This is a genomic window from Ramlibacter henchirensis (assembly GCF_004682015.1).
GTDB lineage: Bacteria > Pseudomonadota > Gammaproteobacteria > Burkholderiales > Burkholderiaceae_C > Ramlibacter > Ramlibacter henchirensis.
In genome coordinates this window covers 1,438,859-1,661,191 of record NZ_SMLM01000001.1, presented here as the reverse complement: position 1 = coordinate 1,661,191, position 222,333 = coordinate 1,438,859, and the positions used below count along the sequence as shown (strand labels likewise).

215 protein-coding genes, 4 tRNA genes and 1 riboswitch (2 of these 220 only partly in view) are annotated in these 222,333 nt (G+C 68.8%); of the genes, 102 read left to right on the top strand and 117 right to left on the bottom strand.

Features of this window, described 5'->3' with window-relative positions; genetic code table 11:
- The 12 genes from rpoB to EZ313_RS08125 all read left to right on the top strand — a co-directional run.
- Positions 1-3,532, top strand: the 3' portion of a protein-coding gene (rpoB, locus tag EZ313_RS08180; protein ID WP_135262678.1) for a DNA-directed RNA polymerase subunit beta. Its footprint begins 581 nt before the window's first position; only the last 3,532 of its 4,113 coding nucleotides appear in the window; its start codon lies off the left edge, out of view; its stop codon occupies positions 3,530-3,532.
- Between the two features lie 21 nt (positions 3,533-3,553).
- Complete coding sequence (rpoC, locus tag EZ313_RS08175) at positions 3,554-7,780, top strand: DNA-directed RNA polymerase subunit beta' (RefSeq protein ID WP_135262677.1); 4,227 nt, start codon at positions 3,554-3,556, stop codon at positions 7,778-7,780.
- An 81-nt stretch (positions 7,781-7,861) separates the two neighbouring features.
- On the top strand, positions 7,862-8,446 hold the full coding sequence (locus EZ313_RS08170) for a LemA family protein (RefSeq protein ID WP_135262676.1): 585 nt from the start codon (positions 7,862-7,864) through the stop codon (positions 8,444-8,446).
- A 1-nt stretch (position 8,447) separates the two neighbouring features.
- Positions 8,448-9,791: a 16S rRNA (cytosine(967)-C(5))-methyltransferase RsmB gene (gene rsmB, locus EZ313_RS08165; RefSeq protein WP_135262675.1), complete on the top strand. Its 1,344-nt coding sequence runs from the start codon at positions 8,448-8,450 to the stop codon at positions 9,789-9,791.
- Positions 9,792-9,810: 19 nt separating this feature from the next.
- Positions 9,811-10,374, top strand: a complete 564-nt coding sequence (locus EZ313_RS08160; protein ID WP_240788561.1) for a DUF4390 domain-containing protein — start codon at positions 9,811-9,813, stop codon at positions 10,372-10,374.
- Positions 10,371-12,662 carry an ATP-binding protein gene (locus tag EZ313_RS08155; RefSeq protein ID WP_240788560.1) on the top strand — a complete coding sequence of 764 codons (2,292 nt, stop codon included), beginning with the start codon at positions 10,371-10,373 and terminating at the stop codon, positions 12,660-12,662. Before EZ313_RS08160 ends, EZ313_RS08155 begins: the two co-directional genes overlap by 4 nt.
- A gap of 45 nt (positions 12,663-12,707) precedes the next feature.
- Entirely contained in the window at positions 12,708-13,418 is a 711-nt protein-coding gene (locus EZ313_RS08150; RefSeq protein ID WP_135262674.1) for a response regulator, read from the top strand.
- A 19-nt stretch (positions 13,419-13,437) separates the two neighbouring features.
- Positions 13,438-13,513: transfer RNA gene (locus tag EZ313_RS08145), tRNA-Phe, on the top strand.
- 124 nt (positions 13,514-13,637) lie between these two features.
- Complete coding sequence (locus EZ313_RS08140; RefSeq protein WP_135262673.1) at positions 13,638-14,231, top strand: MEDS domain-containing protein; 594 nt, start codon at positions 13,638-13,640, stop codon at positions 14,229-14,231.
- An 88-nt stretch (positions 14,232-14,319) separates the two neighbouring features.
- Complete coding sequence (locus tag EZ313_RS08135) at positions 14,320-16,095, top strand: thiamine pyrophosphate-requiring protein (RefSeq protein ID WP_135262672.1); 1,776 nt, start codon at positions 14,320-14,322, stop codon at positions 16,093-16,095.
- A 42-nt stretch (positions 16,096-16,137) separates the two neighbouring features.
- Entirely contained in the window at positions 16,138-17,109 is a 972-nt protein-coding gene (locus tag EZ313_RS08130; RefSeq protein WP_135262671.1) for a Bug family tripartite tricarboxylate transporter substrate binding protein, read from the top strand.
- 151 nt (positions 17,110-17,260) lie between these two features.
- A complete protein-coding gene (locus EZ313_RS08125; RefSeq protein ID WP_135262670.1) occupies positions 17,261-17,941 on the top strand; it encodes a hypothetical protein in 681 nt (226 codons plus the stop codon).
- A 4-nt stretch (positions 17,942-17,945) separates the two neighbouring features.
- Here EZ313_RS08125 and EZ313_RS08120 read toward each other — a convergent pair whose 3' ends face one another.
- Positions 17,946-18,848 (bottom strand): EamA family transporter, encoded by a 903-nt coding sequence (locus tag EZ313_RS08120; RefSeq protein ID WP_135262669.1) that lies wholly within the window; start codon positions 18,846-18,848, stop codon positions 17,946-17,948.
- A gap of 43 nt (positions 18,849-18,891) precedes the next feature.
- Between EZ313_RS08120 and EZ313_RS08115 the strand changes: the two genes are divergently transcribed.
- The 5 genes from EZ313_RS08115 (at position 18,892) to EZ313_RS23255 (ending at position 22,484) form a co-directional block, all read left to right on the top strand.
- Positions 18,892-20,127, top strand: a complete 1,236-nt coding sequence (locus EZ313_RS08115) for an NAD(P)/FAD-dependent oxidoreductase (protein ID WP_135262668.1) — start codon at positions 18,892-18,894, stop codon at positions 20,125-20,127.
- A 145-nt stretch (positions 20,128-20,272) separates the two neighbouring features.
- Complete coding sequence (locus EZ313_RS08110; RefSeq protein ID WP_135262667.1) at positions 20,273-21,256, top strand: Bug family tripartite tricarboxylate transporter substrate binding protein; 984 nt, start codon at positions 20,273-20,275, stop codon at positions 21,254-21,256.
- A gap of 2 nt (positions 21,257-21,258) precedes the next feature.
- The gene (locus tag EZ313_RS08105) at positions 21,259-21,975 is read left to right on the top strand and encodes a haloacid dehalogenase type II (RefSeq protein WP_135262666.1); all 717 of its coding nucleotides are present in this window, start codon (positions 21,259-21,261) and stop codon (positions 21,973-21,975) included.
- Positions 21,976-22,080: 105 nt separating this feature from the next.
- Positions 22,081-22,311 carry a hypothetical protein gene (locus tag EZ313_RS08100; protein ID WP_135262665.1) on the top strand — a complete coding sequence of 77 codons (231 nt, stop codon included), beginning with the start codon at positions 22,081-22,083 and terminating at the stop codon, positions 22,309-22,311.
- The gene (locus tag EZ313_RS23255; protein WP_167772545.1) at positions 22,308-22,484 is read left to right on the top strand and encodes a hypothetical protein; all 177 of its coding nucleotides are present in this window, start codon (positions 22,308-22,310) and stop codon (positions 22,482-22,484) included. The genes EZ313_RS08100 and EZ313_RS23255 overlap by 4 nt, the downstream gene beginning before the upstream one ends.
- A 17-nt stretch (positions 22,485-22,501) precedes the next feature.
- Here EZ313_RS23255 and EZ313_RS08095 read toward each other — a convergent pair whose 3' ends face one another.
- Genes EZ313_RS08095 through gspG form a run of 10 tightly spaced genes read right to left on the bottom strand, consistent with a single transcriptional unit; the run spans position 22,502 to position 31,596 of the window.
- Complete coding sequence (locus tag EZ313_RS08095) at positions 22,502-23,896, bottom strand: GspE/PulE family protein (RefSeq protein ID WP_135262664.1); 1,395 nt, start codon at positions 23,894-23,896, stop codon at positions 22,502-22,504.
- Positions 23,896-26,115 (bottom strand): type II secretion system secretin GspD, encoded by a 2,220-nt coding sequence (gene gspD, locus EZ313_RS08090; RefSeq protein ID WP_135262663.1) that lies wholly within the window; start codon positions 26,113-26,115, stop codon positions 23,896-23,898. Before gspD ends, EZ313_RS08095 begins: the two co-directional genes overlap by 1 nt.
- 4 nt (positions 26,116-26,119) lie before the next feature.
- Positions 26,120-26,914, bottom strand: coding sequence for a type II secretion system protein N (gene gspN / locus EZ313_RS08085; RefSeq protein WP_240788559.1), 795 nt, complete (start codon positions 26,912-26,914; stop codon positions 26,120-26,122).
- 20 nt (positions 26,915-26,934) lie between these two features.
- Positions 26,935-27,417 carry a type II secretion system protein GspM gene (gspM, locus tag EZ313_RS08080; protein ID WP_240788558.1) on the bottom strand — a complete coding sequence of 161 codons (483 nt, stop codon included), beginning with the start codon at positions 27,415-27,417 and terminating at the stop codon, positions 26,935-26,937.
- A complete protein-coding gene (gene gspL, locus EZ313_RS08075) occupies positions 27,414-28,622 on the bottom strand; it encodes a type II secretion system protein GspL (protein WP_135262662.1) in 1,209 nt (402 codons plus the stop codon). The genes gspM and gspL overlap by 4 nt, the downstream gene beginning before the upstream one ends.
- A 52-nt stretch (positions 28,623-28,674) precedes the next feature.
- Positions 28,675-29,658, bottom strand: coding sequence for a type II secretion system minor pseudopilin GspK (gspK, locus tag EZ313_RS08070; RefSeq protein WP_276606944.1), 984 nt, complete (start codon positions 29,656-29,658; stop codon positions 28,675-28,677).
- Positions 29,655-30,347, bottom strand: a complete 693-nt coding sequence (locus tag EZ313_RS08065; protein ID WP_135262661.1) for a PulJ/GspJ family protein — start codon at positions 30,345-30,347, stop codon at positions 29,655-29,657. Before EZ313_RS08065 ends, gspK begins: the two co-directional genes overlap by 4 nt.
- A gap of 1 nt (position 30,348) precedes the next feature.
- A complete protein-coding gene (gene gspI, locus EZ313_RS08060; RefSeq protein WP_135262660.1) occupies positions 30,349-30,705 on the bottom strand; it encodes a type II secretion system minor pseudopilin GspI in 357 nt (118 codons plus the stop codon).
- Complete coding sequence (locus EZ313_RS08055) at positions 30,702-31,181, bottom strand: pilus assembly FimT family protein (protein ID WP_135262659.1); 480 nt, start codon at positions 31,179-31,181, stop codon at positions 30,702-30,704. Before EZ313_RS08055 ends, gspI begins: the two co-directional genes overlap by 4 nt.
- Positions 31,156-31,596, bottom strand: a complete 441-nt coding sequence (gspG, locus tag EZ313_RS08050) for a type II secretion system major pseudopilin GspG (RefSeq protein ID WP_135262658.1) — start codon at positions 31,594-31,596, stop codon at positions 31,156-31,158. Before gspG ends, EZ313_RS08055 begins: the two co-directional genes overlap by 26 nt.
- Before the next feature lie 40 nt (positions 31,597-31,636).
- Between gspG and EZ313_RS08045 the strand changes: the two genes are divergently transcribed.
- Positions 31,637-32,104: a type II secretion system protein N gene (locus EZ313_RS08045; protein WP_240788557.1), complete on the top strand. Its 468-nt coding sequence runs from the start codon at positions 31,637-31,639 to the stop codon at positions 32,102-32,104.
- An 8-nt stretch (positions 32,105-32,112) separates the two neighbouring features.
- Here EZ313_RS08045 and cobS read toward each other — a convergent pair whose 3' ends face one another.
- Positions 32,113-32,940 (bottom strand): adenosylcobinamide-GDP ribazoletransferase, encoded by an 828-nt coding sequence (gene cobS / locus EZ313_RS08040; RefSeq protein ID WP_135262656.1) that lies wholly within the window; start codon positions 32,938-32,940, stop codon positions 32,113-32,115.
- A complete protein-coding gene (gene ilvA / locus EZ313_RS08035) occupies positions 32,940-34,484 on the bottom strand; it encodes a threonine ammonia-lyase, biosynthetic (protein ID WP_135262655.1) in 1,545 nt (514 codons plus the stop codon). The genes cobS and ilvA overlap by 1 nt, the downstream gene beginning before the upstream one ends.
- 344 nt (positions 34,485-34,828) lie before the next feature.
- Between ilvA and EZ313_RS08030 the strand changes: the two genes are divergently transcribed.
- Entirely contained in the window at positions 34,829-35,908 is a 1,080-nt protein-coding gene (locus EZ313_RS08030; protein WP_240788556.1) for a site-specific integrase, read from the top strand.
- Between the two features lie 43 nt (positions 35,909-35,951).
- Here EZ313_RS08030 and EZ313_RS08025 read toward each other — a convergent pair whose 3' ends face one another.
- On the bottom strand, positions 35,952-37,049 hold the full coding sequence (locus EZ313_RS08025; RefSeq protein WP_240788555.1) for a porin: 1,098 nt from the start codon (positions 37,047-37,049) through the stop codon (positions 35,952-35,954).
- A 419-nt stretch (positions 37,050-37,468) separates the two neighbouring features.
- On the opposite strand from EZ313_RS08025, the gene EZ313_RS08020 reads away from it, so the two are divergent.
- A complete protein-coding gene (locus tag EZ313_RS08020) occupies positions 37,469-37,933 on the top strand; it encodes an OsmC family protein (protein WP_135262654.1) in 465 nt (154 codons plus the stop codon).
- On the opposite strand, the gene coq7 is transcribed toward EZ313_RS08020, so the two are convergent.
- Positions 37,930-38,547, bottom strand: coding sequence for a 2-polyprenyl-3-methyl-6-methoxy-1,4-benzoquinone monooxygenase (gene coq7, locus EZ313_RS08015; RefSeq protein ID WP_135262653.1), 618 nt, complete (start codon positions 38,545-38,547; stop codon positions 37,930-37,932). The genes EZ313_RS08020 and coq7 overlap by 4 nt on opposite strands.
- Before the next feature lie 295 nt (positions 38,548-38,842).
- Here coq7 and EZ313_RS08010 point away from each other — a divergent pair, with 295 nt between their 5' ends.
- From EZ313_RS08010 to EZ313_RS07970, 9 genes are all read left to right on the top strand, one after another.
- Positions 38,843-39,964, top strand: coding sequence for a porin (locus EZ313_RS08010; protein WP_135262652.1), 1,122 nt, complete (start codon positions 38,843-38,845; stop codon positions 39,962-39,964).
- A gap of 96 nt (positions 39,965-40,060) precedes the next feature.
- Positions 40,061-40,843: a DUF3047 domain-containing protein gene (locus tag EZ313_RS08005; RefSeq protein ID WP_240788554.1), complete on the top strand. Its 783-nt coding sequence runs from the start codon at positions 40,061-40,063 to the stop codon at positions 40,841-40,843.
- Positions 40,844-40,944: 101 nt separating this feature from the next.
- Positions 40,945-42,528 carry an ABC transporter substrate-binding protein gene (locus EZ313_RS08000; protein WP_135262651.1) on the top strand — a complete coding sequence of 528 codons (1,584 nt, stop codon included), beginning with the start codon at positions 40,945-40,947 and terminating at the stop codon, positions 42,526-42,528.
- Between the two features lie 157 nt (positions 42,529-42,685).
- Positions 42,686-43,666 carry an ABC transporter permease gene (locus tag EZ313_RS07995; RefSeq protein WP_135262650.1) on the top strand — a complete coding sequence of 327 codons (981 nt, stop codon included), beginning with the start codon at positions 42,686-42,688 and terminating at the stop codon, positions 43,664-43,666.
- The gene (locus EZ313_RS07990) at positions 43,666-44,892 is read left to right on the top strand and encodes a M20 aminoacylase family protein (protein WP_135262649.1); all 1,227 of its coding nucleotides are present in this window, start codon (positions 43,666-43,668) and stop codon (positions 44,890-44,892) included. The genes EZ313_RS07995 and EZ313_RS07990 overlap by 1 nt, the downstream gene beginning before the upstream one ends.
- A gap of 39 nt (positions 44,893-44,931) precedes the next feature.
- Positions 44,932-46,518 carry an ABC transporter substrate-binding protein gene (locus EZ313_RS07985; RefSeq protein ID WP_135262648.1) on the top strand — a complete coding sequence of 529 codons (1,587 nt, stop codon included), beginning with the start codon at positions 44,932-44,934 and terminating at the stop codon, positions 46,516-46,518.
- 63 nt (positions 46,519-46,581) lie between these two features.
- Positions 46,582-47,493 carry an ABC transporter permease gene (locus tag EZ313_RS07980; protein WP_135262647.1) on the top strand — a complete coding sequence of 304 codons (912 nt, stop codon included), beginning with the start codon at positions 46,582-46,584 and terminating at the stop codon, positions 47,491-47,493.
- 16 nt (positions 47,494-47,509) lie between these two features.
- On the top strand, positions 47,510-48,502 hold the full coding sequence (locus tag EZ313_RS07975) for an ABC transporter ATP-binding protein (protein WP_135262646.1): 993 nt from the start codon (positions 47,510-47,512) through the stop codon (positions 48,500-48,502).
- Positions 48,503-48,546: 44 nt separating this feature from the next.
- A complete protein-coding gene (locus EZ313_RS07970; protein ID WP_135263605.1) occupies positions 48,547-49,566 on the top strand; it encodes an ABC transporter ATP-binding protein in 1,020 nt (339 codons plus the stop codon).
- Positions 49,567-49,604: 38 nt separating this feature from the next.
- Here EZ313_RS07970 and zwf read toward each other — a convergent pair whose 3' ends face one another.
- Complete coding sequence (zwf, locus tag EZ313_RS07965) at positions 49,605-51,059, bottom strand: glucose-6-phosphate dehydrogenase (RefSeq protein WP_135262645.1); 1,455 nt, start codon at positions 51,057-51,059, stop codon at positions 49,605-49,607.
- A gap of 88 nt (positions 51,060-51,147) precedes the next feature.
- Between zwf and tal the strand changes: the two genes are divergently transcribed.
- Positions 51,148-52,095 carry a transaldolase gene (gene tal / locus EZ313_RS07960; RefSeq protein WP_135262644.1) on the top strand — a complete coding sequence of 316 codons (948 nt, stop codon included), beginning with the start codon at positions 51,148-51,150 and terminating at the stop codon, positions 52,093-52,095.
- Positions 52,096-52,097: 2 nt separating this feature from the next.
- Positions 52,098-53,657: a glucose-6-phosphate isomerase gene (pgi, locus tag EZ313_RS07955; protein ID WP_135262643.1), complete on the top strand. Its 1,560-nt coding sequence runs from the start codon at positions 52,098-52,100 to the stop codon at positions 53,655-53,657.
- 234 nt (positions 53,658-53,891) lie between these two features.
- Here the strand turns inward: pgi and groL are convergent, their stop codons facing one another.
- The 3 genes from groL to ribB all read right to left on the bottom strand — a co-directional run bounded on the left by groL (position 53,892) and on the right by ribB (position 56,801).
- Positions 53,892-55,535, bottom strand: coding sequence for a chaperonin GroEL (gene groL / locus EZ313_RS07950; protein WP_135262642.1), 1,644 nt, complete (start codon positions 55,533-55,535; stop codon positions 53,892-53,894).
- 44 nt (positions 55,536-55,579) lie between these two features.
- Positions 55,580-55,900, bottom strand: a complete 321-nt coding sequence (locus EZ313_RS07945) for a co-chaperone GroES (RefSeq protein WP_135262641.1) — start codon at positions 55,898-55,900, stop codon at positions 55,580-55,582.
- A 223-nt stretch (positions 55,901-56,123) separates the two neighbouring features.
- Entirely contained in the window at positions 56,124-56,801 is a 678-nt protein-coding gene (ribB, locus tag EZ313_RS07940; protein WP_135262640.1) for a 3,4-dihydroxy-2-butanone-4-phosphate synthase, read from the bottom strand.
- Positions 56,802-56,903: 102 nt separating this feature from the next.
- Positions 56,904-57,060, bottom strand: a riboswitch (FMN riboswitch).
- A gap of 49 nt (positions 57,061-57,109) precedes the next feature.
- On the opposite strand from ribB, the gene EZ313_RS07935 reads away from it, so the two are divergent.
- A complete protein-coding gene (locus EZ313_RS07935) occupies positions 57,110-58,054 on the top strand; it encodes a DMT family transporter (protein ID WP_135262639.1) in 945 nt (314 codons plus the stop codon).
- Here EZ313_RS07935 and EZ313_RS07930 read toward each other — a convergent pair whose 3' ends face one another.
- Genes EZ313_RS07930 through EZ313_RS07915 form a run of 4 tightly spaced genes read right to left on the bottom strand, consistent with a single transcriptional unit; the run spans position 58,055 to position 62,327 of the window.
- Positions 58,055-58,963 carry a 5'-nucleotidase gene (locus EZ313_RS07930; RefSeq protein ID WP_135262638.1) on the bottom strand — a complete coding sequence of 303 codons (909 nt, stop codon included), beginning with the start codon at positions 58,961-58,963 and terminating at the stop codon, positions 58,055-58,057.
- A 16-nt stretch (positions 58,964-58,979) separates the two neighbouring features.
- Positions 58,980-60,197, bottom strand: coding sequence for a type II secretion system inner membrane protein GspF (gspF, locus tag EZ313_RS07925; RefSeq protein ID WP_135262637.1), 1,218 nt, complete (start codon positions 60,195-60,197; stop codon positions 58,980-58,982).
- Between the two features lie 21 nt (positions 60,198-60,218).
- Complete coding sequence (locus EZ313_RS07920) at positions 60,219-61,832, bottom strand: benzoate-CoA ligase family protein (RefSeq protein ID WP_135262636.1); 1,614 nt, start codon at positions 61,830-61,832, stop codon at positions 60,219-60,221.
- A 15-nt stretch (positions 61,833-61,847) separates the two neighbouring features.
- Positions 61,848-62,327, bottom strand: a complete 480-nt coding sequence (locus tag EZ313_RS07915; protein WP_135262635.1) for a MarR family winged helix-turn-helix transcriptional regulator — start codon at positions 62,325-62,327, stop codon at positions 61,848-61,850.
- Positions 62,328-62,471: 144 nt separating this feature from the next.
- Here EZ313_RS07915 and EZ313_RS07910 point away from each other — a divergent pair, with 144 nt between their 5' ends.
- Positions 62,472-63,740 carry a class I SAM-dependent methyltransferase gene (locus tag EZ313_RS07910; RefSeq protein WP_135262634.1) on the top strand — a complete coding sequence of 423 codons (1,269 nt, stop codon included), beginning with the start codon at positions 62,472-62,474 and terminating at the stop codon, positions 63,738-63,740.
- A gap of 7 nt (positions 63,741-63,747) precedes the next feature.
- Complete coding sequence (locus EZ313_RS07905; protein WP_135262633.1) at positions 63,748-64,071, top strand: DUF1840 domain-containing protein; 324 nt, start codon at positions 63,748-63,750, stop codon at positions 64,069-64,071.
- A gap of 9 nt (positions 64,072-64,080) precedes the next feature.
- Here the strand turns inward: EZ313_RS07905 and EZ313_RS07900 are convergent, their stop codons facing one another.
- The 9 genes from EZ313_RS07900 to EZ313_RS07860 form a co-directional block, all read right to left on the bottom strand.
- A complete protein-coding gene (locus EZ313_RS07900) occupies positions 64,081-65,085 on the bottom strand; it encodes a Bug family tripartite tricarboxylate transporter substrate binding protein (protein WP_135262632.1) in 1,005 nt (334 codons plus the stop codon).
- A 103-nt stretch (positions 65,086-65,188) separates the two neighbouring features.
- Positions 65,189-66,172, bottom strand: coding sequence for a tripartite tricarboxylate transporter substrate-binding protein (locus EZ313_RS07895; RefSeq protein WP_135262631.1), 984 nt, complete (start codon positions 66,170-66,172; stop codon positions 65,189-65,191).
- Between the two features lie 169 nt (positions 66,173-66,341).
- Complete coding sequence (locus tag EZ313_RS07890; RefSeq protein ID WP_135262630.1) at positions 66,342-67,589, bottom strand: phenylacetate--CoA ligase family protein; 1,248 nt, start codon at positions 67,587-67,589, stop codon at positions 66,342-66,344.
- Positions 67,590-67,607: 18 nt separating this feature from the next.
- Positions 67,608-68,417 (bottom strand): ABC transporter ATP-binding protein, encoded by an 810-nt coding sequence (locus EZ313_RS07885; protein ID WP_135262629.1) that lies wholly within the window; start codon positions 68,415-68,417, stop codon positions 67,608-67,610.
- Positions 68,418-68,561: 144 nt separating this feature from the next.
- A complete protein-coding gene (locus EZ313_RS07880; RefSeq protein ID WP_135262628.1) occupies positions 68,562-69,896 on the bottom strand; it encodes an ABC transporter substrate-binding protein in 1,335 nt (444 codons plus the stop codon).
- 91 nt (positions 69,897-69,987) lie between these two features.
- Complete coding sequence (locus tag EZ313_RS07875) at positions 69,988-71,064, bottom strand: branched-chain amino acid ABC transporter permease (RefSeq protein ID WP_135262627.1); 1,077 nt, start codon at positions 71,062-71,064, stop codon at positions 69,988-69,990.
- Between the two features lie 15 nt (positions 71,065-71,079).
- Positions 71,080-72,009: a branched-chain amino acid ABC transporter permease gene (locus EZ313_RS07870; RefSeq protein ID WP_135262626.1), complete on the bottom strand. Its 930-nt coding sequence runs from the start codon at positions 72,007-72,009 to the stop codon at positions 71,080-71,082.
- A gap of 15 nt (positions 72,010-72,024) precedes the next feature.
- Entirely contained in the window at positions 72,025-72,816 is a 792-nt protein-coding gene (locus tag EZ313_RS07865; RefSeq protein ID WP_135263604.1) for an ABC transporter ATP-binding protein, read from the bottom strand.
- A 47-nt stretch (positions 72,817-72,863) separates the two neighbouring features.
- A complete protein-coding gene (locus EZ313_RS07860; RefSeq protein WP_135262625.1) occupies positions 72,864-74,810 on the bottom strand; it encodes an AMP-dependent synthetase/ligase in 1,947 nt (648 codons plus the stop codon).
- A 117-nt stretch (positions 74,811-74,927) separates the two neighbouring features.
- Here EZ313_RS07860 and EZ313_RS07855 point away from each other — a divergent pair, with 117 nt between their 5' ends.
- Positions 74,928-75,665 carry a Crp/Fnr family transcriptional regulator gene (locus tag EZ313_RS07855; RefSeq protein WP_135262624.1) on the top strand — a complete coding sequence of 246 codons (738 nt, stop codon included), beginning with the start codon at positions 74,928-74,930 and terminating at the stop codon, positions 75,663-75,665.
- Positions 75,662-76,450, top strand: a complete 789-nt coding sequence (locus EZ313_RS07850; RefSeq protein ID WP_135262623.1) for a pseudouridine synthase — start codon at positions 75,662-75,664, stop codon at positions 76,448-76,450. The genes EZ313_RS07855 and EZ313_RS07850 overlap by 4 nt, the downstream gene beginning before the upstream one ends.
- A gap of 12 nt (positions 76,451-76,462) precedes the next feature.
- Here EZ313_RS07850 and EZ313_RS07845 read toward each other — a convergent pair whose 3' ends face one another.
- The 5 genes from EZ313_RS07845 to EZ313_RS07825 all read right to left on the bottom strand — a co-directional run bounded on the left by EZ313_RS07845 (position 76,463) and on the right by EZ313_RS07825 (position 81,471).
- Positions 76,463-77,329: a spore coat protein U domain-containing protein gene (locus EZ313_RS07845; RefSeq protein WP_135262622.1), complete on the bottom strand. Its 867-nt coding sequence runs from the start codon at positions 77,327-77,329 to the stop codon at positions 76,463-76,465.
- On the bottom strand, positions 77,326-79,569 hold the full coding sequence (locus EZ313_RS07840) for a fimbria/pilus outer membrane usher protein (RefSeq protein ID WP_240788553.1): 2,244 nt from the start codon (positions 79,567-79,569) through the stop codon (positions 77,326-77,328). The genes EZ313_RS07845 and EZ313_RS07840 overlap by 4 nt, the downstream gene beginning before the upstream one ends.
- Positions 79,570-79,710: 141 nt before the next feature.
- Positions 79,711-80,400 carry a fimbrial biogenesis chaperone gene (locus EZ313_RS07835; protein WP_240788552.1) on the bottom strand — a complete coding sequence of 230 codons (690 nt, stop codon included), beginning with the start codon at positions 80,398-80,400 and terminating at the stop codon, positions 79,711-79,713.
- A 47-nt stretch (positions 80,401-80,447) separates the two neighbouring features.
- Positions 80,448-80,984: a hypothetical protein gene (locus tag EZ313_RS07830; protein ID WP_135262619.1), complete on the bottom strand. Its 537-nt coding sequence runs from the start codon at positions 80,982-80,984 to the stop codon at positions 80,448-80,450.
- 25 nt (positions 80,985-81,009) lie between these two features.
- Entirely contained in the window at positions 81,010-81,471 is a 462-nt protein-coding gene (locus tag EZ313_RS07825; RefSeq protein WP_135262618.1) for a spore coat protein U domain-containing protein, read from the bottom strand.
- 323 nt (positions 81,472-81,794) lie between these two features.
- Here EZ313_RS07825 and EZ313_RS07820 point away from each other — a divergent pair, with 323 nt between their 5' ends.
- The 3 genes from EZ313_RS07820 to EZ313_RS07810 are packed head-to-tail and all read left to right on the top strand — an operon-like array spanning position 81,795 to position 84,279.
- Complete coding sequence (locus EZ313_RS07820; protein ID WP_135262617.1) at positions 81,795-82,169, top strand: hypothetical protein; 375 nt, start codon at positions 81,795-81,797, stop codon at positions 82,167-82,169.
- Complete coding sequence (locus EZ313_RS07815; protein ID WP_135262616.1) at positions 82,169-82,858, top strand: response regulator; 690 nt, start codon at positions 82,169-82,171, stop codon at positions 82,856-82,858. Before EZ313_RS07820 ends, EZ313_RS07815 begins: the two co-directional genes overlap by 1 nt.
- Positions 82,858-84,279, top strand: a complete 1,422-nt coding sequence (locus EZ313_RS07810) for an ATP-binding protein (protein ID WP_135262615.1) — start codon at positions 82,858-82,860, stop codon at positions 84,277-84,279. The genes EZ313_RS07815 and EZ313_RS07810 overlap by 1 nt, the downstream gene beginning before the upstream one ends.
- Positions 84,280-84,336: 57 nt before the next feature.
- Here EZ313_RS07810 and EZ313_RS07805 read toward each other — a convergent pair whose 3' ends face one another.
- Complete coding sequence (locus EZ313_RS07805) at positions 84,337-84,576, bottom strand: hypothetical protein (protein WP_135262614.1); 240 nt, start codon at positions 84,574-84,576, stop codon at positions 84,337-84,339.
- A gap of 206 nt (positions 84,577-84,782) precedes the next feature.
- On the opposite strand from EZ313_RS07805, the gene htpG reads away from it, so the two are divergent.
- Entirely contained in the window at positions 84,783-86,696 is a 1,914-nt protein-coding gene (htpG, locus tag EZ313_RS07800) for a molecular chaperone HtpG (protein ID WP_135262613.1), read from the top strand.
- A 1-nt stretch (position 86,697) separates the two neighbouring features.
- Here the strand turns inward: htpG and EZ313_RS07795 are convergent, their stop codons facing one another.
- The 3 genes from EZ313_RS07795 to EZ313_RS07785 are packed head-to-tail and all read right to left on the bottom strand — an operon-like array spanning position 86,698 to position 89,369.
- A complete protein-coding gene (locus EZ313_RS07795; protein WP_135262612.1) occupies positions 86,698-87,399 on the bottom strand; it encodes a molybdate ABC transporter substrate-binding protein in 702 nt (233 codons plus the stop codon).
- Positions 87,399-88,370: a tripartite tricarboxylate transporter substrate binding protein gene (locus EZ313_RS07790; protein WP_135262611.1), complete on the bottom strand. Its 972-nt coding sequence runs from the start codon at positions 88,368-88,370 to the stop codon at positions 87,399-87,401. Before EZ313_RS07790 ends, EZ313_RS07795 begins: the two co-directional genes overlap by 1 nt.
- Positions 88,371-88,403: 33 nt before the next feature.
- Positions 88,404-89,369 (bottom strand): tripartite tricarboxylate transporter substrate binding protein, encoded by a 966-nt coding sequence (locus EZ313_RS07785; protein ID WP_135262610.1) that lies wholly within the window; start codon positions 89,367-89,369, stop codon positions 88,404-88,406.
- Between the two features lie 65 nt (positions 89,370-89,434).
- Here EZ313_RS07785 and EZ313_RS07780 point away from each other — a divergent pair, with 65 nt between their 5' ends.
- Together EZ313_RS07780 and EZ313_RS07775 are read left to right on the top strand one after the other, a co-directional pair.
- Positions 89,435-90,310 carry a fumarylacetoacetate hydrolase family protein gene (locus tag EZ313_RS07780; protein ID WP_135262609.1) on the top strand — a complete coding sequence of 292 codons (876 nt, stop codon included), beginning with the start codon at positions 89,435-89,437 and terminating at the stop codon, positions 90,308-90,310.
- 55 nt (positions 90,311-90,365) lie between these two features.
- A complete protein-coding gene (locus EZ313_RS07775) occupies positions 90,366-90,749 on the top strand; it encodes a hypothetical protein (protein ID WP_135262608.1) in 384 nt (127 codons plus the stop codon).
- Positions 90,750-90,756: 7 nt separating this feature from the next.
- Here the strand turns inward: EZ313_RS07775 and EZ313_RS07770 are convergent, their stop codons facing one another.
- The 5 genes from EZ313_RS07770 to EZ313_RS07750 all read right to left on the bottom strand — a co-directional run bounded on the left by EZ313_RS07770 (position 90,757) and on the right by EZ313_RS07750 (position 95,169).
- Complete coding sequence (locus EZ313_RS07770) at positions 90,757-91,797, bottom strand: serine/threonine protein kinase (RefSeq protein ID WP_135262607.1); 1,041 nt, start codon at positions 91,795-91,797, stop codon at positions 90,757-90,759.
- Positions 91,794-92,879, bottom strand: coding sequence for a DUF2855 family protein (locus EZ313_RS07765; protein ID WP_135262606.1), 1,086 nt, complete (start codon positions 92,877-92,879; stop codon positions 91,794-91,796). The genes EZ313_RS07770 and EZ313_RS07765 overlap by 4 nt, the downstream gene beginning before the upstream one ends.
- Positions 92,880-92,896: 17 nt before the next feature.
- Positions 92,897-93,313, bottom strand: coding sequence for an organic hydroperoxide resistance protein (locus tag EZ313_RS07760; protein WP_135262605.1), 417 nt, complete (start codon positions 93,311-93,313; stop codon positions 92,897-92,899).
- Positions 93,314-93,445: 132 nt separating this feature from the next.
- On the bottom strand, positions 93,446-94,243 hold the full coding sequence (locus tag EZ313_RS07755) for an ABC transporter permease (protein WP_135262604.1): 798 nt from the start codon (positions 94,241-94,243) through the stop codon (positions 93,446-93,448).
- Positions 94,243-95,169, bottom strand: coding sequence for an ATP-binding cassette domain-containing protein (locus EZ313_RS07750; protein WP_135262603.1), 927 nt, complete (start codon positions 95,167-95,169; stop codon positions 94,243-94,245). Before EZ313_RS07750 ends, EZ313_RS07755 begins: the two co-directional genes overlap by 1 nt.
- Positions 95,170-95,310: 141 nt before the next feature.
- Between EZ313_RS07750 and asd the strand changes: the two genes are divergently transcribed.
- Positions 95,311-96,111 (top strand): archaetidylserine decarboxylase, encoded by an 801-nt coding sequence (gene asd, locus EZ313_RS07745; RefSeq protein ID WP_135263603.1) that lies wholly within the window; start codon positions 95,311-95,313, stop codon positions 96,109-96,111.
- A gap of 4 nt (positions 96,112-96,115) precedes the next feature.
- On the opposite strand, the gene EZ313_RS07740 is transcribed toward asd, so the two are convergent.
- On the bottom strand, positions 96,116-97,624 hold the full coding sequence (locus tag EZ313_RS07740; RefSeq protein ID WP_135262602.1) for an AMP nucleosidase: 1,509 nt from the start codon (positions 97,622-97,624) through the stop codon (positions 96,116-96,118).
- Between the two features lie 167 nt (positions 97,625-97,791).
- Between EZ313_RS07740 and EZ313_RS07735 the strand changes: the two genes are divergently transcribed.
- Positions 97,792-98,055 (top strand): hypothetical protein, encoded by a 264-nt coding sequence (locus EZ313_RS07735; protein ID WP_135262601.1) that lies wholly within the window; start codon positions 97,792-97,794, stop codon positions 98,053-98,055.
- Positions 98,056-98,114: 59 nt separating this feature from the next.
- Here EZ313_RS07735 and gorA read toward each other — a convergent pair whose 3' ends face one another.
- Positions 98,115-99,482: a glutathione-disulfide reductase gene (gene gorA / locus EZ313_RS07730; RefSeq protein WP_135262600.1), complete on the bottom strand. Its 1,368-nt coding sequence runs from the start codon at positions 99,480-99,482 to the stop codon at positions 98,115-98,117.
- Positions 99,483-99,494: 12 nt separating this feature from the next.
- Entirely contained in the window at positions 99,495-100,385 is an 891-nt protein-coding gene (locus tag EZ313_RS07725; protein WP_135262599.1) for a LysR family transcriptional regulator, read from the bottom strand.
- 186 nt (positions 100,386-100,571) lie between these two features.
- Here EZ313_RS07725 and EZ313_RS07720 point away from each other — a divergent pair, with 186 nt between their 5' ends.
- The 4 genes from EZ313_RS07720 to EZ313_RS07705 are packed head-to-tail and all read left to right on the top strand — an operon-like array spanning position 100,572 to position 103,698.
- On the top strand, positions 100,572-101,219 hold the full coding sequence (locus EZ313_RS07720; protein ID WP_135262598.1) for a response regulator transcription factor: 648 nt from the start codon (positions 100,572-100,574) through the stop codon (positions 101,217-101,219).
- A 45-nt stretch (positions 101,220-101,264) separates the two neighbouring features.
- Positions 101,265-102,080: an MlaE family ABC transporter permease gene (locus tag EZ313_RS07715; RefSeq protein ID WP_135262597.1), complete on the top strand. Its 816-nt coding sequence runs from the start codon at positions 101,265-101,267 to the stop codon at positions 102,078-102,080.
- Positions 102,081-102,085: 5 nt separating this feature from the next.
- Entirely contained in the window at positions 102,086-103,060 is a 975-nt protein-coding gene (locus EZ313_RS07710; RefSeq protein WP_135262596.1) for an MlaD family protein, read from the top strand.
- Positions 103,057-103,698, top strand: coding sequence for a hypothetical protein (locus EZ313_RS07705; RefSeq protein WP_338106295.1), 642 nt, complete (start codon positions 103,057-103,059; stop codon positions 103,696-103,698). The genes EZ313_RS07710 and EZ313_RS07705 overlap by 4 nt, the downstream gene beginning before the upstream one ends.
- A 25-nt stretch (positions 103,699-103,723) precedes the next feature.
- Here EZ313_RS07705 and EZ313_RS07700 read toward each other — a convergent pair whose 3' ends face one another.
- From EZ313_RS07700 to EZ313_RS07660, 9 genes are all read right to left on the bottom strand, one after another.
- Positions 103,724-104,314 (bottom strand): alpha-ketoglutarate-dependent dioxygenase AlkB, encoded by a 591-nt coding sequence (locus EZ313_RS07700; protein ID WP_240788551.1) that lies wholly within the window; start codon positions 104,312-104,314, stop codon positions 103,724-103,726.
- Positions 104,315-104,384: 70 nt separating this feature from the next.
- A complete protein-coding gene (locus tag EZ313_RS07695; RefSeq protein ID WP_240788550.1) occupies positions 104,385-104,858 on the bottom strand; it encodes a histone H1-like DNA-binding protein in 474 nt (157 codons plus the stop codon).
- A 190-nt stretch (positions 104,859-105,048) separates the two neighbouring features.
- The gene (locus EZ313_RS07690; protein ID WP_135262594.1) at positions 105,049-106,293 is read right to left on the bottom strand and encodes a ribonucleotide-diphosphate reductase subunit beta; all 1,245 of its coding nucleotides are present in this window, start codon (positions 106,291-106,293) and stop codon (positions 105,049-105,051) included.
- A gap of 131 nt (positions 106,294-106,424) precedes the next feature.
- Positions 106,425-109,352 (bottom strand): ribonucleoside-diphosphate reductase subunit alpha, encoded by a 2,928-nt coding sequence (locus EZ313_RS07685; protein ID WP_135262593.1) that lies wholly within the window; start codon positions 109,350-109,352, stop codon positions 106,425-106,427.
- 374 nt (positions 109,353-109,726) lie between these two features.
- Complete coding sequence (ampD, locus tag EZ313_RS07680; RefSeq protein ID WP_135262592.1) at positions 109,727-110,311, bottom strand: 1,6-anhydro-N-acetylmuramyl-L-alanine amidase AmpD; 585 nt, start codon at positions 110,309-110,311, stop codon at positions 109,727-109,729.
- Positions 110,295-111,830 carry a sigma-54-dependent transcriptional regulator gene (locus EZ313_RS07675; protein WP_135262591.1) on the bottom strand — a complete coding sequence of 512 codons (1,536 nt, stop codon included), beginning with the start codon at positions 111,828-111,830 and terminating at the stop codon, positions 110,295-110,297. Before EZ313_RS07675 ends, ampD begins: the two co-directional genes overlap by 17 nt.
- Positions 111,827-113,530, bottom strand: a complete 1,704-nt coding sequence (locus tag EZ313_RS07670; RefSeq protein ID WP_135262590.1) for a sensor histidine kinase — start codon at positions 113,528-113,530, stop codon at positions 111,827-111,829. The genes EZ313_RS07675 and EZ313_RS07670 overlap by 4 nt, the downstream gene beginning before the upstream one ends.
- On the bottom strand, positions 113,530-113,775 hold the full coding sequence (locus tag EZ313_RS07665; RefSeq protein WP_420849283.1) for a PP0621 family protein: 246 nt from the start codon (positions 113,773-113,775) through the stop codon (positions 113,530-113,532). The genes EZ313_RS07670 and EZ313_RS07665 overlap by 1 nt, the downstream gene beginning before the upstream one ends.
- Positions 113,772-114,566 (bottom strand): cytochrome C assembly family protein, encoded by a 795-nt coding sequence (locus EZ313_RS07660; RefSeq protein WP_135262589.1) that lies wholly within the window; start codon positions 114,564-114,566, stop codon positions 113,772-113,774. Before EZ313_RS07660 ends, EZ313_RS07665 begins: the two co-directional genes overlap by 4 nt.
- Before the next feature lie 53 nt (positions 114,567-114,619).
- On the opposite strand from EZ313_RS07660, the gene ffh reads away from it, so the two are divergent.
- From ffh to EZ313_RS07645, 3 genes are all read left to right on the top strand, one after another.
- Entirely contained in the window at positions 114,620-115,993 is a 1,374-nt protein-coding gene (gene ffh, locus EZ313_RS07655) for a signal recognition particle protein (RefSeq protein ID WP_135262588.1), read from the top strand.
- A 121-nt stretch (positions 115,994-116,114) separates the two neighbouring features.
- Positions 116,115-117,308 (top strand): M20 aminoacylase family protein, encoded by a 1,194-nt coding sequence (locus EZ313_RS07650; RefSeq protein ID WP_135262587.1) that lies wholly within the window; start codon positions 116,115-116,117, stop codon positions 117,306-117,308.
- Between the two features lie 25 nt (positions 117,309-117,333).
- Positions 117,334-118,299 carry a tripartite tricarboxylate transporter substrate binding protein gene (locus EZ313_RS07645; protein WP_135262586.1) on the top strand — a complete coding sequence of 322 codons (966 nt, stop codon included), beginning with the start codon at positions 117,334-117,336 and terminating at the stop codon, positions 118,297-118,299.
- A gap of 21 nt (positions 118,300-118,320) precedes the next feature.
- Here EZ313_RS07645 and mdoH read toward each other — a convergent pair whose 3' ends face one another.
- From mdoH to EZ313_RS07600, 9 genes are all read right to left on the bottom strand, one after another.
- Positions 118,321-120,351 (bottom strand): glucans biosynthesis glucosyltransferase MdoH, encoded by a 2,031-nt coding sequence (mdoH, locus tag EZ313_RS07640; RefSeq protein ID WP_135262585.1) that lies wholly within the window; start codon positions 120,349-120,351, stop codon positions 118,321-118,323.
- Positions 120,318-121,889 (bottom strand): glucan biosynthesis protein G, encoded by a 1,572-nt coding sequence (locus tag EZ313_RS07635; protein ID WP_135262584.1) that lies wholly within the window; start codon positions 121,887-121,889, stop codon positions 120,318-120,320. Before EZ313_RS07635 ends, mdoH begins: the two co-directional genes overlap by 34 nt.
- A gap of 149 nt (positions 121,890-122,038) precedes the next feature.
- Positions 122,039-123,457: a sigma 54-interacting transcriptional regulator gene (locus EZ313_RS07630; protein WP_135262583.1), complete on the bottom strand. Its 1,419-nt coding sequence runs from the start codon at positions 123,455-123,457 to the stop codon at positions 122,039-122,041.
- Positions 123,454-124,053, bottom strand: coding sequence for a hypothetical protein (locus EZ313_RS07625; protein WP_135262582.1), 600 nt, complete (start codon positions 124,051-124,053; stop codon positions 123,454-123,456). The genes EZ313_RS07630 and EZ313_RS07625 overlap by 4 nt, the downstream gene beginning before the upstream one ends.
- On the bottom strand, positions 124,043-125,470 hold the full coding sequence (locus EZ313_RS07620) for a sensor histidine kinase (protein ID WP_135262581.1): 1,428 nt from the start codon (positions 125,468-125,470) through the stop codon (positions 124,043-124,045). Before EZ313_RS07620 ends, EZ313_RS07625 begins: the two co-directional genes overlap by 11 nt.
- 9 nt (positions 125,471-125,479) lie before the next feature.
- Complete coding sequence (gene miaB, locus EZ313_RS07615; RefSeq protein WP_135262580.1) at positions 125,480-126,817, bottom strand: tRNA (N6-isopentenyl adenosine(37)-C2)-methylthiotransferase MiaB; 1,338 nt, start codon at positions 126,815-126,817, stop codon at positions 125,480-125,482.
- Positions 126,818-126,823: 6 nt separating this feature from the next.
- The gene (locus tag EZ313_RS07610; RefSeq protein ID WP_135262579.1) at positions 126,824-127,213 is read right to left on the bottom strand and encodes a hypothetical protein; all 390 of its coding nucleotides are present in this window, start codon (positions 127,211-127,213) and stop codon (positions 126,824-126,826) included.
- A 90-nt stretch (positions 127,214-127,303) separates the two neighbouring features.
- Positions 127,304-127,380: transfer RNA gene (locus EZ313_RS07605), tRNA-Met, on the bottom strand.
- A 28-nt stretch (positions 127,381-127,408) separates the two neighbouring features.
- Positions 127,409-128,188 (bottom strand): enoyl-CoA hydratase, encoded by a 780-nt coding sequence (locus tag EZ313_RS07600; protein WP_135262578.1) that lies wholly within the window; start codon positions 128,186-128,188, stop codon positions 127,409-127,411.
- Positions 128,189-128,274: 86 nt separating this feature from the next.
- Between EZ313_RS07600 and EZ313_RS07595 the strand changes: the two genes are divergently transcribed.
- From EZ313_RS07595 to paaK, 3 genes are read left to right on the top strand one after another with little or no spacing between them, the layout of a single operon-like run.
- A complete protein-coding gene (locus tag EZ313_RS07595) occupies positions 128,275-129,078 on the top strand; it encodes an enoyl-CoA hydratase-related protein (protein ID WP_135262577.1) in 804 nt (267 codons plus the stop codon).
- The gene (gene paaI / locus EZ313_RS07590) at positions 129,078-129,512 is read left to right on the top strand and encodes a hydroxyphenylacetyl-CoA thioesterase PaaI (RefSeq protein ID WP_135262576.1); all 435 of its coding nucleotides are present in this window, start codon (positions 129,078-129,080) and stop codon (positions 129,510-129,512) included. The genes EZ313_RS07595 and paaI overlap by 1 nt, the downstream gene beginning before the upstream one ends.
- Positions 129,509-130,804 (top strand): phenylacetate--CoA ligase PaaK, encoded by a 1,296-nt coding sequence (paaK, locus tag EZ313_RS07585; protein ID WP_135262575.1) that lies wholly within the window; start codon positions 129,509-129,511, stop codon positions 130,802-130,804. Before paaI ends, paaK begins: the two co-directional genes overlap by 4 nt.
- A 9-nt stretch (positions 130,805-130,813) precedes the next feature.
- Here paaK and EZ313_RS07580 read toward each other — a convergent pair whose 3' ends face one another.
- From EZ313_RS07580 to EZ313_RS07565, 4 genes are read right to left on the bottom strand one after another with little or no spacing between them, the layout of a single operon-like run.
- Complete coding sequence (locus EZ313_RS07580) at positions 130,814-132,001, bottom strand: DUF3108 domain-containing protein (protein ID WP_135262574.1); 1,188 nt, start codon at positions 131,999-132,001, stop codon at positions 130,814-130,816.
- Entirely contained in the window at positions 131,980-133,743 is a 1,764-nt protein-coding gene (locus tag EZ313_RS07575; protein WP_135262573.1) for a M61 family metallopeptidase, read from the bottom strand. The genes EZ313_RS07580 and EZ313_RS07575 overlap by 22 nt, the downstream gene beginning before the upstream one ends.
- Positions 133,740-134,453, bottom strand: coding sequence for a DsbC family protein (locus tag EZ313_RS07570; protein WP_135262572.1), 714 nt, complete (start codon positions 134,451-134,453; stop codon positions 133,740-133,742). The genes EZ313_RS07575 and EZ313_RS07570 overlap by 4 nt, the downstream gene beginning before the upstream one ends.
- A gap of 23 nt (positions 134,454-134,476) precedes the next feature.
- Positions 134,477-135,580: an FAD-dependent monooxygenase gene (locus tag EZ313_RS07565; RefSeq protein WP_135262571.1), complete on the bottom strand. Its 1,104-nt coding sequence runs from the start codon at positions 135,578-135,580 to the stop codon at positions 134,477-134,479.
- 35 nt (positions 135,581-135,615) lie between these two features.
- Here EZ313_RS07565 and EZ313_RS07560 point away from each other — a divergent pair, with 35 nt between their 5' ends.
- Complete coding sequence (locus EZ313_RS07560) at positions 135,616-136,497, top strand: MOSC domain-containing protein (RefSeq protein ID WP_135262570.1); 882 nt, start codon at positions 135,616-135,618, stop codon at positions 136,495-136,497.
- 8 nt (positions 136,498-136,505) lie between these two features.
- Here the strand turns inward: EZ313_RS07560 and EZ313_RS07555 are convergent, their stop codons facing one another.
- The gene (locus EZ313_RS07555) at positions 136,506-138,332 is read right to left on the bottom strand and encodes a sensor domain-containing diguanylate cyclase (protein ID WP_167772542.1); all 1,827 of its coding nucleotides are present in this window, start codon (positions 138,330-138,332) and stop codon (positions 136,506-136,508) included.
- 31 nt (positions 138,333-138,363) lie between these two features.
- Here EZ313_RS07555 and ychF point away from each other — a divergent pair, with 31 nt between their 5' ends.
- On the top strand, positions 138,364-139,458 hold the full coding sequence (gene ychF, locus EZ313_RS07550) for a redox-regulated ATPase YchF (RefSeq protein ID WP_135262568.1): 1,095 nt from the start codon (positions 138,364-138,366) through the stop codon (positions 139,456-139,458).
- Here the strand turns inward: ychF and EZ313_RS07545 are convergent.
- Positions 139,455-139,946 carry a YqaA family protein gene (locus EZ313_RS07545; protein ID WP_135262567.1) on the bottom strand — a complete coding sequence of 164 codons (492 nt, stop codon included), beginning with the start codon at positions 139,944-139,946 and terminating at the stop codon, positions 139,455-139,457. The two genes, ychF and EZ313_RS07545, sit on opposite strands and share 4 nt — an antisense overlap.
- Positions 139,947-140,078: 132 nt before the next feature.
- On the opposite strand from EZ313_RS07545, the gene dusB reads away from it, so the two are divergent.
- From dusB to purH, 3 genes are read left to right on the top strand one after another with little or no spacing between them, the layout of a single operon-like run.
- Positions 140,079-141,122: a tRNA dihydrouridine synthase DusB gene (dusB, locus tag EZ313_RS07540; protein WP_135262566.1), complete on the top strand. Its 1,044-nt coding sequence runs from the start codon at positions 140,079-140,081 to the stop codon at positions 141,120-141,122.
- Positions 141,119-141,355, top strand: coding sequence for a Fis family transcriptional regulator (locus EZ313_RS07535; protein ID WP_135262565.1), 237 nt, complete (start codon positions 141,119-141,121; stop codon positions 141,353-141,355). Before dusB ends, EZ313_RS07535 begins: the two co-directional genes overlap by 4 nt.
- Positions 141,356-141,389: 34 nt before the next feature.
- Positions 141,390-142,961, top strand: a complete 1,572-nt coding sequence (gene purH / locus EZ313_RS07530; protein WP_135262564.1) for a bifunctional phosphoribosylaminoimidazolecarboxamide formyltransferase/IMP cyclohydrolase — start codon at positions 141,390-141,392, stop codon at positions 142,959-142,961.
- A gap of 5 nt (positions 142,962-142,966) precedes the next feature.
- Here the strand turns inward: purH and hemL are convergent, their stop codons facing one another.
- Positions 142,967-144,259, bottom strand: coding sequence for a glutamate-1-semialdehyde 2,1-aminomutase (gene hemL / locus EZ313_RS07525; protein WP_135262563.1), 1,293 nt, complete (start codon positions 144,257-144,259; stop codon positions 142,967-142,969).
- A gap of 104 nt (positions 144,260-144,363) precedes the next feature.
- A complete protein-coding gene (gene thiD / locus EZ313_RS07520; RefSeq protein WP_205960346.1) occupies positions 144,364-145,296 on the bottom strand; it encodes a bifunctional hydroxymethylpyrimidine kinase/phosphomethylpyrimidine kinase in 933 nt (310 codons plus the stop codon).
- Positions 145,297-145,409: 113 nt separating this feature from the next.
- On the opposite strand from thiD, the gene EZ313_RS07515 reads away from it, so the two are divergent.
- The 12 genes from EZ313_RS07515 (at position 145,410) to EZ313_RS07460 (ending at position 160,132) form a co-directional block, all read left to right on the top strand.
- Complete coding sequence (locus tag EZ313_RS07515) at positions 145,410-145,562, top strand: rubredoxin (RefSeq protein WP_135263599.1); 153 nt, start codon at positions 145,410-145,412, stop codon at positions 145,560-145,562.
- Positions 145,563-145,632: 70 nt separating this feature from the next.
- Complete coding sequence (locus EZ313_RS07510) at positions 145,633-146,022, top strand: response regulator (protein WP_135262561.1); 390 nt, start codon at positions 145,633-145,635, stop codon at positions 146,020-146,022.
- A 53-nt stretch (positions 146,023-146,075) separates the two neighbouring features.
- Entirely contained in the window at positions 146,076-146,441 is a 366-nt protein-coding gene (locus EZ313_RS07505) for a response regulator transcription factor (protein WP_135262560.1), read from the top strand.
- A gap of 17 nt (positions 146,442-146,458) precedes the next feature.
- On the top strand, positions 146,459-146,989 hold the full coding sequence (locus EZ313_RS07500; RefSeq protein ID WP_135262559.1) for a chemotaxis protein CheW: 531 nt from the start codon (positions 146,459-146,461) through the stop codon (positions 146,987-146,989).
- A 214-nt stretch (positions 146,990-147,203) separates the two neighbouring features.
- On the top strand, positions 147,204-149,288 hold the full coding sequence (locus EZ313_RS07495; protein ID WP_420849301.1) for a methyl-accepting chemotaxis protein: 2,085 nt from the start codon (positions 147,204-147,206) through the stop codon (positions 149,286-149,288).
- Between the two features lie 45 nt (positions 149,289-149,333).
- Entirely contained in the window at positions 149,334-155,258 is a 5,925-nt protein-coding gene (locus EZ313_RS07490) for a FimL-related protein (protein WP_135262557.1), read from the top strand.
- 165 nt (positions 155,259-155,423) lie between these two features.
- Positions 155,424-156,026: a YqgE/AlgH family protein gene (locus EZ313_RS07485; protein WP_135262556.1), complete on the top strand. Its 603-nt coding sequence runs from the start codon at positions 155,424-155,426 to the stop codon at positions 156,024-156,026.
- Positions 156,023-156,439 (top strand): Holliday junction resolvase RuvX, encoded by a 417-nt coding sequence (gene ruvX, locus EZ313_RS07480; RefSeq protein ID WP_135262555.1) that lies wholly within the window; start codon positions 156,023-156,025, stop codon positions 156,437-156,439. The genes EZ313_RS07485 and ruvX overlap by 4 nt, the downstream gene beginning before the upstream one ends.
- Complete coding sequence (pyrR, locus tag EZ313_RS07475; RefSeq protein WP_135262554.1) at positions 156,436-156,930, top strand: bifunctional pyr operon transcriptional regulator/uracil phosphoribosyltransferase PyrR; 495 nt, start codon at positions 156,436-156,438, stop codon at positions 156,928-156,930. Before ruvX ends, pyrR begins: the two co-directional genes overlap by 4 nt.
- Positions 156,930-157,892, top strand: a complete 963-nt coding sequence (locus tag EZ313_RS07470; protein ID WP_135262553.1) for an aspartate carbamoyltransferase catalytic subunit — start codon at positions 156,930-156,932, stop codon at positions 157,890-157,892. The genes pyrR and EZ313_RS07470 overlap by 1 nt, the downstream gene beginning before the upstream one ends.
- Positions 157,893-158,035: 143 nt before the next feature.
- Positions 158,036-159,340 (top strand): dihydroorotase, encoded by a 1,305-nt coding sequence (locus tag EZ313_RS07465; protein WP_135262552.1) that lies wholly within the window; start codon positions 158,036-158,038, stop codon positions 159,338-159,340.
- 3 nt (positions 159,341-159,343) lie between these two features.
- Entirely contained in the window at positions 159,344-160,132 is a 789-nt protein-coding gene (locus tag EZ313_RS07460) for a lysophospholipid acyltransferase family protein (protein WP_135262551.1), read from the top strand.
- On the opposite strand, the gene EZ313_RS07455 is transcribed toward EZ313_RS07460, so the two are convergent.
- A complete protein-coding gene (locus EZ313_RS07455; protein WP_135262550.1) occupies positions 160,122-161,213 on the bottom strand; it encodes an ABC transporter ATP-binding protein in 1,092 nt (363 codons plus the stop codon). The genes EZ313_RS07460 and EZ313_RS07455 overlap by 11 nt on opposite strands.
- Before the next feature lie 109 nt (positions 161,214-161,322).
- On the opposite strand from EZ313_RS07455, the gene EZ313_RS07450 reads away from it, so the two are divergent.
- Positions 161,323-162,903 carry an ABC transporter permease gene (locus EZ313_RS07450; RefSeq protein ID WP_135262549.1) on the top strand — a complete coding sequence of 527 codons (1,581 nt, stop codon included), beginning with the start codon at positions 161,323-161,325 and terminating at the stop codon, positions 162,901-162,903.
- Between the two features lie 18 nt (positions 162,904-162,921).
- Here the strand turns inward: EZ313_RS07450 and EZ313_RS07445 are convergent, their stop codons facing one another.
- Entirely contained in the window at positions 162,922-163,152 is a 231-nt protein-coding gene (locus EZ313_RS07445; RefSeq protein ID WP_135262548.1) for a hypothetical protein, read from the bottom strand.
- 296 nt (positions 163,153-163,448) lie between these two features.
- On the opposite strand from EZ313_RS07445, the gene EZ313_RS07440 reads away from it, so the two are divergent.
- On the top strand, positions 163,449-164,648 hold the full coding sequence (locus EZ313_RS07440; protein WP_135262547.1) for a PQQ-dependent sugar dehydrogenase: 1,200 nt from the start codon (positions 163,449-163,451) through the stop codon (positions 164,646-164,648).
- An 11-nt stretch (positions 164,649-164,659) separates the two neighbouring features.
- Here EZ313_RS07440 and EZ313_RS07435 read toward each other — a convergent pair whose 3' ends face one another.
- The 5 genes from EZ313_RS07435 to EZ313_RS07415 form a co-directional block, all read right to left on the bottom strand.
- On the bottom strand, positions 164,660-164,869 hold the full coding sequence (locus EZ313_RS07435) for a hypothetical protein (protein ID WP_135262546.1): 210 nt from the start codon (positions 164,867-164,869) through the stop codon (positions 164,660-164,662).
- A 110-nt stretch (positions 164,870-164,979) separates the two neighbouring features.
- Positions 164,980-165,369 carry a hypothetical protein gene (locus tag EZ313_RS07430; RefSeq protein WP_135262545.1) on the bottom strand — a complete coding sequence of 130 codons (390 nt, stop codon included), beginning with the start codon at positions 165,367-165,369 and terminating at the stop codon, positions 164,980-164,982.
- 268 nt (positions 165,370-165,637) lie between these two features.
- Positions 165,638-165,901, bottom strand: coding sequence for a TMEM199/VMA12 family protein (locus tag EZ313_RS07425; protein WP_135262544.1), 264 nt, complete (start codon positions 165,899-165,901; stop codon positions 165,638-165,640).
- Between the two features lie 91 nt (positions 165,902-165,992).
- Positions 165,993-166,241: a hypothetical protein gene (locus EZ313_RS07420; protein ID WP_135262543.1), complete on the bottom strand. Its 249-nt coding sequence runs from the start codon at positions 166,239-166,241 to the stop codon at positions 165,993-165,995.
- A 72-nt stretch (positions 166,242-166,313) separates the two neighbouring features.
- Positions 166,314-167,735, bottom strand: coding sequence for a sulfite oxidase (locus tag EZ313_RS07415; protein WP_167772541.1), 1,422 nt, complete (start codon positions 167,733-167,735; stop codon positions 166,314-166,316).
- A 176-nt stretch (positions 167,736-167,911) separates the two neighbouring features.
- Between EZ313_RS07415 and EZ313_RS07410 the strand changes: the two genes are divergently transcribed.
- Positions 167,912-168,187, top strand: a complete 276-nt coding sequence (locus EZ313_RS07410) for a hypothetical protein (RefSeq protein WP_135262541.1) — start codon at positions 167,912-167,914, stop codon at positions 168,185-168,187.
- 39 nt (positions 168,188-168,226) lie between these two features.
- Here the strand turns inward: EZ313_RS07410 and EZ313_RS07405 are convergent.
- The 5 genes from EZ313_RS07405 to EZ313_RS07385 form a co-directional block, all read right to left on the bottom strand.
- A tRNA-Arg gene (locus EZ313_RS07405) sits at positions 168,227-168,301 on the bottom strand.
- Positions 168,302-168,424: 123 nt separating this feature from the next.
- Positions 168,425-169,615: a vWA domain-containing protein gene (locus EZ313_RS07400; RefSeq protein WP_135262540.1), complete on the bottom strand. Its 1,191-nt coding sequence runs from the start codon at positions 169,613-169,615 to the stop codon at positions 168,425-168,427.
- 18 nt (positions 169,616-169,633) lie between these two features.
- On the bottom strand, positions 169,634-170,227 hold the full coding sequence (locus EZ313_RS07395; RefSeq protein WP_135262539.1) for a GNAT family N-acetyltransferase: 594 nt from the start codon (positions 170,225-170,227) through the stop codon (positions 169,634-169,636).
- On the bottom strand, positions 170,228-170,461 hold the full coding sequence (locus tag EZ313_RS07390) for a hypothetical protein (protein WP_135262538.1): 234 nt from the start codon (positions 170,459-170,461) through the stop codon (positions 170,228-170,230). It lies immediately after the preceding gene.
- Positions 170,458-171,300, bottom strand: a complete 843-nt coding sequence (locus EZ313_RS07385; RefSeq protein WP_135262537.1) for an AAA family ATPase — start codon at positions 171,298-171,300, stop codon at positions 170,458-170,460. Before EZ313_RS07385 ends, EZ313_RS07390 begins: the two co-directional genes overlap by 4 nt.
- An 88-nt stretch (positions 171,301-171,388) precedes the next feature.
- Here EZ313_RS07385 and EZ313_RS07380 point away from each other — a divergent pair, with 88 nt between their 5' ends.
- Positions 171,389-172,108: a c-type cytochrome gene (locus tag EZ313_RS07380; protein ID WP_135262536.1), complete on the top strand. Its 720-nt coding sequence runs from the start codon at positions 171,389-171,391 to the stop codon at positions 172,106-172,108.
- 69 nt (positions 172,109-172,177) lie between these two features.
- Here EZ313_RS07380 and EZ313_RS07375 read toward each other — a convergent pair whose 3' ends face one another.
- Entirely contained in the window at positions 172,178-172,612 is a 435-nt protein-coding gene (locus tag EZ313_RS07375; protein ID WP_135262535.1) for a DUF1841 family protein, read from the bottom strand.
- A 91-nt stretch (positions 172,613-172,703) separates the two neighbouring features.
- On the opposite strand from EZ313_RS07375, the gene pcaF reads away from it, so the two are divergent.
- Positions 172,704-173,909: a 3-oxoadipyl-CoA thiolase gene (pcaF, locus tag EZ313_RS07370; RefSeq protein ID WP_135262534.1), complete on the top strand. Its 1,206-nt coding sequence runs from the start codon at positions 172,704-172,706 to the stop codon at positions 173,907-173,909.
- 17 nt (positions 173,910-173,926) lie between these two features.
- Here the strand turns inward: pcaF and EZ313_RS07365 are convergent, their stop codons facing one another.
- Entirely contained in the window at positions 173,927-174,370 is a 444-nt protein-coding gene (locus tag EZ313_RS07365) for a DUF7673 family protein (protein ID WP_135262533.1), read from the bottom strand.
- 144 nt (positions 174,371-174,514) lie between these two features.
- On the opposite strand from EZ313_RS07365, the gene EZ313_RS07360 reads away from it, so the two are divergent.
- Entirely contained in the window at positions 174,515-175,276 is a 762-nt protein-coding gene (locus tag EZ313_RS07360) for a sulfite exporter TauE/SafE family protein (RefSeq protein WP_135262532.1), read from the top strand.
- A gap of 12 nt (positions 175,277-175,288) precedes the next feature.
- On the opposite strand, the gene kefC is transcribed toward EZ313_RS07360, so the two are convergent.
- Positions 175,289-177,148 carry a glutathione-regulated potassium-efflux system protein KefC gene (gene kefC / locus EZ313_RS07355; protein ID WP_135262531.1) on the bottom strand — a complete coding sequence of 620 codons (1,860 nt, stop codon included), beginning with the start codon at positions 177,146-177,148 and terminating at the stop codon, positions 175,289-175,291.
- On the bottom strand, positions 177,148-177,774 hold the full coding sequence (gene kefF, locus EZ313_RS07350) for a glutathione-regulated potassium-efflux system oxidoreductase KefF (protein WP_135262530.1): 627 nt from the start codon (positions 177,772-177,774) through the stop codon (positions 177,148-177,150). The genes kefC and kefF overlap by 1 nt, the downstream gene beginning before the upstream one ends.
- A gap of 61 nt (positions 177,775-177,835) precedes the next feature.
- Between kefF and EZ313_RS07345 the strand changes: the two genes are divergently transcribed.
- Both EZ313_RS07345 and EZ313_RS07340 read left to right on the top strand, forming a co-directional pair.
- Positions 177,836-178,453, top strand: coding sequence for a ParA family protein (locus EZ313_RS07345; protein WP_135262529.1), 618 nt, complete (start codon positions 177,836-177,838; stop codon positions 178,451-178,453).
- 29 nt (positions 178,454-178,482) lie between these two features.
- Complete coding sequence (locus tag EZ313_RS07340) at positions 178,483-178,938, top strand: MaoC family dehydratase (protein WP_135262528.1); 456 nt, start codon at positions 178,483-178,485, stop codon at positions 178,936-178,938.
- A 149-nt stretch (positions 178,939-179,087) separates the two neighbouring features.
- Here the strand turns inward: EZ313_RS07340 and trmL are convergent, their stop codons facing one another.
- Both trmL and EZ313_RS07330 read right to left on the bottom strand, forming a co-directional pair.
- Positions 179,088-179,570: a tRNA (uridine(34)/cytosine(34)/5-carboxymethylaminomethyluridine(34)-2'-O)-methyltransferase TrmL gene (trmL, locus tag EZ313_RS07335; RefSeq protein ID WP_135262527.1), complete on the bottom strand. Its 483-nt coding sequence runs from the start codon at positions 179,568-179,570 to the stop codon at positions 179,088-179,090.
- Positions 179,571-179,574: 4 nt separating this feature from the next.
- Positions 179,575-180,276 (bottom strand): ComF family protein, encoded by a 702-nt coding sequence (locus EZ313_RS07330; RefSeq protein WP_135262526.1) that lies wholly within the window; start codon positions 180,274-180,276, stop codon positions 179,575-179,577.
- A gap of 21 nt (positions 180,277-180,297) precedes the next feature.
- Here EZ313_RS07330 and EZ313_RS07325 point away from each other — a divergent pair, with 21 nt between their 5' ends.
- The 8 genes from EZ313_RS07325 to EZ313_RS07295 all read left to right on the top strand — a co-directional run bounded on the left by EZ313_RS07325 (position 180,298) and on the right by EZ313_RS07295 (position 186,494).
- On the top strand, positions 180,298-181,194 hold the full coding sequence (locus EZ313_RS07325; protein WP_135262525.1) for a biotin synthase: 897 nt from the start codon (positions 180,298-180,300) through the stop codon (positions 181,192-181,194).
- 69 nt (positions 181,195-181,263) lie between these two features.
- Positions 181,264-181,746, top strand: a complete 483-nt coding sequence (locus EZ313_RS07320) for a DUF2244 domain-containing protein (protein WP_135262524.1) — start codon at positions 181,264-181,266, stop codon at positions 181,744-181,746.
- 42 nt (positions 181,747-181,788) lie between these two features.
- Positions 181,789-182,946: a cytochrome c oxidase subunit II gene (gene coxB, locus EZ313_RS07315; protein ID WP_135262523.1), complete on the top strand. Its 1,158-nt coding sequence runs from the start codon at positions 181,789-181,791 to the stop codon at positions 182,944-182,946.
- Positions 182,947-182,971: 25 nt separating this feature from the next.
- Positions 182,972-184,654, top strand: a complete 1,683-nt coding sequence (gene ctaD, locus EZ313_RS07310; RefSeq protein WP_135262522.1) for a cytochrome c oxidase subunit I — start codon at positions 182,972-182,974, stop codon at positions 184,652-184,654.
- Positions 184,655-184,667: 13 nt separating this feature from the next.
- Complete coding sequence (locus EZ313_RS23580; protein WP_240788549.1) at positions 184,668-184,781, top strand: cytochrome oxidase small assembly protein; 114 nt, start codon at positions 184,668-184,670, stop codon at positions 184,779-184,781.
- Positions 184,782-184,812: 31 nt separating this feature from the next.
- A complete protein-coding gene (locus EZ313_RS07305; protein ID WP_420849300.1) occupies positions 184,813-185,379 on the top strand; it encodes a cytochrome c oxidase assembly protein in 567 nt (188 codons plus the stop codon).
- On the top strand, positions 185,376-185,552 hold the full coding sequence (locus EZ313_RS07300; RefSeq protein WP_135262520.1) for a DUF2970 domain-containing protein: 177 nt from the start codon (positions 185,376-185,378) through the stop codon (positions 185,550-185,552). The genes EZ313_RS07305 and EZ313_RS07300 overlap by 4 nt, the downstream gene beginning before the upstream one ends.
- Positions 185,553-185,612: 60 nt before the next feature.
- Entirely contained in the window at positions 185,613-186,494 is an 882-nt protein-coding gene (locus tag EZ313_RS07295; RefSeq protein WP_135262519.1) for a cytochrome c oxidase subunit 3, read from the top strand.
- Positions 186,495-186,561: 67 nt separating this feature from the next.
- Here the strand turns inward: EZ313_RS07295 and EZ313_RS07290 are convergent, their stop codons facing one another.
- On the bottom strand, positions 186,562-186,783 hold the full coding sequence (locus tag EZ313_RS07290) for a twin transmembrane helix small protein (protein WP_205960345.1): 222 nt from the start codon (positions 186,781-186,783) through the stop codon (positions 186,562-186,564).
- A gap of 24 nt (positions 186,784-186,807) precedes the next feature.
- Here EZ313_RS07290 and EZ313_RS07285 point away from each other — a divergent pair, with 24 nt between their 5' ends.
- From EZ313_RS07285 to EZ313_RS07260, 6 genes are read left to right on the top strand one after another with little or no spacing between them, the layout of a single operon-like run.
- Positions 186,808-187,533 (top strand): SURF1 family protein, encoded by a 726-nt coding sequence (locus EZ313_RS07285; protein WP_135262518.1) that lies wholly within the window; start codon positions 186,808-186,810, stop codon positions 187,531-187,533.
- Positions 187,484-188,197: an SCO family protein gene (locus EZ313_RS07280; protein WP_135262517.1), complete on the top strand. Its 714-nt coding sequence runs from the start codon at positions 187,484-187,486 to the stop codon at positions 188,195-188,197. The genes EZ313_RS07285 and EZ313_RS07280 overlap by 50 nt, the downstream gene beginning before the upstream one ends.
- Positions 188,194-189,351, top strand: a complete 1,158-nt coding sequence (locus EZ313_RS07275; protein WP_135262516.1) for a COX15/CtaA family protein — start codon at positions 188,194-188,196, stop codon at positions 189,349-189,351. The genes EZ313_RS07280 and EZ313_RS07275 overlap by 4 nt, the downstream gene beginning before the upstream one ends.
- Positions 189,348-190,217 (top strand): heme o synthase, encoded by an 870-nt coding sequence (cyoE, locus tag EZ313_RS07270; protein ID WP_135262515.1) that lies wholly within the window; start codon positions 189,348-189,350, stop codon positions 190,215-190,217. The genes EZ313_RS07275 and cyoE overlap by 4 nt, the downstream gene beginning before the upstream one ends.
- A gap of 9 nt (positions 190,218-190,226) precedes the next feature.
- Entirely contained in the window at positions 190,227-190,820 is a 594-nt protein-coding gene (locus EZ313_RS07265; protein WP_135262514.1) for an SCO family protein, read from the top strand.
- An 8-nt stretch (positions 190,821-190,828) separates the two neighbouring features.
- Positions 190,829-191,653 (top strand): DNA alkylation repair protein, encoded by an 825-nt coding sequence (locus EZ313_RS07260; RefSeq protein WP_240788548.1) that lies wholly within the window; start codon positions 190,829-190,831, stop codon positions 191,651-191,653.
- Here the strand turns inward: EZ313_RS07260 and EZ313_RS07255 are convergent.
- The 3 genes from EZ313_RS07255 to EZ313_RS07245 all read right to left on the bottom strand — a co-directional run bounded on the left by EZ313_RS07255 (position 191,650) and on the right by EZ313_RS07245 (position 195,054).
- Positions 191,650-193,362: a sensor domain-containing diguanylate cyclase gene (locus tag EZ313_RS07255; protein ID WP_135262513.1), complete on the bottom strand. Its 1,713-nt coding sequence runs from the start codon at positions 193,360-193,362 to the stop codon at positions 191,650-191,652. The two genes, EZ313_RS07260 and EZ313_RS07255, sit on opposite strands and share 4 nt — an antisense overlap.
- 108 nt (positions 193,363-193,470) lie before the next feature.
- Positions 193,471-194,403 carry an RNA polymerase sigma factor RpoH gene (gene rpoH, locus EZ313_RS07250; protein ID WP_135262512.1) on the bottom strand — a complete coding sequence of 311 codons (933 nt, stop codon included), beginning with the start codon at positions 194,401-194,403 and terminating at the stop codon, positions 193,471-193,473.
- A gap of 189 nt (positions 194,404-194,592) precedes the next feature.
- Positions 194,593-195,054 carry an Mpo1 family 2-hydroxy fatty acid dioxygenase gene (locus tag EZ313_RS07245; protein WP_135262511.1) on the bottom strand — a complete coding sequence of 154 codons (462 nt, stop codon included), beginning with the start codon at positions 195,052-195,054 and terminating at the stop codon, positions 194,593-194,595.
- Between the two features lie 61 nt (positions 195,055-195,115).
- Between EZ313_RS07245 and cutA the strand changes: the two genes are divergently transcribed.
- Positions 195,116-195,433, top strand: coding sequence for a divalent-cation tolerance protein CutA (gene cutA / locus EZ313_RS07240; protein ID WP_240788547.1), 318 nt, complete (start codon positions 195,116-195,118; stop codon positions 195,431-195,433).
- Here cutA and selD read toward each other — a convergent pair.
- Complete coding sequence (selD, locus tag EZ313_RS07235) at positions 195,430-196,491, bottom strand: selenide, water dikinase SelD (RefSeq protein ID WP_135262509.1); 1,062 nt, start codon at positions 196,489-196,491, stop codon at positions 195,430-195,432. The genes cutA and selD overlap by 4 nt on opposite strands.
- Before the next feature lie 10 nt (positions 196,492-196,501).
- The gene (gene ftsY, locus EZ313_RS07230) at positions 196,502-197,674 is read right to left on the bottom strand and encodes a signal recognition particle-docking protein FtsY (RefSeq protein WP_135262508.1); all 1,173 of its coding nucleotides are present in this window, start codon (positions 197,672-197,674) and stop codon (positions 196,502-196,504) included.
- 29 nt (positions 197,675-197,703) lie between these two features.
- On the opposite strand from ftsY, the gene EZ313_RS07225 reads away from it, so the two are divergent.
- The 4 genes from EZ313_RS07225 to coaD all read left to right on the top strand — a co-directional run bounded on the left by EZ313_RS07225 (position 197,704) and on the right by coaD (position 201,823).
- Positions 197,704-199,143: a M16 family metallopeptidase gene (locus tag EZ313_RS07225; protein ID WP_135262507.1), complete on the top strand. Its 1,440-nt coding sequence runs from the start codon at positions 197,704-197,706 to the stop codon at positions 199,141-199,143.
- A gap of 31 nt (positions 199,144-199,174) precedes the next feature.
- Entirely contained in the window at positions 199,175-200,500 is a 1,326-nt protein-coding gene (locus tag EZ313_RS07220) for a M16 family metallopeptidase (RefSeq protein ID WP_240788622.1), read from the top strand.
- A gap of 195 nt (positions 200,501-200,695) precedes the next feature.
- Positions 200,696-201,292 (top strand): 16S rRNA (guanine(966)-N(2))-methyltransferase RsmD, encoded by a 597-nt coding sequence (rsmD, locus tag EZ313_RS07215; protein WP_135262505.1) that lies wholly within the window; start codon positions 200,696-200,698, stop codon positions 201,290-201,292.
- Between the two features lie 27 nt (positions 201,293-201,319).
- Positions 201,320-201,823 carry a pantetheine-phosphate adenylyltransferase gene (coaD, locus tag EZ313_RS07210; protein WP_135262504.1) on the top strand — a complete coding sequence of 168 codons (504 nt, stop codon included), beginning with the start codon at positions 201,320-201,322 and terminating at the stop codon, positions 201,821-201,823.
- Here the strand turns inward: coaD and EZ313_RS07205 are convergent.
- The 8 genes from EZ313_RS07205 to EZ313_RS07165 form a co-directional block, all read right to left on the bottom strand.
- Positions 201,801-202,520 carry an alpha/beta fold hydrolase gene (locus EZ313_RS07205; protein ID WP_135262503.1) on the bottom strand — a complete coding sequence of 240 codons (720 nt, stop codon included), beginning with the start codon at positions 202,518-202,520 and terminating at the stop codon, positions 201,801-201,803. The two genes, coaD and EZ313_RS07205, sit on opposite strands and share 23 nt — an antisense overlap.
- Complete coding sequence (locus EZ313_RS07200) at positions 202,517-203,854, bottom strand: tetratricopeptide repeat protein (protein ID WP_135262502.1); 1,338 nt, start codon at positions 203,852-203,854, stop codon at positions 202,517-202,519. The genes EZ313_RS07205 and EZ313_RS07200 overlap by 4 nt, the downstream gene beginning before the upstream one ends.
- On the bottom strand, positions 203,844-205,283 hold the full coding sequence (locus tag EZ313_RS07195) for an amidase (RefSeq protein WP_135262501.1): 1,440 nt from the start codon (positions 205,281-205,283) through the stop codon (positions 203,844-203,846). Before EZ313_RS07195 ends, EZ313_RS07200 begins: the two co-directional genes overlap by 11 nt.
- A complete protein-coding gene (locus EZ313_RS07190; protein ID WP_135262500.1) occupies positions 205,280-206,791 on the bottom strand; it encodes an ABC transporter substrate-binding protein in 1,512 nt (503 codons plus the stop codon). Before EZ313_RS07190 ends, EZ313_RS07195 begins: the two co-directional genes overlap by 4 nt.
- A gap of 117 nt (positions 206,792-206,908) precedes the next feature.
- The gene (locus EZ313_RS07185) at positions 206,909-207,727 is read right to left on the bottom strand and encodes an ATP-binding cassette domain-containing protein (RefSeq protein WP_135262499.1); all 819 of its coding nucleotides are present in this window, start codon (positions 207,725-207,727) and stop codon (positions 206,909-206,911) included.
- Positions 207,724-208,716 carry an ABC transporter ATP-binding protein gene (locus tag EZ313_RS07180; protein ID WP_135262498.1) on the bottom strand — a complete coding sequence of 331 codons (993 nt, stop codon included), beginning with the start codon at positions 208,714-208,716 and terminating at the stop codon, positions 207,724-207,726. The genes EZ313_RS07185 and EZ313_RS07180 overlap by 4 nt, the downstream gene beginning before the upstream one ends.
- A gap of 13 nt (positions 208,717-208,729) precedes the next feature.
- Positions 208,730-209,605, bottom strand: a complete 876-nt coding sequence (locus EZ313_RS07175; protein WP_135262497.1) for an ABC transporter permease — start codon at positions 209,603-209,605, stop codon at positions 208,730-208,732.
- 82 nt (positions 209,606-209,687) lie between these two features.
- Positions 209,688-210,638 carry an ABC transporter permease gene (locus tag EZ313_RS07165; protein WP_135262496.1) on the bottom strand — a complete coding sequence of 317 codons (951 nt, stop codon included), beginning with the start codon at positions 210,636-210,638 and terminating at the stop codon, positions 209,688-209,690.
- Positions 210,639-210,696: 58 nt separating this feature from the next.
- Between EZ313_RS07165 and EZ313_RS07160 the strand changes: the two genes are divergently transcribed.
- Positions 210,697-210,972, top strand: a complete 276-nt coding sequence (locus EZ313_RS07160; protein ID WP_135262495.1) for a YfhL family 4Fe-4S dicluster ferredoxin — start codon at positions 210,697-210,699, stop codon at positions 210,970-210,972.
- Here EZ313_RS07160 and EZ313_RS23250 read toward each other — a convergent pair.
- The 8 genes from EZ313_RS23250 to EZ313_RS07120 form a co-directional block, all read right to left on the bottom strand.
- Positions 210,969-211,475: a hypothetical protein gene (locus EZ313_RS23250; protein ID WP_167772540.1), complete on the bottom strand. Its 507-nt coding sequence runs from the start codon at positions 211,473-211,475 to the stop codon at positions 210,969-210,971. The two genes, EZ313_RS07160 and EZ313_RS23250, sit on opposite strands and share 4 nt — an antisense overlap.
- Positions 211,476-211,512: 37 nt before the next feature.
- Positions 211,513-212,124, bottom strand: a complete 612-nt coding sequence (gene pth / locus EZ313_RS07150) for an aminoacyl-tRNA hydrolase (RefSeq protein WP_135262493.1) — start codon at positions 212,122-212,124, stop codon at positions 211,513-211,515.
- 84 nt (positions 212,125-212,208) lie between these two features.
- Complete coding sequence (locus EZ313_RS07145) at positions 212,209-212,919, bottom strand: 50S ribosomal protein L25/general stress protein Ctc (RefSeq protein WP_135262492.1); 711 nt, start codon at positions 212,917-212,919, stop codon at positions 212,209-212,211.
- A gap of 82 nt (positions 212,920-213,001) precedes the next feature.
- Complete coding sequence (locus EZ313_RS07140; protein WP_135262491.1) at positions 213,002-213,979, bottom strand: ribose-phosphate pyrophosphokinase; 978 nt, start codon at positions 213,977-213,979, stop codon at positions 213,002-213,004.
- A gap of 103 nt (positions 213,980-214,082) precedes the next feature.
- Positions 214,083-214,159 (bottom strand) — tRNA-Gln (locus EZ313_RS07135).
- Positions 214,160-214,179: 20 nt separating this feature from the next.
- Complete coding sequence (locus EZ313_RS07130) at positions 214,180-215,046, bottom strand: 4-(cytidine 5'-diphospho)-2-C-methyl-D-erythritol kinase (RefSeq protein ID WP_135262490.1); 867 nt, start codon at positions 215,044-215,046, stop codon at positions 214,180-214,182.
- Between the two features lie 4 nt (positions 215,047-215,050).
- A complete protein-coding gene (locus EZ313_RS07125) occupies positions 215,051-215,542 on the bottom strand; it encodes a lipoprotein insertase outer membrane protein LolB (RefSeq protein ID WP_135262489.1) in 492 nt (163 codons plus the stop codon).
- Positions 215,539-217,278 carry a tetratricopeptide repeat protein gene (locus tag EZ313_RS07120; protein WP_135262488.1) on the bottom strand — a complete coding sequence of 580 codons (1,740 nt, stop codon included), beginning with the start codon at positions 217,276-217,278 and terminating at the stop codon, positions 215,539-215,541. Before EZ313_RS07120 ends, EZ313_RS07125 begins: the two co-directional genes overlap by 4 nt.
- A 39-nt stretch (positions 217,279-217,317) precedes the next feature.
- Between EZ313_RS07120 and mutM the strand changes: the two genes are divergently transcribed.
- The 3 genes from mutM to mutY are packed head-to-tail and all read left to right on the top strand — an operon-like array spanning position 217,318 to position 221,173.
- Entirely contained in the window at positions 217,318-218,133 is an 816-nt protein-coding gene (gene mutM, locus EZ313_RS07115) for a bifunctional DNA-formamidopyrimidine glycosylase/DNA-(apurinic or apyrimidinic site) lyase (RefSeq protein WP_135262487.1), read from the top strand.
- 44 nt (positions 218,134-218,177) lie between these two features.
- On the top strand, positions 218,178-220,139 hold the full coding sequence (locus EZ313_RS07110) for a dynamin family protein (protein ID WP_240788546.1): 1,962 nt from the start codon (positions 218,178-218,180) through the stop codon (positions 220,137-220,139).
- Positions 220,136-221,173, top strand: a complete 1,038-nt coding sequence (mutY, locus tag EZ313_RS07105; RefSeq protein WP_135262485.1) for an A/G-specific adenine glycosylase — start codon at positions 220,136-220,138, stop codon at positions 221,171-221,173. Before EZ313_RS07110 ends, mutY begins: the two co-directional genes overlap by 4 nt.
- On the opposite strand, the gene rapZ is transcribed toward mutY, so the two are convergent.
- Together rapZ and recN are read right to left on the bottom strand one after the other, a co-directional pair.
- Positions 221,170-222,054 carry an RNase adapter RapZ gene (gene rapZ / locus EZ313_RS07100; RefSeq protein WP_135262484.1) on the bottom strand — a complete coding sequence of 295 codons (885 nt, stop codon included), beginning with the start codon at positions 222,052-222,054 and terminating at the stop codon, positions 221,170-221,172. The two genes, mutY and rapZ, sit on opposite strands and share 4 nt — an antisense overlap.
- Positions 222,051-222,333, bottom strand: the final stretch of a protein-coding gene (gene recN, locus EZ313_RS07095) for a DNA repair protein RecN (protein WP_135262483.1). It continues 1,370 nt past the right edge of the window; 283 of the gene's 1,653 nt are visible here — the last part of the coding sequence; the start codon falls outside the window, past its right edge; it ends in the stop codon at positions 222,051-222,053. The genes rapZ and recN overlap by 4 nt, the downstream gene beginning before the upstream one ends.

Here is a 222,333-nt window from a genome sequence, read left to right as displayed (position 1 = left end):
GTTCGACCCGAAGGACATCCTGTACTTCCGCGTCGACCGCCGCCGCAAGATGCCGGTGACGATCCTGCTCAAGGCCATCGGCCTGACGCCCGAGTCGATCCTGGCGAACTTCTTCGTCAACGACAACTTCCGCCTGATGGACAGCGGCGCGCAGATGGAGTTCGTGCCCGAGCGCCTGCGCGGCGAGGTGGCCCGCTTCGACATCACCGACAAGAGCGGCAAGGTCGTCGTGGCCAAGGACAAGCGCGTCACCGCGCGCCACACCCGCGAGCTGGAGACGACCGGCACCACCCACATCAGCGTGCCGGAGGACTTCCTCATCGGCCGCGTGGTGGCCCGCAACATCGTCGACCAGGACACCGGCGAGATCATCGCCAAGGCCAACGACGAACTGACCGAGTCGCTGCTCAAGAAGCTGCGCGCCGCCGGCGTGCAGGAGCTGCAGGTGATCTACACGAACGAGCTCGACCAGGGTCCGTACATCAGCCAGACGCTGCGCATCGACGAGACGGTCGACGAGTTCGCCGCGCGCGTGGCCATCTACCGCATGATGCGCCCCGGCGAGCCGCCGACCGAGGACGCGGTGCAGGCCCTGTTCCAGCGCCTGTTCTACAACCCAGACACGTACGACCTGTCGCGCGTGGGCCGCATGAAGTTCAATGCCAAGGTCGGCCGCGAGGAGAGCACCGGACCGATGGTGCTGACCAACGAGGACATCCTCGCCGTCGTCAAGATCCTGGTGGACCTGCGCAACGGCCGCGGTGAGGTCGACGACATCGACCACCTGGGCAACCGCCGCGTGCGCTGCGTCGGCGAGCTGGCCGAGAACCAGTACCGCACCGGCCTCGCCCGCATCGAGAAGGCCGTGAAGGAGCGTCTGGGCCAGGCGGAACAGGAGCCGCTGATGCCGCACGACCTGATCAACTCCAAGCCGATCTCCGCAGCGCTCAAGGAGTTCTTCGGCGCGTCGCAGCTGTCGCAGTTCATGGACCAGACCAACCCGCTGTCCGAGATCACGCACAAGCGCCGCGTCTCGGCCCTGGGCCCGGGGGGCCTGACGCGCGAGCGCGCGGGCTTCGAAGTGCGCGACGTGCACGTCACGCACTACGGCCGCGTGTGCCCGATCGAGACGCCGGAAGGTCCGAACATCGGCCTGATCAACTCGCTGGCCCTGTACGCGCGCCTGAACGAGTACGGCTTCATCGAGACGCCGTACCGCCGCGTGGTGGACGCCAAGGTCACGGACCAGATCGACTACCTGTCGGCCATCGAGGAAGGCAAGTACGTGATCGCCCAGGCCAACGCGGCGCTGGACGAGGAAGGCCGCCTGGTCGGCGAGCTGGTGTCCGCGCGTGAACGCGGCGAATCGATCCTGGTGGGCGCCGACCGCATCCAGTACATGGACGTCTCGCCGGCGCAGATCGTGTCGGTGGCCGCCTCGCTGGTGCCTTTCCTGGAGCACGACGACGCCAACCGCGCGCTGATGGGCGCCAACATGCAGCGGCAGGCCGTGCCGGTGCTGCGCCCGGAGAAGGCCTTCGTCGGCACCGGCATCGAGCGCGTCTCCGCGGTCGACTCCGGCACCGTCGTCACCGCCAGCCGCGGCGGCGTGGTCGACTACGTCGATGCCACCCGCATCGTGGTGCGCGTCAACGACGAGGAAGCCGCCGCCGGTGAAGTCGGCGTCGACATCTACAACCTGATCAAGTACCAGCGTTCCAACCAGAACACCAACATCCACCAGCGCCCGATCGTCAAGCGCGGCGACAAGATCGCCAAGGGCGACGTCATCGCCGACGGTGCATCCACCGACCTGGGCGAGCTCGCGCTCGGCCAGAACATGCTGGTGGCGTTCATGCCCTGGAACGGCTACAACTTCGAGGACTCGATCCTGATCAGCGAGCGCGTCGTCGCCGACGACCGCTACACCTCGATCCACATCGAGGAGCTGGTGGTGATGGCGCGCGACACCAAGCTGGGCGCCGAGGAAATCACCCGCGACATCCCGAACCTGTCGGAGCAGCAGCTCAACCGCCTGGACGAGAGCGGCATCATCTACGTGGGCGCCGAGGTCATGCCGGGCGACACGCTGGTGGGCAAGGTCACGCCCAAGGGCGAGACCACGCTGACGCCGGAAGAAAAGCTCCTTCGCGCCATCTTCGGCGAGAAGGCTTCCGACGTGAAGGACACGTCGCTGCGCGTGGACCAGGGCTCGCAGGGCACGGTGATCGACGTGCAGGTGTTCACCCGCGAAGGCATCCAGCGCGACAAGCGCGCCCAGCAGATCATCGACGACGAGCTCAAGCGCTTCCGCCTGGACCTGAACGACCAGCTGCGCATCGTCGAGGCCGACGCCTTCGACCGCATCGAGAAGCTGCTGAACGGCCGCGTGGCCAACGGCGGCCCGCAGAAGCTGGCCAAGGGCACGAAGATCGACAAGGCCTACATGCAGTCGATCGAGAAGTACCACTGGTTCGACATCCGCCCGGCGGAGGACGACGTGGCTGCGCAGCTGGAGTCGATCAAGAACTCCATCGAGCAGCAGCGCCACAACTTCGACCTCGCGTTCGAGGAGAAGCGCAAGAAGCTGACGCAGGGCGACGAGCTGCCCGCCGGCGTGCTCAAGATGGTCAAGGTGTACCTGGCCGTCAAGCGCCGCCTGCAGCCCGGCGACAAGATGGCCGGCCGCCACGGCAACAAGGGCGTGGTGTCCAAGATCGTTCCGGTCGAGGACATGCCCTACATGGCCGACGGCACGCCGTGCGACATCGTGCTCAACCCGCTGGGCGTGCCTTCGCGCATGAACGTGGGCCAGGTGCTGGAAGTGCACCTGGGCTGGGCCGCCAAGGGCATCGGCCACCGCATCGGCGACATGCTGCAGCAGCAGGCCCGCGTGGCCGAACTGCGCAAGTTCTTCGACGAGCTGTACAACAAGTCCGGCCGCAAGGAAGACATCGCCAGGCTGTCCGACGACGACGTGCTGGAGATGGCGGGCGAGCTGGCCAAGGGCATCCCCTTCGCCACGCCCGTGTTCGACGGCGCGGCCGAGACCGAGATCCGCAACATGCTGCAGCTGGCCTTCCCGGACGAGATCGCGCAGCGCAAGGGCCTCACGGGCACGCGCACGCAGGCGCACCTCTACGACGGGCGCACCGGCGAGCAGTTCGAGCGTCCGGTGACCGTGGGCTACATGCACGTGCTCAAGCTGCACCACCTCGTCGACGACAAGATGCACGCGCGCTCCACGGGCCCGTACTCGCTCGTCACGCAGCAGCCCCTGGGCGGCAAGGCCCAGTTCGGCGGCCAGCGCTTCGGCGAGATGGAAGTGTGGGCGCTGGAAGCCTACGGCGCGGCCTACACGCTGCAGGAGATGCTGACCGTGAAGTCCGACGACGTGCAGGGCCGCACCAAGGTGTACGAGTCGATCGTCAAGGGCGAGCACGCCATCGACGCCGGCATGCCGGAGTCGTTCAACGTCCTGGTCAAGGAGATCAGGTCGCTGGGTCTGGATATGGAACTCGAGCGTTCCTAATTAGGGAAGGTACAGAAGCAAATGAAATCGCTACTCGACCTGTTCAAGCAGTTCACCCCCGACGAGCATTTCGACGCCATCAAGATCGGGATGGCCTCGCCGGAGAAGATCCGCTCGTGGTCCTTCGGTGAAGTCAAGAAGCCCGAGACGATCAACTACCGCACCTTCAAGCCGGAGCGCGACGGCCTGTTCTGCGCCAAGATCTTCGGCCCGATCAAGGACTACGAGTGCCTGTGCGGCAAGTACAAGCGCCTGAAGCACCGCGGCGTGATCTGCGAGAAGTGCGGCGTTGAAGTCACCCAGACCAAGGTGCGGCGCGAGCGCATGGGCCACATCGACCTGGCCGCGCCCTGCGCCCACATCTGGTTCCTGAAGTCGCTGCCGTCGCGCCTGGGCCTGGTGCTCGACATGACGCTGCGCGACATCGAGCGCGTGCTGTACTTCGAAGCCTATGTCGTCACCGACCCCGGCATGACCCCGCTGAAGAAGTTCAGCATCATGTCCGAGGACGACTACGACGCCAAGCGCAAGGAGTACGGGGACGAGTACACCGCCAAGATGGGCGCCGAGGGCATCAAGGACCTGCTCGAAGGCATCGACCTCGACATCGAGATCGAGAAGCTGCGCGGCGACCTGACCGGCTCCGAAGTGAAGGTCAAGAAGAACGCCAAGCGCCTGAAGGTGCTGGAAGCCTTCAAGAAGTCGGGCATCAAGCCCAACTGGATGGTGATGGACGTGCTGCCCGTGCTGCCGCCGGACCTGCGTCCGCTGGTGCCGCTGGACGGCGGCCGCTTCGCGACCTCCGACCTGAACGACCTGTACCGCCGCGTCATCAACCGCAACTCGCGCCTGCGCCGCCTGCTGGAGCTCAAGGCTCCGGAGATCATCGCGCGCAACGAGAAGCGCATGCTGCAGGAAGCCGTCGACTCGCTGCTGGACAACGGCCGCCGCGGCAAGGCCATGACCGGCGCGAACAAGCGCGCGCTCAAGTCCCTGGCCGACATGATCAAGGGCAAGAGCGGCCGCTTCCGCCAGAACCTGCTGGGCAAGCGCGTCGACTACTCGGGCCGCTCGGTCATCACGGTGGGCCCGACCCTCAAGCTGCACCAGTGCGGCCTGCCCAAGCTGATGGCGCTGGAGCTGTTCAAGCCTTTCATCTTCTCGCGCCTGGAGGCGATGGGCATCGCCACCACCATCAAGGCGGCGAAGAAGGAAGTGGAATCGGGAACGCCGGTGGTGTGGGACATCCTGGAAGAGGTGATCAAGGAGCACCCCGTCCTGCTGAACCGCGCCCCGACGCTGCACCGCCTGGGCATCCAGGCCTTCGAGCCGATCCTGATCGAAGGCAAGGCGATCCAGCTGCACCCGCTGGTGTGCGCGGCGTTCAACGCCGACTTCGACGGCGACCAGATGGCCGTGCACGTGCCGCTGTCGGTGGAAGCGCAGATGGAAGCCCGCACGCTGATGCTGGCCTCCAACAACGTGCTGTTCCCCGCCAACGGCGAGCCGTCCATCGTGCCGTCGCAGGACGTGGTGCTGGGCCTGTACTACACGACCCGCGAGCGCATCAACGCCAGGGGCGAAGGCATGGTCTTCGCCGACGTGGGCGAGGTGCAGCGCGCGCTGGATTCCGGCACCGTGGAACTCACGGCGCGCATCAGCGTGCGCCTGACGGAGTGGAACAAGGACCGCGCCAGCGGCGACTTCGTGCCGTCCACGAGCCTCGTGGACACCACGGTCGGCCGCGCGCTGCTGTCGGAGATCCTGCCCAAGGGCCTGCCGTTCGCCACCATCAACAAGGCGCTCAAGAAGAAGGAGATCAGCAAGCTGATCAACGCCTCCTTCCGCAAGTGCGGCCTGAAGGAGACCGTGGTCTTCGCCGACAAGCTGCTGCAGAACGGCTTCCGGCTGGCCACCAAGGCCGGCATCTCCATCGCCATCGACGACATGCTGGTGCCGCCGCAGAAGGCGGAGATCATCGCGCGGGCCGAGAAGGAAGTGAAGGAGATCGAGCAGCAGTACGTCTCGGGCCTGGTCACGGCCGGCGAGCGCTACAACAAGGTGGTCGACATCTGGGGCAAGTCGGGCGACGAAGTGTCCAAGGTGATGATGGCCCAGCTGGCGAAGGAAAAGACGCAGGACCGCAACGGCAAGGACGTGGAGCAGGAGTCGTTCAACTCCATCTACATGATGGCCGACTCCGGCGCCCGCGGCTCGGCCGCCCAGATCCGCCAGCTGGCGGGCATGCGCGGCCTGATGGCCAAGCCGGACGGCTCGATCATCGAGACGCCGATCACGGCCAACTTCCGCGAAGGCCTGAACGTGCTGCAGTACTTCATCTCGACGCACGGCGCCCGCAAGGGCCTGGCCGACACGGCGCTGAAGACCGCGAACTCCGGCTACCTCACGCGCCGACTGGTCGACGTGACGCAGGACCTGGTCGTCACCGAAGACGACTGCACCACCACCGAAGGCTCGCTGATGCGCGCCATCGTCGAGGGCGGTGAAGTCATCGAATCGCTGCGCGACCGGATCCTGGGCCGCGTGGCGGCCGAGGACGTGGTCCATCCCGAGAGCCGCGCGGTCATCGTGCCGGCCGGCAGCATGCTGGACGAAGACGCCATCGAGGAACTCGAGGGCGCCGGCGTCGACGAGGTGAAGGTCCGCACGGCGCTGACGTGCGCCACCCGCTTCGGCCTGTGCGCGCGCTGCTACGGCCGCGACCTCGGCCGCGGCGGCATGGTCAACGTCGGCGAGGCTGTCGGCGTCATCGCCGCCCAGTCGATCGGCGAGCCCGGCACGCAGCTGACGATGCGCACGTTCCACATCGGTGGCGCGGCATCGCGCGCGGCGATCGCGTCCAGCGTGGAAGCCAAGTCCAACGGCGTGATCGGCTTCAACAGCACGATGCGCTACGTGACCAACGCCAAGGGCGAGCTGGTGGTGATCGCCCGCTCCGGCGAAGTCGTCATCCATGACGAGCACGGCCGCGAGCGCGAGCGCCACAAGGTGCCGTACGGCGCCACGCTGACGGTGAAGGCCGACCAGCAGGTCAAGGCCGGCACCGTGCTGGCCAACTGGGACCCGCTGACCCGGCCCATCATCACGGAGTTCGCCGGCAAGGTGAAGTTCGAGAACGTGGAAGAGGGCCTCACGGTCGCCAAGCAGGTCGACGAGGTCACGGGCCTGTCGACGCTGGTGGTGATCGACCCGAAGCGCCGCGGCTCCGCCAAGGTGGTGCGTCCGCAGGTGAAGCTGGTCGATCCGTCCGGCAACGAGGTGAAGATCCCCGGCACCGACCACTCGGTGACGATCGGCTTCCAGGTCGGCGCCCTGATCCAGGTGCGCGACGGCCAGGACGTGGCGCCCGGCGAAGTGCTGGCCCGCATCCCGATCGAAGGCCAGAAGACCCGCGACATCACGGGCGGCCTGCCGCGCGTGGCCGAGCTGTTCGAGGCCCGTTCGCCGAAGGACAAGGGCGTGCTGGCCGAGATGACCGGCACCGTGTCGTTCGGCAAGGAGACCAAGGGCAAGATCCGCCTGCAGATCACGGACCCGGAAGGCAAGGTGTGGGAAGAGCTGGTGCCCAAGGAGAAGAACATCCTGGTGCACGAAGGCCAGGTGGTGAACAAGGGCGAGTCGGTGGTCGACGGCCCGGCGGACCCGCAGGACATCCTGCGCCTGCTGGGCATGGAGGAACTGGCGCGCTACATCGTCGACGAGGTGCAGGACGTCTACCGCCTCCAGGGCGTGAAGATCAACGACAAGCACATCGAGGTGATCGTTCGCCAGATGCTGCGCCGTGTCGTGGTCGAGAACCCCGGTGAGTCCGGCTACATCGCCGGCGAGCAGGTCGAGCGTTCCGAGATGCTGGACACCAACGACGCGCTGCGTGCCGATAACAAGATCCCGGCCACCTACAGCAACCTGCTGCTGGGCATCACCAAGGCGTCGCTGTCGACCGATTCGTTCATCTCCGCGGCCTCCTTCCAGGAGACCACCCGCGTGCTGACCGAGGCGGCGATCATGGGCAAGCGCGACGAGCTGCGCGGCCTGAAGGAGAACGTCATCGTCGGCCGCCTGATCCCGGCGGGCACCGGCATGGCGTACCACCAGGCCCGCAAGGCCAAGGATGCGATGGACGAGGCCGAGCGCCGCGCCATCGCCGAACAGGAAGCGGCGGAGCTGGCCGGCATCACCGAAGGCGCGGCCGCGCCCGAGGCGACCGAAGGCGCATCCGGCGAGTAAGCGGCGCGCTTCACTAAACTAGGCGCCCCATCCGCGAAAGCGGGTGGGGCGTTTTCATTCGGGTCGCACGAACAACACACGATGTCTTCCACGCTGCTTTCCTGGGTCGCCGCCGCCGTCCTGACGTTCTGGGGCGTCGGCGCGTACAACCGCCTGGTACGGCTGCGCGGCGAGGCCAACGCCGCCTTCGCATCGCTCGACGCCGAACTGGCCAAGCAGGTGCAGCTGGTGCACGAGCTGCTGCCGGAGGACGAAGACCCGCCGGCTTCGCTGTTCGATGGCATCGGCGGCTCGTTCTGGGGCGGGCTGCAGGGCGCCGCGGCGCAGCTGGAAGCCACGCTCGCCTCCGCGCGGCAACGGCCGCTGGAGCCGGAGCGGATCGCCGCGCTGGCCTCCGCGCAGTCGGTGCTGGCCACGGCATGGGACCGCGCCGAGCGCGAGGATGCCAACGACCTGGCGGGCGCGCGTTTGCCCGACACGCTCACGAGCACCCGCGCGCACATCACGGCCCAGTGCATCGCCGGCGCGGAGCGCTTCACGCAGGCCGTGCATCGCTACAACGACGCGATCGCGCAGTTCCCGGCCGTGCTGCTGGCGCGGCTGTTCGGTTTCAGGCCGGGTCGCGGACTGGAAGCGATGCCCGTCGCCCGCGGCCCCGCGGCCTGACATGTCCCAGCCGGCGGCGATCCCGCTCTGGCGGCAACTCGCTGCCGCGGCCTCGGTCGTGCGCGGCGTGCGCGCCGGCGAGTCGGCCACGCCCGCCATCGCGCGCGTCTCGCCCGAGTTGCGCGCGGCCGCGCAGGCCCTGTCCTTCCATGCGTTGCGCCAGCTCGGGCGGGCCGAGGCGTTGCGGCGCCAGCTTGCGCGCCGGCCGCCGCCTCCGGATGTGGACGCGCTGCTGTGCACTGCGCTCGCGCTGTGCTGGCAGGAGTCCGATGCACCGTACGAGCCCTTCACCCTGGTGGACCAGGCCGTCGAGGCGGCCAAGCGTTCCCCCGCCACCGCTGCGCAGTCGGGCTTCCTGAACGCCTGCCTGCGCCGCTTCCTGCGCGAGCGCGAGGCGCTGGTCGCGTCCACGGACGCAGACCCGGTCGCCCTGTGGAACCACCCGCGCTGGTGGATCGACCGGCTGCGGCAAGACCATCCGCAGCACTGGGAGGCGATCCTCGCAGCGAACAACACAGCCGCACCGATGACGTTGCGCGTGAACGTGCGCCGCACCAGCCGCGAGCAACTGCTGAAGCAATGGGCGGACGCCGGTATCGAGGCGACACCCATCGGCGAAGACGGTCTCGTGCTCGCGCGGCCGAGGCCGGTGCAGGACGTGCCGGGGTTCGCCGGCGGCCTGGTGTCGGTGCAGGACGCGGCCGCGCAGCTCGCCGCGCCCTTGCTGCTCGACGGCCTCGAACCCGAGCCGGGAAAGCGGCTGCGCCTGCTCGATGCCTGCGCCGCGCCCGGCGGAAAGACCGGCCATCTGCTGGAGCGCGCCGACGCGGAACTCACCGCCCTGGACATGGACCCGCAGCGCTGCGAACGCGTTCGGGAGACGCTGCAGCGTCATGGTCTGCACGCGGAGGTGCTCGCGGCCGACGCCGCCGACGTGAGGAGCTGGTGGGACGGACGGCTCTTCGACGGCGTCCTGCTCGATGCGCCCTGCACCGCCTCGGGCATCGTGCGCCGACACCCCGACGTGCGCTGGCTGCGCCGTCCCGCCGACATCGCCGTGCTGGCCGCGCAGCAGCGCCGTCTGCTCGATGCGCTCTGGCCGCTGGTGCGGCCCGGCGGCCGGCTGTTGTACTGCACCTGTTCCGTATTCCGGGAGGAGGGCCAGCACCGCGTCGAAGCGTTTGTTGCACACAACACAGCGGCTTTTTTGCGGCCCGGCCCCGGCCACTTGCTACCCCATACCGGGGTGGGGGGGCAGGCGGTCCGGGACAATCTTGCAGGTGATCACGACGGCTTTTTCTACGCCGCGCTGGACAGGCGCGCCCCTGCTGCGCCGCTGCGCTGAGCGCAGCCTGTGCGCGCTGGTGGCCGCCCTGCTGTTGCTGGCCGCCGCCGCGCCGGCGCGCGCCGACAACGCCGAGGTCACGCAACTGCGCCTGGAGCGCACCGAGGAAGGCGTGCTGCTCAGCGCCAGTGTCAGCTTCGAGCTGCCGCCTGCGGTGGAGGACGCGCTGCTCAAGGGCATCCCGATGTTCTTCGTGGCCGACGCCTCGCTGCTGCGCGACCGCTGGTACTGGTATGACAAGCACATCGCCGGCGGCTCGCGCCACATGCGCCTGTCCTACCAGCCGCTCACGCGCCGCTGGCGGCTGCAACTCTCGTCCCAGCCGATCGGCAATGCGGGCCTGACGCTCGGCCAGAGCTTCGACACGCAGGAAGAGGCGCTTGCGGCCGTGCGCAACGTCTCTCGCTGGAAGATCGCCGAGCTGTCCGACCTGGAGCCGGATGCGAAGTACAGCGTGGACTTCCGGTTCCGGCTGGATGTGTCCCAGCTGCCGCGGCCCTTCCAGATCGGCGCGGTCGGGCAGTCCGACTGGAGCATCTTCGCCGGCCGCAACCAGCGCCTGGCGCTCGAGAACGGCAGGTGAACGCGCCCCTGCCGCCCACCACTGCAGTGCCGAAGCCCACCTTCGGCAGCCAGCGCGCCGTGCGCTGGGCGCTGCTGGTGGGCGCCGCCGTGATGATCGGCATCGCCATCGTGCTGATGTTCCTGCTCACGCAGGCCACCGGCAACCGCGAGCTGTACGAGCGCAATTACGGCAGGCTGTTCGCGATCAACATGGTCGTGGCCGGGCTGCTGCTGCTGGTGATCGGCTGGTTCATCGTGCGGCTGGCCTCGCGCCTTCGCAGCGGCAAGTTCGGCAGCCGCCTGCTGGTCAAGCTGGCGGCGATCTTCGCGTTGGTGGGGTTCGTTCCGGGCTTGCTGATCTACGTCGTCTCCTACCAGTTCGTGTCTCGCTCGATCGAGAGCTGGTTCGACGTGAAGGTGGAGGGCGCGCTCGATGCGGGCCTGAGCCTGGGCCGCTCGACGCTGGACACGCTGGCGCACGACCTGGCGAACAAGACGCGCGCGGCAGCGAACCAGCTCGCCGAGGTGCCGGACACGAGCGCGGCGCTCGCCCTGGAGCGCATGCGCGAGCCGCTGTCGGCCAACGACCTGATCCTCTGGAGCGGCACCGGCCAGTTGCTGGCCAGCGCCGGCCAGTCGCGCATGCTGCTCAGCCCCGAGCGGCCCACGGCGCAGCAGCTGCGCACGGTGCGCGCGCAGCGCGCCACCTCGGTCATCGAAGGCCTCGAGGATCCCAGCCCCGGTGCGGTGAGCCAGGCCCGCATCAAGGCGCTCGCGGTGGTGCCCGGACCGGGCCTGGGCCTTTCTGCCGAACCGCGCGTGCTGCAGGTCACGCAAAGCCTGCCGCCGACGCTGGTGGCCAACGCCGTGGCCGTGCAGGACGCCCACCGCGAGTACCAGGAGCGCGCGCTGGCGCGCGACGGGCTGCGGCGCATGTACATCGGCACGCTCACGCTCAGCCTCTTCCTCGCGGTGTTCGGCGCCATCTTCCTGGCGGTGCTGTTGGGCAACCAGCTGGCGCGGCCGCTGCTGCTGCTCGCCGCGGGCGTGCGTGAAGTCGCGGCCGGCGACCTGTCACCCAAGCCGGTGCTGCTGGGCAAGGACGAACTCGGTGGCCTGACACGCTCGTTCGCCGAGATGACCCAGCAGCTGGCGGACGCGCGTGGGGCGGTGGAGCAGAGCATGGTCCAGGTCAACGCCGCGCGCGCCCACCTGCAGACCATCCTGGACAACCTGACGGCCGGCGTGATCGTGCTCGATGAACAGGGCCGCATCGAGACGTCCAACCCCGGCGCCACGCGCATCCTGCGCTTTCCGCTGGCGGCGCACGAGGGACGCAAGCTCGCCGAGATCGAAGGCCTGGAATCGTTCGGCGCCGCGGTGCAGGCGCAGTTCGACGACTACATGAACGACCGGCTGCAGCATGGCCTGGACCACTGGCAGCAGTCGTTCGAGCTCAATCCGGTGCAGGGCGGCGGGCCGGGGCAGGGCGGGGCCATCACGCTGGTCGCGCGCGGCGCGGAAATGCCGTCCGACGAGCCGGGCCGCTTCTCGCGCCTGCTGGTGTTCGACGACATCTCCGAGATCGTCTCCGCCCAGCGCGCGCAGGCCTGGGGCGAGGTGGCGCGGCGGCTCGCGCACGAGATCAAGAACCCGCTCACGCCGATCCAGCTGTCGGCCGAGCGGCTGGCGTACAAGCTGGGCGACAAGGTGGCGGAGCCCGAGCGGGCGGTGCTGCGCAAGTCGGTGCAGACGATCGTGGACCAGGTCGACGCGATGAAGCGGCTGGTCAACGAATTCCGCGAGTACGCGCGGCTGCCGTCGGCGGAGCTCAAGCCGATCGACCTCAACGGGCTGGTGAGCGACGTGCTGCACCTCTACGTGCGCGTGGGCGAATCGGGCGCCGGCTCGCAGGTGCCGGTGCGCGCGGAGCTGGATCCCACCTGCCCCAAGATCCTGGGCGATGCGCAGCAGTTGAGGCAGGTCATCCACAACCTGCTGCAGAACGCGCAAGATGCCACCGAAGCGTCGGCCACGCGCGAAGTGCTGATCCGCACGCAATGGAACGAGGCCAACCGCCGGGTGCGCCTGGTCGTGCGCGACAGCGGCACGGGCTTTCCCGAGCACATCCTCAAGCGCGCCTTCGAGCCCTACGTCACCACCAAGGACAAGGGGACGGGGCTCGGCCTTGCGGTGGTCAAGAAGATCGCGGACGAGCATGGGGCTCGCATCGACGTGAAGAACCGGGTGGAGGACGGAGTGATTGCGGGGGCGCAAGTCTCGCTATCATTTGCAGTTGCGGCCTGACAACAATCCTGTTGCGCCGGCAGTAGGCGCAGCACATTCGAGAACATGGCAAACATACTGGTGGTCGACGACGAACTGGGCATTCGCGACCTGCTCTCCGAAATCCTCAACGACGAAGGCCACAACGTCGAACTGGCGCAGAACGCCGCGCAGGCCCGATCCGCCCGCGCACGATCCCGGCCCGACCTCGTGCTCCTGGACATCTGGATGCCGGACACCGACGGCGTCACGCTGCTGAAGGAGTGGTCCAGCACCGGCCAGCTCACGATGCCCGTGATCATGATGAGCGGCCACGCCACCATCGAGACCGCGGTGGAGGCCACCAAGATCGGCGCGCAGTCGTTCCTCGAAAAGCCGATCACGATGCAGAAGCTGCTCAAGGCCGTCGAGGGCGCGCTCGCACGCGAGACGCCCGGCAACGGGCCCGCCCTGCGTCCCAAGCCCGGCCCGGGCTACGTCAGCACGCCCGTCCCCCAGATGGCCGAGCTGACGGTGGAAGCCGCGATGACCGGCGGGCAGACCATTCCCGCGCCCGTCGAGATGGGCCCGCAGGCGCGCCAGACGTTCGAGTTGGACAAGCCTCTGCGCGACGCGCGCGACGAATTCGAGAAGAGCTACTTCGAGTTCCACCTGGCCAAGGAAGGCGGCTCGATGACGCGCGTGGCCGAGAAGACGGGCCTCGAACGCACCCACCTCTATCGCAAGCTCAAGCAGCTGGGCGTGGACCTCTCCAGAGGGAAGCGCAGCGCGGGCTAGGCTATAATTGCCGGCTCACGGCCCGGTAGCTCAGTTGGTAGAGCAGCGGATTGAAAATCCGCGTGTCGGTGGTTCGATTCCGCCCCAGGCCACCAGATTCGACGCCTCGGCAGCTTCACGGCTCCGGGGCGTTTCTACTCATCGGCAGCGGCTTCTTCAAGACTACCTCCACGGTGTGCGAAGTCGCGCGAGAATGCCTGAGTCCACCGGAAGTTACTGATGAGATTGATGCGAAGCGGCGATGAAGTGAAGGCGTTCTGGGCGGAGTTGAAGCCGTGCGATCACCTGGTCGAGATGTACGAAGCCGAAGGGGATTTCCTGGACTCCCTGGAAAGCTACGTGCACGACGGCCTTGTTGCGGGTGATAGCGTGGTGCTGATTGCCACCGAGGATCATCTCGGCGCACTCGAACAGCGTCTTGCCGTCAGCGGCGTTGATTTGAACGCAGCCCGCAAGGAAGACCGGTACATCGAGCTCGATGCGGAAGAGACCCTGGCGAAGTTCATGGTGAACGGCTGGCCGGACGAAGAGCGCTTCAAGCGCGTCGTCGGCGACCTGCTGGGCCGGGCGGGTGCGAATGGCGCCAACGTCCGCGCGTTCGGCGAGATGGTCGCCTTCCTCTGGGCCAAGAAGCTCTACGCCGCGACGGTGAGGCTGGAGCACCTCTGGCACAGGTTCTGTGCCGAGGAAGGTTTCTCGCTCCTGTGCGCCTATCCGGTGAGTGGGCCGACCAGCTCGAGCGCTGTTTCCATGCGGGAGATCTGCCAGGCCCACAGCCATGTGATCACGAAGTCCGGCGTAGCCCCGGTCTGACGCGCCACCGCGCGGCCGCGCGAAGACGAAAGTTCGCCGGGATCGAGCCGATCATTCCGAGGGCGGGATTCACGTATCGTGGGTCTCCATGAACGACTCTTCTGGAGCTCGCCCCACGCGCAAGGCTGCGGGCGCTGACGACGCAACTCCGCAGCCCACCGCCGCCGCCCGCCTGCTGACCGAAGCCGCCCGGCTCGGCATCGACTGCATCTTCACCAACCTCGGCAGCGACCATCCCGCGTTCATCGAGGCCTTCAACGCGATCGAGGCGAACGGCGGCGCGATGCCGCGCATCGTGGTGTGCCCGCACGAGATGACCGCGCTCAGCGCGGCGCATGGGCATGCGATGAAAAGCCGCCGGCCGCAGATGGTGCTGGTGCACGTGGACGTCGGCACGCAGAACCTGGGCTCCAGCATCCACAACGCCGCGCGCGGCCGCGTGCCCGCGGTGATCGTGGCCGGGCTCTCGCCCGTGACCGTCAGCGGCGAGCGGACCGGCGCGCGAACCGAGTTCATCCACTACACGCAGGACTCCACGCGGCAGCACGAGATCGGCGGCCAGTACATGAAGTGGTCGTATGAAGTCCGCGCGGCGGAGATGGTCGACCAGGTGCTGCTGCGAAGCGTGCAGATCGCCGCGACCGTTCCCGAGGGCCCTGTCTACCTCACGGGTGCTCGCGAAGTGTGGGAAGAGCCCGCGGCGGCGCCGGCGCAATCGCTCGCGCACTGGAACGCGGTGGCCCCGGCCGTCATTCCGGCCGCCGACGTGCGCGAGCTGAGCGACGCGCTTTGGTCCTCGCGCAAGCCGCTCGTGATCACCACCTACCTCGGCCGGCAGCCGCGCGCCGCGGAAGTGCTGGCGGAGCTGTCGCGGCGCATCGGCATCGCGGTGTGCGAAGTCAATCCGCAGTACGTCAACTGCCCGGGCGACCACGAGCACCACGTCGGCTACCGGCGCAATTCACTGGTGGATGAAGCCGACCTGATCCTGATGCTCGACGTCGACGTGCCCTGGATCGTGTCCAAGGTGGCGCCGCGCAGCGACGCGAGGCTGTTCCACCTGGACTGCGATGCGCTCAAGGCGGGGATGGGCTTCTGGCATTTCCCGGCCGAGCGCACCTGGCAGGCCGGCAGCCTGGCCGTCCTCGAGCAGTTGCTCGCCTTGCCGACACCCGCGAAGGAGCCGGGCCGTGCGGAGCGCGTGCAGTGGATCGCAGCCGCGCGCGAGAAGCTCGCGCTGCCCGATCTGCCCGTGCCTGCCGACGACGCCATCAACGTCCAGCAGCTCAGCGAGGCGATCTCGCGTCTCGTCAACGACAAGACGGTGATCGTGTTCGAGTCGCCCACGGCAACCGAGCGCGTGCTGCACACGCTTCGCATGAGCCGTCCGGGCAGCTACTACGCCAACGGCGGAAGCGGCCTGGGCTGGAGCATCAACGCCGCGATCGGCCTGAAGCTGGCCGACCCCCAAGCGGAGGTGGTCACGCTGGTGGGCGACGGCAGCTATGTCTTCGGCGTGCCATCCAGCACGTACTGGGTGGCCGAGACCTACGGGGCGCCGCAACTGACCATCATCTTCAACAACGGCGGCTGGCATGCGCCCAAGGTGTCGACGCTGCTGGTGCATCCCCAGGGCGCAGCGAAAACCAGCGACCGCTACTGGATCACCACGAGCGCGCGGGCCCGGCTGGCCGATATCGCCGCTGCCGCGGCGGGTGCGGCGGCTTTCCGCGTGAGCCATGCGAGCGAACTGGATGCCACGTTGCAGCAGGCGCTGCTCACGGTGCGGGGCGGCCGCAGCGCCGTCGTCGAAGTGATGACCTTGCCGATCTCGCGCCAGGTGCTCGGAGCCGCGCCGGCGTAAAAGAGCGTCGATCGCAAGGCAACGAAACGAAGGAGACATCACATGGACAGACGAACCGCATTGGCCGCCACGCTGCTGGCCGGCGCCGGCTTCCCGGCAGTAGCGCAGCTACCCGCGAACTACCCGAACAAACCAATCCGCATGATCGTGAACTTCCCGCCGGGCGGATCGCTCGACGTGATCACGCGCACCGTGTGCCAGAAGCTGGCCGAGCAGCTGGGGCAGCCCGTCTTCGTGGAGAACCGCGCGGGCGCCGGCGGCAACATCGGCGCGCAGGCGGTGGCGACCGCGGCACCCGACGGGTACACGCTGCTGTCGTCGCCGCCGGGGCCGCTGACCATCAACCAGAACCTGTACAAGGAGATGCCGTTCGATCCGAACCGGCTGGCGCCGGTCGTGATGATGGCGGGCATGCCGAACGTGATCACGGCCCGGAACGACTTTCCGGCGAACACGGCGCGCGAACTCATCGCGTACGTCAAGGCCCATCCCGGCAAGGTCACCTACGGTTCGCAGGGCAACGGCTCCACCTCGCACCTCACGGGCCAGATGTTCGCCACCATGATCGGCGGCGAGATGGTCCACGTGCCGTTCCGCGGCGAGGGACCGGCGCTCACCGAGCTGCTGGGCGGGCGCCTGGACCTGTTCTTCGGCAACACCGCGTCGGTCATGAAGTACCGCGATGCGAAGCAGGTGAAGCTGCTGGGACTGGCTTCGGCCAAGCGCAGCGCGATGACGCCGGAGGTGCCCGCGGCGCCGGAGTTCGGGATGCCCGAGTTCATCGCGTCGGCCTGGTTCGCCGTCGCAGCGCCTCCCGGAACGCCCCAGGCGATCGTGGACAAGCTCAATGCCGCCATCGTCGACATCATGAAGATGCCGGACGTGCGGGAGCGGTTTGCCGCGCAGGGATCGGAGGCCATCGGCGGTTCGCCGGCCGACATGGCCGCGTTCCTCACCGCCGAGCGGGCCCGCTGGAAGAAGGTGATCGAGACGGCGAACGTGAAGGCCGATTGAGGATGGGCTGGGCGCGTGCTGCACAGGCACGCTGTTTGCCGGGTCCGCGCATCTCATCATTCGGGGTGCACGTATGCCTGAACAAAAAACCACGCGCCTTCTTGCCGCCCTCGCTTGCCTCCTGCTCTGCGCCCACGTCCACGCGGACGTGATGAACCTCGACCGTGGCGTAGGCGTCGAAGTCACCGATGCCCAATCCCTGAAGGAGGGGGACAAGCAGTTCCAGTTCACGACCCGCTTCGACCGCGAACGCGGCGGTGACAAGCAGTTGCTCCTGGAGCCCGAGTTCCAGTGGGGCTTCGCGAAGGACTGGCAGGGTTCGCTCTCGATCCAGGGTCTCGCCGGGTCGGCGGACCGAACGGGGAGCGGGGACATCCGCGCCTCGCTGTTCAGGCGCTTTATCGAAGAGCGCGGCTGGCTGCCGGCCTTGGCAGGCGAACTGCAGCTCGACCTGCCGAGCGGCAAGGACACGCGCGGCGTCGATCCCACGCTGCGCCTGATCGGCACCAAGTCGCTGGGCGAGGGAGGCAAGCAGCAGTTCCACCTGAACCTCGGCTGGACCCGGAACAACTCGCCCGAGCCGGGCGAGCGGCGCGAACGCGGCCAGGTCATCGTCGGCTACAGCCTGCAACTCGGCGAGCGCTCGGCGCTCGTGGCCGACGTGATCCGGGAGCACCAGCGCGAGGTGGGGCAGATGGCCACGATCGCGGAGGTCGGCTATCGGCGCGAGCTGAGCGAGCAGACCACGCTCGGGGTCGGCATCGGCGCAGGGCGCGGCAGCGACAGCGCGCCGCGGTGGCGGCTGACCGCGGCGATCGAGCGCGGCTTCTGATTCGCTAGCGCTTCTTCAGTTCGCCGCCGGGCACGCCGATGCGCGCCTGCGGCCAGAGCAGATTGAGCGCGAGCCCGCTGATCACCAGGGCCGCCGCCACCAGCTTCCACGCAGGCAGCGGCTCGCCGAGCCACAGCGCCGAAGCGCCCATGCCGAACACCGGGATCAGCAACGCGAGCGGCGTGACCGTCGCGGCGGTGTAGCGCGAGAGCAGCCAGTTCCACGCGGCGTATCCGAACAGCGAATTCGCCCACGACTGCCAGCCGACCGCAGCCCAGGCGCCGGGCGATGCCTGCTGCACGCTCGCGGCGATCCTGTCCCAGCCCTCGAACGCGAGAGACAGCGCAAACAGCACCGGCACCGCGAACGCCGAGGACCACACCACATAGGCGACCATGTTGATGCTGCCCGCGCGCTTGGTCAGGATGTTGCCGCCGGCCCAGGACGCGGCGGCGCCCAGGACCAGCAGCAGGCCGGCAACGGTGGTGGTCGCGTCGGTGTGCCATCCGACGACAGCCAGTCCTGCGGCCGCCACGAGCACGGCGATCACCTGGTAACCGCGGATGCGCTCGCCCGCCAGCCACATGGCCAGGCCGATGGTGAAGAACACCTGCGTCTGCACGACGAGCGAAGCCAGACCGGGTGAGATGCGGCCGTCGATCGCGAGGTACAGCATCCCGAACTGGCCGGCCCCGATGAGAAGGCCATAGCCCGCCAGGTTGGACAGCGGCACGCGCGGGCGAGGCAGGAAGAACATCGCCGGCACCAGCGCGAGCAGGAACCGCAAGGTGCCCAGCAGCAACGGCGGCAGTTGATCGAGAGCCGCCTTGATGACGACGAAGTTCGTGCCCCAGACGGCGACGACGGCCAGCGCCAGCAGCCCGTGGGCGGGGGAGATGCGGGACATGCGCCGAGCATAGGCGCAGCCGGCAGTGGCTAAACTGCCGCGCATGCATCTCGTCGTGCTCGGCACCGGCATCGTGGGCACCTGCGCAGCCGCCTGGCTGCAGCGCGATGGCCACCGGATCACCTTCGTTTCTCCCGTGCCGCCGGGCGAGGCCTGCTCGTTCGGCAACGCGGGTTCGCTCTCGCCCAGCGCCTGCCTGCCGGTGGGCATGCCCGGCATGTGGAAGCAGGTGCCCGGATGGCTGCGCGACCCGGAAGGGCCGCTGGCGATCCGTCCCGCGTACCTGCCCACCGTGCTGCCATGGCTGATGCGGTTCCTGCGGCATTCGACGCGCGAGGAAGTGGTGCGCATCGCCACCGCGATGCGCGGGCTGCTGGCGCCGATCTTCGACAGCTACGGCCCGTTGCTGGAACGCGCTGGCGCGACGCAGCTCGTGCGCCGCACCGGCTGCCTGTACGTCTACGGCTCGAGCCAGTCGGCCGCGCGCTGGCGCTGGGGCATGGACCTGCGCCGCAGCCTCGACGTCGAACTGCGCGACGTCGGGGAGGAGGAGCTGGCGCAACTCGAGCCCGACCTGCGCGGCCGCTTCCGCTTCGGGATCCTCGCGCCCGACAACGGCTCCACCCTGGACCCCGAGGCGCTGGTCAAGGCCCTGCATCGCCAATGCCTGGCCGACGGTGCGCAGATGGTGCCGGGTGAGGCCACCGGCTTCGAGCGGCGCGGCGACACGGTCACAGCCGTGCGGCTCGCCTCCGGCCAGACGCTGCCGTGCGATGGCGTGGTGATCGCTGCCGGCGCATGGTCCCGGCAACTCACGGCCCAGCTCGGCACGCGAGTGCCGCTCGAGACCCAGCGCGGTTACCACGTGACGGTGCAGAGCAATAACCTGCAGTTGCGGCACACGGTCTTCGCGTCCGAATACAACCTGATGGTCAACCCGATGGCGATGGGCCTGCGGCTGGCCGGCAGCGTGGAGTTCGCCGGCCTGAAGCCGCCACCGAACTACGGAAGGGCCGACGTGCTGCTGGCGAAAGGCCGCGAGATGTTCCCGCACCTGGACAGCTCGCGCATCAAGCGCTGGATGGGCCACCGCCCCTGCTTGCCCGACAGCCTGCCGGTGATCGGGCGCGCGCCGCGGATCGCCAATGCCTGGCTGGCGTTCGGCCACGGGCATGTGGGGATGTGCGCCGGGGCGAGCACGGGCCGCGAGCTGGCGCACCTGGTCGCCGGCCGCCCCACGCAAGTGGACCTGCGGCCGTTCGCGCCGGACCGGTTCTGATCGCTCGGCGAATCGATCGCGAGCCGGAGCCCATCCGCAGCGCGAATGTCGGGAGGGGCAAACCCTGCGTCGCCACTTGCGCCATCCGCGCCAGACTGCGGCCTCATTGCTTCCACGCGCACCCATGACACGACGAACCCCGACCATGTCCTCCGCCCTTCGCCGCCGCCACTTCACCGCCTTCGCCGCACTGGCTGCACTGCCGGGAGTGGCGAGCGCGCAGTCCGCCTTCCCGAGCAAGCCGATGCGCATCGTCGTGCCCTTCCCGCCCGGCGGCAGCACCGACCTGCTCGCGCGCAGGCTCGGCGAGAAGCTGGCGCTGTCGTTGGGCCAGCCGGTCGTCGTGGAGAACAAGCCGGGCGCGGGTGGCACAACCGGAGCGGATGCAGTGGCCAAGTCGCCGCCGGACGGCCACACGCTGCTGATGGGCGTCACGGGCAGCAACGCCATCGCCGCGAGCCTTTATCCCAGGCTGCCGTACGACACGCTGCGCGACTTCACGCCGGTAAGCCTGGTCGTGTCCGCGCCGCTGGTGCTGGCCGTGAACAGCAGCAGCAACCTGCGCACGGTGCGCGACTACGTGGCGGCATCCAGGGCCGACTCGATCACCTACGGCACGCCCGGCAACGGAACGTCCATGCACCTGACCGGCGAGATGTTCAACCTGGCCACCGGCGCGCGGCTGACGCATGTGCCCTACAAGGGCAGCGCGCCCGCGCTCAACGACATGCTGGGCGGCAGCCTGCAGTCCATGTTCGGCGACTTCCTCGTGCTGCTGCCGCAGATCCGCGCGGGCAAGGTGCGGCCGATCGCGGTGACCTCGACGCGGCGCCACCCCATGCTGCCGGATGTGCCCACCATCGCGGAGAGCGGCCTGCCGGGCCTGGAGCGGTTCGAAGCGACGTCCTGGCAGGGCCTGTTCGCGCCCGCAGGCGTTCCACGCGACGTGCTGATGCGGATCAATGCCGAGCTCGTGAAGGCGCTCGAGTCGCCGGACATCAAGGAGTTCTTCGGCAGCCAGGGATTCCTCGTGGTCGGTTCATCGCCCGACCAGTTCCGCACGCTGATCGAGGCCGAGGTGCCCAAGTGGGGCCGCGTGATCAAGGCCGCCAACGTGAAGGTGGATTGAACATGGCCGCAGCGGCTCTCGCGAACCAGGTGGAGGTGCTGGCCTTCGACATCTTCGGCACCGTGGCCGACTGGCACGGCAGCATCGTGCGCGAGATGCGCGAACGCCATCCGCAGGTGGACGGCGACGCGTTCGCGCGGGCCTGGCGCGCCGGGTACAAGCCGGCGATGGCGCGGGTGGCCAGCGGCCAGCTGGGCTGGACGCTGATCGACGACCTGCACCGCATGATCCTCGACGACATCCTTCCGCGCTTCGGGCTCGCCCACCTGGGTGGGGAGGAGCGGGAGGATCTCAACAAGGTCTGGCACCGGCTCGATCCGTGGCCGGACAGCGTCGCGGGGCTCGAGCGCCTCAAGCGTCGCTACATCCTGTGCACGCTCTCGAACGGCAACATCGGCCTGCTCACCCGCATGGCCAAGCGCGCGGGGCTGCCGTGGGATTGCGTGCTCTCGGCCGAGGTGTTCCGCGCGTACAAGCCCGACCCGGCCACCTACCTCGGCGTCGCCAAGGTGTTCGACGTCGAGCCCGGCCAGGTCATGCTGGTCGCGGCCCATCACGAGGACCTGGAAGGGGCGCGGCGCTGCGGTCTGCGCACCGCCTACATCGAACGCCCGCTCGAGTTCGGCGCGGCCCAGCCGAAGGACGTCTCGGCGCGGCCCGCCAATGACCTGCATTGCACGAGCCTGGCGGACCTCGCGGACCAATTGGGACTCGGCTGAGCTCCTGTCGGTGAGGGCTGACAGCAAGCCGCGCGCCCGGCCGAGTGCGGCTTCGACCGATGCGGTCCAGCATGAATCAAAGCCCATCGCAGGAGGCAACCCCACATGCCGACCGATACCACGCCCGATCCGCGCGACATGGAGCGCATGCCCGAAACCCAGCAGATTCCGCAGGCCACGCGCGAGGTCGCGGACAAGCCCGACATCCGCCGGCGCCCGGCCCTGCCCGAGCAGCCGAGGACGATGACCGCCGACGTCGTCGAGGACGAAGGCGCCGATCCGGTGGTCGAGAGCGGTCCGACGGAATCGACGGACCGCCAGCGGGAGCGTCCATGAACACCCCGCGGCGGCTGCACGATGTGCCGGCCCCGGAGAACGTGCCGCCGGTGAACAACCCCGACCCGCAACCCGGGGACGGCAAGCCGAAGATGCCGCCTTCGGAAGACGGCCGCGAGAAGACGCCGGTGGAACTGCCCGGCAAGCCGCACGCGCCCGAACGCGTGATCTGACGGCGAGGAGCCTGCTCCTAGTCGCGCGTGACGCGCAGCACTTCCTCGAGCGAGGTGATGCCCTCGCGCACGAGGCGTTCGCCGTCCTCGCGCATCAGCGTCATGCCGATGGCGAGCGCCGCGTCGCGGATGTCCGCTTCGGACGCGCGGTTGTGGATCAGCGTGCGGATCTTCTCGTCCGCCAGCATCAGCTCGAACACGCCCGTGCGGCCCTGGTAGCCGGTCTGGCCGCATTCCCCGCAGCCGCGGCCGGCGCAGTGCGAGCACAGCTTGCGCACCAGGCGCTGCGCGAGCACGCCCAGCAGCGAGGAGCTGAGCAGGAAAGGCTCGACGCCCATGTCGGTGAGTCGGGTGACGGCGCTCGCGGCATCGTTGGTGTGCAGCGTCGCGAGCACCAGGTGGCCGGTGAGCGAGGCCTGGATGGCGATCTGCGCCGTCTCGTAGTCGCGGATCTCGCCGATCATGATGACGTCCGGGTCCTGCCGCAGGATGGCGCGCAGGGCCTTGGCGAAATCGAGGTCGATCTTGGCGTTGACCTGCGTCTGGCCGATGCCGGGCAACTCGTACTCGATCGGGTCTTCCACCGTCATGATGTTGCTGCTGCCCGCGTCCAGCCGCGACAGCGCGGCATACAGCGTGGTGGTCTTGCCCGAGCCGGTGGGGCCGGTCACGAGGATGATGCCGTGCGGCTGGCCGATCAGGCCGAGGAAGCGGCGCAGCGTGTCGCCCTTCATCCCGACCGCTTCCAGACTCAGCTTGCTCTCGCTCTTGTCCAGGAGGCGCAGCACCGCGCGTTCCCCGTGCGCGCTGGGCAGCGTGGAAACGCGCACGTCCACCGCGCGCGTGCCGATGCGCAGCGAGATGCGGCCGTCCTGCGGCAGGCGCTTCTCGGCGATGTCCAGGTCGGCCATGATCTTCAGGCGCGAGATCAGCGCGGCGTGCAGCGCGCGATTGGGTTGCACCACTTCGCGCAGCGTGCCGTCGACACGGAAGCGAACTGAGGAGTGACGCTCGTACGGCTCGATGTGGATGTCGCTCGCGCCGTCCCGCGCGGCCTGCGTGAGCAGCGCGTTGAGCATGCGGATGATGGGCGCGTCGTCGCTGGTCTCCAGCAGGTCTTCCACCGCCGGCAGCTCCTGCATCATGCGCGAGAGGTCGGCTTCGTTCTGCACCTCGCTGACCACCGTCGCCGCACTCGACTCGCCTTGTGCGTAGGCCGCGCTGATGCGCTGCGCCAGCGCGTCGGGGTCGAGCTGCTGGAGCGCGCGCACCGGGAACTTGCGCATCACCTCGCTCCAGGCGCTGGGCGCGGGCGCGGCCGCGTGCCAGAGCGTGAACGCCTGGCCGTCGTCTTCCACCAGCAGCTGGTGGCTGCGGGCGAAGCTGTAGGGCAGGGGATAGCGGGTCGGCATCAGCGGGACGGGTTGGCGGGATCGGCGGGCGCGGCGGGCGGCAGCGGTGTGGGACGCGGCAGCGGGGTCACCGGCGCGGCGCCGGGAGCGGCCAGTTCGGCGGGCACGGGCGGCGGGGTGGGAGCGGCGGCCGGCGCGCGCGTGGACGTGGCGGGCAGCACGGGGCCGGCGTTGATCGGCACGACGATGCTCGGCGTCGGCTGCGCGGCTTCCTGCTTCAGGCGCATCAGGTCGTAGCGGTCCAGCGAGAGTTCGTCGCTTTGCGGCGCGTCGCGCACGACGATCGGCCGCAGGAACACCATCAGATTGGTCTTGCGCCGCGTGCGCGCCTCGCTCCTGAACAGGTTGCCCAGCACCGGAACGTCGCCGAGTCCGGGAATCTTTTCCTGGTTGCCGTTGTATTCGTCCTGCAGCAGCCCGCCCAGCACCACGATGGCGCCGTCGTCGACCAGCACGTTCGATTCGATGGAGCGCTTGTTGGTGATGAGGCCCGTCGCGGAGTTGATCGACGCCGCCTGCACGCTGGAGACCTCCTGGAAGATCTGCATCTTCACCGTGCCGTTCTCGTTGATCTGCGGCCGCACCCGAAGCGTGAGGCCCACGTCCTTGCGTTCGATGGTCTGGAACGGGTTCACCGAGCCGTTGGTCGCACCGGTGTTGGTGAACTGTCCGGTGACGAAGGGAACGTTCTGGCCGATGACGATGCGGGCTTCCTCGTTGTCCAGCGTCAGCAGGTTCGGCGTGGACAGGATGTTGGCGTCGGCGTTCGACTCCAGGAACCGCGCCAGCGCGCCCAGGTAGTAGACGCCGCCGAAGTTGCGCAGCAGGCCGAGGTTGACGCCGTTGGACGGCGGCGTGATCTGGCCGCTGGCCGCGCCCAGCTGCAGGTTGATGATGTTGGCGCCGCCCACGTTGAAGTTGGTGCCCAGCACGCCGATGTTCTTGTCGCCCTTGTTGCCGAACGCGTTCTGCCACTGGATGCCGAATTCCGCCGCCTTGTCCGCGTTCACCTCGACGATGAGGCTTTCGACGAACACCTGCGCGCGGCGCGAGTCGAGGCGGTCGATCACCGCGCGCAACTGCCGGTACTGCGGCTCGGGGGCGCTGATGATCAGCGAATTGGTCGCCGGGTCGGCCTGGATCTGGCCGCCCGTCGAGGGCTGGGCCGTGGGTTGCGCGGCGGCTGTCGCCGGGCTGGCGCCCGTCCCGCCGGCGATGCCGCCCATGCTGGGTTGGGGGGCAGAAACGGCTGCGGTGCTGATGGTGCCGGGCGCGCTGGTGAAAGCGCCGGGCGCGCCGGGCGTGCCCGTCGAGGGAATGGCGGCCATCGCAGCGCGCAGTGTCGTCGCCAGCCGCACGGCATCGGCGTTCTTCAGGTAGACCACGTAGATGTTGCCGGTCGGGTTCTGCGCGGTCGGCTGGTCCAGACGCGAGACGAGGCTGCGCACCAAGTTCAACCGCGCCGGGTTGGCCGCGCGGACGATCAGGCTGTTGCTGCGCGGTTCGGCGATCACGGTGGTGCGGAACGAAGTGTCCGCCTGGCCCTGGCCGGCCGCGACCGGCGTCGCGCCGCCGGTGTCCACCAGCCGCTGCACGACCGGGGCGAGGTCCGAGGCCAGGCCGTTCTGCAGCGGGATCACTTCGACGTCGGTGGCGTTGGCGATGTCCAGCGCCGCGATGATGCGGCCGATGCGCTGCAGGTTGTCGGCGTAGTCCGTGATCACCAGCGAGTTGTTGCCGGGGTTCACGTTGATGGTGTTGTTCGGGCTGATCAGCGGCCGCAGGATCGGCACCAGGTTGTTGGCCGTCTCGTGGCTGAGGCGGAAGATCTGCGTGACCACCTGCGATCCGCCCGGGGGCGGCCCCACGGACACGGAGCCGGTCTGCAGCTTGGCATCGGCCTCCGGCACCACCTTGAGGAGGCCCGCCGAGTCCACCACCGTGAAGCCGGACAGCCGCAGGGTGGAGACGAACTGGTTGAAGGCGGTCTGCGGCGGCACCGGCCGCTCGGTGGACAGCGAGATCGTGCCCTTCACCCGCGGGTCGACCACGATGTTGCGACCGGTGATCGCACCCATCGTGCGCGCCACCGCCTCGATGTCGGCGTTGACGAAGTTCAGCGTCACCGGCTCGCGCTGGGCACTCTGCGCGTGCACGCTGCCGGGGCCGGCCAGGACGGCGGCCACCAGGAGGGGGAGCAGGGCACGGGGGAAGTTCATGACGTCAGCCTATGGTGATGATGGAGCGGGGGCCGTTGCGGCGCCCGATGATGTTCAGCAGGTTGGCCAGGGCCGCCTCCCGGTCGGGCGCGGCGCTGGCTTCGCCGGTGAAGCGCAGGCGCGATCCCACCCACTGCCCGTTCCCGGACAGCTGCAGCGCGCCCTCCAGCGTCGACAGCTGCACGGTCGGGACGGCGCCTCCCGCGATCGCCACGCGGTAGCTGCCCAGGGGGCGCAGCGTGGACACCCGAGAGGCCATGCGTTGCGCGGTCATCTCCGCCCTCCCGTTCACCGCCATTCGGCCTTCGGTCCATTCTAGTGACAGCGACTGCGTGCGAAGCAGCAGTTCGCCGTCGAGCTGGAGCGTGTTCCAGGGCGTGCCCAGGCCGCCCAGGAGCGACGCCGGCCACTGCGAGGAGCCGTCGGCCACGCGCAGCGAGGCGCTGCGCCAGCCCGGTCGCCAGTCGAACGACACGGGGGCCGGCGTGCAGCATTCCGACGACAGCGCGACGTGCAGGGCGCCGAAGCCGGGGCGCATGCGCCAGGTCAGTCGCGTGGGCAGGGCGGCGGCGTCGCTGCTGCCGGCCCCGCCGGTGAGCAGCAGCCGGGCGGAGCCGTTCCAGATCGTGCCGCGCGGGTCGGCCAGTTGCACCTGGCCGCCGGTGGCCGCGACCACGCGTGCGGCGAGCCAGGACGCCGGCATGAAGGCCGGCAATGCCAGCGCCAGCCCGAGCAGCACGCCGCCGGCGGCCCAGCGCCACGGAGCGGGAGCGACGGATCTGATGCTGGTGCGGGCCACCCTGGGCGTCTTCCGGCAGGTCAGCGCGGCGGCAGCGTGAGGACCACCGTGCCGTCCCAGCCGCCGGTGGCGCCGCGGGTCAGGCGCGCTTCGGACGGCACCGCGCGGGCATTGACCCGGGCCTGCGACAGCCACGTGGCCAGCGCATCGGGCGGCGCGCCGGTCAGCGTCAGGGTGACGCGCTCGCCGGCCACGACCATGCGCGCGCTGGTGCCCAGGCGCTGGCGTACGGCCGCTTCCAGCAGCCGGAGCGACTCGTCGGGGTTCTGCCGGGGTTGGCCTTGCAGCGCCTGCGCCTGCTGCTGCAGCGCACGCATGCGCGCAAGCTGCGCATCCAGCGCCTGGTGCTGCGCGTCCGATGCGCGCAGCACGGCCAGCGCCGGCGCCACGGCCAGCCACCAGAGGAGGCCGAGGAGGACGACGGCCCCGGCCACGCCCGCCAGCATCTTTTCGCGCGGCGCGAGGCCCGCCCACGCGGCCGACCACTTCGGTGAGAGCTTCACGGCTGGGCCTCCGGCCGCACGACCAGCACGTCGCCTTGCAGGTTGGCCGCGTAGCCCTGGGTGCGAAGGCCCTTGAGCAGCGGCTGTGCTTCCGCCTCGTTGCCGGTCAGGCCGCGCACACGCACTTCGTTGCCGGTGAATTCGATGCCGGTGGCCGTGCGCCCCGGCGGGGCCGCCGTGGCGACCACGCCCAGCACCGTCTCGAGGTCCCGGCCGGAAGGAGCGCCGGTGGCCTGGCGCAGGCTGGCCACTTCGCGCTCCATCTGCAGCGGGGCGTCGACGACCGCGCGAACGTTCGGGAAGGTTTGCGTGAGCAGGTTGCGCGTCGCTTCCCGCTTGGTCGACAGCGCCGATCGCTCCTTCCACGCCCACGCATTGAGGCCGGCCAGCTGCACCAGCAGCAGAAGCGCGACGCCCCAGCGGGCGGGACGCCATTGGGGTGAGCGCAGGAAGCCGGCCCAGCCCGTGGACAGCTTCTTGAACGCGCGGTCACGCCCGGAACTGGCGAAGTCGAACTGCGCCAAGTCCCAGGCGCTGCGGGCGGCGAGCAGCAGTCTTTCGGCGGGCTGCTGCAGCTGCGGCGGATGCTGCATGACCTGTTCCGCCAGCACCGCGACCGCGGGCTCGGACACCACGGGGGTGGTCTCCGGCAATCCCGGTAGAAGCGCGAGCGAGCCGCTGGTGAGCGGCAGGAGGAACACGCCTTCTCGACCGGCGCAGACCAGGCGTGCCGCTTGCGGCTCGCCGATGGCGAACAGCGCCGGATCGCCCTCGGGCGCGAACTCGGGAACGATCCTGGAAGCCGGCCGTCCCGCGTTCTCCATCGCCTGCATCGCGGCGCGCAACCAGGCGCGATCGCACACGGACACCCACACCGGCCCGCCCGGCTGCGGGCGCGGTTCCAGCGCGAAATGAAGGTTCTCCGGTTCGTCCAGCAGCCGGTCTTCGAGCAGGCCTTCGAGCACGGCGCGCAATCTGGGGGACCGCGGGCCCAGGCCCTTGGGCAGTTCGACACGGTGCCAGGACAGGGCGGCCGCGGGCGCGACCAGCACCACTTCGCTGCCGGCGCCGGACACCGGCGGCAGCAGCGCCACCGGCGCGGCCGCGTGATGGCTGACGGCTCTGCCGTTGCTGGAGACAACGTACTCGAGTTCGGTCTGCGCCGTGACGGGCGTGGCCGGGAGCAGGACGTAGAGCGAACTCATGGGACGGGGGATTGTAGGGAGGCTGGTAACTCAGCCGTATGACGTCGAAGCGTCAGCGTGTCGCGGGCGAGAGCGTGACCGTGCTGCGGTCCAGCACGCCCCGCTCGCGCCGCAAGGTGCGCACGTCCAGGCCGTCGCGCTGCACCAGCGAGCGTTCCTCCACGATGAGCTGGTCCATTCGCAGGCGGCCCCGCACCTCGAAGAAGCGCGACGAGACGCCGACCGTGCCTTCGGTGAACGCGGCGGCATGGCCGGGCATGGATGAACTCGCGTCCGCGATGCCGCGGAAGGGCGACTGGGAGCGCCGGGCGACCAGTTCCTGCGCTTCCGCCTGGTTGATGCCGTTCACGGCCGCGAAGATGACTTCGGGCGCGGCCGTGTTCAGGTTCACCGGCGTGCGTGCCGGAAGCAGCGTGACGTACGGGGCCAGCGTCGCCACCGTGCCCTGCGAAAGGCCGAGCCAGACGAGCTGTTCGACCTGCTGCGGCATCAGCGGCGCCTGCGACGCCGAGCGGTTGTCGGTGCTGATGTCCGAGGCGAAGCGCAGGTTCTCGGCGAGGCGGTTGAGTTCGGCTTGCGGCAGGCCCAGCAGTTCGAAGAGCCGCTGGAAACTGCGGTAGCCCGACTCCGAGACGCGGCCCGCCTCGAGCAGGTTGTTGACGTTGAGCAGGGCTTGCTGGTCGGTGACGACGCCGGACAGGAAGACGTTGTCCGCGTCGCCGGCATCGGCCGCCGCGCCGCCCGACTGCGCGGCCAGGAAGGTGGAAAGGCGCGCCTCGCGCAGCGGCACGGCCCAGGGCTCCGCCAGGTGGTCGCCGCCGCCCGAGCGCGCGTCCTCGCGCAGGATCAGGCGCGCCCAGTCGAGTGCGCCGGTCAGCACCCACGAGGCCTGAACACGGGCGCGCTCCGCCGCTTCGACTTCGACGGCCCGCCATTGCTGCCAGAGTGCCGCGGCGGCGAAGGTGGCCACCAGAGTCACCGTGAGCATGGCCGTCAGGATGGCGGCGCCACGCTGGCGCCCTCGGGCGGGTCTCACGACTTGCCTCCGCCGAGAGTCGGTCGCACCCAGTCGCGCACCAGGTCACCCGTGATCGCCTGCCCGCCCGGGAGCGACAGCACGATGCGCACGCCATCCGGGATCTGCGGTGCGCGGCTTCCGACCGGCCCCGGACTGGACGGCGTCCCGGTGGCCTGCATCGCGTCGCTGGAAAGGGGGTTGGTCCAGGCGTCGGCCCGGTAATAGAACACCTGCCAGTTGTCGAGGGCCGTGACCGCGACCGCCGCGGCATCTTCCGCGCCGCCCTGGCCCTGCGCCCACGCGTCTGCCCGGGCCCAGGCGTCCTCGACCTGGCCGCGTGTGGTGAGCGGCGGCGACTGCCAGCGCATCCAGCGCGGCGCGCCGTCCCGCACGCGGCGGCTCCAGCCGACCACGATCACCCCTTCGTTCGCCGCCGCCGATGCGGGCCGCGTCAGGCGCAGCACGCGGCCGTTCCAGTCGATCGCAGGCAGCTGCGGCAGCTGCACCAGCGCGTCCAGGTCCGTGCTCCACTGGGCCAGGCCGATCTGCAGACCGTGGATCTCGTCGGCGCGGGCCTGCGTGACCTCCTGCGCGCGCACCATGCCGTCCAGCCCGCGCCAGCTGAGCATCGCGACGAGCGCGAGCACGAACAGCGCGACCATCAGTTCGATCAGGGTGAAGCCGGCCGACCGGCGCCGCGCGGCCATCTCAGAACCTCCCGACCACGGTGGAGATGCGCAGCACCGGCGAGGCCGCCTCGAACACCTGCGCGTCCACGCGCAGGAAGTTGGGGTTGGGCGTCGGCGCGACGGTCAGGGCCACTTCGAAATCGGTGTTGCCCTGGCGGCAACCCGTGCGGCGCTCGCCGGCGCCGGGCATCTGGCGCGCCAGGCGCACGCGCACCAGTTCGTTTTCGGCGCAAATCTGGGCGAGCAGCACGCTCGACTGGCGAAGCGCGTTGGTCGTGAGGGCCGCGGTGGCCTGCAGGCCGGCGACGAGTGCGATCGCGACGATGCCCAAGGCCACCAGCACCTCGATCAGCGTGAAGCCGCGGGACTTCTTCATGGCGAGACCTCGGCGATGACGAACGGGCCCAGCCCGTCGGTCACGATTCGCAGCATCCTTCCGGGGCCGGCGATCGAGCCGAGCACCACCTCCTGGCGGCCGATGATCGGTTCGGGCCCGAGCACGACGCGCCCGGCGCCTTGCACGACACGGGTTTCCTGGTGCAACCAGTGCTGCGGCAGCGCGCCTTCGGGCAGGCCTTCGAAGCGGAAGCCGCCTTCCACCGCGTGCCAGACCACCGGCACGCCGGTGGTGCGCGATTGCGCGCGGGCGGATTCGAACAGCGCGGAGAGACGCCGGGCTTCCTGCTCCAGCCGCGTGCCGGAGTCGTCGCGCAATGCGAAGGCGACGCCCGCGGTGGCGATGGCGATGATCGCCACCACCACCAGCAGTTCGATCAGCGTGAAGCCGCGCTGCAGGAGCGATGCGGCAGGGCGGCGTGCGACACCGTCACTGCCAGGAGCCGACGTCCGCATTCTTGCCCTCGCCGCCCGGCTGGCCGTCGGCGCCGTACGACATCACGTCGATCTCGCCTTTCACGCCGGGGTTGAGGTACTGGTAGGGACGGCCCCAGGGATCGTTCGGCAGGCGCTCCAGGTAAGGCTTCCAGTTGATCGGCTGGGGGCCGGCGGCGGGGCGCGCCACCAGCGCCTGCAGGCCCTGTTCGGCCGTCGGATAGCGCTGGTTGTCCAGGCGGTACAGCTTGAGGGCCTGCATCAGGTTGTTGACGTCTGTGCGCGCGGCCGTCGCGCGCGCGTCGTCGGCCCGATCCAGCACGTTGGGCACGATCAGCGCGGCGAGCACGCCGATGATGACCAGCACCACCATCAGTTCGATCAGGGTGAAGCCAGCCTGCAGCGTGCGGCGGAAAGCAAAACGGAAAGGGGTCATCACAAATGTTGGAGCAAATCCGTTCAATGATAATCGTCGGATGGTGAGCGACAGGGCGGGCAACTGGACAGTGCGCGGCGTGACCTTCGTGGTGTGGGCCGCGGCTGCCGCAAGCGCCGCCTATTGGGTCATGAAGTTTGCCGGCGCCGATCCTTCGGTGCCGCGCGTCGCCGCCGCTACGCGCCAGCCCGCACCCGCCGACCCGATGGTGGTCGCCCGCATGCTTGGTCACACGGCGGGACAGACGGCCCCGGTGCAGACGGCGGCGCAGCCGCCGGTGTCGTCGCGCCTGAGCCTGCTGGGCGTCGTGGCCAACCGCTCGCAGCGCGGGACGGCGCTGATCGCGGTGGAGGGCAAGCCGCCCCGGCCCTACCGCGTGGGCAGCATGGTCGACGAAGGGCTGGTGCTGCAGTCGGTGCAGCCGCGCAAGGCGGTTCTCGGGCCGTCGATCGACGGGCCCCCTTCGGTGACACTCGAACTGCCGACGCCGCCCATGGCCGGACGCTGATCGGCGAGTCAGCGCGCGCCCAGCGCGCACGCCGCGCCTAGATAGAAGGCCAGCTCGCAGACCTGCTGGGTGGCGCCGAGGCCATCGCCTGTGAATCCTTGCAGCCTGCGCGCAAGCAGGCGGTGCATCCACAGGAGGCCGAACGCGCTCGCCGTCAGTCCGGCGCCCACGAAATCGAGACCCTGCGCGAGAGCGGCCACCGCCAGCGGGACCACGCACCAGGCGGCGCCCACCGCCAACGCGCGGGCCGGGATCGCGTCGGCTAGCGGCTTGCTCTTGGACCCGGCGGCGTCTCCGATGTGGGGCAGCGTGCGGATCACCAGCAAAGGCCAGAAGCGGGAGACGACGTGTCCGGCCAGCAGCGCGGCCAGGGCGGCGGTGGGCGAGACGGCGCCGAGCACGGCCAGGAGGGCGACCTTCACCAGCAGCACCATGACCAGCGCCACCGCGCCGTAGGTGCCGATCCGTGAGTCCTTCATGATCTCCAGCGCGCGCTGCCGGTCGGGCGAGCCGCCCAAGCCGTCGGCCAGGTCGGCCAGGCCGTCCTCATGGAAGGCGCCGGTCATCCAGACCGAACAGGCTGTAGCGGCGGCCGCGGCGGCGAGCGGGGTGAACGCGGTCGTCGGCAGGAAGAGCGAAACGATGGCGAATGCGGCGCAGGACGCGATGCCGACCAGCCAGCCCACGCCGGGAAAGTGCGCGGCGCTCGCGCGAAGCATCTCGGGGCTGAAGCCCACCCACGTCGCGAGAGACCGGGTGACGGGCAGCCGGGTGAAGAACTGGACGGCCACGAGGTAGTGGCGCAGGAACGCCGTGGTCCGGGGCGCCGGCGCCATCAGCTTTTCAGGAAGAGCCGGTAGACCGGGTTGTCGGTTTCTTCCACAAACGGGTAGCCGAGCGTGTCGAGGAAGTCCCGGAACGCCTTGCCGTCGGCCTGCGGCACCTGCAGGCCCACCAGGATCCGGCCGTAGTCGGCGCCCTGGTTGCGGTAGTGGAAGAGCGTGATGTTCCAGCTCGGGCGCATGTGCGAGAGGAACTTCATCAGAGCGCCCGGCCGCTCCGGGAAGATGAAGCGCAGCAGGCGCTCGTCCTGGGCCAGCGCCGAGTGGCCGCCGACCATGTGGCGCACGTGCTGCTTGGCCAGCTCGTCGTGAGTGAGGTCCAGCGCCTCGAAGCCGTGCCGCGTGAAGTTGGCGGCGATGCGCGCCGACTCGCCCTTGCCGTGCGTGGTCAGGCCGACGAAGACGTGGGCCTGCTGCTCGTCGCTGATGCGGTAGTTGAACTCGGTGACGTTGCGAGGGCCGCCGGGCAAGGCGCCGATCAGCTCGCAGAACCGGCGGAAGCTTCCGCGCTCCTCGGGGATCGTGACCGCGAACAGGGCCTCGCGCTCTTCCCCGACCTCAGCCCGCTCGGCGACGAAGCGCAGGCGGTCGAAGTTCATGTTGGCGCCGCACAGGATGGCGGCGTAGGTCTCGCCGCGCGTCCTGTTCTGCGCCACGTACTGCTTGATCGCGGCCACGGCCAGCGCGCCCGCGGGCTCGACGATGGAGCGGGTGTCGACGAACACGTCCTTGATCGCGGCGCAGACCGCGTCCGTGTCGACCGTCATGAATTCGTCGACCAGCTCGCGCGCGAGCCGGAACGTTTCCTCGCCCACGAGCTTGACGGCGGTGCCGTCGGAGAACAGGCCGACGTCGGAGAGGTTCACCCGCTTGCCGGTCTGTACCGACTGCAGCATGGCGTCGGAGTCGTTCATCTGCACGCCGATCACCTTGATCTCGGGCCGGACCGCCTTGATGTAGGCGGCCACTCCCGAGACCAGGCCGCCGCCGCCGATCGCGACGAAGACGGCGTCCAGCGGCCCTTGGTGCTGGCGCAGGATCTCCATGGCGATGGTGCCCTGGCCGGCGATCACATCAGGATCGTCGAAAGGGTGGATGAAGGTCAGGCCCTGGCGCTCGCACAGCGCCGCCGCATGCGAATACGCATCGGAGTAGCTGTCCCCGTGCAGCACCACCTCGCCGCCGAGCGCCTTGACCGCGTCGATCTTCAGCTGTGGCGTGGTGACCGGCATGACGATCACCGCCCGCGTGCCCAGCCGGTGGGCCGACATCGCGACGCCCTGGGCGTGATTGCCGGCCGACGCGCAGATCACGCCGCGCCGAAGCTCCTCGGGCGTGAGCTGCGCCATCTTGTTGTAGGCGCCGCGCAGCTTGAAGCTGAAGACGGGCTGTTGGTCCTCCCGCTTGAGCAGCACCTTGTTGTGCAATCGGCGCGAGAGTGCCTTGGCCGGATCGAGAGCGGACTCCACCGCGACGTCGTAGACGCGCGCAGTCAGGATTTTCTTGAGGTAGTCCGCAGGTGTGAGTTTCTTGCGCATTCGAAAAGCCGGTCCGGCCCGGTGGGTGCGAGCGAGGCAACCTTGGTTTGTGACGGCCGGGAGGCTGGTAACACTTTTCCGCTCATTTGGGCCCGGCGATTGCCACGCCCGTGCAGGAGACATTGTCCGTGTATTTGGCTCAGCCGCCCGCAGCCAACGATTCGGCGTTCCGTGCCGTGCGCGGCCGCACGGTGCCGATCCCGGAGACGCTGACGTCCATTCCGGGTTATCCCGAGAAGCTGCGCATCTTTCGAATCAAGGCCAGCCGCTTCTGGCAGGTGCGTTGCTGGTTCAGGGGCAAGACCTACACGCGCAGCCTGCGCACCACGTCCAAGCGCAACGCCATGAGCCTTGCGCGCTGCTTTTTCGACGAGCTGGCCGGCCGGCTGTTCCGTCCTGAGGGCGATGAGTACGACGTGCCGGCGCCGCGCCTGTTCGGGCAGCTTGCCGAGGCGATGTACCTGCACGAGACGGAGCGGCACGTCCGGGGTGAATTCAGCCGGGGATCGCTGCAGGTCATGCGCAACCGGCTGGACCTGCACATCCTGCCGGAACTCGGCGCGCGCCCGATCCAGTCGATCGCTCACGTGCAACTGCAGGCACTCGTGGCGCGCCTGGGCCGGGAGGGCTACTCCAGCACGACGATCGCGCAGTACCTGGTGATCGTGCGCAAGGTGTTCAAGCTGGCGCGCCAGCTGGGCCAGTTGCGCGAAATGCCGGAGTTTCCGGTCGTCAAGGTGCATTCGACGCCGCGCGGTGGTTTCAGTGTCAGCGAGTACGCCCGCATCCTGCGCACAACGCGCCGCCTGTGTGGCCAGATGCATCCCGTGGCGAAGACGCTCGGTGACAACAAGCGGTTCTGGATCCAGCGCGATCTTCTGGTGATGCCGCCCGACGTGGCGTGGGCGATTGCTTTCATGGTGAACACCTTCATCCGGCCGAGTGATCTGAAGGTCATGCGGCATCGTCATGTGGAGGAGGTGCGAGGCGCCCATGTCTACCTGCGCATGAGCCTTCCCGAGACGAAGCGGCACGACAAACCTGTGGTGTCCATGCGTGCGGCCGTACGCATTTACAAGGCCCTGAAGGCGGCCGCGGCGCAACACGGCGGCGGGGGGCCGGACGACCATCTCTTTCTCCCGCACATTCCGAACCGTGAGCACGCACTCGCGGTGCTGAACTTCCACTTCCAGTGGGTGCTGAAGGAGTGCGGCCTCACCTACGGGCCATTGGGCCAGCGGCGCACCTTCTATTCGCTGCGGCACACGGCGATCAGCTTCCGTCTGCTCTATGGGCAGGGGATCGACATGCTCACGCTCGCGCGCAACGCGCGCACCAGCGTGCAGATGATCGAGCGGTTCTATGCCGCCAGCCTGAGCGGCGAGATGAACGTCGGTCTCCTGCATAGCCGACGCGCAAAGTAAAAAGGCCGCCCGAGGGCGGCCTTCAAGTTTCTTCCTGGTGCGCTCAGAAGGTGTGGCGCATTCCGAAGTCAAAGCCCGACGATGAGCCATTCGCGACGGGGCCGGGCGCGGCACCCGGCACAGCCGAAGACGTCGCGCCGTTGCTGTTGCGCACGCGCGCGTAGGTCGTGTACAGGGCGGTGCGCTTGGACAGGTTGTGGACGTAGCCCACGGCCATCTTGCGGCTGCGCGGCTCGGCCGTACCCGTGTCCACGTCGTACTGGGACAACGAAGCGCGCACCTCGCCCGAACCGACGGGAACGAGGGCTCCCACCAGGAAGCCGCGGCCCTCCTGCGTACCGGCCTCGTCGAAGGCGAAATGGCCCATCAGCTTGGCCCAGCCGAAGTCCCATTGGACGCCGACGTTGTTCTGTTTGAAGTCGCCAGCCGCGGACGATTTGGTGCTGCTCAGGCCAATTGCGACGTTGAGGGGGCCGGAGGAATAGCCGATCCGGGCGCCCAAGCCGTTGCCGTCGTCTTCCGCGACGCCCGCGGTGCTCGGATTCTCGCCGCGGTAGTGCTGGATCTGGCCGTAGAAGCCGCCCAGGTTGCCCGGCAGGAAGTAGCCGATGCTGTTGGAAGCCCGAACGGCGGTCGCGCCGGTGATAGCGCTACCAGTGACGCCCAGCAGCGTCTGAGTGGTGCCCGCCCCGTTCGTGCCGAACGGATCGAACACGGTCAGGTTCCAGAACTGCGGCGTGTAGTCGCGCCCCAGCCGCACTTCACCCCAGCCACCCGCCAAGCTGACCGTCGAACGGCGGTTGAAGGTCAGGCCTTGCGTGCCGGGCCGAACCGGAGCGTTGGCGCCGGTGGTGGCGTTGAAAGCGCCCACAGTCTGGTTGTTGGCGTTGGTCGCGGCGCCCTGCCCATCATCGTTGGACATACCGGCTTCCAGCCAGAAGGACGCGGACATGCCGCCGCCCATGTCTTCCGTCCCGCGGAACCCGAGGCGCGAGCTGTTGTAGCCTGAGTTCGTCAGCCGGAAAACACTGCCCGCACCGGTACCGCTGTTCGTCACGCGCTGCAAGGTAGCGTCCACCACGCCGAACATCGTGACGGAAGACTGAGCGGACGCGAGCCCGGCCGTTGCAAGGGCAGCCAAGGCAGCTACGCTTTCCGCCGATCTCCTGGGCTTCCTGTCGGGCTCCCTCCCTCGGTAGATGCGCGCCGAAGCTTTTGATGTCGAGCTTGCGCAGTCGCACGGCGGTCGTTCAGGACAGTGGTTCGCCGTAACCGCATGCTGCTGGCCGCGTCGTTCCTCAGGATGCAGCCCGGCAACCAGCGAGCGCAGCGCTCTTCCCAGTATGCGACAGCCAATCAGCTCTGCAAGAGTGAAAAAAGCCCCCGGACCTTGCGATCCGGGGGCTAAGTCCACCAAAGGAGAGGTGGAGGAGACAATCGTCAGCACAACGACATCGCTATGCTTCGAGACCAGTATAGGCCCAGACTTGCTGCGACGCAGCAAGGCGGCTCGAAGATACGGAAACCTACGTACCGGATCTGTAGTCCGGAAGGAACACGATGGAATGCACCGTCACTTGGACCGGCGCGACAGGCGCGCGGTCCGGCATGGGGTTTGTGGCTGAAACGGGTAGCGGGCACGTGCTCGCGATGGACGGCGCGCCAGACGAGGCGCGTCCGGATCACGGCGGCCGCAACCTGGCCCCGCGCCCCATGGAAACCGTGCTGGCGGGCACCGGCGGTTGCACGGCGTACGACGTCGTGCTGATCCTGCGGCGCGGCCGTCATGCAGTGACGGGCTGTTCGGTGCAGCTGAAGGCGGAGCGCGCCACCACCGATCCCAAAGTTTTTACCGCGATCCACATGCATTTCACCGTGAGCGGAAAGGCGCTGCCGGCGCCCGCCGTCGAGCGCGCGATCGCCATGAGCCACGAAAAGTACTGCTCCGCGACCGCGATGCTGGCCAAGACGGCGACCGTGTCCACCAGCTTCGAGATCGTCGAGACGGGCCGAAGCGCTGATTAGATGTAGTGCGCCGTGGTCGTCATGACCTTGGCCGCGGCGCGCATCAGGACCTTCACCGGCACGGGAAGTTCGATGCCGCCTGCCATGGACGCCTGTGCCGCGTGTGTCGCCTCGTCTTCCTTCATCTGCGCCACGATCGCACGGGAGGCGTGATCGGTGATCGGTAGCCTATCGAGGTGTCCGGCCAGGTGGGCCTCCACCTGGCGCTCGGTTTCCACGATGAATCCCAGGCTGACGCGGTCGCCCAGGCGCCCGGCGACCAATCCCAGTGCGAAGGCACCCGCATACCAGAGCGGATTGAGCATCGAGGGCCGAGCGCCGAGTTCCTCCAAACGGCCGCGCGTCCACGCCAGATGGTCGGTTTCCTCGCGAGCGGCGCGCTCCAGGTGACTGCGCACGGCCGGCTCGCGCGTGCCCGCGGCTTGCGCCGTATAGAGCGCCTGCGCGCAGACCTCGCCCACGTGATTGACACGCATCAACGCCGACGATTGGCGTCGCTCCTCCAGAGTGAGCGCTGTCTCACTTTCTGGAACGACAGGGCAGGGCCGCACGGGCCGGGAGGGGGCGAACAGGGTGCGAAGAGCGCTGTCGGCGGCGCCGAGAAGTCGGTCCATGCCGCCAGTGTAGGGTCCGCCCGGCCGAGCCGCGGCTGCGTAAAACGTCACGCCCGGATGAGCCTGCGAGGCGGCTTTGTTGCACGGTTTCCACGCAACCCCGCTCGCTTGTTGTGGACCAGCAACGAAACTCCCGGTCGCGGGCTAAATACTTTGCCTAGGAAAAGACCCTCTGGTGCAATAGCGCCAACTTCCCAAAAGGAGGTTGGCCCGGGGATCCGGCGGGAGCACCAACGTGCCTCATCAGGTGAGCCCTTCGCACCGGAGCCCTATGTTTAACCTTGGAGAAACTTGCATGAAGAAATCTCTAGTTGCCTTGGCTGTGCTGGCCGCCGCCGGCGCCGCCTCCGCCCAGTCGTCGGTCACGCTGTTCGGTATCGTCGACGCGACCCTGCAGATCGGCCGCGGCTCGATCACCGATCGTATGCAACTGACCCACTCGGGCTACAACAGCTCGCGTCTGGGCTTCCGTGGCACGGAAGACCTGGGCGGCGGCATGTCCGCCTCCTTCTGGCTGGAAGCCGGCATGGAGAACGACAACGGCCAGGGCCAAGCCACCAACATCAACAACCAGGTTTCCGGCACGGGCACCGCTGCGGCGTTCACCGCCGGCGGTGGCAACGGCCGTCAAGGTCTGACCTTCAACCGCCGCTCCACGGTCAGCCTCGCCGGCGGCTGGGGTGAAGTGCGCCTGGGCCGTGACTACAGCCCGCAATTCTGGAACCTGACCACGTTCGATCCGTTCGGCACGAACGGTGTCGGCACCACGCAGACTCTGGTCGGCTCGCTGGGTGGCCCGACGAACGTCCGCGCTTCCAACAGCATCGGCTACTTCCTCCCGGGCAACCTGGGCGGCTTCTACGGCCAGGTCCAGCTGTACCTGGGTGAGAACGCCGAAGACGGCGGCGCCGCTGAAGATGATGGCCGCGGTGTTGGCCTGCGCCTGGGTTACGCCGCTGGCCCGCTGAACGTTGCCTTCGCGATCGCCCGCACCGACTTCGCCTCCGCGGCCGCTGGCGCCACGGGTGTCGGCACCGGTGAGATCACCACCGTCAACCTCGGTGGCCAGTGGGACTTCGGTTTCGCCAAGCTGATGGCGCACTACAACCGTGACACCGTGGACTTCCTGGGTGGCGAAGTGGATAGCGACGGCTTCCTGGTCGGCGCCCTGGTGCCGGTCGGCGCCGGTGAGATCCGCGTGTCCTACTCGCAGACCGAGCTGGACGCCCTGGCCGAGCCCCGTACCCGCAAGCTGGCCCTGGGCTACGTGCACAACCTGTCCAAGCGCACCGCCCTGTACACCACGGTGGCCCGCGTGCGCAACAACGGCGGCGCCGCGGTTGCCCTGGGTGGTTCGACCACCGCTGCGAACACGAACTCCACCGGCTTCGACTTCGGCGTTCGCCACAGCTTCTAAATCGAAAGCTGGTTCGCCAGCCTGAAAATAAGAAACTTGAAAGCCGCCTTCGGGCGGCTTTTTTTATGGGGGGTGCCATTTGAGCGAGGCGGACGTTTGCGGCTGAAGGTGGTCAGGAGCGGTGCGTGCGCGGCCATCGCGAGCGCCGCCGCATTCCTGGCCGGATGCGCTTGCGCTCCCCCGGCTGTCGATGGCATCGCAGCCACCGAGTGGGCGCAAGCCTCGCGGTTTGCGCCGGGCAAGCTCGTACCGCCGCCGCGCTGGGAGCACATGCCGCTGCCCGGCAAGGCGCAGGTTCGATTCGTTGGTGTGCACAACGACGATCGCGCCGCGCTTTCAGCCACGGCCGAATCGGCGGCGAGCGTGGTGCGGCAGCGCGTTCGCATCGAGCCGGACGTACTCGGCCGGCTGCGCTTTTCCTGGAAGGTGCCGCAGCTCATCGAGACGGCGGACCTCGCCACGCGCGAGGCCGACGACGCTCCGGTGCGCGTCATCCTGGCGTTCGAGGGAGACCGCTCCCGCTTCTCGCCGAAGGACGCGCTCCTGTCCGAGCTGATGCGCACGCTCATGGGGGAGGAGATGCCGTACGCGACGCTGATGTACGTGTGGTGCAACAAGCGGCCGCCGGGAAGCGTCGTGCGAAGCCCCCGGACGGACCGGATCCGCAAGCTGGTGCTGGAGTCGGGACCTGGCCGCCTCGGCCAATGGATCGACTACGACCGCGACCTGCGCGCCGACTTCCAGCGCGCCTTCGGTGAGCGGCCCAGCGCGCTGATCGGCATCGCGGTCATGACGGACAGCGACAACACCCGCAGCACAACGAACGCCCTCTACGGCCCTCTGCGGCACGTCTCCCCGGCCGCGCGCGACGGCCGCTGAGCGTCCCTCGCATGACCCAGGTCCGCCGGGGGAAACCCTTTTGACGCGGGTGGGCGGCCACTGCATAGTCCCCGCTTTCCCAACAATTCAAGAGGGTTTCGATGAAGATCAAGTACGCACTTCTGTGCGCCGCCGCGGCGGCCGCCGTGGCCGCCACCCCGGCCGTGCAAGCGAAGACGTTCCGCTGGGCGAGCGCTGGCGAGATCTCCACCTGGGACATCCATTCCCAGAATAACGCGCTGCAGAACGGCATCCACGCCGCGGTGTACGAGTCGCTGGTCTACTACAACAGCCGCAACTTCAAGCTCGAGCCCGTGCTGGCCACCTCCTGGAACCAGGTGACGCCCACGCAGCTGCGGGTCAACCTGCGCCAGAACGTCAAGTTCCACGACGGCACGCCGTTCACCGCCGACGACGCCGTGTACTCGCTGCAGCGCGGGATGATGAAGACGTCGAACTTCACGCCCTACACCGCAGGCATCGACCGCGTGGTGAAGGTCAACAACAACACGATCGACATCTTCACCAAGAACCCCAACCCCGTGCTGCTCAACCAGCTGACCGAGCTGCGCATGATGAGCAAGGCCTGGGCGGAGAAGAACAACTCGGTCGAGCCCAAGGACATCCGCAACGTCAACCAGGAGACGTACGCCAACCGCAATGCGATGGGCACGGGCCCGTTCATGCTCAAGCAGTGGGTGCCCGACCAGCGCATGGTGTTCGAGCGCAACCCGAACTGGTGGGGCAAGCTCGAAGGCAACCTGACCGAGATCGTCTACACCCCGATCAAGTCCGAAGCCACCCGCGTCGCGGCGCTGCTGTCCGGCGAGATCGACCTTCTGCTCGACCCGAGCCCGCAGGACCTCGGCCGCCTTCGCAACAACGCGAACCTCAAGGTGATCGACGGCGTCGAGAGCCGCACCATCTTCTTCGGCCTGGACACCTTCCGCGAAGAGCTGCCCGGCTCCAGCGTGAAGGGCAAGAACCCGCTGAAGGACCAGCGTGTGCGCAAGGCGCTGGCGCAGTCGATCGACATCGACAGCCTGATGCGCGTGACGATGCGCGGCCTGGGCCAGGCCACCGGCACGCTCATCGCGCCGCAGGTGAACGGCTGGACGGAGGAGCTGCACAAGCGCGCTCCGTACGACCTCGAAGGCGCCAAGAAGCTGCTGGCGGAGGCCGGCTATCCGCAGGGTTTCGAGGTCGACTTCGCCTGTCCGAACAACCGCTACATCAACGACGAGGAAATCTGCCAGGCCGTCACTGCGATGTGGTCGCGCATCGGCGTAAAGGCCAAGCTGCGCACCCTGCCGCTGGTGACCTACTTCCCGATGATCCAGCGCTACGAAGCCAGCATCTACATGCTGGGCTGGGGCGTGCCGACCTTCGACGCGATGTACAGCCTGCAGTCGCTGGTGCGTTCCGTCGGCACCGACGGCGACGGCAACTACAACGTGGGCCGCTACAGCAACCCCAAGATCGATGCCGTGATCGACCGCGCGAAGGTTGAGACCGACACGCTGGTGCGCAATCGCCGTCTCGTCGAGGCGCTGCAGATGAGCAAGGAAGACGTGTCGCACATCCCGCTGCACAACCAGGTCATCCCGTGGGCGATGAAGAAGAACATCGAGGTGGTCCACCGTCCGGACAACCGCCTCGACTGGCGCCTGATCCAGGTCAACTGAGGCAGTGATCGCCGGGCGGCTCAACCGCCCGGCATGAACACGGCGGGGGGCGCTTGCGGGCGCCCCTCGCCACTCCTTCCACGCGAGGCGCTGCTCGTTTCCACCGGGGCTGGCCCGCAGCTTGCTCTGCTAGCATCGCCCCGCTGTTTTTCCTCCAATGTTTGCCTTCATCCTCCGTCGCCTCATGCAGGCCGTGGTGGTCATGGTCGCCGTGGCCTTCATCGCCTTCCTGCTGTTCCAGTACGTGGGCGACCCCGTCGTCTTCCTGCTCGGACAGGACGCCACGCCGGAGCAGATCCGCGAGCTGCGCTCCGCGCTCGGACTGGACAAACCCTTCTTCGTCCAGTTCTGGCACTTCCTGCTCAATGCGGTCCAAGGCGAGTTCGGCCTGAGCCTGCGCCAGGGCGCCAAGGTCTCGCGGCTGATTGCCGAGCGCTTCCCCGCGACGCTGGAGCTCGCATTGATCGCCGCGTTCCTCGCGCTGCTGATCGGCATCCCGATGGGCGTGTATTCGGCGCTGCGCCGCGGCACGGTCCTCAGCCAGGTGTTCATGACGATCTCGCTGCTGGGCGTCTCGCTGCCCACGTTCCTGATCGGCATCCTGCTGATCCTGGTCTTCGCCGTCACGCTGGGCTGGTTCCCGAGCTTCGGCCGCGGCCCGACGATGCAGGTCGGCTGGTGGTCCTCGGGCCTGCTCACGCCCAAGGGCTGGCACCACATCGTGCTGCCGGCGGTGACGCTGGCGATCTTCCAGCTGACGCTGATCATGCGGCTGGTGCGCGCCGAGATGCTCGAGGTGCTGCGCACCGACTACATCAAGTTCGCGCGTGCCCGCGGGCTTTCCAACCGTGCCATCCATTTCGGCCATGCGCTGAAAAACACGCTGGTTCCGGTGATGACCATCACCGGCCTGCAGCTCGGCGGCCTGATCGCGTTCGCCATCATCACGGAGACCGTCTTCCAGTGGCCCGGCATGGGGCTGCTGTTCATCCAGGCCGTGACGTTCGCGGACATCCCGGTGATGGCCGCCTACCTGTGCCTCATCGCGCTGATCTTCGTGGTGATCAACCTGGTGGTGGACCTGCTGTACTTCGCCGTCGATCCGCGCCTGCGCATCGGCGGCGCCAAGGGGCACTGATGCTCACCTCCATTCCGTCCGCGCGGCTGAAGGCCAACGGCCGCGCCTTCGCGCACATCACGCAGTACCACCCGGAGCTCACCGCGTTCCGCCGCGACCTGCACGCGCATCCCGAGATCGGTTTCGAGGAGGTCTACACCTCCGGCCGGGTGCAGGAGGCGCTGCGCCTTTGCGGCGTCGACGAGATCCACGCCGGACTGGGCAAGACGGGCGTGGTCGGCGTCATCAAGGGCCGCAGCACCGGCAGCGCCCGCATGGTCGGCCTGCGCGCGGACATGGACGGGCTCACGATGTCCGAGAGCAATGAGTTCGCCTGGAAGTCCACCCGCCACGGAATGATGCACGGCTGCGGCCACGACGGGCACACGGCCATGCTGGTGGGCGCCGCGCGCTACCTCGCGGAGACGCGCAACTTCGACGGCACCGCCGTCGTCATCTTCCAGCCGGGCGAAGAGGGCTTTGCGGGCGCCAAAGCCATGATCGAGGACGGGCTGTTCGACCGGTTCCCGGTGGAGGCGGTCTACGGCATGCACAACTGGCCGGGGCTGCGCCCGGGAACCATCGGCCTCAGCCCGGGCCCGATGATGGCGGCCGCCGACAAAGTCACCATCGAAATCACCGGCAAGGGCGGCCACGGCGCGCACGCGTACCTCGCCGTCGATCCCGTCCTGGTCGCGGCCCACATCATCACGGCCGTGCAGAGCATCGTCTCGCGCAACGTGCGGCCGGTGGATGGCGCGGTGATCAGCCTGTGCGCCATGCAGGCCGGGGACGTGCACGCGATGAGCGTCATTCCGGGCAAGGCCACCCTGGTCGGCACCGTCCGCACCTTTACTCCGGATGTGCAGGACCTGGTCGAGCGCCGCCTGACCGAGCTGGCCAGCGCCGTCGCGCTGGGCTTCGGCGCCACGGCGTCGGTCCACTACGAGCGCGTCTATCCCGCCACCACCAACACCACGCGCGAGGCGCTGTTCGCGGCCGACGTGGCCGAGGCGCTGGTGGGCGCCGACCACGTGGTGCGCGACCTCGAGCCGAGCATGGGCGCCGAGGACTTCTCCTTCATGCTGCAGGTCAAGCCCGGCGCGTACATGCGCATCGGCCAGGGCGGCGAAGGCAGCTGCATGCTGCACAACAGCCGCTACGACTTCAACGACGAGATCCTGCCGCTCGGCTCGGCGCTGCACGCCAGCCTGATCGAGCAGTCCCTGCCCCTCATGGCGGGCTGACCGCCTTTCCGTCCACAGTCTTTCGCAAAGGAGCGAACCATGAAGATGAAGACCACGCTGCAGTACGCCGCCCTGCTGTGCGCCTTCGCGGGCGCCACGTCCGCGCAGACGGTGCGCGTCGCCAACCAGGGTGACGCGCTCTCGATGGACCCGCACTCGCTCAACGAGTCGCTGCAGCTCTCGGTCACCAGCAACGTCTACGAGCCGCTGGTGGGCCGCAACAAGGACCTGTCGCTGGCGCCGTCGCTGGCCACCTCCTGGAAGCAGACCTCCCCGACGGTCTGGCGCTTCGAACTGCGCAAGGGCGTGCAGTTCCATGACGGCTCGCCGTTCACTGCCGACGACGTGCTCTTCTCGATGGCCCGCACGCAGGTGGAGGGCTCGGACATGAAGAGCTACACCAACGACGTCAAGCAGGTGCGCAAGGTCGACGACCACACCGTCGAGATCGAGACCAACGCGCCGTTCCCGATCCTGCCCGACGTGCTCACGCAAGTCTTCATCATGAGCAAGCGCTGGTGCGAGACCAACCAGGCCACGCGCCCGGTGGACCGCCGCAAGGGCATCGAGAACGCTGCTTCATTCCGCGCCAACGGCACCGGCCCGTACCGCCTGCGCGAGCGCCAGCCGAACGTGCGCACCACGTTCGTCCGCAACGGCAACTACTGGGGCAAGATCGAAGGCAACGTGCAGGAGGTGGTCTTCACCCCGATCGGCAACGATGCCACCCGCGTGGCCGCGCTGCTGTCGGGCGAAGTGGACGTGATGGAGCCGGTGCCGGTGCAGGACATCGACCGCATCAGCAACTCGCCGAACGCGCAGGCCATGGTCGCGCCCGAGCTGCGCACCATCTTCCTGGGCATGGACCAGAAGCGCGACGAACTGCTCTACTCCAGCGTGAAGGGCAAGAACCCGTTCAAGGACAAGCGCGTTCGCCAGGCCTTCTACCAGGCCATCGACATCGAAGGCATCAAGCGCACCGTGATGCGCAACGTGTCGCTGCCCACCGGCCTGATGATCGGCCCGGGCATCAACGGCTTCACGCAGGAGCAGAACAAGCGCCTGCCGTACGACCCGGATGGCGCGAAGAAGCTGCTGGCCGACGCGGGCTACCCGAACGGCTTCGAGGTGACGATGAACTGCCCGAACGACCGATACGTCAACGACGCGCGGATCTGCCAGACGGTGGCGGCCAACCTCTCTCGCATCGGCGTCAAGATCAACCTGGCCGCCGAGACCAAGGGCACGTACTTCCCGAAGATCCTGCGGCGCGACACCAGCTTCTACCTGCTGGGCTGGACGCCCAGCACCTATGACGCGCACAACGCGATGAATTCGGTGATGTCATGCCCGGACGACAAGGGCGCCGGCCAGTTCAACCTGGGCAGCTACTGCAACCCGGAGTTCGACAAGCTCACCCGCGCGGTGCAGTCCGAGACGGACAAGGCCAAGCGCATGGCGATGATCAAGCAGGCCTTCGACATCCACGCCAACGACATCGGGCACCTGCCGCTGCACCAGCAATCGCTGGCCTGGGGCGTGAGCAAGAAGGTCAAGGTGGTCCAGCGCGGCGACAACTACCTGGACTTCAAGTGGATCAACGTCAACAACACCAACGGCCGCTAAGCCACTGACGAGGCGCAACGCCGCGAAGCCCTTCGCTTCGCGGCGTTCGACATCCAGGATTCCATGAGACAGACGCTCGCCCGGTGGTTCGACAGCGATGTCGGCTACAGCTTCCGCAAGTCGCCGGTGGCCATTGCCGCAGCCACCATCGCCCTCATCTGCGTGTTGTGCGCCGCTTTCGCGGAATGGGTCGCGCCGCACAACCCGTTCGACCTCACCACCCTGGTGCTGTCCGACGCGCGCCTGCCACCCGCCTGGGAGACGGAGGGCAGCAGCAAGTACCTGCTGGGCACCGACGACCAGGGCCGCGACATCCTCTCGGTGCTCATGTACGGCGCGCGCATCTCGCTGGTCGTCGGACTCGTGTCGGTGGTGCTGTCGATGGTGATCGGCGTGGCGCTCGGGCTGCTGGCGGGATTCAAGGGTGGATGGATCGACGGTTTCCTGATGCGCCTGTGCGACGTCATGCTCAGCTTCCCGGCGATCCTGGTGGCGCTGCTCATCGCCGGCGTCGGCCGCGCGATGTTCCCCAACGCGCACGACACGGTGGCGTTCGGCGTGCTGATCGTGTCCATCACGCTCACCGGCTGGGTGCAGTACGCGCGCACAGTGCGCGGCTCCACGCTGGTGGAGCGCAACAAGGAATACGTGCAGGCCGCCCGCGTCACCGGCGTGGCGCCGCTTCGCATCATGGCGCGCCATGTGCTGCCGAACGTGATGGGCCCGGTGCTGGTGCTGGCCACCATCCACGTCGCGACGGCCATCATTACCGAAGCCACGCTGTCCTTCCTGGGCGTCGGCGTGCCGCCGACCTCGCCATCGCTCGGCACGCTGATCCGCGTGGGCAACGATTACCTGTTCTCAGGCGAGTGGTGGATCACCATCTTCCCCGGCCTGATGCTCATCCTGATCGCCTTGTCGGTGAACCTGCTGGGCGACTGGCTGCGCGACGCGCTCAACCCGCGCCTGCAGTGACGGACGAAGAACAAAGATGAGCCTTCTCGAAGTCAAGAACCTGGTCGTCGAGTTCCCCGGCCGCCGCGGGACGCTGCGCGCGCTGGACGACATCTCCTTCTCCATCGCGCCGGGCGAGATCCTGGGCGTGGTGGGCGAATCGGGCGCGGGCAAGAGCCTGACCGGCGCGTCCATCATCGGCCTGCTCGAGCCGCCCGGGCGCGTCGCTTCGGGCCAGATCCTGCTGGAAGGCCAGCGCATCGACAACCTGTCGCAGGACCAGATGCGCCACGTGCGCGGCCGCAGGATCGGCGCGATCTTCCAGGACCCGCTGACGTCGCTCAATCCGCTCTACACGATCGGCCGGCAACTCACCGAGACCATCCAGACGCACCTGCCCGTGGACGCGGCCGAGGCGCGCAAGCGCGCCATCCGGCTGCTGGAAGACACCGGCATCCCGGCGGCCGCCGAGCGCATCGACCACTTCCCGCACCAGTTCTCCGGCGGCATGCGCCAGCGGGTGGTGATCGCGCTGGCGCTCGCAGCGGAACCGAAGCTGATCGTGGCGGACGAGCCCACCACAGCGCTGGACGTCTCGATCCAGGCGCAGATCATCCAACTGCTCAAGCGCATCTGCAAAGACCGCGGCGCGGCCGTCATGCTGATCACGCACGACATGGGCGTGATCGCCGAGACCTGCGACCGCGTGGCCGTGATGTACGCCGGACGCATCGCGGAGATCGGCCCGGTGCACGAAGTCATCAACACGCCCGCACATCCCTACACGATGGGCCTGATGGCGTCCATCCCGGACATGGAGGTCGAGCGCGAACGGCTAAACCAGATCGACGGCGCGATGCCGCGGCTGAACGCCATCCCGCCCGGCTGCCCCTACAACCCGCGCTGCCCGCGCGCGTTCGAGCGCTGCACGCGCGAGCGCCCGGAGCTGCTGGCCGCCGGCGCCACCCGCGCCGCCTGCTGGCTGCACGACGCGCACCAGTCCACCGCACTGGCAGGAGCCACGGCATGAGCGCGATCGCCACCGACATTCCCGTGCCTGCGCGGCCGATCGCCATGTCCGGGACCGCCACCGCCGCGGGAACGGCGCCCTTGGTCCAGGCGCGCGATCTCGCCAAGACTTTCGACGTCTCGGCGCCCTGGCTCAACCGCGTCATCGAACGCAAGCCGCGCCAGCTGCTGCACGCGGTCGACGGCGTGAGCTTCGACATCGAGAAGGGCCAGACGCTCGCGCTGGTGGGCGAATCCGGTTGCGGCAAGAGCACCGTAGCGCGGCTGCTCGTGGGCCTGTACGAGCCCACGCGCGGGGACCTCGTCTTCGACGGCATCGAGGCGCACAAGGTCTTCAAGACCGGCGAGGCCCGCAAGCTGCGGCGCCGGATCCAGATGATCTTCCAGGACCCGTACGCCAGCCTCAATCCGCGCTGGAGGGTGGAAGACATCGTCGCCGAGCCGCTCAAGGAGCACGGAATCGTCAGCGATGCCGCGCAGCTGAAGGACCGGGTCGGCCAGCTGCTCAAGAGCGTCGGCCTGTCGCCGCTGGACATGGTGAAGTACCCGCACCAGTTCTCGGGCGGCCAGCGCCAGCGCATCTCGATCGCTCGCGCGCTGGCCACCGAGCCGGAGTTCCTGGTGTGTGATGAGCCCACCAGCGCGCTGGACGTGTCGGTGCAGGCCCAGGTGCTCAACATCATGAAGGACCTGCAGCGCAAGCAGGGCCTGACGTACCTGTTCATCTCGCACAACCTTGCGGTCGTGCGCCACGTCTCCGACCAGGTCGGCGTCATGTACCTCGGCCGGCTGGTCGAACTGGCCGGCAAGCACCAGCTGTTCGGCAATCCGCGCCATCCGTACACGCGCATGCTGCTGGACGCGATCCCGAAGATGCACGACACGGGCCGCGCACGCACACCGGTGCAGGGCGAGGTGCCCAATCCGCTGAATCCGCCCACGGGTTGCGCCTTCAATCCGCGCTGCCCGCATGCCAACGAGCGCTGCCGCGTCGAGCGGCCCGCGCTGCTGACGATCGGCGGCATCAGGGTGGCGTGCCATGCGGTGGAGGAAGGGCGCATCTAGCCCTTCCGCGTTCACGGCGCGTCAAGGCGCTGCCGGAGCTACTGCTCTTCGCTCCAGCAGAACCCGTCGCGCGCGATCATGGCGCTGGCGGCGCTCGGCCCCCAGCTGCCCGCCGCATAAGCGCGCAGCCCGTTCTCGTTGCCGCGCCACGAGTCCAGCAGCGGCTCCACCCAGCGCCAGGCCGCTTCCTGCTCGTCGCTGCGCACGAAGAGGTTGAGCCGGCCGTCGATCACGTCCAGCAGCAGGCGCTCGTAGGCGCCCACGCGTTCGGAGCCGAAGCGCTTGTCGAAATCCAGGTCCAGGTGCACGGGCACGAGCGAGTGCGCATGGCGCCGGTTCTCCTGCCCTTGCGCGAGCAGGTGCAGCTCCAGGCCGTCGCGCGGCTGCAGGTCGATCACGAGCCGGTTCGCCGCGCCCAGCGGCGTGTTGTAGATGGCATGCGGCGCGGGCCGGAAGTTCACCACGATGTGCGCATCGCGCGCCGCCAAACGCTTTCCCGTGCGGATGTAGAAAGGCACGCCAGCCCAGCGCCAGTTGGCGACCTCGGTGCGCAGCGCAACGAAGGTCTCGGTCGTGCTCTCGGGCGAGACGCCGGCCTCCTGCCGATAGCCGGGAACCGCCTCGCCGCCGACGGTGCCGGGGCCGTATTGCCCGCGGATCGCGTGCTGCGCCATCAGCTCCGGCGTCCACGGCCGCAGCGAGCGCAGCACCTTGAGCTTCTCGTCGCGGATGGCGTCCGCGTCCGCGCTGATGGGCGGCTCCATGGCCAGCGCGCAGACCAGTTGCAGCGCGTGGTTCTGCACCATGTCGCGCAGCGCGCCGGTGCTGTCGTAGAACGCGCCGCGCTTCTCGACGCCCAGGTCCTCGGCGATCGTCACCTGGATGTTGGCGATGGTCTCGCGGCGCCACAGCGGCTCGAACAGCGAGTTGCCGAAGCGCAGCGCGAACAGGTTCTGCACCGCAGGCTTGCCCAGGTAGTGGTCGATGCGAAAGATCTGCTGCTCGCTGAAGGCCCTGCGCACCGTCTCGTTGATCTCGCGGTTGCTGGCGACGTCGTGGCCCAGCGGTTTCTCCAGCACGATCCGCGTCGACGGTGTGGTGAGCCCCGCCACCTTGAGTTGTTCGCAGGCCTGGGTGAACAGCGAGGGCGCGGTGGCCAGGTACATCACCACCTGGTCGGCGTTGCGCTGGGCCAGCCGGTCCTTCAGCCGCGCATAGTCCTCGGGCCGGGACAGGTCCATGCGCTGGAACTGAAGCAGCTCGGCGAAGCGGGAGAACTCCTCCGGGCTGGGGCGCTTGGCCAGGTCGACCTGCTCGAAGCGCTGCTGGATCAGCTGCCGGTACTGCTCGTGGCTGAGGTCGTCGCGGCCCACGCCGATGATCCGGCCTTCGCGTGGAAGCGTGCCGTGCCGGAAGGCCTGGAACAGGGCGGGCAGCAGCTTTCGCCAGGCAAGGTCGCCGGTGCCGCCGAAGAGGACGAGGTCAAAGCTCATGTAGCGCCATCAGGGGAGTGGCCGACTACTGTAATGGGTGTTCCGGCACGGCAGGCGGCGGCTGCGGCAGCGCCCATAATCTTCCGCCATGAATCAACTTGACGCACTCAAGCAATACACGACCGTGGTCGCCGACACCGGCGACTTCCGCCAGCTCGCGCAGTTCAAGCCGCAGGACGCGACCACCAATCCGTCGCTCATCCTCAAGGCCGTGCAGAAGGCCGACTACGCGCATGTACTCGAAGAAACCGTGGCCCAGCACCGCAAGGAGCCGCTGGACGAAATCATGGACCGGCTGCTGGTGCGCTTCGGGCGCGAGATCCTGTCCATCATCCCGGGGCGCGTCTCGACCGAGGTCGACGCACGCCTGAGCTTCGATGCGGAAGCCAGCTTCAGGCGCGCCGAACGCATCATCGCGATGTACCGCGCCGAAGGCGTGCCGGTCGAACGCGTGCTGATCAAGGTCGCCTCGACATGGGAAGGCATCCAGGCCGCCGCGCGGCTGGAGCAGCGCGGCATCCGCACCAACCTGACGCTGCTGTTCTCGTTCTGCCAGGCGGTCGCCTGCGGGCAGGCCAAGGTGCAGCTGATCTCGCCCTTCGTCGGCCGCATCTACGACTGGTACAAGAAGACCGCCGGCTCGTCCTGGGACGAGGCCGCGAACGCGGGCCCCAACGATCCCGGCGTCAAGTCGGTGCGCCAGATCTACCTGCACTACAAGCACTTCGGCATCAAGACCGAGGTGATGGGCGCGAGCTTCCGCAACACCGGGCAGATCCTCGCGCTGGCGGGCTGCGACCTGCTGACGATCAGCCCGGAACTGCTGGCGCAGCTGGCGTCGTCGGATGCGCCGGTTCCGCGTGCGCTCGATCCCCAGCAGGCGAAGCGCCAGGAGCTGCCGTCGGTGAGCTATGACGAAGCCGGCTTCCGCTACGCGCTCAACGAGGACGCGATGGCCACCGAGAAGCTGGCCGAGGGCATCCGCGCATTCGCCGCCGACGCGATCAAGCTCGAAAAGCTGATGAAGGAGGCCTGAGCATGGCCGCCTCTGACTTCCCCCGGTGCGACGAGACCGGGGCCTGGAAAGCGCTGCGGCAGCACTTCGACGGCGCCGGCCGCGGCTTCGATGTCCGCCGGGCGCTCAGGTCCGATGCGGCTCGCGTCCAGGCCTGCAGCGTGCAGGCGCCCCATGTCTTCGCAGACCTGTCGAAGAACCTGGTCGACCCTCACGCCGACCGGCTGCTGCTGCAACTCGCGCAGGAGTGCGGTGTCCTCGCCCAGCGCGATGCGATGTTCGCGGGCGAGACGATCAACAACACCGAATCGCGCCAAGTCATGCACTTCCTGCTGCGCGCGCCAAAGCAGGGCCGCGCCGGTGCGAAGCTGTCGGCGGAACTCGCGCAGGTGCACGAGACGCTCGACCGCATGCTGGCGTTTGCCGAGGAAGTGCGCGCCGACAGCCGCATCACCGACGTGGTGAACATCGGCATCGGCGGCTCCGACCTCGGGCCGCAGATGGCGACGATCGCGCTCGAGGCCTTCGTCACGCCGGGCAAGCGCTTCCACTTCGTTTCCAACATCGATGCGCACGAGCTCGCCGCGGTGCTCAAGCAGGTGAAGCCCGAGGGCACGCTGTTCCTCATCGCATCGAAGACGTTCAGCACGCTGGAGACGATGACCAATGCGCGATCGGCGCGGGAGTGGTTCACCCGGCAGGGCGGCACCGACGTTGCACGTCATTTCGCGGCGCTGACCACCAACGTGAAGGCCGCGGCCGAGTTCGGCATCGCGCGCACCTTCGGCTTCTGGGACTGGGTGGGCGGCCGCTATTCGATGTGGTCGGCCATCGGGCTTCCGATCGCCATCGCGGTCGGCGCAGGGCGCTTCCGCGAACTGCTGGCCGGCGCGCACGAGATGGACCGCCACTTCCGCGAAGCACCGCCCGAGCGCAACCTGCCGCTTCGCCTGGCGCTGCTGGACGTCTGGTACCGCGATTTCCACGGCTTCAACAGCCGCAGCGTCGCGCCGTATCACTCGTCCTTGCGACGACTGCCGGCGTACCTGCAGCAGCTGGAGATGGAGAGCAACGGCAAGCGTGTGGACCGGCAGGGCAGGCCGCTGCCGTTCGCGACCTCACCGGTGGTCTGGGGTGAACCCGGCACCAATGGCCAGCATGCGTACTTCCAGATGCTGCACCAGGGCACCGACGTCGTGCCCGTCGAGTTCGTCGCCGTGAAGACGCCCGCGCACGACCTGGCCGAGCACCATCCGCAACTGCTCGCCAATGTGTTGGCGCAGGCGGCGGCGCTGATGCAGGGCAAGGAGGATTCGGGGGGGCACAAGCACTTCCCGGGCAACCGCCCGAGCACGATGCTGCTGCTGGAGCGGCTCGACCCGCAGAGCCTGGGCGCGCTGATCGCGCTGTACGAGCATCGCGTGTTCTGCGCCGGCGCGCTGTGGGGCATCAACAGCTTCGACCAGTGGGGCGTGGAGCTGGGGAAGGTGCTGGCGAAGGACATCGCGCCGCGGCTGCAGAGCGGCGATACGCAGGGGCTGGATGCGTCGACGGCGGCCCTGATCGAGCGGCTGCGCGGCTGACGAGCACCCTCACCCAAACCCTCTCCCGCAAGCGGGAGAGGGAGCTCCTTGTCCCCTCACGACCGCAGGTCGAACCGTTCGCGCGCAATAGCATGCAGCGCGAACATCCTTTGGACGAGGATCCGGCTTCGCCGGTCCTCGTCCAACCGATCAACCAAAGAAGAAGGCCGGGCAGAGCCCGGCCTTCTTCTTTGACCACCTGGAAATCGCGCAGCGATTTCCAGGTGAAGGACCTTACATGTCCATGCCGCCCATGCCGCCCATGCCACCCATGCCGCCGCCGGCGGCCGGAGCCTCGTCCTTCGGGGCTTCCGCAACCATGGCTTCCGTCGTCAGCATCAGCGACGCCACGGACGCGGCGTTCTGCAGCGCCGTGCGGGTCACCTTGGTGGGGTCCAGGATGCCCATCTCGATCATGTCGCCGTACGTGTCGTTGGCGGCGTTGAACCCGAAGTTGCCCTTGCCTTCCAGCACGCGGTTGACCACAACGCTCGGCTCACCGCCGGCATTGCCGACGATCTCGCGCAGGGGCGCTTCCACGGCCTTGAGCACCAGCTTGATGCCGGCGTCCTGGTCGGGGTTGTCCCCCTTGATCTGGCCGGCCGCCTGGCGGGCGCGCAGCAGGGCCACGCCGCCGCCGGCCACGATGCCTTCTTCCACGGCAGCGCGGGTGGCGTGCAGCGCGTCTTCCACGCGGGCCTTCTTCTCCTTCATCTCGACCTCGGTGGCGGCGCCGACCTTGATCACCGCAACGCCGCCGGCCAGCTTGGCCACGCGTTCCTGCAGCTTCTCGCGGTCGTAGTCGCTGGTGGCTTCCTCGATCTGGACGCGGATCTGCTTGACGCGCGCCTCGATGTCGGCGGCCGCACCGGCGCCGTCGATGAGGGTGGTGTTTTCCTTGCCCACTTCGATGCGCTTGGCCTGGCCCAGGTCGGCCAGCGTCACCTTCTCGAGCGACATGCCGGTCTCTTCGGAGATGACCTTGCCGCCCGTCAGGATGGCGATGTCTTCCAGCATGGCCTTGCGGCGGTCACCGAAGCCGGGCGCCTTGACGGCCACGACCTTCAGGATGCCGCGGATGGTGTTGACCACCAGGGTGGCCAGCGCTTCGCCTTCGACTTCCTCGGCGACGATCAGCAGCGGGCGCGAGGCCTTGGCCACCTGCTCCAGCGTGGGCAGCAGGTCGCGGATGTTGCTGATCTTCTTGTCGTACAGCAGCACGAACGGGTTCTCGAGGATCGCCGCCTGCTTCTCGGGGTTGTTGATGAAGTAGGGCGACAGGTAGCCGCGGTCGAACTGCATGCCTTCGACGACATCCAGCTCGTTGTCGAGGGACTTGCCGTCCTCGACCGTGATCACGCCTTCCTTGCCGACCTTGTCCATCGCGTCGGCGATGATCTTGCCGATCGACTCGTCGCTGTTGGCGGAGATGGAGCCGACCTGGGCGATCTCCTTGGAGGTCGTGGTGGGCTTGGACGCCTTCTTCAGCTGGTCGGTCAGCTGGATCACGGCCTTGTCGATGCCGCGCTTGAGGTCCATCGGGTTCATGCCCGCGGCCACGTACTTCATGCCTTCGCGGATGATGGCCTGGGCCAGCACGGTGGCGGTGGTGGTGCCGTCACCGGCGTTGTCGCTGGTCTTGGAAGCGACTTCCTTGACCATCTGGGCGCCCATGTTCTGGAGCTTGTCCTTGAGCTCGATCTCCTTGGCCACGGACACGCCGTCCTTGGTCACGGTGGGGGCGCCGAAGGAGCGCTCCAGCACCACGTTGCGGCCCTTGGGGCCCAGGGTGACCTTGACCGCGTTGGCCAGGATGTTCACGCCTTCGACCATGCGGGCGCGGGCGTCGCCGCCGAAAATGACGTCTTTAGCTGCCATGTGTGTTTACCTCAAAGGGAAATGGGTTGCGATGGAACGGGCGCTCAGGCGGCCTTCTTCAGGGCGGCCTGGCCATTGCCTTCGATGACGGCGAAGAGGTCGTCTTCCTTCATCACCAGGAGCTCTTCGCCATCGACCTTGACGGTCTGGCCGCTGTACTTGCCGAACAGCACGCGGTCGCCGACCTTCACGTTCGGGGCGATCAGGTCGCCCTTGTCGTTCTTGCGGCCCGGGCCGACGGCCAGGATCTCGCCCTGGTCCGGCTTCTCGGCGGCGGTGTCCGGGATCACGATGCCCGACGCGGTGCGGGTCTCGTTCTCGAGGCGCTTGACGATCACGCGGTCGTGCAGAGGACGAAGTTTCATTGCATCTCCTTGATGAATGCGGTTTGACACATCAAAAAGCGCCAACAAAGTTAGCGCTCATTAACTTTAGCGGAGCTGAGCAGCTCATCTGTTAGCACTCAGTTCCTGCGAGTGCTAATCATAGGGCATCCGGTGTCGGTTTCAAGCCCCCGACCCTGTCGGACAAACCGCGCACGGCCCGATCGGAGCGTCCTTGCGGGGCGCGAGGCCGCCCCGGTGGGCACTAGACCGGACGCGCAGGCCCGGATCGGCCTAGCCTGCGGCGGAAGTCGGTGATCGCTTCGACCGTCGTGCAAAGAAGGCCATGCTGCTGCGCATACTGCGCGACTTGGGCGCCGCGCGCCATCGTGCCGTCAGGATTCATCAGCTCGCACAGCACGCCGGCCGGGTACAGGCCCGCGAGCGCGGGCAGGTCCACCGCGGCCTCCGTGTGGCCCTGCCGGTCCAGTACGCCGCCCGCCTTGGCCACCAGCGGGAAGACGTGGCCAGGCGAGACGATCTCGCTTCGCTCCAGCGTCGAGCGCAGCGCGCACTGGATGGTCTGCACGCGATCGGCCGCCGATACGCCGGTGCTGACGCCGTGGGCCGCCTCGATGGACTGCGTGAAGGCGGTCGCGAAGCGCGAGCGGTTCACTTCGACCATCGGCCGCAGCTTCAGCGCGCCGGCCTTGTCCGGCAGCATGCACAGGCACACGATACCGCTGCCGTCGCGGATCAGCCGCGCCATCACGGCGGGCGTGACCAGTTCGGCGGCGCAGATCAGGTCGGCCTCGTTCTCGCGGGCTGCGTCGTCCAGCACCAGCACGGGCCGGCCGGCGCGGATCGCGTCCAGAATCGCCGGCAGCGGGGCCAGCTCGATCTCCTGCGTGGAGGCGGTGGGGGAAGGGATATCGATCGTCATGAAACGCTCCTGTCGGTTGAGAACAAAAACGCTTCAAGGCTCAAGACGCCGCCGCGGTCCCTGACGGGACGAACGGCAGCACATCGCAGGCGCAACGCGACCGCGAATCTTCTTTCATCCGGACTCTGACCGTCGGCCCCAGCATCTGACTGGGTCTGCTGACCCCGGCGCCACCGTGAAGCGGCGCCGGGCGCTCGCGGGCTCGCGGCTTGCGCCGCCTACCGCCGGTGGGGACTTCCACCCCGCCCTGAAGACCCGACCAATGTAGCAAGGCGCGGCCTCTATAGTTGGCGCCATGGAGACAAGCAATGCCGGTTGATGGAGGAACCGGCTTCGGGCAGCGCCACCCGTGGATTCGCCGGGCGGTGCTGGCTCGGCGGCGCGCGGAGCGGCTGCCGCCCGCGGTTCGCGGACTGTTGTGGTCGATCGCCGCGGGTTTCCTGTTCGTCGTGCTGAACACGCTCATGCGGGGCCTGTCGCTGAACCTCGCTCCCTTCGAGACGCAGTTCCTGCGCTACCTGGCCGGCATCGGCGTCATGCTGCCCTTCATCGCGCGCGGCGGGCTGGCGGCCTTCCGGCCGAAGAATGTCGCCGGCCAGTTCACCCGCGGCGCAGTGCACACGGCGGGCCTGTGCCTGTGGTTCACGGCGGTGCCGCACATCACGCTGGCCGACACGACCGCCATCGGCTTCACCACGCCGATCTTCATCATGATCGGCGCGGTGCTGGTGTTCCGCGAACCGATGCGCTGGGAGCGCTGGGCGGCGGCGGCCATGGGCTTCGCGGGCGTGCTCATCGTCGTCGGGCCGCAGCTCACCGGCAGCGGCGGCCAGTTCGCGCTGGTGATGCTGGCTTCGTCACCGGTGTTCGCGGCGTCGTTCCTGATCACCAAGGGCCTCACGCGGTACGAGCGGCCGGAGGTGATCGTCGTCTGGCAGGCGATCACCGTGACGCTGCTGAGCTTTCCGCTCGCGCTGCTGGACTGGCGCTGGCCCGACGCGCTGCAGTGGGCGATGTTCGTCGGCTGCGGCGTGCTGGGCAGCGCGGGCCACTACTGCCTGACGAAGTCGTTCAGCGTCGCGGACATCTCCGCCACGCAGTCGGTGAAGTTCCTCGACCTGGTCTGGGCCGCGATGCTGGGCTGGCTGGCTTTCAGCGACCTGCCCAGCCGCTGGACGTTGGCGGGCGGCGTTGTGATCTGCGCATCGACGGTCTGGATCGCCCGGCGGGAGGCGCGCGGCCGCGCGCCCTGATCAGGCCGCCTTCTTCACGTTCTTGATGCCGGCCGCCACGTGCCCGGCGGGCACGTGCTGCGCGGCCTGGTCGACGTAACGCGTCTGGTCGTCGAAGAAGAAGTCCGGTTCGAACTCGCGCAGGAACTCGCCCTTGGGCAGGCCGCCCAGGAACATGGCCTCGTCCACGTGGATCTTCCAGTGCATCAGCGTGCGGATCGCGCGCTCGTGGGCCGGTGCGCTGCGCGCGGTGACCAGCGCCGTGCGGATCTTCATCGCGGGCGTGCCGCTGGCCTGCAGCCGGTGCAGCGCTTCCAGCAGCGGCTTGAACGGCCCTTCCGGCAGCGGCTGCAGCGCCTTGTGGGTCTCATGCAGCTGGAAGGCATCGAGGCCGCCCTGCTGGAAGACCTGCTCGGCTTCATCGGAGAAGAGCACGGCGTCGCCGTCGAAGGCGATCCGCACTTCGTTCGGATAGTTTTCACCCGCCAGAGCCGATTCGGTGAGCACCCGCGCCGCCGGGTAACCCGCGGCCAGCGCTTCGCGCACGTCCTCCGCATTCACCGACAGGAACAGGTTGGCCCGCAGCGGATGCAGGTACCGGAAAGGAGAGCGCCCCTGCGTGAACACGCCGCGCTCGAGCTTGATGCCGCTCGCGTTGCCGGAGCGGAAGATGCGCATGCCGGACACCGGGTCGTTGCGCGACAGGATCACCACTTCCACGCGCTGCGTCGTGGTGTCGTTGAAGGCCAGCAGCTTCTTGATCAGCGAGAAGGCGATGCCCGGCCGGGCGGGCTGGTCCATGCGCTGCAGCTGCAGCGCCATGTAGGCCTGCGGATCGCCGCTCTCGAAGATGCGGTTCTCCTCCTCGAAGTTGAACAGCGCGCGCGACGAAATGGCAACGACCAGCTTGTCGTCCGGGAACACGCTCAAGGCATCCTCCTCGCGATCACCGCACCCATTGGTTGAGCTCGATGATCGGCAGCAGCACGGCCAGCACGATCAGCATCACCACCAGCCCCATCGTCACGATCAGCAGCGGCTCCAGCACGGTGGCCAGTTGCATCGCGCGCCGCTGCACTTCGCTGCCCAGCTGGTTGGCCGCGCGCTGCAGCATGACGGGCAACTGGCCCGTCTGCTCGCCGAGCCGCGCGAACATCGACAGCAGGCCCGGGAAGCGCTTCTTCTGCGCCAGCGCCGACGCGAGCGGCGCGCCTTCGCGCACCAGCACGAGGGCATCGAGCGCATCGGCCCGCATCGCTCGATTGTTCAGCGTCTCCGCGGCGGCCTGCAGCGCGCGAAGGATGGGAACGCCCGCCGCGGTGAGCATCGCGAGCGTGTTGCCGAACTGCGCGCTGTTGTAGCCGCGTGCCAAGCGGCCCAGCACGGGCAACTGCAGCCAGGCCGCATCGAACTTCTCGCGGAAGGCCTCGCGTCGCAGCATGCCGCGCAGGACGAGCGCCATGCCGACCAGCACGCCCGCGATCATCCAGCCCCATTCCCGCACGAGCGCGCTGGCGCCGAGCATCACGGTGGTGAGGAACGGCAGGGCGCGCTTCGTCCCGGCGAACACGTTGGCCACCTGCGGCACGACGTACGTCACAAGGAAGACGACGATCGCGAGCGCGACGATGGTGACGATGGCGGGATACAGCGCGGCACCGGTCAGCTTGGCCTTCAGCGCCTGCCGGTTCTCCAGGTCGTCGGCCAAGCGCTCGAGCACCATGCCGAGGTACCCGCTCTGCTCGCCCGCGGCGACTACGGCGATGTAGATGTCCGAGAACTCGCGGGGAAAGTGCGAAAGCGCCGACGCGAAGGTGGCGCCCGCATTGACCTCGGCACGCAAAGCGGCCACCAGGTTCCGCTCGGCCTCCACAGGGGCTTCCTCGGCCAAGGCCGTGAGCGCGCGCTCCAGCTGCAGTCCGGACGCCACGAGCCCCGCCAGCTGGCGCGTCCACACCGTGAGCTGCGTCGGGCTGAAGACGCGCCGGCCCCAGCGGCGGCCGGCCACGCCGCCCGTGCCGCCGGCCTCCACCGGGCCGACCTGCAGCGGCACCAGTGCCTGAGCGCGCAACTGGCTGCGTGCGGCCTTGGCGGTGTCCGCCTCCAGGACTCCGCGCCGGGTCTGCCCCTCGGCGTCGAGGGCCTCGAATGCATACGCTGGCATGGAGGGAGTTTAAGCGCGGGTCTACCCCGGGCTCCTGAGCCTGAACCGCTGCAGCTTGCCCGTCTCGGTGCGCGGCAGGCTCGCGACGAACTCGATCTCGCGCGGGTACTTGTAGGGGGCGATGGTGTTCTTCACGTGCTCCTGCAGCGTGCGCACCATCGCCTCGCCGGGCTCGTGCCCGGGCTTGAGCACGCAGAACGCCTTGACGATCATGCCGCGCTCCTCGTCGGGCTTGCCGACCACGCCGCATTCGGCGACGGCCGGATGGCGCAGCAGCGCATCCTCCACTTCGGGTCCGCCGACGTTGTAGCCGGCGGTGATGATCATGTCGTCGGCGCGGGCCTGGTAGAAGAAGTAGCCGTCGGCGTCCTGCATGAAGGCGTCGCCCGGATAGTTCCAGCCGTCCTTCACGTACTTGGACTGGCGCGGGTCGTCCAGGTAGCGGCACCCCGTCGGGCCGATCACCGCCAGCTTGCCGACCGTGCCGCGCGGCACCTCGCGTCCTTCGTCGTCCACCACCTTGGCCTGGTAGCCGGGCACCACCTTGCCGATGGCTCCCGGACGTACTTCGCCGCCTGCCGAGGAGATGAAGATGTGGAACATCTCGGTGGCGCCGATGCCGTCGCACATCTCGATGCCGCTGGCCTGCTTCCAGAGCTGTCGCGTGGCGTCCGGCAGGCCCTCGCCGGCGCTGACGCAGATGCGCAGCTTGCCGACGCCGCGCTCGCGCGCGAACGGCGCCATCTGCCGGTAGAAGGTGGGCGCGGTGTAGCAGATCGTCGCACTCACTTCGACGATGGTTCGCACCATCGTCTCGGGCGTGTACGGCGCTTCCGGGAAGTAGACCGAGGCGCCGGCCCACATCGGGAAGACCAGCAGCCCGCCGAGCCCGAAGGTGAAGGCCAGTGGCGGCGAGCCCACGACGATGTCGTCCGGCGTGGCCTTCAGCACGTGGCGCGGCCAGGCTTCGCAGGCGGCCAGCACGTCGCGATGGGTGTGCACCGCCGCCTTGGGCTTGCCCGTGGTGCCGGAGGTGAACGCCATCAGCGCGATGTCGTCGGCGGCCGTCGGGCAGGCCCGGAAGTCGCCGTCCTTCTGCGCCGAGCGTACGGCGAGCGAGCCGGGCTCGTTGGGCGCGTTGAAGGGCACGACGGTGCGCAGCACGGGCCGGCCCTCGCGCGCCTTCTCCAGCTCCTCCAGCAGCTTGCTGTCGCACAGCGCCACCGTGGGCTGCGCGGTGTCGATGATGTCGCCCAGTTCGCGGGCGCGCAGCAGCGGCATCGTGGCCACCGCGACGAGACCGGCCTTGACGACGCCCAGCCACGCGAGCGCGAGTCCGATGGAGTTGCCGCCGCGCAGCAGCACGCGGTTGCCGGGCACGAGGCCGAGGTCCTCGACCAGCACGCGCGCGATGCGGTCGACGCGATCGCGCACGTCCTGGTAGGTGAGCGTGATGCGCGAGGAGCGCAGCAGCGGCCGGTCGCCGAAGCCTTTTGCCGCCGCCTTGTCGAGGAGTTCCTCAACGAGATTGACCTGCTCGGGCAGGCGCAGCTCCGGCAGGTCATAGCGCAGTTGCGGCCACTGCTCGCGCGGCGGCAGCCTGTCGTGGACGAAGCGGTCGGTCTGGGCGGACATTGCGGGCTCCTCTTTTCAAGCCGCTTGCTTCTGCGTGCGGGGCTGGGCGTGGTCCTTGACCTTGCCGAGCAGCCGGTGCAGCGTGGCGACATCCTTGTCCGAGAGTGCGGAAAAAGCCTCCACGATCCACTCTTCGTGTTGCTGCGCCATGTCGTGGAACAGCTTGCGTCCGCGCGGCGTGAGCCGCACGCGGTACGCGCGGCGGTCGCCTTCGACGTCGACCCGGTCGACCAGGCCTTCCTGCACCAGCTGGTCAGTGATGCCGGTGACGTTGCCGCCGGTGACCATCATGCGGCGCGACAGCTCGTTCATCTTCAGGCCGTCGGGAGCGCGTTCGAGCTGCGCCATCAGGTCGAAGCGCGGCAGGGTGGTGTCGAAGCGCTCGCGCAACCGGCTTCGCAGCTGCTTTTCAACGAGCTGCGTGCAGGTCAGGAGACGCAGCCAGAGGCGCAACGCTTCCGGGTGCTCGCTGTGCGCCCGCGCTTCCATGTCCATGGGAAAAGGCCTCGAGTTAAGACCTAAATAGTTTAAACCTCAACTAATTGCTGTCAACTTATCACCGCCGCGGGCGCAGAAAGCGAATTCGTCCTACAGATGAGGCAATTGACGCTGTAGGCGCCGGCTGGCAAGAATTTGCCGATGGAACTACTCGAGCGAAAGATTTCGGCCCAGCTGGAACCCCTTCCGGTGCCGGTCGCCGTCACCCTGCCGGGCGGCCGGCGGCTCGGCACGGCCAACGCGGCGGTGACGCTCGGGTTCCGCGACTGGTCCGGGCTGGCGGTGATGGCCGCCGGCCAGATCGGCAAGATGGCCGAAGAGATCGTGGAAGGTCGCATCGAGGTGCACGGCCGCATGCGCGACCTCATGGCCGCGGCGGCGAGCCTGTTGCCCGGCAGCCCGGTGGGCAGCGACACCGGCTGGTGGACGAACATGGTCCGGCACGCCAAGTCGCTCGCCGCGCATTCCTCGCCGCAGAAGGACGCGCAACAGATCCAGTTCCACTACGACGTCTCGGACGATTTCTACGCGCTCTGGCTCGATCCTCGCCGGGTGTATTCGTGCGCCTACTACCGCGACACCGGCATGTCGCTCGCGCAAGCGCAGGAAGCCAAGCTGGACCACATCTGCCGCAAGCTGTTGCTGCGCTCCGGCGAGCGTTTCCTGGACATCGGCGCCGGCTGGGGCGGGCTGTTGATGTGGGCCGCCGAACACTACGGCGTGGATGCCACCGGCATCACGCTGTCGAAGAACCAGCACGCGCACGTCAACCGGCTGATCGAGGAGAAGGGCCTCAAGGGGCGCGTGCGCATGGAATTGCGCGACTACCGCGAACTGACCGACGAGCGCGGCTTCGACAAGATCGCATCGGTCGGCATGTTCGAGCACGTCGGACGCGTCAATATGCCGGTGTACTTCAGCCAGATCGGTCGCCTGCTGCGGCCCGGCGGCCTGGTGATGAACCACGGCATCACGTCGGGCGGCGTGTACACCAACCAGCTGGGCGCCGGCATGGGCGACTTCATCGACAAGTACATCTTCCCGGGCGGCGAACTGCTGCACGTCAGCCATGTGCTGCGCGAGCTGTCGATTGCCGGGCTCGAGATGCTGGACACGGAGAACCTGCGCCCGCACTACGCGCGCACGCTGTGGGCCTGGTCGGACGCGCTGGAGCAGCGGCTGGACGAAGCGCAGCAAGTGCTCGAGGGCACCGGCAGCGCGCGCGACGCCGGCAAGGTGCTGCGCGCCTATCGCCTCTATCTCTCGGGCTGCGCGATGTGCTTCGAGCAGGGCTGGATCTCGTTGCACCAGGTGCTCGCGGCGCGACCGGACGGCCGGCCCGAGACCGGCACGCTCAAGGGGGCACAATCGACGTACCCGTTCAATCGCGAGTACATGTACCCGCGCTGAAGCATCGATGCTCTACAAATTCAAAAGCAAGGCAGCCGGCGACCTGATCATGCTCGAGCCCAACGGCCGCCGGGTGCTCGAGATCATCGGCAAGGACCCCGGCCCGAAGGGGATCATCGAACCCTCGCAGATGCCCGGCGCGGTCGCCGCGCTGGAAGCGGCGATCGCGCGCGAGGAGGCCGATCAGCAGGCCGCGATCGACGAGGCCAAGGCCAAGGGGCAGGTGCCGCCGAAATTCGACGCCGTGTCGCTGCGGCAGCGCGCGCTGCCGTTCATGGACATGCTGCGCCGGTGCGAGAAAGCCGGCAAAGAGATCGTCTGGGGCGTGTAGGCCCCTTCTTCAGTCGATCTTCGCGCCGCTGGCCTTCACGACCGGCTGCCACTTCTTCAGCTCGGCGTCGATGTGCGCCGCGAACTGCTGCGGCGTGCTCCCGCTCGGGATCGCTCCCTGCGCCGTCAGCTTTTCCTTCAACTCCGGCGTCGCCAGCGCCTTCGCGACTTCCTGCTGGATGCGGTTGGCGATGTCCGGCGGCAAGCCCGCGGGTCCGAGCAGCCCGAACCAGGAAGAGGCCTCGAAGCCTTTCAGGTTGCCCGCCTGCTCCACCGTCGGCACACCCGGCAGCGCCGCGGACGGCTGAGAGCTGGTGACCGCCAGCGCCTTCAGTTTGCCCGCCTTGATGTGCGGCATCGACGAAGGCAGGTTGTCGAACATCACGTCCATGTCGCCGCTCATCAGCGCCAGCAAGGCCGGACCGGAGCCCGTGTACGGGAAGTGGGTCATGAAGGTGCCGGTCATCACCTTGAACAGTTCGCCGGCAAGGTGGATCGAGGTTCCGTTGCCGCTGGACGCCATGTTCAGCTTGCCCGGATTGGCCTTGGCGTAGCGGATGAAGTCGGCCACGCTGTTGATGCCGTTGGTGCGCGCCTTCTCGACGGGAACGACCATCACGTTCGGCACGGCCGCCACCATGGTGATCGGCGTGAAGTCCTTCTGCGGGTCGAACGGCATCTTCGCGTACAGCCACTTGTTGATGCTCTGCGTGCCGACGGTGCCCATCAGCAGGGTGTAGCCGTCGGGGGCGGCCCTGGCCACCATGTCGGCGCCGATGTTGCCGCCGGCGCCCGCGCGGTTGTCGACGACGAACTGCTGCCCGAACGTCTTGCTCAGTTCCAGCGCCGTGGCGCGGGCCAGGAGGTCGGTGGTGCCGCCGGCCGCGAAAGGCACGACGATGCGCACCGGCTTGTTCGGCCAGCCGCCTTGCGCCCACACGGGCGCGGCGAGGCTGGAGGCGGCCGCGGCGGAAAGCGCCAGCACCGTGCGGCGGGACGGAAAGGAAGGCTTCATTCAGGTCTCCTGGTGTCGTTCTGGATCAAGGCGTGATGATGCAACGGGCGGACAAGCAAAAGGCCGCCCGCAGGCGGCCTTCCGTGCTGTCCGCGAAAGGGCATCAGTCCGCGTAGACGCCCGCGGCCTTGATGACCGGGCTCCACTTGGCGATCTCGGCGGCCACGAACTTCTTGTGCTCGGCGGGCTCGACGCGGCGGTCGGTCACGACCACGGCGCCGAGGCCTTCCTGCTTCTTGATGAAGTCCGGGTCCTTCAGGGCGACCTTCAGCGCGTCGTTGATCTTCTGAAGCACCGGCGCGGGCGTGCCCTTGGGCGCGTAGAGGCCGTGCCAGATAGTGACCTGGAAGTCCTTGAGGCCCGATTCCTGCAGCGTCGGCAGTTCCTTCAGCGCGGGCGGCGCCAGGCGCTTGGATGTGGTGACCGCATACGCCTTCACCTTCTTGCCTTCGATCTGGCCGGAGGTGTTGGTGGTCTGGTCGCACATCAGGTCGACCTGCCCGCCGATGACGTCGGTCATGGCCGGGCCGGTGCCCTTGTAGGGCACCGTCGTCATGTCGACGCCGATGGCGTTCTGGAACAGCAGCCCGCACAGGTGCGAGGCCGAACCCACGCCGGCGTTGGCCAGGTTGATCTTGCCCTTGTTCTGGCCGAGCCAGCCCGTCAGTTCGCGGTAGTTGTTCGGCGGCAGGGTCGGGCGGCCGATCAGCGTCATGGGCACGTCGTTGACCATGCCCAGGTACTCGAAGTCGGACTCGACCTTGAACGGGATGTTGCGCACGAGCGTGGGCATGGTGGCCATGCCGATGTGGTGCAGCAGCAGGGTGTGGCCGTCCGGCGAGGCCTTGGCGACCTTGTTCGCGCCGATCGAGCCGCCCGCGCCGGCGGAGTTGTCGACCACGACGGTCACGCCGCCCAGCGGCTTGCGCAGCGCCTCGGCCAGGTCGCGCGCGACGCGGTCGGTGGGGCCGCCGGCGGAGAACGGAACGACGATGGTGATGGGCTTGTCGCCGGGGAAGTTCTGCGCTCCCGCGGCGCCGGCGGCCAGCAGGGCCATCGGCAGCAGGGTCTTCAACAGGCTCTTCATGGATTTATCTCCTTGGTCTGGGAACCGGCCGATCATAGGCAGGGGCATGTGCGCGCTCAACGCGGGAAGTACTTAGGGGAACGGCTGAGCGTGTTCGTCGCTGTTCGGAACTGGATCCCCGCCTTCCCGGGGACGACCCGGCGGATCGGCCAGTGGCCGCCGCGCCGGGTCACTTGTAGCTTCTGGCGTCCTCGATGACCTTGCCGTCATTGGGCAGCGCGCCCGGCTCGAGCAGTTCCACGTCGCCGCGCAGCTTGGTCACGTCGCGGATCGCCTCGCCGATGCGCGCGTCCAGCCCGTGCGGCCTGGCGCTGGCTTCGACCCTGAGTGTCATGTGGTCGTTGGCCATCTCGCCGCTGACCACCAGGCGGGCCTTGAGCACTTCGGGGAACCGCCGCGCGATGTCCGCCACCTGCGCGGGATGCACGAACATGCCGCGGATCTTGGTGGTCTGGTCGGCCCGGCCCATCCAGCCCTTGATGCGGGTGTTGGTGCGGCCGCTCGGGCAGGGGCCCGGCAGCAGGGCCGACAGGTCTCCGGTACCGAAGCGCACGAGGGGATAGGCCGGATTCAAGGTGGTCACCACGATCTCGCCGACCTCGCCATCGGCGACCGGGTCGCCGGTGCCGGGCCGCACGATCTCGAGGATCAGGTCTTCGTCGAGCACGAGGCCCTCTCGGCTCGACGTCTCGTACGCGATCAGGCCGAGGTCGGCGGTGGCGTAGCTCTGGTAGACGTCAACGCCGCGCGACGCGAACCAGTCTCGCAAGCTGGGCGGCAGCGCCTCGCCGCCCGTCAGCGCCTTGCGCAGGCTGCTCACGTCGGCGCCCGCTTCCTGCGCCTTCTCCAGCAGGATGCGAAGAAAGCTCGGCGTGCCGGTGTAGGCGTTCGGCCGCAGTTCGGTGATCGCCTGCAGTTGTTGCTCCGTCTGCCCGACACCCGCGGGAAAGACCGTGCATCCGATCGCGTGCGCGCCCGCTTCGAAGATGAACGCGCCCGGCGTCATGTGGTAGCTGAACGCGTTGTGCACCAGGTCGCCGCGCCGGAAACCGGCCGCGAACATCGCGCGGGCGCTGCGCCAGTAGTCGCGCGTCGCGCCCTCGGGTTCGTAGATCGGCCCGGGCGACGCGAACACGTGCCGCATGTCCGGCCCACGCAGCAGCGTGGAGAAGCCGCCGAACGGATCGCTCGCGAGCGACGCGCGCTGCCGATCGAACAGTTCGTGCTTGCGCGTGACCGGCAGGCGCGCCAGCGCTTGCCGCGACGTGACGAGCGATGCGTCCACGCCGGCGAGCACCTGCGCCATGGCGGCCGACTTCTGCTGCGCATGCGCGACCAGGCGCGGCAGGGCCTGCATCAGCTCGGCCTCTCGCAGCTCGGGATCGCGTGCCTCGCGCTCGTCGAAGAACTCCCTCATCGCTTCCATCCTTTTGCCTCAGGCCAGCCAGCGCTTGCGGCGCTTGTAGCTCTTGACCTCGCGGAAGCTCTTGCGCTGGCCGCCGCCCATGCCGAGGTAGAACTCCTTGACGTCCTCGTTGCTGGCCAGCTCGTGCGCGGGCCCGTCCATCACGATGCGGCCGCTCTCCATGATGTAGCCGTAATCGGCGTAGCGCAGCGCCATGTTGGTGTTCTGCTCCGCGAGCAGGAAGGTGACCCGTTCCTTCACGTTGAGGTCCTTCACGATCTCGAAGACCTCCTCCACGATCTGCGGCGCGAGGCCCATCGACGGTTCGTCGAGCAGCACCACGCTGGGGTTGGCCATCAGCGCGCGGCCGATGGCGCACATCTGCTGCTCGCCGCCCGAGGTGTAGGCGGCCTGCGATCCGCGGCGCAGCTTCAGGCGCGGGAAGTAGCCATAGACCTTCTCCAGGCTGGCCTCGACCTCCGCCTTGCCCGCGCGCGTGTAGGCGCCGGTCAGCAGGTTCTCCTCGATCGTGAGGTGCGCGAAGCAGTGCCGTCCCTCCATCACCTGCACCACGCCGCGCCGCACCAGTTCCGCCGGCGAGAGGTTCTCGATGCGGTCGCCGCGCAGTTCGATCGAGCCCTTGGTGACCTCGCCCCGTTCCCCCTGGAGCAGGTTCGACACGGCCCGCAGCGTCGTCGTCTTGCCCGCCCCGTTGCCCCCCAGCAGCGCCACGATGCGGCCCTCGGGCACCTGCAGCGACACGCCCTTGAGCACCAGGATGACGTGGTTGTAGATGACCTCGATGCCGTTGACGTTGAGAACGATGTTCTTGGAGTCCATCAGGATCCTGTCTTGACCAATCGAAAGGGCGTGCCCTTTCGATTGGCGGCCCCTTCGGGCCGCTGCCCCTCCCGCTTGGCGGGAGGGGTTGGGGAGGGTGCCGTCAATACGGCCGCAAGGCGGCGCGCCGCGACTGCCAATCCTTCAGGATTGGCAGTCAGCGGCGTTCCGCCGATCCAGCTTCTTCTCCGCCGCATACCGGTCCGCCGCCTGCTTGATCATCGGCTTGATGATCGCGTCGTCGGACTGGTACCAGTCGGAGCTGAACTTCCACTGCTTGCCGTCCCAGGTATGCACTCGCGCCCAGGTGGATCCGCGGTGGTCGGCGCAAGAGGTGCTGATCGGCCGCATCACGCCGGCGAAGCCCAGCGCGTCCAGCTTCTTCTGGTCGAGCGCCAGGTTCTCCAGGCCCCAGCGCACCTGCTCCGGCGACATCCACTTGCCCTTGCCGAAACGCTCCTGCGCGCGCTTGACGCCTTCGACGCCCAGCATGGCGGCGATGAGGCCGCGCATGTAGAGCACCTGGCCCACTTCTTCCTTCGGACCGGTTCCCTGGCCCTTGCCATGGACCTTCTCGAGGACGTCTTTGACCACCTTGGAGTTCGGCTCGGCGCCGTGCTGCAGCGCCAGCGCGTTGTAGCCGCGGGCGCCGTCGCCCACATCCTTGACGTCCGGCTCGGCGCCGGCCCACCACACGCCGTACATCTTGTCGCGCGGATAGCCCGTGGCCTGCGCTTCCTTGAGCGCGGTGGAGTTCATCACGCCCCAGCCCCAGAGGAACACGTAGTCGGGCCGGTTGCCGCGGATCTGCTGCCAGGTGGCCTTCTGCTCCACGCCGGGGTGGGCGACCGGCAGCAGCTGCAGCTGGTAACCGTGCATCTTGGCGCGCTCTTCCAGCAGCGGGATCGGCTCCTTGCCGTACGGGCTGTCGTGGTAGACCAGCGCAATCTTCTTGCCCTTGAGCTTGTCCCAGCCGCCTTCCTTCTTGGACACGTGCTGCAGCAGGACGTCGGCCGCATCCCAGTACGTGCCGGTGAGCGGGAAGTTCCACTTGAAGACGTTGCCGTCCGTGCTCTCGCTGCGGCCGTAGCCCGCGGTGATGAGCGGGATCTTGTCGCCTGGCGCCTTCTCGGTCAGCGCGAAGGTGATGCCGGTGGACAGGGGCTGGAACACCGTGGCGCCGCCACCCTTGCCCTTCAGGCGCTCATAGCACTCGACGCCGCGGTCGGTGGCGTAGCCGGTCTCGCACTCTTCGAAGCTGACCTTCACCCCGTTGATGCCGCCGTTGGCGTTCACCAGCTTCAGGTAGTCCACGTAGCCGTTGGCGAACGGCACGCCGTTGGGGGCGTAGGCGCCCGTGCGGTACACGAGCACCGGGAAGAACTGCTCCTGTTGCTGCGCATAGGCGCCGGTCGTCAGCGCCGAGGAGGCGGCGGCCGCCACCATCGCCGCGGCAAGAACCACATTGCGGAACTTCATACCTGTCTCCTTGTGAAAGTTGAAGCGTTGTCAGTTAACGAAACAAAGGGCGCGAGGGCATCGGGGATTGCGAGCAAGGGTTTTCTTGGACTCAGTGCGGGAAGGGCCACAGCCGCAGCTTCTGCTTGCCCACGGCCCAGAGGCGCGCGAGCCCGTGCGGCTCCACGATCAGGAACCAGACGATCAGCGCGCCGAAGATGATGAACTCCGCGTGCGAGATGCCCGCGGTGGAGATGGGCACACCCACCAGGTCGCCCACCGCCGGCAGGGCCTGGTTCAGGAAGATGGGCAGTACCACGATGAAGGCCGCGCCGAAGAAGCTGCCCATGATGGAGCCCAGGCCGCCGATGATCACCATGAACAGCAGCTGGAAAGAGCGGTCCACCGAGAAGGCCGCCGGTTCCCACGCGCCCAGGTAGACGAAGCCCCAGAGCGCGCCGGCCACGCCCACGATGAAGGAGCTCACCGCGAAAGCGCTGAGCTTGGCGTACATCGGCCGGATGCCGATCACCGCCGCGGCCACGTCCATGTCGCGGATGGCCATCCACTCGCGGCCGATGGCGCTGCGCACCAGGTTCTTGGCCAGCAGGGCGAAGATCACCAGGAAGCCCAGGCAGAACAGATAGCGCTCGGCGGGCGTCTCGACGCGCCAGCCGAACAGGTTGAGGTTGGAGACCGACACGGAACCCGAGGGCGTGTAGTTGGTGAACCACTTGACCCGGAGGAACGCCCAGTCGCAGAAGAACTGGGCGGCGAGCGTGGCCACTGCGAGGTAGAGGCCCCGCACGCGAAGGCTCGGGATGCCGAAGACGATGCCCACGAGGGTGGCGAACACCCCCCCCAGCAGGATGGCCGCCACCATCGGGATGCCGTCGATTCGGATCAGGCAGTTGTACGCGGCGTACGCGCCAACCGCCATGAACGCGCCCGAACCCAGCGAGATCTGTCCGCAGTACCCCACCAGGATGTTCACGCCCAGTGCCGCCAGCGACAGGATCAGGAACGGGATGAGGATGGCCCGGAACATGTAGTCGCTGGCCACCATCGGCACCAGCACGAAGGCCGCCACGACCAGGGCCAGGATGGCCCAGCGGTCCTGCACGATCGGGAAGATCTGCAGGTCTGCGCGGTAGCTGGTCTTGAACTGGCCGTTCTCGCGGTAAAGCATGCGTGTCGCTCCCGTTCAGACCCGATCGATGATCTTCTCGCCGAACAGGCCCTGCGGCCGGAACAGCAGCACGATCAACGCCAGCATGTAGGCGAACCAGATCTCGATGCCGCCGCCCACCATCGGGCCGATGTAGACCTCGGAGAGCTTCTCGCCCACTCCGATGATCAGGCCGCCGACGATGGCGCCGGGCACCGAGGTCAACCCGCCCAGGATCACCACCGGCAGCGCGCGCAGCGCCACGGTGGACAGCGAGAACTGCACCCCGAGCTTGGAGCCCCATATGACCCCGGCGACCAGGGCGACCACGCCGGCGACGCACCAGACGATCACCCAGATGCGGTTGAGCGGGATGCCGATGGATTGCGCCGCCTGGTGGTCGTCGGCCACCGCGCGCAGCGCGCGGCCGGTGCCGGTCTTCTGGAAGAACAGCGTGAGCAGGGCGACCAGGGCCGCGGCGATCACCGCCGCGTACAGGTCTTCCTTGTTGACCAGGATGCCGCCCTGGAAGGTGGACTCCAGCACGATGACCGGGTCCTTGGGCATGCCGACGTCGATCTTGTAGATGTCGCTGCCGAAGATCGTCTGGCCCATGCCGTCGAGGAAGTAGGTGATGCCCAGCGTGGCCATCAGCAGCGTCGCGCCCTCCTGGTTGACCAGGTGCCGCAGCACCAGCCTCTCGACCAGCCAGGCCACCGCGAACATGATGGCGCCCGCAACGATGAAGGCCAGCACGTTGGCGAGCACCGCATTCTGGAATCCGAGCCACTGCGGCAGCCATTCGGCCAGCCGCGCCATCGCCAGCGCGGCGAACAGCACCATCGCGCCCTGGGCGAAGTTGAAGACGCCCGACGCCTTGAAGATCAGCACGAAGCCGAGAGCGACCAGCGCATACAGCATGCCGCTCATCAGGCCGCCCAGCAGTGTCTCGAGGAAGTAGCCCATGTCCTGTTACCGGCTTCAGTGGGAAGTGCCCAGGTAGGCCTTGACCACGTCGGGGTTGTTGCGCACCTCGTCGGGCGTGCCGTCGCCGATCTTGCGGCCGTAGTCCAGCACCACCACGCGGTCGGAGATGTCCATCACCACACCCATGTCGTGCTCGATCAGCACCACCGTCGTGCCGAACTCGTCGTTGACGTCCAGCACGAAGCGGCACATGTCCTGCTTCTCCTCGACGTTCATGCCCGCCATCGGCTCGTCCAGCAGCAGCACCTGCGGCTCCATCGCCAGCGCGCGGCCCAGGTCCACCCGCTTCTGCAGGCCGTAAGGCAACTGGCCCACCGGTGTCTTGCGAAAGGCCTGGATCTCGAGGAAGTCGATGATCCGTTCGACGTATTCGCGATGGCGGATCTCCTCGCGCTCGGCCGGGCCGATGCGCAGCGCCTGCAGGAAGATGTTGCTGCGGATGCGCAGGTTGCGGCCGGTCATGATGTTGTCCAGCACGCTCATGCCCTTGAACAGCGCGAGGTTCTGGAACGTGCGGGCGATGCCCATCTGCGCCACCTGCCGGCTCTTCATGTGCTGGAAGGTCTTGCCCCGGAAGGTGATGCTGCCCTTCTGCGGCTGGTAGACGCCGTTGATGCAATTGAGCATCGAACTCTTGCCCGCGCCGTTCGGGCCGATGATGGCGCGGATCTCGTGCTCACGGACGTCGAACGAGATGTCCGCCAGCGCCTTCACGCCGCCGAACGACAGCGAGATGTTCCTCACGTCCAGGATCACCTCGCCGAGCCTGCGCCCCGGCGCCTGCATCGTGGCCTGCCGCTGCTGCTCCAGGACGGCCGCATCGGTCATCATGTTCATGCGGCCGCCTTCACCGGAGCGAACGTCCGGGCGTCCATGATCCTGAGGGTGGCGCTCACCTTGCCGATGCGCCCGTCCTCGAACTTCACCTGCGTTTCCACGTACTGCTCGGACTTGCCGCCGTACAGCGCGTCCACCAGCACCTGGTACTTCTCGGCGATGAAGCCGCGCCGGACCTTGTTGGTGCGCGTGAGCTCGCCGTCGTCGGCGTCCAGCTCCTTGTGCAGGATCAGGAAGCGGCAGATCTGCGAGCCGGCCAGCTTCTCGTCGGCCGCCAGGTCGACGTTGACCTTCTCCACGCAGTCCCTGATGAGGTCGTACACCTCGGGCTTCTGCGCGACGTCGGTGTAGCCCGCATAGGGCAGGTTGCGGCGCTCGGCCCAGTTGCCGACGGCGTCGAAGTCGATGTTGATCATCACGCAGACCTTCTCGCGGCCGTCGCCGTACGCGACGGCTTCCTTGATGTACGGGAAGAACTTGAGCTTGTTCTCCACGTACTTGGGCGCGAACATCGCGCCGTCGTTCGGTCCGCCGCGGATGCGGCCCACGTCCTTGACGCGGTCGATGATCTTCAGGTGGCCGCTGGCATCCATGAAGCCGGCGTCGCTGGTGTGGTACCAGCCTTCCGGCGTGAGCACCTCGGCGGTGGCCTGCGGATTCTTGTAGTAGCCCTTGAGCAGTCCCGGCGAGCGCACCAGGATCTCGCCGTTCTCGGCCACCTTGATCTCCACGCCCTGGATCGGCACGCCGACGGTGTCGGCGCGCACCTGGTTGTCGGGCTGCAGGCAGACGAACACCGCCGTCTCCGTGGAGCCGTACAGCTGCTTGAGGTTGATGCCGATCGAGCGGTAGAAGGCGAAGAGGTCGGGCCCGATCGCTTCGCCGGCCGTGTAGGCGACACGCACGCGCGAGAAGCCCAGGTTGTTGCGCAACGGGCCGTAGACCATCAGGTCGCCGATGCGGTAGAGCAGCCGGTCGAACCCGCCCACCGGCTGCCGGTCCATCAGCGCGGGGCCGACCCGGCGCGCCAGCTGCATGAACCGGTGGAACAGCGCGCGCTTGATGGCGCCGGCGTCCTCCATGCGGATCATCACGGTGGTGAGCAGCCCCTCGAACACGCGCGGCGGGGCGAAGTAGTAGGTGGGGCCGATCTCCTTGAGGTCGATCATCACCGTGCCGGGCGACTCGGGGCAGTTCACCACGTAGCCGCAGGCCAGCCATTGCGCGTAGCTGAAGACGTTCTGGCCGACCCACGCGGGCGGCAGGTAGGCCAGCACTTCCTCGTGCTCGGTCAGCCGGTCGAAGACGGCGCCGGCGTGCGCGCGATCCAGCAGCGCGCGGTGCGAATGGATCACGCCCTTGGGATTGCCGGTCGTGCCGGAGGTGAAGAACATCGCCGCCACGTCGTCGGGCGAAGCCTTGTCCACTTCGGACCGGAAGAAGTCCGGGTTGGACGATGCGAACGCATCGCCCTCCTCGATCAGCTTGTCCAGCGGCGCGAGGCCGCGCTCGCTGTAGTTGCGCAGCCCGCGCGGTTCGTCGAACCAGATGCGCTGCAGCTGCGGGCACTGCGGCCGGATCTCCAGCAGCTTGTCGACCTGCTCCTGGTCCTCGGCCATGGCGAAGCGGACTTCGGCGTTGTTGATCGGGAAGACGCACTCGGCGCCCACCGCATCCTGGTACAGCGGGATCGGGACCGCGCCGAGCGACTGGATGGCCAGCATCGTGGCGTACAGGCGCGGCCGGTTGGTTCCGATGACGACCATGTGCTCGCCGCGCCGCAGGCCCGCCTGGTGCAACCCGCACGCCAGTTGCCCGACCAGCTGTGCCATCTGCGACCACGTCAGGGCCTGCCAGATGCCGTATTCCTTCTCGCGCATCGCGGGCGCCGAGGGCCGCTGGTCCGCGTGCTGGAGCAAGAGGCGGGGGAACGTCGTGTCCATCCGATTCCTTGGGCCCGGAAGGCGGGCCTGAGTTGCGCGGATGGTAGGCAGGACTTTGACGTCAAGTTGTCTTTGCAGCGACAATCCGCGGGATTTCCCTCCCACGGACTTTCCCGCATGCAAGCCCTCGCGCCCGAGCTGCCGCTGCACCAGCGCAGGCGACTTCCGACCTCGCAGGAACTCGACGGCATCCCCTGGCTGCGGCAGCTGCAGCCGGCCGAATACGAGCGCGCCGTCAGCAACATCACGGTGGGCGATGCGGTGCCGGGCGACTTCGTCTGCCGGGTGGGCCGGCCCGCCACTTACTGGTTCGGCGTGGTCGAAGGGCTGCTGAAGATGAGCACCGACAGCGCGCACGGCCACACGGTGACCTTCACCGGCGTGCCGCCCGGTGGCTGGTTCGGCGAGGGCACCGTGCTCAAGCGCGAGGCCTACCGCTACAACATGCAGCCGCTGCGCAAGAGCGTGGTGGCCGGGCTGCCGGTGGACACCTTCCACTGGCTGCTGGACCACTCGATCGCCTTCAACCGATTCATCATGAACCAGCTCAACGAGCGGCTCGCCCAGTTCATCGCCGCGCGCGAGATCGACCGGCTGAACGATCCCGACGTGCGCGTGGCGCGCAGCCTGGCGGCGCTGTTCAACCCGGTGCTCTATCCCGGCGTCGGCGAGGTGCTGCGCATCACGCAGCAGGAGCTGGGCTATCTCGTGGGCCTCTCCCGCCAGCGCGTCAATGAAGCGCTGGCCGTGCTGGAGGCTCAGGGGGCGATCCAGGTCGAGTACGGCGGCCTGCGCATCCTCGACCTGGCCGCGCTGCGCACCAGCGGCACCGTTGCGAAGGCGGCCGCGCGATGAACCGCGAACCGCCGCGCAGCGCCGGGGCCCCAGGCACGGTTCGCCTGAACAAGCGAATGGCGGACCTGGGCCTGTGCTCGCGCCGCGAAGCCGACGACTGGATCTCGCGCGGCTGGGTTCGCGTCGACGGAGAGGTCGCGGGCGTCGGCATGCAGGTCGGGCCGCAGGCTCGCATCGAGGTCGACCGGCGTGCGCAGGGCCATCAGCAAACCCAGGTGACGATCCTGCTGCACAAGCCGGTTGGCTACGTGAGCGGGCAAGCGGAGGACGGGTACCAGCCCGCCGTCACGCTGGTGCAGGACCGCAACCACTGGCAGGGCGATCCTTCGCGCCAACGCTTCTCGCCCGCCCAGCTGCGCGGCCTGGCGCCCGCGGGCCGCCTCGACATCGATTCGACCGGCCTGCTCGTGCTCACGCAGGATGGCCGCGTCGCCCGCCAGCTGATCGGCGAGGACTCCGGCATGGAAAAGGAGTACCTGGTGCGCGTGAACTATGGCGAGGTCACGCGTGACGTGCAGGGCGCCTTCCCCGCCGCGCAACTCGCCCGCCTTCGCCACGGCCTGAGCCTGGATGGGCGAGCGCTGAAACCGGCGCGCGTCGACTGGCAGAACCCGGAACAGCTGCGGTTCGTGCTCACGGAAGGGCGCAAGCGTCAGATCCGGCGGATGTGCGAGCTGGTGGGGCTGAAGGTGGTGGGGCTCAAGCGCGTGCGCATCGGGCGGGTGGCTTTGGGGCAGTTGCCGCCCGGCACGTGGCGGTACCTCGCGCCCGGCGAGCGGTTCTGAGGCAGCTCCGGTTCAGTACGTAATGGTCAGCGTGCGTTGCTGCGTGGCGGAACACGAGGCGACCGCGCAGGTGCCCGACTGTCCCGCTGCGATCGATCCGTTGATCGTGTGCGTCTGTTCGGCGCCGTTGCCGACGCCGTTGCTGCTGCTGAGCCCCAGCGTGTAGGTCAGGCCCAGCGCGCTGCCCGAAGCCGCGTCCACCGCCATGCTGTAGGCCGTCGCGTCCAGGCATTGCACGCCGAAGTTGGTACTGGCCGTCGCGGCGCTGCCGCTGAACGAGGTGTAGCTCAGGGCCATGTTGCCGGGCGGCGTGGAGAGGCGGCAGAAGTCCTGCAGCGTGACGGCGGGTACGAAGGTCGCTGTGCCCAGGAGCGGACCTGTGTCGGAGGTCAGCCGGACGGTCAGCGTGACAGGGTTGTCGGAGTAGCTTCCCGCGCGAGCGTAGTTGCCGGCGAGAACCTGGAAGTGATAGCTGACGGTGACCGAGATGACGTTTTGCGAGCTGAAGTCGAGGGCGACGAGAGCGCCCCCGGCCGCCGCGCTGCCCGGCGCCTGGCCTGGGCCCGTCGTCCAGGTGCCGGTGTTGCCCGCATTCCGATGCAGCTGATACGGCAGCGACCCCCCACCGCCCGTCCGATCGAGGTTTCGCGCGGGGGTGCCGGGGCCGTTGTCGATTCCGAGCCAGGCCGTGCGATTCCTCGAGCCACTGTTGCGGGTGCAGGTGAGGTCGATCCGCCCCGCGAGGTTCAGCGTGGACGTGGGCGTGTAAGTGCCGCTCACCGAGGACGGCGAGATCGTGCCGCAGGTGACCTGTTGCGCGCCGACGCGCCCCGCCGACAGGCACAGGGCGAGGACACAGGCGAGGCGAAGCATCTTCATCGTGGAACTCCTGTGCAGAGAACCGGGCCGAGGCGTGCGATCTCGTCCTTGGTCCCGGGCGGCAGCGGCACTTCCATGGAGCAGGTCTTTTTCTTCCAGTGCAGCCGGACGCGGTTGGCCGGCTGCATGCCCGTGAGGAAAGCTTCTCCGCGGCGGGCGACGTAGAACACCTTGGGGTCGCCGGCGATTTCCATCTCGGCGCCGGCCGGCGCGGGCTGGCCGTCATCGAGGACCACGCGCACGAGCGCGGCGCGGCCGGTGCGCACCGGGAAGGTGATCTTGACCGCGCTGCGCAAGGCAGGCACCGCGTCCATTTCGATCGAATCGAGTTCGGCGCTGATCGGCAGCTCGGCGGGGTCGAGGCGGATCGCGTTGCGCTGGAACGGCAGCAGCCGGGGCAGCAGGGCGCGCCCGCTCGCGTCCGTGCGCGTGAGGTTGCCGCTCTGGAAGCCGACGCCCACGTCGGCATAGCCCGGGACTTCGACGATGGCGAAGCTGTCCTGCACGCGCCGGGTGGCGAAGACCATGCCGTCCGCCAGCACGGCCCCCCCGACCAGGCCCAGGCGCAGCGCGGATTGCTGCGATGCCGCGCTGACGTCGCCCGATGCGAAGAAGTGGTCGCCCTGGTAGTGGGCGCCACCTTCCGCGAAGTTGCCGCCCGAGCGTCGACCGGTGTTGCCGCGATAGCCCCAGCCGGTCTCGGCATTGAGACTGCGGCTGAAGCCGGCGAAGTACTCCCGCTCGCCGCCGCGCACCCCGGCTCCCCCGGTGACGAGAACGCGGTTGTCCAGGGGCACGTTGAGCGTCAGGCCGACCGACGAGCCCGCGCCGGCGCCGGTCACGCGAGACGCCAGCAGACTCAGGGTGGCGCGAAGGCCCAGCCGGACCGAGTAGATCAGGTTGACGGTCCTCGTGCGCCCGGCCGGATCGCTCTCGACCAGGCCGTAGCTCAGGCCGATCTGTCCGATGTCCGCGTGGGTGTAGGAGTAGCTCACCACGCCCTGCAGTTCGGGCTGTCCGGTGCGCACGCCCACCTGCCGGAATCGGGGCGAGGCGCCGATGATGCTGGCCGCGAGGCCGTGCTCGAATCCGCTGCGCTCGATGCCGAGCTGCCAGTTGTGCCCGACGCGCCCGTCCTCGTCCTGGCTCACCGAGAAGGCCGCCAGGCCGACGCTGGAAAAAGGAAGCGCATGCAGCGCGCCGGCCCCGACGCGGCGCACGGCCGCCGACACCTCCGCATTGCCCTCCAGCGTCAGCTCCTTGCTCAGGCCCTGCTTGTAGAAGCCGGCGGCGAACAGGCGTCCGTAGTCGGCGCTGGCCCGTCCCAGGCTTTCGCGCGGCCAGCCGAGTTCCATGCTCCAGTCGTCGAGCCCTGCTTCGAGCATCCGGCCGTTGCTGATCAGGGACTGGGTGATCACGGTTTCGCGACCGAGGATGTCGCGCACCACCAGCCTGGCCTCGCCGGCGCCCGCGAGCGCGGGCACGTTGTCGATGCGGAAAGGTCCCGGCGGCACCTGCGTCACCTGCCGCAGGGAGTTGTTGATGAACAGTTCGACCGTGCTGGGGGCGGTCGATACGCCGGCCAGCACGGGGACCGGCTGCGTGATGAAGCCCGGCTGCAGGCTGAAATCCTTGGCGTACTGCAGGCCCCCGAAGTAGACGGGCTGGCTCGTGAGCCCGGCTCGCGTGTAGGTGTCGCCTAGGCGCAGCGTGGTGTTCCCGTCCAGGAAATTGCGGGTGAACGTGGTCTCCAGCCGCTTGAATTCGGTGCGGGCCAGCGGATCGCTGCCGGCGAGGTTCCTTGCGACGAAGCTGCTGGTCAGCAGGCCCCACGGGCCGCTCCATCCCCCCTCGAAGAGGCCGCCGAGGTCGCGAGTGGAGGGAGCGAGCCCGCTGCCGTTCACGGCCTGGAAGTTGAGGTCGTAGTTGAAGAATGCCGCCGGGATCGACTCGCTCAGCGCCGGCCGCGCCATGGCGCCTTCGGTGGCGATGCGCACCGCATTGAAAGCCGAGGGCGAGAAGTCCAGTTCGATGGTCTGCTCGGCGAAGTTCAGGCGTGCCTGGAAGCCTGCGATGTCCGAGAGCGCGTACCAGTTCTCCCCCCGGTATTGCACGCTGGAGGCGCCCCGGATCAGGCGCCATTCCTCGAACGCGTCGGCGGGGGCGTGGAGCTTGCCGCCGCGCTCCAGCAGCGTCCAGGTGCCGCCGCGGACACCGTTCACGATCACCTCGAGGGGCATCACCCGGTCTCCGGAGGACGGAAGCGCCGCGCGGGAACTAGGCGCCTGGCTCCAGGCCGGCATCAGGGCTGCGAGCGCCGCGAGCATCAGGAGCTTCCGTGCTGCGCGGCCCGGGCGTCGCCTCCCCATGAAGCGCACCCATCAAGGCAGTGCGACCGACGTGGTGCTGCCTTGCCCGTCGTCGAACGTGAGCGAGAGCCGTGCCTGCCCGGAGGGCACTGCCGTGTCCGTCTTGAGCGCGATCAGCTTTGTGGCGCCCGGGAGGATGTAGGTGCCACCCTCGAAGCGCGCGAGGGGACGGTCGTCGCGGGTCAGCTGGGCGTCCCGCAGCTGGGCGTAGGCGTTTCCGTTGTTGCGGCAGCTCAATGCCGGCGCGTTGGCCTCGGTGCGCACGGGGGTGCACTCCACCTGGCGCCTGGCGCCCGGGGGCGTGATGAACACGGGCAGGCTCAATGCCAGGGCGATGGGCGTGCGCAGGCCTTCGGCCGGAGGCTGCGGCCTGGCTTCGGGCACCTCCCGGACGACCACCCGGTACGTCAGCTGCCGCGACAGGTCCGGCGGCGTGAGCAGGGCGAGCCGGACCACCTGCCGCGCCTTGGGCGGGATCTTGATGATGGGCGGGGCCAGGATCAGGTCGTCGGTCGGCGCGAGCTGATCCGTGCCATCGGCCGTCTGCGTCCAGCTGTTCAGGTCGGCCTGGAGGACGACATCGCTGTCGCCGTCATTCACGATCGTGACCGCGACGGCGCGTTCGCGTGCGTTCATGTAGATGCGGACGGGCGTGACGGAGAACATGCCCGCTGTTGCCGTGCCCGCGGCGAGCACCGCCATGGCTGCCAGGAGGGGCCCGGACGCGCGTCGCACTACTGCATTCATGTTCAGAAGGTTACCAGCAACTCAACCGTGCGCGAGTCAGGATTGACGGCTTGGACGGCCACGAGCGTGCTCAGGCTGTCGCGACGTTGGATTTCGTAGACCGGCCCGCCGGCCACGCCCGCGGAACCGGCGTCCGGCCCCAGCCGGATCGCACTCTCGGCGGACATCAGGGACACGCCTTCGCCGGCCTGCTGCGCGATGGAGCGGCCGCCGTACGTCGTGCACGTCACCCCCGGTGCCGCGCTCAACCCGCCGCAGGGGTCCGGGGGAGCGCCGTTGGCGGAGGCCTCAACTTCGCTGATGTCCACGAATGTGGGCAGGTTGCAGTGCACCTGCACTGAAGAAGCGCCGGCGGCGCTGGAGCAGGTGATCACGCTGACCGCGTGTTCGCCGGACCCGCCGCCCGGTGGCCCGGATCGCGCTCCGTTGCCGGGGGCCAGCAGCCGGATTCCGATGCCGAAGCCGGCGCTCGCCGAGCCACTGAATCCACTGGGTGCGGCGATCGCAAGAAGCACGGGAACAACCCAACGCGCGGACATCCGTGAGGCTCCCGCTGTGACGCAATCAGTAGGTGATGGTGAGGGTGTGCGCGGCAGTGCTGCTGCAGGTGTCGGTCGCGCACGTGCCGCTCTGGGCGGTGTTCACCGACGGAGTGATCGTGTAGGCCTGGTCACCCCCGTTGCCGACGTTCGTGCCCGTGCCGGTCAGGCCCGCGGCGGCGAGCGTCAGGCGGTACGTGAGGTTCAAGGTTCCGTCGGTGAACGTATACACGTTGGAGGTGGTGGTGGCCCCGCCATCGAGCGTGGCGGTATACGGCAGCGTGTTGGTGCAACGGACGTTGATCGACGCCGGCGTGGCACTGGATTCCGACGCGGCGAAGGATGTGTATGCCAGCGCTCCGTTGGCGGGCGTGTTCAGGGTGCACGCCGTGGTGAGCGTGATGGCGACGTTGAAGTTGCCGGTGGCCGTCTGGGCCTGCGCCAGGGAAGCCAGGGCCATCAGCAGCGGGAGGAGGAGCTTTTTCATGAGTCGTCCTTACGAAAAATCCCGGGGTCGGGATAGGGAAAGTGCTTAAGGTGGCTCAACTGTAGAACTCGAAGAAACATTTCGCAATGATTGAGGTCACTGAATTCAAAGACTTAGCGCTCGAAATCGCCGATGAGGCCTTTTGTTGTCATCAATTCGCAACGGTTTACACGGGAATTCCCGGATGGTCGGCGGCTTGCCGCGGATGTGCGGCGTCCGAAACCGCTCGTCGCCGTGTCACGACCGGACGTCGCCTAACCGCTGCCTAAGTCTGTTTCGCTAACTTCAAGCACCTCCCGCTCCCTCCGTCCACAGGTGCCCCGATGCCCGAAATCGCCATCCGAAGCGCCGCCGCCGCCCTCACGCTGGGCGGGGCCGGCACGCTGTACCTGGCTGCGCAAGCGACGGGTGAGGGCGACCTGCCCGCTCTCTACCTCCAGCTGATCACCGGGGCCACCGGCGTTGCCTTGCTGGCCTCCGTCTGGATCCGGGCGCTGCGGCTGCCCGCCGTGGCATTCGCGCTGGCGTGCAAGCTGAGCTACCTGCTGGCCTGGTCCGCCGCGCAAGCGCAGCCGGCGCCGGCGATCGCCGAAGCTTTGCTGCTGGTCGTCCTGGCGTGCGCCGGTGGCGTGCTCCTCTTCGAGGCCCGTCGCGAAGCGCGTTGGAACGGCGGACAATCGTTCCGACTGGAGTCCTGATGCGCGTCCTGCTCGTGGAAGACGACGAAATGATCGGCCAGAGCCTGCACAAGGCGCTGGAGGCCAACGGCTGGTCGGTCGACTGGGTCAAGGAAGGCCTGCTGGCGCAAAGCGCGATGGACGAGGGCGGCTACGCGTGCGTGCTGCTGGACCTGGGCCTGCCGCGCCGCGACGGCATCGAGGTGCTGCGCACCGCCCGCGGCAAGGGCGACCGCACGCCGGTGCTGGTGCTCACCGCGCGCGACGGCCTGGACGACCGCATCACCGGCCTGGACGTCGGCGCCGACGACTACCTGGTCAAGCCCTATGAATTCCGCGAGCTGCTCGCCCGCATGCGGGCCGTGATCCGCCGGCGGGACGGCGCGGCGCATTCCGTCATCGGCAGCGAGGCCGTGCAGCTGGACCTGACCACGCGCGAAGTGCTGGTGCAGGGCGAGCGCTCGCAGCTGTCCGCGCGCGAATTCGCGCTGCTGCATGCGTTGCTCGAGCGCCCCGGCGCCATCCTTTCGCGCGACCAGCTGGAAAGCCGCATCTACGGGTGGGGCGAGGAGGTGAGCAGCAATGCCGTCGACGTCCTGATCCACGGCATGCGCCGCAAGCTGGGCGCCGAGGTGATCCGCAACGTGCGCGGCCTCGGCTGGCGCATCGCCGCGTCGCAGCCGGCCACGGCGCAACGAGGAGCCCACTGATGCACATCCTTTCCTCCGGCCCGATGTGCTCGCTGCGCCGCGCGCTGCTGTTCTGGCTCGTCCCGCTGTTCCTGCTGGTGGGCGTCGCGTCGGCCTGCTTCTCGTACTGGACCTACAACCGCATGGTGGCGTCCTTCATGGACGAGCAGATGCAGCAACTGGGCGACTCGATCGCGCTGCACGACGAGCGCGTCGCGCTGCCGCAGGTCGCGCCGGAGCGGGCGCACAAGTGGGGCAGCTACATCGCGCAGGTGTGGAACCGCGACGGCCTGCTCGAAGCGTCGTCGATGACCGGCATCGGCGCGCCGATGGCCCGCGCGCCCGGCTTCCACGACGTCACGATCGGCGGCCGCCAGTGGCGCGTCTACGCCACCTCGCCGGCGCCGGGCAGCGGCCAGCGCGTGCAGATCCTGCAAAGCGGCGAATTCCGCCGGCACCTCGCGGTGGAGCGCGCCGGTTCGGCGCTCGCGCCGGTGCTGATCCTGTTGCCGCTGGCCATCCTGATCCTCTGGGGCGTGGCCGCGACGCTTTCGCGTGAAGTGCAGGCGATCGGGCGCCAGGCCGCGCAGCAGGACGAGCACAACATCCGCGAGCTGTCGATGACACGCGTGCCGGCCGAGATCGCGCCGCTCGTCGAGTCGTTCAACAGCCTGCTCTCGCGCCTTCGCGACGCGTTCGACACGCAGCGCCGCTTCGTGCAGGACGCGGCGCACGAGCTGCGCACCCCCATCACCGCGGTGGCCCTGCAACTGGAGAACGTGTGCCGTGACATGCCCGCGGGCGCGTGCCAGGAGAGCCTGGGCCAGCTCAAGGCGGGCGTCGACCGGGCGCAGCGGCTGGTGGACCAACTGCTCAAGCTCTCGCGCAATGAGGCCAAGGCGGCGCAGGAGCCGATCGTCGCGGTGGACCTGCACGCGCAAGTCCACCAGAGCATCGACGGCCTGATCGCCCTGGCGGACCAGCGGCACATCGACCTTGGCATGGTGGTCGATTCGCCCGTGCCCACGGCCACGCTGATGCTGCGCTGCGCCGCCGGCGACCTGCGCAGCGCGCTGGACAACCTGATTGAGAACGCGCTGCGCTACACGCCCGAAGGCGGCGTGGTGGACGTGCGGCTGTCGTCGACGCCGCACGGACCCGCCATCGAAGTGGTGGACACCGGCCCGGGCATCCCGCCCGACCAGCTCGGTCGGGTCTTCGACCGCTTCTTCCGCGTGCCCGGCAACGGCACGCGCGGCAGCGGGCTCGGGCTGTCGATCGCGCAGAACGCCGCGCAGCGCTGCGGCTTGCGCATCGTGCTGCGCAACCGGCAGGACCGCAGCGGGCTGGTCGCAAGGATCGAACCCGTCGCCGCGGTCGTGCCGGCGGCGAGCGCCGCCGCGCCGAGGACGGTCGGCAGCACGCCAGTTCTGGCGTCCTGAACGATTTCGGAATCGAAGACGCCCCGCGCCGCGGGGCGTTCTCATTGGTGCGGCGCCCTAGCGCGGAGCCGCGGTGAAGGTCAGCTCGACGCTGCTGCCGCTGTCGACGCTGGCATGCGACGGCCATTGGCGGGCGTCGCGCGCCGGACCGACCCGCATGCGCGAAGCCGCGTCGGCGCCTCTCACCCCCCGTGCAACGCGCTCGGCAGTGACCGTCTGCGGCACGTCGAACACATCTGCGTCATCCAGGACGGGATCGGCTACGGGAACGAGGGCGTGTGGAAGCTCGATGTTCATGGCTCGGCTGTAGGCGAGGCCAATGTAACAACCTGTCAGTCCGGCAGGGATGCCGTCCGGCGGGTACGAGCGGCAAGCGCGCGCCTTTTTTCACGAAACGGCCGTTCGCCTGTCGCGCCCACGTCCTGCGTCACTGGCCGCCGCGGCCTTGAAATCGCACGCGCCGCCCTCATGCTCTGCTCGCCTTTTCGTTTCTGCATACGGCCATGTCCCAGAACAAGCAAACCCTTTCCTTCCAGGCCGAGGTCGCACAGCTGCTGCACCTGGTCACCCACTCGCTCTACTCCAACAAGGAGATCTTCCTGCGTGAGCTGGTCTCCAACGCCTCCGACGCCTGCGACAAGCTGCGCTTCGAGGCCCTGAGCGACAACTCGCTTTACGAGGACGCCCCCAAGCTCGAGGTGCGCATCGCCTTCGACAAGCAGGCCAGGACCCTCACCATCACCGACAACGGCATCGGCCTGTCGCAGCAGGAAGCGATCGAGAACCTGGGCACGATCGCCAAGAGCGGCACCCGCGAGTTCATGAGCCGCCTCTCGGGCGACCAGAAGGCGGACGCCCAGCTGATCGGGCAGTTCGGCGTCGGCTTCTATTCCGGCTTCATCGTGGCCGACCGCATCACCGTGGAATCCCGTCGCGCCGGCCTGCCCACCGACCAGGGCGTGCGGTGGACCAGCGGCGGCACGGGCGACTTCGAGGTCGAGACGATCACGCGGCCGCAGCGCGGCACCAGCGTGATCCTGCACCTCAAGGAAGACGCCACCGAGTACCTCTCCACCTGGAAGCTCAAATCCATCGTCGGCAAGTACTCCGACCACATCTCCCTGCCCATCCTGATGCGCAAGGAGGAATGGAAGGAGGGCGAGGACAACAAGGGCGGCGAGATGGTGCTCACCGACGAGTGGGAGACCGTCAACCAGGCCAGCGCGCTGTGGACCCGGTCGAAGAAGGACATCAGCGAGGACCAGTACAAGGCCTTCTACCGCCAGATCAGCCACGACCACGAGGACCCGCTGGCGTGGAGCCACAACCGGGTGGAGGGCTCGACCGAATACACGCAGCTGCTCTACATCCCCGCGCACGCGCCGTTCGACCTGTGGAACCGGGAGAAGGCCGCCGGCGTGAAGCTGTACGTCAAGCGCGTCTTCATCATGGACGACGCGCAGGCGCTGATGCCCGTCTACCTGCGCTTCGTCAGGGGCGTGATCGACTCGGCCGACCTGCCGCTCAACGTCAGCCGCGAACTGCTGCAGGAAAGCCGCGACGTGCGGGCGATCCGCGAGGGCAGCACCAAGCGCGTGCTGTCCATGCTCGAGGAATTGGCCAAACTGGAGAAGGACGAGTCCGCGTCCGAAGAAGACAGGGCCAAGTACGCGAAGTTCTACGCCGAGTTCGGCGCCGTGCTCAAAGAAGGCCTGGGCGAGGACTTCGGCAACCGCGACCGCATCGCCAAGCTGCTTCGCTTCGCCTCCACCCAGTCGGACACGCCGAACGTCTCGCTCGCCGACTACAAGGCGCGGATGAAGGAGGGCCAGGAGGCGATCTACTACATCACCGCCGACACGCTGGCCGCGGCGAAGAACAGCCCGCAGCTGGAGGTGTTCCGCAAGAAGGGCATCGAGGTCCTGCTGATGACGGACCGGGTGGACGAGTGGGCGCTGAACTACCTGCACGAGTTCGACGGAACGCCGATGCAGTCGGTGGCGAAGGGCGCGGTGGACCTGGGCAAGCTGCAGGACGAGACCGAGAAAAAAGCGGCGGAAGAAGCGGCCGAGGCCTTCAAGCCGGTGCTCGCCAAACTGAAGGAGGCGCTGAAGGACCGGGCCGAGGACGTGCGCGTCACGTCCCGACTGGTCGACTCGCCCGCCTGCCTGGTGGTCAGCGACGGCGGCATGAGCATGCAGCTCGCGCGCATGCTCAAGCAGGCCGGCCAGAAAGTCCCGGAGGTGAAGCCGGTGCTGGAGGTGAACCCCGAGCACGCGCTGGTCAGGAAGCTGGACGGCTCCGTGCACTTCCACGACCTGGCGCAGATCCTGTTCGACCAGGCGCTGCTGGCCGAAGGCGGCATGCCGGACGACCCGGCCGCCTACGTCAAGCGCGTCAACGCGCTGCTCGCCTGAATCAGAGCGGGTCGAAGCCGCCCGTGCGGCGCAGTTCTGCCGTCGCGGGTGACGAGAGCAGCGCCGCGACGGCCGCCGCGGCTTCGGGAGACTTCGCACGCGTGCAGACGGCGGCGGTGTAGACCGTCGCCAGCTCGAACCCGCTCGGCAGCCCGCCCGCGAGCTGCACGCCAGGCGTGTAGAGGATCTCCGTCACCTGCGTGCAGCCGACCGCATCGGGCTCGGGCGCACCGGCCAGCGCGCGCATCGCGGTTGCCCCGTTCGGAAAGGTGCGCATCCGGTCCTTCAGCGTCTCGTCCAGGTCGAGCGATCGCAGCACCTTCATGAAATGGATGCCCGCCGTGGCCTTCTGCGGGTCGGGGAAGTAGACGCCGCCTGCGTTTTGCAGCAGCTGCTTCAGCGCCTCGGCGTCCGCCACCTTCGGCATCGGCGCGCCGGCTTTCACGGCGATGCCGGTGCGCACGCGCCCCAGCGGTCGCGCCGTCCCCGGACGCACGTGGCCCTGCTGCTCCAGTTCGGCGATCAAGGCCTGCGTGAGGATCACCAAGTCGCAGGGGTCGCCGGCCAGCAACCGGTCGCGCATCGCGCCCACCGCGCCGAAGTTGCCGGCCACGCGGATGCCGCGTTCGGCCAGCGCCTGCTGCAGGCCGTCCACCAGGCCCTGGGCCGCGCCGCCACTGAGCAGATTCACGGGCTGCGGCATCAGTCGGCCTTGATGTTGGCGCTCTGGATCACCTTGGCCCATTTGGCGATGTCGTCCTGCATGTACTTATCGAACGCTGTCGGCGTCATGACCATCGCGGTGGCGCCCTGCTTCTCCCAAGCCTGCTGCACTTCGGGCGTGCTGGCGATCTTCGTGATCGCCTCGTTCAGCCGCGTGACCACCGCGGCGGGCGTGCCCTTGGGTGCGAGCACGCCGAGCCAGATCGTCGCCTCGTAGCCCCCAACTCCGGCTTCGTCGACCGTGGGCACTTCGGGCAGCACGGCCGAGCGCTTCTTGCCGGTGGTGGCGATCGCCTTGACCTTGCCGGCCTTGGCGTGTTCGGCCATGGTCGTCACCGCGTCGAACATCAGGTCAACTTGTCCGCCGAGCACGTCGGTACGCGCGCCGGAACTGCCCTTGTACGGAACGTGGACGATGCTGGTGCCGGACATCGCCTTGAACAGTTCGCCGGCCATGTGGTAGGGCGTTCCGGTTCCGGAAGACGCGTAATTGAGCCTGCCCGGCCGCTCCTTGGCGAGCTTCACGAGCTGCTGCACGTTGGTGGCCTGCACCGAAGGATGCGCCACCAGCAGCAGGTCCGAGTAGTTGATCGGCGCCACGCCCACGAAATCGCGCATCAGCTGGTACGGCTTGTTGGCCACCAGCGTCTCGTTGACCGTGTGCGTGTTCGACATCACCAGCAGCGTGTAGCCGTCGGGCGCGGACTTGGCGACGGCATCGGTGCCGATCACCGCACCCGCCCCGGGCCGGTTCTCCACCACGAAATGCTGCCCGAGCTGGTCGCCCAGGCGTTGCGCGAGGAAGCGCGCATACACGTCGGCGGGGCCGCCGGTGGCGTAGGGCACGATGACCCGGACAGGCCGTGCGGGCCAGTTCTGCGCCGATGCGGGCGCGGCGGCCAGGACGCACAGCGCGAACGCGCCCAACCAGCGATGCACTGCGGACAGCATGGCGTCTCCTTGAAAGCGACCGGCGATCTCAGCTCACTCGACCTTGCCCATCTTCTTCACGACCTCGGACATGCGCTTGACGTCGTCCTGCACGTACTTCTCGAACTCCGGCGTGTCCAGGTACAGCACGGGGCTGCCGGCGGCGCCGATCACCTCTTTCACTTTGGAATCGTTGGCTGCCGCGCGCGCTGCGGCGCGCAAGCGCTGCGCGACGGGATCCGGCACGCCGGCCGGGACGAACAGGCCGGACCACTGCGCGTACTCCGCGTTGTAGCCCGAGTCCTTGAGCGAAGGCACGTCCGGCAGCGCCTGCAGCTTGCCGTTGCCCCAGTGCCCCAGCACGCGCAGCTTGCCGCCCTTGACGTGCTGCACCACCGTGGCCGGCCCGGTGGACACCGCATCGATCTGCCCACCCAGCAGCGCGATGACCGCCGGTCCCGCGCCCGTGAACGGCACGTGCGTGAGCTTGATGCCGGCGTTCTGCGCCAGGATTTCCATCGGCACATGCATGGTGCCGTAATTGCCCGACGAGCCGTAGTTGATGGCGCCGGGGCGGCGCTTGGCGTCCTCGACGAAGTCCTTCACCGTCTTCCACGGCGCTTCGGCCCGCACGGCCAGCACGGTGGGATCGGCGGTGAAGCGCGCGATCGGCCGCAGCGAGTTGAAGCTGTACATCGGCGCGCGCCCGAGGATGGCGTCGGCTTCGGGCAGCACGCTGTAAGAAGCCAGCGCCAGCAGGATGGTGTAACCGTCGGGGGCCGCCTTGGATGCGTGGCCCATGCCGATGCCGCCGCCGGCGCCGCCGCGGTTCTCGATCACCACCGGCTGGCCCAGGTCGCGCGACATGGCCTCGGCGACCGGTCGGGCCACCGTGTCGGCGACGCCGCCCGGCGGGAAGGGAACGACCATGGTGATGGGCTTGGAGGGGTAGGGCGCCTGCGCGAAGGCAAGGCCGCCGGCCGCGGCTAGCGCGGCCGCAAGGGCGGTGCGACGATGCATGGAATCTCCTTGGGGTCGCGTTAGCATGCTACGTTGCCCAACCCGTTCCGCAGAGGGTTTCTCCCATGAAGATCGCCGCTTACCTCGACCGTGGACGCCCCGCCGTGGGCATCGTCTCATCCGACCTGCAGAGCGTGCTGCCGCTCGAATTGCCCGAGCTCGAGCGGCCGCGTGGCGCGCTGCCGGTCGTGGAGCTGCTCGCGTCGGGCACACCGATGCCGGCCACCGGCGCGCCCGTGGCCCTGGACGCGGTCCAGCTGCTCGCGCCGCTTCCGCGGCCGCGCCGCAACCTGTTCTGCGTCGGCAAGAACTATCACGCGCATGCCAAGGAGTTCGCGGGCAGCGGCTTCGACAGCAGCGCCAAGTCGGGCGGCGACATCCCGGCCGCCCCGATCATCTTCACCAAGGTGCCCGAGTGCGTGATCGCCAACGGCGAATCGATCGTCGTGCCGGCCGAGGTGTCCACGGCGATCGACTACGAAGCCGAGCTCGCGGTGGTGATCGGCCGCGGTGGCCGGCGCATCCGCAAGCAGGACGCGATGGACCACGTGTTCGGCTACACCATCGTCAACGACGTGACGGCTCGCGATTGGCAGAGCCGCCACCAGCAATGGGACATGGGCAAGTCGTTCGACACCTTCTGCCCCATGGGGCCGTGGCTGGTCAGCGCCGATGAACTCGATGGCACCCGCACGCAGCTGCGCTGCTGGGTCAACGGCGAGCTGAGGCAGGACGCGGCGACCAGCGACCTCATCTTCGACATTCCCACGCTCATCGAGACGCTCTCGGCCGGCATCACGCTTTTCGCCGGCGACGTGATCGCCACCGGCACGCCGGTCGGGGTGGGCATCGGCTTCAAGCCGCCGAAGTACCTGCAGCCCGGCGATGTCGTGCGCATCGAGATCGACGGCATCGGCGTGCTCGAGAACCCGGTGCGCTGATGCATCCGGTGACAGCAGCGCCCGGCGGTCGCGTTGCCGCGCCACAATGAAGGCCATGAGAACCACGACCGTGTTCGCTTCCGCGCTGATGGCCGGCGTGCTGGCCGGCTGCGGCTCGCTCGGCGCGGGCGTGGGCATCGGCATCCCGGTTGGGCCGGTGACTGTCGGCGTCGGCGGCGGCACGGGCGGCCTGAGCGTCGGCGTGGGCACCGGCGTCGGACCGGTCGGTGTCGGCGTCGGCGTGAACGACCGCGGGCAGGTCTACACCGGCGCGGGTGTCGGGGCCAGCGTGCCGATCGGCGGCGGGCCCGTGAGCGCGGGCGTTGGTGTCGGCACCGGCACGGTGATCTACGACCCGGCCAATCGTCTGCAGGCGCCGGTCGTGCCCGGGCCGCCCGGCACCGTGGCGCCGACCGCGTCCCAGCAAGTCGCGCCCTGACGGCGGCTCACGCCACCATCGGTGGTTCGGCCATCGCTTCCAGCTGTTCCTCCAGCATCAGCACCTGGCCTTTCCAGTAGTCGCTGCTGCCGAAATAGGGAAAGGCGGCGGGAAACGCCGGATCGTCCCAGCGCCGCGCCAGCCACGCGCTGTAGTGGATCAACCGCAGCGTGCGCAGCGGCTCGACGAGCACGAGCTCCTGCCGGTCGAAGTCGCGCACCTGCTCGTAGCCATCCAGCAGCGCGCCGAGCTGGCGCTGGCGCTGCGCACGCTCACCCGACAGCAGCATCCACAAGTCCTGGACCGCAGGGCCCGTGCGGGCATCGTCGAGGTCGACGAAGTGCGGGCCTTCGTCCGGCGTCCAGAGGATGTTGCCGGGATGGCAGTCGCCATGCAGCCGCAGCATCTTGAACTGCGGGGCATAGGCGCCGGACTTCCCGCCCATCGCGTGTTCCACGGCGTTCAATGCGGCATCGCACGCCTCGCGCCACACGCGCTCCACGTCCATCGGAATGATCTGCCGCTGCAGCAGCCAGTCGCGCGATTCGGTGCCGAAGCTGCGCAGGTCGAGCACGGGGCGATTCGCGAACGGCTCGGCGGCGCCTACCGTGTGGATGCGCGCCAGGAAGCGGCCGATCCACTCCAGCACCTCCTCGTCATCGAGCTCCGGCCGGCGGCCGCCGCGGCGAGGGCTCACGCTGAAGGCGAAACCGGCGTGGTGGTGCAGGGTGCCGCCCTCGAGCACCAGCGGCGCGACGGCGGGCACTTCAGCTTCCGCGAGCGCCCGCGAGAAGTCGTGCTCTTCGCGGATCGCCTCCTCGCTCCAGCGGCCCGGCCGGTAGAACTTCGCGACCACCTGCGCGTGGCCTTGCGCGGGTTCCTCGAGCGCGGCCTGGTAGACGCGGTTCTCGTAGGAGCTCAGCGCCATGAGGCGGCCGTCGCCGTGCAGCCCGACGCTGGCGAGCGCATCGAGCACGACGTCGGGCGTGAGCGCCTGGTAGGGGTGGGTGGCCGACATGCCCGCATTGTCGCGGGCGGGCGCAGTCATCGCGGTCTGAGCACGTGGCCGACCGCGGGATCGGCGCGGCCGGACAGCATCTGCGCGTAGGTCGCCTGCGCGTCCTGCATGCCGCGGTGCTGCTCGACGCGCAGCCACGGCTCGCTGCCCAGCACGCGCTGGAGGAAGTCGTTCCAGCCGGTGAGGATGCGCTGCTGCAACTCCTGTTCGCCCCATTCGGATTGCCGCTTCTTCGCCTGCGCGGGTGCGAAGAACAGCTCCGGCCGCGGTCCGGGCAGTCCGGCCCCGCCGCCGAGGCGATCAACGTGCGTGCCGCCCACCGCGCAGCTGTAGCGCAGCTGGTTCCCGAATCGTTCGTGAATGCGCCGCCGCAGGTCCGTGTTGCCGGCGAAGTCGATGTAGACGCAGGGCTCGCGGGCGGGCACTTCTTCCAGCGCTTCGTAGGCCAGCACCCGCGAGTAGCAGCCCAGGCCCTCGCAGAAACCGCGGTGCGCGGACGAAGTCAGCCCGATCACCTCGATCCCGCCGCGAAGCGCGAGGCGGTGCGCGGTGCCGTATGCGGTCTTGCTCGAAGCGCTGGACAACAGCAGGCGCCGCGCGCCGAAGAAGCCGTTGTCCGCCATGAAGTCGTCGATGAGCCAGGACGTGGAGAACAGCGGCCGCAGCAACGCTTGCGCGGCCTCGGTGTCCTCTCGCCAGAACGGGTCCTGGTTGCAGCGCGCATACCGGTTGTAGACGGCATGCAGCCCGGAGCGATGCGGCGCCGCGTCGCGAAAGCCCGCGGCCGTGAGCCGGTCGGGCGAGAGGATCGCGCTGTCCGCGAGCGGCCAGTAGCCCCACAGGCGCTCGCCCACCGCCACGCCGGGATGCATCGACTGCGCGACGCGGCCGAAGCCCCAGACCGGCAGCACGCCCCAGCCTTCTTCCCCGCTCGGGAAGAAGCGCCAGTAGTCCATGCTGTCGCCGAAAGCGGCGTAGGTGATGTTGTTCGCCGTCAGCGCCAGGAGATCGGGCGCGACGCGCACCTGGCCCTGTGCCAGTGCCGCATCGGTGTCGGTGCGCAGCCGGGTGTCGTCCAGCCGGTCCTTGCGGATGAGCAGGGTGGTCGTCATCCCGGCACCGTGCGCGGTCAGACCACGTTGATCTGCACGTCGATGTTGCCGCGCGTGGCGTTCGAGTACGGGCAGACCTGGTGGGCGGCGTCGACCAGCTGGCGGGCCGCGGCCTTGTCCATGCCGGGCAGGCTCACGTTCATGCGCACCGCGATGCCGTACGCCTGGCCCACGGGGCCGAGATCCACTTCGGAATCGACCGACAGGTCCTGGGGCAGGGTGATCTTCTGCTTGCCGGCCACGGCCTTCATCGCGCCGATGAAGCAGGCCGAATAGCCGGAGGCGAACAGCTGTTCCGGGTTGGTGCCCTGCCCGCCGCCGCCGGGCGACGTCAGCTTCACGTCGAGCCGGCCGTCGTCGGTGCGGGATTGGCCTTCGCGGCCGCCGGTGGTGTGGGCGCGGGCGGTGTAGAGGACTTTGTCGAGCTTGTTCATGTCTGCCTTTCGAGTGGAGGAGGGGAATGGGTTGGGGTTGTACTCCGCTTCGCTCGCCACGACCAAGCTGGACAAGTCACGCGCTCGACAGACTCCGCGTGTGCGCAGCCCCGAATCAAGCCGGCATTCTTCTCATTGCCCGAAGCGACGACGCGTCAGTGCGAGCGCGGCCCAGTACGCCACGACTGCGTAGGCCGCGAGCACGAGAGCGTGCCGCAACGGCTGCGCCGGCCACTGGTCGATGAAGAGCGGCCGCACCAGTTCCACCGCGTTGGTCAGCGGCAGCCACTCCGAGAACTCGCGCAGGACGTGGGGCAGCTGGTCGCGCGGGAAGAAGACGCCCGAGAGGAACATCATCGGCGTGAGGAACAGGGTGAAGTAGTAGGTGAAGAAGTCGTAGTTCTTCGCCAGCGCGTTGAAGATCAGCGCGATGCAGGAGAAGGTGACGCCCGCACCCAGCAGGATCGGCCACGCCGCCAGCAGCTTGGGGCTGTGGCTGATGCCCAGGGCCAGCATGACCACCAGGATGGCCGTGACCGTGAAGACGGACTTGAAGGCGGCCCACAGCATCTCGGCCAGCACCACGCTGTCCAGGCTGACAGGTGCATTCATGATGCCGTCCCACGTCTTCTGCACGTGCATGCGCGAGAAGGCCGAATACAGCGCCTCGAAGGAAGCGGCGTTCATCGCGCTCATGCAGATCGAGCCGCTCGCGAGGAACACGATGTAGGGCACGACACGGCCGTCGAACTGCACCTGCCCGACCAGCGCGCCCATGCCGTAGCCGAATGCGACCAGCCACATCAGCGGTTCGGCGATGTTGCCGATCAGGCTGGGCAGCGCGAGCTTGCGCCACACCAGCAGGTTGCGCTGGAACACCGGCCACCAGCGCAGCGACAGGTCGGGGAAACGCAAGGCGCTCTGCAACATCAACCATCCTCCCGGATCTGGCGGCCGGTGAGCTTGAGGAACAGGTCCTCCAGGTTCGCCGGCCGGTGAAGGGTGCGCAAGCCGTGACGCTCCGACAGGGCGTCGAGGAGGAGGCGCGCATCCTGCGTGTAGAAGAACACCGTCTCGCCGCTCACTTCCACCCGCGCCGCCAGCGCCCGCAAGGGTGGATCCTGGGCCAGCGTGAGGGCGCCGTTTCCGTAGGCCTCGACCACGTCCGGCTCGAGATGCCGCGCAATCAGCTCTCGCGGCGAGCCCTCGGCGATCTTGCGTCCGTGATCCAGCACCAGCAGGCGCGAGCAGAGGCGCTCGGCCTCGTCCATGAAGTGCGTCGTGAGCAGGATCGACTTGCCCTGTTGCAGCAGCAGCTGCAGCCGCTCCCACATCAGGTGGCGCGCCTGCGGGTCCAGCCCGGTGGTGGGCTCGTCGAGCATCAGCAGGCGCGGGTCGTTCACCAGCGCCCGCGCGAGCGAGAGGCGCCGGCGCATGCCGCCCGAGAGCTCCACCGGGCGCGAGCGCGCCTTGTGCGAAAGCGCGGCGAACTCCAGCAGCCGCGGGATGCGCTCACGGATGAGCGCGCCGGGCAGCCCGAAGTAGCGGCCGTACACCAGCAGGTTCTCGGCGCAGCTGAAGTCGGGGTCGAGCGAGTCGAACTGGCTGACCACGCCCAGCTGCGACTTGATCGCGAGTGCATCGCGCGGCATGGCCATTCCCAGCGCGGTGATGTCGCCCTCGTCGGGCGTGGTGAGCCCCAGGCACATGCGGATGGTGGTGGTCTTGCCCGCGCCGTTGGGGCCGATGACGCCCAGGCATTCGCCCGGCGCGATGTGGAAGGACAGCCCGTCGACCACGACAGTGTCGCCGTAGCGCTTGCGCAGGTCGCGGGCTTCGAACAGGGGCGCGGTCATGTGCGGCGCATTGTGTCGCAGGCCCGCGCGGGCTCGGGGCCGCTTAGAATTTTTCGCAAAGCTACAAGGTCTTCGCGCTTGTTCCCACCTCTTTCCATCCAGCACCAGTACCTGCTGCCCAAGAAGTTGCTCACCGTGCTGATGGGCAAGCTGGCCAACCTGCGCGGCGGGCCGCTCACGCGCGCGCTGGTGCGCCGCTTCGTCGCCCACTACAAGGTGAACATGGCCGAGGCGGCCGACCCGCGCATCGAGTCCTACGCCTCCTTCAACGACTTCTTCACCCGCGCGCTGCGCGAAGGCGCGCGGCCGATCGCGGATTCGCCGCTGGTCTGCCCCGTCGACGCGGCGATCAGCCAATACGGGCCGATCGAGCACGACCAGATCTTCCAGGCCAAGGGCCACAGCTACTCCACCACCGCGCTGCTGGCCGGCGATGCGGAGCTGGCGCGGCGCTTCGACCACGGGCACTTCGCCACGCTGTACCTGGCGCCCAAGGATTACCACCGCATCCACATGCCGTGCGACGGCCGCCTGGTGTCGATGGCGTACGTGCCGGGCGACCTGTTCTCGGTGAATCCGCTGACGGCACGGCACGTGCCCGGCCTGTTCGCACGAAACGAGCGCGTGGTCTGCGTGTTCGAGACCGCGTTCGGCCCCTTCGTCAACGTGCTGGTGGGCGCGACGATCGTCGGCAGCGTGGCCACCGTGTGGCATGGCGTCGTGAATCCACCGAGGCCGGGCCGTGTCGTTCGCTGGGACTACCGCGACAGCGGCATCGTGCTGCGCAAGGGGCAGGAGATGGGCCGGTTCCTGCTTGGCTCCACGATCGTCATGCTGTTCCCGCAGGACATCGTCACCTTCCACCCGGACTGGGCGCCCACCGTGCCCGTGCGGCTGGGCGAGGCGATGGGAACGATCGCGGGCGGGACCAGCCCGCTCTAGCGGGTCACTGGAAGGCCACTTCGTCGAAGGCGCGCAGCTTTCGGCTGTGCAGGCGCTGGCTGCCGCCGGCGCGCAGGATCTCGATGGCGCGCATGCCGATGCGCAGGTGCTGGTCGACCCGCTCGCGGTAGAACTGGTTGGCCATGCCGGGCAGCTTGATCTCGCCGTGCAGCGGCTTGTCGCTCACGCACAGCAGCGTCCCGTAAGGCACGCGGAAGCGGAAGCCGTTGGCGGCGATGGCGGCGCTTTCCATGTCGAGGGCCACCGCGCGGCTCTGGCTGAAGCGGCGCTGCGGCTCGTTGCCGGGCAGCAGCTCCCAGTTGCGGTTGTCGGTGCTGGCGACCGTGCCGGTTCGCATGATGCGCTTGAGCGCCGCGCCTTCGCACTCCGTCACGTCGGCCACGGCCTTCTCCAGCGCGACCTGGATCTCCGCCAGCGCGGGGATCGGCACCCACACGGGCAGCTCCTCGTCGAGCACGTGGTCCTCGCGCACATACGCGTGGGCCAGCACGTAGTCGCCCAGCTGCTGGCTGCTGCGCAGGCCCGCGCAGTGGCCCAGCATCAGCCATGCATGGGGCCGCAGCACGGCGATGTGGTCGGTGATGGTCTTGGCGTTGGCCGGGCCCACGCCGATGTTCACCATGGTGATGCCAGTGTGGTTTGGCCGCATGAGGTGATAGGCGGGCATCTGCGGCAGGCGCGCGGGCGCCGAGCCCCAGCTGCTTTCGGCCGGCGTGCCGGGCGCGCCGGAGCCGAGCCCGGCGCGGCGCGTGACGACGTTCCCCGGTTCGACGAACGCCGTGTAGTCGCTGTTCCCCTTGGCCATTTCCTCGTGCCCGAGCCGCACGAACTCGTCGATGTAGAACTGGTAGTTGGTGAACAGCACGAAGTTCTGGAACCAGTCGGGCGCGGTGCCGGTGTAATGGCGCAGGCGGTGCAGCGAGTAGTCAACGCGCGCGGCGGTGAACAGCGAAAGCGGCCGCGACTCGCCCGGCCGCTCGCGCCAGGTGCCGTTGGCGATGCCGTCGTCCATCGAGCCCAGGTCGGGCAGGTCGAACATGTCGCGCAGCATCGCGCGCCGCGCCGGGGTGAGCGTTCCTTCGATGTGGTCGTTCTCCGCGAACGAGAAATGAACCGGGATCGGCTCGGTGCTGGTGCCCACCTCCAGATCCACGCCATGGCTTTGCCGCAGCAGCCGGAATTGCTCCAGGTAATAGTTGCCGTAAAGATCGGGTCGGGTCAGCGTGGTCTCGAAGCGACCCGCGCCCGAGACGAAGCCGTAGGACAGGCCCAGGTTCTCCAGCACGTCTTGCGGCACGGCCGTCTCGGTGACGATCCTCACGTAGGGATAGCAGGCACGCACATGCCCGGGCAGCGTCTCGCCCGCGACGAACCGCTGCATCGCGTCGCGCAAGTGCCGAATCTGCTGCGAATAGATGGTCCTGACCTGGGCCAGCGCGGCCTCGGGCTCGCTGTAGCGAGTGGGCGCGATGAAGGGCGGCATGTAGGGCATGCGTTCTATTGTGCAACCCCCGTGATGAGAGGCTTTCAAGCCTCTTTCGGGCCGTGCGAATGCGTCCTACAAAGCGTAACGAACTCACCTGACGTTACAAGTTTGGCCCAGCGGCGACAGTCTCCTCACCCGAGAACACCTCAGAAAACTTGAACAGGAGTGAGCCCATGACGACAGCAGCGATGGCACCCAATCCCTTCGCCCTGATGATGGATCCTGAATCCGTGAGGGAGATGATCGACAAGTCCGAGCAGCTCTCCAAACTGAGCCAGCGTCAATGCCACCCGCTTGACCGGGCTGTCATCCGCAGCGCCAGCGCCGAACTCGCGGCCTACGACTCCAAGATCGACCGCACCACCATCTACCTGCCGCCGGAAGAAGAGACCAAGCCCACCGCGCTCACCCGCAGCTACGGCCGTCCTTACAACTGACCGGCCCCGTTTCCTTCATTCGAACGCCGTCCGCCTTCGGGTCGACGGCGTTCCTGTTTTCAGCGCACCGCCTCGCGCATGGTGACGAACTCCTCGGCCACCGTAGGGTGAATCCCGATGGTGGCATCGAACAAGGCCTTGGTCGCACCCGCCTTCATCGCCACCGCGAAGCCCTGCACCACCTCGCCTGCATCGGGTCCGACCATGTGCAGGCCCACGACGCGGTCGCTTGCGCTGTCGACCACCAGCTTCAACAGGCACCGCTCGCTGCTTCCACTCAGGGTGTGGCGAAGCGGCTTGAAGTCGCTGCGGAACACGGCCACGTGGGCGAACTTCTCGCGGGCCTGCGCCTCGGTGAGGCCCACCGTTCCGATGTTCGGATGGGTGAAGACCGCGGTGGGCACGCCGTCGTAATCCATTCGGCGGCGGCCGTCGCCGAACAGGTGGTCGACCACCGCCATCGCCTCGGCCAGGGCCACCGGCGTGAGCTGCAGGCGGGCGGTGACGTCGCCCACCGCGAACACGGAAGGCAGCGACGTCCGGTGATGCGCATCGACCTCGATCGCGCCGTGCTTGCCCTGGCGCACGGCCGCCGCATCCAGCCCCAGTCCTTCGACGTTCGGCACCCGCCCGGTGGCGAACAGCACCGTGTCGGCCTCGAGCCGGCTGCCGTCGTGAAGCATCACTTCGATCCCGCCCGGGGCCTTCGACAGCGATTCGGCCTCGGTGCCCAGGCGCAGGTCGATGCCGGTCTTGAGCATCTCGCCGGCGATGAAGTGCCGCACTTCGTCGTCGAAGCCGCGCAGGATCTGCTCTCCACGGTAGAGCTGAGTCACCTCTGCGCCGAGGCCACGGAAGATCGACGCGAATTCGCAGGCGATGTAGCCGCCGCCCACGACCACCAGCCGTCGCGGGAAGGGCGCGAGGTCGAACATGCTGTCGGACGTCACGGCCAGGCTGGCGCCGGGGATCGGCGGCACCGAAGCCGTGCCGCCCGTGGCGATCAGCACGTGGCCGGCCGTGTGCGTGCGTGGGCCGGTCGTGGTTTCCACCTTGATGGTGTGGCCGTCCACCAGCTGCGCCCAGCCGCGCAGGATCTGCACGCCGGCGCCGGTGAGCAGCTGTTCGTACACGCCGTTCAGCCGGGCGATCTCCTTCGCTCGATTGGCCTTCAGGCGCGCCCAGTCCAGGCGCGGTTCTCCCACGTCCCAGCCGAAGCCGGCCGCATCGGCGAAGTCGTGCGAGTAGTGCGCCGCATGGCTGTAAAGCTTCTTCGGGATGCAGCCGACGTTGACGCAGGTCCCGCCCAGCGCCGCGGCCTCGGCCAGCCCCACGCGCGCGCCGCGCTGGGCCGCCATGCGCGCCGCGCGCACGCCCCCGCTGCCGCCGCCTATGACGAAGAAGTCGAAGTCGTGCTCGTGTCGCATGAGGCTCCCCGGCTAGTCGCGAAACTGCGTGATCTCCTGGCGCATCCAGTCCACCAAAGCACGGGTGCGCGCGGGAAGCAGCCGGGCATGCGGATAGACGATGCTGATCGGCACGGGCGGCAGCTCGAACGATTGCAGCACGATCTTCAGCTTCCTGCCGGCCACCAGCGGCGCGACCTGGTAGGAGAAGAACTGCCCCACGCCGGCGTCATTGGCGCAGGCCTGCACGGCCGGAAGGACCTGGTTGAACTCGAGGTTTCCGCGCACGGTGACCTGCAGCGGCCGCCCGCGCTCCTGGAAGCCGCCCCAGGCATTGGGCCCGGCGATCAGGCGGATGCAGTTGTGCTGGCCCAGGTCGCGCGGGTGCTTGGGCGTGCCGTTGCGGCGCAAGTAGGCCGGACTGGCCACGACCACTCGCCTCACCGAGCCGAGCTGGTGCGCGACGAGTGACGAGTCTTCCAGCCGGCCGATGCGGATGCCTGCATCGATGCCTTCCTCGAGCAGGTTCACCAGGCGGTCCACCAGCAGCACGGAGCAGCGCAGCTGCGGATGCCGCGCGACGAAGCGCGTGACGACGGGCGCAATGTAGAGCTCGCCGAACAGCACGGGTGCCGTGATGGTGAGCTGGCCCGCGGGCTCGGCGGCCCCGCTGGTCAGCTCGGCTTCCGCGGTCCGCAGCCGTTCCATCACGTCGCGGCAGTGCGCCAGGTGCAGCCGGCCTTCGTCGGTCAGCGTGACGCGGCGGGTGGTGCGGTTGAACAGGCGCACGCGCAGGCTGGCCTCGTAGGCGGCCAGCGTGCGGACCACCGCCGGCAGCGAGGAATCGAGCGCGCGCGCAGCAGCCGTCAGGCTGCCGTGGTCGGCGATGGCCACGAACACCTCGATCGCGCGGAACCTGTCCATCGAGGGCGATTAAGCCAGATTGCGCAGGAGTCCTGTCCGCAGGTTCGCATTGATCCACGTGCGAGTGGAAACCAGAATCCCGGTCCTTTCGCAGGGAAGGTCGCTGAGCAAGGGAGCGCAACTCAACCGTTCGCACGCAGGCCCCGCGCGACATCCGCTGTTCACTCGTATTTGGAGGCAAGCATCATGTTTTCGTCCGAACCCCTCACCACCGCGTCGCCGCACCGCCGGATCCTCGTGGTCGACGATCACGCGCTGGTCCGCATGTGCGTGGTCCGTATGTGCGCTTCGCTCTCCAGCGAGCTCGAAGTACTGGAGGCGCCCTCGCTCGCCGCGGCGCTGGACGTGTACGACAGGTACGCAGACTCGGTGGAACTCGTGCTGCTCGAACTCAACCTGCCGGACAGCAAGGGCTTCGCGTCCCTGCTGACCCTGAAGCGCCGCCATCCTCGCAGCCGCATCATGGTGCTGTCCGGTGCGGTGGACGAAGCGATCGCGGCGGAAGCCCGCTTCCTGGGCGCCGAGAAGTTCCTGGACAAGTCCGGCGACCCCGCGCTGCTGAGGGCGGCCTTGTCGGACTTCGTGAACCTGCTGGAGCCCGCGCGCCGGCAAACGGGCTGGGCCAAGCCCGCGCGGCGGAGTTCGGAGCCCTCGGCCCCCACGCTCTCGGCGCGCGAGATCGAGATCCTCGACCTCGTGCTCCAGGGCAAGAACAACCAGGAGATCGTGGCCAAGACCGGCCTGAGGCTCGGTACGGTCAAGAACTACCTGTCCGGCCTGTTCGCGCTGTTCGGCGTGCCTTCCCGCTCCAGGCTCGTGACCCTCTTCGGCTGACCGGCAAGGGCGCACTGCCCCAGACGCGCCGCTATCATGCGGCGCATGACCCCGGCCCCTCTCCGGCAGCATCGTCCGGTCGCGACCGCGACGGTCTCGCCGCTTCGCTGGCTGGTGAGCTGGTGGGAGGTGATCTTCTTCGGCGCGGTGCTGCTGGTGCTGGCGCTGTCCCCCTCGAGCTACCGCGACCCGCGCATGCGCGCGGCCCTCGCCCGGCATGCGTGGACCGACACCGCGCCGATCCTGCTCGGGTTCTCGATGCTCTCCGCGCTGCTCACGGTGGTGCTGACGCGGATCGTCGTCGTGACGGCGCGCAGCTACGGGCTGTCGCAGTACGCGCTGGAGATGGTGATCCGCGTGCTGGTGCTGGAGCTGATCCCGCTGACGGCGGCTTTGTTTGTGGCGCTGCGTTGCACGATCCCGAACGGCGCCGCGCTGGCGGAGATGCGGCGCACCGGACGCTTCCAGGCTTTGCGGCGCGCGGGAGTGGATCCGCTGGTGCGCGAGGTGCTGCCGCGCATGCTGGCGGGCGCGTTCTCCGCCATCACGCTGGCGGCGCTCAGCTGCTTCGTGGCCGCGGTGCTGGCCTACCTGGCCGTCTACCAGCTCACGCCCGCGGGGCTGCCGGCGTACACGCGCATGTTCAGCCATGTGTTCAACCCGTCGGTGAGCCTGATCTTCACCATCAAGACCGTGTTCTTCGCGCTCGCCGTCTCCGTCATCCCGATGGCCTCGGGCGCGTACGACGACTACGCGGCCGCCCCGAGTTCGCGCGAGAGCGCGGCGCTGCAGGGCCTGGTGCGCATGTTCGCCGTGCTGCTGCTGCTCGAGTCGGTCTCGCTGGTGGGCAACTACTACTAGGCGCGATGGACCAGACGCCCCTGCAGGATTCCGAACCCGCCGCCGCGCCGCCGGTGCCCCATCTCGCGGCCAAGGCCCGCCTGCTGCTGCTGTTCACCGTGCTGCTGATCGCGGCCGCCGTGACGTACCTGCTGTATGCACGGGGCGTGTTCGAGCCGACGCAGCAGCTGGTGCTCACCACCGACGACTCCGAAGGCGTGTCGGTCGGCATGGACATGACGTTCTCGGGCTTCCCGATCGGACGCGTGCGCCGCGTGGAGCTCGGCCCGTCCGGCGAGGTGCGCATCCACATCGACGTCGCCCAGAAGGACGCGCACTGGCTGCGCACGAGCAGCGTGTTCACGCTGGTGCGGGGACTCGTGGGCGGCACCGCGATCCGCGCGTTCACCGGCGTGCTGACCGATCCGCCATTGGCCGACGGCGCCGAGCGGCCCGTGCTGCGCGGCGACGCGACGGCCGAACTGCCGCGTGTCATCGCGTCGGCGCGCGAGGTGCTGGAGAACCTGACCGCGATGACTTCGACCGACGCCGCGCTGCGCAACAGCATCGCGAACGTCCAGGCGCTGACGGACAAGCTCAAGGGGCCGCAGGGGGCACTGGGCGTGCTGTTCGGCAACGATGCCGATGCGCGCAAGCTGGTGGCGACACTCGAGCGCACCAACGCGCTGCTGGCGCGGTTCGACACGCTCGCCGCCAAGGCGGACACGCAGGTGTTCGGGCCCGAGGGCGTGGTGCGCGAGACGCGCGCGACGGTGGTGCAGCTCAACGGATTGCTGGCCGATACGCGTGCCAGCCTGAAGAAGATCGATTCGGTGCTGGTCGAGGCGCAGGCGGTCGGGGCCAACGTGCGCGGCGCCACCGAGGACCTGGGCACATTGCGCGGCGACGTCGAGGCCAACCTGCGCAAGATCGACTCGCTGATCAACGAGATCAACCGGAAATGGCCCTTCGCGCGCGAGACGGAGATCAAGCTGCCGTGAGGATCGCCTGCGCCGCAACGCTCGCCCTTTTGCTCGCGGCCTGCGGCAGCAAGCCGCAGGCGCCGGACTGGCAGGTCAGCGCGCATGGCGCGCTGCAGCGCTTCGAGCAGGCCTGGCTCACCGGGCAGCAGCGCGCCGCCGACGCGGAGTTCGCTCGGGCCCGCAGTGAGCTGGCCGCCACGGCACAGCCGGGATTGGTGGCGCGCGCCGAGCTCACCCGCTGTGCGCTGCAGGTGGCCAGCCTGGTGTTCGAGGCCTGCGCGGGGTTCGACGCCTTGCGAGTGGACTCGCCGGACGCCGAGCGGGCCTATGCCGCGTACCTGCAAGGAGAGCGCGTTGCGCCCGACCTGTTGCCGCAGCAGCATCGCGCAGTAGCGAGCGGGGCTGCGGACGCCAAGGCAGTCGAGGCCATGGCCGATCCGCTTTCGCGGCTGGTCGCCGCCGGGGTCCTCATGCGCTCCGGTCGCGGGTCGCCGGAGCTGATGCAAGTGGCGGCCGAGACCGCATCGCGACAGGGATGGCGCAGGCCGCTGCTCGCGTGGTTGGGCGCGCAGTTGCGATTGGCGGAGCAGCGCGGCGCGCAGGAAGAGGCGGCGCGGCTGCGCCGGCGCATCGCGCTCGCGGGCGGGCAGGGATGAGTCCAGACGCGATCGCCGGCTGCGATCAGCGGCGGTGCGACGGCGTGCGGAAGGTGATCGAGTAGCGCAACGATTTCGTCGGCGAGACGCTGTGCTGCCACTCCCAGCGCGCCGGGCCGCGCAGCAGGTAGATCGAGCGCGGCTCGATCGTCAGCTTCATCACGTCGGCGCGCTTGGGATCCTTCGGCGGATAGGGCCGAAATCGCATCACGGCGTCGTTCAGCAGCGAGATGCCCACCACGTCCTCGAAGTCCGGCACGTCGCGGTGCCAGCCCAGCGGCGTGCCCGGACGGTACTCGGCCACCAGCGACTGCGTGAAGCGCTCCGGCGCGATGCCGAGCCAGTGCGCGGCTTGCTCGCGCAGCGGGTGCAGCCAGTCGGGGATCGGCTCGGCCTCGTTCAGCCGCTGCGTGCTGAAGTCGTACTGGCCGCCGTAGCTCACGACGCGCCGCAGGGCGGTGAAGCCCTGGTACTTCATGGGCGCGAGCGGCAGCGCCTCGATCTGGCGCAGCAACGCCGCCTCCTGTTCCGCAGTGAGGAAATCCGGCTCGTACCGCATTCCGTTCGGTAGCGGGGCCGGCGGCGAACCGAAGAGGTCGGTCTGCGGGGAGTTCACGCGCTGCAGTTTGAGCCCAAACAAAAAGCCCGGCCGAAGCCGGGCTTGGGATGAAGCGCGTACTGCCGCTTCAGGGCTTGGAAGCCGTCGGGAAAGGCCAGGCGGCCTGCGGGTTCAGAGTGGTCTGCGCCGCAGGAGCCGCGGTCGCGGCCGGCGCAGCCGCGGGCTTTGCAGCAGGGGCTTTGGCGGCCTTCTTGGCGCCGCCTTTTTTCGCAGCCGACTTCTTCGCAGCCGCTTTCTTCGCAGGCGCCTTCTTGGCGGCGCTCTTCTTCGCGGTCGCCTTCTTGGCCGTGGTCTTCTTCGCGGCGGACTTCTTCGCCGTGGTCTTCTTGGCCGTGGTCTTCTTCGCAGCGGACTTCTTCGCCGCCGGGCGCTTGGCCGCGCTCTTCTTCGCAGCCGGGCGCTTGGCCGCAGCCTTCTTCGCGGCCGGGCGCTTGGCCGCAGCCTTCTTCGCGACCGGGCGCTTGGCCGTGGTCTTCTTGGCCGTAGCCTTCTTCGCCGTCGTCTTCTTGGCGGCGGCTTTCTTCGCAGTTGCCATTTCCATTCTCCTGTTCAAGTTGACATCAACATCAACCAAAGAAGCACTAGCTGCCTTGTTGGCGGCTGCTAGCGATCCATGGCGTTGGGCCTGGGCCCAGCGCCATGAACACCGTGGCCCGCACCATGCCGGCTCTTTGCGGCCGGTCAGGAGTGCGGGCGAATCTCACGAACCCAAACTGCTACGCAGTTGCCTTTCAATCCCAGGAAAGCGCGCCACCCGACTGGTACTCGATCACGCGGGTTTCGAAGAAATTGCGCTCTTTCTTCAGGTCAATCATCTCGCTCATCCACGGGAAGGGGTTCTCCTCGTTGGGGAAGAGCGCTTCCAGGCCGATCTGCGTCGCGCGCCGGTTGGCGATGTAGCGCAGGTAGCCCTTGAACATGGAGGCGTTGAGGCCCAGCACGCCTCTGGGCATGGTGTCCTCGGCATAGCGGTATTCGAGCTCGACGGCCTTCATGAACAGGCCGCGGATCTCGGCCTTGAATTCGGCCGTCCACAGGTGCGGGTTCTCCAGCTTCAGCTGGTTGATCAGGTCGATGCCGAAATTGCAGTGCATCGACTCGTCCCGCAGGATGTACTGGTACTGCTCCGCAGCACCGGTCATCTTGTTCTGCCGGCCCAGCGCCAGGATCTGGGTGAAGCCGACATAGAAGAACAGGCCTTCCATCAGGCAGGCGAAGACGATCAGGCTCTTGAGGAGCTTCTGGTCCGCTTCCGGCGTGCCGGTATGGAAGTTGGGATCCATGATCGCGTCGATGAACGGGATCAGGAAATTGTCCTTGTCCCGGATCGACGAGACCTCGTGGTAGGCGTTGAAGATCTCCGCCTCGTCCAGGCCCAGCGACTCCACGATGTACTGGTAGGCGTGGGTGTGGATCGCCTCCTCGAAGGCCTGGCGCAGCAGGAACTGCCGGCACTCGGGCGCCGTGATGTGGCGGTAGGTGCCCAGCACGATGTTGTTGGCGGCCAGCGAGTCGGCGGTGACGAAGAAGCCGAGGTTGCGCTTGATGATGCGGCGCTCGTCCTCGGTCAGGCCGTTGGGGTCCTTCCACAACGCGATGTCACGCGTCATGTTCACTTCCTGCGGCATCCAGTGGTTGGCGCAGGTGGCCAGGTACTTCTCCCAGGCCCACTTGTACTTGAAGGGGACGAGCTGGTTGACGTCGGTCTGGCCGTTGATGATCCGCTTGTCGGCCGCGTTCACGCGGCTCTGGCGGGCGGGCTCCGCCTTGCGGGCGGCGGCCGCCGGCTGCGCCACCGGGACACGCGCGCCGTCGTCGAGCGTGCGAACCGAAGGCAGCGGATCGGAGGAATTCAGGGGTTGGATCTGGAGCGCCGCCTGCTGCGAAGGTGAAACGTTCACCTCGCGGTTCCAGTTTGAACCGCTGTTCGGCGGAATTGGCGATTGGGGCTTGACTTCGTCGTCCCAGGTCAGCATGTGATGTCCAGTGCTCGGATTATCCGGGCAGTGATGTGTATTGAAAAGTTTCCGTTCACATCACGCCGCGATTGTGTTGCTCGTTTGCATCGGCGTCCTGTCGGAGAACGCCGATACCTTTGCTTCGATTCCTATTGGCAAGCCTCGCACGACGGATCGTCGATCGCGCAGAACTTGATGTCGGTGGCGGGCGTCGCATTCATCTGCGCCTGCGCGGCGGCGGCGGCCGCATCGAGTGCGGACATCGATCCGTTCGCGGTGGCATTCAGTCCGCCGCCTGCATCCGAAGACACCGCATTCAGCCGGCCCGATTGCACCGTGGATTTCTCCGCGTGCGTGGCGCTGATCGTGCGCAGGTAGTAGGTGGTCTTCAGGCCGCGGACCCACGCCAGCTTGTAGGTGTCGTCCAGCTTCTTGCCCGACGCGCCGGCCATGTAGATGTTCAGCGACTGGGCCTGGTCGATCCACTTCTGGCGGCGCGCGGCGGCTTCCACCAGCCACACCGGCTCGACCTCGAACGCGGTGGCGTACAGGGCCTTGATCTCCTGCGGCACGCGGTCGATCGGGCGCAGCGAGCCGTCGAAGTGCTTCAGGTCCATGACCATCACGTCGTCCCACAGGCCGAGACGCTTGAGGTCGCGCACCAGGTAGTGGTTGATGACGGTGAACTCGCCGGACAGGTTGGACTTGACCGACAGGTTGCCGAAACACGGCTCGATGGACGCGTCCACGCCGATGATGTTGGAGATGGTGGCGGTCGGCGCGATGGCGATGCAGTTGCTGTTGCGCATGCCGTCCTGGGCGATCTTGCGGCGCAGCGCGTCCCAGTCCAGCGTGGACGAGCGGTCGACCTCCACGTAGCCGCCGCGCTCGCGCGCCAGCAGGTCCAGCGTGTCGGGCGGCAGCACGCCCTTGTCCCACAGCGAGCCCCTGTAGCTGGAGTAGCGGCCGCGCTCACGGGCCAGTTCGGTGGAGGCCCAGTAGGCGTGGTAGCAGACCGCCTCCATCGAGGTGTCGGCGAACTCGACGGCCTGCTGCGACGCGTAGGGGATGCGCAGTTCGTACAGCGCGTCCTGGAAGGCCATGATGCCTAGGCCCACCGGGCGGTGGCGAAGGTTGGAGTCGCGCGCCTTCTTGACCGCGTAGTAGTTGATGTCGATCACGTTGTCGAGCATCCGCATCGCGGTGGAGACCGTCTTGCGCAGCTTCTCCTGGTCGATGGCGCCGTCCTTCAGGTGCTGCATCAGGTTGACCGAGCCGAGGTTGCAGACGGCCGTTTCGGTGTCGCTGGTGTTGAGCGTGATCTCGGTGCACAGGTTGGACGAGTGCACCACGCCCGCGTGCTGCTGCGGCGAGCGCACGTTGCAGGCATCCTTGAACGTGATCCAGGGATGGCCGGTCTCGAACAGCATCGAGAGCATCTTTCGCCACATGTCGGAGGCGGGCACTGTCTTGCTGGGCTTGATCTCGCCGCGCCTGGCCTTCTCCTCGTAGGCGACGTAGGCCTTTTCGAAGTCGGCACCGAACTTGTCGTGCAGGTCCGGCACGGAGGAGGGCGAGAACAGCGTCCACTCGCCCTTTTCCATGACGCGGCGCATGAACAGGTCCGGGATCCAGTTGGCCGTGTTCATGTCGTGGGTGCGGCGGCGGTCGTCGCCGGTGTTCTTGCGCAGCTCGAGGAATTCCTCGATGTCCAGGTGCCAGCTCTCCAGGTAGGTGCAGACCGCGCCCTTGCGCTTGCCGCCCTGGTTGACCGCCACGGCGGTGTCGTTGACCACTTTCAGGAACGGCACCACGCCCTGCGATTCGCCGTTCGTGCCCTTGATGTGCGAACCCAGGGCGCGCACACGCGTCCAGTCGTTGCCCAGGCCGCCCGCGAACTTGGAGAGCAGCGCGTTTTCCTTGATCGACTCGTAGATTCCGTCCAGGTCGTCCGGCACCGTGGTCAGGTAGCAGGACGAGAGCTGCGAACGCAGCGTGCCGCTGTTGAACAGCGTGGGCGTGGACGACATGAAGTCGAAGCTGGAGAGCACCTCGTAGAACTCGATGGCGCGCGCCTCGCGGTCGATCTCGTTGAGCGCCAGGCCCATGGCCACGCGCATGAAGAAGGCCTGCGGCAGCTCGATGCGGGTCTTGCGCACGTGCAGGAAGTAGCGGTCGTACAGCGTCTGCAGGCCCAGGTAGTCGAACTTCAGGTCGCGGTCGGCCTTGAGCGCTGCGCCCAGCCGTTTGAGGTCGTAATTGAGCAGCTCGGGATTGAGCAGCTCGGCTTCCACGCCCTTCTTGATGAAGAGGGGGAAGTTGTCCGCGTAGGCCTCGGCCGACGTGCCCGGGGCGATGTCCTGGCCCAGCACCTCCTTGAAGATGGTGTGCAGCAGCAGGCGGGCCGTGGCGTAGGTGTAGTCAGGATCCTTCTCGATCAGCGTGCGCGCCGCCAGGATCGCGGCCTTGTAGACCTCGTCGATCGGCACGCCGTCGTACAGGTTGCGCATGGTCTCGGACACGATCGGATCCGGCTTCACGTCGGCCGAAAGCCCGGCGCAGGCGTTCACGATCAGTACCTGCAGCTGGCCCATGTCCAGCGGGATGCGCTGGCCGCCGTCCACCACGTGCAGCAGCGGCGCCTCCACCACCGCCGGCGTGCCCTGCCTGGCGCGCTCCTGCGCGCGGCGGTCGCGGTACAGCACGTACGCGCGGGCGATGTCGTGATGGCCGCCGCGCATCAGGCCCAGCTCCACCTGGTCCTGCACGTCCTCGATGTGGAAGGTGCCGCCGCCCGGGCGCGAGCGCACCAGCGCCCGGATCACCTGCTGGGTGAGGCCGTCGACCGTCTCGCGCACGCTGGCCGAGGCGGCGCCCTGCGTGCCGTGCACGGCCAGGAAGGCCTTCATCATCGCGATGGCGATCTTGTTCGGCTCGAAGGGAACCACGGCGCCGTTGCGCCGGATGATCTGGTAGTGCGCCAGCGGGTTGGCGGCGGGCTGGCCGGTGCCGGGCGCAGTGCCGATCGCGGTCACGGTTTGCGGGGAAGTGCTGGCGACGCTTGACACAGATTGCATGTCTTTCCTCTGCTGGTGTGGTTGTTCTAGGAAGGGACGCGAGTAACGGTCCTCCACCTGCGGGGCACTATATATAGGGTCCCGGGACAGGGCAAGCCACTATACCTAGTGGCTGACCCGTGGATCACAAGTGGAGAGGCTGTGGACAGCATGTGGGTTCCCGGCGCGTCGCGCGCGTGCAGGCCGCGCAAGTTCGAGAACCATCATCCACTGCCCAGATGTGGCGCGGTCCCGCGGCCGAAATGCCCTTGAAGGCCGCGCGGCTGCTTGCTGCGCGCGTGGGTACACGCAGGGGGCGATTTCACGCGATGCGCGCGATCGCGCGGCGCCTCACGCGGCGAGCACGCAACTCGACCGCAGAGCGCGATTGGCAACTACGTCACTGGTGGAAAGGACTCGGGCAACCAACCGAGGCTGTCGCGCAACAGGGGCCAGTCGAAGCCCGGCCCCGGGTCCTGCTTGCGTCCCGGCGCCACGTGCTCGTGGCCCGCGATGTGGCGCACCGGGTAGCGTTGCGAGATCGCCGCGCACAGGCCCGCGAGCGCCTCGTACTGGGCGGCTTCGAACGGCCCGCCCTCGATGCCTTCAAGTTCGATCCCGATCGAAAAATCGTTGCAGTTGTCGCGGCCCTGCCACGACGAGGTGCCGGCGTGCCAGGCGCGGTCGTCGCAGCTCACGAACTGCCACAGCTCGCCGCCGCGCCGCACGTAGAAATGCGACGACACCTGCAGCCCCTCGATGGCCCTGAAGTAGGGATGGGCCTGCCAGTCCAGCGTGTTGGTGAACAGCGCCTGCACCTGGTCGCCGCCATATTCGCCGGGCGGCAGGCTGATGGAATGCACCACGACCAGGTCGATCGCCGCTCCGGCGGGCCGCGGACCGAAGTTGGGCGAATCGAGGCGGCGGGCGAAGCGGTACCAGCCGCCTGACCAGAGCGCGTTGTCAGGCGGCGGTTTCATTCGGCTCTTCGCCGCCGGGCACCGCGATGGCCAGCCGCGCGATGCGGTAGCGGATCTGCCGCAGGCTCAGGCCCAGGCGCTGCGCCGCGGCCGTGCGGTTGAAGCCCGTTTCCTGCAGCGTGCGCACGAGGATCTCGCGCTCCTGCTGGTCGAGCCAGGCCTGCAGGTCCTTGGGCGTGGGCAGCAGGGCCGCCTGCAGGGCCGCGGGATCCGCCGTCACGGCGGCACCGGCGACCGGCGGCGGAAGGACCGTGATCGGAGCGGGCGTGAACACGGGCATCGCAGCGGGCGCTGCAGCCTGCGGCGGCAACGGCGCCGGCGCGGTGGCAGCCTCATCGACCTGCAGCGCCTCGCCATCCGACAGCGCCACGGCGCGGTGCAGCAGGTTCTCCAGTTCCCGCACGTTGCCGGCCAGCGGATGGCAGGCCAGCTGTTCCGCGACCGCACTCGACAGCGTCGGCACCGGCATGCCGGTCTCGGACGCGATGCGGGCGAGCAGCGCTTCGCACAACGCGGGCAGGTCCTCGCGGCGCTCGCGCAGCGGCGGCACCAGGATCTCGATGACGTTCAGGCGGTAGTACAGGTCCTGGCGGAACTTGCCCGCCGCGACGTCGGCCGCCAGGTCGCGGTGCGTGGCGCTGACGATGCGCACGTCCACCGAGTCTTCCTGAGTCGAGCCCAGCGCGCGGACATGGCGCTCCTGGATCGCGCGCAGCAGCTTGGACTGCATCGCCAGCGGCAGGTCGCCGATCTCGTCGAGGAACAGCGTGCCGCCGCTCGCGGCCTGGAAGTAGCCTTCCCGGTCGGCCGTGGAGCCGGTGTAGGAGCCCTTGCGCGCGCCGAAGAACTCGGCTTCCAGCAGCGCTTCCGGGATGGCACTGCAGTTCACGGCGACGAACGGACCGTCGCTGCGATGGCTGCAGGCATGCAGCGCGCGCGCCGCCAGTTCCTTGCCGGTGCCCGATTCGCCGCGCACCAGCACCGGGGCCATGCTGCGGGCCACCTTGGCGATGCGCTCCTTGACCTGCTGCATCGGCGCCGAGTTGCCCACCAGCCGGTCCAGCGCGGACTGGCCGGTGGACGCGGCTTTCTCGGAGCGGCCATTGCCCGCCGCCCGCGCCCGCGAACCCGACGAACGGTCCTGGATGGCCGAGGCGACGACGCTGCGGAACTGCTTGAGGTCGACCGGCTTGGTGAGGTAGTCGAACGCGCCGGCCTTGAGCGCCTCCACCGCGTTCTCCGCCGAGCCATACGCCGTCATGACGATGCACCGTTCGCTGCGCTGCTGCGCGCCCATGCGCAGGAGCAGCTCCAGCCCCTGGCCGTCGGGCAGCCGCATGTCGGTGATCACCGCATCGAAGCGGCGCTCCTCCAGGTGCTGGAAGGCGTCCGCCAGCGTGGCGGCGGAATCGACGTGGTAGCCCTCGCGCAGCAGCGTCAGCTCGTACAGCGTGCGCAAGTCCGGTTCGTCGTCGACGACGAGGACCTGGGCGACGGGGGCGGCAGCCGGGGCGTTCACGCCGTCATTTTGGCAAACTCAGCCGTAACCGCGGGCGGCGCGGCCGTGCGGAAGGCCACGAAGAACGCATTGCCCTCGCGGCCGTCGCCTCCAGGCGACGCCCGGCGGCGGTAGCCGATGCGCGCGCCGTGCCGCTCGCACAGTTCGCGGCAGATGTACAGGCCCAGGCCGCTGGAGCGGCTCTCGGACGAGAAGAACGGTTCGAACAGGTGGCGCTCCACCGCCGGCTCCAGTGCCGCGCCGTCGCTCCACACGGTGAGCACCGGCATGCCCTCGACCGAGGTGGCGACCTGGATCGCGTCGGGCGATTGCGACGCGTAGCGCAGCGCGTTGTCCAGCAGGTTCACCAGCAGGCGGCGCAGGTGGTCGGGCTCGATGGCGATGTGCTCGCCGGGCGCGCCCAGCGCCAGCTGCACGCGGCCGCCGCTCTGGTTCTGGTCGGTCCAGTCCTGCACGAAACCGCGCACGGCCGGATCGAGTTCGGGCCCGACGGTGCCGGCCTGCGGCGAGTGGTGCTGAACGCGTGCGACATCGAGGATCTCCTCGACGATCTGCGACAGCCGCTGCGCGTTCTGGCGCACGAGGGCGCTGAGCTGGCGCTGCGCCGGTTCCTTCAGTTCCTCGTCCAGCAACTCGTTGGCCTGCGAGATCGCGGCCAGGGGATTGCGGATTTCGTGCGCCACGGCGGTCGACATTCGGCCCATGGCGGCGAGTTTCTCCGTCCGCAGGCGCGCTTCCATCTCACGCAGGTCCTGCATGAACACCACGCACAGGCTGTCGCCCGGCTGGTCGCCGGCGGCGGCGAGCCGCGTGCGGACGAACATGCGGCGCGGAAGGCCCGCGCCGTGCTGGACGGCGACGTCGGCCACCTGGGGCTGCCCGGTTTCGAAGGTGCGCTGCGCCATCGCGGCCACCTGCGACCAGGCGGGCTGCGCGGCGAGTTGCAGCGGCGCTTCGCGCAGCTGCGCGCCGGGACCGAGCAGCTCGCGGGCCGCGGGGTTGGCGGCCTGCACGTGGCCGTCCAGGTCGACCACCAGCACGCCATCCCCCAGCGTCGCGATCACCAGCTGGTTGACCTGGGCCTGCATCTGCGCGGCCTTGCGGCCCTGCCGGGCGGCCGTCTCCTCGCGCTCCAGCCGAAGCGCGAGCTGGTGCGCGAGGAAAGCCAGCGCGAAGAAGCCGATGCCCGAGAGGCCCGCCTGCAGGAATCGGTGCGCGAGATCCCCGGTCGCCTCCAGGGCCAGCACCCAGGCTTCGGCCAGCAGGATCAGGGCGACGGCGGCGGCGGTGCCCAGCGCCAGCAGCGTGGAGCCCAGCACCGATGCCATCAGCACCGGGACGGCGAACAGCGGCGAGTAATAGATGCCGCCTGCCTGCAGGAACTGCAGGCAGGAGAACACCAGCAGGTCCACGCCGATGCTGGACACCCATTGCGGATCGAACGCCGATCCCGGATGGGTCGCCGGCCGCATGAAGAGCCGCACCGCCAGCGCCGCGACCAGGTAGGTGGCGCACATGCCCACCAGCCAGCCGGACACGGGCTGCGGCCCCAGCAGCATGGAGCCGGCCAGAAGCAGCACGAGCGCGACGCCGACCGCCACCCGCGCCGTGGCGAAGCCGAGCCACAGCCGCACGAAGGCCGAATCCTGCGTGGCGCCCGCCTTCTGCACGGCAGCTTCGACGGGCGCTTGGGTGAACATCAGTTGCCGCCGTCGCGCCGGTGTTCGGCGCAGCAGTAGAGCCGGCCGCTCGAACCCGGCAAGGCGTCCGGCCGGGGCAGGTGCACCGCGCACACGGGGCAGCGCACCATGTCCTGCGGCAGCGCCGGGGTGCCGCCGGCGGGCGGGGCGGCCGCCGGGGCATCCTCGCGGTCGCGCTCGCGCCCCGAGCGCCATACCAGCCAGGCGATCACCAGCACGGCGAGCACCAGCAGGAACTTCATCATGCGTTGCTCCGCAGGACCACTTCCAGCACGAAGCGCGAGCCCACGTACGCCAGCAGCAGCAGCAGCGAGCCGGTATAGAGCACGCGCACCGCGGTGCGTCCGCGCCAGCCGAAGCGGGCGCGCCCGAGCAGCAGCAGCGCGAACGCGAACCAGGCCAGCACCGAGAAGATCGTCTTGTGGTCCCAGCGCCACGCGCGCCCGTAGAGCGATTCGCCGAACAGCAGGCCGGCCAGCAGCGTGGCCGACAGCAGCACGAAGCCCGCGGCGGCGAAGCGGAAGGTGAGGCGCTCCAGCGTGAGCAGCGGCAGCCCGGCCTGCGGCTCGGCGGCCTGCCGCATCATCTGCTCGGTGCGGCGCATCAGCCATGCATGGACCACCGCCGCGGCGAAGAGACCATAAGAGGCGATGCCCAGCGCCAGGTGCAGCGGCAGCAGCGGCGTCGACGCGTGCATCGGCGTGCCCGGAAAGACCAGGGCGAGCAGCACCGCCGCCGAACCCAGGCCCGCCAGCGCCCACCGTGCCTGCAATTGCGGGAACAGTTCGCGCTCCACGCCATAGACCGTCAGAACGAGCCACGCCGTGACGGACAGGGCGGGCGCGAAGCCGAATCGCGGCGGGTCGCCCAGCAGCGTCCAGCCCAGCACCAGCGCGTGCAGCGCCCAGGCGAGCACCAGCGCCCAGCGCGCGGCGCGCTGGCTCAGGCGTGCGGACGCCGCGGCCGGGACGGCGTAGGCCGCCGCCGCGGCCAGCGACAGCACGGCGCCCGTCATGGAGCCACTCGCTAGAATCATGGGCCGCAGTTTAGTCGCTCGTCCCGCATTCGCCGGGTCCTTGCGCACACCCAATGGCCTCCGCCCTCTCCGACAAACTCTCCCGCCTGGTCAAGGAAATGCGCGGCCAGGCGCGCATCACCGAAGCCAACGTGCAGGACATGCTGCGCGAGGTGCGCATGGCCCTGCTCGAGGCCGACGTCGCCCTGCCGGTGGTGCGCGACTTCATCGCGCGCGTGAAGGACAAGGCGATGGGCCACGAGGTGGTGGGCTCGCTCAATCCCGGCCAGGCGCTGGTGGGCATCGTCAACCGCGAGCTGGTCGCCACGATGGGCGAGGGCGTGTCCGACATCAACCTGGCCGCGCAGCCGCCGGCCGTGATCCTGATGGCCGGCCTGCAGGGCGCGGGCAAGACCACCACCACGGCCAAGCTGGCCAAGCACCTGATCGAGAAGCGCCGCAAGAAGGTGCTGACCGTCTCCGGCGACGTCTACCGCCCCGCGGCCATCGAGCAGCTCAGGACCGTGACGAAGCAGGCCGGGGCCGAGTGGTTCCCGAGCTCGCCGGAGCAGAAGCCGCTGGACATCGCGCGCGCCGCGCTGGACCACGCGCGCAAGCAGTACTTCGACGTGCTGCTGGTCGACACGGCCGGCCGCCTGGCGATCGATGAAGTGCTGATGCGGGAGATCCGCGACCTGCATGCCGCGCTCAACCCTGTCGAGACGCTGTTCATCGTCGACGCGATGCAGGGCCAGGACGCGGTCAACACCGCCAAGGCCTTCAGGGAAGCGCTGCCGCTCACCGGGATCATCCTGACCAAGATGGATGGCGACTCGCGCGGCGGCGCGGCGCTGTCGGTGCGGCAGATCACCGGTGCGCCGATCAAGTTCGCGGGCGTGTCCGAGAAGATCGACGGCCTGGAGGTGTTCGATGCCGAGCGCCACGCCGGGCGCATCCTGGGCATGGGCGACATCGTGGCCCTGGTCGAACAGGTCACGGCCGGCGTCGACATGCAGGCCGCGCAGAAGCTCGCGGCCAAGGTCAAGAGCGGCGAGGGCTTCGACCTCAACGATTTCCTGGCCCAGATCCAGCAGATGAAGCAGATGGGCGGCCTGTCCACGCTGATGGAGAAGATGCCCTCGCAGATCCAGGCCAAGGCCGGCCAGGTCGACATGGACAAGGCCGAGCGCGACATCCGCCGCAAGGAAGGGATCATCTGCAGCATGACCCCGGCCGAGCGCCGCAAGCCCGACATCATCAAGGCCACCCGCAAGCGCCGCATCGCCGCCGGCGCTGGCGTCCATGTCCAGGAAGTCAACCGCCTGCTCAACGAGTTCGAGCAGATGCAGGGGATGATGAAGAAGATGAAGGGCGGCGGGCTGATGAAGATGATGAAGCGGATGGGCGCAATGGGCGGAAAAGGCGGGGTTCCCAAACTCCCGTTCTGAGCCCTGCCGGGCTCAGGCGGTCGCGCCGGCTTCAGGAACCCCCTCAACCCATCCCTCTCCCCCGAGGGGGAGAGGGAGCAGACCGCGGCTCGACGATGTTGGCTGCCGTATCCTGCGGCCCATGAACATCGTCGACTCGTTCGCGGACGTTTCCCGCTTCGTCGCGCTGCGTCGCGACATCCACATGCATCCCGAACTCGGCTTCGAGGAGCACCGCACCTCGAAGATGGTCGCCGACCTGCTGCGCGAGTGGGGCATCGAGGTCCACACCGGCATCGCCGGCACCGGCGTGGTGGGGGTGCTTCGCTGCGGCGACGGCCGCCGCGCCATCGGCCTGCGTGCCGACTTGGACGCGCTGCCGCTGCAGGAAGAGAACCGGTTCGCGCACCGGTCCAAGCACGACGGCCGCATGCACGCCTGCGGCCATGACGGCCACACGACCATGCTGCTGGCCGCGGCGTGGCACCTCTCGCGCTCGCGCGACTTCAGCGGGACGGTGAACTTCATCTTCCAGCCGGCCGAGGAGATGGGCAAGGCGGGCGCGCTCAAGATGATCCAGGACGGCCTGTTCGATCGCTTCCCCTGCGACGCGGTGTTCGCGCTGCACAACTTCCCGATCGGCAACGTGGGCGGCTTCGCGCTCAACCACGGAGCGCTGATGGCGTCGAGCAACACCTGGAAGGTGACGATCACCGGCCGCGGGACGCATGCGTCGATGCCGCACACGGGCATCGACCCGGTTGGCGCCGTGATCGACCTGGCCCAGCAGCTGCAATCGCTGGTGCCGCGCGTGATCGCCTCGACCGAACGCGCGCTGCTGGCGGTGACGCAGTTGCGGGGTTCGGACGCGCCCAACGTCATCCCGGACGTGGCCTCGGTCGGCGGCACGGTGCGCACCTTCTCGGTCGAGGCGACCGACAAGATCGAGGAAGGCCTGCGGCGGCTGGCGAGCGGCATCGCCCACGCCCACGGCTGCACCGCCGACGTCTTCTTCCGCCGCGCGTCGCCGCCCGTGGTCAACCACGAGGCCCAGGCGCGCTTTGCGGCCGAGGCGATGCGCGAGGTGGTGGGCGATGCGATGGTGGACGAGGGCTATCCGGCCGTCATGGGCGCCGAGGACTTCGCGCACATGCTGCACGTGAAGCCGGGCTGCTACGCCTTCATCGGCAACGGCGACGGCGGGCACCGGCTGGCGGACCATGGGCCCGGTCCCTGCATCATCCACAACACCTCGTTCGACTTCAACGACGAGATCATCCCCATCGGCGCCAGCTACTTCGTGCGGCTGGCGCAGCGGTGGCTGGCCCAGCCCTGAGTCCCGCACAACAAGGAGAGCCTCCATGACCCCTCGCATCATCGCCCGCGCCCTGGTGGCGTTCACCGTCGCCGCCGCCGCGGCGTCGCCCGCCCTGGCGCAGCGCGTCATCCGCATCGTGGTCCCGTTCGGTCCCGGGGCGGTGCAGGACACGGTGGCGCGCACCTTCAACGCGGAACTCGGTCAGGCCCTCGGCGCCTCGGTGGTGGTCGAGAACCGGCCCGGCGCGGGCGGGACCATCGGCACCGGCCAGGTGGCCAAGTCGCCCGCCGACGGCAACACGCTGGTTCTGGCGGCCGCGAGCCACACGCTGGCGGGCCACCTGTACAGCAAGCTCCAGTACGACCCGATCAAGGACTTCACCGGCATCGCGTACATCGGCAACTCGGGCTACGTGATCGCGGCGCCCGGCAACCTGGGCGTCAACAACCTCGCCGACTACGTCAAGCTGGCGAAGTCCAGGCCCGGCCAGATGAACTACGCCTCGGCCGGCAACGGCAGCGCCACGCACCTGGGCATGGCCTATTTCCTCGCGCAGGCCGGCCTGCAGATGCAGCACCTGCCGTTCAAGTCGACCGGCGACGCGGTCAACGAAGTGCTCGCCGGCCGCGTGCAGGGCGTGGTGTCCTCGCTGATCGGCATCGTGCCCTTCAAGCAGGACGCGCGCGTGAAGCTGCTGGCCTACACCGGCGCGCAGCGTTCGCGCTTCCTGCCGGAGCTGCCCACGGTCGCCGAGGCCGGCGTGCCCAACTACAAGTTCGATTCCTGGATCGGCCTGCTCGCGCCGGCCGGCATGCCCAAGGCCGAACTGGACAAGCTCAATGCGGCGATGAACAAGGTGCTGGCCGATCCCGCCGTGCAGCAGCGCCTGACCAACCTGGGCGTGGAAGTCGGCGGCAACCTGTCGGTCGACCAGTTCCAGAAGCTGCTGCGCGAGGACTACGACAGCGCCGGCGCGCTGGTGAAGGCGTCCGGCGCGCGCATCGAATAGCGCGGCAATTCGCGCGCCGCGTCAGGCGGCGCGCAGCCCGCGTGCCGCGCGGCCGGCGTGCAGTCGCGCACGCCGCAGCACCGGCGGCGAACCCGCTTCCTCCGGCACCAGCATCAGGCCGCGCGAGCGGAACCAGAGGCCCAGCTCGACGTGGCTGGTGAGCACGGCCAGCGGCGCGGACAGCAGCAGCGGCACCGCCACCGGCAGCAGCGAGAGCGCCGCGCCGGCGTCCACCACGGCCACCCCCGCGGCCAACGCAACGAGCACCACCGTCAGCGGCAGCAGCTGGCGCACCGCATCGCCGCAGCGGATCGCGGCCGCTTCGCGCGGCGGCGAGGTCCAGTGCAGCTGGATGCCGGTGAGCGCCACCGCCACGAAGAGCGTGTGGGCCAGCATGCGCACCGGCGCCTGCAGCAGGGCCAGCGCCGTCTCGATCGCCGCGCTCGCCAGCAGGCGGCCCGTGCCGCCGAAGGCGCGCTGCTCGCCGCGCATCAGCACGCCCGCCAGTCCGAGCACGCGCGGCAGGAACAGCATGCACAGAGTCCAGGCCCAGAGCGCCAGCAGCTCGGCCGGCGCCGCTTCCCAGTCGAGGATGCGTGCGCCCGACAGCCACAGCGCCGTGCCCGAGAGCAGGAACGCGAGCCACAGCGGCGCCGACAGGTACGACATGGCGCCGATCGCGAACATGGCGCGGTGCACGCGGTGGAAGCCCGGCTCGGCGATCAGTCGCGCGTTCTGCAGGTTGCCCTGGCACCAGCGGCGGTCGCGCTGCAGCTCGGACAGCAGGTCCGGCGGCGGCTGCTCGTAGCTGCCGGCGAGGTCGGTCACCAGCCAGACGTGCCAGCCCGCGCGGCGCATGAGGGCCGCTTCCACGAAGTCGTGCGACAGGATGCCGCCCGACAGCCCGCCGCGTCCCGGGATCGGCGCCAGCCCGCAGTGCGCCATGAACGGCGCCACGCGGATGATGGCGTTGTGGCCCCAGTAGTGCGATTCGCCCAGCTGCCAGTACTGCAGGCCGAGCGTGAACAGCCGGCCCGTCACGCGCGAGGCGAACTGCTGCGCCCGCGCATGCAGCGTCGCATGGCCGATCGGCTGCGTGGCGGTCTGCAGGATGCCGGCGTGGGGATGGGCTTCCATCAGTTTGGCCAGCGTCACGAGGCAGTCGCCGCTCATCACGCTGTCCGCGTCCAGCACCACCATGTAGCGGTAGTCGTTGCCCCAGCGGCGGCAGAAGTCCGCCACGTTGCCGGCCTTGCGGTGCGTGCGGCGCGAGCGGTGCCGGTAGTAGACCTCCACCTGCGGCCCGTCCGCCTGCGCGGCGAGCGCGGTGCGCAGCGATTCCCATGCCGCGCGTTCGGCGGCCAGCGTTGCGGGCTCGCGGCTGTCCGACAGCACGAAGACATCGAACTGCCGGCCCAGTCCTGTGGCGGCGAGCGATTCGCAAGTCGCGCGAAGCCCGGCGAAGACCGTGGCCACGTGCTCTTCGCAGATCGGCATGATCACGGCCGTGCGCACGTCGGGTGCGAGCGCGTCCTCGCGCACCGACCGCGCCGAGATGCCGTGCGCATCCCCGCGCAGCATCACCCAGAACCCCATCAGCGCCGTGGCGAATCCGGTGACCACCCAGGCCGACAGCGCGGCGAACAGCGCCACCTCGCCGTAGAACAGCCAGCCGTTGTCGTACTGCGGCTGGGCCTTCGCGAACAGGGTGGTGGCGATCGCGCTGCTCAGGAGCGCGATGGAGGCGAACGCCGCACGGCGGCGTTCGGCGGCCTTCTCCCACGGCTGCAGCGGCCCCCGCCGGCGCGGCGAGCCGCCGCCCAGGACGCGTTGCAGGCGCGTGAGCACCGCCAGCGCCACGCCGTTCCAGAAACCGCGCCACGGCACCAGCGGCATGGAGCCGCGGTGGATCGGCGGCGCCGTCACCGAATTCGGATGGCGTTCGGCGCGCAGGCGGCTGCGGCGTAAAGCCGCGGCAACGGGCGAGGCCCCGCCGCCGTCGGCGACGCCGGCCTGTCTCAGTGGGCGTCGGGAAGAACGATGTAGGTCCATGTTTCGCTCAGGGTTTCGTTGCCGTGTTGGAGGAAGGCGCGCAGTTCGACCGGTTTGGCCGGATCGACGGGACGCACCCGCAAGGTCATGCGCCAGCTGCGGCTGGCGGGGTTGAAGTAGGCGAGCTGCTGCTCGATGCGGCCGTTGGCATCGCTGCTCGCGACCGCGCGCACCAGCGCGTTGGACGGCAGCGCGTCGAGCGCGGGCCCGGCGAAATCGACCACGTACTGCACCTGGCCGGCGAGTTCGGCGGCCTGCTCGGCGCGGTGGTAGCCCAGGCCGCGGCGGGACTGCACGGCCCAGGCGCCCGCCGGGCGCTGCGGCTCATCGCCCTGCCAGTGCAACTCGTAGGCGAAGGAGATCGCCTCGCCGGGCGCGGGCAGCCGCGCGGGCACCCAGTACGCGGCGATGTTGTCGTGCGTCTCGTCGGGCGTCGGCAGTTGCAGCAGCTCGACCCGGCCCGGTCCCCAGTCGCCGATCGGCCGCACCCAGGCGCTGGGGCGGCGTTCGTAGCGGGCCTCGGTGTCTTCGTAGCTGGCGAAGGCGCGGTCGCGCTGCATCAGGCCGAAGCCGCGCACGCCCGGCACGGAGAAGCTGGTGACGACCGGCTCGTCCGGGTTCTGCAGCGGGCGCCAAAGCCATTCCCCGGTAGAACTCTCGACCAGCAGGCCGTCGGAATCGTGGACCTCGGGGCGGAAATCGCCCGGCCGCGGCTGGTTCTCGCCGGCCAGGAACATGCTGGTCAGGGGCGCGATGCCCAGCGTGGCGATGGGCTGCGTGACGCCGGCGCGCAGGAACACGCGGGCGGTCACTTCGACGACGGTCGACTTGCCCGGCCGCACGACGAAGCGGTAGGCGCCGGTGGCGCGTGGCGACTCCAGCAACGCGTACAGCACCAGTTCGGTCGCGCCCGGCTGGGGACGCTGGATCCAGAACTCGGTGAAGCGCGGAAACTCCTCCGGCCCGCTCGCGCCTGCCGTATCGATCGCGAGGCCCCGCGCCGACAGGCCGTACTGCTGCCCCGCGCCGAGCGCGCGGAAGTAGCTCGCGCCGAGGAAGACGATCAGCTCGTCCTTGTAGGCGGTGTTGTTGAGCGGGTAGTGGACACGCAGGCCGGCGTGGCCGAGGTCGGGCCAGCCTTGCGGCGAGATCGTGTTGCGGCCGTAGTCGTAGTCGCCGCTGCGCCACGGGATGGTGCGCAGCTGCCCGTTTTCGAGGACCTCATGCACGCGCACCGGCTGTGGGTGGTAGCGGCCGCGGTGGAAGAACATCGTCTCGAACGGCAGCGCGGCATCGCGCCACAAGGCGCGGTCCGGGCGGAAGCGGATATCGCGCAAACCGTCGTAGTCGAGCGCGGCCAGCGTCGGCGGCAGGTCGGAGGCGGGGGTCTGCAGGGGCTGCGCAGCGCGCGAGCGCGCCAGCTCGGCAACCCATTCGAGCCCCCAGCTCTGGGCGAGCGCGAGCTTGGCGGCAAACAGCCACCCAGCAACCAGCAGGAGGCAACGCGCGCGGAGACGCACAGCAAGGAACAAGGCCATGCTGCTACCAGTGCAAACCCTAGGCCAGCTTGAAAGTCCTTTGGTGGCGCGGACTTACGCCGGGTTCTTGCTGTTGGGTTGCGGCCACGGCCTTGCGGAGGGCCGGAATGGCGCGTTTTTGTCGCCGCGCGGCGACAGGAGCCGTTTCTCTACCGGTCCTTCGCCTTGGCATTGGGCGATTCGGGCTTGTCGTCATCCGGCGACAGCGCGACCGTGTCGCCCTTGAAAAGCCCGGGGGTGAGCTCGTTCTTCTGGAGCAGCCGATAGAACTCGGTGCGGTTGCGACCGGCCAGGCGCGCTGCGTCGGCCACGCTGCCGTCGGTCATCTTCAGCAGCCCGACCAGGTACTCGCGTTCGAAGCGCTGCTTGGCCTCGGCATAGGTCAGCACCTCGACGCCCGGCACCCGCAGCGCGCGCTGCACCAGCGCGAGCGGCACCAGCGCGGTGGTGGACAAGGCGCAGACCTGCTCCACCACGTTGTAGAGCTGGCGCACGTTGCCCGGCCACGGCGCCGAGGCCAGCGCCTTGAGCGCTTCCGGCGCGAAGCCGGAGACCCGCTTGCCGTACTTGCCGGCCAGCTTGTGCAGGAAGTGGTTGGCCAGCAGGGGGATGTCTTCGCGCCGCTCGGCCAGCGTGGGCAGCGTCAGCGTGACCACGTTCAGCCGGTAATACAGGTCCTGCCGGAACTGCCCGCCGGCCATCGCGGTTTCCAGGTCGCGGTGGGTGGCGGAGATGACGCGCACGTCGACGGGGATCGACTGGCTAGAGCCCAGCGGGCGCACGGCGCGCTCCTGCAGCACACGCAAGAGCTTGACCTGCAGCGCGGGCGGCATGTCGCCGATTTCGTCGAGCAGCAGCGTGCCGCCGTCGGCGGCCTGGAACAGGCCCTTGTGGTTGGCCACCGCGTCGGTGAACGCGCCCTTCATGTGGCCGAAGAGTTCCGACTCGAGCAGCGCTTCGGGGATCGCGCCGCAGTTGACCGCGACGAACGGCCGTCGCGCGCGGGGGCTCGCCTTGTGGATCGCGCGCGCCAGCAGTTCCTTGCCGCTGCCGCTGTCGCCGCGCAGGAGCACGGACGCATCCGAACGCGCGACCATGCGCGCCTCGGCCAGCAGTTCCTCCATGCGGCTGGAGCGGCTGACGATTTCCTCGCGCCAGCGCTCGTCGTGCGTGTCGCCCGACGACGGCGGGACGCCGAGCGCGATGGCTTGCGCGATCTTGTCCAGCAGCTCGCGGGCGTCGTACGGCTTGGTGAGGTAGCCGAACACACCGCGCGCAGTCGCTTCGACAGCGTCGGGGATCGTGCCGTGCGCGGTGAGCAGGATCACCGGAAGCGAGGGATGGCGCTGCCGGATCTCGTCGAACAGGCTCAGGCCGTCGCGGCCCGGCAGGCGCACGTCGCTGAGCACCAGCCGCGGCCGTTCCACTGCGAGCTGCGCGAGCGCCGCCTCGGCCGAGCCGACGGCGCTGACGTGGTAGCCGGCCGCGTGCAGCCGCATCGAGAGCAGCCGCAGCATGTCGGCGTCGTCGTCGACGACCAGGATTCGCGGCGCGGATGGGGTGCTCATGGTGCGGTGGGACGGTTCGGCCGTGCCCGTTCGATCGCGCGCAGGGCCTCGAGGCGATCCTGAAGCTGGTCGGCGCGGCGCTGCGCGTCACGCGCCTGCTGCGATTGACGCTCCAGCTGTTCCTCCAGCCGGCGCTGCTCGGCGAGCTGGGCCGCCACCTGGCGCGCCAGCGGGTGCAGCGGCCGGGCCTCCGGGCTGTCTTCGGCCTGGACCCGCTGCAGGAGTTGCGCGGCGCGCGCGCTGTCGCCGGGCGCGCGCGTCTGCAGCAGCACCAGCGCCATCTGCAACTGGTGGGCTGGTGTCTGCGCCTCCGCAGACAGGCGCGAAAGCTCGAGAGCCGCAGCGGGCAGGCCCAGGCTGCGGACCCGGTCGGCGTAGGCGAGCATCGCCGCCGGCGCCGCGCTCTCCGCAGGCGGCGCCGGCGCGGGCGGCGCCGCGGCGGGCGGCGGTGCGGGCGCCTGCACCACGATCACCGGCGGCGGCGCAGGCGCAGGCGGCTCGGGTGCGGGCGGGGCAGCAGCGCAGCCGATCAGCAGCGCCGCGGCCACCAGCGGTGGCGCGAGCGAGCGGGGCAGGGCGGCGGGTTCAGGGGGCATGGGGCAGTTCGATCTGGAAGTGCGCGCCCTTCGGGGCGTGCGGCGGCAGGGTCACCCGGCCGCCATGGGCTGCAATGTATTCCTGCACGATGGACAGGCCGATGCCGGTGCCCGGCGGCGCGTCTTGCGGCTGGCGCTCGCCGCGGTAGAAGGGCTCGAAGACGCGGTCGCGGTCGGTCTCGGCAATGCCCGGTCCCTCGTCGCAGACGTCGATCTCGACGGCGGCGCCAAGCCGGCGCAAGCGCAAGCGGATGCGGCCGCCGTGCGGCGAGAACCGGATCGCATTCGTCAGCAGGTTGGCCAGTGCGGTGCCGAGCTTGTCCGGATCCACCGGCGCGACCACGCTCTCGCCCTCGACGTCGACCGTCAGTTCCTTGGCGTGCCACTGCAGCCGCTGCATCTCCACCTGCTCCTGCAGCAGCGCCAGCAGGTCGGTGGGGCGACGGCGCAGCTGACGCGCCTCGAAGGCCGCGGCATTGAACCTTAGGAGCGCCTCGATCCGCTGCTGCAGTCCCGCGGTGTTGTGCTGGAGGATGCGCACCACGTCCTGCTGGCGGCTGCTCAGATCGCCCGCGACGCCTTCCTGCAGGAGCGACACGCCTTCGCGCAGCGCGGCCAGCGGCGTCTTGAGCTCATGCGAGACGTGGCGCAGGAAGCGGGCCTTGTCGGCATCCAGTTCGGTGAGACGCAGGCGCAGCCAGTCGAGCTGCTGGGAAAGACGGCGCACGTCCTGCGGTCCCTGGATCTCGATGGGATCGTCCAGGCGGTCCTGGCCCAGTGAGGCGATCGCGGCCTCCAGCCGCTTGAACGGCCGCGAGAGCCAGATGCCCAGCCCGGCGATCAGCAGCGACGTGAGCAGCAGCACGACGATCACCTGCTGCATCAGGCGCGAACGGCTGTTGTCCAGTCGTTCGCGCAGGAGCCGGTTGCGTTCGCCGATCAGCCCCTGCACCTCGCGTGCGATGCCGGTGTTGATGCCGTCGAATTCGCGGAAGCGCTGCGCGACCAGGCGCTCCCGGTCGAGCGCCGTCGCTGCCGGCCCGCGCAGCAGCTCCTCGACCTGCGCCAGCTGCGCGTGCCAGCGCTGCGCCTGGTCGGGCGTCAGGCCCTGGTCGGTCAGGCGCCGCAGAGCCGATCGCGCATTGGCCGCTTCCTCGTCGAAGCGCTTGCGCAGGACCGCATCGCCCAAAATCAGCGACTGGCGCGCCGCCCGCTCCATGTCCACCGTGCGTTCGGCCAGCGCCTGCGCGCTCGCATTGAGCTCCAGCGCGGCGGCGGTCGACATGCCGCTTTGCGCCATCAGGCGGTCGAGCACCACGACGGCCCGCAGCGCTGTGCCGCCCAGCAGCGCCCCCACCAGCATGAAGGCGATCAGCAGCAGCTGATGGAACGACAGGTGGAAGCGCGTCCCGGGCATGTCCCCGGATCAGGCGGGCGCGGTCTCGCGCACCACCACTTCGCCGCGCAACGAATGCGGCAACGCCTCGGTGATGGTGACGTCCACCATCTGTCCCACCAGCCGCTGCGGGCCGGCGAAGTTGACGATGCGGTTGCACTCGGTGCGCCCCATCAGCTCGCTCTTGTCCTTGCGCGAGGGCCCTTCGACCAGGATGCGCTGCACGGTGCCGACGCGGCTGGCGCTGATGCGCGCGACGTTGCGCTCCAGCACGGCCTGCAGGTGCTGCAGGCGGCGCAGCTTCACCTCGTGCGGCGTGTCGTCGTGCAGCGCCGCCGCCGGCGTGCCGGGGCGCGGGCTGAAGATGAAGCTGAAGCTCGCGTCGTAGCCCACGTCCTCGACCAGCTTCATCAGCTTGCCGAAGTCCTCTTCCGTCTCCCCGGGGAAGCCGACGATGAAGTCGCTGGAGAGCGAGATGTGCGGCCGCACGGCGCGCAGCTTGCGGAGCGTGCTCTTGTATTCCATGGCGGTGTAACCGCGCTTCATCGCCATCAGGATGCGGTCGCTGCCGTGCTGCACCGGCAGGTGCAGGTGGCTCACCAGCTTGGGCACCTTGCCGTAGGCCTCCACCAGCCGCTGCGTGAACTCGTTCGGATGGCTGGTCGTGTAGCGGATGCGCTCGATGCCCGGGATCTCCGCGGCGTACTCCAGCAGCAGCGCGAAGTCGGCGATCTCGGCGGTGTCGCCCATGCGGCCGCGCCACGCGTTCACGTTCTGGCCCAGCAGCGTCACTTCCTTGACGCCCTGGTCGGCAAGGTCGGCCACCTCGGCCAGGACATCGTCGAGCGGGCGCGAGACTTCCTCGCCGCGCGTGTAGGGCACGACGCAGTAGCTGCAGTACTTGCTGCAGCCTTCCATGATCGAGACGAACGCCGAGGCGCCTTCCACGCGCGCGGGCGGCAGGTTGTCGAACTTCTCGATCTCCGGGAAGCTGATGTCCACCTGCGGTCGTCCCTGGCTCACGCGCGCCGACAGCAACTGCGGCAGCCGGTGCAGGGTTTGCGGGCCGAACACCACGTCCACGTAGGGAGCGCGTTCGATGATCGCGGCGCCTTCCTGGCTGGCCACGCAGCCGCCTACGCCGATCAGCACGCCCTTTTTCTTCAGGTGCTTGACCCGGCCGAGGTCGGAGAACACTTTCTCCTGCGCCTTCTCGCGGACGGAGCAGGTGTTGAAGAGGATGAGGTCGGCATCTTCCGGATCCTGCGTCGGTTCGTAGCCTTCGGCCGCATGCAGGACGTCCGCCATCTTGTCCGAGTCGTACTCGTTCATCTGGCAGCCGAAGGTTTTGACGTAAACCTTCTTCATGGCCGTTTACTTCCGCGTGCCGAAGATCAGGGCCAGCAGTTCGGCGAAGCGCTTGTGGCCGTCGGGGGTGCCGTCTTCGGCGCCGGCGACCTTGCCGTACTCCTCCTCGGTCAGCACCCAGACTTCGTGGACCAGGCCCGCCGCATCACGGCGGTACACCACCGGCAGCACCTTGCCGACCACGCTGCCCGACAGCATCACCAGGTTGTTGGTGCCGCGGATGCGCGCGCCGGGCGAGAGCCGGTCGGGCTGGCCGTTGAGCGTGATCTGCGGCGGCGCCGTGACGGACAGGCGCGCCGGCTTGACGTCGGCCGGTGCGCTGCGGATGACCTGGGCTTTGGCCGCGGCGGCCACAAGCAGCAGGGCGCCAGGAAGGAGGAGGATCCAGCGTTTCATGGTGTTGATCCAGAGGCTGAAGTGAAAGGAAGGCGCTGCCGGGCAGCGCAAAAAACAAAGGCACTGTACTGGACAGTGCCTTTGCGGGTCTGGTGGCGCTTCACGGACTCGAACCGCGGACCTGTGGATTATGATTCCATCGCTCTAACCGACTGAGCTAAAGCGCCGTGAGCCCGTGATTATAGCCAACGGGCGCTAGCGGTTGCTGAAGGCGGGCGGCCGCTTGGCCAGGAAAGCCTCCATGCCTTCCTCCTGGTCCGCCGTCGAGAACAGCGCGTGGAAAAGACGCCGCTCGAACATCACGCCGTCGGAGAGCGGCGTCTCGAAAGCCCGGTTCACCGACTCCTTGGCGGCCATCGCGGCCAGCCGCGGCATGTCCGCGATCACCAGCGCGGCCGCAATGGCCTCATCCATGAGTTTGTCGGCCGGCACGATGCGGCTGACCAGCCCGCTGCGCTCGGCCTCCTGCGCATCCATCATCCGCGACGTCAGGATCATGTCCATGGCCTTGGCCTTGCCGATCGTGCGCGGCAGCCGCTGGGTGCCGCCGGCGCCCGGGATGATGCCGAGCTTGATCTCGGGCTGGCCGAACTTCGCGGTATCGGCCGCGATCACGATGTCGCACATCATGGCCAGCTCGCAGCCGCCGCCCAGCGCGAACCCGGCCACCGCGGCGATCACCGGCTTGCGAACGCTGCGGATGTGTTCCCAGTTGCGGCTGATGTACTCGGACTTGTAGACGTCGGCGAAGCTGTACTTGGTCATCACCGAGATGTCGGCGCCCGCGGCGAAGGCCTTGGCGCTGCCGGTCAGGACGATGCAACCGATCGCGTCGTCGTTGTCGAAGACCTTGAGCGCGGCGCCGAGCTCGTCCATGAGCTGGTCGTTCAGCGCGTTCAGCTGCTTCGGTCGGTTGAGGGCGATGATGCCGACCTTGCCGGCTTCGGTGCGCACCTCGAGGGTCTCGTAGGCCATGGCGTCTCCTTGGGATGGCGACTATAGCCAAGCGACCGGATGGCCAATCGGTGGCTGGTAGATTCGCGGGCAGGAGACAAGCGAGCATGAGCGAACAGACCATCCTCTATGAAACCCGCGGCGCGATCGCGCTGATCACGCTGAACCGTCCGCAGGCGCTGAACAGCTTCACGCGCGCCATGCACCAGGAGCTGTGGGGCGCGCTGGACCGCATCGAGTCGGACAAGTCGATCCGCGCCGCGGTGATCACCGGCGCGGGCCGGGGCTTTTGCGCCGGGGCGGATCTGGCGGAATTCGACTTCGCCGAAGGTCCGGACCTGGTCAAGCGCGCCGACCCGGGACCGATCATCGAGCAGGCGTTCAACCCCACCGCGCGCAAGCTGCAGGCGCTGCGCGTGCCGACGATCGCGGCCGTCAACGGCGTGGCCGCGGGCGCCGGCGCGTCACTGGCGATGACGTGCGACCTCGCGATCGCGGCCTCCTCGGCCACCTTCATCCAGGCCTTCATCAAGCTTGGGCTGATCCCGGATGCCGGCGGCACCTACTTCCTGGTCAAGAAGCTCGGCCTGGCGCGGGCCATGGGCTGCGCGATGCTGGGCGACAAGGTCAGCGCCCAGGATGCCAAGGAGTGGGGAATGATCTGGGACGTCGTGCCCGAGGGCGAGGACTGCGTGCAGGCCGCGATGAAGCTCGCGGAGCGGCTCGCCACTCTGCCCACGGCGGGCCTCGTGGCCACCCGCAAGACACTGCGCGCCGCCGCCACCAACGACCTGGACCGCCAGCTCGATCTCGAGCGCGACACGCAATCGGCCCTGGGCCGCACGCACGACTACATCGAGGGTGTGAAGGCTTTCCGCGAGAAGCGCTCGCCCAACTTCAAGGGCGAGTGATGACGCCCGAACAGAAGGCCGCCAGGGTCGGCGAGACCATGTTCGCCGCGGACCTGGCCAGCCGCGAATTCATGCGCATGGAGCTGGTCAGCTGCGAGCCGGGCCGCGCGGTGATGCGCATGAAGGTGCGCGAGGAGATGCTCAACGGCCACCGCATCTGCCACGGCGGCTTCATCTTCACGCTGGCCGATTCCACCTTCGCCTTCGCCTGCAACAGCCACAACAAGGTGGCGGTGGCGGCGGGCTGCAGCATCGAGTTCCTCAAGCCGGGGCAGCTGGGCGACGTGCTGACCTGCGAAGGCGTGGAGCAGGTGCTGCAGGGCCGCCACGGCGTGTACGACATGAAGGTCACCAACCAGCGCGGCGAGGCGGTGGCGATGTTCCGCGGCAAGAGCGCCCAGATCCAGGGCACCGTGTTCCCGGAGGCACCATGAAGTCCTTCCCCCTCGAGCCCATCGAAAAGGCCGGCGTCGACGAACTTCGCGCCCTGCAGCTCAAGCGACTTCAGGCCACGCTGCAGCATGCCTATGCCAATTCGCCGGTGTACCGGGCCAAGTTCGACAAGGCCGGCGTGCACCCGTCCGAGTGCCGCTCGCTGGCGGACCTGGCGAAGTTCCCGTTCACGACCAAGCACGACCTGCGCGACAGCTACCCGTTCGGCATGTTCGCCGTGCCGCGCGAGCAGTGCGTTCGCATCCATGCTTCCAGCGGCACGACCGGCAAGCCCACGGTGGTGGGCTACACGCAGAACGACATCAACACCTGGGCGACGGTGATGGCCCGCAGCATCCGCGCCAGCGGTGCGCGGCCAGGCGACATGGTCCACGTGAGCTATGGCTACGGCCTGTTCACCGGCGGCCTGGGCGCGCATTACGGCGCCGAACGGCTGGGGCTGACCGTGGTGCCGTTCGGCGGCGGCCAGACCGAGCGGCAGGTGCAGCTGATCAACGACTTCCGGCCGGACATCATCATGGTGACGCCCAGCTACATGCTGGCCATCGCCGACGAGTTCGAGCGGCAGGGCATGGATCCGCGCGAATCGAGCCTGCGCCTGGGCATCTTCGGCGCCGAGCCCTGGACCAATGACATGCGCCTGGCCATCGAGCAGCGCATGGGCATGGACGCGGTCGACATCTACGGCCTGTCCGAAGTGATGGGCCCGGGCGTGGCCAACGAATGCGTCGAGACCAAGGACGGCCCGACGATCTGGGAGGACCACTTCTATCCCGAGATCATCGACCCCGACACCGGCGAGCCGGTCGCGGACGGCGAACTCGGCGAACTGGTCTTCACCAGCCTCACGAAGGAGGCGCTGCCCATCGTCCGCTACCGCACGCGCGACCTCACGCGGCTGTTGCCCGGCACCGCGCGCACGATGCGGCGGATGGAGAAGATCACCGGACGCAGCGACGACATGATGATCGTGCGCGGCGTCAACGTGTTCCCGACCCAGATCGAGGAGCTGATCTGCAAGCGGCCCGAGCTCGCGCCGCACTACCTGTGCATCCTCACGCGCGAAGGGCCGCTCGACTGCCTGACGATCGCGGTGGAGGCGCGCCAGGGACTTTCGCACGAGAGCGCCGAAGCCCAGGCCGCGGCCGACAGGCTGGCCCACGAGATCAAGACCTTCATCGGCACCACCGCCGTGATCGAGCTGCGCGCGGAAGGCGGCGTGGAGCGCAGCGTGGGCAAGGCGAAGAGGGTGCAGGACAAGCGGCCTCGTTGAGGCGCCCGTTCACCGCTGTTCGATCGATTCGACCAGAAGGTCGATGTGGGCCTCGTCCCCCATGTTCACGCGGATGCGAACCGGCATGTACTGCAGGCTGGGCGCGAACCACATCTCGGCGGTGATGTTGCCGCGCGGGTTGGCGATCGGCCGCGGCTTGAGGTGGAACGCTTCCACTTCGCCCAGCTTCGTTCGCAGCGTTTCGCTGGCCACGATGTCGTAGGTCCACAGGTCCACCTGCCCGGGGCGGGCCAGGTAGAAGCTGACCGCACGCCCCACTTCGAGCCGCTCGCGGCCGCTGGCGAAGCGATGGCTCAGTTCGACGAACTGGCTGGCGGTGTCCTGCACGCCGGGCGGCCGCGGCACGACCCTGCCATTGGCCAGCGTCAAGTCGCGCTGGCCCATGCGCAGGCCGCGCGGCCGGCCGTTGCGCACCTCCTCGTAGACCTGCGGCTCCAGTGACACAGCGCCGACTTCGCCCTGGCTGGTCATGATCACCGTGGCCAGGAAGGTGAGCTCCACCTCCACCCGCACCTGGTAGCGCGCTGCTTCGCGCTGCCACAGCACGCGCGCGTCGCCGTACAGGTCGCCGCTGCGGAACCGCCCGCCGAGGCGGTACCGCAGACGGGTGTCGGATGGCCAGCTCTCGGTGGCGGGCGTGGTCGCAGTGGTATCGGTGCCGGTCCCAGTGACCGGCGTGCTCGGTGTCGGCGTCGCGGGCGCCGCAGCCGTCGTGTCCGCAGGCGGAACCTCAGGCGCTTGCCCGACCGCGGAAGCCGGAGGTTCGGGTGGGTTCGCGATTTCCACGGGCGGTTCTGGTGGCGGAGCGACGGGTTCCGGCACTTCGGTCCTGGGTTCCGGCTTCGGTTCAGGCTTGGGCTTCGGCTTGGGTTTCGGCTTCGGCTTCGGCTTCGGCAGGGTGGTCGTCGACTGCGACGGCAGGCTCGGCGTCGCCTGCATGCGCGTGGCGGGGGGCGGCTGCGCCTCCGCCTGCGCGACCACGGGCGGAGGTGCCTTGGGCGCTTCCGGTTCCAGCAGGCGCGTGTACATCGGGGCGACCATCGGTTTGAGCAGCCGCGTCTCGCCGTGCCAGCGGGTCAAGCCCTCAAGCGCCGCGATATGCGCGACCAGCACCACCGCCACGACGGCGAGCAGCCGGCGGCGCGCGGCGCGGTTCAGGTCTGGAGGGACAGCCATGGCTGGGCCAGGGCCGGGTCGCGCAGCACCAGGCGCCAGGTGGTGACGGCGGCGGGCAGGTGCAGTTCCAGCCGCAGCAGGCGGCGGTCGCGCGCCACCAGCGCGATCAGCCGGCGGTGCGAGCCGGCGTACAGCAGCAGGTCGTCGGTCTTGGCCAGGCGCCAGGCGTTGCCCGCGACTTCCACGCCCAGCCACTCGTCGCCCGCCGCCATGCCGGCCTGTTCGGCGGCGCCGCCGCGAAGCACGGTCTTGAGCTTGATCGTTCCACCCGTTTCGTCGACGCGGATGCCCAGGCGCTGCTGCAATTGCGCCGGCTCGTCGAGCGCGAACACGCCCTGCTTCTGCAGCAGGTCGGCCAGCGGCAGCTCGCGCGTGCTGTGCACCCAGGCCGCGATCTCGCGGGCGAAGCTGCGCTGCCCCAGCTCGCGCAGCACCGCGGCGAAGTCGGCTTCGGTCATCGGCCCCGCCTTGCAGCGCACCCACAGCGCACGCATCACGTCGTCGAGGGTCGTGTGGCCCTCGGCGCGCAGCGTCAGGTCGAAGCACAGGGCCACCAGCGAGCCCTTGGTGTAGTAGCTCACCGTGGCATTGGGCGTGTTCTCGTCCTGGCGGTAGTACTTCACCCAGGCGTCGAAGCTGGCCTGCGCGACCGGCTGCACCTCGCGGCCGGGCGTCTGCAGCACCTGGTTGATCGTCTTGTTCAAGAGGCGCACGTAGGTCGCCTCGTCGATCAGGCCCGCGCGCCGCAGCAGCAGGTCGTCGTAGTAGCTGGTGAAGCCCTCGAAGAACCACAGCAGCTGCGTGTAGTTCTCCTGCGAATAGTCGTAGCGGGTGAACTCCGCCGGCCGCAACTGCTTGACGTTCCAGGTGTGGAAGTACTCGTGGCTGATCAGGCCCAGCAGGGTGAGGTAGCCGTCGCCCATTCGCGGGTCGCCCACGCGCGGCAGGTCGCGGCGCGACCCGATCAGCGCCGTCGAATTGCGGTGCTCGAGGCCGCCGTAGCCGTCGTCCACCGCGTTGAGCAGGAAGACATAGCTCTTGAACGGCGGCTTGCGGCGGTCGTGCCAGAAGCGGATCTCGCTCTCGCAGATCTTGTGCACGTCCGACGCCAGGCGCGCGCCGTCCAGCGATTCGGTGGCGCCGGACACCACCAGCCGGTGCGGCACGCCATGCACCTTGAACTCGGTGCTCCAGAACGCGCCCATTTCCACCGGGCAGTCGACCAGCTCATCGTAGTCCTGCGCGAGGTACAGGCCGAAGCCGCGCTTGCCGGTCTTCAATGGCGTGAGGCCGGTGGCGGCTTCCCAGCCCGGTCGCGGCGACACGAGTTCCAGCGCGTGCGGCTGCGGTTCCTGGCCGTGCACGCGAAGGCACAGGCTGGTGCCGTTGAAGAAGCCGCGGTCGGCATCCAGCCAGGCGGTGCGCACCGAGGTGTCGAACGCATAGACCTCGTAGCCCAGGACCAGCGGGCTGCTCGGCACGCAATCGATCTGCCACGTGCACTTGTCGATCTGGTGGATCGGGACCGCCCGCCCGTCCTGGCGCGCCACCAGCTTCTGCAGGTTCTTGGAGAACTCGCGCACCAGGTAGCTGCCGGGGATCCACACCGGCAGCGACACGCGTTGCGCGGCGGAGGGCTGCTCGATCGTCAGGGCTACGTGGAACAGGTGGGCGTGGAGGTCCGCCGCTTCGACCCGGTAGTGCAGGCGCCAGGCCGGGGCGGCATGCGCGCGCGGGCTCACTTGGTTTCGGTCAGGATCTTGTCCACCTGGGCCGCGGCCATGGCCCCCGGCACGCGGCGGCCGTCCGCGAACAGCAGCGTCGGCGTGCCGGTGATCTGGTGCTTGCGGCCGAACTCGCGGTTGCGGTCCAGGGCCGTGGTGTCGCAGCCGGGGGAGGGCGCTGCCGGTGCGGCGACGTCGCGCACCATCCAGTCCTGCCAGGCCTTGCCCTTGTCCCGGGCGCACCAGATGTTGCGCGACTTGGTCACCGAGTCGCTGCCCAGGATCGGGTACAGGAACATGTGGATCGTGACGTTGTCCACCTTCTGCAGGTCGCGCTCGAACTTCTTGCAGTAGCCGCAGTTCGGGTCCTGGAACACGGCCATGCGGCGCTTGCCGTCGCCGCGCACGATGGTGAACGCGTCCTTGAGCGGCAGGCTGTCGAAATCGACCGCCAGCAGCTTGTTCTGCCGCTCCTCGGTGAGGTTGCGGCGCGCGCGCAGGTCCAGCACCTGGCCCTCGATCAGGTAGTTGCCCTCGGCGTCGGTGTAGAAGAGGTCGGTGCCCACGCGCACCTCGTACAGGCCCGCCACCGGCGACTTGGTCACTTCGTCGATCTTGCCGATCTGCGGCAGCCGCTCCAGCAGGTTCCGGCGGATCGTGGCTTCCTGCGCCAGGGCGGCCCCGGCCAGCAGGACGGCGGCGACGAGGGCGGTGAGGGTTCGTTTCATGTTCTTTCCGTTTCCTTGGGCGATCACAGGCCCGAGGCCTGCCGGATCGCCCACTGCTTGACCGGACCCATGGCATCGAAGCCGCGCATGCCGGTGTTGCGCACCGCGGCGAACGCGGCATGGTCCTGCGCGAACAGGCGCTGCAGGCCGTCGGTGGTGGCTTCCATCGCCATCACGTCGGCCTTGCGCGACCGCTCGTAGCGGCGCAGCAGGCGGATGTCGCCGACGGGGCGCCAGTATTCCCGCTCGTGCAAGACCTGCGCCAGCATCCGGGCATCGGCCAGCCCCAGGTTCAGGCCCTGGCCGGCGAGCGGATGGATGCTGTGCGCCGCGTCGCCCGCCAGCGCCCAGCCCGGCCCGCACCAGCGGTCGGCCCGCGCGAGCTGCAGCGGCCAGGACTTGCGCTCGCTCGTGAGAGTGAGCCGGCCCAGAGCTTCATGGCTGGCCGCGGTGAGCTGCGATTCGAAGTCTTCGGCCGCGCAGCGCAGCAGCGAATCGCCCCTGTCCTGGCCGACCGACCAGACCAGCGCCAGCGAGTGGCCGCCTTCCGCCGGCGCTTCGCCGCCCATCGGCAGCAGGGCGAGCACTTCGCCGCCCTGGAACCACTGGTGCGCGACGTTGCCATGCGGTTTCTCGCAGCGCAGCCGTGCGGCGACGGCATGCTGCCCGTATGGCTGGATGTCGTACTGCACGCCGAACTCGGCACGAGTGACGCTGGAGCGGCCCTCGCAGACGACGGTGAGCCCCGCCTTGGCCGGCGCTTCGAGGACGCTCACGAGCGCCTGGTAACGCAAGGCCTCGTCCAGCCGCTGCTCCATCGCGGGAACGTCGACGATCCAGGCGAGGGCCGGCTCCGGGCCACAGCGGAACTCCACCCGGCCGCCTTCGTCGCCGTGCACTTCCATGCGGGTGACCGGGGTGGCGTGCGCACCGTCGGGCCAGGAGCGGACGGATTCGAGCAGCTGGCGCGAGGCGGCATTGAGCGCGTAGGCGCGCACGTCGCTGTGGCCGGGCGCGGCCGGGGCCTGCACCAGGCCGACGCGAAGCCGCTCGCGCGCGAGCAGCAAGGCCAGCGTGCGGCCGACGATTCCCGCGCCGCGGATACAGACGTCGAGGACAGGCGCCATCGGTCGATTGTAGGAGGCGGGGCACAATCGCTCCGATGAGTTCCGCTCCGGAGAAGCCCGTGTCCGCCCCCGACCTGTCCGGCCGCATCGCGCGCCTGTTCGTCTATCCCGTCAAGTCCTGCGCCGGCGTCGAAGTGGCCGAAGCCGTCGTCACGCCCGCCGGGCTGGACCTCGACCGTGCCTGGATGGTGGTCGACGCCGACGGCGAGTTCGTGAGCCAGCGCGAACTGCCGCGGATGGCCCTGGTGCGCCCGCAGCTCAAGCATCACGAGGTGGTGCTGCGCGCGCCCGGGATGCTGGCGCTGCACCTGGCCATCGACGCGGTCGAAGAGTCGGTGCGCGTGCGCGTGTGGGACGACGAAGTGGCCGCCTACGACATGGGCGCGGTCGCTGCCCAATGGTTCAGTGACTTCCTGGGACAGAAGCTTCGGCTGGTGCGCTTCGACCCCGACCAGCGCCGCCTTTCCGACATGAAGTGGACCGGCGGCGTCGAAGCGCTCAACCAGTTCAGCGATGCCTATCCCTTCCTGGTGGCGAGCACCGCGTCGCTGGACGGCCTGAACGAGCGGCTCGCGCGCGCCGGCCAGGCGCCCGTAGGCATCGAGCGCTTCCGGCCCAACATCGTGCTGGAAGGCGTCGAGGCGCACGACGAGGACCGGATCGAATTGCTGCGGATCGGCTCGGAACCGGCGGCCGTGCTCAAGCTCGTGAAGCCCTGTTCGCGCTGCCCGATCCCGAACGTCGATCCGCAGACCGGCGAGACCAGCCCCGCGGTGACCGATGCGCTGCAGGCGTACCGGCAGGATCCGCGAATGGGCGGCGCGGTCACCTTTGCCATGAATGCGATCCTGCTGGAAGGCGAGGACGCGGTGCTGCGCGTCGGCCAGCCGGTGACCGCCAGCTGGAAGTTCGACTGACCGCGGGATCAGCCGCTGGCGGGCAGCAGTTCGCTGTCGGACCCGGGGCCGCCCGAGGTGTCCGTCTGGATCGGGATCGGCTGCGTGTCCGGGGGATCGAGGAAGCGGATCGGCCGGCGCGTGCGTGGTGACATCGACCCGAGCAGCGCGCCCAGCGCCTCGGGCAGCTCGCCGGCCTCCACCGGGTTCTCGCACAGCAGCACCGCCGCGGCATGGAACTGCAGCGTGACCTCGGGCTTGAGGCCCTGCAGCGGCATCAGGCCGGCGGCGATCAGGCGCGCCGCGCGGTCCGTGATCACGGCGCGTGAGCGCACGCCTTCCATGATCAGCGCGAAGCGCGCCTCGCCGATGCGGCTGACCGTGTCCACGTCGCGCACCAGGCGGCGCAGCTTGATCACGCTGCGCAGCAGGCTCTGCTCGGCGACGGTCTGGCCGTGCTGCGCCTTGATGCGCGCGTGGTTCACCAGGTCGATGAAGACGATGGCCGCGTCTTCGCGATCGTGCTTGAAGCGCGAAACCACCTGCTGCAGCTGGTCCTGGAACAGGTGCTGGGCGATCAGGCCGGTGAGCGCATCCTGCGTGGCGAGCGCCTGCTCGCGAACGTGCGCGCCGTGCCGCTCGCGCGAACGGATCGAAAGCGCCACCAGCAGCAGCGGCACCTCCAGCACGATGGCCGCGACCACCGCGTACTGCGCGACGAAGGAAGCCGGCAGCCAGCCGAGCAGGCGCAGCATCGCGGCCGTCACCGCCGCCGCGAGCGGCACGTAGGCGAACAGCACCCAGAGGCCGACGACATCGCGCCGCCGCCAGGCCATCCAGGCCACGGCGACATTCAGGGCGGCGACCAGCGCCAGATAGACGGACAACGTGTCCAGCGCCAGCTTGCGCTCGAACAGCAGGTAGGCCGGCGCCAGCGGCACGGCCAGCCAGCCGCAGATACCGGTGGCGCGCCCCAGCATGCGGTTGCGCGCGGGCACCGCGGTGAGGTCGCGCACGAACAGGACGGCGGCTCCGGCCGACAGGAAGGCCAGGACGCCGGGCGCGGCGTCGGCCCATGCGCGGGCGGAAGGCCAGAGCAGGTGCCCCGCGACGCCGGTGTACGCCATCACGCAGAGGGTGCTCAGGCCGGCGTAGATCGCATAGCCGGCCCACGCGCGGTCGCGGTAGGCCCAGCCCTGCGCGACGCAGGCGACGATCAGCAGCACGAGCGCACCGAACGCGGAACCCAGCCCGAGGTATTCGAGCTGCTGCCGCTGGTTGTGGGCGACGTCGGTGGACAGGCGCACGGGCACGCTGGTGCGGATGGCGCTGCGCACCTGCGCATACACCTCGCGCGGCTGGCCCGCGGGGAGCTCGAGGCGGAACACCGGATAGCGGCCCGCCTCGGGCCAGCGGTCCACCGGCACCCGGTCGCCGGCCGTCTGCACGCGCCAGCGGCCGCTGTCGTCCATCTGCCAGACACTGACCTCGTCCAGCAGCGGGTTCGCGAACACGAGCAGCCATTGCCGCTGCTCTCCCTCGGCGCGCAGCAGGCGCAGTCGCATCCACACTGCGGCGCCGGGCCTCAGCGGGTGCACGGTGTCGGCCTGTTCAGGCTCGAAATGCACGCCGGGCTGCAGCACTTGCTCGATGCCGGCGCCGCCGGTTTCATCGAGCCAGACCTGGGCGAGCGGCCCCGCGGACAGGCTGCCCGCGTCATCGGTCAGCACGACCTCTCCGGCAGTGCGCCGCTGCTGCACCTCCGGAGCGGGCTGCTGCCCGCCGGCGGCGAAAGACAGCAGCAGCCCCGTGGCGGCGGCCAGCCGCAGCGCCCGGGCCGCCAGGCCCCTTGGCATACACTTTCCCGCTTGTCTGTCTGGAACTGCCATGAGCTTGAAGTGCGGCATCGTGGGCTTGCCCAACGTGGGCAAATCGACCCTGTTCAATGCCCTGACCAAGGCGGGGATCGCCGCCGAGAACTACCCCTTCTGCACCATCGAGCCGAACGTCGGCATCGTGGAGCTGCCTGACGCGCGTCTCGCGCAACTGGCGGACATCGCCAGGCCGGAACGGATCGTACCGGCCATCGTCGAGTTCGTCGACATCGCCGGACTGGTGGCGGGCGCGAGCAAGGGCGAGGGCCTGGGCAACCAGTTCCTGGCGCACATCCGCGAGACCGATGCGGTGGTGAACGTCGTGCGCTGCTTCGACGACCCGAACGTGATCCACGTGGCCGGCAAGGTGGACCCGGTCTCCGACATCGAGGTGATCCAGACCGAGCTGTGCCTGGCCGACCTGGGCACAGTCGAGAAGAGCCTCGCGCGCTACACCAAGGCCGCCAAGTCCGGCAACGACAAGGAAGCGGCCAAGCTGGTGGCGCTGCTCACGCGCCTGCAGGGCGTGCTCGACGAAGGCAAGCCGGTGCGCACGCTGCAGTTCAACGACGAGGAGCGCGCGCTGCTCAAGACGCTGTTCCTGATCACGGCCAAGCCGGCGATGTTCGTGGCCAACGTCGACGAGAACGGGTTCGAGAACAACCCCTACCTCGATCGACTGCAGCAGTACGCGTCGGCGCAGGATGCGCCCGTGGTCGCCATCTGCGCCAAGATCGAATCCGAGATGGCCGACATGAGCGACGAGGACAAGAAGATGTTCCTCGCCGAGATCGGCCAGGAGGAGCCGGGGCTCAATCGCCTGATCCGCGCTGCATTCCGGCTGCTGGGCTTGCAGACCTACTTCACCGCCGGCGAAAAGGAAGTGCGGGCCTGGACCGTGCGCATCGGCGCCACCGCGCCGCAGGCCGCCGGCGTGATCCACACCGACTTCGAGCGCGGCTTCATCCGCGCGCAGACGATCGCTTTCGACGACTACGTCCGCTACAAGGGCGAGCAGGGCGCCAAGGACGCGGGCAAGATGCGCAGCGAAGGCAAGGAATACGTCATCAAGGATGGGGACGTGATGAACTTCCTGTTCAACGTCTAGCGCGTGACTCCCGGGATGCCGCCCGGGAAGATGTGCAGCAGCGCGACCGTCATCACGACGTAGCGCAGGAACTTGCCCACGACCATCCAGGCCACGCAGGGCCAGAAGGCCAGGCGCAGCCAGCCCGCCACGGCGCACAGCGGATCGCCCACCACGGGCAGGAAGGACAGGAGGCAGGCCCTGGGCCCGAGCTTCTCCAGCCATTCGATGGCCTTGATGTGCGAGCGCGAGTGGCCCCATTTGTCGACGACCTGGTGGGCGCCGTAACCCATCCACCAGTCGACGATGCCGCCGAGCGTGTTGCCGGCGGTGGCCACGAACACGGCGGGCCAGAACAGTTCGGGGTTGAGCTTGAGCAGGCCGAACAGCGCGGGCTCGGAACCGATCGGCACCAGCGTGGCCGAGACGAACGCGACGACGAAAAGCGTGGAGAGTCCGAAGCGCGGAAGGGCCAGCAGCGCCAGCATGGACTCGAGCCACTCTTGCATGCGCGCGGATGTTACGGCAGTCAAGCCGAGTAACCCTGTAGGTGCATGCGCAGTCCCGCCGGTTGGCTGGGCGCAAGGCGCGAGGCCTACAATGCATGCCTCATTTTTCAGCAACCCCTGTCCCGCTTCCCCATGCAGATCGGCCCGCACGTCCTGGCGAACAATTTGTTCGCCGCGCCGATGGCGGGCGTCACCGACCGCCCTTTCCGGCAGCTGTGCCGCAAGCTCGGCGCGGGCTACGCCGTCAGCGAGATGGTCACCTCGCGCCGCGAGCTGTGGAACAGCCTGAAGACTTCGCGCCGCGCGAACCATGGCGGCGAGCCGGGTCCCGTCGCCGTGCAGATCGCGGGCACCGACGCGGCGATGATGGCCGAGGCCGCCGCCTACAACATCGACCGCGGCGCGCAGATCATCGACATCAACATGGGCTGCCCGGCGAAGAAGGTCTGCAACAAGTGGGCCGGCTCGGCGCTGATGCAGGACGAGCCGCTGGCGCTGTCGATCGCCGAAGCGGTGGTGCAGGTGGGACAGGCGCGCGGTGTGCCCGTCACGCTCAAGATGCGCACCGGGTGGGATGCGGAGCACCGCAATGCGGCGCGGCTGGCGCGCGGCTTTGAAGCCGCGGGCATCTGCATGCTCACGGTGCACGGCCGCACGCGCGAGCAGGGCTACAAGGGTCACGCCGAATACGAGACCGTCGCCGCGGTCAAGGACGCGGTGCGCATCCCGGTGGTCGCCAACGGTGACATCGATTCACCTGCCAGGGCGCGCGACGTCCTCGCGTTCACCGGGGCCGATGCCGTGATGATCGGCCGCGCCGCCCAGGGCCGCCCGTGGATCTTCCGGGAAGTCGCGCATTTCCTCGCGACCGGCGAGCTGCTCGCGCCGCCGCTGGTGGCCGAGGTCCAGCGCCTGCTGCTCGCGCACCTGGAAGACCACTACGGCCTCTACGGCGAGTACACCGGCGTTCGCAGCGCACGCAAGCACATCGCCTGGTACGTGCGGGGCCTGCCGGAAGCGCAGGCCTTCCGGGATCGCATGAACGCCATCGAGGACTGCGGCGAGCAGCTGAGCGCCGTGGCCGGCTTCTTCGACGAGCTGGCTGCACACGGCGACCGGCTGCCCGTGGCGCAGAGGGAAGAAGACCAGGAAGAAACGTCGCGTCAGGAAGCATGAGCAAGAAACACATCGAGGAGTGCGTGCGCACCAGCCTGGAGGGCTACTTCCGCGACCTGCGCGGCACGGAGCCGGGGGGCCTGTACGAGATGCTGGTCAAGGTGGTGGAAAAGCCGCTGCTGGAAGTCGTCATGGCCAAGGCCGACCAGAACCAGTCGCGCGCGGCCGAGTGGCTGGGCCTGAACCGCAACACGCTGCGCAAGAAGCTCGTCGAGCACAAACTGCTCAAGTAACTCCCATTCGAACGGGCCGCGCGCCCACGACACCATGAACGCACTCCTTTCCGTCTCGGACAAGACCGGGATCGTCGAACTCGCCCGCGGGCTGCATGCGCTGGGCGTGCGCCTGATCTCCACCGGCGGCACTGCAAAGCTGCTCGCGTCCGAAGGCCTGCCGGTCACCGAAGTGGCGGAGATCACTGGCTTTCCCGAGATGCTGGACGGCCGCGTCAAGACGTTGCATCCGAAGGTGCACGGCGGCCTGCTCGCGCGCCGCGACCTGCCCGAGCACGTGCAGGCGCTCAAGACCCACGGCATCGACACCATCGACCTGCTGGTGGTGAACCTCTATCCGTTCGAGAAGACCGTCGCCACGCCGGGCTGCACGCTGGAGGACGCGATCGAGAACATCGACATCGGCGGGCCGGCGATGGTGCGCAGCGCGGCCAAGAACTGGAAGGACGTGGCGGTGCTCACGGACGCGGCGCAGTACGAGCCGGTGCTGCAGGAACTGCGCAGCGCCGGCAAGCTGTCCGACCAGACGCGCTTCGCGTTATGCGTGGCCGCCTTCAACCGCATCAGCGACTACGACGGTGCGATCCGCGACTACCTCTCCAGCCTGAAGGAGGGTGGCACCCGCGCGCTGTTCGGCGCTCAGGCCAACGGCCGTTTCGTCAAGGTGCAGGACCTGCGGTATGGCGAGAACCCGCACCAGCAGGCCGCGTTCTACCGCGACCTGTATCCGGCGCCGGGTTCGCTGGTGATGGCGAAGCAGCTGCAGGGCAAGGAACTCTCGTACAACAACATCGCCGATGCGGACGCGGCCTGGGAATGCGTCAAGAGCTTCGACGCGCCGGCCTGCGTGATCGTCAAGCACGCCAACCCCTGCGGCGTGGCCCTGGGCAAGGATCCTCTGGAGGCTTACTCCAAGGCGTTCAAGACGGATCCGACCTCGGCCTTCGGCGGGATCATCGCGTTGAACCGGCCGCTGGACGGCGCCGCCGCGCAGGCGGTGGCCAGGCAGTTCGTCGAGGTGCTGATGGCGCCTGCGTTCGCGCCCGAGGCGCTGGAAGTATTCAAGGCCAAGGCCAATGTGCGCCTGCTGCAGATCGAGCTGCCGCCGGGCGGCAAGAGCGACTGGGAGAACGGCCGCAACATGATGGACGTCAAGCGGGTCGGCTCGGGCCTGTTGATGCAGACGGCCGACAACCGCGAGCTCACGCTGGCCGAGCTGAAGGTCGTCACGCAGAAGCAGCCGACGCCGGAGCAACTGCGCGACCTGCTGTTCGCCTGGAAAGTCGCCAAGTACGTCAAGTCCAACGCCATCGTGTTCTGCAAGGACGGCATGACGCTGGGCGTCGGCGCCGGCCAGATGAGCCGCATCGATTCGGCGCGCATCGCCGGCATCAAGGCCGGGAACGCCGGGCTGTCACTGGCCGGCAGCGTGGTGGCGAGCGACGCGTTCTTCCCGTTCCGCGACGGGCTGGACGTGGTGGTGGATGCCGGCGCCGCCTGCGTGGCGCAGCCGGGCGGCAGCATGCGGGACGACGAGGTGATCGCGGCGGCCAACGAGCGCGGCGTGGCGATGGTGTTCACCGGGGTGCGGCACTTCCGTCACTGACCGGATCAGAGCGCGGCGAACACTTCCTTCGCCGCCGCCACCGTCTCGGCGATGTCCTGCTCGCTGTGCGCGGCGCTCACGAAGCCCGCCTCGTACAGCGCCGGCGCGATGTAGACGCCCCGATCCAGCAGGCCGTGGAACAGCTTGTTGAACCGCGCCGACTCGGTCTTCATGACCTGCGAGTAGTTGCGCGGCAGCTCGGGCAGCAGGAAGAAGCCGAACATGCCGCCTTCGCAGTCCGCGCTGAACGGCACGCCGGCCGAGCGCGCCGCCCCGGCGAGGCCGTCCATCAGCGAACGCGTCTTCGCTGCAAGCGACTCGTAGAAGCCGGACCGGCTGACTTCGCGCAGCGTGGCCAGGCCGCAGGCGGTGGCCACTGGATTGCCCGAGAGCGTGCCGGCCTGGTAGACGGGGCCGAGCGGCGCGAGCTGCTCCATCGTGGCGCGGGGGCCTCCGAAGGCCGCCAGCGGCATGCCGCCGCCGATCACCTTGCCCAGCACCGTGAGGTCCGGCCGGAAGCCGGGAATCCTGGACGCGTAGTGCGCCTGCGCCCCGCCGAGGCCGACGCGGAACCCCGTCATCACCTCGTCGAACACCAGCATCGCGCCGTGTTCGGTGCACAGCTCGCGGCAGCGGCGCATGAACGCGGTGTCGGCCCGAACGAAGTTCATGTTGCCGGCGATCGGCTCGATCATCAGGCCGGCGATGTCTCGGCCGTGCTGCTCGAAGGCCTGCTCCAGCTGCTGCACGTTGTTGTATTCGAGCACCAGCGTGTGCTGCACGACTTCCGCCGGCACGCCTGCGCTGGTCGGGTGCCCGAAGGTCGCGAGGCCCGAACCCGCCTTGACCAGCAGCGCGTCCGCATGGCCGTGGTAGCAGCCCTCGAACTTGATGATCCTGTTGCGGCCGGTGGCGCCGCGCGCCAGGCGGATGGCGCTCATCGCCGCCTCCGTGCCCGAGCTGACCAGGCGCACCATCTCGAGGCCCGGCATGGCCTGCACGATGGCTTCGGCCAGCTCGATCTCGCGTTCGGTCGGCGCGCCGAAGGAGAAGCCCTCCGTCACCGCGCGCTGCACCGCCTCCACCACCGCCGGATGGCCGTGGCCCAGGATCATCGGCCCCCAAGAGCCTATGTAGTCGATGTGGCGCTTGCCGGTGGCATCCCAGAAGTAAGCCCCCTGCGCGCGCTGCACGAAGCGCGGCGTTCCGCCGACGGCGCGGAAGGCGCGCACCGGCGAGTTCACGCCGCCGGGGATCACGCGGCGAGCGCGCTCGAACAGTTCTTGATTGCGATCCATAAGGTCTGCTTCAAGCGACCACCGCGGAACCGGCTTTGCCGGGCCGCTGGTGGTGCCCCCTCGAGGGGGAGGCGGCCGCAGGCCGCTTCGGGGGTGGGCGTGGTTCAATGCTTGGTGTCATGGGCGGGCATGTCCAGGACCTGCAGGGCCTGGGCTTCTTCTTCCGTGAGTTCCTCGGTCTCGCCCTCGGGCTGGGCCCAGAAGAGGCGGTCGGGCACCACGTTGCCCATGCCGGGACGGAAGCCCGCATCGAGGCAGCGGTCCAGATAAGAAAGCGCCTCGGTGGTGGCCGACGCCAGGTCGCTGCCGCTGGCCACCAGCGCGGCGAGGGCGGCGGAAAGTGTGTCGCCTGCGCCGGAGAACACGGCCTCGAAGCGCTCGAACTTCTCGCTGCCCAGCACCGCCTGCGGGGTCGCCAGCACGTTGTCCAGGTACTGGTCGGGCAGGGGAATGCCGGTGACGAGCGTGTAAGCCACGCCCATGTCGGCGGCGGCCTTGGCGATGTCCCTCGCGCCGGGGCTCTTGTCGCTGCTCCAGTCGGGCAGCAGCCAGCGCCACAGCGTGCTGTGGTTGCCGACCAGCACTGTCGTCTGCGGGAGCATCAGCTCTCGGAAGGCGTCCAGGTACAGGTCGATCTGCGACTCGTCCCACCAGGAGAGGTTGGGCATGTAGGCGATGACGGGGACGTCCGCATAGTCGGTGGCGATCTCCGCCACCGCGCTGATCGCCTCGGGGCTGCCGAGGAAGCCGACCTTGAACACCTGCGCGGGCGTGTCCTCCAGGATGGCGCGCGCCTGCTCGGTGATGGCTTCCTCGTCGAAGCTGAAATGGTCCTGCACTTCCGCGGTGTCGCGTGCGTAGGCGCCGGTGACCACCGGCAGCGCGTGCGCGCCGACCGAGGCGATCGCGGTGATGTCGGCCGAGAGGCCGCCTGCGCCGCTCGGGTCGCTGGCGTTGAACACCATCACGCACGCGGGTCCGGCGTCGTCGTTTTCGTCGGCGCCGGCCGCGGTGTTGGTGGGGTCGGGGTTGGTCATGGGCCTGAGTCTTGCAGGCATCGGCACCGTGACGTTTCTCCGCAGGTGCCCTAGATACAATCGTTGCATTCTATTCGAAGGCCCTTTAAGCTGTGACTGAAGCGAAGACCTGGATGTGTCTGATCTGCGGGTGGATTTACGACGAAGCCGCCGGCGCCCCCGAACACGGCATCCCGCCCGGAACACCCTGGGAAAAGGTCCCCATGAACTGGACCTGCCCCGAGTGCGGCGCCCGCAAGGAAGACTTCGAGATGGTCCAGATTTGAGGAGGGTGCTTCGGAGACGGTCTCATATGACGACGCTGTCCCGCGGCAGAAGAATGAGGAGCAGCGTCAAGTGAGCACTGGATTCAAGGTGTTGGTGATCGATGACAGCAACACCATCCGGCGCAGTGCGGAGATCTTCCTGAAGCAGGGCGGCCACGAGGTCATGCTGGCCGAGGACGGGTTCGACGCGCTCGCCAAGGTCAACGACTACCAGCCCGACCTGATCTTCTGCGACATCCTGATGCCGCGCCTGGACGGCTACCAGACCTGCGCCATCATCAAGCGCAACGCGCGCTTCTCCGCCACGCCCGTGGTGATGCTGTCCTCCAAGGACGGCGTGTTCGACAAGGCCCGCGGCCGCATGGTCGGCTCGCAGGACTACCTCACCAAGCCCTTCACCAAGGACCAGCTGCTGCAGACGGTGCAGCAGTTCGGCGCGTCCGCGCAACAGGCGCAGTAGGCAATCCAGCGACAGTCGCTAAGCCAATTACAAAAGAGAGAGCGGAGTACCCGATGGCGATCAAGAAAGTGCTCGTGGTCGACGATTCCAAGACCGAGCTGATGTTCATGACCGACCTGCTGCAGAAGAACGGCTTCGCGGTCAAGACGGCGGAGAACGCGGACGACGCGTTCCGGCGCCTCGCGGAGGAGAAGCCCGACCTGATCCTGATGGACGTGGTCATGCCGGGGCAGAACGGCTTCCAGCTCACGCGCGCCATCACGCGCGACCCGCTGTACGCCGACGTGCCCATCATCATGTGCACGAGCAAGAACCAGGAGACCGACCGGGTCTGGGGCATGCGCCAGGGCGCGCGTGACTACATCACCAAGCCGGTCGACGCCACCGAGCTGATGGCCAAGATCAAGGCCCTGGGCTAGAAGGCCCGGCAGCGACGATGGCCAACCGCGAAGCCCTGCGCGAACTCCAGACCCGCCTGGCCAACCGGCTCCAGGCGGCGCGCGCCGAGGGCGTCCAGGCCTCGTGGCTGGCCGTCGAGGCGGCGGGCTCCCGCTACCTCTTCCCCCTCGCGCAATCGGGGGAGATCTTCCCGTACGCCAGCCCGCAGCCGGTGCCCTACACCCAGAAGTGGTTCCTGGGCGTGGCGAACCTGCGGGGCGGCCTCTACGGGGTGGCCGACCTGGGCGGCTTCGTGACCGGCCGCGCGCCCGTCGCCCGCAGCGATGCCGGCCGCGCCGAGTCGCGACTGGTGGCGCTGAACGCGGCGCTCGAGGTCAATTGCGCGCTCCTGATCGACCGCCTGGCAGGCCTGCGCAACCTCGATGCCTTCACCTCCTCGAGCGTGCCGCCCGAGGGCGCGCCGGCCTATTTCGGCAGCGGCTACACCGACGCCGGCGGCGCCTACTGGCAGGAAATCAACCTGCAGGCGCTCTCCCAGCAACCCCAGTTCCTGAGCATCAGCGCTTGAAGCACTCCCCGGAAGGCTCCGCACCATGTCCGTCGTCGACCAACTGAAGAACCTGTTCTCCAAGAAGAAGTCCGCCGGTGGCGCGGGCGAGAACACCAGCCACGGCCACCTCAGCCTGGGCTCGCCCGAGGCGACGGTGGACCCGATGTCGGTCCACGAGGGAACCGCGGCGATGGGCCTGGCCGATCCCGACACCGTCGACACGCTGGACGGCATGGCGGCGCAGGGCGAGCGGGTCAGCGTGCCCTTCCTCGGCCGCCGCAGCATCGTGGCGCACCAGCGCATCCTGTTCATGGCGCTCGCCGCCTCGCTGGCAGTGCTGGGTTCGGTGGCGGTGTTCGCGGTCAACCAGGCCGACAAGGTCGCCCAGCAGGTGCGCAACACGGGCGAATCGCTCACGCAGTCTCAGCGCCTCGCGAAGTCGGTCACGCAGGCCCTCGTCGGCAGCAACCAGGCGTTCAACGAAGTGCGCGACAGCGCCAGCGTGCTGGCGCGCTCGGTGCGCGGCCTGAAGGCCGGCGACGACGTGCTGCGCCTCGCGCCGGTGGCCGTGGAATTCCAGGAGGACATCGACAAGATCGTGCCGCTGATGGAACGCGCCGAGCGCAATGCCTCGCTGGTCATGGGCCAGCAGAAGATCCTGACGCAGGTGGGCGCGGCGCTGCGCACCATCAACCGCCAGTCGTCCGACCTGCTGGAGGTGGCCGAGACGGTCTCCTCCCTCAAGCTGCAGCAGAACGCGTCGCCGGCGGAAATTTCCGCCGCCGGCCAGCTGGTGATGCTGACGCAGCGCATCGGCAAGTCGGCCAACGAATTCATGACGGCCACCGAGGGCCTCTCGCCCGAAGCCGTGTTCCTGCTGGGCAAGGACCTGAACTCCTTCAAGGAGATCGCGCAGGGCCTGCTGGAAGGCAGCCCGGAGCTGCGCCTGTCCGGCTCCCGGGATGCGCAGACGCGCGAGCGGCTGCAATCGCTGCTCAAGGTGTACGAAGAAACGCGCACGCAGGCCAGCGCCATCCTGGGCAACCTGCAGGGCCTGGTGTCCGCCCGTGAAGCGCAGGCCGGCATCATCGCCGACTCCGAGCCGCTGCGCCGCGCGCTGGAAGAACTGCAGAACAAGCTGTCGCTGCAGACGGGCCTGGGCCTGGGCGCCTTCATCGCGCTGGCGGTGGCCGCGCTGTTCGCCATCATCTGCTCGATCGGCCTCGCGTACGTGCAGCTGCAGGACAGCCGCAAGCGCCAGGAAGTGGCCGAATCGCAGCGGCAGGAAGCCGAGCGCCAGGAGCAGGAAGCCAAGCGCGTCAACGACGCCAACCAGGCGGCCATTCTGCGGCTGATGAACGAACTGCAGACGGTGGCCGAAGGCGACCTCACGCAGGAAGCCACCGTGACCGAGGACATCACCGGCGCCATCGCCGACTCGGTGAACTACACGGTGGAAGAACTGCGGCAGCTGGTGGGCAACGTGCAGAACACGGCGACCCGCGTGGCGCAGACGACGGCGCAGGTGGAAAGCACGTCCACCGAGCTGCTGGCCGCGTCCACCGAGCAGCTGCGGGAGATCCGCGAAACCGGCCAGTCTGTGCTGGACATGGCGTCCCGGATCAACCAGGTGTCCGGCCAGGCGCAGGAATCGGCCCAGGTGGCGCGCCAGTCGCTGATGGCCGCCGAGTCCGGCCTGCAGGCGGTGCAGAACGCCATCGGCGGCATGAACGCCATCCGCGACCAGATCCAGGAAACCTCCAAGCGGATCAAGCGGCTGGGCGAGTCGTCGCAGGAGATCGGCGAAATCACCGAGCTGATCTCCGACATTACCGAACAGACCAACGTGCTGGCCCTGAACGCCGCCATCCAGGCGGCGTCCGCCGGTGAAGCCGGCCGAGGCTTCTCGGTGGTGGCCGAGGAAGTGCAGCGCCTGGCCGAACGCTCGGCCGACGCCACGCGCCAGATCTCGGCGCTGGTGAAGGCGATTCAGACCGACACGCAGGACGCGGTGGCCGCCATGGAGCGCTCGACGCAGGGCGTGGTGGAAGGGGCCAAGCTGTCCGACAACGCGGGCACTGCGCTCACCGAGATCGACCAGGTGTCCCGCCGCCTCGCGGAGCTGATCGAACAGATCTCCAGCACCGCCGCCCGGGAGGCCGAGTCGGCCAACGTGGTGGCCGGCAACATCCAGCACATCTTCGCGGTGACGGAGCAGACCGGCGAGGGCACGCGCTCGACGGCCCAGCAGGTGCGGGAGCTGTCGCGGATGGCCGAGGAGCTGCGGCAGTCGGTGTCCCGATTCAAGATCGCCTGACGCGCCTCACCCGCACCGCCCTTCCGCCAGAGCCAGAGTTCTTCCATGCAAGCCCACGAAAACGACCTCGACCTGGCGACCAATGACCTGGGCCCGCTGGCCTGGGTGCTGGACGAGCTGCGCAAGTCGCTCGAATCGGCTTCGGGGGCGCTGCGCCGCTTCGTGCGCGACGCGGGACTGGCGCGCGGGCAGGACATGGCCTCGGTCGACACGGGCCAGCTGCGAATCGCGCGGCAGCAGTTGCACCAGGCCGTGGGCGCACTCGAGATGGTCGGCCTGGGCGCGCCCGCGCTGATCCTGCGCGCGATGGAAGCGTCGGTGCAGAAGTTCATCGAACGGCCCGAGCTTTGCGTCGAGCCGGCCGCGTCGAAGGTCGAACGCGCGGGCTTCGCGCTCACCGAATACCTCGAGGGCGTCCTGCTGGGCAAGGCGGCGTCGCCCGTCTCGCTGTTCCCCCAGTACAAGGACGTGCAGGAGCTGGCCGGCAGCGACCGCATCCATCCCGCCGACCTGTGGCCGTACGACTGGCGCTGGGTCGAGGCGGAAACGCCCGCTGTGGAGCAGACACTGGTCTATGACCCCGCGCTGCGCGGCCGCATGGACCAGGCGGTGCTGCGCGTGGTCAAGAGCGCCGACGCCAATGCGGCTCGGGACCTCGTCGAGTGCAGCCTCGGGCTGGCCGCGGGCGAGGAGCCGCGCCAGCCCAGGATCTTCTGGAAGATCTGCGCCGGCTACTTCGAGGCGCTGGCCCTCGGGCTGCTGCCGGCCGATGTCTACGTCAAGCGCGCCGCTTCGCGCGTGCTGCTGCAGTACGCGACGCTGGCCAAGGGCGACACGGGTCTTTCCGACCGGCTGGCGCAGGACCTGCTGTTCTTCTGCGCGCAGGCGGTGCCGAAGCAACCGGCTGACGGTCCCGCGCTGGCCGCCGTGCGCGCGGCTTACTCGCTGCAGCGCTTCGCCCCGGTCGACTACGCGACGTCGCAGTACGGCCGCTTCGATCCGGTTCTCCTCACGCAGGCCCGCAAGCGTATCGCGGTGGCCAAGGAGAACTGGTCGGCGGCATCCGGCGGCGACGTCACCAAGTTCAAGGCCGTCTCCGAGCAGTTCCACCACATCGCCGATTCGCTCACCAAGCTGCATGCACCGAGCGCCCCTCTGGCGCAAAGCCTGGTGGCCACCATCGACGGCGTGGTCCGCCTGGCGCAGCCGCCGCGCGCCGAGGTCGCCATGGAAGTGGCGACGGCCGTGCTCTACCTGGAGGCGGCCTTTCAGGACCTGGACCCGAGCGATTCCAAGCTCGCAACGAGGACGGCGCGCCTGGCGGAGCGGCTCGAACGCGTGCGCCAGGGTGGTCACGCCGAGGCGCTGGAGCCCTGGATGGAGGAGCTGTACCGGCGCGTCAGCGATCGCCAGACCATGGGCAGCGTGGTCGGCGAACTGCGCGGCACGCTCGGCGAACTCGAGAAGCTGCTGGACGCCTTCTTCCGCGACCCGCAGGAGAAGGAGCCGCTGAAGAACGCGCCCACGCACCTGCTGCAGATGCGCGGCGTGCTGTCCGTGCTGGGCCTGGACCACGCCACGCATGCGGTCGCCCGCATGCGCGAGACGGTCGAGCAGGTCCTGATCGGCGACTTCGACGAAGACGACGAGCGCCGCCGCGTGACGTTCGACAGGCTGGGCAACAACCTCGGCGCGCTCGGTTTCCTGATCGACATGCTGAACTACCAGCCCGCGCTGGCGAAGAAGCTGTTCATCTTCGACGACGCGCAGGGCGAGCTGCGGCCCCTGATGGGCCGGCACGAGACGGAGAGGCCGGGGTTCGGCCCGAAGGCGCAGCCGGCCGCTCAGGAAGCGCCCGTGATGGCCGCGCCCGTAACGCAAGCCGCGGTGCCGCCGTCGCTGGAAGTCGTCCCGGCTGCGCCCAAGGCGCCCGAAGCCGCTCCTGTGGCTTCGACGGCTGCGGCACCTATTCCTGCGCCTTCCGCAGCCGCATCGCCCGGCGAAGAAGACGCCGAGCTGCGCGAGATCTTCCTGGAGGAAGCGCGCGAGGTCGTGGGCAATGGACTGGGGGCGCTCGAGGCGCTCGCCGCGCAGCCGGGCGACGTCTCCGAACTCACCACGCTGCGCCGCGCCTTCCACACGCTCAAGGGCAGTTCCCGCATGGTGGGGCTGAACGAATTCGGCGAAGCCGGCTGGGCGATGGAGCAGGTGCTCAACACCTGGCTCGCAGACCAGAAGCCCGCCTCGGACGACCTGCGCGCACTTTCCAGCGACGCCTTGCGTGGCTTCGACCGCTGGATCGAGGACATCGCCGCCGGTTCCGACGCAGCCTGGAAGGCGGGCATGTTCCGCGGCCCGGCCGATACGCTTCGCATGGAAGGCCGGCGCGTCGCGTTCCAGTTCCCGGGCGCCGCAGCCCAGACCGCTGAAGCATCCGATCCCGCCGAGGCGCTGGACGTCGACTTCGCTCCCACGGTGCTTCCCGACGATGCGGACGACCTGGTGCCGCCGGCCGAAGTGGAGGTCATCTCGCTGAGCGTCGAGCTCAAGCCGTCCGCGCTTGAGCCCGCGCTGGAACGCCCCGACCCCGCGCCCTCTTTCGACTTCGAGTTCACGCAACCTGCTGCGGCGGCCAGCGAGCCCCAAGCGCCAGCGCCGCTCGAAGCAGACCCGCTCGCGGGCATGGACCTCAGCTTGACGGCCGAAGCTGCTCCCGCCCCCGACACCGTCGAGGCTTTCGGCAACACGCATGTCCTGCGCGGCCAGGCTGCGGCGCCGGAAGAGATCCCGCTGGAAGAACTGCCGGTGGACTTCGCGGCCGAACTCGATGCAGCCGCCAAGCCGCAAACGCCGGCGCCCCTGACGCTGCCGCCCGAGATCGCTTCCATCGATTTCGGAAGCCTGAGCACGCTGTCGCAGCGCGAACCGGCCGAGTCCGCATCTGTCGAAGAGCCGCCCATCTCGCAATTCCCGGCCGACGACCAGACCAAGGTGATCGGCGGCCTGCGCATCGGCATCCCGCTCTACAACGTCTACCTGAACGAAGCGGACGAGTGGTCGCGGCGCCTCTCGCAGGAGCTGGCCGAGTGGGCGCTGGAGCTCAAGGAGCCGGTGTCCGATACCGCCGTCGGCCTGGCGCACGCGCTCGCGGGCAGCTCGGCCACGGTCGGCTTCCACACCCTGTCCGACATCGCCCGTGCGCTGGAAAGCTCCCTGCAGCACGCGCAGACGCTGGCCTGGGGCACGCCGCAGCACGGCCGGGCCTTCGTCGAGGCGGCGGAGGAGATCCGCCGCCTGCTGCACCAGTTCGCCGCCGGCTTCCTGAAGGATCCGGACCCGCGCGTGACCCAGTCGCTCGCCGCGCTGGAGCAGCTGCAGCTGCCCAGGCGCGCCGAACTGCGCGACAGCGGCGCGGGCGACCTCGACGCGATGGAGTTCCCCGATGCGGACCAGGTCCAGGCGCCCGTTGCCCCGGCCCGCCCGATCGCACGTCCCGCAACGCAGTTCGTGCAATTCGGCCCGCTGCCGTCCGGACCCGCCGACACCGCTACCGCTGCGCAAGGCAACCGCCTCTCGGGCGATGACGACATCGACGTGGTCGATGCGATCGACCCCGACCTGTTCCCGATCTTCGAGGAAGAGGCCGTCGACCTGCTGCCCAAGCTTGGCGCCGGCCTGCGCCAGTGGGCGCAGCATGGCCACCGGGATGGCCGCGACGAGGTGCTGCGCGCGCTGCACACGCTCAAGGGCAGCGCGCGCCTGGCCGGCGCCTTGCGCCTCGGCGAAATGGCGCACCGCATGGAGTCGGCCATCGAGGGCCTGCCGGCTGAAACGCCCGCGGCGCAGCTCGAGCCGCTGCTGCAGCGCTTCGACAACCTGCAGACCGCGTTCGATGCGCTGCGCGACCGCGCGGCCCAGCCCGAGCCGGAGCCCGCCTCCGCGCCGGTGCAAACGCCCGCTGCGGAACCCGCAGCCTCCATCGCCCCGCAGCAGCCCGTGCCGCTGCAACCGGCTCCTCAGCCGGCCGCCTCCACGCAGCCCGCGCCGGCCCGAGCCGTGCTCGCGGCGCCCCTCACCGCGATGCCGCTGGTGCCGCAACGCGCGGCCAACAACCAGGCGGTGCGGGTGCGCTCGCAACTGCTGGAACGCCTGATGAACCAGGCCGGCGAGGTGATGATCACCCGCTCGCGCCTTGAGAACGAGCTGCGCAACCTGCGTGGATCGCTCAACGACCTCACCGGCAACCTGGACCGCCTGCGCACCCAATTGCGCGACATCGAACTGCAGGCCGAGTCGCAGATGCAATCGCGCCTCGCGCAGGCCAAGGATTCTGCGGCCGGCTTCGACCCGCTCGAGTTCGACCGCTTCACCCGAGTGCAGGAACTCACCCGCATGATGGCCGAGTCGGTGAACGACGTGGCCACGGTGCAGCGCAACCTGCAGCGCACGGTGGAAGCCACCGAAGACGACCTGATCGCCCAGGCGCGCCAGACGCGCGAGCTGCAGCGCGACCTGCTGCGCACCCGCATGGTGGAGTTCGAAGGCATCGCCGACCGCCTCTACCGCGTGGTGCGCCTGGCGTCCAAGGAAACGGCCAAGCAGGTGAAGCTGGACATCACCGGCGGCTCCATCGAAATCGACCGCGGCGTGCTGGATCGTATGACGGCGGCGTTCGAGCACCTCCTGCGCAACTGTGTGGCGCACGGCATCGAGGACGTGTCGGTGCGCCAGGCAGCGGGCAAGGACCCGACGGGCACGATCCTCATCGACGTGCGCCAGGAAGGCAACGACGTCTCCGTCGAATTCCGCGACGACGGCGCCGGCCTCAACCTCGCCCGCATCCGCGAAAAGGCCGTGCAGCAGGGCCTCGTGAGGCCCGACCAGCAGATCAGCGATGCCGACGCGGCCAACCTGATCTTCATGCCCGGCTTCTCCACCGCGGCGCAGGTCACCGAGCTCGCGGGCCGGGGCATCGGCATGGACGTGGTGCGCTCCGAGGTCAACGCCCTCGGCGGCCGCATCGAGACCAGCACCGAACCCGGCCGCGGCACCAGCTTCAAGCTGGTCCTTCCGCTGACCACCGCGGTGACGCAGGTCGTGATGATTCGCAGCGGCAGCCTGAGCATCGGCGTGCCGGCCAACCTGATCGAAATCGTGCGCCGCGCGGCCGCGAAGGAAGTCCAGCAGGCCTACAACAGCGGCAGCTTCGACTTCGGAAGCGAGCGCATCCCGTTCTTCTGGTCGGGCGCGCTGCTGCAGTCCTCGCAGCGCAGCGCCGAGCCGCAGTCCAAGACGCTGCCGGTCGTGATCTTCCGCAGCGCGAACCAGCGCGTGGCCGTGCACGTGGATGAAGTGCTGGGCAACCAGGAAGTGGTGGTGAAGAACCTCGGCCCTCAGCTGGCCCGCCTGCCCGGCCTGGCCGGGATGACGGTGCTGGCATCGGGCGCGGTGGTCCTGATCTACAACCCGGTGGCGCTGTCCGCCGTGTACGGCGAGCGGGCCCGCATGCTCAGCGCCGACCGTGCGCAGCCGGAGATGCTGGAGCAGGTCGGCAAGCCCGCCGTGCCGGATGCCGCGCCCGCTCCGCCGCAGATCCCGCTGGTGCTGGTGGTGGACGACTCCATCACCGTTCGCCGCGTCACGCAGCGCCTGCTGCAGCGAGAGGGCTATCGGGTCTCGCTCGCGGCCGACGGCCTGCAGGCGCTGGAGCGCCTCGCAGAAGAGAAGCCGGCCGTGGTGCTGTCGGACATCGAGATGCCGCGCATGGACGGCTTCGACCTGGCGCGCAACATCCGCGCCGACCAGCGCTGGGCCCAGCTGCCGATCGTGATGATCACCTCGCGCATCGCGGAAAAGCACCGCGAACATGCGCGCGAGCTGGGCGTCAACCACTACCTGGGCAAGCCGTACTCCGAAGAAGAGCTGCTGAGCCTGGTCAAGCACTACTGCGCCGCCGCCGTCACGGCCTGAGCAGCGTCGGTTGCCGGCGCCCGCCGCGGCGCCCCTCGTCGAGCTGCACCAGCGACTCACGGATGAACTCAACCCGACCTGTCGCGGCGCGGCAGCAGGTCCCGGCGAAACCACACCAAACCGGCGGGATACGGCTTGTCCATTCGTCTTCGTTAAAATTTCGCCATGCCCGCCGAGCCATCCACCATCAACCTGACGCATCACTTCCTGATTGCGATGCCGGGACTGGAGGATGCTTCGTTCGCGCGCAGTGTCGTTTACCTGTGCGAACACAGCTCCCGCGGCGCGTTGGGCCTCGTGATCAACAAGCCCAGCGACATCAAGCTGAAGAACCTGTTCGAGAAGGTCGATCTTCCGCTCGATCGCGATGACCTCGCCGGTGCGCCCGTGTTCCACGGAGGCCCGGTGCAGACCGAGCGCGGTTTCGTGCTGCACGAGGCCGTGATCGCCGGCGGCGAAGCCAAGCCCGACGAGCCGGTCTACGCTTCCACCATGACCATTCCCGGCGGCCTGGAGATGACCACCTCCAAGGACGTCCTCGAAGCCTTGTCCACGGGCGCCGGCCCACGCAAGGTGCTGGTCTCGCTCGGCTACTCCGCGTGGGGCGAGGGGCAGCTCGAATCGGAGCTGGCCGAGAACAGCTGGCTCACCGTGGAAGCCGACCCGCAGGTGATCTTCGACACGCCGGTGGAGCAGCGCTATGACAAGGCGCTGTCGCTGCTGGGCCTGCAGGCGTGGATGCTCTCGCCGGACGCCGGGCACGCATGAGCGTCACGGCCACGCCCGACGTTCCCCGCCACTTCACCACTTTTCTCGCTTTCGATTACGGAGCCAGGCGCACCGGTGTCGCCGTGGGGAACCGGCTGCTGCGCACCGCGACGCCGCAGCCCACGATCCGCGCGGAAGGCCGCGCGCGGCTGGACGCCGCGGAGCAGCGCGTGCGCGAATGGCAGCCGCATGCGCTCGTGGTGGGCGTGCCTTTCCATCCCGACGGCGCGCCGCATGAAAATACCGAACGCGCCCGCCGCTTCGGCCGCCAGCTCGCCGCGCGCGTCAAGCTGGCGGTGTACGAGGTGGATGAGCGCTACAGCACCACCGAGGCGCTGGCCGGCGGCGCGGCGGATGCCGACGCCGGCGCGGCCTGCGTCATCCTGGAACAATTCCTGAGGAGTTTGGAATGAGCGAACTGCGGCTCGACGCCGAAGCGCTGTACCGCGAGCTGCTTCGCGGCGTGCCCGCGCTGCGTGGCGCCGATGGCCGCCTGGTCGGCATCACCTCCGGCGGCGCCTGGCTCGCGCAGCGCCTGCAGCAGGACCTGCAGCTGCCAGGCGAGGCCGGGACCATCTCCTCGTCGATGCACCGCGACGATTTCGCGCAGCGCGGTCTGTCCGCCTCGAGCGCGCAGACCCAGCTGCCGTTCGACGTGAACGACGCGCACATCGTGCTGCTGGACGACGTGCTCTACACCGGCCGCACCATCCGCGCCGTGCTCAACGAGCTGTTCGACTATGGCCGTCCGGCGAGCGTGAAGCTGGCCGTGCTGGTGGACCGCGGCGGCCGCGAGCTGCCGGTGCAGGCCGATTACGCCGCGGCGCGCGTGAGCCTGCCCGACACCCAATCGCTGGAACTGGCGCGCGACGCGCAGGGCCGCTTCAGCTTCAAGGTCGCCTGATGCTCTACAAACGCAACCCGCAGCTCAACAGGAACGGCGAGCTGATCCACCTGCTGTCCATCGAGGGCCTGCCGCGCGAGATCGTCACCCACATCCTGGATACCGCCGCCCGCTTCGTCGGCGTGAGCGATCGCGAGGTGAAGAAGGTGCCGCTGCTGCGCGGCAAGAGCGTGTTCAACCTGTTCTTCGAGAACAGCACGCGGACCCGCACCACTTTCGAGATCGCCGCCACGCGGCTGTCGGCCGACGTGATCAACCTGGACATCGCGCGGTCCTCCGCGAGCAAGGGCGAGTCGCTGCTGGACACCATCGCCAACCTGTCGGCGATGGCGGCCGACATGTTCGTGGTGCGGCACGGCGAATCGGGCGCGCCCTACCTGATCGCGCAGCACGTGGCGCCGCACGTGCACGTGATCAACGCCGGCGACGGGCGCCATGCGCATCCCACGCAAGGCCTGCTCGACATGTACACGATCCGCCACTACAAGAAGGACTTCGCCAACCTCACGGTGGCGATAGTCGGCGACGTGCTGCATTCGCGCGTGGCGCGATCGGACATCCACGCGCTCACCACGCTCGGCTGCGCGGAGGTGCGCGTGGTCGGCCCCAAGACGCTGGTGCCGGCCGACATGGCGCAGATGGGCGTGCGCGTGTGCCACACGCTGGAGGAGGGCATCCGCGGCTGCGACGTGGTGATCATGCTGCGGCTGCAGAACGAGCGGATGAGCGGGGCGCTGCTGCCCTCGTCGCAGGAGTTCTTCAAGAGCTTCGGCCTCACGCCCGACAAGCTGCAACTGGCCAAGCCCGACGCGATCGTCATGCATCCCGGCCCGATCAACCGCGGCGTGGAGATCGATTCGGCCGTGGTCGACGGCAAGCAGAGCGTGATCCTTCCGCAGGTCACCTTCGGCATCGCAGTGCGCATGGCCGTCATGAGCATCGTGGCCGGCAACGAAGCCTGACGAAATGGCCCACCCCCGAAGCGGCCTTCGGCCGCCTCCCCCCAAGGGGGCGCCACCAGCGGCCCGGCAAAGCCGGATCCGCGGTGGCACTGGCTTCGCATGCGGTCGCACGAGACGAGCGCCCAGTATGGAGTGCTAAAGGAATGAAGATCCTGATCAAGAACGGCCGGGTGCTCGACCCGGGGTCCAACCGCGACGAGATCGCCGACGTGGCGCTCGCCGCCGGGCGGGTGGTGAGCATCGGCGCCACACCGGCGGGGTTCAACGCCAGCCGCGTCATCGATGCGAACGGCTGCATCGTCGCGCCCGGGCTCGTCGACCTCGCGGTGCGCCTGCGCGAACCCGGCCACGAGCACGAAGGCATGCTCGAGTCCGAGATGGCTGCGGCGGTCGCGGGCGGCGTCACCAGCCTGGTCTGCCCGCCCGACACCGACCCGGTCCTCGACGAGCCCGGTCTGGTCGAGATGCTGAAGATGCGCGCCGAGAAGCTGCACCAGGCGCGCGTGTTTCCGCTCGGTGCGCTCACTCGCGGCCTGGCCGGCGAGGTGCTCACCGAGATGGCCGAACTGACCGAGGCGGGCTGCGTCGGCTTCAGCCAGGCGGAGGTGGGCCTGGCCAATACGCAGGTGATGCTGCGCGCGCTGCAGTACGCCGCCACCTACAACTACGCCGTGTGGCTGCGGCCGCAGGAGCTCTACCTGGGCAAGGGCGTGGCCGCGAGTGGACCGCTCGCCACACGGCTCGGGCTCTCGGGTGTTCCGGTAGCGGCCGAGACGATCGCGCTGCACACGATCCTGGAGCTGATGAAGGCCACCGGCGCGCGCGTGCACCTGTGCCGCATCAGCAGCGCGGCGGGGCTGGAGCTGGTGCGCCGCGGCAAGGACACGGGCCTGCCGCTCACCTGCGACGTCAGCATCAACTCGCTGCACCTCACGGACCAGGACATCGGCTACTTCGACAGCCGCATGCGCCTGTCGCCCCCGTTGCGGCAGCAGCGTGATCGCGACGCGCTGCGCGAAGGGCTGGCCGACGGCACGGTCGATGCGCTGGTGTCCGACCACACGCCGGTCGACGAGGACGCCAAGACGCTCCCGTTCGCCGAAGCGGAGCCGGGCGCCACGGGCCTGGAGCTGTTGCTCTCGCTCGCGCTCAAGTGGGGGCAGGAGAGCGGCGTCGGTTTGACGCGCGCACTGGCGGTGCTCACGAGCGAACCGGCGCGAGTGCTGGGCCCGTCGCTGGGCACGCTGCAGGCGAGCTGTGGCCGCCTGGTCGAAGGCGGCGTCGCGGACCTGTGCGTGTTCGATCCCAGCGAGCACTGGACCGTCGAGCCTGCCGCGTTGCGAAGTCAAGGCAAGCACACGCCGTTCTCCGGCTACGAGCTGCCCGGCCGCCTGCGCTGCACGATCGCGGCCGGGCAACTGGCCTGGGAAGCCGCCGCGGCGCGCTGACCGATGCGCGGCTTGCGCGCTGTGTGGCATCTGGCGCGGGCCCTGCTGCATGCGCTGGCGGGGCTGGCCACCATCCTGTTCAAGTTCCCGCGGCTGTCGGTCGAGCAGCAGCAGGCGGAGGTGCAGGCCTGGGCGCAGCGCATGCTGCACGTGCTCGGCATCGGCCTGCAGGTGCGCGGCGCGCCGCCGGTGCGCGGGCCGATGCTGCTGGTGGCCAATCACATCTCCTGGCTCGACATCCTGGTGGTGCACGCGGCGCGGTACTGCCGATTCGTGTCGAAGGCGGACGTGAAGCGCTGGCCGTTGATCGGTGCGCTGGCCACCGGCGCGGGCACGCTCTACATCGAACGTGAATCACGCCGCGATGCGATGCGCGTCGTGCACCACATGGCCGAGAGCCTGCAGGCCGGCGACATCCTGGCGGTGTTCCCCGAAGGCACGACGAGCGACGGCGTGGACCTGCTGCCGTTCCATGCCAACCTGATCCAGGCCGCGATTGCCGCGCGCGCGCCGGCGCAGCCGGTCGCGCTGGAGTTCGTGGAGAGCGAGACGGGGCGCAACAGCATCTCGCCTTGCTACATCGGCGACGAGACGCTGGTGACGTCGCTGTGGCGCACGCTGACCGGGCCCGCGATCACCGCGGTGGTTTCGTTTGGCGAGCCGCAGCAGGCGGAAGGGCGCGAGAGGCGGGCGTGGGCCGCGGAGCTGCGCAATGCGGTCGTCGAGCTGCGCCGGGGAGGCCCTCACCCCAGCCCTCTCTCCGAGAGAGGGGGAGAAAAAACTAGGGCATAGGCGGCGCGCCGGCGCCCGCGCCGCGCTCGAAGGTGACCACATGGTCCACCTCCGGCCGGATGCCGATCCACTCGCCGACCTTGTGGTCGTGGTGGCTGGGCACGTGGGCCATCACGGTCTCGCCGGTGCGAAGGCGCAGCGTGTAGAGGAACTCCGAGCCGCGGAAGGCCTTGCGCACGATCTGGGCCTTCACCGGCGCCGCGTCGTCGTGGACGATGTCGTCGGCGCGCAGCAGCACCTCGCATTGGCCGCCGTCGAAAGCCGTGGGCAGCGGGCATTCGGCGATGTCGGTCAGCGCGCCCAGCGGCGTGTCCACCACCACCTGCCCGTCCACCTCCCGCAGCCGAGCCGGAGCGAACACGCCATGGCCGATGAAGTCCGCGACGAAGCGCGTGGCAGGGCGGTGGTACAGCGTGTACGCGTCGTCCCACTGGTGCAGCCGGCCCTGGTGCATCACGCCGATGGTGTCGCCGATCGCGAACGCTTCCAGCTGGTCATGCGTGACGAACAGAGCCGTCGCGCCGGCGGCCTTGAGGATGCCGCGGATCTCGTGGGCGAGGCGCTCGCGCAGTTCGACGTCGAGGTTGGAAAAGGGCTCGTCCAGCAGCAGCAGTTGCGGCCGCGGCGCCAGCGCGCGTGCGAGGGCGACGCGCTGCTGCTGTCCGCCCGAGAGCTCATGCGGCATGCGCTGCTCGCTGCCGGCCAGGCCGACCAGCGACAGCACTTCGGCGATCCGATCGCGGCGCTCGCCGCGCGGCAGCTGGTTCAGCCCGAATCCCACGTTGCGGCCCACGTCGAGGTGCGGGAACAGCGCGTAGTCCTGGAACACCATCCCGACGCGGCGGCTCTCCGCGGGCACATGCACCTGCGGGCTTTCCACCACCTGGTCGGAGATCCGGACCTCGCCCGCACTGGCCCGCTCCAGGCCCGCGACGGCGCGCAGCAGCGTGGTCTTGCCGCAGCCCGAGGGGCCGATCAGCACGCCGATGGCCCCGGCCGGCAGGCCGAACGAGACGTCGTCGACCGCGGGCCGCGCCTGGCCGCCGTAGCGGACGCTCAAACGGGTCAGCTCCACATGCATGGGCTTCGATTGTAGATGCGTACAATTCTCATTTGCATTGTTGCGCCGCTCCCATTCCTCTGCCGCGCCCAGCTTCGCGCTGAGCCTGCCGCGGCCCCGAGACCTCCTGATGCTGGCGGTGGCAGCGCTGATCGTGCTGCCGGTCGCGGCCGTGCTCGGTTCCTGGCTGGAGTGGAACGAGCAGACCGCGGGCATCCTGCGCGAGATGGTGGCAACGGTGCTGCCGGGCTACGCTTTCACGAGCCTCATCCTTTGTGTCGCGGTGGGCATCGGCGTGGCGGTGGTCGGCACACTTGCCGCCGCGGCCGTGACGCTGTTCGACTTCCCCGGCCGACGGTTCTTCGAATGGGCGCTGCTGCTGCCGCTGGCGATGCCGGCGTACGTCGTGGCCTATGCCTACACGGACTTCCTGCAGTTCAGCGGCCCGATGCAGGGCTGGCTTCGGAGCACGTTCGGGCTCGAAGGCCGCGTGTTCCCCGAAGTGCGCAACACGGCGGGCGCTGCGGTCGTGTTCGTCTTCACGCTCTATCCCTACGTCTACCTGCTGGCGCGCGCCGCGCTGGCTGAACGTGCGGCCCACCTGATGGAAGCGGCACGCCTGCTCGGGGCGCCGCTGGCCACTCGCGTGCTGCGCGTTGCGATTCCCTTGGCGCGTCCGGCCGTGGCGGCGGGCGTGGCGCTGGCGCTGATGGAGACGCTCGCGGACTTCGGCGTGGCGAGCTATTTCGGCATCCAGACCTTCACCACCGGCATCTACAAGGCCTGGCTGGCGATGGACAACCGCGTGGCGGCCGCGCAGCTGGCGACGACCCTGCTGGCCGTCGTGGTCGTGCTGCTCGCGATGGAGCACCGGGCCCAGCGCCGCATGCGGTTCTCGGCGGCGCGCGGGGCTCGCGCCGGTTCAGCCGAGGCTCAGCCCGCGCTGCTGTCGGGCCATCGCGCGGTGACCTCGATCGCGCTCTGCACGCTGCCCATCCTGGCCGGCTTCGTGCTGCCCGTGCTGTTCATGCTGCGGCCCCTTGCCGCCGACTGGTCGGTGCTGCCCTGGGACCGCTTCCTGCAGTGGGCCTGGAACAGCGTGCGGCTCGGCGCGCTGAGCGCGACTCTGGCCGTGGCCGTGGCCGTCCTTCTCGCGTCGAGCCTGCGCCGCGGCAGCGATGCGATCACCCGCGGCGTCGTGCGGCTGGCCGGCCTCGGCTATGCGATCCCGGGTGCCGTGATCGTGGTGGGGCTGCTGCTGCCGGTCGGCTGGCTGCAAAGCGTGGCGCCCCAGGTGCCTGCGGTGTACTGGGTGACCGGGACGGTGCTGGGCGTGGTCTGGGCCTACCTGGTGCGATTCATGTCCGTCGCCCTCCAATCGGTGCAGAGCGGCTACTCGCGCATCCCGGCCAGCTTCGACGACTCGGCGCGGATGCTGGGCACCGGGCGGCTCGCGCTGCTGACCCGCGTGCACTGGCCGCTGCTGCGCGGCTCAGCCGCGGCCGCGGCGCTGCTGGTGTTCGTGGACGTGATGAAGGAGCTGCCCGCCACGCTGCTGCTGCGGCCCTTCAACACCGACACGCTGGCGGTGGTGGCCTACCAGCTCGCGCGAGACGAGAGGCTGGGCGAAGCCGCCTTGCCCTCGCTGGCGCTGGTGCTGGTGGGGCTGCTGCCGGTACTGCTGCTGAGCCGTTCCGTGCGGAGGGCCTGAGAGGCCGCTGCGCCTGGGCTAGACCTCGTCCGACCACTCCGAACGCGCCGGAGAGGTTTTGCGGAAGACGACTTCACCCGTCGGCACGTGCACGACGCGGATCTCCTTGCCGGGGCGGGTTGTGCTCTTGGCGGCCATGGCGACCGCAAGTCCGCGGTCGGCGACGAAATGCTGCTGGGCTCCGGATGCGGGCAACCACGGGCTCGCGATGGGGTGGCTGCTCTCGATGCGGTAGTCGGCTGGTGTCATTCAGATGCCTCCGTGGCTCTTCGGCCAATTGTTCGTTCTTGCGCCGCCGCTCAGGGTGGTTTGAAAGGCTGGGGCTGGGCTTCTTGGGGACCCACCGTCAACCGCTCACCCGACGACGCGTGCGGCACAGGTTATCGGTGTCGACTGGCAAGTCTGTAGGACGGAACCGCACAGCCCGGAACCCTTCAGTACCGATCGTTCGATTGCGTAAAAGGTGGCTCTTTCGGACTACTTCGATCTCGCTTTCCGCCCGCAGGTCGAACATTCCGGAACTTGTTCCTGCCAGAACCCTTGCCATGCGCCCGTGCAGCATCCGCGCGCTGGCCGCCGTTGCAGTCGCGGCGGCCTTCGTGTCACTGATCCCCGCCTGCGGCGGCGGAGGAGGCGGCGGCCCGGATCCTTCGGCGCAGCAGGCTTTTCCTTTTCCGGTCACCCAGCGCGCGAGCGGTCTCGTGGTCCCCTGGGGCATGGCGTTCCTGCCCGATGGCCGCCTGCTCGTGACGGAGCGCCTCGGGCGCATGCAGCTGTTCGATGTTTCCGGGCAGTCGCTCGGCGCGATCAGCGGTGTTCCGCCCGTGCTCAGTTCCGGACAGGGCGGGCTGCTGGACGTGGTGCTCGATCCGGCCTTCGCATCGAACCGGAGGATCTACTTCTCGTTCGCGGAAGCCGATCCGGCCAATCCGGCGCTCAATGGCACCGCGGTCGGGCGCGCCGTGCTCGATCCCGATGCGCGCGCCTTGAGCGGGGTCACGGTCATCTGGCGCCAGCTGCCCAAGGTGGCGTCCAGCGCGCACTTCGGCTCGCGCCTGGTGTTCGACCGCAGCGGCCACCTGTTCGTGACGCTGGGCGACCGCTTGCTCGACGGCGAACGGGGCTTCGCGCAGGACCCCACGCGCGGCCACGGCAAGGTGATGCGAATCACCACGGACGGCGCGCCCGCGCCGGGAAATCCGGCCTGGGGCGTGGCGGGCGCGCTGCCGGAGGTCTGGACCCTGGGTCATCGCAACGTGCAGGGCGCGGCCTTGCATCCCTCGACCGGTGAGCTGTGGACCAGCGAGCACGGCGCGCAGGGCGGCGACGAGATCAACCGGCTGCGCGCGGGTGCCAACTACGGCTGGCCGCTCGCCAGCCGCAGCCAGGAATACGAAACGCTCACCCCGGTGGGCCCGGCCTCGCTGCCGGGCATGGAAGATCCCCTGTGGGTCTGGGAGACCATCACGGGCAGCCCGTGGACCGGCGGCGCCAAGTCCTCGATAGCGCCGGCCGGCATCGCGTTCTACACGGGCAGCGCCATGCCGCAGTGGCAAGGCAACCTGTTCGTCACCGCGCTGGCCGGCCGAGCCCTGTGGCGGCTCACGCTCGATGGCGACAGGGTCACCTCGCAAGAGCGGCTGCTCGCGCAGCTCAATGAGCGGTTGCGCGACGTGGAAGTGGGTCCGGACGGTGCGCTGTACCTGCTGGCGGAAAGCGGTCGGGTGCTGCGCTTCGGGCCCTGAGCCCGCGTCCTTCAGCGGTGGCGCACGAGCCCCGCGTTCAAGCCGCCACGTGCCGCGGCCGCGCGCGCAGGCAGGAAGCGACGCCGGACCGACGCCAAGAGCCGGTCGAAGCGGGCGGCGTTCCGGTCAAGGAACCTGCCCAGGCGAAGCGACCCGACGTCGATCAAGAACACGCAGCAGTAAAACGCAACCACGTGCAACGGGGGCCGCTCATCGTTCATGCTCACCTCCTGGCACAGCCATTGTGCGAGGCCGGCGAACTCGTCCGTTGGTCACTGGCCCGAAGGAGCCATTTGCCGCAGCCACGCGGCTGGATACCTCGCTCTTCCGATCAGCTGACGGATGAGGTTGCGGTCTTGCCCGGTGCATCGCGCATCCACGCCTGCGCCTCTTCGAGGCTGGTGAATGTGCGCAGCCGCAGGCCTTCCTTCTGCGCCGCCTTTTCGCTGACCCCGGTGCGGTAGCGGGGCGAGACCACGGTCGACACGCGGTCGAGGGAGGCCAGGCTTGCCGCGACGTGCGCACCCAACTGCAGGTGCTCCGTGAAGGCCAGCTCGGGCTCCGTGGCCGTGAGGTCGATCAGTGCCCTGCGGTAGCCGCGCACCGCGGCGATGCGGGCGATCAGGTCTGCGGCTCCCAGCAGGTCCGCCAGCGTGCTGCGGCCTGCGCAGACGACGAGCAGGTATTCGGGGCCGTGGTGGACTGCGATGTTGAACAGCAAGATGGGCGCCGGTCGCGGGTTTCAGCGATGGTAGGCCAAGTGGATACAGGCATCACGGGCGCGCCACCACCCGCTGCCAGGCGCGCTGCTTCAGCGCAGCACCAGCACCGGCAGCGTGCTCTGGATCAGCACGGTGTGCGCGGGCACGCGCCTCGTGGGGCTGCTGGTGACGGCGGGCGCCGCGTGAGGATTGGGGATTGAAGTGGCGCACCGCGTATCGCAGTGGTGCGAATGAAATCCGCGCCGGCGGTTCGCCGCTGACGGCGCTTCAGCCGATCAGGTCGGCGGGGCGCGACGGTCGATCGGCGAACGGCAGTCGCGCGAGCATCGGGGGCACCTGCTGGCCCGTTGCCGCGCGCGCGACCAGCAACGTGCCTGCCAGAGAGGCCAGCACGCGCACCGCGATCGAAGGGTGACGCCGCGTAGCGATCCACAGCCCGACGCCGGCGGCGAAAGCGAGCCAGTGCTCGGCCGGCAGGTTGGGACGCGTCGCGTCGAAGCGCTTGATCCTTTGCAGCAATTGCTCAGCCATGGGACTTCCCGCGAGTGTTGGACGAGAGGCATTCTGCCCACCGCGCGACGTTCGTGGGGCGGGACCCCGTGGGGAAGGGCAGCGCGCCCGCTCAGCCCGTGCCCCCGGTGCCCGGCTGCTTCAACAAGGCCTCCAGGCGCTGCTCGAGGCTGGCCTTTTCCTGGGCCATGTGGTCGAGCACGCGCTGGATGTCGGCGCGCTCCGCGTCGGTCAGCGCCTCCTGGAGCGCGCTCCTCAACGCAGCCTGCAGGGCTGCACGCCGCTCGATGAGTTCCCGCAATGCGAGGGCAAGCCGCTCGGGCTCCGCGAAGGTCACCAGGCAAATGTACCGGAGCTTCAAGGCGCGGCGATGTGCGCGCCCTGCGCACATCGCCCGCGAAGATCCATGCGAGCGATTTCTCGCCGCAGCGAATCAGCTTTGCTGCGCCGCGAGCGTGTTCACCGTGCCCGGCACCGTCACGGGTTCCGCGCCCGGCACCACGACATGCGCCGCCGAAGGCACCCGCGACTGCGACGCGCCGATGCCGCCCTGCACCGTGACGTGGACGCGCTGCACGCCGTTCACGCCCATGCCTTGCCGGTTCCAGCGGTTTTCGGGGTTCACCGGCTGCACGTCGCCGGCTTCGTCGGTCGCACGGCAGGCCAGGATGTGCTCGCCGGGGCCGGCGTCCCAGTCGATCCGCCATTGCGTCCATGCGAAGCGATCCTCGGAGACGGGGACCAGCGTGGCCTCGCGCCAGGTCGCCGCGTCGTCGGTGCTGACCTCCACCCGCGTGATGCGGCCCGCACCGGACCAAGCCACGCCCTGCAGCGTCACGCGCCCGGGCGCCAGGAAGCGCTGGCGGGTGATCAGGTCGGGCATGCCCGGCGGCGTAATGAGCGAGTGCACGCGCTTGAAGGTCACCGGTTCACCCGGCTCGCCCTTCACCTGCTGGTAGCGGTACACCTTGGATTGCTCGACGCCGCGGAAAGGCTCGTTGAGCACCGTGATCGCCCGCAGCCACTTCACGCTCGCCATCCCATACCAGGCCGGCACCACCAGCCGCAACGGGAAACCATGCTGGGGCAGCAGCGGCACACCGTTGTGCTCCCACGCGAGCATCACTTCGTCGCGCAGCGCCTCCTTGATCGGCAGGCTGCGCTCGAAGGCATGCTCGACGCCGAGGTCGATGCCGGTGTCCCAGCCGGTGAACAGCACTTCGACGGCGTCGTCCAGCAGTCCGGCCTGCTCCAGGATCGGCCGCAGCGGCGTGCCCGTCCACTGGTACTGGCCCATCGCTTCCTTGAACCAGGGCACGTAGACGGCGCGGGGATGCAGCGTCGAGCGGCCGGTGCCTGCGCATTCGAGCGTGACCACCTGCTTGATGGTGGGCCGCTGCTTCAGGTCGTCCAGGCTCAGCCGGGTCGGGTTGCGCACCCGGCCGTCGATGGCCACGGAATAGCCCTTCGCCTCCAGGTGCGGCACGTCGAAGTGGATGAGCAGGTAGTGGCCGCCCAGGGGCGTCAACGGCTCGCGCAGGAACTCGGCCTGCATGCCGTGGTTGCGGAAGGCCAGCACGGTCTCGGCCGCGCTGAACACTCGCGAGGCGTTCTGCGGATCAGGCCGCGCGGGTGTCGGCGTGTCGGGAACGGTCGTGCAATTGGCCGGCTTGACCTGGAGCGGATTGCCGGTGGTCAGCTGGCCTGCGGCCCGGGGGGCGGTGAGGGCGGCGGCGGTAGCCGCGGCGCTCGTTGCGAGGAATTGCCGTCTGCCCGGCGTGGCGGGGCCGGGTTCGTTCGGACTGGTACGCGCGGAAGCCCGCGGCGGGGCGGAATCGGAAGCAGGCAGGGACATGGACATCTCCTATCCACTCCCACCCTTGAACTTCTTCTTTGAGCGGGCGGGAGTATAGGAACGGGTCAAGACCGTTCAAGCCGAACCTTGATTTCATTCTCCGAGTTGGGGGAAATGACGCAGCGAAGTGGGGCAGTTCACCCGGTGCGGCCGATCCGACGGGAGGACACTAGGGCATGAACGAACCAATCAAGTCGGGCGACCTCTGCGAGGTCATCGCGGGTGCGCTGGGCAGCACCGGTCCCAACATCGGCAAGCGGGTCACCGTCGGGCAGCTGCGAGGCGACCACAGCGTGCACGGCCGCATCTGGCGATGCCACGGCGAAGGGCTGGTGACCGAGTACGGCGCGCTGGGCAACGAGGCGGACTTCGCCCAGTCCTGGCTTCGCAAGCTGCCGCCGGAGAAGACGCCCGCTCCGGCTGAGCAGCGCGAGGAAGAGACCCGCGGCTGATTCGCGGAAGGAGTGCCCGGCGGCCGTGTGGTGAGTTGCTGGCGCCCCCGACAGGAATCGAACCTGTATCTAGCGCTTAGGAGGCGCTCGTTCTATCCATTGAACTACGGCGGCCGCGGGGAGGGCGCATTGTATGCGCCCTCTCCGCGACCGCCGTACGGCCGCAATGGGGGCACCCCCTTCCCCCTCCCGGAGGGGGAAGGGGAGATCGTGGCTATTTGGCTATCTGGCAATTGGCTATTTGGAGAGGAGGCGCATGGCCTCTTCGAGGCCTTTGATGGTGAGGGGGTACATGCGCTGGTTCATCAGCTGCTGGACGACGGCGATGCTCTGGCGGTACTGCCAGACGCCTTGCGGCTCGGGGTTGATCCAGGCGAATTTGGGGAAGGCATGGGTGAGGCGCTGCAGCCATTCGGCGCCGGCTTCCTCGTTGTTGTATTCGACGCTGCCGCCCGGCTGCAGGATCTCGTACGGGCTCATGGTGGCGTCGCCCACGAAGACCAGTTTGTAGTCCTTGTTGTACTTGCGGATGATGTCCCACGTCGGGAACTTCTCCGAGAAGCGCCGGCGGTTGTTCTTCCACATGAAGTCGTAGACGCAGTTGTGGAAGTAGTAGAACTCCAGGTGCTTGAACTCGGCCTTGGCCGCCGAGAACATCTCCTCGACGCGGTGGATGTGCTCGTCCATCGTGCCGCCCACGTCCATCAGCAGCAGCACCTTCACGTTGTTGTGCCGCTCGGGGACCATCTTGATGTCCAGGTAGCCCGCATTGGCCGCCGTGGAGCGGATGGTGTCGTCCAGGTCCAGTTCCTCGGGGGCGCCTTCGCGCGCGAACTTGCGCAGCCGGCGCAGCGCGATCTTGATGTTGCGCGTGCCCAGTTCCTGCGAGTCGTCGTAGTCCTTGTAGGCGCGCTGGTCCCACACCTTCACCGCGCTGCGGTTGCGGCCCTTGTCCTGGCCGATGCGGATGCCCTGCGGGTTGTAGCCGTAGGCGCCGAAGGGCGAGGTGCCGCCGGTGCCGATCATCTTGTTGCCGCCCTCGTGCCGCTCCTTCTGCTCCTCGAAACGCTTCTTCAGCGTTTCCATGAGCTCGTCCCAGCCCATCTTCTCGATCTTCGCCTTCTCCTCGGGCGAGAGTTCGAGTTCCAGGTTCTTCCGCAGCCACTCCAGCGGGATGTCCTTGCTGAAATCGGCGATCAGCTCCACGCCCTTGAAGTAGGCGGCGAAGGCGCGGTCGAACTTGTCGTAGTGCTTCTCGTCCTTCACCAGCGTCGTGCGCGACAGGTAGTAGAAGTCGTCGACCGAGTAGCCGTCCTCGCTGGCGGGGCCGACCACGCCTTCCTTGAGCGCCTCGATCAGCGTGAGGTACTCCTTGACCGAGACCGGCAGCTTGGCGCTGCGCAGGGTGTAGAAGAAGTCGATCAGCATCGCGGGCCTCTTCGCTTGTCAGTCGCGGGGCTTGTCCAGTTGGTACTGCAGGTGCGCCTTGACCTCGGGCCATTCGCCCGCGGCCAGGCTGTACATGACCGTATCACGCACCGTGCCGTCGCGGCGTAACGCGTGGTGCCGCAGCACGCCGTCCTTGCGCGCGCCCAGCCGCTCGATGGCGCGCTGGCTGGCGAAGTTGTAGTTGTCGGTGCGCCAGCCGACGAGCTGGGCGCCGAGCACCTCGAAGGCATGGGTCATCAGCAGCAGCTTGCAGGTGGTGTTGACGTGCGAACGCTGCAAGCTCTTCGCGTACCAGGTGTAGCCGATCTCCAGCCGCTCCACGGCCGGCACGATGTCGTGATAGCGCGTGCTGCCGATCACGCGGCCTTCGTCGCCCAGCACCACGAAGGGCAGCATGTGGCCGTCCTCGAAGCCCTTGAGCGCGGTTTCGATGTAGGCGGTCTCTTCGCCCGGCGCGGGCACCGAAGTGACACGCAGCTTCCAGAGTTCGCCGTCGCGCGCGGCGGCGGCCAGGCCGGGCGCGTGGTCGCGCGTCATCGGCACCAGCCGCACGCGGCCGGACTCGAGGTTGACGGGCTCGGGCTTGCGCATTCAGTCGTCCTTGCGGCGGCGCGCCCGCCAGCGGCGTGCCAGCTGCACGCCGGCACCACCGCCGATGCCCGCCAGCACGATGCCGCCGATGGCGGAGCGGTCCATGCCGGGGGCGAGCGGATCGAAGCCGAACAGGCGCCCGGCCACGTAGGCCAGGAAGACGCCGGCGAGGAAGCCGACCGCGTCGGTCAGTCCCTCGGCCAGCAGCGCATTCGCACGGTCCGGTGTCTTCATCGGTTGTGCCGCTGCATGAACACCAGCTTCTCGAACAGCGTCACGTCCTGTTCGTTCTTCAGCAGCGCGCCCACCAGCGGCGGCACGGCCACCTTGTCGTCCTTGCTCTGCAGCGCGTCGAGCGGGATGTCCTCCGCCACCAGGAGCTTGAGCCAGTCGAGCAGCTCGGACGTGCTGGGCTTCTTCTTCAGCCCGGGCAGGTTGCGCACGTCGTAGAAGGTCTTCATCGCGGCCGAGAGCAGGTCCTTCTTCAGGCCCGGGAAGTGCACGTCCACGATCTTCTTCATCGTGTCGGCGTCGGGGAACTTGATGTAGTGGAAGAAGCAGCGGCGAAGGAACGCGTCGGGCAGCTCCTTCTCGTTGTTGGACGTGATGAACACCAGCGGCCGGTGCCGCGCCTTCACCAGCTCGCGCGTCTCGTACACATAGAACTCCATCCGGTCCAGCTCGCGCAGCAGGTCGTTGGGGAACTCGATGTCGGCCTTGTCGATCTCGTCGATCAGCAGCGCCACCGGCTGGTCGGCCGTGAAGGCCTGCCAGAGCACGCCCTTGACGATGTAGTTGTGGATGTCCTTGACCTTCTCGTCGCCCAGCTGCGAGTCGCGCAGGCGCGAGACCGCGTCGTACTCGTAGAGGCCCTGCTGCGCCTTGGTGGTGGACTTGATGTGCCATTGCAGCAGCGGCATGCCGATCGCCTGCGCCACCTCCTCGGCCAGCATCGTCTTGCCGGTGCCGGGCTCGCCCTTGACCAGGAGCGGGCGCTTGAGCGTGATGGACGCATTGACCGCCAGCATCAGGTCCTGCGTGGCGACGTAGTTCTGGGAGCCTTGGAATTTCATGGGAGGGTGCGGCGCGGGTCCGTCGAGGTGCGGGCCCTATAATCGCCGGTTGATTCGAATACGGACGCTCGTCGATTGTGCGCGCAAAATGAATAAGTTGTTGTCCACGCTTTTCGCCCTGCTTGTCGCGTCTGCGACCGGATTGGCGCATGCGCAGGCCGCGCCCGCCGCGGCCCCCGGTGCCGCGGCTTCCGCGGCCGCAGCCTCCAACGTCAAGCAGTCGGCGCCGGCCAGCCCCGCGTCGCTGCAGGCCAAGATCGCCATGTGCCTGGGCTGCCACAACATCCCCGGCTACCAGGCGAGCTTCCCCGAAGTCCACAAGGTGCCGATGATCGCCGGGCAAACGCCGGCGTACATCGAGACCGCGCTCAAAGCGTACAAGACCGGCGAGCGCAAGCACCCCACGATGCGCGGCATCGCCGATGCGCTGACCGAGCAGGACATCAAGGACATCTCCGCGTACTACTCGAAGCTGGGCGGCGCCACCACGGTGGCCGACAAGCCCGCCCGCGAACCCAGCCCGCAGGTCGCGGGGCTGCTGCAGAAGGCGGCGTGCGTGTCCTGCCATGGCGCGAACTTCTCCAAGCCGATCGCCAACTACCCGAAGATCGCCGGCCAGCACAAGGATTACCTGTACGTCGCGCTGCGCGCCTACAAGCAGGACAACAACCCGACCCTGGGCCGCAGCAACGGCATCATGGCCGGCATCGCGCGCCAGTTCAGCAACGCGGAACTCAAGGCGATGGCCGAATACATCGGCAGCCTGGATGGCGAGCTGAAGACGGTGTCGGATTCGCGGTTCCATTAATCCGCTTCGCTCCAGAGACGAAACAAGGCCCGCCTTTGGCGGGCCTTGTCCTTTGTGGATGGCGACGGATCAATCCTTCGTCGCGCGCCGCTGCACGCACGCGACGTACGCGTCGCCGTCCGGCGGACGTCCGGCGCGGTGGCTTTCCCACAGCATCTGTCCGAGGCATTCCATGGCCTCGTGGTGCGCGTCATGCAGCGACCCGCGGCGAGCGGCCAGCAGTTCCACCGCCTGGCGGATGCCGCGCGGCTGGTCGATCGAGCACTGCTCGCTGATCGACAGGTGCATGGCCAGGTGCAGGAAGGGATTCGTCTGTCCGTCGGCGCCGTCGTAGACCTTGCCCACCGCGGCTTGCGCATCTTCCATGTCGGGGTCGTACTCGGGATGCTCCAGCAGCCACTGGCTTGCCAGCGTCTCCAGCGCATCCAGCGGCACGCCGGTGCGCGCCTTGGCATGCACGCCGCAGAAGAAGCGGCGAACGTCTTCCTGCGAGGGATTGAACATGGGACAAGGCTAACACTCCACAACTGCAGGGAATGGCGCGCCGCGGGACAATCGCCCCCTGCGCCCACGAGGGCCGATCTCCGGAGAACCCATGAGCAAGCAAGCCTTCATCTGTGACGCCATCCGCACGCCGTTCGGCCGCTATGGCGGCGCCCTGTCCTCGGTCCGCACGGACGACCTCGGCGCCATTCCCATCCAGGCGCTGATGTCGCGCAACCCCAAGGTCGACTGGCAGGCCGTGCAGGACGTGCTGTACGGCTGCGCCAACCAGGCGGGCGAGGACAACCGCAACGTCGCACGCATGGCGGCGCTGCTGGCCGGCCTGCCCATCGAAGTGCCCGGCGCCACGATCAACCGCCTGTGCGGCTCGGGCCTCGACGCGGTGGGCAGCGCCGCGCGCGCCATCAAGGCCGGCGAGGCCACGCTGATGATCGCGGGCGGCGTCGAGAGCATGAGCCGCGCGCCGTTCGTCATGCCCAAGGCCGAGACGGCGTTCTCGCGCAGCAACGCGGTCTACGACACCACCATCGGCTGGCGCTTCGTCAACAAGCTGATGAAGGAGCGCTACGGCGTCGACTCCATGCCCGAGACGGCCGAGAACGTGGCGGTGGAGCACAGGATCGAGCGCGAGGCGCAGGACCGCATGGCGCTGGCATCGCAGCTCAAGGCCGTGCAGGCGCAGAAGTCCGGCTTCTTCGACGCCGAGATCACGCCCGTGACGATCCCGCAGAAGAAGGGCGACGCCATCGTGGTGAACCGCGACGAGCATCCGCGCGAGACGTCGATGGAGGCGCTGGCCAAGCTCAAGGGCGTCGTCAAGCCCGACGGCAGCGTCACCGCCGGCAATGCCAGCGGCGTGAACGACGGCGCCTGCGCGCTGCTGCTGGCGGACGAGGGCACCGCGGCGCGCCACGGCCTGACGCCGCGCGCGCGCGTGGTCGGCATGGCGACTGCCGGCGTCGCGCCGCGCGTCATGGGCATCGGCCCGGCCCCGGCCACGCAGAAGGTGCTGGCGCTCACCGGGCTCAAACTCGAGCAGATCGACGTGATCGAACTCAATGAAGCGTTTGCCGCGCAGGGACTCGCGGTGCTGCGGCAGCTCGGACTACGCGACGACGATCCGCGTGTCAATCCGAACGGCGGCGCGATCGCACTCGGGCATCCGCTCGGTGCGTCGGGCGCGCGCCTGGCCACCACCGCCGTGAATCAGCTGCACCGCAGCGGCGGCCGCTACGCGCTGTGCACGATGTGCATCGGCGTGGGGCAGGGGATCGCGCTCATTCTCGAGCGCGTCTGAGCGGCCAGGAGCCTGCCCTAGGCCAGCGCCGCCTTGCGCTTTTCCAGCAGGCGCACGACGCGCCGCGGGCCGCCGCGCACGTGCTCGGCCAGCGCGATGCGGCTGTAGCGCAGGCCGTCGAGCACGGCCAGCATGTCGTCGCCCAGGTCGGCGGCGACTGCGCGCAACGCCGAGGGCCGCATCGGCTGGTCTTCCCAGACGGCCGCGATGAAGTCGGCCACCTGCTTCGCGCCGCGCGCATGGCCTCCTTCCTCGGCCAGCCGCAGCAGCCGCTCGAAGGCGGCCAAGGCGCGCTCCGTGGCCTCGTGCGAACGGATCTCCTCGACCATCAGGCGTGCCCGTTCCAGCAGCGTGCCTTCGTGGTCCACCCGGGCGCGGTCGCCCGTGCCCACCACCAGCTGAACCTGGTTGACTCGATCGAGATTGGCGCGGTGGCGGCGCTCGCGTTCGGCCTGGTTCATGGCGACCTCCAATCGGATGGGCTGTGCCACCTTGTACAGCGCGCGTTGCTGCGCCGCCAAGCTGCGCGAGAACCCGATTGACGAAGGACACTTGCGCTCCTAGTCTGATGGGCTTTAGGCGGGCTGCCTGACAATACGCGGGCCTTGGACCTGCCTGTCATCACCGATCCCGGCTTCTATGCCGTGGCCATCCCCGCCGTCCTGATGCTGGGCATCAGCAAGAGCGGCTTCGGCGCGGGCTTCGGTTCGCTGGCCGTGCCGCTGATGGCGATGGCCGTGTCGGTCCCGCAGGCGGCGGCGATCCTGATGCCGGTGCTGCTGGTGATGGACGTGCTGGGCGTGCATGCCTGGCGGCGGCATTTCGACTGGCCGCTGATCCGCTTCATGCTGCCCTTCGGGTTGCTGGGCACCGTGATCGGCACGCTCTCGTTCAAGCTGCTCGACCCGAAGCTGGTGGCCGGCCTCGTCGGCGTGTTCACGCTGGCCTTCCTCGCGCAGCGCCTGCTGTTTCCGCCGCGGGCCGACAGCCCCGCGCCGCCGAAGTGGCTGGGCGGGCTGCTGTCCACCACCGCGGGCTTCACCAGCTTCATCGCCCACGCCGGCGGTCCGCCCGTGAATGCCTACGTGGTGCCGATGCGCCTGCCGCCGCCGGTCTATGCCGCCTCGATGGCGGTGTTCTTCTTCGCGGTGAACTTGAGCAAGTGGATCCCGTACGGCTGGCTCGGGCTGCTGGACCTGCGCAACATGGCGACGTCCGCGGTGCTGCTGCCGCTGGCGCCGATCGGCGTGGTGATCGGCGTGAAGCTCGCCCACCGCGTGCGGCCGGTTCTGTTCTACCGGCTGGTGTTCATCGGCATGCTGCTGACCGGGCTGAAGCTGGTCTGGGACGGATTCTTCGCGCGCTGATGCGCCGCGCGGTCAGCTGTCGGGTGAGCGGCCTTCGCCGTCCCAACCCGGCGTGCGGCCGACGCCATCGCGGCGGCGCGCAGCGGCCTGCTCGCGTTCGCGGGCCATCTGCTCCTCGAGCTGACGGCGCCCCTGCTTGACCACCGCGATCAGGCGCGAGCGGTCCTTGTGGTGCGGGTACATCTGCTCGAACAGCTGCTGGTTGTGGCGGCGAAAGCGCATGGCGAGCTGGCGCGCCTCGTGCGGTGACTGGCCGAGCAGCTCCAGCACCTTGCGGCCGCTGCGCAGGCTGGCTTCGAAGAGTTCGCGCTCCACGTTCATCACGCCGCGGTCGCGCAGCTCGTTCCAGTGCGTGACGTCGCGCGCCCGCACCACGAGCTGCAGGTGCGGGAAGTGCTCGCGCGCGAGGTCGACGATCGCGAGCGACTGCTGCGGATCGTCCACCGCCACGACGAGCACGTTGGCCTCGTCCGCGCCGGCGATGCGCAGCAGGTCCAGCCGCGTGGCGTCGCCGTAGAAGACCTTGTAGCCGAACGCGCGGGCCGCCTCGATCATGTCGGCGTCGTGGTCCAGCACGGTCGCGCGCACGCCTTGCGCGGCCATCAGGCGGCCGACGATCTGGCCGTAGCGGCCGAAGCCCGCGATGACCACGGGCGCGTCCTGCGGCTCGCTGATCTCGTCGAGCGTGCGGGCTCCCTGCGTGAAGCGCGCCAGCACCCAGCGGTCGATCGCCACCAGCAGCAGCGGCGACAGCAGCATCGAGAGCGCGACGGCTCCGATGAGAAGCGACGCGGTGGCGGGCGGGAACACGGCGGCGCCCGCGGCGGCCTGGAACACCACGAAGGCAAATTCGCCGCCCTGCGCCAGCAGCAGCGTGAACACCGGCCGGTCCTGCGGCTCCAGACCGATGCCGCGCGCGAGGAACCAGATCACCGCGCCCTTGAGCAGCAGCAACCCGGCGACCAGCGCCGCCATCAGCAGCGGCTGTTCGCGCAGCACGCCGAAGTCGATGCTCATGCCGACCGCGATGAAGAACAGGCCGAGCAGCAGGCCCTTGAACGGCTCGATGTCGGTTTCCAGCTCGCGCCGGTATTCGCTCTCGGCCAGCAGCACGCCCGCGAGGAACGCGCCGAGCGCCATCGACAGGCCCACGCGCTGCATCAGCGCGGCGATCGCCACCACCAGCAGCAGGGAGGCCGCCGTGAAGATCTCCGGCGTGCGGCTGCGCGCGATCCAGCGCAGCAGCGGCCGCAACAGGAGGCGGCCGCCCAGCACGATGGCCGCGATCACGCCGACGATGCGCGCGGCCTGTGCCCAACCGGACCCGCCGCTGTCGACCGCCTGCGGCGCGGCGGCGAGCAGCGGCAGCAGCGCGAGGATCGGGATGGCCGCCACGTCCTGGAACAGCAGGATGGCGAAGCCGGCCTGCCCGCTGCTGGTGGGCAGCAGGTTGCGTTCGCCCATCACCTGCAGTGCGATCGCGGTCGATGAAAGTGCCAGGCCGAGTGCGGCGACGAGGCTCACTCGCCAGGAGAAGCCCGCCAGCACGCCCGCTGCGAACAGCACGGCGGTGCAGGCGGCGACCTGCGCACCGCCCCAGCCGAAGATCGGGCGGCGCAGGTTCCACAGCCTGCGCGGCTCCAGTTCCAGGCCGACCAGGAACAGCATCAGCACCACGCCGAATTCGGCGAAATGCAGCACGTCCTCGACTTGCCCGACCAGGCCGATGCCCCAGGGGCCGATCAGGATGCCCGCGGCCAGGTAACCGATGATCGAACCGAGGCCCAGGGCCTTCGACAGCGGAACGGCGAGCACCGCGGCGCCCAGGTAGATCAGGCTGCTGGTCAGCCAGGCGGGAAGATCGTGCTCCATCAGTGCTCCGGCGGCCGGTCGGCTTCGGGCACGTCGCAGGCCGGGCACGCGGGCAGGTCATTGAGCTCGGCCCAGTTCGGATGGGTGCGCAGGCGCTCGGCGAACACGGCCGCATGCGCGTCGATCTGCTCCTCGGAAGCGCGGTGCGCGCCGTGCAGCAGCAGCGGCGGCAGGAACCGCATGCCGCAGAGCGCGGCGGTCTGCTCGTAGGGCGGCAGGAAGGCGTCGAAGAAGTAGCGGTTGTAGCCCTGCGGGTGGTACGAGGCCTCGGCCCCGCCGGTGGTGGCCACCAGCCACATGTCCTTGCCGCGCAGCGCGGTGCCGGTGCGCCCGTAGGCCCAGCCGTGGGTCAGCACGTCGTCCAGCCACAGCTTCATCAGCGCGGGCATCGAGTACCACTGGACCGGATGCAGCAGCACGACCAGGCGCGCCGCCGCGGTGCGCGCCTGCTCGGCGGGCACGTCGATGTCGTAGTCGGGATAGGCGCCGTAGAGGTCCTGCACCTGCACGCCCGCCACGCTGCGGGCGGTGTCGAGCAGGCGGCGGTTGACGCGGGACTCGCGCCATTGCGGGTGGGCCGCCAGCAGGTAGACGCCGGCGGCTGCGGGTGACGCGAGCTCATCCATCTCTGTAACATAGCGCAAAAGCGGGTCACGACGGGTGCCCGCTGTGTCCTGGAGGTGCTCCATGCCGGTCGTGGTCGTTGCCAATCCGAAGGGAGGCGTCGGGAAATCCACCGTCGCCACCAACGTCGCAGGGTACTTCGCCAGCCGCGGCCACGCGGTGATGCTGGGCGATGCCGACCGGCAGCAGTCGAGCCGGCTGTGGCTCAATCTCAGGCCGCCGGGTATGCGGACGATCCAAAGCTGGGACGTCGGGGCAGGGCAGGTCGCCAAGCCACCGAAAGGCACCACCCACGTCGTGTTGGACACGCCGGCCGGCCTGCATGGCAAGGAGCTGCGCGAACTGCTCAAGCCGGCCAGCAAGGTCATCGTGCCGCTCGCGCCCAGCGTGTTCGACATCTTCGCCACGCGCGCCTTCCTCGACGAGCTGGCCGAGTACCGCAAGGCCTCGGGCCTGCAGATGGGCATCGTCGGCACGCGAGTCGACCAGCGCACGCTGGCCGCCGACCAGCTGCAGATCTTCGTGAAGGGCCTGGGGCTGCCGGTGCTGGGTGAGCTGCGGCCGACGCAGAACTACGTGCACCTCGCGGCGCGTGGGCTCACGCTGTTCGACGTGGCGCCCGGGCGCGTCGAGCGCGACCTGGAGCAGTGGGCGCCGATTTGTCGCTGGCTGGACAACTGAACGCTGCGCGGCGTCGCTACAGTGGCGCCATGAGAACTTTCGCGTCCCTCGCCGAATTGCCGCCGCTGGTGGGCCAGGAAGTCGCCGTGAGCGACTGGCTGACCATAACGCAGCAGCAGGTCAACCTGTTCGCCGACGCGACCGGCGACCACCAGTGGATCCACGTCGACGTTGAGAAGGCCAAGGCCGGGCCATTCGGTGCGCCCATCGCGCACGGCTTTCTCACGCTGTCGCTGCTGCCGAAGATCTTCGAGACGGCCCTGCGCGTCGAAAGCACGCGAATGGGCGTGAACTACGGGCTGAACAAGGTGCGCTTCACCGCGCCCGTGCCGGTGGGCGGACGCGTGCGCGGCCGCCTCGTGCTGCTGGCCTGCGATCCCATCGAAGGCAACGGCATGCAGATGACCTGGAAGGTCACGGTGGAACTGGAGGGCTCGGATCGCCCGGCCTGCGTGGCCGAGTCGATCACCCGCCGCTACGCCTGACGCGGCGGTCGCAAAAAAGAGCCCGCGCACGCGGCGCGGGCTGCAAAAGGAGTGTTCGACAGGCCGGCCTCGGGCACGGGTTGCGCCGAATCTTCTACTTGGGCGTTGCGCGTCGCATCTTCAAGCTCGGCACGGCGCAACCTGACATTTCAGGTGTGTGCATCTGGCGCAGAGGCAAATCCGTTCTGCCGCCACGCTTCGAACACGCTCACCGCGACGGCATTCGACAGGTTGAGGCTGCGCTGCCCGGCGCGCATCGGCAGCTTCAGCCGCTGCTCCGGCGGGAAGCTCTCGAGCAGCTCAGGCGCGAGGCCGCGCGTCTCGGCGCCGAACACCAGCCAGTCGCCGGGTGCGAAGCGCACGTCGTAGACGCGGCGCGTGCCGTGGGTGGTGAGCGCGAACATGCGTTGCGCATCCGGGTGCTCCGCCTGCAGGAACGAAGCCCAGTTCGCATGGCGCCGCACGTCGGCGTACTCGTGGTAGTCCAGCCCGGCGCGGCGCATGTGCCGGTCGTCCATGGAGAAGCCCAGCGGCTCGACGAGATGCAGCGTGCAACCGGTGTTGGCGGCCAGGCGGATCACGTTGCCCGTGTTGGGCGGGATCTCGGGCTCGACCAGGACGATGTGGAACATGGGCTCAGGTGTCTTCGGTGCGGGCGATCACGACGGCGGCGACATGCGCTGCGCCCGCGGCACGGAACACGTCCGCCAACGCATGCAGCGACGCGCCGCTGGTCATCACGTCGTCGACCAGCACGATGTGTTGGCCGCGCACCTCGTGCGCACGCGCCGGCTCCAGCGCGAACGCATGCCGCACGTTGGCCAGCCGGGCATCGCGATCGAGCTGCGCTTGCGGCGGCGCTTCACGCAGGCGCAGCGCGAGTGTCGGATCTGCCTTGAGCGGCGAGAGGCGGCGCGCGAGCTCGTGCGCCTGGTTGAAGCCGCGCGTTGCGAGACGCGCGGCAGACAACGGCATCGGCACCAGCCGGTCGGCGGCCGCGACGCAGACCCGGATGGCATCGACGCCCAGCAGCAGCCGCGCGAAGCTGTCGGCCCAGCCCGCCTCGCCCGAGAACTTGAACCGGCCGATCAGGCCGGCCCAGGGGTACGCGTAGCTCACCGCGGCGTGGCAGGCGTCGAGCGGGGGCGTAGTGCGCAGGCAGCGACCGCAGGTCTCGACGCCCTCGGGCAACGCCAGCGCGCAATGGCGGCAGCGTTGCCGCGGCGACGCGAACTGCGCCTGGCAAGACGCGCACAGCGGCCGCGCCGGCCAGGCGTGGCAGACCTCGCATTGCGCGGGAGTGGCGGCCGCGAGGCCTCGCACGAGCTGGGCGAACATGGCCGGTCAATATACTTTCCTGTGCCCGGCGAGCATCCCCCCACCCTTGATCCCATCGCCGCGGCGCGCTGGCGGCGCGTCGCCCCGCCGCGGTCCCCCTGGCTGCATGAAGAGGTCGCGCGCCGCATGGCGGAGCGGCTCGAATGGATCAACCTGGCGCCGCAGGCCTGGGCGCATTGGGAGCCGGTGCGCGGCGGCCTCGCGGTGCAGCCGGCGCTGGAGCAGCGCTATCCGCAGGCCGAATGCCTGCTGGTCGAACCGGAACCTGCGCGGTTGACCCCTGTGAGGGCCGCCCTCGAGCGCCCGTGGTGGCAGCGCTGGGGCGGCCCGCGGCGGCGCATCGTAGAAGAGGTCGCCGAAGGAGCGGTGCAGATGCTGTGGGCCAACATGGCGCTGCATTTCGCGCTCGAGCCGCAGGCGCTGATGGCGCGCTGGCACCGCGCGCTGGCCACCGACGGTTTCCTGATGTTCTCGTGCTTCGGTCCGGACACGCTGCGCGAGCTGCACGCTCTCTATCGTGAGCTGGGCTGGCCGCCTGCCGGGCCGCAGTTCACCGACATGCACGACTGGGGCGACATGCTGGTGGCCGCCGGCTTCGCCGAACCGGTGATGGACATGGAGCGGCTGACGCTGACCTGGGAAACGCCGCAGCGGCTCATCGAAGAACTGCGCGAGCTGGGCGCCAACCTGCATCCGCGGCGCTTTCCCGCCTTGCGCGGCCGGCGCTGGCGCGATCGGCTGAATGAGGAGCTGGCCGCCCGGCTGCGCGGGCCCGACGGGCGGCTCGCGCTGACCTTCGAAATCGTCTACGGCCACGCGATCCGGCCCGCGCCGCGGCTGCGCGTGCAGCCGCAAACTTCCGTATCCGTTGACGACATGCGCGGCCTGCTGCGCGGTGGCCGCAAGCCCCCGCAATAGTCGCCTGCACGCGGGAGGCGAAGGTCAACGCGGCTACAATGCCCGGTTGTTTTGTGGACGTCACCGTCGATGCCGGTTTTTCGTTTCGCGACAGTCCAGGGCCAGGCGATCGTCTGGTTTTTGAAGCGCAACTGCTCGGTCACACCGGCCCAGCTGGGCTGGTTCTATGCCTCGCTTTGCGTCGTGTCGCTGGCGATCGCCACGCTCTTCTGGCTGCAAGGCGCGACCCTGGTCCTGCCGTTCGCGTGGCTGGAGCTGGGCGCCGTCGGACTGGCCTTCCTGGTCTATGCGCGGCACGCCGCCGACGGCGAGCGCATCAGCCTGCAGGACCGGCGGCTGGTGGTGGAGCTGGAGAGCGGGGGGCACCTGCACCGCACCGAGTTCGATCCCACGTGGGTGCGCGTGGAGCCGCGGGCGGATCGCCGGTCGCTGATCGAGGTGTCGGGGCGCGGGCGTTCCGTCGTGGTCGGGCGCTACGTGCGTCCCGAGCTGCGGCCGCTGCTGGCGCAGGAGATCAGGAGCGCCCTGCGCGAGCGGGTCGTGGCCCCGTGAGGGCGGACGGATTTGTGATTGAGTAGATCGGAACCGAGAACGATGAAGAGCCTTTCGAAGATGCCGGCGGTCCTCGCGGGCGCGCTGGCGGCCGGCGCGGCCCATGCCGCCGTCAACGACCTGCCCGGCGGGCCGGCGGTGCGCCAGTTGAACCTGCACGCGGCGGCCACCCGCATCGCGGTCGAGCAGGCCTGGCTGCACTGGTTCATGCTGATCACCTGCACGGTGATCTTCATCCTGGTCTTCGCGGTGATGTTCTATTCCATCTGGAAGCACCGCAAGGCGGTGGGCCACAAGGCGGCCAACTTCCACGAGTCGGTGACGGTCGAGGTCATCTGGACGCTGATCCCGTTCGTCATCGTGATCCTGATGGCGCTGCCGGCCACCAAGGTGCTGGTCGCGTCCAAGGACACCAGCAACGCCGACGTGACCATCAAGGCCACCGGCTACCAGTGGAAGTGGGGCTACGACTACCTCAACGGCGAGGGCTCCGGCCTGTCCTTCCTGTCCACCCTGGACAGCACGCACCGCGAGATCTCCAACGCCGGCGCCAAGGGCGACGTGCCCGACAACTACCTGCTCAAGGTCGACAACCCGCTGGTGGTGCCCGTCAACAAGAAGGTCCGCATCATCACGACCGCCAACGACGTGATCCACGCGTGGGGCGTCCCGGCCTTCGGCATCAAGCAGGACGCCATCCCCGGCTTCGTGCGCGACACCTGGTTCCGCAGCGAGAAGACCGGCGACTTCTACGGCCAGTGCTACGAGCTGTGCGGCAAGGAGCACGCCTACATGCCGATCCATGTCAAGGTGGTCTCGGCGCAGGAATACACCGCCTGGGTCAACGAGCAGCAGAAGAAGATGGCCGCCAAGATGGACGACCCGGGCAAGGTCTGGACGCTGACCGACATCGTGGCCCGCGGCGAGCAGGTCTACAACAAGAACTGCGCGGTGTGCCACCTGCCCACCGGCGCGGGCGCCGGCGCCAACAAGCCGCTGGCCGGCTCGCCCATCGTGACGGACACCGACAAGACCAAGCAGATCGCGATCGTGCTGAACGGCCGCAACGCCATGCCGGCCTGGAAGCAGCTGTCCGACACCGAGATCGCGGCGGTGATCAGCTACACCAAGAACGCATGGACCAACAAGACCGGCCAGGTGGTCCAGCCGGCCGACGTGCTGGCGCAGCGCGGCAAGTAAACACAAGGCATCCCGAGGAAACCCCATGAGCGCAGTTCTCGATCCCCACGGCCACGCGCACGGGCACGACGACCACCACGACCATGCCCCCGTCGGCTGGCGCCGCTGGGTCTACGCCACCAACCACAAGGACATCGGAACGCTCTACCTGCTGTTCTCGTTCTTCATGCTGATGTTCGGCGGCCTGCTCGCCATGGGCATCCGCGCCGAGCTGTTCCAGCCCGGCCTGCAGCTGGTGAACCCGGAGATGTTCAACCAGCTGACCACCATGCACGGCCTGATCATGGTGTTCGGCGCCATCATGCCGGCGTTCGTGGGCTTCGCGAACTGGATGATCCCGCTGCAGATCGGCGCGGCGGACATGGCGTTCGCGCGGATGAACAACTTCAGCTTCTGGCTGCTGATCCCCGCGGGCCTGATGCTCGTCGGCTCGTTCTTCATGCCCGGCGGCGCGCCGTCGGCCGGCTGGACGCTGTACGCGCCGCTGACGCTGCAGATGGGCCCGTCGATGGACGCCGGCATCTTCGCGATGCACATCATGGGCGCCAGCTCGATCATGGGCTCGATCAACATCATCGTGACCATCCTCAACATGCGCGCGCCCGGCATGACGCTGATGAAGATGCCGATGTTCGCGTGGACCTGGCTGATCACGGCCTACCTGCTGATCGCGGTGATGCCCGTGCTGGCCGGCGCGATCACGATGACGCTGACCGACCGCCACTTCGGCACCACGTTCTTCAACCCGGCCGGCGGCGGCGACCCGGTGATGTACCAGCACATCTTCTGGTTCTTCGGCCACCCCGAGGTCTACATCATGATCCTGCCGGCCTTCGGCATCATCAGCCAGGTCGTGCCCGCCTTCTCGCGCAAGCGCCTGTTCGGCTACGCCTCGATGGTGTACGCGACCAGTTCGATCGCCATCCTGTCGTTCATCGTCTGGGCGCACCACATGTTCACCACGGGCATGCCGGTGACGGGCCAGCTGTTCTTCATGTACGCGACCATGCTGATCGCGGTGCCCACGGCCGTGAAGATCTTCAACTGGATCGCGACGATGTGGCAGGGCTCGATGACGTTCGAAACGCCGATGCTGTTCGCCGTCGGCTTCATCTTCGTGTTCACCATCGGCGGCTTCACCGGCCTGATCCTGGCCATGGCGCCGATCGACCTGCTGCTGCAGGACACTTACTACGTCGTGGCCCACTTCCACTATGTGCTGGTGGCCGGCTCGCTGTTCGCCCTCTTCTCGGGCTTCTACTACTGGTCGCCCAAGTGGACCGGCGTGATGTACGACGAGACGCGCGGGAAGATCCACTTCTGGTGGTCGCTGATCTCCTTCAACGTCACCTTCTTCCCGATGCACTTCCTCGGGCTGGCCGGCATGCCGCGCCGCTATGCCGACTACCCGATGCAGTTCGCCGACTTCAACCTGTGGGCTTCGCTCGGCGCCTTCGCCTTCGGCCTAGCCCAGGTGTACTTCTTCATCTTCGTGGTGCTGCCCGTCATGCGCGGCCGCGGCGCGCCGGCCGGCCAGCGCCCCTGGAATGATCCGAACGGCCGCGGCGCCGAAGGCCTCGAGTGGGAAGTGCCGTCGCCGGCGCCCTTCCACACCTTCGAAGTGCCGCCCAGGCTGGACGTGACCGCGACGCGCGTGCTGGACGCGGTGCCGTCGTCGGTCAACCGCAACGCCGGTGCGGCCCACTGAAGCCGCAAACACCGTGACGAGCGAAGAGCAGAAGAAAGCCAACCGCCGCCTGGGCCTGATCCTGGCGTCGGTGGCGCTGGCCTTCGGCATCGGCTTCGTGGCCAAGCTGCTGCTGATCGGAGGCTGACGCCGTGGGCCTGAAGGCGGAAAACCGGAGGATGGTGCGCAAGCTGGCGGTGGTCGCCGCCGGCATGTTCGTCTTCGGCTACGCGCTGATCCCGATCTACAAGCACATCTGCGAACTCACCGGCATCAACATCCTCGCGCTCGGCGAAAAGCAGGTGCCGGGCGGCTCCACCGCCGCGGCCAACACGCAGATCGACCGCAGCCGCACCATCACGGTGGAGTTCGATGCCAACTCGCGCGGCCCCTGGCAGTTCAAGCCGCAGAAGGCGTCGATCCAGGTCCATCCGGGTGAGCTGGCCACCGTGATGTACGAATTCGAGAACGTGCAGGACCGCCGCATGTCGGCCCAGGCCATCCCCAGCTACGCGCCGCGCCAGGCCGCCGCGCACTTCAACAAGCTGGAGTGCTTCTGCTTCGAGCAGTACACGCTCGAGCCGGGCGAGAAGAAGCAGTGGCCGGTGGCTTTCGTCATCGATCCCAAGCTGTCCAGCGACGTGACGACCATCACCCTGTCCTACACCTTCTTCGAGGTGGGCGCCAAGACGCCCCAGGCGCCGCAGGCCGCCGCGCCTGCCCAGCGGAGCGGAGAGCGTGGATGAGCGTGTTGCGCACGATGCGCGCGGTGGCCTGGTCGTTCCTGGGCATCCGCAAGCGCAGCGGCCTGGAGGAGGACATGCAGCGCCTCAACCCGCTGCACGTGGTGGCCGTGGCGCTGGTGCTGGTGGCGCTGTTCGTGGCCGGCCTCATCGCCTTGGTCAACTGGATCGTCTGAGCGTCGGAACAGGGATCGCGTAGCGATCGCAAAAGAATCGAAAGCAGGAGTCGAGAAAACATGACACCCACCACCGGCGGCACCGCGCCGTACTACTTCGTTCCGCATCCCTCGCGGCATCCGTCGTTCGCGGCGCTTGGCCTGCTGTTCGTCATCTTCGGGGCGGCGCAGTGGATCAACGGCGCCGACTGGGGCAAGTGGCTGGTCCTCGCCGGCATGCTGTGGCTCTTCGGCGTGCTGTTCCAGTGGTTCCGTGACGCCATCCGCGAGAGCGAGGGCGGGCAGTACGGCCGCAAGATCGACCTCTCGTTCCGCTGGAGCATGAGCTGGTTCATCTTCTCGGAGGTGATGTTCTTCGGCGCGTTCTTCACCGCCTTGTGGTGGATGCGCTCGCACTCCGTGCCTGCGCTAGGCGGCCTGGACAACGCGCTGCTGTGGCCCGACTTCAAGGCGGTATGGCCCAGCGTCGCGCCGGGCGCCACCGCGTCGCCGGCCGGCATCATCGATCCTTTCCAGACCATGGGCCCGCTGTGGCTCCCGACCATCAACACGGCGCTGCTGCTGTCCTCGGGCGTGACGCTGACCATCGCGCACCATGCGCTGATCGCCAACAAGCGCGCCAAGACGATCCTGTGGATGTGGATCACCGTGATCCTCGGCGCCGCCTTCATCTGCGTGCAGGGCTACGAGTACTTCCATGCCTACACCGACCTGAACCTGAAACTGTCTTCGGGCGCGTACGGCTCCACCTTCTTCATGCTCACCGGCTTCCACGGCTTCCACGTGATCGTGGGCATGCTGATGCTGCTGTTCATCACGCTGCGCCTGATGGCGGGCCACTTCACCCCGCAGCGCCACTTCGGCTTCGAGGGCGCGGCGTGGTACTGGCACTTCGTGGACGTGGTGTGGCTGGGCCTGTACACGCTGGTCTACTGGACCTGAGGACGCGCGAGCACGAAGCACAAGGCGCCCCGCGGGGCGCCTTGTGCTTTGCAGGAGGCCGGTGCGTTCAGGCGCCGGCGGGAATGCCCGTCGGATTGATGTAGCCCAGCTTCCAGGCCAGCAGCAGGCACAGGAACAACAGGATGGAAAAGCCCACTCGGAACGCCAGCGCCCGCGCCATGCCGGCGGACTTGGGCTTGCCTTCCTGGTCGCCGCGCAGCATGAAGAACAGGGCCGTGCCGAGGCTGGCGATGATCGCGATGAAGCCCAGCACCACGAGATTTTTCATGGCGCCGATTATCCGGTGCGGGGCATGACGGGCTGGCGCTTCTGGGCCGCCACGCTCGCGGCAGTCCTGGGCATCGGCGCCACGTTCGCGCTGGGCATGTGGCAGCTCGGCCGCGCCCACCAGAAGGAGGCGCTGGCCGATGCAGTGTCGACGCAGAAACGGCTGACACCCCTTTCGCAGGCGGAGTTCCTCTCGGGTGAGCGCCACTCCGCGGTGTACCGGCCCGTGCTGCTGCGAGGCCGCTGGGTCGCCGAGCACACCGTGTTCCTCGACAACCGCCAGATGGGCGGCAAGGTCGGCTTCTACGTCGTGACGCCGCTGAAGCTTTCGGGATCGGACGCCGCGGTGCTGGTCCAGCGAGGTTGGGCGCCGCGCAACTTCGTCCAGCGCGAGCAGTTGCCCGTCATCGAGACCCCGGCCGGCGAGGTGGAGGTGACCGGCCGCATCGCCCCGCCGCCGGCCAAGCTATACGAGTTCGGCCCAGCCGGCGCCGGGCCCATCCGGCAAAATCTCGACCTGACGCCGTTCGCGGCCGAAACCCGCCTGAAGCTGCTGCAGGACGTGAGCGTGCAGCAGACCGGGCCCGCCTCGCAGGGGCTGCAGCGCGACTGGCCCGAGGCGGGCGCCGGCCGCGGCCCCGAAACCAACTACGGCTACGCCTTCCAGTGGTGGGCCTTGTGCGGCCTGATCGCCATCCTCTATGTCTGGTTCCAGTTCATCCAACCCCGCCGCCAGGCCCGACAGGTTTGACCAGCCGCTGGACCTGACCGTCCATTCGCTGCCCGGCCCGCGCGAGGTCGAGGAAGCGCAGCGCACCGCGCGCGGCCGCTTCAAGATGTTCGTCGTGATGCTGATCTGCGCCGCGCCGGTCATCGCGTCCTACTTCACCTATTACGTGCTGCGCCCGGAAGGTCGCCGCAGCTTCGGCGAGCTGATCGAGCCGCAGCGGCCGATGCCCGCGCTCGCGGCCTCGACGCTGGACGGCCAGCCGGTGCCGCTGCCGGAGCTCAAGGGCCAGTGGCTGCTGGTGAGCGTGGGCAGCGGCGCGTGCCCGGCGCTGTGCGAGAACCACCTGTACCTGCAGCGCCAGATGCGGGAGGCGCTCGGCAAGGACAAGGACCGCGTCGACTGGGTCTGGTTGATCGACGACGCGGCGCCCGTGCGTCCCGAGCTGCGGCCCGCGCTCGCACAGGCGACCGTGCTGCGCGTGCCGCGCGAGCGGCTGGCGCAATGGCTGCAGCCCGCCGCCGGCGCAGCCCTGGACGAGCACCTGTACGTGGTGGACCCGCTCGGGCACTGGATGATGCGCTTTCCGGCCCGCCTGGATCGCGAGGGCGCGGCCAAGGCCAAGCGCGACCTCGAGCGGCTGATGCGCGCCTCCGCGGGCTGGGACCAGGCCGGAAGGACGCGATGACGGCACTGGTCGACCTGTCCCCCGTGCTGCGCCTGATGCTGCTGGGCATCGTGGTGGCGCTGGGGCCGCTCGCCTGGCTGTGGCTGCGCAGCCGCAAGGCCGCGCCGGCGCGGCGCCTTGCCATGCTTACGGGGCTGACGCTGTTCCTCACGTTCGACCTGGTGCTTTTCGGCGCCTTCACGCGCCTGACCGACTCGGGCCTGGGCTGCCCGGACTGGCCGGGCTGCTATGCGAGCGCCAGCCCCTTCGGCGCGGTGGAGCAGATCAGCGCCGAACAGGCCCAGATGCCCACCGGCCCGGTCACGCACACCAAGGCGTGGATCGAGATGATCCACCGCTACCTGGCGATGGGCGTTGGTGTCCTGATCCTCACGCTGGCAGCCGCCACCTGGACGCTGCGGCGTCACCATGTGCTGCCGGTGAGCCCCTGGTGGCCGACCGCGAGCCTGGCGTGGGTCTGCCTGGTCGGCGCTTTCGGCGCGCTGACCGTCACGATGAAGCTGTTCCCCGCGATCGTGACCTTGCACCTGCTGGGCGGGCTGGTGCTGCTCGCGTTGCTGTGCCGCCAGGCCGTGGAGTACCGGCACGCGCAAGGCGCATCGGCGCGGGTCGGGCTGGGCGCCGGCCTTCGCGCGCTGCTGCTGGCGACGTTCGCTGCCGTGTGGCTGCAGGTGGCCCTGGGCGGCTGGGTGAGCACCAATTACGCGGTGCTGGCCTGCACGGACTTTCCGACCTGCCACGGCCGCTGGTGGCCCGAGATGGACTTCGGCCAGGCGTTCGACATCTGGCGTCCGCTGGGCGTCACTTCCGACGGCGGCAACGTGAGTTTCGCGGCGTTGACGGCGAAGCATTACGTGCACCGCCTGGCCGCCTATGTCGTGCTGCCCTTGCTGTTCGCGACGGCCTGGCAGCTTCGTGCGGCGCTCCCCCGGCAGGCCCGCGTGCTGGCGGCGCTGGCTGCGTGGCAGCTGCTGAGCGGGTTGTCGAATGTGGTGCTCGGCTGGCCCCTTCTCGGAGCGCTCGCGCACACGGGCGGGGCCGCGGCGCTGGTGGTGGTGCTGACCTGGGCGCTGTGCGAGAGCCGCGTGGTGCGTGGCGGCGAGCCGAGCGTGGCGGGCTTGCGGATCGCGCCCGGCAAGGAGCTCGGGACATGACCCGCTTCGCCCAGTTCTACGCCCTCACGAAGCCCCGGGTCGTCCAGCTGATCGTGTTCTGCGCCGTGATCGGCATGGTGCTCGCCGTGCCCGGGGCCCCGAGCGCCGAAGACCTGCGTATCGCGGCCTTTGCGGCGCTGGGCATCTGGCTCGTGGCCGGCGCGGCCGCGGCGTTCAACTGCCTGATCGAGAAGGGCATCGACGCCAAGATGCGGCGCACCGCCTGGCGCCCCACGGCGAAGGGCGAGCTGTCCGATTCGCAGACGCTGATCTTCTCGGCCGTGCTGTGCGCGCTGGGCTGCGCGCTGCTGTACGTCAGCGTGAACCCGCTCACGATGTGGCTCACGTTCGCGACGTTCGTGGGCTATGCGGTCATCTACACCGTGGTGCTCAAGCCGCGCACGCCGCAGAACATCGTGATCGGCGGCGCCTCGGGCGCCATGCCGCCGGTGCTGGGCTGGGCCGCGATGCGCGGCGACGTCGGGCCCGAAGCGCTGGTGCTCTTCCTCATCATCTTCCTGTGGACGCCGCCGCACTTCTGGGCGCTGGCGCTGTACCGCGTCGAGGACTACCGCAAGTCGGGCCTGCCGATGCTGCCGGTGACGCACGGCAGCGAGTTCACCCGCCTGCAGATCCTGCTGTACACGCTGGTGCTGTTCGCCGCCTGCCTGCTGCCCTTCGCGATCGGGATGAGCTCCTGGCTGTACCTGCTGGCGGCGCTCGCGCTGAGCGCCGGGTTCACCTGGTACGGCTTCCGGCTCTGGCGCGAGTATTCTGATGCGCTCGCGCGCAAGACCTTCCGCTTTTCCCTCATCCACCTGAGCGTGCTGTTCGCCGCGCTCCTGCTGGACCACTACCTGCTGTAAGGTGACGCCATGGACCGACGCCACGCCCTTCGACTGATCGCCGCCGGCGCGCTGCCCGCCACGCTCGCCGCGTGCGGGGAGCGCAAGCCACAGTTCACCTCCGTCGACCTGACCGGCGCCGAGTACGCGCGCGACTTCCAGCTGCCCGACACCGAAGGCAAGGTGCGCAGCCTGAAGGACTTCCGCGGCAAGGCCGTGGTGGTGTTTTTCGGCTTCACCCAGTGCCCGGACGTGTGCCCGACAACGCTGGCCGAGATCGCGCAGGCCAGGCAGCTGCTCGGCCCCGACGGCCAGAAGGTGCAGGGCGTCTTCATCACCATCGACCCCGAGCGCGACACGCCCGAGGTGCTCAGGGCGTACGTCAACAACTTCGGCGCGGACTTCGTGGCCCTGCGCGGCTCGCCCGAGCAGACGGCGGCCGTCGCCAAGGACTTCAAGGTCTACTACAAGAAGGTGGAAACCAAGACGCCGGGCAGCTACACGATGGACCACTCGGCCGCCAGCTTCGTCTACGACCCGCAGGGCCGCCTGCGCCTGTACTCCCGCTACGGCAGCGGCCCGCAGGCGCTGGCCAACGACCTCAAGCAGCTGCTGCAGGCCTGAGCGCCGTGGTGCAGCACCTGCTGCAACGCCGCGGCGCCGCGCGCATCGCGCTCATCCCGCCCGAGGTGCTGGAGGCCCTGAACGAAGGCCTGCTGCCGACCGTCAACCTCAACGAATTCCTGGCGCTGGACCTGGCGCGCCTGGCGTGCAATGTGGCCCGCGACATCGGCCTGGACCCGCAGGCCGAGCGACTGCAGGACACGCTCGCGATGCTGGGCTCGTTCAAGCCGATCCGGCGGCACGACCATGTCGCGCTGGCGCTGTACGACCTCACCGCGGCGCATCCGGAGCGAGACCGCATCGCGCACGCGCTGGCCACGCACCCGAGCGACGTCGCGCGATCCTGGGCCGCGCAATGGATCGCCTGCTCCGGGTTGTCGCTGCCGGCCAAGCTGGCTGCGGTGCGGAGGTTCGCCATCGACCCGCATTTCGGCGTGCGCGAGATGGCGTGGTTGGCGCTGCGCGCGGAGGTGGTGCGGGATCCCGATGCCGTGGTCGCGCTGCTGCGCGATTGGGTGCTAGATGCCGATCCCAACGTGCGCCGCTTCGCTTCCGAACTCACGCGCCCGCACGGCGTCTGGTGCCCTCCGGTGCCGGCGTTGAAGGCAGAGCCCTGGCGCGCGTTGCCGCTGCTGGAGCCGCTGAAGTCGGATCCGAGCCTCTACGTGCGCAACTCCGTGGCCAACTGGCTCAATGACGCGAGCCGCACGCAGCCGCAGTGGGTGGAGCAGCACTGCGCCCGCTGGCGCCGCGAATCGAAAACGCCGGAAACGGCTTACATCGTTCGCCGGGCCCTCAGGACCTTGAACAAGTCCGCGACCCAGGAGGACTAGAGCATGCGGATCTGCTTGCGGGAGTCCGGCTTCACCGATGCGGCCGCAGCAAGCGTCCACTGCAGCGTCGCGGCCGCGTCGGGCTGCTCACCGGGCAGCATCGCGACCACGACCTGAAGACGCAACGTCAGCTCCGGCGGCAGCGCCTGCGAAGGCCTCAGTCCGCTAGCCACCACCTGCTGCGCGCGGGCGTTGGCCTGGTCGCTGTTGGCCGGTCCTTCCAGCAGCAGCGCGAAGTCGCGCTCGTCCACGCGGGAGGCGAGGTCCACGTCGGCGGCGCAGCGGCGAAGGTGCGACGCCGTGACGACCAGCGCGCGATCCAGCATGTCGCGGCCGTACTCGCTCAGGATCCAGTCGTAATTGGCCAATCGCACCACCAGCAGGGCGCAGGGGTGCTTCTGCCCGCGCGCGCGGCGCAGCGCCGCGTCCAGGCGATGCAGCAGGTGGCGCCGGTCGGCCAGGCCGGTGAGCGTGTCCGTGTGAGGCAGCGCGGACGCGCGCAGCTGCGCCTCGCGCCGGCGAGCCCCGCGGCGGCTGAGCGCGTAGAACAGGATCGGCATCTCCACCGCAGCGCCCAGCGCCAGGCCGTAGCGGGTCAGGAGGCTGTTGGGCACCAGCCCGAAACCGCGCGCGATCGGGAACAGCGCCATCACGAGCACCGGGACGAAGCCCAGGGCGATGATGCGGATCTCGGCGTCGTCGCCCTTGCGCCAGACCAGGCCGATCAGCGCGCAGACGAGCACCAGCGACAGGGCAGTGAGGCCGAGCCTCGTGAGCAGGATGGCGCGGCTCGGAAACCAGGTGTCCAGGATCACGGCCACCAGCAGCGCGAGGATCAGCGCCCACACGAGCTGGTTGAGCCATCGCGAGAACCGGGCCGGCTCCGTCACCACCTGCACGAACCACAAGGCGGCCACTGCCGATAGTCCCGGCAGCAGGAACGTGGACAGGGCGTTCCACTCCAGCGCCTGGTTCCACAGGTGCTGCGCGCCCACCCCGAGGTACGCCGCCTGGCCGAGGGTGAACACGATCAGGTACGTCGCGTACGACGCGAAGTTGCGGTCCCGGTAGGTCGCCGCGTTGGCCAGCGCCACGAGTGCGAGCAGCACGGCGACGCCGAAGTAGCCGCCCATGAGGAACTGCTCGATCTCGCGCACTTCCAGCAGCCGGCTCTGGCTTTGCAGCGTGAGCTCGGCGCCGAAGTTGACACGCTCGTGCTCGATGCGAACGAGGTAGCTGACCGCCTTGCCGCTCGGACGCGCGAGTTCGAAGGTGGGGACGCGGCCGGGCACCGGCCATTGCGACACGGGGACGCTGTCACCCGCTTCCTGCGCGCGCCAGCGGCCGTCTTCGGTGCGGTGGAACAGCTGCACGCGGTCGATGCCGGACGAGCCGATCGTGAGATACCAGGCTTCGCTCCCCCGCACTTCCGCATCAAAGCGCACCCAGAGCGCCTGCCCGTCCAGACGGTGCTGCATCCCGGGAGAGCGCACGGCCCAAGGGGTGTCCGCGGCCTGTCGCTCCAGTTCGTCGGGCGTCTTGGTCCGGTCCGGGTCGACCCAGTACACGGCGCGGCCCTCCAACGGCGCGCTGCCCGGCTCGGGCCCCAGCGTCAGCGGCAAGGGCAGGACCTGGCAGATCGCCGGCCCGGCGATGAGGAGAAAGCAGGCGCACATCAAGTCGCGCCCATGGATGAGCAAAAACCGCACGGGGCGAGTTTCTCAGCCCATCCGTGACGCAGCCCTGACGGCGTGGTGCGCCGCAGACGCAAAAAAAGCCCGGCAGCGCCGGGCTTGAGGAAAACTGCCGCGGAAGGATCAGGCGTAGGCGGCCAGGGCCTTGCGCATCTTCTTCATCGCCGCCGATTCGATCTGGCGGATGCGCTCGGCCGACACGCCGTACTCGGCGGCCAGCTCGTGCAGCGTCATGCCGCCGGAACCGTCGTCGTTCACCTTGAGCCAGCGCTCCTCGACGATGCGGCGGCTGCGCGCATCGAGCTCTTCCAGGGCGGCGGCGATGCCGTCGGTCGCCATCGCGTCGCGCTGCTGCGACTCGAGCACGGCCGTAGGCTCATGGCTGGCGTCGGCCAGGTAGGCGATCGGCCCGAAGGCTTCCTCGCCATCGTCGCTGGGCGAAGGGTCCAGCAGGACGTCGCCGCCGGACATCCGCGTTTCCATCTCGATGACTTCTTCGCGCTTGACGTTCAGCTCACGCGCCATCACGTCGATCTGCGCGTCGGTCAGCGTCTCGCGATGGGTCTGCGCGTCTTCCTCGTCCTTGAAGCCCTGCTTCATGGACCGCAGGTTGAAGAACAGCTTGCGCTGGGCCTTGGTGGTGGCCACCTTCACCATGCGCCAGTTCTTCAGGATGTACTCGTGGATCTCGGCCTTGATCCAGTGCAGGGCGTAGCTCACCAGGCGCACGCCCTGGTCGGGATCGAAGCGCTTGACCGCCTTCATCAGGCCGATGTTGCCTTCCTGGATCAGGTCGCCGTGGGGCAGGCCGTAGCCCAGGTACTTGCGCGACACGGACACGACCAGCCGCAGGTGCGACAGCACCAGCTTCCCGGCCGCTTCCAGGTCGTTCTCATCCTTGTACTTGCGCGCGTAGTCGCGCTCCTCCTCGGCCGTGAGCATCGGCAGGCGGTTGACCGCCGAGATGTAGGCGTCGAGGTTGCCCAGCGACGGAACGACCGCCCACGGGCTGGCGACTGCCAGCGCGCCGCCGGAGGCTGCAATCGAGGCTGTCATACGGGGTGATCCTTTCATCTTGGCCGTCATGTTAGCACTCGGTTAGAGGGAGTGCTAAGCCGTCAGTTCAATGCTCGCCATAGGGCGAACTCATGACCGGCGTGGGACTCGGTCAGGCGCCCGGGGGTTCCCGAGCTCGTCAGAAAGCTAAGACTGACCTAAGAATTGCAGAGAGTGTGCGCAAACATTCTACCAGCGGATGCCGAGCTTGCGGAACAGCAGGGCCAAGACGAAAAGCGGACCTACCCAGAGGTACTGCAGGTCCTCGAAGAAGGACGGCTTCCTGCCTTCGATCTTGTGGCCGACGAACTGGGCGATCCAGGCCAGCACGAACACGACCGCGGAAATCGGCAGGACGTACCGCCCCATCGCATGCACCAGGGTCAGCCCGATGACGGACAGCACAGCCATCGACAACAGGAACACCAGCGACAGCCGTGCGTAATAGACGAGGCTGGCCGCGACGAAGGCGTAGGCCACCCAGGGATGGATCGCGGCGAGCAGGCCCAGCAGGCTGAGCATGATGAGCGGGATGGCCACGCAGTGGATCGCCTCGTTGCCCGGGTTGCGGTGGCTCTCGGCGTAGTGGGCGAGCAGGGCGTCCACGCGGCGCGGGGCGGCGCCTGCCGTCGGTTCGGTCATGGTCTGCATGTCGGTCTCCTGTCTCTTTGGAACAATCGATCGTCCGGGGCGGGACCCCTTGGAAATGTATATGTACATCCTCAGCCTGACCACGACTGTCGCGAACCGGAACGACGCCGAGCGCCTGGCCCGGGCGCTGCTGGAGCAGCGCCTGGCAGCCTGCGTGCAGCTGGACGAAGGCGTGCAGTCGCACTACCGCTGGCAAGGCGCCTTGTGCGCCGAAACGGAAGTGCGCCTCACGATCAAGACGCTGCCCGCGCTCGTGACCCGCCTGCAGGCCTTCATGGGCGAGCAGCATCCCTACGAGGTGCCGCAGCTCCTGTGGCACATCATGGCCGCGAGCGAGGGCTATGCGGACTGGGTGCGCGGCGAGGTCGAAGCGGGCTAGCGCACCACCAGGCGCGCCGGGCCGGCCGCCACTTCGCCGATCTCGGCGGCGTCGGCGAACCCGTGCTTGCGGAAGACGGCCAGCACGTCGTTCACCGCATCAGGCGTGCACGACACCAGCAGCCCGCCGCTGGTCTGCGGATCGGTGAGCAGGGCCCGGTCCGTGGCCCCGAAGCTCCCGGGCAGCTTGACCTGCTCGCCGTAGCCGGCCCAATTGCGCCCGGACGCGCCGGTGACGTGGCCGGCGTCCGCCAGCTGCGCGACACCGGGCAGCAGCGGCACGCGGCGCCAGTCGACGGAGACCGTCAGGCCCGCGCCGCGCGCCAGTTCCAGCGCATGGCCGGCCAGGCCGAAGCCGGTGACATCGGTGAGCGCGTGGACGCCTTCCATCGCGGCGAGGTCCGGCCCGGGCGTGTTCAGCTGGGTGGTGGTGGCGATCATCCGCTGGTAGCCGCCCGCATCCAGCGCCTCTTTCTTCAGCGCCGCCGACATCACGCCGACGCCGAGCGGCTTGCCGAGCACCAGCCGGTCGCCGGCGCGCGCGTCGGCGTTGCGCCGGACCTTGCGCGGATGCACCAGCCCCAACGCGACCAGCCCGTAGATCGGTTCGACCGAGTCGATGGTGTGACCACCTGCGATGGGAATGCCCGCGGCGCGGCAGACCGACTCACCGCCCGCGAGGATGCGTCCGATCGTCTGCGTGGACAGCACGTTGACCGGCATGCCCACCAGCGCCAGCGCCAGGATCGGCCGGCCGCCCATCGCATAGACGTCGGAGATGGCGTTGGTGGCCGCGATGCGGCCGAAGTCGTGGGGATCGTCCACGATCGGCATGAAGAAATCGGTGGTCGCGACGAGCGCCTGTTCGTCGTTCAGCTGGTAGACCGCCGCGTCGTCGGCGGTCTCGATGCCCACCAGCAGCTGCGGCGGCATCGGCAGCCGCGCGGAGTTCTTCAGGATCTCGGACAGGACGCCGGGCGCGATCTTGCAGCCGCAGCCGCCGCCGTGCGAGAGCGAGGTCAGCCGCGGTTCGGCCGGCGCCGAAGAAGGAGGGTTCATCGGAGGCTCCTCACCCGAGCAGCGCCAGCGAGAACTCGCGAGCGTTGAAGGTTTCCAGGTCCTGCAGTTTCTCGCCGACGCCGATGAAATACACGGGCACGGGCTTTTCCTGCGCGATGGCGGCGAGCACGCCGCCCTTGGCCGTGCCGTCGAGCTTGGTGACAACCAGGCCCGTGAGGCCCAGTGCATTGTCGAAAGCCTTCACCTGGGCGAGCGCGTTCTGACCGGTGTTGCCGTCGATCACCAGCAGCACCTCGTGCGGCGCATCGGGCTGCGCCTTCTGCACCACGCGCTTGATCTTGCGAAGCTCCTCCATCAGGTGCAGCTGCGTCGGCAGGCGGCCGGCGGTGTCGACGATCACCACGTCCTTGCCGCGCGCACGTCCGGCATTCACTGCGTCGAAGCTCACCGCCGCGGGATCGCCGCCTTCCTGGCTGACGATTTCGACGGTGTTGCGATCCGCCCAGATCGTGAGCTGTTCGCGCGCCGCAGCGCGGAAGGTGTCGGCTGCGGCGAGCAGCACCGAGGCGCCTTCGTCGGCGAGGTGCTTGGTCAGCTTGCCGATCGAGGTCGTCTTGCCCGCGCCGTTCACGCCCGCGACCATGATCACGGTCGGCTGCCGCTCGCCGATCACCAGCGTCTTCTCGAGCGGCTTGAGCAGCTGCGCGAGGGCGTCGCCGAGGATGTTCTTGACTTGCACGGGTCGGGTCGCGCCGGTCGAGGCGACTTTGCGCTTGACCTCGTCGAGCAGGTGCTGCGTGGCCGAGACGCCGGTGTCCGCGAGCAGCAGCGCCGACTCGAGTTCCTCGTAGAGCTGGTCATCGATCTGCCCGCCCGTGAACACCTGAGCGATGTTGGAACCCGTCTTTCGCAGGCCGGCCGTGAGGCGGTTCATCCAGCCTTGCCGCTCGGGAGCCACGGGCGGTGGCGCAACCGGCACGTCCATGGCCTTGACGAGCGCGCTGCCGATGAGCCCGCCGGAAGGCGCTGGCTCAGGTGCAGGCGCGTGAGCGGGAGCGGGCGAGGGCGCGATGGCCGGCGCGGCCTCGAATGCGACGGGCGCAGATGGCGCGATCCGCTCGACAGGCGCGACAGGCGCGGCGGTGGGTTCGGGAGGGAGCGGCGTCGCAGCCGGCGCGGGCGCGGGAGTGGCCGCCGGTTTTCTGCGGAAGAAACTGAACATCGGCTAGGTTTCTAGAATCAAGGGATTCTATGAAACACCCCCTGCGACGCGCGGCGGCCGCCTGCTGTGCCGCGTTGTTCCTCGCCGGAGGCGGCGCGATCGCCCAAGCGCCCACGGCACCCACCTCCAGTTCCTCGACCGAGGCCGCCGCCAACCAGGCGGTGCAGTACACGCTGCCCAACGGCATGACGGTGATCGTCAAGCCCGACCGGCGTTCGCCCACCGCCGTCCACATGCTGTGGGTGCGGGTGGGCTCGATGGATGAGGTGGACGGCACGACCGGTGTGGCCCACGTCCTGGAGCACATGCTCTTCAAGGGCACCGCGCGCCTGGCGCCCGGCGAGTTCTCTCGCCGCATCGCGGCCATGGGCGGGCGCGAGAACGCTTTCACGGGCCGCGACTTCACCGGCTACCACCAGCAGATCCCGGCGGCCAAGCTGGAGGAAGTGATGCGGCTGGAGGCCGACCGCTTCGCCAACAACCGCTGGCCGGACGAGGAGTTCCGGCGCGAGCTGGAAGTGGTCAAGGAAGAGCGGCGCCTGCGCATCGAGGATTCGCCGCGTTCGATGCTGTACGAGGTGATCAGCGGGACGGTCTTCCTGACCTCGCCCTACCGGCGGCCGATCTCGGGCTGGATGAGCGACCTTCATTCCATGACGGCGCAGGATGCGCGCGAGTTCTACCAGCGCTGGTACGTGCCCGCCAATGCAGCCCTGGTGGTGGCGGGCGACGTCGATCCGGCGCAGGTGCTGCGGCTGGCCGAGCGCTTCTACGGCAGCGTGCCGGCGCGGGCGGTGCCCGTCCGCAAGCCGAGGACCGAACCGCAGCAGGCGGGCATGCGCCGCGTCGAATACAAGGGGCCGGCCGAGCAGTCGTACGTGGCGCTCTCGTTCAAGGTGCCGCAGCTGCGCAGCTTCGAGCCGAGCGCGGACAGCGATGACGCGCTGGCGCTCACGGTGCTCGCCGCCGTGCTCGATGGCTACAGCGGCGCGCGGCTGGATCGCGCGCTCACCCAGGGCGAGGACCGCGTGGCGGACAGCGCGGGTGCGGGCAACGGGCTCTGGGGTCGCGGCCCGCAGCTGTTCACGCTGGACGGCGTGCCGGCGCCGGGCAAGACGCCGGAACAGGTCGAAGCCGCGCTGCGTGCCGAGGTGGCGCGTGTCGCGCGCGAGGGCGTCAGCGAAGCGGAGCTGCAGCGCGTGAAGACCCGCTGGATCGCGGCCGAGGTCTACAAGCGCGATTCGGTGTTCAGCCAGGCGCGCGAGCTCGGCACCTTCTGGGCGTGGGGCCTGCCGCTCGATTCCGCCGAACGGCTGATGGAGCGCCTCAAGGCCGTCACCGCGCAGCAGGTGCAGGCCGTCGCGGCGAAATACTTCGTCGACGACCAGCTGACGGTCGGCATCCTGCGGCCGATCCCGCGCGATCCGGCCGCTCGCCCGCGCACGCCGCCGGCCGGCTTGCGGCACTAGGAGGCGTCGGATGCCGTCAGCAATCAGCGTGATGCGCAAATGCGTTCTGGTCCTCCTGCTCGCGTGGGGACCGGTCGCCTGGGCGGCCCTGCCGATCCAGCACTGGCGACAGCCCAGCGGAGCGCACGTCTACCTGGTGGAAAGCCGGAGCATCCCGATGGTCGATGTGCACGTCGACTTCGACGCGGGCGGCCGGCGCGATCCGCCCGGGCAGACCGGTTTGGCAAGCGCCACCGCCTCCATGACGGGCAAGGGCCTGCTGCCGATCGGCGGCGAACCGGCGCTCGACGAGAATCAGCTCGGCGAAGCCTGGGCCGACCTCGGCGCCGGCTTCGGCGGCGATGCGGGCAGTGACCGCATGAGCTTCAGCCTGCGGTCCCTCACCGACCCGGCGCTGCTGGATCGCGCGCTGCACCTCGCGGCGCGGCAACTTGGCGAGCCCGCGTTCCCGGACCATGTGTGGCAACGCGACCGGCAGCGCTGGGCCGCTTCGATCCGGGAGGCCAACACGCGCCCGGGCACGGTCGCTTCGCGGGCTTACCACGCGGCGGTGTACGGCGGCCATCCCTACGGCGCCGACGTTACGGAAGCCTCGTTGGGGGCGATTGGTGTTGACGACATGCGGCGCTTCTTCCGGGCCCATGTGCTGCCTTGCCGCGCGAAGGTGAGCGTGGTGGGCAACGTCGACCGAGCGCAGGCCGACGCGATCGTGACCCGCATGCTTGCGAGGCTGGCGCAAGGGCAGGGCGATTGCGCGGCGCTGCCGCCGGTGCCGGAGGTGCCTCCGCTGGCCTCGCCGTTCACGCGCGCCATTCCCTTCCAATCGGCGCAGGCGCACGTGCTCATCGGGCAACCCGGCTACAAGCGCAGCGACCCCGACTACTTCCCGCTGCTCGTGGGCAACTACATCCTGGGCGGCGGCGGACTGGTTTCGCGGCTGTCGACCGAGGTCCGCGAAAAACGGGGCTTGTCCTACGGCGCATACAGCTACTTCTCGCCGGGGCTGCACGCGGGCGCCTTCACCGTCGGCCTGCAGACCCGGCCCGACCAGGCGGCCGAAGCCGTACAGGTCGCGAAGGGCGTGGTCGCGCGCTTCGTCGCTGAAGGGCCGACCCCCGACGAGCTCAAAGCCGCGAAGGACTACCTCATCGGCGGTTTCCCGCTGCGCATCGACAGCAACCGCAACCTGCTGGACAACGTGGCGTCGATCGCCTGGAACAACCTGCCGCTCGACTACCTGGACACCTGGACCGCGCAGGTCGCCAAGGTCAGCGCGGAGGACGTGCGCGCGGCGATGGCGCGCAAGCTGCAACCCGAGCGCATGGTGACGGTCACCGTGGGTGCTGCGCCGCCGTAACTCAACTGTCAACTCTAACAGGGCGCGGGCTTTGCCTGCGGCTCGTTTTGGCGAAGAATCGGGTTCACGAGCTGTCACATGGGACTCGGAAGGCCGGTCGAACAAGAAGAACGCGGCTTCGAACAAGAGAGGAATACGGCGCGGCGCCGCAAGGGCCGCGCCGGTTTTTTTGCGCTCGCTTAAAGTGGGCGCCCCATGCCTCGCTCCGCCCCGCGCACCGCCCGCGTGCCCAATGAAGTCCGCATCGTCGGCGGCCAATGGAAGCGCACGCGGCTTCCCGTCGCGGACAAGCCGGGGCTGCGCCCGACGCCGGACCGGGTGCGCGAGACGCTCTTCAACTGGCTGGGGCAGGACCTCGACGGCTGGCGCTGCGTGGATGCGTTCGCCGGCACGGGCGCGCTCGGGTTCGAAGCTGCGTCGCGCGGCGCCAGGCAGGTCGTGCTGGTCGAGCAGGATCCTGAGCTGGTCGGCACGCTGCGCTCCATCAAGGCCAGGCTCTCCGCTGATGCGGTGGAAGTGCGCCGGGCGAACGGACTGTCCGTCCTGAAGGAGTTCTCCGGCGCCGGCCTCGATCTGGTGTTCCTGGACCCACCCTTCGACGCCGACCTCTTCGACAAGGCGGTCGCCGCGGCCGTGCCGGCGTTGGGCGAAGGCGGCTTGCTGTACCTGGAGGCGCCGACCCTGTGGTCAGCCGCCCAGGCCGACGCGGCTGGACTGGTGGTCCAGCGCCACCTGAAGGCCGGCGCGGTCCATGCCCACCTGCTCGGGCGGGCGGCTTCCCCGGCCGCATAATCCGCTGCGGCTCGTCCCTCGTTCGCCATGGCCCAACACCCCGTCATCGCCGTCTATCCCGGCACCTTCGACCCCATGACCCTGGGCCATGAGGACGTCGTGCACCGCGCCACCCAGTTGTTCGAGAAGGTGATCGTCGCGGTCGCCGCGGGCCACCACAAGAAGGCGATGTTCTCGCTAGCCGAGCGCATCGAGATGGCGCGCGAGGTGGTCAAGCCCTATCCGCAGGTGACGGTCGAAAGCTTCTCCGGCCTGCTGCGCGACTTCGTCGTGGCGCGCGGTGGCAAGGCCATGGTGCGCGGCCTTCGCGCGGTGACCGACTTCGACTACGAGTTCCAGCTGGCGGGCATGAACCGCAGCCTGATGCCGGACGTGGAGACCGTGTTCCTCACGCCCAGCGACAAGTACCAGTTCATCAGCAGCACCTTCGTGCGCGAGATCGCGGTGCTGGGTGGCGAGGTCGACAAGTTCGTCTCGCCGCTCGTGCAGCGGCGCCTGCAGGAGAAGGTCAGGAGCCTGGGCGGTCCGTAGGCCTTTCCAGCTGCGACCACCAGCGCCGCAGCGCGTGGTTGACCGCATGCGGCTGTTCCATCGTCAGCATGTGACCGCACCGGGGCAGCAGCACCAGCTGCGCGCCGGGCGCGAGCTGCGCGATCTCGCGTGACAGCTCCGGCGGCGTGAGCTGGTCGTCCTCGCCGCACATCACCAGCACCGGGCAGCGAAGCGAAGGCAGGTGTCGGCGCGCATCGGGCCTTGCGATCACGGCCCGGTTCTGCGCAATGAGCTGCCCGGCGGCCGCGCGCAGCACGAACTCCAGGTAGCGGCCGACCAGCTCGGGGTCGCGTGCATGGTCCGGGTGGAATGCCATGGCCGCGTTCGGCTCGATCACTTCGCGCACCCGCCCCTGTGCGAACAGCTCGATCGCCTTCTCGCGGATGCCGCGCATCTCCTCGTCTTCGGGTCGCGCGCTGGTGCCCAGCAAAGCGAGGCCCAGGACGCGCCCGGGCGCCTGTCGCGCCGCCTCCATCGCGATCATTCCGCCCATCGATGCGCCGCACAGCGCAAGCGGGCCCGGATGTCGCGCGAGCAGCGCGGCCGCCATCTCGGGCAGGGTGGCGTGGCGCATGTGGACGTCGGCCACCTCGGGCCGCAGGTCCTCCAGCCCTTCGAGCTGGTCGCGCCACATCACCTCGTCGCCGGCGAGGCCGGGCACCAGAACAAGCGTCATAGCAGGCGGTTGGCGGCCTGCGAAAGACCGAGGGCCGCATAGAGTTGCGAGCCTTGTCGCCGCAGGCGACGGGACTCGGGCTGCGAGCGGATCTGCGGCTGCAGCAGGTTCTGGGCTCCGGGCAACTGCCCGCTGCGGATCAGCGCATCGAGGTGGATCTGCGAGAAGAGGTCGCGCTGGGCATGGCTGCCGCCGATCTCCAGCATGCGCGGCAAGGCCTGCCCGAGTTGCCGCACGGCCTGGACATGCTCGCCGCGCGCCCAGGCCAGAAGGCCCCGGCCGGCGGGAACGCACACGTCCTGCCACACGGCACGTTCGTGCTCTGGCGCGGTGGCGGCACGTGCCTCGATGTTGGCCATGAGGACGTCGGCCTCCGGCCGGCCGGCGCGAGCCAGCCCGACCAGGTACTGCAAGTCCAGGAAGGGCAGCACCTGATCCTGGGTGCGGGACAAGAGGTACGTCGCGAGGTCGTGCCAGCGATCGCCCACGTCGAAGCCTGCCAGCTCCAGCCGTGCCAGCAGCGACACCGCGTTGATCTGGTCCTGCGTGTAGTCCTTGGCGACGCCCCACACCTGCCGGTCGTGGAGCTCCAGCACCTCGTCCGCGCGATCGAGCTCCAGCGCGAACAGCGCCTGGTGCCACCAGTTGTGCGTGACCATGAAGGAGTTCAGGCCCTCCCAGGTTTCGCTCACGTCGCGCAGGAAGGCGTGGCCCTCGACGATGCGCCCTTGCGTGAGCATCACGTGCGCGAGTGCGTGGTGCGCCCACGGTTCCTTGCGCCGCATCGCGATCGCGCGGCGCGCATGCGCCTCGGCCTGCTCCAGCCCGTGGCACTGCTCCCAGGCGAACGCCAGCATGCCGTGCAGGTAAGGCACGTCGGCTGCGTGAGGCTCGGCCGCAAGCGCGATGCGCAGCATGCCCGGTGCGTCGCCGCGGTTGAACAGGTGGTAGTGGCCGAGCTTGAGCGAGACCAGGTCGCGCGGGTGCTCGCGCGCCTGCTCCTCGTGCAGTCGGATCGCGCGCGGCACGTCCGCGTCGGCCCACGCGGCGACGGCCGCGATGAAGCGCTGCTCTCGCTGCGTCGTGCGCGCGGCGCCGGCCAGCGCTCGTTGGATGAAGGGACGCGCATTCACGGGCGCTTCGCGCGACTCCGCGAACATGTGCACCGCGGCGATGCAGGCCTGCAGGATGGGCGACGGGTCCTCGGCCGCGGAGAACACGTTGATCGCGCGCGCCTCGCTGGCGATGAAGCCTTCGACGAAGTCGTTCAGCAGCGGCAGGGAGCCGCCACCCTGTTCAAGCGTGACCGGGTTGCCGAGCGCGTCAGTCCACATGGTCCAGCGCTTCGGACGGCGGCTGGGGCCAGGGCCGCTGCGGATCGCGCAGCATCTCGAAGGCACGCGCGACCTGCAGCACGCCGAGGTCGTCGAACCGCTGCCCCGCGATCTGCAATCCGATGGGCAGCCGGTCGCTCGTGTAGCCGCAGTTGATCGAAGCTGCGGGCTGCTCCGACATGTTGAAGGGCACGGTGAAGCCGATGTGTTCGAGCGGCCGCATCGGATCGTTGGTGGGCGAGGGCAGTTCGGCGGCAAACGCCGGCACGGGCGACACCGGCGAGATCACGTAGTCGAAAGCGCGGCAGGCATTGACTGCGGCGACGCGCGTGACGTGGAACTGGCTGAACGCCTTGAACACGGCTTCGCCGCTCATGCCCGCGGCGCTCTCGGCCCACGCGCGGATGTACGGCAGCACCTTGTCGCGGCGGGCGGGCGGCAGCGCCTTCAGGTCCGCGTGCGAGCGCATCCGCCAGAAGTGGTCCATGCCGTCGAGCATGCCCAGTGTCATGAAGGGCTCCATCGGCTGCACGTGCGCACCGACGCGTTCGAAGATGCGCGCCGCGTTCTCCACCGCCGCCTTCACCTGCGGCATCACCGCGAGTCCGCAGCCGGCCTCCAGCAGCAGGCCGATGCGAAGGCCCCTGAGCTTCTCGACCCCCGCGTCGGCCTGGTGCCAGCCGATGTCCTGCCACGGCAGGCTCATGCTGTCGCGAGGATCGGGGCGTGCGAGCACCTGCATGAAGAGCGCCGAATCCATCACCGTGCGCGTCATCGGCCCCGCCGCGCGGCCCATGTACGGCGGGTCGATCGGGATGCGGCCCAGGCTGGGCTTGAGCGTGAAGATGCCGCACCAGCCCGCGGGCAGCCGCAGCGATCCGCCGATGTCCGTGCCGACGTGCAGCGGGCCGTAGCCTGCGGCTGCAGCAGCACCACCACCCGCGCTGGAGCCGCCGGGCGTCATCGCCAGGTTCCACGGATTTCGCGCGAGCGGATGGAAGCTGGAGAGGCCCGAGGACAGCATGCCGTAGTCGGGCATGGTGGTCTTGGCGATCACCACGCCGCCCGCCTCGCGCACGCGCGCCGCAGGCGGTGCGTCGGCGTGGGCGGGCAGCAATTCAACCGCGGCCGTGCCCAGCGGCGTCGGGTCGCCCTCGGTGGAGATGTTTTCCTTCAGCGTGAGCGGCACGCCGTCGATCGGGCCGAGCGGCTCGCGGCGCAGCCAGCGCCTTTCGCTGGCACGGGCCTGCTCCAGCGCTTTTTCCGGCCGCAGCAGGTAGAGCGCCCGCAGGTGGCGCTCCCAGCGCTCGACGTGCGCGAGCACGACCTGCGCAACCTCCACCGGGGAGAAGTCCCCCCGGCGGTAGCCGTCCGTCAGCTCCGTGGCGGAGAGCTCATGCAGCGCGCGGTCCGGGGACTGCTTGGTCATGCCGCCTTCGACGCATCACCCCACGACAGCCCCGACAGGTCGTTCGCGAAGATGGGCATGTCCTTCCAGAGGCCGCGCACGCCGCGGTTGGCCACCGTCACCCACTGCGGCTGGTAGAGGAAAGCGTGCACGCTGTCCTGAGCCAGCAGGCGCTGGATGTCCGCCAGCAGGCGGGTGCGATCCTTCGGGTTGCCGGTGGACTTGTACTGGTTGTACAGCTCGTCGAACTTGGGGGACTTGTAGCCCCAGTAGTAGTCCGGCTTGGCGAAGTTGCCCAGGTCGAACGGTTCGACGTGCGAAATGATCGTCATGTCGTAGTTCTTGTTGCCGTACACGCCCGACAGCCACTGCGCCCACTCCACGTTCTGCAGCTTGGCCGTGATGCCGATCTTGGACAGCTGCGAGGCGATGACTTCTCCGCCTTGGCGCGCATACGGCGGCGGCGGCAGCGTGATCGTCAACTCCAGCGGCGAGGTGATGCCCGCCTCTTTCAGCAGCGCCCGCGCCTTTTCCGGATCGAACGGGTTCACGTTCGTCACGTCGACGTAGCCCGGTGCGCTGGGCGGGTAGTGGCTGCCGATGGGCGCGCCGTAGCCGTCGCCCGCGCCCTGGATCACGGCCTTGCGGTCGATGGCCATCGCGATGGCGCGGCGCACCCGCACGTCGTTGAACGGCTTCTTGCCATTGTTCAGCGCCAGGATGGTCTTGGCGCGCGAACCGGACACGACCACCTGGAAGCGCGGGTTGCCCTTGAACTGCTCGACGCTGCGCGGCGTCACGCGCGGGAACGCGTCGACGTCGCCGGCCAGCAGCGCGGCGACCTGCGCCGCCGGATCGGCGATGAAGCGGAACGTGGCGCGGCGCAGCTTGATGTTGGCCGCGTTGCGGTACTCGTCCCACTTCACCAGGCTGACGGAAGAACCCTTGACCCAGTTCTCGAGGCGATACGGCCCGGTGCCCACCGGCTTGGTCGCGTTGCTGTCGGCGCTCTTGGGCTCGACGATGATGGCCGTGGCCTGGCCCATCAGGAACGGGAAGTCGGGATCGATTTCCTTGGTCAGCACGACCACCGTGTGATCGTCCACGACCCGCGTGGTGAGGTTGGCAAAGGTGCGCTTGTCCTTGTTCGTGCTCTTCTCGCCGGCGGCGCGGTCGAACGAGAACTTGACGGCCTGCGCGTTGAACGGCTCGCCGTTGTGGAACTTCACGCCCTTGCGCAGCCGGAAGGTGTAGGTGGTGAGGTCGGGCGAGACCTCCCAGCTTTCGGCCAGCAGCGGCGTGACGTTGCCGTCCGGGTGGATCTTGGTCAGCGTCTCGTAGATGTTGTAGAGCGTGACCTCGCCGATGGAGGAGGCCGCGCCTCCGGTGGGATCGAGGCCGGGGCTGGGCTCCAGGGCCATGGCCAGCACGATCGAGTCCTTGCGGCCCTGGGCCAGGGCCAGTTCCGGCAGGACGAGCGGCAGGCCCGCGGCGGCGGCGGAGGTGAGGACGGTCCGTCGTTTCAACATGTCGATGCTCCAGGGAGGTCTAACGAAAGTGGCAACTCGCGAGGCGCGGGCATGCGCCCACGGCAGAGTGGTTTTCCATCATCCCCGACATGGGCGAAGCAAGGCAATAGGGTTTGCTCATGTCGCGGTGGCGGTCGCGCCGGGCGGCTCGGCGCGCGGCACGGCTTCCAGCAGTGCCCGCGTGTAGGGATGCTCCGCGGCGCGGAACAGCTTGTCGGGCGGGCCCTGCTCCACGACCCGGCCCTGCCAGAGCACGGCGACGTCTTCGCAGAGGTGGTGGACCACCGCAAGGTCGTGACTGATGAGCAGGTAGGTGACGCCGAACTCGCGCTGCAGGTCCTGCATCAGGTTGAGCACCTGCGCCTGCACGGAAACGTCGAGGGCGCTCACCGGCTCGTCGGCCACGATCAGCTTGGGCCGCGTGATCAGCGCCCGGGCGATGGCGATGCGCTGCCGCTGCCCGCCGGAGAACTCGTGCGGGTACTTGCCGAGGTCGTTCGGGCGCAGGCCCACGGAGGCGAGCACGTCGCCGGCGCGGCGCCGCCGTTCGGCCGCGGCCACCTCGCCCTGGGCCGCGAGCGGCTCGGTGACGATGCGCTCGATCGTCATGCGGGGGTCCAATGAGCCGTACGGATCCTGGAACACCATCTGGAAATCGCGGCGTGCGCGGCGAAGCTCCTCGCGTGGCAACTCATGCAGGTCGCGGCCGGCCATCAGCACGCGCCCGGACGTGGGGCGGTCCAGCGCCATCACCAGCCGCGCCAGCGTGGACTTGCCGGAACCGGATTCACCGACGATGCCCAGGCTGCGGCCGGCATGCAGCGTCAGGCTCACGCCGTTGAGGGCCTGCACCATCGGCGGCGGCCCGCGCAGCTTCTCGCGCGGCATCGTGTAGTGACGCACCAGGTCCTCGACCTGCAGCAGCGGAGCACTCATGCGAGCACCGCCGCCTTCTCCGCGGCCACGGTATCGAGGCGGATACATCGGGCGCGCTGGTCGGGCCCGACCTGAAAGGGCGGCGGCACCGTGGTGTGGCACTCCGGGATCGTCAACCGGCAGCGTCCCGCGAACGGACAGCCCGGCGGCAGGTCGACCAGCTCCGGCACCGTTCCCGCGATGGTGGTAAGCCGTCCGCCGCGCGGCGCGCCCAGCCGCGGACGTGCGCCGAAGAGGCCGAGCGTGTACGGATGCATTCTGTTGGCGAAGACGGCCGTAGTCGGTCCGCTCTCGACCACCGCGCCGCCATACATCACCATCATCCGCGCGACGTTCTGCGCCACCACGCCGAGGTCGTGCGAGATCAGGATCATGGCCATTCCGCGTTCGGCGACCAGCCCGCGGATGAGGTCGAGGATCTGCTTCTGGATCGTCACGTCCAGCGCGGTGGTGGGCTCGTCGGCGATCAGCAGGTCCGGCCCGCAGGCCAGCGCCATCGCGATCGTGATGCGCTGGCGCTGGCCGCCGGAGAACTGGTGCGGGTAGGCGTCGATGCGGCGCGCGGCGTCCGGGATGCCCACGCGGTCCAGCAGCGCGATGACTTGCTTGCGCGCGGCCGCGCCCGTCAGGCCGCGGTGCAGCCGCAGCGGCTCGGCGACCTGGCGCCCGACCGTGTGCACCGGGTTGAGCGCGGTCATCGGTTCCTGGAACACCATGCCGATGCGGTCGCCGCGGATGTCGCACAGCTGGCGCTCGGGCAGGCCCACCAGTTCGCGGCCTTCCAGGCGGATGCTGCCCGTGACACGCGCGTTCTCCGGCAGCAGGCCCATCAGCGCCATCGCGGTGATCGTCTTGCCGCAGCCCGATTCGCCCACCAGGCCGAGCGTCGCACCGCGCTCCAGCGTGAAGCTCACGTCGCGCACGGCGCGAGCGGGGCCGCGCTGGGTCTGCAGTTCCACGGTGAGGTCGCGTACTTCGAGCAGCGGCATCGTCTCGTCTTCTTCAGCGCTTGCGAGCGAGCCGCGGATCGAACAGGTCGCGCAGTCCGTCGCCCAGCAGGTTGAGGCCGAGGACCGCGAGTGCGATCGCCACGCCGGGGAACACCGCCAGTTGCGGCGCCTGGAACATCAGCGTCTGCGCTTCGCTCAGCATGCGGCCCCAGGAAGGCTGGGGCGGCTGCGTGCCCAGTCCAAGATAGGAAAGCGCCGCCTCGGCCAGGATGGCGATGGCGAAGCGGATGGTGGCCTGCACGATCAGCACGGAGGCGATGTTGGGCAGCACGTGCTCCATCGTGATGCTGAACGCGCCCTTGCCGCAGGCTCGCGCGGCCAGCACGAATTCCCGCGACCAGATGGCGTTGGCCGATGCCCGCGTGATGCGCGCAAACGTCGGGATGTTGTAGATGCCGATCGCGATGATGGCGTTGACCATGCCCGGCCCGAACACCGCCGTCAGCATGATGGCCGAGAGGATCGCCGGGAACGCGAAACCGAAGTCGGCCACGCGCATGATCACTTCCTCGACCCAGCCGCGCCGCGCAGATGCGAGCAGTCCGAAAGCCGTGCCGACCACGAGGCCGATTCCCACCGCGATGAACCCGACCGCGATCGAGGCGCGCGCCCCCACCAGAAGCAGCGACACCACGTCGCGCCCGTATGGGTCCGTGCCCAGCAAGTAAGCGCCGCCCGGCGGCACGAGACGGGCCGACATGTCGATGTCGTACGGGTTGTAGGGCGTCCACACAAAAGACAGCGCGGCGGCCGCTGCAAGAAGCAGCGTGAGCACCCCGCCCAGCACGAAGCTGCGGTGCCGCAGCGCGCGCCTCCAGAAGCCCGGCACCGCGGCGAGCGGCGCGGCCGGCAGGGGTACGGCGCTCATATCAGCGCCCCCACGCTTGCCGCGCATGCGGCTGCGCTGCCCCCCGAGGGGGCCTTCGCGCCTAGGGGCGGCCCGTCGGCGCTCATATGTCGCTCGCCTTCACGCGCGGGTCGATCGCCGCATACAGCACGTCGACCACGAAGTTCACGATGACCACCATCGCCGCGAGCAGCATCACGCAGTTGCGCACCACGATCAGGTCCCGGTTGGAGATCGACTGGAAGATCAGCCGGCCCAGGCCCGGCAGGTAGAAGACGCTCTCCACCACGATGGTGCCGGCGAGCAGCTCGGCGAACTGCAGGCCCATGATGGTGATGACCGGGATCATGGCGTTGCGAAGCACGTGCCCCCACAACGTGGCGCGCTCGCTCACGCCCTTGGCGCGCGCGGTGCGCACGAAGTCCTCACGCAGCACCTCGAGCACGGCCGATCGCGTGATGCGGGCCAGGATGGCCGACTGCACCACGGCCAGCGAGAGCGCCGGCAGCATCAGCGCGCGAAGGCCGGGCAGCAGCCCTTCCTCCCAGCCCGGAAAACCGCCGGCCGAGAACCACTTGAGCTGCACCGAGAACAGCAGGATCAGCAGGATCGCGAACCAGAAGTTCGGGATCGCGATGCCCACCTGCGACACGGCCATCACGCCCACGTCGCCCAGCTTGTTGTGGCGCGCGGCGGCGTAGATGCCGGCGGCCAGAGCGATGAGCGACGTCAGCACCATCGCCATCACGGCCAGGGGGACGGTCAGGCTCAGCCGTTCGAGGACGAGTTCGGAAACCGGCGTGCTGTAGGCGTAGCTCACGCCCAGATCGCCTGTGAGCAGGCCGCCTATCCAGCTGAAGTAGCGCTCGAGGGGAGGGCGGTCGATGCCCAGCTTGCGAGCCAGCGCCTGCACCGCGTCGGGTGAGGCGTCCGGCCCCATCAGGATCTGGGCCGCGTTCCCGGGCAGGATCTCCAGCACCAGGAACACCACCACCGAAGCGCCCACCAAGGTCGCCACCAGGGTGATCAGGCGCTTGAAGAGGAAGACGCTCATGCAGCCGCCGATAATGCCAGATCAGGTCGGCAACCAATTCACGGCAGAGGGCGAACGCATGGCATTGATGATCACGGACGAGTGCATCAACTGCGATGTCTGCGAGCCCGAGTGCCCCAACCAGGCCATCTTCCTGGGGCCCGAGATCTACCAGATCGAGCCGGGCAAGTGCACCGAGTGCGTGGGCCACTTCGACCAGCCGCAGTGCGTGCAGGTCTGCCCGGTCGCCTGCATCCCCGTGAACCCCGCGCACGTCGAAGACCGCGAGACGCTCTGGCAGAAGTACCGCCGCCTGACGGCGCAGGCGGCGCAGCAGTCCAAGCCTTCCGTCTAGCGCGCCGGCACGGGCCGCGGCAGCAGCTTGCCGCCGGGCGCGGCCTTGGGGACGTGGGCCGGCTTGCCATCGCCCTTCGCCTTGGCGCCTTCGCCGCCGCCCCTGGCCTTGCCGCTCTTGCCGCCCTTTTCCTTCTTGTCCGGCTTGCTGCCCGGCGCCGTGGCGGTGAACACGTCCAGCTTGCGCGTGCCCGCCTTCTCGGGCCATTTGTGCGGCTCGGGCCTGGCCTCGGCGGACGGCGGCGGCACGTAGACCTGCGCAGGCCGGGCTTCCTGCTTGAGCCGCTCCTTCTCGAGCGCGTCCGCGAGCTTGGCGTCGCGCTGCGCGTCGGCCGTGGCCCGCCGGCTCTCGTCGGCCGTTGGGGTCGGCGCCTCGGGCGCAATGGCCCTGGCGCCCGCGCACGGCTGGCTGCCGTAGCTGTCGCCGCAGCGGTAGATGGTTTGCGCCTGGGCGACGGCGATGCCGCAGGCCAGCGCCAGCGGCGCTGCCAGAACTGCCTTCATGACGGGCTCCTCCCTGGTTGGCGCCCGCAGGTCTTGGTCAGCCTGCTTCGGGCGGACGCGGCGGCTTGGGCCGCGGCGGCTTGCTGGTATGGACGATCAGCGTCGCCTTGTCCATCTCGCCGGCGAGCATCGCGGGCACGGCCTTGAGCGTGCGATCCACGCATTCGTGGATGGCTTCGCGCTGTTCGGGCGAGGGCTTGCGCAGCACCCAGTCGACGACCTCCGCCTTCACGCCGGGATGGCCGATGCCCAGGCGCAGGCGCCAGTAGTCGCCGGTGCCCAGCTGCGCATGGATGTCGCGCAGGCCGTTGTGGCCGGCGTGGCTGCCGCCGAGCTTGAGCTTGGCCTGGCCGGGCGCGACGTCGAGCTCGTCGTGGACCACCAGGATCTCCTGCGGCGCGATCTTGAAGAAGCGGGCCAGCGCCGCGACCGACTTGCCCGAAACGTTCATGAAGGTCTGCGGCTCCAGCAGCCAGACCGGCCGGCCGTGCACGTTGCCGCGCGCAATGAGGCCGTGGTAGCCCTTGTCCATCGTGAGCTGGAGCTTGAGGTCGCGCGCGAGCGCGTCCACCCACCAGAAGCCCGCGTTGTGGCGGGTTCCCTCGTACTCCGTGCCCGGATTGCCCAGGCCGACGAACAGCTTGATCATGAGTTGATGGTAAGGCGAAACAACGCTGGTTTCGCCAATGAAAAGGCCCGCCGGAGCGGGCCTTCTTCCTTCAGGTGAAGGGGCTTACTTCTTCGCGGGGGCCTTGGCGGGCGCCTTGGCCGGGGCGGCCTTGGCATCGCCACCCTTGGCGTCGGCCTTGGCGGCCTTGGCCGGAGCAGCGGGCGCCGCTTCGGCAGCCGGAGCGGCGCCGGCTTCGGCCTCGGGCGTTTCCTCGGCCACGGTCAGCGCGAGCGAGACCATCACCGGGTCCTTCTTGCCGCTGGCCACGGCGGTCACGCCCTTGGGCAGGGTGATGTCGCTCAGGTGCAGCGTCATGCCTTTCTTCAGGCCGGACAGGTCGACTTCGATGAACTCGGGCAGGTCGCCCGGGAAGCAGGAGATGTCCAGTTCGGTGAGCACCGGGTTGACCACGCAGTTCTCGAACTTGACCGCCTGCGATTCCTCGGCCTTCACGTAGTGCACCGGCACCTTCATGTGCAGCTTGGTGCGGGCGTCAACACGCTGGAAGTCGATGTGCTGGACCAGCTGCTTGAACGGGTGCATCTGCACGTCGCGCAGCAGAACCTTGCTGGTCTGGCCCTGGAGTTCCATCTCCAGGATGGTGGAGTGGAACGCTTCCTTCTTGAGGGCGTGCCACAGCGCGTTGTGGTCCAGCTCGATCAGCTGCGGCTGGCCTTGCCCGCCATACACGATGCCGGGCGTCTTGCCCGTGTTGCGCAGACGGCGGCTCGCACCCGTACCCTGCTTCTGGCGCTCGAAAGCGACGAATTTCATGACTCTCTCCGAAAGCGAAGCCCACCGCGACCAGTGTGGCTCCGGGTTGCGCGGGCCGGCCCCATGCCGCCCCGTCGATGTCTCAGAACAGGTTTTCCTGTTCCGAGAACAAACTCATCACCGACTCGCCTTTGGCGATTCGCTGGATCGTCTCGGCGATCAGCGGCGCCACGGTGAGCTGTTGGATCTTGCTGCAGCCGCGTGCGGCTTCCGACAGCGGAATCGTGTTGGTCACGACCACTTCATCGAGCGCCGAGCCCTTGGCTATGCGCTCGATGGCGGGGCCCGAGAAGATGGCGTGCGTGCAGTACGCGTAGACCTTCTTGGCGCCGCGCTCCTTGAGCACCTCGGCCGCCTTCACCAGCGTGCCTGCGGTGTCGATCATGTCGTCCATGATCACGCAGTTGCGGCCCTCGATCTCACCGATGACGTGCATGACCTCGCTGACATTGGCGCGAGGACGGCGCTTGTCGATGATGGCCAGGTCCGTCCCGAGCTGCTTGGCCAGCGCGCGGGCGCGCACCACGCCGCCGACGTCGGGCGAAACGACGATCAGGTTCTCGTAGTTCTTCGAACGCACGTCGTGCAGGAGCACGGGCGACGCGTAGATGTTGTCGACCGGGATGTCGAAGAAGCCCTGGATCTGGTCGGCGTGCAGGTCCATCGTGAGCACGCGAGACACGCCGACCGTCTGCAGCAGGTTGGCGACTACCTTCGCCGAGATCGGCACGCGAGAGCTGCGCGGGCGGCGGTCCTGGCGGGCGTAGCCGAAATAGGGGATCACGGCGCTGATCCGCTCGGCCGACGCGCGCTTGAGCGCATCGACCATGATCAGCAGCTCCATCAGGTTCTCGTTGGTCGGGGCGCAGGTGGACTGCACCACGAACACGTCGCGCGCGCGCACGTTGGTGTTGATCTCGACGGTCACTTCGCCGTCCGAGAAGCGGCCGACGCTGGCCGCCCCGAGCGAGATCCCCAGGTGCTCCGCGATCTCGGCCGCGAGGCCGGGATTGGCGTTGCCGGTGAACACCATGAAGTCGGGATTCGGGAGAGCCTGCATGTGCGGACCAGTGTGCGGGTCGTCAGACACCAAGTTTTCTCGTCAACCGGCGCGGACCGCCACGGCCCGCCGCCACCAAAAGTGATCTGACCCCGAATGGGTTTGGCAGGGGAGGAAGGACTCGAACCCTCGCATGCCGGAATCAAAATCCGGTGCCTTAACCAACTTGGCGACTCCCCTACACGGGTCGACCGCTGCAATCAGCGGCCCACCGAATCGTCGCGGGAAGCCCAGCCCGCCAGCGGATGGACTTCCAGATTGCTGCACTCCCGCACTTGCCAACCGTGCCAGGACGGCGGCGCCGCGGCGGGCGACTGCCCGGGGGCCAGCGGCGCGAACACCGCACTGCCCGACCCCGTCATCCTGCCCGGCAGGCCCTGCCGGGCCAGCCAATCCAGCGCCTCGCCCACCTGAGGGCAAAGCCGCTGGGCCACGGGCTGCAGGTCGTTTCGGCCGAACCGCAGCGGGTTTGCAGCAAAGCCCGAGATTATAGCAGCGGCGCTGTCGCGGCGCAGCGCCGCATCACGGAAGATGGATGCCGTGTCCAGTCCCTGCGGCGGCTTGACGACCACGAAGCGGCCGCGCGGCACGTCCACCGGCGTGATCTGCTCGCCGATGCCCTCGACCCACGCGTTGCGTCCGCGCAGGAAGAACGGAACGTCCGCGCCCAGCGCGAGGCCGAGCTGCTCGAGCTGCGCGAGCGACAGGCCCGTTCGCCACAAGCGGTTCAGCGCCAGCAACGTCGAGGCCGCGTCGGAAGACCCGCCGCCCATGCCCGCCTGCACCGGCAGGCGCTTGTCGAGCGTCATGTGGGCGCCGTCGCGCGCGCCGGCAGCCGTCTGAAGCGCACGTGCGGCGCGAAGCACGAGATCGTCAGCGGGGACTGCTTCGCCCACGTCATCGCGGCTGAGCGTGCCGGCCGGCCGGAGTTCGAAATGCAGCGTGTCCTGCCAGTCCAGCAGCATGAACACCGACTGCAGCAGGTGGTAGCCGTCGGCGCGCCGGCCGGTGACGTGCAGGAACAGGTTGATCTTGGCCGGCGCCGGCACGTCGTAAAGGGCTCGCATGCGATCAGCGGTCCAGCACCACGCGCAGGTCGGCTTGCGGCGGCGGCTCATGGCGCTGCGCGCGCAGTCGGCCCTCGGCGAGCTGCGACAGGTCCGCTTGCCAACCGGGGACCGGCGTGTTCACGCCTTCGAGCCAATCAAACAGCGCAGCAACCGGAATGGCCGCGCCGGCCGCCTTCTCGACCATCTCCTCGATCGAGGCGAACTGCTGCGGCGGCTGTCCCGGTGTCTGCAGCACCGCAGTGCCGGGCTGCCACTGGAGCAACGCGAGCGTGCCGCCCAGCGGATTGAGCAACGTCAGCTGCCCGGCCTGCGGACGGCCGCGCAGCTCGAAGCCGGCGGAGAAGGACTGGCTCGGCTGGTCCTGCACGGACAACGCCAGTCGCCCCGAGCGGACCTCGCCCGAGGCGGCATCGACAACCGGTGAGCGGGGCAGCTGCGCACACGCTGCCAGCAGCAATGCCACGCACGCCGCGCCGGCGCGCGCCGCGATCATGGCTTGACGCGCAGGCGCTTGAGAGTCTCCTGGAGCGTCTCGTTCTCGGCGTTGAGCATCAGGCCTTCGCGCCAGATCGCCTGCGCCTTGTCACGTTCGCCGACGGTCCAGAGCACTTCGCCGAGGTGCGCGGCGATTTCGGCATCGGGCCTGGCCTTGAACGCGGTCTCCAGGATGCGCAGCGCCTCGCTGCGGTTGCCCAAGCGGAACTCGACCCAGCCGAGGCTGTCGCTGATGTAGGGATCGCCCGGTGCGAACTCCAGCGCTTTCTGGATCAATTGCCTGGCTTCCGTCAGGCGCAGATTGCGCTCGGCGAGCGAGTAACCCAGCGCGTTGTACGCGTGGTGGTAGTCCGGTTTGGCGGCGATGACCTGGCGAAGCAGACGCTCCATCTCGCCCACGTTGTTCAGCTTCTCGGCCATCATGGCCTGGTCGTACAGCAGGTCGACGTCCCGCGGGTCCTTGGCGGCCGCTTGCGAGAGCAGGTCGAAGGCGGCCTTGTACTGCTTCTGGTCGCGCAACAGCTGGACCTCGGCCGTGACCTTCACCTTCGCATCGGCGGGCGATCGCTCCGGCAGCGAGCGGATCAGCTTGCGCGCTTCGTCCAGCTTGCCCTGCCGGGCCAGGATGGACGCCCGGCGGTTCTGCGTGGCGATCAGGTCCTGCGAGCTGTCGATGCGGTCGAGCCAGGCGTTGGCACCGGCGAAATCGCGTCGCTTTTCGGCGATCTGTGCAAGCGAGAGGTAGGCCTGCGCAAGCCCGCGGCTGCGCTCCTGGCCGCTTCGCTGCGACTGCGCCAGTTCGACGTAGCGCTTGAGCGTGGTTTCGGCCGGCGCCAGCTGGTTCTCCTGCACCTGCAACGTGCCAAGCGCGAGCCAGGCCTCGGCCAGGTCGGGCTTCTCGGTCGTGACCAGCTGCAGCTGCCGGGCGGCTTCGGAATAGCGGCTCGCATCGATCAGCGCTCGCGCGTAGCCCATGCGGATTTCCGGAAGGCCCTTGCCGTCGAGGTACGTGCGCACGATCGGCTCGGCCTGCGGCACGCGCGGGTCCATCAGTTCGAGCGCCAGCAGGGCGGGTGCTTCCGACTGCGGATTCGCCGCCTGGCCGCGACGGGCCGCTTCCAGCGCGCCGGGGGTGTCGCCCGCGGCCAGCCGCATGCGGCCGACGCTCGACCAGGCGGCTGCGGAGGTCGCCGGGTTGGTCAGCATGTCCGCCAATGCCTGTTCCACCACGGCCACGGCCTGCTTCTTGTCGCTCACGCGAGCGTACAGGCGGGGGATCGCGCTCAAGGCGGCGGCGCGCTCGCTCGGTTCGGCGAGCGCCAGTTCCGTCCGCAGCGGCTCGCTGCTCTCGGCGACCTGGTTCAGCGCCAGCAGGATCTGCAGCACATAGCGGTTGGCGTCGCGCGACTGGGGTTGCGCCTGCTTCCATGCGCGTGCCGCCTGCAGTGCGGCATCGCCCGCACGGTTCTGGAAAGCGATCTCCACTGCGCGCTGGTAGAGCGACGGATCGTTCGTCTTGCGGGCCGCATCGAGCACCAGCGAGTAGCCGGCGGCCGATTCCTCGCCGCGCGCGTTCAACTCGCCCAGGAGCAGCTGGTAGAAGAGCTCGGCGTCGAGGGCGCTGACTACCGGAGGAGGGGAGGCCGCAGCGGGTGGTTCGGTCTGCGCGAGACCCGCCTGCGCCAGCGCCAGCGAGAGGAGCGCGCCCGCGGCCAGTCGGGAGCTGGAGTTCATCCGGACCATAATAATCCAAGCCCCCTCGCACGCCCCGCAATGCCCGAATTACCTGAAGTCGAGGTCACCCGCCTGAGTTTTGCCGAACGCATCGCAGGGGCCCACATCGAACAGGTGCGCATGGGCAAACCGCTGCGCTGGCCGCTGGGCTGCGCGCCGGCCGAGCTGGTCGGCCGGCAGGTGCAGGCGGTGCGGCGCCGCGGCAAATACCTGCTGCTGGATCTCGATCGCGGACTGCTTCTGCTGCACCTGGGCATGTCCGGCAGCCTGAGTTTCGCGCCGTCGCAGCCGCCACCCGGCACGCACGACCACTTCGATCTCGTCACCAGCCGCGGCGTGCTGCGGCTCAACGACCCGCGCCGCTTCGGCGCCGTCGTGCACGTGGAAGAGGAGCAGGCGCCCGGCGCCGTCAAGCTGCTGGGTGCGCTCGGGGTGGAGCCTCTCGACGACGGCTTCGATCCGCAGGCCTTCCACGCCGGGCTGCGCCGCCGCAAGGCGCCGATCAAGCAGGTGCTGCTGGCCGGAGACGTGGTGGTCGGCGTGGGGAACATCTACGCATCGGAGGCGCTGTTCCTCGCGGGGATCCGTCCGACCCTGAGCGCGGCCCGCATCAGCCGTCCGCGGGCGCTGAAGCTGCACGCCGCGATCCGCGACGTGCTGGCCCGCGCCGTCGCCCAGGGCGGCAGCACCTTGCGCGACTTCTCCAACGCCCATGGGGAATCCGGCTACTTCCAGCTTGAGGCCATGGTGTATGGGCGGGCCGCACAGCCATGCCGTGTGTGCGGCACCACGGTGCGCGTCATCCGGCAAGGCCAAAGAGCGACTTTTTACTGCCCCTCGTGTCAGAAAGCATGAAGGCTCAGCCGTCGCCGGGTATATTCAACCCGACAGGGGACTCAGTGGGCACTTCCTTCAACGAGCAGTTCGACCAACACGGCGTGTGGCGGCGCGAGTTCGCCCTGCGCCTGAAGCTGCTCTCCGAATGGCTGAAGGACCACGAGCTGCTCGACGCCGCCGTCGAGGAGCGCCTGCGCCGCCTGGAAGGCCAGATGCGCTCGGACAAGGTGATGGTCGCCTTCGTCGCCGAGTTCTCGCGCGGCAAGTCCGAATTGATCAACGCGGTGTTCTTCGCCGGCTACAAGCGGCGGATCATGCCCGCCAGCGCCGGCCGCACCACGATGTGCCCGACCGAGCTGGGCTACGACGCCGAAGTGCCGCCGTGCCTGCGGCTGCTTCCGATCGAGACGCGCCTGCAGCCGCAACCGCTGATGGAGTGGCGCCTCGCGCCGGAGAAGTGGACCCGCGTCGACCTCGACGTCAACGACCCCGCGCAGCTGGCCCAGGCCTTCGAGAAGGTTTCCGAGGTTTCGTACGTCACCAAGGAAGAAGCCAAGGCACTCGGTTTCTGGCACGACGACACGCCGGAGGACAACCCGCTGGTCGGCGCCGACGGCAAGGTCGAAGTGCCTCGCTGGCGCCATGCGCTGATCAACATCGCTCACCCGCTCCTGAAGCAGGGGCTGGTGATCCTGGACACGCCGGGCCTCAACGCCATCGGCGCGGAGCCCGAGCTCACGGTCAACCTGATCCCGCAGGCCCATGCGGTCGTCTTCATCCTGGCGGCCGACACGGGGGTCACCAAGTCCGACCTGGCGATCTGGCGCGAGCACCTGATCTCCGAAGGGGAGGACACCGCTTCCCGTCTCGTCGTCCTGAACAAGATCGACACGATGTGGGACTCGCTGAACACGCCCTCGCAGGTGCAGGCCCAGATCGACCGCCAGCGCGCAACGTCCGCCGAGATCCTGGGGATCCGGCTGGAGCAGGTGATCCCGGTGTCGTCCCAGAAGGGGCTGGTCGCCAAGGTCAACAACGATGCGGAACTGCTGGCCGCCAGCCAGCTGCCGGTGCTGGAGCACGCGCTCAGCCACGGTGTCCTGGGCCAGCGGCAGTCGATCCTTCGCTCCGCCGTGGCCGCGACCGTGAGCGAACTGCGGTCCGAAGCCGGACGCGCGCTGAACATCCGCCGCCGCGACCTCGCCGAGCAGATGCTCGAGCTCAAGGGCCTGCGCGGCAAGAACACGTCCGTCATCCGCCACATGCGCCTGCGCATCGAGCAGGAGCAGCGTGACTTCGACGTGAGCGGCGCCAAGATCCACGCCGTGCGCTCGGTGCACCTGAAGCTGCTGCGCGAGGTGTTCACTCTGCTGGGCACCGCCTCCATGAAGGAGGAGATGGCGCAACTCACGCACGCGCTGCGCCAGCCCGGCATCAAGCTCGGCGTGCGGCGCGCGTATTCGCTGACGTTCGACCGCCTGCGCGAGGGCCTGCGCAAGGCCCAGACCACGAGCGGCGAGATCCAGTCGATGCTGACCGGCACCTTCCGCCAGCTCAATGCCGAATACGGCTTCTCGCTGCAGCCGCCCAAGGAGCCGGACCTGGCGCGCTTCGAGCGGGACCTGGACCTGGTCGAGCGCAGCCACCAGCAATATCTGGGCGTGGGCAACGCGCTGCGCCTGGCGCAACCCGAGTTCGCCGACCGGCTGGTGCGCGCGCTCGCCACCCGCCTGCGTGTGGTCTACGAATCCGCGCTTGGCGAAGTGGAGTTGTGGAACAAGGCCGCCGCGGCGCAGCTGGATGCGCAGCTGCGCGAGCGCCGCCGCAACTTCGCCCGGCGCCTGGAGGCGATCGAGCGCATCCAGCAGGCCGCGTCGGGTCTGGACGACCGCATCCTTGAGATCGAATCCCACGAGAAGTCGGTCGACGAGCTCGAGGCGAAGCTGACCGAGTTGACGGCCCACCTCATCTCCACGCCAGCGGGCGAGATACCGGACGCCGAGCCCCAACTGCAGGCGGCATGACCGTGAAGGACGCCGGCATCGCCGGCCGGGTGGTGCGCTGGCAGGCGGGCCACGGCCGCAGCACCTTGCCCTGGCAGAATACGCGCGATCCCTACCGCGTGTGGCTCTCCGAAATCATGCTGCAGCAGACCCAGGTGCGCACGGTTCTGGGCTACTACGACCGTTTCCTCGAACGCTTTCCGGACGTCGCCAGCCTGGCGGCCGCTTCGCTCGATGACGTGCTGGCGCTGTGGAGCGGCCTTGGGTACTACTCGCGTGCGCGCAACCTGCACAACTGTGCCCGCGCGGTGATGGAGCAGCACGGCGGCCGCTTCCCGGCCAGCGCTGCACAACTCCAACAGCTTCCCGGCATCGGCCGCTCCACCGCCGCGGCGATCGCCGCCTTCTGCTGGGATGAGCGCGCGGCCATCCTGGACGGCAACGTCAAGCGCGTGCTCGCGCGCGTGCTCGCGTTCGGCGAAGACCTGGCGCAGCCCTCGGCCGAGCGCGCGCTCTGGCAGCGCGCGACGGAGTTGTTGCCGCAGCAGCCGGCTGAGATGCCTGCGTACACGCAAGGGATGATGGACCTCGGCGCCACGGTCTGCCTCGCACGCAATCCGAGCTGCCTGATCTGCCCGCTGGAAACCGTGTGCGGGGCGCGCAGGTCGCAGGACCCGGAAGCCTTCCCGGTGAAATCACGCAAGACGCGGCGGACCGCGCAGTCGCTCTGGCTCCTGCGTGCGAAAGACCGCGCCGGTTCGGTGTGGCTTGAGAAGCGCCCCACGCCGGGCGTCTGGGCCGGCCTGTACTGCCTCCCGGTGTTCGATTCACGCGAGGCGCTGGCCGCCGCGCTGCCGGCTCGCGCGCGCACGCGCCTGCAGGACGAGCCCGCGTTCCTGCACGTACTCACGCACAAGGACCTGTACCTGCATCCGGTGGCCGTGGACCTGACGCCCAGCTCGCTCGAGCGGCCTGAAGGCGGCTGGTTCGCCAGCGGGCAATTGGCCGGCCTGGGCCTGCCCGCGCCGGTGCGCAAGCTGCTGGCCGAGGGCTAGTTTCGATCGAGTTCGCGGTGGCGCTTGAGCGTCGTCCACCGCTGGCTGAACACAGCCGCGAGGCGCTCGACGAGGTAGACCGAGCGGTGCTGCCCGCCGGTGCAGCCGACCGCGACCGTCACGTAGCTGCGGTGGTCCCGCGCCAGGGGCTCGAGCCACTGCTGCAGGAACTTCTCGATGGACTCGAACATGCGGTCCACATCGGGCTGCGCGAGAAGGTAATCGATGACCGCCTGGTCCATCCCGGTCAGGTCGCGCAGCGACGGCTCGTAGTGCGGATTGGGCAGCATGCGCACGTCGAACACGTAGTCGGCGTCGACCGGGATGCCGCGCTTGAATGCGAATGACTCGAACACCACCGTCAGATGGCTGGCCGGCGCGGAGAGCAGCGACTTCACCTGCGCCTGCAGCTGCGCGGGGCGGATCGTGCTGCTGTCGATGACATGGGCCTGCTCGCGCAGGTCGGCCAGCAGTTCGCGCTCGAGCTCGATGGCGTCGACCAGCGCGCGCTGGCGCATCAGCGGATCGGTCTCCTGTTCCGCGTTCGGTTGCTGCGACAGCGGATGCCGGCGCCGCGTTTCGGAGAACCGTCGCACCAGCGTGTCCGTGGTCGAGTCCAGGAAAAGCGAGCTGATGCGGACGCCTTGGGACGCCAGCTCCCGCAGCTGCGCGGGCACCAGCGGAAGCGAGGTGGCGCTGCGCACGTCCATGGCAATGGCCACGTGCTTGCCCTTGTTGGCCTGCTCCAGCTTCACGAAGGACAGCAGCAGCTCGGGCGGCAGGTTGTCGACGCAGTAGTAGCCCGCGTCCTCCAACGCCCGCAGCGCGACCGACTTGCCCGACCCGGACATGCCGGTGATGAGGACCAGTTCCAGGTTCATGCCGCCGCGCTGCCCAGCATTTCCTTGGCATGCGCCAGCGTCGTTCCCGACAGGCGCTCGCCGCCCAGCATGCGCGCGACTTCCGCAACGCGCTGCTCGCCCTGCACCGGCTCGACGTTGCTGGTGGTGCCGGCCTTGTCCGCGCGCTTGGACACCACCAGGTGATGATCCGCGCAGGCGGCCACCTGGGGCAGATGCGTGACGGCCAGCACCTGCCTGTCGCGGCCCAGCTGCTTCATCAGGCGGCCGACCGTCTCGGCGACGGCGCCGCCGACGCCC

Bases quoted from the DNA above. Each gene is read 5' to 3' on its own strand.
- EZ313_RS07455 (WP_135262550.1), bottom strand. From the start codon at position 161,213: ATGCATGTGGAGCTGACCCGTTTGAGCGTCCGCTACGGCGGCCAGGCG.
- EZ313_RS07760 (WP_135262605.1), bottom strand. From the start codon at position 93,313: ATGAACAAGCTCGACAAAGTCCTCTACACCGCCCGCGCCCACACCACC.
- EZ313_RS07920 (WP_135262636.1), bottom strand. From the start codon at position 61,832: ATGTCCGCCCAGACCGACCGCTTCGTCCACGACAGGCTGCCGCCGCGC.
- EZ313_RS07580 (WP_135262574.1), bottom strand. From the start codon at position 132,001: ATGGCTGTCCCTCCAGACCTGAACCGCGCCGCGCGCCGCCGGCTGCTC.
- EZ313_RS07460 (WP_135262551.1), top strand. From the start codon at position 159,344: ATGCGCGGCTTGCGCGCTGTGTGGCATCTGGCGCGGGCCCTGCTGCAT.
- EZ313_RS07635 (WP_135262584.1), bottom strand. From the start codon at position 121,889: ATGGCCTTGTTCCTTGCTGTGCGTCTCCGCGCGCGTTGCCTCCTGCTG.
- EZ313_RS08055 (WP_135262659.1), bottom strand. From the start codon at position 31,181: ATGCGGACGTCGGCTCCTGGCAGTGACGGTGTCGCACGCCGCCCTGCC.
- EZ313_RS08100 (WP_135262665.1), top strand. From the start codon at position 22,081: ATGCCGACCGATACCACGCCCGATCCGCGCGACATGGAGCGCATGCCC.
- EZ313_RS07795 (WP_135262612.1), bottom strand. From the start codon at position 87,399: ATGCCGCAGCCCGTGAATCTGCTCAGTGGCGGCGCGGCCCAGGGCCTG.
- EZ313_RS07450 (WP_135262549.1), top strand. From the start codon at position 161,323: ATGCTGGCGGTGGCAGCGCTGATCGTGCTGCCGGTCGCGGCCGTGCTC.
- EZ313_RS07185 (WP_135262499.1), bottom strand. From the start codon at position 207,727: ATGAGTGCTCCGCTGCTGCAGGTCGAGGACCTGGTGCGTCACTACACG.
- EZ313_RS07440 (WP_135262547.1), top strand. From the start codon at position 163,449: ATGCGCCCGTGCAGCATCCGCGCGCTGGCCGCCGTTGCAGTCGCGGCG.
- kefC (WP_135262531.1), bottom strand. From the start codon at position 177,148: ATGGAGCACGATCTTCCCGCCTGGCTGACCAGCAGCCTGATCTACCTG.
- EZ313_RS07835 (WP_240788552.1), bottom strand. From the start codon at position 80,400: ATGGCGGTGCTCGCCGCGGGCACGGCAACAGCGGGCATGTTCTCCGTC.
- ampD (WP_135262592.1), bottom strand. From the start codon at position 110,311: ATGAAACCGCCGCCTGACAACGCGCTCTGGTCAGGCGGCTGGTACCGC.
- EZ313_RS07630 (WP_135262583.1), bottom strand. From the start codon at position 123,457: ATGAGCACCCCATCCGCGCCGCGAATCCTGGTCGTCGACGACGACGCC.
- thiD (WP_205960346.1), bottom strand. From the start codon at position 145,296: ATGACCAACCCCGACCCCACCAACACCGCGGCCGGCGCCGACGAAAAC.
- EZ313_RS07735 (WP_135262601.1), top strand. From the start codon at position 97,792: ATGACGACAGCAGCGATGGCACCCAATCCCTTCGCCCTGATGATGGAT.
- EZ313_RS07275 (WP_135262516.1), top strand. From the start codon at position 188,194: ATGACGGCACTGGTCGACCTGTCCCCCGTGCTGCGCCTGATGCTGCTG.
- cyoE (WP_135262515.1), top strand. From the start codon at position 189,348: ATGACCCGCTTCGCCCAGTTCTACGCCCTCACGAAGCCCCGGGTCGTC.
- EZ313_RS07340 (WP_135262528.1), top strand. From the start codon at position 178,483: ATGAGAACTTTCGCGTCCCTCGCCGAATTGCCGCCGCTGGTGGGCCAG.
- EZ313_RS08105 (WP_135262666.1), top strand. From the start codon at position 21,259: ATGGCCGCAGCGGCTCTCGCGAACCAGGTGGAGGTGCTGGCCTTCGAC.
- EZ313_RS08130 (WP_135262671.1), top strand. From the start codon at position 16,138: ATGGACAGACGAACCGCATTGGCCGCCACGCTGCTGGCCGGCGCCGGC.
- EZ313_RS07375 (WP_135262535.1), bottom strand. From the start codon at position 172,612: ATGTTCAATCCCTCGCAGGAAGACGTTCGCCGCTTCTTCTGCGGCGTG.
- EZ313_RS07665 (WP_420849283.1), bottom strand. From the start codon at position 113,775: ATGATGAAGTTCCTGCTGGTGCTCGCCGTGCTGGTGATCGCCTGGCTG.
- EZ313_RS07295 (WP_135262519.1), top strand. From the start codon at position 185,613: ATGACACCCACCACCGGCGGCACCGCGCCGTACTACTTCGTTCCGCAT.
- ychF (WP_135262568.1), top strand. From the start codon at position 138,364: ATGAGCTTGAAGTGCGGCATCGTGGGCTTGCCCAACGTGGGCAAATCG.
- EZ313_RS07390 (WP_135262538.1), bottom strand. From the start codon at position 170,461: ATGAAGACACCGGACCGTGCGAATGCGCTGCTGGCCGAGGGACTGACC.
- EZ313_RS07815 (WP_135262616.1), top strand. From the start codon at position 82,169: ATGCGCGTCCTGCTCGTGGAAGACGACGAAATGATCGGCCAGAGCCTG.
- EZ313_RS23250 (WP_167772540.1), bottom strand. From the start codon at position 211,475: ATGAAGGCAGTTCTGGCAGCGCCGCTGGCGCTGGCCTGCGGCATCGCC.
- EZ313_RS07975 (WP_135262646.1), top strand. From the start codon at position 47,510: ATGAGCCTTCTCGAAGTCAAGAACCTGGTCGTCGAGTTCCCCGGCCGC.
- paaK (WP_135262575.1), top strand. From the start codon at position 129,509: ATGAAGTCCTTCCCCCTCGAGCCCATCGAAAAGGCCGGCGTCGACGAA.
- EZ313_RS07740 (WP_135262602.1), bottom strand. From the start codon at position 97,624: ATGCCCTACATGCCGCCCTTCATCGCGCCCACTCGCTACAGCGAGCCC.
- EZ313_RS07890 (WP_135262630.1), bottom strand. From the start codon at position 67,589: ATGAGGGAGTTCTTCGACGAGCGCGAGGCACGCGATCCCGAGCTGCGA.
- EZ313_RS07365 (WP_135262533.1), bottom strand. From the start codon at position 174,370: ATGAACCAGGCCGAACGCGAGCGCCGCCACCGCGCCAATCTCGATCGA.
- EZ313_RS07660 (WP_135262589.1), bottom strand. From the start codon at position 114,566: ATGATTCTAGCGAGTGGCTCCATGACGGGCGCCGTGCTGTCGCTGGCC.
- EZ313_RS07145 (WP_135262492.1), bottom strand. From the start codon at position 212,919: ATGAAATTCGTCGCTTTCGAGCGCCAGAAGCAGGGTACGGGTGCGAGC.
- EZ313_RS07175 (WP_135262497.1), bottom strand. From the start codon at position 209,605: ATGAGCGCCGTACCCCTGCCGGCCGCGCCGCTCGCCGCGGTGCCGGGC.
- EZ313_RS08095 (WP_135262664.1), bottom strand. From the start codon at position 23,896: ATGCCGACCCGCTATCCCCTGCCCTACAGCTTCGCCCGCAGCCACCAG.
- gspL (WP_135262662.1), bottom strand. From the start codon at position 28,622: ATGAGTTCGCTCTACGTCCTGCTCCCGGCCACGCCCGTCACGGCGCAG.
- EZ313_RS07165 (WP_135262496.1), bottom strand. From the start codon at position 210,638: ATGAGCGTCTTCCTCTTCAAGCGCCTGATCACCCTGGTGGCGACCTTG.
- kefF (WP_135262530.1), bottom strand. From the start codon at position 177,774: ATGGATGAGCTCGCGTCACCCGCAGCCGCCGGCGTCTACCTGCTGGCG.
- EZ313_RS08150 (WP_135262674.1), top strand. From the start codon at position 12,708: ATGGCAAACATACTGGTGGTCGACGACGAACTGGGCATTCGCGACCTG.
- rapZ (WP_135262484.1), bottom strand. From the start codon at position 222,054: ATGAACCTGGAACTGGTCCTCATCACCGGCATGTCCGGGTCGGGCAAG.
- EZ313_RS07825 (WP_135262618.1), bottom strand. From the start codon at position 81,471: ATGAAAAAGCTCCTCCTCCCGCTGCTGATGGCCCTGGCTTCCCTGGCG.
- EZ313_RS07200 (WP_135262502.1), bottom strand. From the start codon at position 203,854: ATGTGGACTGACGCGCTCGGCAACCCGGTCACGCTTGAACAGGGTGGC.
- EZ313_RS07995 (WP_135262650.1), top strand. From the start codon at position 42,686: ATGTTTGCCTTCATCCTCCGTCGCCTCATGCAGGCCGTGGTGGTCATG.
- EZ313_RS08000 (WP_135262651.1), top strand. From the start codon at position 40,945: ATGAAGATCAAGTACGCACTTCTGTGCGCCGCCGCGGCGGCCGCCGTG.
- EZ313_RS07720 (WP_135262598.1), top strand. From the start codon at position 100,572: ATGTTTTCGTCCGAACCCCTCACCACCGCGTCGCCGCACCGCCGGATC.
- EZ313_RS08170 (WP_135262676.1), top strand. From the start codon at position 7,862: ATGTCTTCCACGCTGCTTTCCTGGGTCGCCGCCGCCGTCCTGACGTTC.
- EZ313_RS07855 (WP_135262624.1), top strand. From the start codon at position 74,928: ATGCAAGCCCTCGCGCCCGAGCTGCCGCTGCACCAGCGCAGGCGACTT.
- EZ313_RS07290 (WP_205960345.1), bottom strand. From the start codon at position 186,783: ATGAAAAATCTCGTGGTGCTGGGCTTCATCGCGATCATCGCCAGCCTC.
- EZ313_RS07485 (WP_135262556.1), top strand. From the start codon at position 155,424: ATGCCCGCCGAGCCATCCACCATCAACCTGACGCATCACTTCCTGATT.
- ruvX (WP_135262555.1), top strand. From the start codon at position 156,023: ATGAGCGTCACGGCCACGCCCGACGTTCCCCGCCACTTCACCACTTTT.
- rpoH (WP_135262512.1), bottom strand. From the start codon at position 194,403: ATGACAGCCTCGATTGCAGCCTCCGGCGGCGCGCTGGCAGTCGCCAGC.
- pyrR (WP_135262554.1), top strand. From the start codon at position 156,436: ATGAGCGAACTGCGGCTCGACGCCGAAGCGCTGTACCGCGAGCTGCTT.
- EZ313_RS08065 (WP_135262661.1), bottom strand. From the start codon at position 30,347: ATGGCCGCGCGGCGCCGGTCGGCCGGCTTCACCCTGATCGAACTGATG.
- cutA (WP_240788547.1), top strand. From the start codon at position 195,116: ATGTACATCCTCAGCCTGACCACGACTGTCGCGAACCGGAACGACGCC.
- gspF (WP_135262637.1), bottom strand. From the start codon at position 60,197: ATGCCAGCGTATGCATTCGAGGCCCTCGACGCCGAGGGGCAGACCCGG.
- gspI (WP_135262660.1), bottom strand. From the start codon at position 30,705: ATGAAGAAGTCCCGCGGCTTCACGCTGATCGAGGTGCTGGTGGCCTTG.
- EZ313_RS07810 (WP_135262615.1), top strand. From the start codon at position 82,858: ATGCACATCCTTTCCTCCGGCCCGATGTGCTCGCTGCGCCGCGCGCTG.
- EZ313_RS08110 (WP_135262667.1), top strand. From the start codon at position 20,273: ATGTCCTCCGCCCTTCGCCGCCGCCACTTCACCGCCTTCGCCGCACTG.
- EZ313_RS07775 (WP_135262608.1), top strand. From the start codon at position 90,366: ATGAGAACCACGACCGTGTTCGCTTCCGCGCTGATGGCCGGCGTGCTG.
- EZ313_RS07265 (WP_135262514.1), top strand. From the start codon at position 190,227: ATGGACCGACGCCACGCCCTTCGACTGATCGCCGCCGGCGCGCTGCCC.
- EZ313_RS07285 (WP_135262518.1), top strand. From the start codon at position 186,808: ATGACGGGCTGGCGCTTCTGGGCCGCCACGCTCGCGGCAGTCCTGGGC.
- EZ313_RS07305 (WP_420849300.1), top strand. From the start codon at position 184,813: ATGGTGCGCAAGCTGGCGGTGGTCGCCGCCGGCATGTTCGTCTTCGGC.
- EZ313_RS07280 (WP_135262517.1), top strand. From the start codon at position 187,484: ATGTCTGGTTCCAGTTCATCCAACCCCGCCGCCAGGCCCGACAGGTTT.
- EZ313_RS07710 (WP_135262596.1), top strand. From the start codon at position 102,086: ATGGACCAGACGCCCCTGCAGGATTCCGAACCCGCCGCCGCGCCGCCG.
- EZ313_RS08020 (WP_135262654.1), top strand. From the start codon at position 37,469: ATGGAATGCACCGTCACTTGGACCGGCGCGACAGGCGCGCGGTCCGGC.
- EZ313_RS08135 (WP_135262672.1), top strand. From the start codon at position 14,320: ATGAACGACTCTTCTGGAGCTCGCCCCACGCGCAAGGCTGCGGGCGCT.
- EZ313_RS07300 (WP_135262520.1), top strand. From the start codon at position 185,376: ATGAGCGTGTTGCGCACGATGCGCGCGGTGGCCTGGTCGTTCCTGGGC.
- selD (WP_135262509.1), bottom strand. From the start codon at position 196,491: ATGAACCCTCCTTCTTCGGCGCCGGCCGAACCGCGGCTGACCTCGCTC.
- EZ313_RS23255 (WP_167772545.1), top strand. From the start codon at position 22,308: ATGAACACCCCGCGGCGGCTGCACGATGTGCCGGCCCCGGAGAACGTG.
- EZ313_RS07770 (WP_135262607.1), bottom strand. From the start codon at position 91,797: ATGACTGCGCCCGCCCGCGACAATGCGGGCATGTCGGCCACCCACCCC.
- EZ313_RS07610 (WP_135262579.1), bottom strand. From the start codon at position 127,213: ATGAAACGCTGGATCCTCCTCCTTCCTGGCGCCCTGCTGCTTGTGGCC.
- trmL (WP_135262527.1), bottom strand. From the start codon at position 179,570: ATGTTCCACATCGTCCTGGTCGAGCCCGAGATCCCGCCCAACACGGGC.
- EZ313_RS07850 (WP_135262623.1), top strand. From the start codon at position 75,662: ATGAACCGCGAACCGCCGCGCAGCGCCGGGGCCCCAGGCACGGTTCGC.
- EZ313_RS07685 (WP_135262593.1), bottom strand. From the start codon at position 109,352: ATGCAATCTGTGTCAAGCGTCGCCAGCACTTCCCCGCAAACCGTGACC.
- rsmB (WP_135262675.1), top strand. From the start codon at position 8,448: ATGTCCCAGCCGGCGGCGATCCCGCTCTGGCGGCAACTCGCTGCCGCG.
- EZ313_RS07905 (WP_135262633.1), top strand. From the start codon at position 63,748: ATGCTCTACAAATTCAAAAGCAAGGCAGCCGGCGACCTGATCATGCTC.
- pcaF (WP_135262534.1), top strand. From the start codon at position 172,704: ATGAGCAAGCAAGCCTTCATCTGTGACGCCATCCGCACGCCGTTCGGC.
- EZ313_RS07140 (WP_135262491.1), bottom strand. From the start codon at position 213,979: ATGCAGGCTCTCCCGAATCCCGACTTCATGGTGTTCACCGGCAACGCC.
- EZ313_RS07505 (WP_135262560.1), top strand. From the start codon at position 146,076: ATGGCGATCAAGAAAGTGCTCGTGGTCGACGATTCCAAGACCGAGCTG.
- EZ313_RS07900 (WP_135262632.1), bottom strand. From the start codon at position 65,085: ATGAAGCCTTCCTTTCCGTCCCGCCGCACGGTGCTGGCGCTTTCCGCC.
- EZ313_RS07160 (WP_135262495.1), top strand. From the start codon at position 210,697: ATGGCATTGATGATCACGGACGAGTGCATCAACTGCGATGTCTGCGAG.
- EZ313_RS07990 (WP_135262649.1), top strand. From the start codon at position 43,666: ATGCTCACCTCCATTCCGTCCGCGCGGCTGAAGGCCAACGGCCGCGCC.
- EZ313_RS07130 (WP_135262490.1), bottom strand. From the start codon at position 215,046: ATGCGAGCCCTTTACGACGTGCCGGCGCCGGCCAAGATCAACCTGTTC.
- EZ313_RS07545 (WP_135262567.1), bottom strand. From the start codon at position 139,946: ATGCAAGAGTGGCTCGAGTCCATGCTGGCGCTGCTGGCCCTTCCGCGC.
- EZ313_RS07385 (WP_135262537.1), bottom strand. From the start codon at position 171,300: ATGAAATTCCAAGGCTCCCAGAACTACGTCGCCACGCAGGACCTGATG.
- EZ313_RS07560 (WP_135262570.1), top strand. From the start codon at position 135,616: ATGAGTTCCGCTCCGGAGAAGCCCGTGTCCGCCCCCGACCTGTCCGGC.
- EZ313_RS07670 (WP_135262590.1), bottom strand. From the start codon at position 113,530: ATGTTCACCCAAGCGCCCGTCGAAGCTGCCGTGCAGAAGGCGGGCGCC.
- EZ313_RS07870 (WP_135262626.1), bottom strand. From the start codon at position 72,009: ATGGGCTACTTCCTCGAGACACTGCTGGGCGGCCTGATGAGCGGCATG.
- mutM (WP_135262487.1), top strand. From the start codon at position 217,318: ATGCCCGAATTACCTGAAGTCGAGGTCACCCGCCTGAGTTTTGCCGAA.
- EZ313_RS07195 (WP_135262501.1), bottom strand. From the start codon at position 205,283: ATGACCAAGCAGTCCCCGGACCGCGCGCTGCATGAGCTCTCCGCCACG.
- EZ313_RS07650 (WP_135262587.1), top strand. From the start codon at position 116,115: ATGAACATCGTCGACTCGTTCGCGGACGTTTCCCGCTTCGTCGCGCTG.
- EZ313_RS07125 (WP_135262489.1), bottom strand. From the start codon at position 215,542: ATGATCGCGGCGCGCGCCGGCGCGGCGTGCGTGGCATTGCTGCTGGCA.
- EZ313_RS08115 (WP_135262668.1), top strand. From the start codon at position 18,892: ATGCATCTCGTCGTGCTCGGCACCGGCATCGTGGGCACCTGCGCAGCC.
- EZ313_RS07415 (WP_167772541.1), bottom strand. From the start codon at position 167,735: ATGTCCCTGCCTGCTTCCGATTCCGCCCCGCCGCGGGCTTCCGCGCGT.
- ftsY (WP_135262508.1), bottom strand. From the start codon at position 197,674: ATGTTCAGTTTCTTCCGCAGAAAACCGGCGGCCACTCCCGCGCCCGCG.
- EZ313_RS07570 (WP_135262572.1), bottom strand. From the start codon at position 134,453: ATGAAACGAACCCTCACCGCCCTCGTCGCCGCCGTCCTGCTGGCCGGG.
- EZ313_RS07555 (WP_167772542.1), bottom strand. From the start codon at position 138,332: ATGCCAAGGGGCCTGGCGGCCCGGGCGCTGCGGCTGGCCGCCGCCACG.
- EZ313_RS07535 (WP_135262565.1), top strand. From the start codon at position 141,119: ATGAGCAAGAAACACATCGAGGAGTGCGTGCGCACCAGCCTGGAGGGC.
- EZ313_RS08120 (WP_135262669.1), bottom strand. From the start codon at position 18,848: ATGTCCCGCATCTCCCCCGCCCACGGGCTGCTGGCGCTGGCCGTCGTC.
- EZ313_RS07645 (WP_135262586.1), top strand. From the start codon at position 117,334: ATGACCCCTCGCATCATCGCCCGCGCCCTGGTGGCGTTCACCGTCGCC.
- pgi (WP_135262643.1), top strand. From the start codon at position 52,098: ATGGCCGCCTCTGACTTCCCCCGGTGCGACGAGACCGGGGCCTGGAAA.
- gspG (WP_135262658.1), bottom strand. From the start codon at position 31,596: ATGACCCCTTTCCGTTTTGCTTTCCGCCGCACGCTGCAGGCTGGCTTC.
- htpG (WP_135262613.1), top strand. From the start codon at position 84,783: ATGTCCCAGAACAAGCAAACCCTTTCCTTCCAGGCCGAGGTCGCACAG.
- EZ313_RS07790 (WP_135262611.1), bottom strand. From the start codon at position 88,370: ATGCTGTCCGCAGTGCATCGCTGGTTGGGCGCGTTCGCGCTGTGCGTC.
- EZ313_RS07205 (WP_135262503.1), bottom strand. From the start codon at position 202,520: ATGACGCTTGTTCTGGTGCCCGGCCTCGCCGGCGACGAGGTGATGTGG.
- ffh (WP_135262588.1), top strand. From the start codon at position 114,620: ATGGCCTCCGCCCTCTCCGACAAACTCTCCCGCCTGGTCAAGGAAATG.
- EZ313_RS07180 (WP_135262498.1), bottom strand. From the start codon at position 208,716: ATGCCGCTGCTCGAAGTACGCGACCTCACCGTGGAACTGCAGACCCAG.
- EZ313_RS07120 (WP_135262488.1), bottom strand. From the start codon at position 217,278: ATGAACTCCAGCTCCCGACTGGCCGCGGGCGCGCTCCTCTCGCTGGCG.
- EZ313_RS07695 (WP_240788550.1), bottom strand. From the start codon at position 104,858: ATGGAAATGGCAACTGCGAAGAAAGCCGCCGCCAAGAAGACGACGGCG.
- EZ313_RS07425 (WP_135262544.1), bottom strand. From the start codon at position 165,901: ATGGCTGAGCAATTGCTGCAAAGGATCAAGCGCTTCGACGCGACGCGT.
- EZ313_RS07840 (WP_240788553.1), bottom strand. From the start codon at position 79,569: ATGCCCCTCGAGGTGATCGTGAACGGTGTCCGCGGCGGCACCTGGACG.
- coq7 (WP_135262653.1), bottom strand. From the start codon at position 38,547: ATGGACCGACTTCTCGGCGCCGCCGACAGCGCTCTTCGCACCCTGTTC.
- EZ313_RS07380 (WP_135262536.1), top strand. From the start codon at position 171,389: ATGAATAAGTTGTTGTCCACGCTTTTCGCCCTGCTTGTCGCGTCTGCG.
- EZ313_RS07470 (WP_135262553.1), top strand. From the start codon at position 156,930: ATGCTCTACAAACGCAACCCGCAGCTCAACAGGAACGGCGAGCTGATC.
- EZ313_RS07980 (WP_135262647.1), top strand. From the start codon at position 46,582: ATGAGACAGACGCTCGCCCGGTGGTTCGACAGCGATGTCGGCTACAGC.
- EZ313_RS07445 (WP_135262548.1), bottom strand. From the start codon at position 163,152: ATGACACCAGCCGACTACCGCATCGAGAGCAGCCACCCCATCGCGAGC.
- EZ313_RS07755 (WP_135262604.1), bottom strand. From the start codon at position 94,243: ATGTTGCAGAGCGCCTTGCGTTTCCCCGACCTGTCGCTGCGCTGGTGG.
- EZ313_RS07970 (WP_135263605.1), top strand. From the start codon at position 48,547: ATGTCCGGGACCGCCACCGCCGCGGGAACGGCGCCCTTGGTCCAGGCG.
- EZ313_RS07565 (WP_135262571.1), bottom strand. From the start codon at position 135,580: ATGGCGCCTGTCCTCGACGTCTGTATCCGCGGCGCGGGAATCGTCGGC.
- EZ313_RS07895 (WP_135262631.1), bottom strand. From the start codon at position 66,172: ATGAAGAGCCTGTTGAAGACCCTGCTGCCGATGGCCCTGCTGGCCGCC.
- mutY (WP_135262485.1), top strand. From the start codon at position 220,136: ATGACCGTGAAGGACGCCGGCATCGCCGGCCGGGTGGTGCGCTGGCAG.
- hemL (WP_135262563.1), bottom strand. From the start codon at position 144,259: ATGGATCGCAATCAAGAACTGTTCGAGCGCGCTCGCCGCGTGATCCCC.
- dusB (WP_135262566.1), top strand. From the start codon at position 140,079: ATGCAGATCGGCCCGCACGTCCTGGCGAACAATTTGTTCGCCGCGCCG.
- EZ313_RS07945 (WP_135262641.1), bottom strand. From the start codon at position 55,900: ATGAAACTTCGTCCTCTGCACGACCGCGTGATCGTCAAGCGCCTCGAG.
- gorA (WP_135262600.1), bottom strand. From the start codon at position 99,482: ATGCGACACGAGCACGACTTCGACTTCTTCGTCATAGGCGGCGGCAGC.
- EZ313_RS07875 (WP_135262627.1), bottom strand. From the start codon at position 71,064: ATGCTTTACCGCGAGAACGGCCAGTTCAAGACCAGCTACCGCGCAGAC.
- EZ313_RS07410 (WP_135262541.1), top strand. From the start codon at position 167,912: ATGAACGAACCAATCAAGTCGGGCGACCTCTGCGAGGTCATCGCGGGT.
- EZ313_RS07935 (WP_135262639.1), top strand. From the start codon at position 57,110: ATGCCGGTTGATGGAGGAACCGGCTTCGGGCAGCGCCACCCGTGGATT.
- mdoH (WP_135262585.1), bottom strand. From the start codon at position 120,351: ATGGACCTACATCGTTCTTCCCGACGCCCACTGAGACAGGCCGGCGTC.
- EZ313_RS07625 (WP_135262582.1), bottom strand. From the start codon at position 124,053: ATGCCCCCTGAACCCGCCGCCCTGCCCCGCTCGCTCGCGCCACCGCTG.
- EZ313_RS07490 (WP_135262557.1), top strand. From the start codon at position 149,334: ATGCAAGCCCACGAAAACGACCTCGACCTGGCGACCAATGACCTGGGC.
- EZ313_RS07435 (WP_135262546.1), bottom strand. From the start codon at position 164,869: ATGAACGATGAGCGGCCCCCGTTGCACGTGGTTGCGTTTTACTGCTGC.
- EZ313_RS08030 (WP_240788556.1), top strand. From the start codon at position 34,829: ATGAGCCTTGCGCGCTGCTTTTTCGACGAGCTGGCCGGCCGGCTGTTC.
- ilvA (WP_135262655.1), bottom strand. From the start codon at position 34,484: ATGCGCAAGAAACTCACACCTGCGGACTACCTCAAGAAAATCCTGACT.
- asd (WP_135263603.1), top strand. From the start codon at position 95,311: ATGGGCAAGCTGGCCAACCTGCGCGGCGGGCCGCTCACGCGCGCGCTG.
- EZ313_RS07845 (WP_135262622.1), bottom strand. From the start codon at position 77,329: ATGAAGATGCTTCGCCTCGCCTGTGTCCTCGCCCTGTGCCTGTCGGCG.
- EZ313_RS07765 (WP_135262606.1), bottom strand. From the start codon at position 92,879: ATGACGACCACCCTGCTCATCCGCAAGGACCGGCTGGACGACACCCGG.
- ribB (WP_135262640.1), bottom strand. From the start codon at position 56,801: ATGACGATCGATATCCCTTCCCCCACCGCCTCCACGCAGGAGATCGAG.
- EZ313_RS07245 (WP_135262511.1), bottom strand. From the start codon at position 195,054: ATGCAGACCATGACCGAACCGACGGCAGGCGCCGCCCCGCGCCGCGTG.
- cobS (WP_135262656.1), bottom strand. From the start codon at position 32,940: ATGGCGCCGGCGCCCCGGACCACGGCGTTCCTGCGCCACTACCTCGTG.
- coxB (WP_135262523.1), top strand. From the start codon at position 181,789: ATGAAGAGCCTTTCGAAGATGCCGGCGGTCCTCGCGGGCGCGCTGGCG.
- EZ313_RS07320 (WP_135262524.1), top strand. From the start codon at position 181,264: ATGCCGGTTTTTCGTTTCGCGACAGTCCAGGGCCAGGCGATCGTCTGG.
- EZ313_RS08125 (WP_135262670.1), top strand. From the start codon at position 17,261: ATGAACCTCGACCGTGGCGTAGGCGTCGAAGTCACCGATGCCCAATCC.
- EZ313_RS07400 (WP_135262540.1), bottom strand. From the start codon at position 169,615: ATGCTGATCGACTTCTTCTACACCCTGCGCAGCGCCAAGCTGCCGGTC.
- tal (WP_135262644.1), top strand. From the start codon at position 51,148: ATGAATCAACTTGACGCACTCAAGCAATACACGACCGTGGTCGCCGAC.
- rpoC (WP_135262677.1), top strand. From the start codon at position 3,554: ATGAAATCGCTACTCGACCTGTTCAAGCAGTTCACCCCCGACGAGCAT.
- EZ313_RS07595 (WP_135262577.1), top strand. From the start codon at position 128,275: ATGAGCGAACAGACCATCCTCTATGAAACCCGCGGCGCGATCGCGCTG.
- EZ313_RS07910 (WP_135262634.1), top strand. From the start codon at position 62,472: ATGGAACTACTCGAGCGAAAGATTTCGGCCCAGCTGGAACCCCTTCCG.
- EZ313_RS07915 (WP_135262635.1), bottom strand. From the start codon at position 62,327: ATGGACATGGAAGCGCGGGCGCACAGCGAGCACCCGGAAGCGTTGCGC.
- rsmD (WP_135262505.1), top strand. From the start codon at position 200,696: ATGCCTCGCTCCGCCCCGCGCACCGCCCGCGTGCCCAATGAAGTCCGC.
- EZ313_RS07780 (WP_135262609.1), top strand. From the start codon at position 89,435: ATGAAGATCGCCGCTTACCTCGACCGTGGACGCCCCGCCGTGGGCATC.
- zwf (WP_135262645.1), bottom strand. From the start codon at position 51,059: ATGAGCTTTGACCTCGTCCTCTTCGGCGGCACCGGCGACCTTGCCTGG.
- EZ313_RS07785 (WP_135262610.1), bottom strand. From the start codon at position 89,369: ATGCATCGTCGCACCGCCCTTGCGGCCGCGCTAGCCGCGGCCGGCGGC.
- EZ313_RS07865 (WP_135263604.1), bottom strand. From the start codon at position 72,816: ATGCAGGCGCCGGGGCGCAGGCTCGGCGAGGTGATCCTGGACGTGAGG.
- EZ313_RS07515 (WP_135263599.1), top strand. From the start codon at position 145,410: ATGTGTCTGATCTGCGGGTGGATTTACGACGAAGCCGCCGGCGCCCCC.
- groL (WP_135262642.1), bottom strand. From the start codon at position 55,535: ATGGCAGCTAAAGACGTCATTTTCGGCGGCGACGCCCGCGCCCGCATG.
- EZ313_RS07715 (WP_135262597.1), top strand. From the start codon at position 101,265: ATGACCCCGGCCCCTCTCCGGCAGCATCGTCCGGTCGCGACCGCGACG.
- EZ313_RS07220 (WP_240788622.1), top strand. From the start codon at position 199,175: ATGCGCAAATGCGTTCTGGTCCTCCTGCTCGCGTGGGGACCGGTCGCC.
- EZ313_RS07885 (WP_135262629.1), bottom strand. From the start codon at position 68,417: ATGGACTCCAAGAACATCGTTCTCAACGTCAACGGCATCGAGGTCATC.
- EZ313_RS07600 (WP_135262578.1), bottom strand. From the start codon at position 128,188: ATGGCCTACGAGACCCTCGAGGTGCGCACCGAAGCCGGCAAGGTCGGC.
- paaI (WP_135262576.1), top strand. From the start codon at position 129,078: ATGACGCCCGAACAGAAGGCCGCCAGGGTCGGCGAGACCATGTTCGCC.
- EZ313_RS07330 (WP_135262526.1), bottom strand. From the start codon at position 180,276: ATGTTCGCCCAGCTCGTGCGAGGCCTCGCGGCCGCCACTCCCGCGCAA.
- EZ313_RS07190 (WP_135262500.1), bottom strand. From the start codon at position 206,791: ATGTTGAAACGACGGACCGTCCTCACCTCCGCCGCCGCCGCGGGCCTG.
- EZ313_RS08045 (WP_240788557.1), top strand. From the start codon at position 31,637: ATGGTGAGCGACAGGGCGGGCAACTGGACAGTGCGCGGCGTGACCTTC.
- EZ313_RS08140 (WP_135262673.1), top strand. From the start codon at position 13,638: ATGAGATTGATGCGAAGCGGCGATGAAGTGAAGGCGTTCTGGGCGGAG.
- pth (WP_135262493.1), bottom strand. From the start codon at position 212,124: ATGATCAAGCTGTTCGTCGGCCTGGGCAATCCGGGCACGGAGTACGAG.
- EZ313_RS07985 (WP_135262648.1), top strand. From the start codon at position 44,932: ATGAAGATGAAGACCACGCTGCAGTACGCCGCCCTGCTGTGCGCCTTC.
- EZ313_RS07725 (WP_135262599.1), bottom strand. From the start codon at position 100,385: ATGGACAGGTTCCGCGCGATCGAGGTGTTCGTGGCCATCGCCGACCAC.
- EZ313_RS07750 (WP_135262603.1), bottom strand. From the start codon at position 95,169: ATGACCGCGCCCCTGTTCGAAGCCCGCGACCTGCGCAAGCGCTACGGC.
- EZ313_RS07495 (WP_420849301.1), top strand. From the start codon at position 147,204: ATGGCGGCGCAGGGCGAGCGGGTCAGCGTGCCCTTCCTCGGCCGCCGC.
- coaD (WP_135262504.1), top strand. From the start codon at position 201,320: ATGGCCCAACACCCCGTCATCGCCGTCTATCCCGGCACCTTCGACCCC.
- ctaD (WP_135262522.1), top strand. From the start codon at position 182,972: ATGAGCGCAGTTCTCGATCCCCACGGCCACGCGCACGGGCACGACGAC.
- purH (WP_135262564.1), top strand. From the start codon at position 141,390: ATGAACGCACTCCTTTCCGTCTCGGACAAGACCGGGATCGTCGAACTC.
- miaB (WP_135262580.1), bottom strand. From the start codon at position 126,817: ATGAAGAAGGTTTACGTCAAAACCTTCGGCTGCCAGATGAACGAGTAC.
- EZ313_RS07500 (WP_135262559.1), top strand. From the start codon at position 146,459: ATGGCCAACCGCGAAGCCCTGCGCGAACTCCAGACCCGCCTGGCCAAC.
- EZ313_RS07830 (WP_135262619.1), bottom strand. From the start codon at position 80,984: ATGTCCGCGCGTTGGGTTGTTCCCGTGCTTCTTGCGATCGCCGCACCC.
- EZ313_RS08010 (WP_135262652.1), top strand. From the start codon at position 38,843: ATGAAGAAATCTCTAGTTGCCTTGGCTGTGCTGGCCGCCGCCGGCGCC.
- EZ313_RS07880 (WP_135262628.1), bottom strand. From the start codon at position 69,896: ATGAAGTTCCGCAATGTGGTTCTTGCCGCGGCGATGGTGGCGGCCGCC.
- EZ313_RS07690 (WP_135262594.1), bottom strand. From the start codon at position 106,293: ATGCTGACCTGGGACGACGAAGTCAAGCCCCAATCGCCAATTCCGCCG.
- EZ313_RS07395 (WP_135262539.1), bottom strand. From the start codon at position 170,227: ATGCGCAAGCCCGAGCCCGTCAACCTCGAGTCCGGCCGCGTGCGGCTG.
- EZ313_RS07820 (WP_135262617.1), top strand. From the start codon at position 81,795: ATGCCCGAAATCGCCATCCGAAGCGCCGCCGCCGCCCTCACGCTGGGC.
- gspD (WP_135262663.1), bottom strand. From the start codon at position 26,115: ATGAACTTCCCCCGTGCCCTGCTCCCCCTCCTGGTGGCCGCCGTCCTG.
- EZ313_RS07805 (WP_135262614.1), bottom strand. From the start codon at position 84,576: ATGAACATCGAGCTTCCACACGCCCTCGTTCCCGTAGCCGATCCCGTC.
- EZ313_RS07860 (WP_135262625.1), bottom strand. From the start codon at position 74,810: ATGGACACGACGTTCCCCCGCCTCTTGCTCCAGCACGCGGACCAGCGG.
- EZ313_RS07620 (WP_135262581.1), bottom strand. From the start codon at position 125,470: ATGCCCGGGACGCGCTTCCACCTGTCGTTCCATCAGCTGCTGCTGATC.
- EZ313_RS07345 (WP_135262529.1), top strand. From the start codon at position 177,836: ATGCCGGTCGTGGTCGTTGCCAATCCGAAGGGAGGCGTCGGGAAATCC.
- EZ313_RS07465 (WP_135262552.1), top strand. From the start codon at position 158,036: ATGAAGATCCTGATCAAGAACGGCCGGGTGCTCGACCCGGGGTCCAAC.
- EZ313_RS07225 (WP_135262507.1), top strand. From the start codon at position 197,704: ATGAAACACCCCCTGCGACGCGCGGCGGCCGCCTGCTGTGCCGCGTTG.